Genomic DNA, 230,686 nt, shown 5'->3' on the forward strand with positions numbered 1-230,686 from the left:
AAGTATAATCGTCTGCATTTTCGGCTTTATCATAAATGGCAATCGCTTCATTCAACTGATTATCCGCATAATAAGTATCTGCCAACCGAAGTTCCGCATCATTTTTAAACTCCGGTTTTGGGTTTTTCAGGTATTCCGTGAAATATTGCTTGGCTTTATCGAAGTTTTTCGCTTTAAAATAAGCATACCCCAAATCGTAAGGAAGTTGCTGCTTTTCAGCAAAATCTTCATTCAATAATCTCTCATAGCGCACAATTGCGGAAGGGTAATTGGCCTTCTGGTAATAGGTTTGAGCCAACCAATATGTTGCGCGAGTGTTGTATTCTTTATTGATATTGAACTCCAAACTTCTCAGGAAATAATGTTCCGCTTCGTCGAAATTTCCTTTGTTAAATTCTTCAGTTCCTAAAAGAAAAGAAACTTCCTGATCGATTTTATTGAGTTCCGGTGTGGAATTCGGCATTTTATCGATGGCGCTCAATGTTCCTTTAAAATCCCCTGAATACAAATAAGATTTCACCAAAAGTGATTTCAATTCTTGGGTATCTGCACTTTTCGGGTATTTATTGATAAAATTCTGAATGACAATTGGTGCCGATTCAAAAGGGTTTCCGATATCATAGCTGAGTTTTGCATATTGCAAATGCGCCAGTTGCTGAACTTTAGCATCATAATTCATCTGATAAGCCGACCGGAATGCTGAAAGCGCTTCTTGCTTTTTGCCCACAGAAAGATAAGCGTTCCCCAACTGATAATACGCATTCTGCGAAGTGGCCGAATTGCTGTTGATGAGCTGATTGTAATAAGAAACCGCCTCGTCATATTGCTTCAATTGTGCGGCTACAAATCCCATTTCGTATAAATCGTTTTCAGATGGCGCCGATTTACTCTCCAAATAGTTTTTCAAATGCGGATAAGCCGAAGAATAATCGCCTTTCATGAAATAACTTTCCCCGATAATCTTGTGAACTTCCGCTTTATATCCCTCAGAAATCGACTCGCCAAAAAGAGAATTTCCTTCATTGATGGCTCTGTCGTAATCTTTATCATTAAAATACATCTGCACATAGTAAGGTTTTACCAAATGTGCGTATTTTTCGTTGTCTTTTATTTGATCAAAAAAAGTAAACGCCTTATCGTTTTGCTTATCTGCGTAATACAAATGACCCAACATGTAGGCGATGTCATTTTTATCACTTTCTTCGGCATTTTTATACGCTTCTTCCAACGCTTCAATCGCACCAGCGGAATCACCGGTCATGAATTTCGCATAACCCAATTTCATGATATATTGGGTGTTTTCTTCCCTTGAAAGCTGGTATTGATTGACTTTTTGAAGCGTTTCTAATGCTTTGTCAAAATCTTTTTGAGCTAAATAATAATCCGCCAACGGAAGATTGGCCTGCGCAAAAAAGGCAGAGTTCGGATATTCTTTAATGAAGGCATCCAAACCTTGTTCAGCATGGTTTTTTCTCAGAATCACTCCGATTACGTTATCGAAAAACTGCGATGCCTCTTTTCGGGAATTAGAAAGCGCTCCGTTGTAGAAATACTGTCGTGCGTATTCGAACTGAGCGGCGTTGTAGATTTTATTTTGGTAAAGATTTTCAGCAAGACCATAACGGTAGTTTTCGCGGTCACTGAAATATTGAGATTGCTGAGCATCGGAAAATCCATAATAGAAAATCGCGGTGGCAATGATGATGTTTTTTGACTTCATTTATTCCTTATTTTCAGAAAGGTTTTTATGGAGGTCTATTCTATTTAAGAAAAAAACTCTCCACATTAAGTCAACGAAAATAAAGAAAACTTATTGCCTACACAAGAAAAATCACTTATTGTGGATATGTGGATAAGTGTTGTTTCTGATGTAGGAAGTATGATGTATGATGTAAAAAGTACATTGTACTAAGTATTCAAATCCGCAAAATCCGCGAGAGTAATAAAAACCTCTCGCAGATTTTACGAATTTAGCAGATTCTCTTGGTGTCTTTGTTTTAAAAAATCTTTTTTCTTTCCTCTTTCTTCTTACCTCTAAAAAAATCAATTCCTGTTCTTCAACAATACCCAGCCTTGTCTTTGTTCCGATTTTTGAGTGAGGGTATCAAACCATACCACGTTGTACCAATAAGTTCCGGTTGGTAAGGCGCGACCGTTGGATTTGCCATCCCAAACAAACTTCTTATTATTTTGAGATTCGAATACTTTGTTGCCATAGCGATCGACAATTTGGATGGTGAAACTTTCCATTTTATCGAGGTTTTCGATGGTCCAAGTATCGTTGATTCCGTCTCCGTTCGGGGTGAAAGCATTGTGAATTTTAATGAAATAAATGGTTTTTGGTTCACCCAAACATCCCGTTGCCGATTCCACTTGCACCGTATAGGAACTGGCGGTTGGATTCATCAGTGTTGCAGTAGGTTGACCTACCCCATTGAAATAATATCGATAAGGTGCTGCGCCTCCAGAAGCAATCACTTCAATGGAATTGTTAGTTTGGTTGATAAGGTCTATTTTTGGTTGATTTTCATCTGAAACCGTAAAATTATGAGTGTAAGTACAGCCAAGAGAATTGGTTAACTCCACTGAATAATTTCCAACTTTTGTAATTGATACTGTTTGAGAAGTCTCACCAGTACTCCAAGTTCTAAAGGGATTTTCTGTTCCTGCATCAATCGTTAAAGTTTCTCCATAGCAAATGTAATATTTACTTTGTAAAGTGGAAGATAGTGTAGGAGTATTTACTTTGAGATTAATTTTCCCCGTTGAGAGACAAAAACCAGGAATACTGATTCGTGCATAAACGGTTTGTGAAAAAGCAATTTCGTTGGTATAATTTACAGCAATTGGCTGGGTGAAATTCTCGTCTTTAAAATATTCAAAAATGGCGTTGGAATTTGTATTGAAATCAGCTTTTTTTGAATTCAAATCGAAGGAAATTTTCCCATCAAAGTCGGTATCGCAAACTAAAAAATCAGTTTCAAATTTTAATAAAGGAGTATTTGAGCCTTTAACAAATGTAACCGTTTGAAGATCAGAAACGCAACCAGTAGTTTTATCTTTTATGAAAAACTTCACTGTTTTTGGTAGTATTGAAACATCAAAAGTAATAGATAGAGGATTACCAAATTCATCAGTAAATGTATATTGGTTTGAATTATTGATTACCGCATTCTGAAAATCAGCTAATGAATAATTCAATTCTTCACAAATCACCAACTGAGATAAAATAGAAGTAGGTTTTGGGTAATAACTTAAATTAAAAATAACCGTACCAGAGCAAGTGGAATTATATTTTAACGTGATTTTAGGTTTAAAACCAAAAACAGTAGGGTCATAATTTTCATACTGATCTTTGGTCAGTAAAGTGCCGTTTTCAGCTAAATATTCGAAGACATAATTTATTTTGGAATCTACGGACTCCAACAGATCTGTTATATTTTGAGATAAATTAAATTTCTCTCCTGCACATTTTTTTAAATTAATACCTAAAGGATTTTTGAATTTTGGTGTATTATAAACATATAATGTAATGATAGGGAAAGCATCCGCAACACAATTTGTACTATTATCTACCACTCTTATGTAGAGAGTCGTTTCTCCCATTCCGCTCCGATAAGCTGATGCATTTAGAATAGGATTGTCTCCTTTTTTTGCATCCTCTAAGTTGAAATGATAGCTTATGGTAACATCTCCATTATTTACTAGATTATCAAATAAAGCATGCAAGTTGTAAGTTTGGGAACTCGCACATTGTTGTAAATTAGGATCGTTGGGGCTGGGTTGGTTAGCTATTACAGAGGGAAAGAAATCAAAATTAAGTTTTACTCTACTTTCACAATTAAAATTGGCAGCTGATAATTTAACAAAAATAGAATTATTAGTTTTTGGATTTACAGGATTGGTATTAAATGTTGTTCCATCTGTAGAAAAAGTCACATCATACACACTTCCTGGATAAAAGGTGTTTTTAAAATCAGTGGTTGTATAACTGGTGATATTATCACATAATTTATTAGAAGTTAAAACTTTACCATTTTCCGGGAAAGAGAGGTAAGAAATACTAAAAATGGATGTAAGGTTACAAGATGGGGTGATACCTGAATTTGTAGTAGCGTGTAGGGTTAGATTTTTGGTCTGTCCAGAATTTAAATTAATTGTAGTAATCGGAGTTGTAGAACCAGATTCAGTAAAATAATAGGTATAATCTGGACCAGTCGGATAGTCAGTTTCGGAAGCTAAATTAAATGTTTTCGATGGTAAATTCAGTTGATCACACCTGTAAATAGTCTTATTGGCACTAAGAAATGGTGGTAAAACCGAGCTAATACTCACTGATTTCATATCAGAATCCTCGGTGCAGTTGGTCGTACTATTTTTCACCCGAACAAAGTAACTGCCGTTTCCAACTGTAATGCTAGTTCCCGTTTGCAGAAAAGTAGGATCCGTGGTAGAATGCCATTCATAAGTGAGATTCGGATCGGGATTAATCACGCTTATTTTCGCGGGATTTCCACATCCGGAAGAATAATCTGGATCTGTGATCTGTGCTTTTTTAAGCTGATTAAAAGTGACCGTTTTCGTTTCCGGGTCACCGACTTGATGTTGGAATTCATCAAAATAAGTGACTTCCACTTTTAGGATATCGCCATCATTTGGAACAAAATTGGAAAGTGTGGAACTCGTTTCAGACAGCGGTGTAGCGTTTTTGTACCATTTGAATTGTGGTGTGAGGTTTTGATTTGGTTTAAAAACCCATACCACACCTTCGCTGTTCCAAGATCCATTGTTATAATTAAAGGCATTATTGCTATGTTGTGGAACTTTAAATTTTGTAGCATTCTCATTCTGAATTCCAAGAATCGCGTTATATGAATATTCTGTTTTATTATTCACATAAATTACAATTCTGCCGTCCGCAAAAAGAATAATATTGCTGTAATAAGAGGTGCTTGAATTTAAACCAGTTCCATTGGTGCGGATCTGATTCTGAAAAGAAACCATTAATGCCTGTACCCCTCCTATGCTGAGGTTTTTATAGGAATGATTAACACTTGAATTCTGTGATTTAGGTACCAAATCGGTATAACCAAAAAAAATCTGTGCGAGATTCAGTTCTTGCTTAGAAGGAGATTTATAAACTTTGTTGTAATCCGTAGAAGGCAAAACGGAATAACCATTATATCCCGATATTCCACTAAAAGTTCGGTCGGTGTAAATGTTGGGATCTTTTAAGAAATCAAGTGTAGGATCGTTCGTAAAAACCAATCTTCCGTTGCTTCCCATTACTACTTTAGTGTATGTTTTACCATAAAAGCTAAAGAAAAATCCAATAGGAAACGCTTCGCTGAATTTATTGCTTCCTGCTGCATCAAAATTGATGGGCGTGCTTCCTGCCGAAAAGGGATAATTGGACGGAAGGTCTTTGGTTATGGCATAATCCCCAGTCGAAGTCGCCACCGCGTCTACTTTCAGCTTAAATTTTTCATCTGTACAGAAATACTGCTTATCGGGATAGTTTACATTCGTATAAGGATTATAAAGATTAACCGACTGCGCAAATCCATTGATCAATAAAAGAACAAATAATATCATGTATATTCTTCTCATTCCGAAAGTGTTTGCCCAAAAATACAATTTTTATTAGAAAGAGAGGGCGACAAATTACTTTCAGGCGAGTGATCTGGCTTCAACTTACAAACCTAAAACAAACACCACTTAAGGGTTAGATTCGAATCAAACAGCATTTTCCTTCGAATCAGCTTCGGAAAAGGTACCTTTTTTCCGAAGCCAACTGCTATCTGATTCGAACGTGATTCGAACACAAGCCTAATTTCCCCTTCTATTTTGTCAATAAAAATCAAAAATATATAATGTATAGCAGAAGTATTGTGATCTGCTTAATATGCAAAATCTACAAGAAATATCATCGCTATATTCTTCAAGTACTCCTGCTAATTTTTCAAAAAAACGCCATGCGAAAAGAGAGAAGCATTATTCAAAGGGGCAAAAATACCGCTGTTTACTAGTACAGAAAACAGGAGATTAGCTCAATATTTTCGATGCCGAAAAAGACCGTTTTTGCCGTTTTTGCCGAAAAAGACTGTTTTTGCCGAAAAGGGAGGTTTTTGCCGTTAGGAGGTTAGTGCCTTTATGGTGGGCTAGGACTGGGCTTTGCCTAGGCTTTAACAAGGGGGAAATTAGGCTTTGGAAAAAAGAAAGATTTTCGACTAGAGATAAAACATCAGACAATGATTTGTCTTAAAATAACTATACACATTAATAACATACATTCAATCCGTCAAATCAATTTTTTAGGCATGTATTTTCAATAAACATCAGTTAATAATGAAGTGTCTATTTAAACGCATTTGCTATAAAAATTATGTTATTGCGTGAATAATTCTTAAATTTACAAAAAATTACATTTGCAAGTGATTCATCAGAAATTAACACCCAAGCAGAAAGCTTTAGCCATTAATTTAGACGCCAACATTTATGGAACTTTTGCCGAAATCGGTGCAGGTCAGGAGACGGTGCGTCATTTTTTCAGAGCTGGAGGTGCATCGCAAACTATTGCGAAAGCCATGTCGGCTTATGACAAAGATTTCAGTGATGCAATTTACGGAAAAGAGCCCAAAAATAGATACGTTACACAGAACAGACTCCGTAAAATGCTTCGCTACGAAGTTGCATTAATCGAAGAACGTTTAACAAGAGAAAACTGTCCCGGCAGAAAATTTTTTTCCTATGCCAATACCGTAACCACCATCAATTTCAATAAAACGATGCAAGGTCACGGCTGGGTTGGGTTGCGATTTCAATTGGATGAAACAGAAGATTATAATGAAATTGTTTTTCATGTAAAATTCAAAGAAAATGATGCTACTTTACAACAAGAAACTCTTGGAAGTCTTGGAGTAAATTTAATTTATGGCGCATACAACTTGTCCGACAATCCGCGAAAACTCATCGAGTCGCTTTATGATGATATTTCAACCGATAATGTAGAAATTGACATGATCGATTTCAGCGGACCGGCTTTCACCTATGTTGACAACCGCTTAATGAGTCTTCAATTGGTGAAAAACGGAATGACCGATGCGGTAATTTTCAACTCCGAAGGAAATAACATGCTTCCAGCCGATATTCTTTACAAAAAGAATATTTTTGCTGTACGCGGAAGTTTCCGTCCTGTAACATTGGTCAACATCGATATGTTCGAAAAAGGACTCGAGATGTTTATGAAAGATTCCCATTGTGGTCACGAGCAAACGGTAGTTCTTTTCGAAATTACCATTTCCAATTTAAGAGCTGCTGGAGACATTGATGAACGCGATTTCCTTGACAGAGTGGATGTATTAGCTAAACTTGGCTACACCGTCATCATTTCAAATTTCTCAGAATATTATCGTCTTATCGACTATTTCGCCAATTATACCAACGGTAAAATCGGAGTAGCAATGGGCGTTAACAATCTTTTGGATGTATTCGACGAAAACTATTACAAAAATCTTTCTGGGGGAATTCTAGAAGCATTCGGTAAATTCTTTAAACAAGATATGACGGTTTATCTTTATCCTTATAAAGATCCTGAAACCCACGAATCTCTTACTTCAAACAACTTGAAAGTTCATGATAATTTGAAAGAATTATACAAGTATTTCAAACTCAATCAGCGGATTGTTGATATTAAAAATTACAACCCCGATTACTCTGAGATCTACTCCCGAGAAATACTCAACAAAATTGCCAATCATGAAACCGGCTGGGAAAAGCAAGTACCAGATGGCGTTTCCGATATGATCAAAGAACGCGGAATGTTTGGCTACAAGGAAGAATTAAAACTCAAAGAATTTTCATAAATAAAAATAAAATGTCAGAAATAAAAAAAAGACTTTCCTCCATCTTGGAAAGCCCAACTCACAATACTGAAGCTAAATTGCAGAAAATCTGCCAACTCTTGGATCAGGAAATTTCGTATTTCAACTGGACCGGATTTTACTTTAAAAACGGTGATAAAGAGGAACTCATTCTAGGACCTTATGTAGGTGCAGAAACCGACCACACCATCATTCCTTTCGGGAAAGGAATTTGCGGGCAAGTTGCAGTTTCTAACGAAACCTTTGTGGTTCCGGATGTTCACGATCAGGACAATTATTTAAGTTGTTCCATCGATACCAAGGCTGAAATCGTGGTGCCCATCATCAAAAATGGCGAAAATATTGGTCAGATTGATATTGATTCTCATTCTTTAGATCCTTTCACCGCCGAAGACCGCGAAATGCTAGAATGGCTTTGCGACGAGATTGCGAAAATTATCTAATCAGAATTATTCTAAAATAAAAAAAAGTGTGGATCTATTAAAATCCACACTTTTTGCTTTTATTGAAAATCTCTTATTTTCCAGCCAAATCAGAAATTCCTTTTTTATCTAAACGGAAAACCGTCCATTCCTCCATCGGTTTGGCTCCCAAAGCTTTGTAAAATTCAATGGAAGGCGTATTCCAATCGAGGACCGACCATTCAAAACGTCCGCAATTTTTGGCTGCTGCAATTTTTGCCAATTCGATAAGCAGCGATTTTCCGTATCCTTTTCCGCGGTGTTCCGGCTCTACAAACAGATCTTCAAGATAAATCCCCGGCTTGCCTACAAAGGTTGAAAAATTATAAAAATAAAGCGCAAATCCAACAGGATTCTCATCTTCTTCCGCAATTAATACTTTCGCAAAATTATTGCTGAATATATTTTCTTTGAGCTCTTCCACAGAAGTGATCACATCATTCTCGAGTTTTTCGTAAACCGCTAATTTTTTAATCAAATCAAAAATAATGGGAGTATCGTTTTCTGTGGCTTTCCGGATTTTAAACATTGTTTTTTTTTATCCATCAAAAATAATCAATTTTAATGGAATTTTCGAGAGAATACCTACTTCATAGCCCCGATTGAACGGCATGTTTGAGCTCTTTTTTCTTTTTGAAGGGATTTTGCGTTGGCAAAAGAAAAAAAGCGAGTAGTGAAAGCAGGAAATAGCTCCTAAAAAAAACCTCCGGAAAAAATCTCTCCGAAGGTTTCTATGATTATTGATTTGATGTCTTAAATTTCAGTATTCAAATCCCAGTTCTGTAAATAATCGTGGACATGTTTCAGGAACATTCCGCCCAGTGAACCGTCTACTACACGGTGATCGTAAGAATGCGACATGAACATCAAATTACGAATCGCAATCACATCGCCGTCTTTTGTTTCCAAAACTGCAGGCTTTTTCACAATCGCTCCAACTGCCAAAATTGCCACTTGAGGTTGTGGAATAATTGGTGTTCCCATCAAATTTCCGAATCCTCCGACATTAGAAATCGTATAAGTAGCACCTTGTGTATCTTCTGGCTTTAATTTTTTATTTCTTGCTCGGTAAGCCAAATCATTGATCGCTTTCGCAAGGCCGGAAAGTGAGAGTTGATCAGCATTTTTAATCACAGGAACAATTAAATTTCCGTCCGGAAGTGCAGTCGCCATTCCGATATTGATGTTTTTCTTTTTAATGATTTTATCGCCGTCCACGGAAACATTGATCAATGGGAAGTCTTGGATAGCCTTCACGATTGCTTTCACGAAAATAGGCATGTAAGTCAGTTTTTCGCCTTCTCTTTTTTCGAAAATATCTTTATGTTTCGTTCTCCATTTCACCACGTTCGTCACATCTGTTTCGATGAAAGAAGTGACATGCGGAGAAATTCTTTTGGAATTTACCATTGCATCGGCGATAATCTTGCGGACTCTGTCCATTTGTATGATTTCATCACCTTCTGAAACTTGAACAGGCACTGCAACCGGTGCGGCAACTTGTACCGGAGCAGCTACAGGAGCCGAAGCTTGAGGAGTTTCCACGGGTTTACTATTACCGCGATTGGCAACATAAGACAAGATATCTTCTTTTGTAATTCTGCCTTCCAAACCGCTTCCTTTGATGGATTGCAATTCAGTTTCGGAAATATTTTCTTGATGTGCAATATTTTTAACTAAAGGTGAAAGATAAATATCACCGGAAAATTCCTGTGGAGCAGAATTTTGCAAAGGTTTCTCCAGTTCTTTTACTTCTTCGTTGGTAAGCTGAGGAATTTCTGTCTGTACTTCGGCATGAAATTTTGTTTCTTGCGGCTGTTCTGCAACTGCTTCACCAGCACCGGCAACTTCCAGAATTGCGATTGCTTCGCCAATTTTAGCAACTTCGTCTTTCTGCTTAAGGATTTTAATAATTTTCCCAGAAACAGGCGTCGGAACATCAGAATCCACTTTATCGGTCGCAATTTCTACGACAGAATCGTCTTCTTTTACGGTATCGCCTTCATTAAACAACCAGCTGATTACTGTAGCTTCCATCACGCCTTCTCCCATTGAAGGAAGTAATAATTTATATTCTGCCATTTTTTTATTTTGGATTTTCACAAAGATAAAAATTTTTGCGGATTAAAGAAATCTTAATTTTTGTACCTGTTTTTTGCTTTTATGGCAAATGATTTTTTCATATTGGAATCTTCAGATTTGTGGAAAAGTTTTCAGTAAATTTCACTAGGCTTTGATTAAATTTGCATTTATATTTAAATCAAAAAATGAAAAATTTATATATCGTAGCCTTATTCCACATTAAAGAAAATTACTTGATGGATGCTATAGAACTCCTGAAGAAACTGGTATTCGAAACCCGTAAAGAAGAAGGCTGCCTGCAATATGATTTAATTGAAGACATCGAAAATAAAGGTGTTTTTTTCTTGGTAGAACTTTGGGAAACCGAGGAACATCACCATCAACACAACGGTTCGGAACATCTTTTTGAATTCCGAAAAAATGCCGCTCCTCTTTTTGAAAGTTCAACGGAAGTTTACCGCGGATCGAAACTTTTCTAGAAAAACACAATTTGAACTCGCTTTCAAATACAAGAAAATATCCCATAACAAAGCAATATTTTATTTGTTTTGCTTCTATTGCAGTACTTTCTGGGCTTTGCTATTTATTTAAAAATGACTTGAGCTACAAAGTTACGGCCTTGCTTCTCTTGCTATTGGTCACTATTTTGGCAATGCTTTTTGATATTTTACCCATTCTTTTTTCAGCGGTTTTCAGTGCATTGATTCAGAATTTCTTTTTTATTGCTCCTTATTTTACATTTCATATCAGTAATCCGGAAGATATTTTGCTCTTTTTCATTTATCTTTCAGTGGCTTTGGTAAACGTTGTTTTGAGTTTTAAAATACGGGAAAAAGAAAAAAAGTCGCGGAACAAAGAAGAAAAGGTAAACACGATAAAATTGTATAATACTTTGCTGAATTCTCTTTCTCACGAATTAGAACACCGATTGCAACAATCATCGGAGCAGTGGATACTTTAAAAGAAAAAAAACATTGAAATTCCTGAAAATCTGCAAACCGAATTGCTCAACGAAATTGATATTGCGAGTTTAATACTTAATCGACAGGTTGAAAATTTACTGAATATGAGCAGGCTAGAATCAGGGATATTTGGACTAAAACCCGAATGGACGGATGTAAATGAATTGATTTTTTCTGTCATTCATCAATTTACTGCAGCAAAAAATCATCAAATTATTTTTGATGCCGATGAAAAGCTTCCTTTAATGAGGTTTGATGGGGTTTTGATGGGACAGATTTTATATAATTTGGTTCATAATGCCGTTATTTATACCCCTGATTTTTCAACAATAAAACTTGGTTGTTCCTTAGAAAATGATTTTTCCATCATCCAAGTTATCGATGATGGAAACGGGTTTCCTGAAAACGAAATCCCTTTTGTTTTTGATAAATTTTACAGACTACCAAATTCCAAAACCGGCGGAAGCGGACTCGGACTTTCCATCTCAAAAGGATATGTAGAAGCCCATAACGGAACCATCGAACTTAGAAATAATGAAGATCGTGGCGCTGTTTTTACCTTGAAAATTCCTGTAGAAAGTTCTTATATTAATAATTTAAAGAATGAATAAAGCTCAAATTTTAATTATTGATGATGAACCTCAAATTCAAAAACTCCTTCAAATAACTTTGGAAAGTAACGATTATGAAGTTATTCAAGCAGAAACGGGGAAACAAGGAATTTTGATGGCCGCTAATTATTCTCCCTATTTAATTTTGTTGGATTTGGGTTTACCCGACAAAAACGGCCACGAAGTTCTAAAAGAATTAAGAACTTGGTTCAGTAAAGCAATCATCATTCTTTCGGTGATTAATCATGAAAACGACATTGTTTCCGCTTTGGATTCCGGAGCGACAGATTATTTGACAAAACCCTTCAGAAATGCCGAATTATTAGCAAGAACAAGAGCTGCGATTAGAAACAATCAACCCAAAAATGATTTACCAACAGAAACTTTCGATGATTTAGAAATCGATTTCATGGCAGGAACGGTAAAGAAAAATTCAGAAATTCTGAAATTTACCAGCACCGAATTTAAAATTCTTTCGCTATTCGCAAAAAATGAAGGCAGAGTGCTCACTCATCAATTTATTTTGAAAGAAGTTTGGGGAGTTGGTCATCAAACAGAAATTCAGTATTTGCGGGTTTTTGTAGGGAATTTGAGAAAAAAATAGAGAAAAACCCCAACCAGCCGGAACACATCATCACCGAAAGCGGTGTAGGTTACCGGTTTCATTAAAAATAGTCACTACTATTGATTTTTTTTAAATCTTTATAAAATCTTTATACTTTCCTACAACTGTTTTATATTTCCTTTATGGCATAGTCGTCACCTTTGTGCAGTAATAAAAACTGTATTTAAGACGACAAATTCTGCCCATTCATCGGCATTTAACAAAGTTACCTTCGCATCTGTACTCGTTGCTTTGGGAATAATTTATGGAGACATCGGAACCAGTCCACTCTATGTGATGAAAGCTATTGTAAGCTCCCGAAAAATTGATGGATTATTAATTTACTGAGGTGTTTCTTGCGTCTTTTGGACATTGGTTTTCCAAACCTCTGTTAAATATATTTGGCTCACTTTAAAAGCCTGATAACCAAGGCGAAGGTGGTGTTTTTTCGCTCTATGCATTGGTCAGAAGATACGGCAAAAAATTAGTGATACCCGCAATTTTAGGAGCCACTATTCTGCTTGCGGATGGAATTATCACGCCGCCAATTTCCGTAGCTTCTGCTGTGGAAGGCTTAGGAATGATTAAAGGACTTGAAAATACCATTGTTGCGGAAAATTCTGTTACCATTGGAATTGTGGTGGTGATTTTATCGCTTTTATTTTTCTTTCAAAGGTTCGGAACAAATGCTGTCGGGAAATTTTTCGGACCAATTTACCTCCGATAATACCCCCTGGTTTTTTAATGGAATTCGTCTACAAATTTATCCTACAAAACATTTAAAAATAGAATCTTGGTTGATCAACGGATGGCAAAGTTACGGGAGATTCAATGCAATGCCCGGATTTGGCGGAAATATTACCTGGACTCCAAACAGTAATTTGAAATTAATTACCAATAATTATTACGGCTCAGATGCAGCTGGAATCCCTGATAGAAAACGTTTTCACAGTGACAACAGCCTTCTTTACCGATATTATAACCAACCCAAATCCACAAAGATTTCAAGAATGGCATTTTCTTTCACAGGTGATTTTGGTTTTGAAAAAGGTGGTGGTGTAAACGGTTTGAAAAATGGCGGCGCAGAAAACGGACCTGCTCAATATTTTTTGAGTGCAATGTTTTATAACCGAATTTGGTTTGCAAAAAATAAATTCGCTTGGACCTTCGGTGGTGGCGTCATGACCAATCCAGGAAGATATTTGGTACTTTATCCTACCGGTCAAGCCAGCCCGTTGCCTAATCCGGATAATCCGACACAAACTGAAGGAGCATTTCCTTTCAGCGCAAATCCGGGCGATAAATTCACCGCTTGGGATTGCTCTACGAATTTAGATTTTATGCCCAATCAAAGCATTACTTTTCGGTTGGAATATGTTCATCGCCAAGCGAATGTCCCCTACTTTGCAGGATCGGGAGGCGTGACTTCGCAAACAGGTTATTCCACTTCCGCTCTTGATCCCAATTGGAAACCCGATTTAGTAAAAACCGAAAATCGGATTATTTTAGCTTTATTATTTAGACTATAAATTAATTCAATTCAGCATCAAACACTTCCATGAAGTATTTTTTTATTTTGTTTTTTAATTCAATAATTTCTTCTGAAGAAAATTCTCTTTCGAGTTCCCGCTTCAAAGAAGTTACCGTTTTATCCTTGATTCCGCATGGAATGATGTATTCAAAATATCTTAAATCCGTATTTACATTTAATCCAAAACCGTGCATAGTAACCCATTTCGAAGTTTTCACGCCCATCGCACAGATCTTCCGTTGATAAGGTTTTCCCACATCCAGCCAAACTCCAGTTTCGCCTTCACTTCTTTCACCTATTAAGCCGTATTCTGCAATAGTTCTGATGATTACTTCCTCCAGATTTCGCATGTAAAGGAAAATATCAGATTTAAAATTATCCAGATCCAAAACCGGATATCCCACCAACTGTCCGAAACCGTGATAAGTAATGTCTCCGCCACGATTCGTTTTCACAAAGGTGGCATTTATTTCTTTCAGCTTTTCGGAATTAGCGAGCATATTATGTTCATCGCCGGATTTTCCTAAAGTATAAACGTGGGGATGCTCCACAAAAAGCAGATAATTAGGGGTTTCTTCATATTCTCCATCGGTTCTTTCGCGGTTTTTCAGTTTCAGTTCAATGATTTCTTTCATTAATTTTTCCTGATAGCTGAATGCCGGTTCATAATCCATCAAACCCAATTCCTCAAATTTTAAGGTTCTGTTTTGTGTCTTTGTCATTATTTATTTTTTATTTGAAAGCCAACTTTATCACAGTTGATTTTTTGGAAACATCCTCAATTTAGAAAATGTTTTTTTTAATTTTCCTGAATATTTTAACGTTCAAAAATACAAAATTAATTTATTATGCTTTGAATAAAATTTCTGGAATCTTCTTTCCAATTGTTATTATCCATAAGAATTTTCACAAAAGCAGTTCCGATAATTCCTCCTGCAGATTTTTGAGTAATAGTTTCAAAAACGGATTTATTTTTAATTCCAAAACCAATCATCACTGGATTTTTCAATTTTAAATTTGAAATTCGGCTCAAATACGCTTCATTATTAACTACTTTTTGAGAATTTCCTGTTGTTGAAGAACTAGAAACCGCATACAAAAACCCCGAACTCAGTGAATCGAGGTAGAGAATTCGCTCATCTGAAATTTCTGGTGTGATCAAAAAGGTGAAATTCAAGTGATACTTTTCTAGAATCTGTCTGTAATTTTTTTCAAATTCAATCGGTGGCAAATCCGGAATAATTAATCCGGAAACTCCTGATTCTGCACATTCTTCACAAAATTTCTCGAAACCAAAACTTAAAACCGGATTGATATAACCCATCAAAATTACCGGAATATTAATTTCTGATTTCACCGACTTTAGCTGCTCGAAAAGTTTGGCAATCGTCATTCCGTTTGACAAAGCCAGTTCGTGCGCTTTCTGAATCACTTCACCATCAGCAACAGGATCGGAATAAGGCATGCCGATTTCCACAAAATCAGCACCTGAACTTTGAATAATTCTCAGAATTTCCGGAGTGTCTTCTAACTTTGGAATTCCCGCTGTGAAATAAATATTGAGTTTTTTATTGATCATTTTTGCTAATTTTTAATCCAAATTTTAAAGATAGGTTTCCATGTCTTTATCACCGCGTCCGCTGAGACAAATCACTACTACATCGTCTTTTCCAAAAGCTTTCTTTTCCAAAATCGCCAATGCATGCGCGCTTTCCAAAGCTGGAATAATGCCTTCTAGCCGAGTAAGTTCCAAAGCAGATTTCAGGGCTTCATCATCATTAATGCTAAAAAATTTCGCCCGTTTTTCTTTAAATAAATTCGCATGAAAAGGCCCAATTCCAGGATAATCCAACCCTGCAGAAATTGAATGTGGCTCGATAACTTGTCCGTCTTCCGTTTGCATCACCAAACTTTTACTTCCGTGCAAAACGCCCAAAGTTCCCAAAAAAGTAGTCGCTGCCGATTTGCCTGAATCCACGCCAAAACCACCCGCTTCAGCGGCAATTAGTTTTACATTTTCTTCGTTCACGAAATGGTAGAAAGTCCCTGCAGCATTACTTCCACCTCCAACGCATGCGATTAAGTAATCGGGATTTTCTCGACCAATTTTTTCTTTTAATTGCGCTTTTATTTCTTCAGAAATTACACTTTGAAATCTTGCTACCAAATCGGGAAACGGATGCGGACCTACCACACTTCCGATAATGTAATGTGTCGTTGTTGAGTTATTTATCCAGTCGCGTAACGCCTCATTTACCGCGTCTTTCAAAGTTTTCGAACCAGAAGTTGCAGGGATTACCGTTGCTCCGAGCATTTTCATTCTCGCAACATTTGGAGCTTGTCTTGCGATATCGATTTCGCCCATGTAAACGATACATTCCAAACCGAGCAATGCGCATGCAGTAGCCGTTGCAACGCCATGTTGACCAGCTCCGGTTTCTGCAATGATGCGTTTTTTACCTAATTTTTTAGCGAGTAAAGCCTGACCGAGTGCATTATTAATTTTATGTGCGCCGGTATGATTCAAATCTTCTCTTTTCAGGTAGATTTGCGTCTCGTATTTTTCGCTTAAATTTTTCGCAAAATATAGCGGCGTCGCTCTTCCTACATAGTTTTTCAGCAAATCCTGAAATTCTTCTTGGAATTCCGAAGACTCAATAATGTTAAGATAATTATTCTGTAATTCTTCGACATTCGGAAAAAGCATTTCGGGGACAAAAGCGCCACCAAATTCTCCGTAATATCCATTTTCGTCGGGATTTTTATAATTTTTCATAGAGTTGTTTTATTTTTTTTAAATCCTTTATTCCTGGCTCGGTTTCAAATTTTGAATTGATGTCGAGGGAAATCGGTTGAGTGTTGAGCGTTGAAAGTTGCTGGACGTTTTCCAAAGAAATTCCACCACTTAAAAAATATGGAATTGGGATTTCTAATTCGTTCAAAATTTCCCAGTCAAATGTTTCTCCGGTTCCGCCAAAAGCTTTGGAATCGGTATCAAAAAGAAGATAGTTGATCGTTGACAGTTGATGGTTGATGGTTTTTTGCAGTTCACCTGCAGTTTGATTTCCAATTCTTATGACCTTGATAATATCCATATTAAAAGGCAATTGAGTTTTCAAATTCGCAATATAATTTTCGTTTTCATCGCCGTGTAATTGAATGATATCAAGTTGAGCTTCCGAAGCGATTTCAACAATTCCTTTAATGCTTTCATTCACAAAAACGCCAACTTTTCCGGTATGTGATATTTCAGCAATTTCCTTTAAAGTCAAATGATTCAGAACATATCTCGGTGATTTTTCATAAAAAATAAAGCCCAAAAAATCTACTTTCAAAGAAATTAATTCCTGAATTTGATCGATTTTTGTTAATCCACAAACTTTTAGTTTCATCATTTAAATATATTCTAAAGCTATTTTCAATTGGTAAATTGTTAAATTTCTACATTATTAAATTTGAAACAAATGTTTCAAACGCTTCTCCCGGATTTTCATTTTTCATAAAATATTCGCCCATCAAAAAGCCATCAAAGCCTTTATTTTTTAAGAATTTAAAATCCTCAAAACTGTAAATTCCACTTTCTGCGACAGATAAAGTTCCGGCCGGAAGAAGATTTTTCAAATCCACAGAATGTTGTAAGTCTACTTTAAAATCTTTCAAATTTCGGTTGTTAATTCCCACCAAATCGATGTTTTTATTAAAATGGTTCAACTCTTCTTCGGTATGAATCTCCAATAAAACTTCCAATCCTAAATCATGAGAAAGTTCCGTGAATTCCTTAACCTGCATCGGCGAAAGACAAGCCGCGATCAACAAAACCACATCAGCGCCGATTGATTTTGCTTCATAAAACTGAAATTCATCAATCATAAAATCTTTCCGTAAAATCGGAATTTGAATTTCATTTTTAATTTTTAAAATATCTTCAAAATTTCCACCAAAAAAATCAGAATCTGTTAAAACTGAAATTCCACTTGCCCCAAATTTTTCATAACTTTTCGCAACTTCCAAAACGTCTGATTGATCATTAATGATTCCTTTGCTAGGAGATTTCCGTTTGAATTCAGCAATAATTCCGGATTTTTGGATTAATGTTTCCTTCAAAGAAAAAGTTCTTCTATCAAAAAAAACCGAATTTTTAAGGCTTTCCAAAGATTTCTGAGATTTTGAAACAGAAATTTCTTCTTTTTTTCTAGCTACAATTTGGTCTAAAATATTCATCTTATTTCAATAGATTTTTTAAACATTGCAATGCTTTTCCACATTCCAAACTGTCTTTCGCCAATGTCAAGCATTCTTCATAATTGCCAAATTTTTCAGTGTTTTTCAAAGCCATTGCTGCATTGGCAACCACCACCGAATTTTGCTCATAAGTTCCGTTTCCTTCTAAAATATTTTTAAAAATTTGTGCAGCATCTTTCTTGGAATTTCCACCGAAAATGCTTTCCTGATCAATGTTTTTAAAACCTAATTCTTCTGCTGAAAAAATATATTCGCCCGTTTTATCAAAAATTTTGGTATCTGAAGTCAACGAAATTTCATCATAGCCATCGAGCGCATGAACGAGCAGAAAATTCTCCTTATTTTTTTGAAGCAAATACTGATAAATCCTCGCAATTTCTAAACTGTATACGCCGATCATCGAAAATTTCGGTTTTGTAGGATTGACAATCGGACCTAAAATATTGAAAAAAGTTCTCAAACCTAAACCTTTTCTCAAAGGCGCAACCGAACGTAAAGCAGGATGAAAAAAAGGCGCATGAAGAAAACAAATGTTGCTTTTGTCCAAATCCTGGCGTAAATCTTCGGAATTTGTTTTGAATTGATAACCCAATTCTTCCAACACATTTGATGATCCCGAAATTGTTGAAACTCCATAATTGCCATGCTTTGCCACTTTCTGTCCGGCTCCCGCAACCACAAAACTCGCGAGTGTGGAGATATTGAAAGTATTTTTCCCGTCGCCTCCTGTTCCCACAATATCAACCAAATCGTGGGTTCCCAAATCTACAGGAACGGAAAGTCGGAGCAAAGCATCGCGAAAACCCTCCATTTCTTCGAGCGTAATGCTGCGCATTAAAAAAACGGTAACGAAAGCCGTGACTTCATTCTCGTTGAATTTATTTTGGGCAATTTCGGTGAGAATAGCTTTTGCTTCGGCTTTTGAAAGCGTATTGTGATTGAATAAATATTGTAATATCTCTTTCATTTTTATTTTTTTTCTGTTCCCAATTTAAGCTAGAAAATTTTCTAAAATCTGCTTTCCATTTGGTGTTAAAATACTTTCCGGATGATACTGAACGGCGTGAACATCGTAGGTTTTGTGTTTCAAACTCATGATCATTCCCTTTTTATCAACACTTGTAATTTCAAGTTCTTCGGGGAAATTTTCGGTATTTACCGCCCAAGAATGATATCTTCCGACTTCTAAAGTTTCAGGCAAATCTTTAAAAAGCTTGTGCTCTTTAATTTGGGTAGATTCCGTGGCGACGCCATGATAAATCTCCGAAAGGTTGATCAAAGTACCGCCAAAAGCCTCCGCAATCGCTTGTTGACCAAGGCAAACTCCGAAAATGGATTTTGTAGGTGCATATTTTTTAATCAAATCCAAAAGAATTCCCGCCTCTTTCGGAATTCCCGGCCCTGGAGAAAGGATGATTTTGTCGTATTTTTCAATCTCTTCCAAAGAAATTTTATCGTTTCGGAAAACGTCAATTTTTTCCTTTACAATTTGTTCAATCATCTGAACCAAATTATAAGTAAAACTGTCGTAATTATCGAGGACTAATATTTTCATATTATTATTTTCAATTTATTAAACTAATTTTTCTGCTTTCAAAATTGCTTTTTTCAACGCGCCAAGTTTGTTATTTACTTCTTGAAGCTCGTTTTCAGGAGTGGATTTTGCCACAATTCCGGCTCCGGCTTGGTAAAAAAGAGTGTTATTTTTACTTAAAAAAGTACGAATCATAATCGCTTGATTGCAACTTCCATCAAAACCGACAAAGCCGATAGATCCACCATAATAGCTTCTGGAAGTCTTTTCGTACTCATCAATCAGCTGCATTGCGCGGTATTTTGGTGCTCCGCTCAAAGTCCCTTGTGGAAAGGTTGTGGCGATCATTTCATAAGGATTTTGATTGTCGGAAACTTCGGTCGTTACTTCCGAAACCATGTGAATCACGTGTGAAAAAAACTGAATTTCTTTCAATTTAGAAACCTTGGTATTTTTTCCCAAAATGCTCAAATCATTTCTCGCCAAATCAACAAGCATCGTGTGCTCCGCGTTTTCTTTGGCATCATTTCGAAGTTCTTCTGCGGCTTTCAAATCATCTTCCACATTTCCGGTTCGTTTGAAAGTTCCGGCAATCGGGTGAATAATTGCATTTCCATTTCTTATAATCAATTGACTTTCAGGACTTGAACCCATAAGTTTATAATCGCCATAATCGAAGAAAAATAAATAAGGAGACGGATTGATATTTCGCAAAGCCCGGTAAACATTGAACTCATCGCCCACAAACTTCTGCTGAAATCTGCGGCTTAAAACCAATTGAAAAACATCACCTCGGAAACAGTGTTTTTTTGCGGTTTCTACTGAATTTTTGTATTCCTCATCGGTTAAATTGGAAGCTTCCTCTCCTATTTTTTGAAATGGAAAAATCGGTGCATTTTTTTGTTGGATTAAATTTTCAATGACGGAAATTTCAGATTTTAGACCTGCGATTTTATTTTCAATCAGGAACATTTCATCATTGTGATGATTGATTGCAATAACATACTGATAAAGACGGTAGCGCAAAAGTGGAATTTTATTTTCCTCAGAAATATCTTTGAATTTTATGTTTTCAAAAAACGGAATCGCATCGTAAGACGTATAGCCAAAAAATCCTTGCGCAGATTTTCCAATCGGTAAATTTGGTGTTTCGCAATGAAAAGATTGAGAAAAATCTTGCAGTAAATCGGTCAGTTTTTCCTTTTCGATATTGATTTTTCTTGCACTTTCCAAAGGAAATTTAATGTGGGCTTCGCTGTAATTTCTGATTTCAATTCCTGCGATGGCATTTACCGCAATAAACGAAAAATTATTATCAGTATTCTGGTTTCCGGCACTTTCCAGAAGTACTGTATCGCGAAATTGGTCACGAAGACGAAGGTAAATTCCAATCGGAGTAAAAAGATCGCTCAACGTCGATTTCACGGTAGTTTTCAGTTGGATATGCTGATTGAATTTCATGTTTTTGTTTGGATTTTTAAATAAAAAAAAAGACTTTAACGCAATGTCAAAGTCTTTTCAGTTTTTTGATAAAAAAAATTTTTACACAAAAGAGCAATGCTCAAGACTTTGAAAGTTTTGAGGCCACCACCAGTTTGTATTGTTGATCGTTTTCATTGGTACAAATGTATAAATGTTTTTCAAAAAAACTACATTTTTTCAAAAATTTTTAAATTATCCCATCACAGAAACGCCAATCAGCCTTCCAATACCGAAAGTTATTGCCGCCGCCAAAAGTCCGAAAATCACTTGTCTCATTCCGGAAAACCAAATGCTTTTTCCTGTAAAAAGTGTGATTGCAGAACCAATTAAAAATAGTCCAATCGCACTGAAACCTGCGCTTAAAAGAACAGCTTTCGTTCCGCCCCAAAAGAAAAACGGAAGAACAGGAATTACGGCACCCACTGCAAAAAGAAAGAATGATGCTAAAGCAGCTTCCATTGCGGAGCCTTTTAGTTCCTGAACATTAATTCCCAATTCTTCCTGAACTAAAAACTTATGGGCCGAAGATTTATCGCTTATCATCTCTTCTGCCATTTTTTCTGCCTGCTGTTGCGGGATTCCTTTTGCACGGTAGATAAGGGCGATTTCTTTCTTTTCTCCTTCGGGATTTACTTCCAATTCATCCATTTCCAGCGACATTTGATTTTCGTACACTTCTTTAGAACTTTGGACTGAAATCCACTCGCCAAGTGCCATGGAAAGCGCTCCGGCTAATAATCCGGCTAAACCGGTGAGCAAAACTTCACTTTGCCCCGAAGTTGCCCCCGCAATTCCCATCACAAGAGAGAAATTAGAAACCAAGCCGTCATTTCCGCCCAAAACAGCTGCTCGCAACGCATTTCCACCTACAGAACGGTGTCTTTTTTCAAATCTTGAAAGGGCATTTCCCGCAATTTTCGGATTGTTTTCTAAAATAGTTTCCAGAATTTTCACATGTGCGGTATCTGAAATTGAGGACGGTGTTCCGGTATTTTTCCTTGCTTTTCCAATAGAAGTTGCCAGACTTTTTTCGGTATCCATTAATACTCCCAAAACATAGTCATAGCCAATGATGGAACCGATAAATTTCAAAGTTTTTGCCCTTCCCGAAGGTTTTGGTAATTGATTTTCATTGAGTCCTGACTTTTTTAGAAAAGCAACAGCGTGAGATTTCTCGATTTCGCTCATCTGCTGAAAGACGTCTTTCACATTCTGATCTTCTTCTTTTTCCGCTAAAAGTTCGTAGAGAAAAGAAGCATCTACCTCGGTTTGTATATTTTTTAAATTCATTTTTTTATGTTTTTAGTATTTAATAAAAATCATTTGCATTTAAACAAATTTACTGATTTTCAACCTCATCGAATCTTATTCTTCTACATTTTTGATGGCCATCAGCAAAGGGTATGCACCTTTAATCACAAATTTTCTTCTAGCATTTTTGGAATCGAAATTCAGAAGTTCGGTAAAACCATTTTCAGAATTGCCGATATTTACAGCAAACATTTTGTAAGTTCTTGGTTTTACTTCTTCGAAAATATACTGTTTGTTCTCCCAAGTTACGATGGCATCATCGGGAATGACAAAACCTTCTTCCGCATTCACTTCGACTTCCGCATTCATGAAAGTTCCGGGAATTAATAATTCATTTTTATCATTGAGGTCACAATGTACAGTCACACTCCGGTCTGCAGCGAAATCTTTTCCGATAACTTTTACGGTAGCAGCATATTTTTTCTCCGGATTTTGGTTCGTATAGGCATATACCTGTTGTCCCATAGAAATTTTACCGAGGTCTTTTTCGAAAACTTTCAGTTCAAGATGCATCACATTATTGTTGATAATGGTGTAAAGTACTTCCGCTGGGGAAACATACTGACCCACTGAAACATTCACTGTAGAAATATATCCGGAAATAGGTGCGGTAACTGAAATACTCTTCTGAATATTTCCTGCATTGACACGTTCTGCATTAATCCCATAAGAACGCAGCTGTGAAGCAATACCGTGAACTGCAGCATTCTGATTTTGCGTCTCATTCAATGCTCGCTGCGTTACTTTGCTGGAACTTGCTTGGTACTGATTGAGGTATTTTTGTCTTTCATAATCTTTCTGCGCATAGCTAAGTCCGGATTTCGCCTGAAGGTAATCCTGTTGAAGCTTTGCCAATTCCGGATTTTCGACAACGGCCAACGTTTGACCTTTTGCGACATAATTTCCCGGCATAAATCTGGTCAACTTCACAATACCGCCGGACGGAGACGAGACACCTGACATCGATTGCGGTGGCACACCGATCTGACCAGAAAGCATGATTTTGTTGGCAATATTCAGGTTTCCGAGCGTTTTGGTTTCTATGCCTGCATTTTTCTGTTGCAAATCAGTAAGCGCAATCTGATCACCGGAAACAGCAAAAGTTTGTTTAGCTTCTGTCTCTTCCTTCTTTGAACAAGAGAAGATGAGCGCAGCAGTCACTATTATTGTTATGTATTTTTTCATTGATGATGATTTTTATTATTCACCTTTTAAGGCTTTCAGTTCTATGATTTTTTCGTTAAAAAGTTTTTGAGCATCAATGTAGCGGCTCTGGATTTCAAGGCTCTGATTGACGAGCATGGTGTATTCCAAGTAGTCGATTTCGCCTTCCTTTAAAAGCAAATTTGCGGTAAACAGAATCGTTTCTGCATTTTTCAGACCTTTACTTTTGTAATATTCCAATTCGGATTTCAGTTTCTGGTATTCAGCGAAAGTCTTGGCGTATTGATTTTTAAAATTCTTCACAGCTAATTGATAATTATTTTCTGCGATCTGCTGATTCACTTTCTGACCTTCGATTACCGATTTCTGAGCAGAATTAAATACCGGCAAACCAACACCAATCATACCGCTCTGGAAGCGTTTTCCGCGGTCGTAGAATCGCTCATCCGCCCCAAAACCGTATTGAGTAGCAGAGGTTACTCCCACATTAAAACTAGGTAAAAGCTTTGTTTTTTCAGCGTTTAGTTTAGCATTTTCAATGTTTTTCTGCTGTTCAAGCTGTTTCAGAACAATAGGATTTCCTTCATAATCGTCATCATCGGTCAATTGCATGTCATAAAAACCACCTTTGCTGTTGGTATAAGTCTCCGCATCATTAATTAAATAATTAAATTGATATAGTGATACTTCCCTATCTTTTCTTAAATTTTGTAACTGAATTTCCGCCTGACTTCTGTAGTTTTCTGCTGTGGTTTTTTCAAGAATGTTTGTTTCTCCGGCGCGTAATCGCTGTTCCGCTCTCCGGTAATATCCAGAATAAATACTGTCGGCTTTTTCAAGAAGTTTCTGCTTTTCGTCCAGATAACCAAGACTGTTGTAAACCAATGCAAGATCCCGTTTCAAATACGATTTCTGAACATCCAAACTCAACATTGCATTTTTCCATTCTTCCATCAAAACCTGATTTTGGCTTTTGTAGAATTTCGGCAACCGTAGTGTTTGGTGCACTGAAACAGCGTTGTCGACATAAGCAGAATTCATCTGACCGATTTCCGCGGTGATACTCAAAGGATCAATTACCGAAGCAGATTTTTTAATCCTATCCTGATATTCTATTCTAAGTTGACCGGATGTGATACTGAGATTATTCTCAATGGCTTTCTCATGAGCAGTTTCCAGAGAAACTGGTGTCTGCGAAAAGACCCTGAAAATAAACAATATGGGTATGATGATTAGATATTTTGTTTTCATAATTTTAAATTTGTTCATCCAGATTAAGTTTTTTTGTCTTTTGTGGAAAATGTTTTTCAAACCATATATAAACAGTAGGCAAAATGAAGAGCGTAAGGAAAGTTGCGAGCAACAAACCTCCAATAACTACTGTAGCAAGTGGCCTTTGCACTTCCGCGCCTTCGCCCTGACTTAAAGCCATCGGTAAAAATCCAAGAGAAGCTACCAAAGCCGTCATTAAAACCGGACGCAGTCTCATTTTTCCGCCTATGCGCACTACTTCGTTCAAATCTGAATAAACCTGTTTCTGTCGGTTGAATTCTGCAATCAGTACAATTCCGTTAAGCACCGCAACACCAAATAGCGCGATAAAACCTACTCCCGCAGAAATACTGAAATTCATTCCGCGCAACCAAAGAGAAAGAATTCCACCAATAGCGGACAACGGAATTGTTGTGAAAATAATCAGTCCATATTTCACTGAGCTGAATGCGAAATAAAGCATCAAAATAATTAATATCAAACTTGCCGGAACTGCGATTCCCAAACGTTTCTGCGCCTGTTGAAGATTCTCAAAGGTTCCTCCATATTTGACGGTGTAGCCGACAGGAAGTTTCAGATCTTTATCGACTGTCTTTTGAAGATCCGTCACCGTCGACTGGATGTCGCGACCTTTTACATTGAAACCGACAATGATTCTCCGGTGCGCTTCCTCACGCTGAATTTGGTTTACACTTTCCTTTATTTCCACTTGAGCTACAGCACTCAAAGGAATTTCACCTCCGGTAGGCGACGGAATCAGCAGATTTTTCACATCTTCTATATTTTTTCGCAAATTACCATCAAGCCGAACCACCAAATCGAATTTTTTCTCTTCTTCGAAAACAGAGCCTGCGCTTTGACCTGCAAAAGCTGTATTTACCAATCTGTTGACGTCACCGATATTCAGTCCATACTGAGAAAGTGCGGCTCGGTTGTATTCAATTACAATTTGTGGCATTCCCGAAACTGGTTCTACATAAATGTTTTCGGCTCCTTTAATTTTCTTTGAAATTTCGCCAAGTTTATTTGCGTAAATCTTCAGTGAATCGAGATTTTCGCCGAAGATTTTACACACGACATCTTGTCTGGCGCCTGTCATCAATTCATTAAATCTCATGTTCACCGGATATTGGAAAGAATAGGTAACGCCAATAAGGTTTTTCTTGAGTTCTGTAGACATTTTTTCGGCAAGTTCATCATAAGATTTTGCTGAAGTCCATTCTTTGCGTGGCTTCAGGATAATCATCATATCACTTGCATCGATAGGCATAGGATCTGTTGGGATCTCGCTACTTCCGGTTTTTCCTACAATTTTTTCGATTTCTGGGAATTTTTTTAGGAGAATCTGCTGGCTTTTCAAAACTGCTTCAGTTGAAGTTTTAAGATTACTTCCCGGCAAAACCCGTGTATCCACTGCGAAATCTCCTTCAGGAAGTGTGGGAATAAATTCGCCTCCTAATTTGGTCATGATGAAAGCCGAAATAAAAAAAAGAGTAATCACACCGAAAAACAAAGGATTCTGATATTTTAAAACTTTTTTTAGAATTTTATCATAACCAACTTCTAGTTTTTCCATCATCCGGTCTGCATAATTCTTTTTGTGGGATATTTTCTTTGAAAGAAATAGGGCACTCATCATTGGAACATAGGTTAATGAGAGAATAAAGGCCCCTAAAAGTGCAAAAATAACCGTCTGTGCCATCGGTTTAAACATTTTACCTTCTACTCCTTCCAACGTCAGAATCGGCAGATAAACCATAAGAATAATAATCTGACCGAATACTGCGGAATTCATCATTTTTCCTGCCGAAGCCTGTACGGTTTCATCCATTTCTTTTGAACTGAGCATATTTTTGGTCACCAAAGTTGGTCCGTGAAGACGATGAAGGATTGCTTCAACAATAATAACAGCTCCATCTACGATTAATCCGAAATCTAAAGCACCCAAACTCATCAGGTTTCCGCTGACGTTGAAAATATTCATCATGATAAATGCAAACAACATGGAAAGCGGGATGACGGAGGAAACGATAAAGCCAGCTCGCAGGTTCCCGAGAAAAAGTACTAGAACAAAAATAACGATCAGCGCCCCTTCAATAAGGTTTTTCGAAACGGTTGAAATGGCGTTGTTGACCATTTTAGTTCGGTCTAGGAAAGGTTCGATCATTACTCCTTCAGGAAGTGTTTTCTTTATTTCTTCGATCCTTGTTTTCACTTTGCCGATAACTTCATTGGAATTGGCGCCTTTCATCATCATCACTACAGCGCCGGCTACCTCTCCTTTTCCGTTATACGTCATCGCACCGTACCGTATCGCATTTCCGTACTGTACTTTTCCTATGTTTTCAATCAGGATAGGAGTTCCATCGGGAAGGTTTTTGACAACAGTTTTTTCAATGTCTTTAATTTTCCCCATCAATCCTTCCGTCCGGATGTAGAGAATCGTAGGTCCTTTTTCAATATAAGCACCACCGGTATTCTGGTTATTGTTTTCCAGTGCAGTGAAAACTTCCTGCATTGTAACGCCCATTGATTTAAGTTGTGCCGGATTCACCGCAACTTCATACTGTTTCAGATTTCCTCCAAAACTGGCAACATCTGCCACTCCATCGGTGCCGAGAAGCTGTCTTCTCACAATCCAATCCTGAATCGTACGGAGTTCCATAGCATTGTAACGGTGTTCGTAGCCTGTTTTTGGGCGGACGATGTACTGATAAATTTCGCCCAGACCTGTGGAAATAGGTGCCATTTCAGGAACGCCGAGTGTTTTAGGAATGTCTTTTGAAACATTCTGTAACCTTTCTGAAACCTGTTGTCTTGCAAGATACAGATCTACCCCTTCCTCGAAGACAATCGTAACCACTGAAAGTCCGAATCGGGAAAAACTCCGCATTTGTTTAATGCCCTGAATATTGTTCATCGACTGTTCCAAAGGGAAAGTGATGAAGCGTTCTATATCGGGCGCTCCCAAACTTGGGGAGGTGGTGATGAGCTGTACCTGATTGTCAGTAATATCAGGCACTGCATCAATGGGCAATTTCCTGAGTTCTATTATTCCATAAATTATCCAGCCGAATGTCATCAGTATGATGATCAGCTTATTTTTTATAGAAAAACTGATGATTTTGTCTAACATTATTTCACATTAAAAATTAATAAATCACTAAGTAAAGTTACAAACTAATAGGCTCATTTTAAACATCTTATGATATTCAAAAGCCTTAAATGACATTAATTATTATCATGATCGCCTCCAAGTTCAGAAGTTTTTCCATCAAGATTTTGAACCGAAGCGTCGCTACGGATTTCCGTATGCCGGATTTCGCCTCCTGTTGTACCCGCTTTCTGGGCAAAAAACAAGGCAATCAATCCCAATACGCCTATGATAAAAGGCATGATTTTAGAAAAAGTATAATTTTTGAAACTCATAAAAAGTGCTGCGATGCTGATTCCGCCTAAAACATAAGACAGACCGGCAAAAAATTCGGCGGCTTCCTCATGGGTTTTAATTAGACGCTCCGCAACACCGGGAAGATTTTCAACGCCTTCTTCGGCACCTTCTCCGGTTGCCATTGCTGCAACTGATGCAAGTGCACCTAAAATAAATATGAAATAAGCATTTCGTTTGGAAACTTCGGTTTTAGTAAAAATACCGATGATAAGAAGAACTAATCCTGCTACAGGAAATATGATGGGCAAATGGTTAACCACCAAATGCAAATGTGTATTGTTCATTTTGTATGATTTTGAAATTTAAATAATAATGAATTGCGAAATCCTTTCAGTAAATGGTTTTACTGAAAAATATTTCTTAGGCTGTAATTATTACTTAAGCTAAAATCGGAGGACGGAAAATAGATGCTAACGGATTGGAAGCATAATTGGGACTGTAAGAAAAAATAGATGTTTTCTCAATAAAAATTTCTGGAATCTCCAAAGTAAAACCAATATGTTCGGGAAGCGTAAGATGAGTAATGGAAAAACAATTGGCTTCGTGAGTTTTGAACGGCAGTTTCATATCCTGCTTGTAATCCGCATCTTTTGTTTGTTTTTTCAGATAATGCAGATTAACGAAGGAAAAAAAAGTGGTGTTTTTATTGGTGATAGTATGCGAAATATAATGTTCTACCAGATTAGGCAACTTCAGCAATTCCTTTACTTCTGTAAAAGAAAAAAGGTAAACACAAAGTAGAAAATAAATAACCGACCGCTTCACATTACAAATGTACACATTTCACCAAATTAATATTCAAACAGTTACCAATTTGTAATTACTTTAAATAAAAATTAACCGAGCCAATTTCTTAAAAGTAAAGTGGAAAATTAATTGGAAATTTCTATTTTTGCTCAAATTAAATTTATTATGAAAAAATTATTTGCAATCGCATTCATCGGAAGTTTGGTATTGGCAAGCTGCGCTAAAAAAGAAACATCAACAGAAAGCAACGTGATGTTGGAAGAACCTGAAGTAACAGTAACTGATACTGCAAAAGCCGCTCCTGCTCCTGTTGCAGCGACTCCAGTAGCGACAGATTCTGCAACCGCAAAATAAATGCTATGAAAAAAGCTTTGATTTTAGGTTTAGCTATTTCGCTGGCCATTTCCTGTTCGAAATCTGAATCATCATCCATTCCGGATCACAACGATATAACGGTAACTTCAACTCCAGAACCAGTTGTGAAGAAAGATTCCATCGGAGATTTAACCAAAAATATCGACGAAGGAAAAGCTTTAATTGAAGGTGCAGATTGTTTGACCTGTCACAAAAGTGAGGAAAAACTTATCGGCCCATCTTATCTGGATATCGCAGGAAAATATGAAAATAATCCTGCAAATGTAGATTTGCTTGCAGAGAAAATTATTGCTGGCGGAAGTGGCGTTTGGGGAAGTATTCCCATGTCGGCGCATCCAGGCATGAGCAAGGAGAATGCAAAGAAAATGGTAACCTATATTTTAAGCTTAAAAAATTAAAATCAAAAAAAAGAGAGAAAGCAGTCAATTATTGGCTGCTTTTTTTGTTTAAAAACCAATCAAAAATTCAGAGAAAATCACTAAATTTGCAGACTTAAAAAGCAAGAAAACATGCAGTTATCAGAACAGGAAATCATTAGACGAGAAAAGTTAGCAACCCTTGAGAAAATGGGAATTGATGCTTTTCCGGCGGAAGAATATAAAATCACCGAAACTACTAAATCCATTAAAGAAAACTTTGGCGAAGGCAAAAAAGTGCAAATCGCAGGACGTTTAATGAGCCGTAGAATTCAAGGTAAAGCTAGTTTTGCTGAACTGCAGGATTCCGAAGGTAGAATTCAGGTATATTTCAACCGCGATGAGATTTGTCCGGGTGATGATAAAACGCTTTATAATGAGGTTTACAAGCATCTTTTAGACATCGGGGACATCATCGGAATTGAAGGGGAACTCTTCAAAACCCAAGTTGGAGAAATGACCGTGAAAGTTGAAAATTTCAAATTGCTTACGAAATCTTTAAGACCACTACCCCAACCTAGAACCGATGAAAACGGCGTGGTACACGATGCTTTCAACGATCCTGAATTAAGATACAGACAGCGTTATGTAGATTTAACGGTGAATCCTCATGTAAAGGAAACTTTCGTGAAAAGAACAAAAATGTATAACGCAATGCGTCAGTTTTTCAATGATGCAGGTTATATCGAAGTGGAAACTCCGGTGCTACAAGCTATTCCCGGTGGTGCTGCGGCAAGACCGTTCATTACCCACCACAACGCTTTAGACATTCCTTTATACATGAGAATTGCCAATGAATTATATTTGAAAAGATTGATCGTTGGTGGTTTTGACGGTGTTTATGAATTCTCAAAAAACTTCAGAAATGAAGGGATGGACAGAACGCACAACCCGGAATTTACCGTAATGGAAATTTATGTGGCGTACAAAGATTACTATTGGATGATGGATTTCACGGAAAGGATGATCGAACATTGCGCAATCGCGGTGAATGGAACCACTAAAGCAAAATTCGGCGATCAGGAAATAGATTTCAAAGCACCATTTGCTCGAATTTCAATGACCGATGCGATTTTGAAATTCACCGGTTTTGATATCACAGAAAAAACAGAACAAGAACTTTACGATTTTGCAAAATCCATTGGGATTGAAGTGAACGAAACGATGGGTAAAGGAAAACTGATCGATGAAATTTTCGGTGAAAAATGCGAAGGAAACTTCATTCAGCCGACTTTCATTACTGATTATCCGATTGAAATGTCGCCATTAACCAAAAAACACAGAAGCAAAGAAGGTTTAACGGAAAGATTTGAATTAATGGTTTGTGGTAAAGAAATCGCAAACGCTTATTCAGAATTAAATGATCCGATTGACCAAAGAGAACGTTTCGAAGAGCAGCTAAAACTTTCCGAAAAAGGTGACGACGAAGCGATGTTTATCGACAACGATTTCTTAAGAGCTTTGGAATACGGAATGCCGCCAACTTCAGGACTTGGAATCGGAATGGATCGTTTGATTATGTTCCTTACCAACAACGCATCCATCCAGGAAGTGTTGCTTTTCCCACAAATGAAACCTGAAAAAGCTGCTCCACAATTCGAATTGGATGAAGATGAAAAATTGGTTTTGGAAATCCTTAATTCCCAAGAAGAACCGATGAATTTGGCCGATGTAAAAACAAAAAGCCAACTTTCCGGTAAAAAATGGGATAAAGCGACGAAAAATTTAACCAAAAACAATTTGATTAAAGTTGAAAAAACTGATGATCAAGTTTTGATGAGATTAGCTTAATTCAATTCAGAAATATTGATATAAAAAACGGACTTCGGTTCGTTTTTTTTTGTTAAATCACTTTCGTTGTCTGCTAAATGAGAACATTAAATAAAATAAAAACGGCAAAATAAACATTGAACCCAAAACCAAAGCCCAACCCAAAGCAGAAATCGTTTTCGGTGAAGCCGCGTTTTCCAACAAAGAAAGATGTTGCCCATTTCCTAGAAGAATAATATCCGGATTATGCTGATAAGTTGCAGCAACCAAAATCATCACCACTTGGAAACCTGCTAAAACCCTTACTGGAAGTAATTTTTCACGCTTCATTGCTCTTAAAATTAAACCTAAACAAATCGTTGCAAAAACCGAAGCGATAATTCCAATTGGTTTAGAGAAAACCCAGGTCAACAAAGGAATATCTGACAAATACGCGGTTAGAAAAACCAAAATTCCTGTAATCACCACAAAAACCATCGTTTGTTTGGATTTTTTTATCATTAAATTCAATTCAAGCCGATCGCTGGTTTCTCTTAAAGCAAAAACTGAAGCCAGATAAGCGCAAATAGAAACCGTAAAACAACCTACCGCAACTCCGAACCAATTCAACCAACTGAAGACATATAAATCGAGAAAATGTGTCGCTTCCGGATGAATAGAATGCGAAATGGTAGCCGCTGCTATCAACCCTAAAAAAAATGGAGTCAGCAAACTGGAATAATAAAATATTTGAGTATAAACTGCTTGCCAATCATCTTTCACAGCGTCATAATGCCTAAAAGTAAATGCTGTTCCGCGCGCAATAATTCCCAGAAGCATCAAAACCAACGGAATATGTAAATAAATAGAAAGCGTAGTGTAAATTTCGGGAAAACCTACAAACAGAATAACAATCGCGATAATCAGCCACATGTGATTGGCCTCCCAAACGGGCGCAATGGATTCGTACATGAGATTTTTGGTTTTAGCACGATTGCTTTTTCGGGTAAAAAATTCCACAATTCCTGCCCCGAAATCCGCTCCACCGAAAATAATATACAAACAGATCGAAAGCCAAAGAAAACCGATTACAACGTAGATCATGATGGTTTGTTTTTAGAATTAAACTGTGGGTCTGTAGGATCATAAAGTTTCGGAACCATTTGAATTTGTCGCTTCAAAAGGAAAACAATAATGCACGACAAGGAAACAAAAATCGCTGTGAAAAAATAAAAAGAATACTGAATTCCCGGCATTGGAGTTACCGCGTCGGCAGTTCGCATGATTCCGTAAATAATCCAAGGTTGTCGCCCAACTTCAGTGACCGTCCAACCCGCTTCCAATGCGATATATCCGAAAGGCGTCGCAAACAAAAACATCTTTAAAAGCCAATTTTTAGTGAGCCAATTTTTCTTAAAAAATACTGCGTACAAATAAATTCCACCGATGATAATCATCACCACACCAAAGAAAATCATGATTTGAAAAGCATAATGAACCACGGCAACCGGCGGCCATTCGTTCCGCGGGAAATCTTTCAATCCTTTTACTTCTGCATTAAAATCGTTGCTTACCAAAAAACTCAATACTTTCGGGATTTTCAGAGCATATTTTATTTTAGCTTTTTCCTCATCGGGAATTCCGCCAATCACGAAAGCGGCACCTTTTTCTGTATCGAAATGTGCTTCCATCGCGGCCAATTTTATCGGTTGTCTTTCTGCTACCGATTTCGCAGCCACATCACCACTTATCGGCGCTCCGAAAGCACCAATCAAGGCAAAACCCGCTGCAATTTTGAAAGCTTTGGTATGAAATTCTACATTTTTTTTCTTTAAGATTAAATAAGCATGAACTCCAGCAACAGCAAATCCGGTCGCACAAAAAGCAGCTACCGTCATGTGAAAAGCCTGCGGAAACCACGCTTCATTGAACATCGCTTTAATCGGATCGATATTTTGATATTTCCCGTCGATATAATCAAAACCCGCTGGAGAATTCATCCAAGCATTTGCCGCCACAACCAAAATTCCGGAAGCTAAACCACTGATACCAACTAAAAACCCACAAAACCAATGAAACCATTTGTTGAATTTTTCCCATCCGTAAAGGAAAAATCCCAGCGCGATGGCTTCAATAAAAAAAGCGGTTCCTTCTAATGAAAAAGGCATCCCGAAAATAGGACCTGCATGTTTCATAAATCCCGGCCAAAGCAATCCCAATTCAAAAGAAAGCATCGTTCCGGAAACAGCTCCTGTTGCAAACAAAATCGCCACACCTTTACTCCAGGCTTTGGTAAGTCCTTTGTAGATAAGGTTTCCGGTTTTTAAATATTTCCAATGTGCAAAAGCCATCAAAAAAGGCATCACCATACCAACACAGGAAAAAATAATATGAAAACCAAGCGACATGGCCATCTGAGAGCGTGCTGCGATGAAATCATCCATGATTTTAAAATTTTGGGTTAATAAAAGTAAACATAAACAATCAATAATGAGCATGATTTATGACAGTTTATTTTCCAATTAAATTCTTATTTTTTAATGATTATTTAAATAAAATCAGTTTAAAATCCACATTCAAATCAGCTTCGGAAAAGGAAGGTTTTTTTGTGGAAAACTTCTTGTGTTTTTTAGGAAGAATTAACTTTTTTACCTCGAAAAAAATCACGATATTTGTAAGCATTTTAAAAAAAATTAACAATAAAAAAGAGGAATAAAAATGTCCGGAATTTCGGTTTCGGAATCTTTAAGAATCTATAAAAAAATATGAGCAACAAACAATATACAGCAAGCAGCATTCAGGCATTGGAAGGAATGGAGCACGTGAGAATGCGTCCGTCCATGTACATTGGTGATGTAGGCCTTAGAGGGCTTCACCATTTGGTTTATGAAGTAGTAGATAACTCTATTGATGAGGCTTTAGCAGGTCATTGCGATACCATTACCGTTACCATTAAAGAAGGAAATGCGATAGAAGTAACCGATAACGGACGAGGAATCCCAGTAGATTTGCACGAAAAAGAACAAAAATCGGCTTTGGAAGTGGTAATGACCAAGATTGGAGCCGGAGGAAAATTCGACAAAGATTCTTATAAAGTTTCCGGAGGTCTTCACGGAGTTGGTGTATCGTGTGTGAATGCACTTTCTAACGAAATGATCACTACCGTTTACCGTGACGGAAACATCTACCAACAAACCTACGCAAAAGGAAAAGCACAAACCGAAGTAACCGAAATTGGAAAAAGCGATAAACGAGGAACCAAACAATTCTTCCAACCCGATGACACCATTTTCACTGAATTGGTTTACAATTATGATACTTTAGCAAGCAGATTAAGAGAACTTTCTTATCTTAACAAAGGAATCACGATCACTTTAACTGACGAAAGAGAACAATCTGAAGATGGAACTTTCAAATCTGAAATTTTCCACTCTGAAGGTGGATTGAAAGAATTCGTAGAATATATCGATGGAAACCGCGAATCGATCATGAGCAACGTGATCTTCATGGAAGGCGAAAAAGACGATATTCCGGTAGAAGTTGCGATGCGATACAACACTTCTTACAACGAAAATCTCCACTCATACGTCAACAACATCAACACGCATGAAGGTGGAACTCACTTGGCCGGTTTTAGAAGAGCTTTAACAAGAACTTTGAAAAAATTTGCTGATGAATTAGGAATTCCTGCTAAAGAAAAAGTGGAAGTTACCGGTGATGACTTTAGAGAAGGTTTAACCGCCGTAATTTCTGTAAAAGTGATGGAACCTCAATTCGAGGGACAAACCAAAACAAAACTAGGTAACTCCGAAGTATCGGGAGCTGTAGATAAAATTGTGGGTGAAATGCTCACCAACTTCTTGGAAGAAAACCCGAACGAAGCAAAAATCATCGTTCAGAAAGTTGTTTTGGCAGCAAAAGCAAGACAAGCAGCGAAAAAGGCAAGAGAACTTGTTCAAAGAAAATCTCCGATGGGCGGAAGCGGACTTCCGGGAAAACTTTCCGATTGTTCATCTAAAGATCCGGAAATTTCCGAATTATTCCTCGTGGAGGGAGATTCCGCAGGTGGAACAGCAAAACAAGGTCGTGACCGTCATTTCCAAGCAATTCTTCCGTTAAGAGGTAAGATTTTGAACGTAGAAAAATCAATGCTTCACAAAGTTTATGACAACGAAGAAATCAAAAATATCTACACCGCTCTTGGAGTTTCTGTAGGTACCGAAGAAGATTCTAAAGCACTCAACATTTCCAAACTTCGTTATCACAAAGTAGTAATCATGACCGATGCGGATATTGATGGATCGCACATTTCTACTTTGATTTTAACTTTCTTCTTCCGTTACATGAAAGAACTCATCGAAAACGGATACATTTATATCGCACAACCACCACTCTATTTGTTGAAAAAAGGAAACAAAAAAGTGTATGCGTACAATGAAAAAGAACGTGAAGATCTTACATTAGAAATGGCTCCGGACGGAAAAGGCGTGGAAGTTCAACGTTACAAAGGTCTTGGGGAAATGAACCCTGAACAGCTTTGGGAAACTACCCTCAACCCTGAAAACAGAATCCTAAAACAAGTTACCATCGAAAGTTTAGCCGATGCTGACAACGTTTTCTCAATGTTAATGGGCGACGAAGTTCCTCCAAGAAGAGAATTTATCGAGAAAAATGCGATTTATGCAAAAATCGATGTTTAAATTCAAAATTTAACATATTATCTCCTCAAAACCGTCTTTTTTGGACGGTTTTTTGCTTTAAAATTAAATCATCAATACAATCAAAATGAAAAAAGTCTCAGCAATCTTTTCCGTAATACTTCTAACTTTTTTTAGTTGCACCAAAACAGAAAAACAGGTTTCTGAATCCTCGACAAAATCCGATTCTACCAAAATCGTAACAAATATTTTCACAATCGATTCGGTAAAAGTTGATGATTCTTTGAAAATCGATAAAAACCTCACCACAGCATTCAAATCGAAAATATTGGTTTTTCCTAATATTTCAAACAAAACACTGCTTGACAGCGTATATTCAGCAACCAATATCAAGCTCGACACTTATACTAAGGATCACCTTTTGCAAGAGCTCCAAAAAAAACAAAACGATTTTTACGAAAATACCAAGGAGTCGCTAAATGATTGGAAACCTGATTTTAAACAAACTTGGGACGAAACTTCGAGTATGAAACTATTTTCCACACAAGGTAATTACATGACGATACAATATACTGGAAGTGGCTATACCGGCGGTGCCCACGGATATTATAATGAAATTTATAAAGTATTTGATGTAAGTAACCATAAAACCATTCAGATTTCAGATCTCATCATCAATCAAGATCCGAAAATATGGAATCGAATTTTGATGACTAATTTCCTTGAAAACGACCTTGAGAAAAAACAAGCAGAAATGCTTTTGGTAAAAGAAATTCCCCTCAATAGAAATTTTTATTTCGACAAAGACAATTTGTACTTTCTATACAACCAATACGAAATTGCAGCTTATGCAGCCGGTCCGGTGCTCATCAAAATTCCGTACACAGAAATAAAACCGTTCTTAAATCCTGATTTTAAAGCAAAAATGAATCTTTAATAAATATTTAATCCGCCGGAAAATAATCCGGCTTTTTGTTATTTTTGTCCCATGGAAAAAGTCGCCTTCATCATCAACCCATTTTCAGCGAAAAAAAATTATCAACCTTTTCTGGATGCGCTCCAAAAAAAAGTTGAAAATCCGCTTTATTATATTTCTGAATCCATTGAAGGAACATTTGATTTTATTCATCAAAACTTTGATCAAGTCGATATTTTCGTGGCAGTTGGTGGCGACGGAACGATTTCTACCGTTGCACAAAAATTAATTAATACTGAAAAAATTCTGGCAATTTTTCCGGCTGGTTCAGGCAATGGGTTTTCAAATGAAACCAATTTTCACAAAAATCTTGATGAACTTTTAGATAAAATTAAAGCCAAAAAATCCCGAAATATTGATACTTTTTTAGTGAATGAAAAACTTTCGATTAATGTTTCAGGAACGGGATTCGACGGAAAAGTGGTCAAGGAATTTGAAAAAACGGAGCGCGGTTTCAAAAATTACATCAAAGTTTCTATCCAAACTTTTTTTAATTACAAACCCATCAAAGTAAAATTCATCACTGAAAATTTCAAGCAATACAACGGAAAATATTTAATGTTGAATATCGCAAACACCCGCCAATTCGGGAATAATGCGTACATCGCACCGAAAGCTAGCAAAAGCGATGGTTTGGTTGACTTGGTTTTGGTGAAAAAATTTCCACTTACTTATTCGCCATTTTTCGCTTTCCGAATGTTCACAAAACGACTAAAAGACGACGATTACGTCACTTACCTACCCGTTTCGGAAATCGAATTTAAAGTTTCCACCAAAAACTGGCATCTCGATGGGGAATTCAACAAGATAAAATCTCCAATTCACATCAAAGTTTTGCCAAAAAGTTTGAGAATTTTGATTTAACTATTTAAAAAATCACTTACTCAGCAGCTACCGAATCGTCGCCACGTCCGTCTGCTACTGCAGTTGCATTTCCGTTTTCGTTGATTACAATCATTTCGGTTTTCCCGATTTGGGTAATTCTGTCGAATTTATAATTTTTACTTTCTAAATCCTTAATAGTAGTTTCAGGAAAGCCTTTTTCCACAGCAATCGTTTCTGGAAGCCATTGATGGTGAAATTTCGGAGCATTTACTGATAAATTTGGGCTCAGTTTAAAATCAAGAACATTCACGATCGATTGATAAACCGAAGTCGGAATTGTAGTTCCACCTGGTGTTCCCACCACGATGTAAGGTTTTCCGTTTTTCAAAACAATCGTTGGTGTCATCGAGGAAAGCATTCTTTTTCCAGGTTCAATTTTATTGGCTTCACCACCAACTGCTCCGAACATATTTGGAACGCCTGGTTTTATGGAGAAATCGTCCATTTCATTATTTAAGAAAAATCCGGCTCCTGCAACAACCACTTTGCTTCCGTAATATCCGTTTAATGTAGTAGTAATCGCTACTGCATTGCCCTCTTTGTCAATAATAGAAATATGAGTAGTTTCTGTAGATTCTTTCGGTTGAGGAATAATTTTGCCAACTTCCGAACTTGGTGTTGCCAGATTTTTGTTGAAAGATTTCCAACGGTTTTTCAAATAAGAATCGGAAATCAGCATTTGAGTTTTATCATCAATAAAGTTCGGATCTCCCATGAATTCGGCTCTATCAGCATAAGCTCTTCTCTCAGCTTCCACCATAATCTGAACAGCTTCCGCAGAATTTTGCTGATATTTTTCGAGGTTTTCATAGCTCGCCATTTTCAGCATTTGCGCCAATAAAATTCCGCCACTTGAAGGCAAAGGCATCGAAACGATTTCATTTCCTTTATAATCAAAAACGATAGGTTTTCTTTCGGCAACTTTATAATTTTTTAAATCATTTAAAGTAATGATTCCGTTTCCGCGTTTCATTTCGGCAACGATTAGCTCAGCGGTTTTACCTTCGTAGAATCCTTTTTCACCGTATTTTTGAATTCTTTTTAGGGTTTCTGCCAAATCTTTTTGAACCAAAATATCGCCTTGTTTCCAAGGTTCAGTTTTTTGGAAAACCGATTTTATTTTATTGTGCTCATTAAAATGTTTCATTTGATCATTCAACAAACTGGCTTCTTTTTCGGTAATGGCAAAACCTTGCTCAGCCAAGTCTATCGCAGGTTGAATCAACTTTTCCATCGGAAGTTTTGCATGTTTCAATGTCGCGTAAAATCCAGCGATCGAACCCGGAACACCGGCGGCTAATCGTCCGTATTGCGAAAGCGTGGTATTTGCTTTTCCGTTTTTGTCGAGATACATATCTCTAGAAGTCTTTGCAGGAGCCGTTTCTCTAAAATCGATTGTAAATTGTTCGCCGTTATTTTTTACACCCACCAAAAAACCACCGCCACCGATGTTTCCGGCTTGCGGATAAACAACCGCCAACGCGTATTGTGTTGCAATGGCAGCATCAAAAGCATTACCTCCCATTTTCATCATTTTTGCGCCGGCTTCACTTGCGAGTGGATGTGCGGAAACTACCAATCCTTTATTTTGAGTATGGATTTCTTTAATAATATTAAAATCGGTAAACTGTGCAAAAACAGCATTCGCAGAAAATACAAGTAGGAAAAGTGATTTTTTCATAATGGAAATTTCAACAAAAATACGGAAAAAAGGACTTTACGATCAAATATTGCAGTAGAATAAAGGTTAAATATTGATAATTATTTACAAGTTTCATCATGGGAAATTGCTTAAAATTTTTAAATTTGCTTAACTATAAATCTAAATTCAAAAAATGGAATCCTACACGGAAAAAATTCTTATCACTGGCGCTCTTGGACAAATTGGTACAGAACTCACCAATCGCTTGGTTAAAATTCATGGTGCTGAAAACGTAGTTGCTTCCGGCCTTGATCGCTGGGACAAAAATCTTACTTCAGCCGGATTTTATGAAAGAATGGACGTAAGCAACACCCAACTGGTTCGCCAAATTGTGAAAGATTATGAAATCACCACAGTTTATCATTTGGCTTCTTTACTTTCCGGAACTTCCGAAAAACAGCCACTTTTCGCCTGGAAATTGAATGTAGAACCTTTGCTGAATTTCTGCGAAATGGCAAGAGAAGGAATGTTGAAGAAAGTTTTCTGGCCAAGTTCTATCGCCGTGTTCGGAAAAGGAATTCCTAAAGAAAATGTAGGTCAGGATGTGGTTTTGAACCCAACAACCGTTTATGGAATTTCGAAAATGGCCGGTGAAAAATGGTGCGAATATTATCACGATAAATTTGGAGTGGATGTGAGAAGCATCCGATATCCCGGTTTGATTTCCTGGAAAACCCCTGCAGGTGGCGGGACAACCGATTATGCAGTAGAAATTTTTTACGAAGCAGTTGAACAAGGAAAATACACCAGTTTTATTTCCGAAAACACGGCAATGCCGATGCTTTACATGGATGACGCCATCAATGCAACTTTGAAATTAATGGAAGCTCCGAAAGAAAATTTAACCGTTCACAGCTCATATAATTTGGGTGGTTTATCTTTTACACCGAAAGAATTAGCTGAAGAAATCAAAAAAGAAATGCCAGATTTTGAAATTGATTATCAACCGGATTTCAGACAGGCAATTGCTGATTCTTGGCCGGCTTCAATCGATGATTCTATCGCGAAAAAAGATTGGGGATTATCTTACGATTTCGACATCACTGCGATGACCAAAGACATGCTGAAAAATCTGAAAGTAAAACTTGTTAAATAATTTTTAATGATTTTATTAACTTTCAACATCATTAATCATCATCGGAAATTCAGAAAAAACGAGCAGATTAGTGATGACGAAATTTTAAAAATCACTGAAAACAACGTCTCTTCAATTCTCCGGATTTTAGAAAACCATCATATATTGGCTTCATTTTTCATTGAGATTTCCATCGTTGAGAAACTGAAACCTTTGATTAAGAAAATCGTAAGCAAAGGTCATGAAATTGCTTTATATAACGACAATTCGGAGATTTCAGAAATTGAAACAGCCAAAAGAAATACAGAAGATTTTATTGAAAAAATCATCCGAGGCATTCGGCAAAAAGAAGTTAGCATTTCCGTAAATGACCTCAAAAATCTGGAATTCAGTTATATTTCGAATATCGAAAATGCCAATATCCTTTTTCCCTTCAAAAGATTAAAAAGAAGTACTGAAATTTTCGAAGAAAATGGTGTAAACATAATTCCTGAAAGCATTTCTCCTTATTCCCAAATTCCTTATAATGATTTTGTTTTCCAGGTTGTTCCGCTAAAATATTACCAAAATATGGTCGTGGAAACACTCAAAAATGAAGATTTTGTTCTTATTTATTTGAATTCATGGCAGTTTACCGATTTAGAAAAATACCAATTTCAAATTCCTTTTTACAGAAAATACAATTCCGGTCGCAAAATGGAAAACAAGTTGGAAAATTTCCTTCAATGGATGAATGAAAATGAATCTGCCTTTTCGAGAATGAAGGATTTTGTGTTTTAATTACTCTACATCTATTATAAATTGTAATATATTTTTTCTAATTGAAGTTTATTGTATTGAAATATTGTGACTTTGAGAAAAATATATTACTTTTGCACCTCGAAATAATTAACAAATTTATTTAACATTATGAACAATTACGAAACTGTTTTCATTTTAACTCCCGTTCTATCTGACGCACAGGTGGAGGAAGCAGTAAAAAAATTCGAAGATCTTTTGACTTCAAACAATTGCGAAATCGTTGCCAAAGAAAATTGGGGACTTAAGAAATTGGCTTATCCAATCCAATTGAAAAAGAATGGTTTTTACACTTTAATCGAATTTAAAGGCGAAGGAGCTGTAGTAGCAGATTTAGAACTTGCTTTCAAACGTGACGAGCGAGTAATCCGTTTCTTGACTACTAAGTTAGACAAACACGCTGTAGAATATGCGGTGACAAGAAGAAACAAAGTAAAAACTGCGAAAGCTTAATTTAACCCTCTAAAAATTTACAACAATGGCAATAGACGATATGGCTAAACAAGCCTCTGCTGGAGGTGAATCTGAAGTAAAATTCCTTACTCCACTAGACATCAACACCAAAACTGATAAAAAATACTGTAGATTCAAAAAATACGGAATCAAGCATGTTGATTATAAAGACGAAAAATTCCTTCTTCAGTTCGTAAACGAGCAAGGTAAAATTTTACCAAGAAGATATACAGGAACTTCTTTGAAATACCAAAGAAAAGTTTCTGCTGCAATCAAAAGAGCAAGACACCTTGCTTTGATGCCTTACGTAGCAGATTTATTAAAATAATTATTTAAACAAAATAGTTGTTGGTTGTTTTACAAAAACGCCTAACTTCTAAATAAAAAAGGACAACAACAATGGAAATTATTCTAAAAAAAGACGTAGAAAACTTAGGATTAGAGTTTGATACAGTAAACGTAAAACCTGGGTATGCAAGAAACTACTTGTTGCCACAAGGTTTAGCGCTTTTGGCTACTCCAAAAAACAAAGCAAATCTAGAGGCTACTTTAGAAGCTAGAAAAGAAGAAGAAGCTAAATTGATCGCAAACGCAAACGCTATCGTTGAACAATTGAAGAAAACGAACATCACAATCGCTACTAAAGTTGGTTCTGGTGATAAACTTTTCGGATCTATCAACAATGCTAACCTTTCTGAAGAATTGGCTAAAGCAGGTGTTGCAGTTGACAAAAAATACATCAAAATCCCTGGAAACACTATCAAGAGAACAGGTAAAGTAACAGCAATCATCAGACTTCACAGAAATGTAGAACATAACTATGAGTTTGAAATCGTTTCTGATGCTCCACCAGCTCCTGTGGCTCCAAAAGCTGCTCCAGCTAAAAAAGTTGAAGAAACTCCTGCTGAAGAAGCATAAGAATTTTCTTTATCATATAGAATCCGGTAATTTTTTTACCGGATTTTTTTTTGCAGTAGATTCTCCTTTCTTAATTTTAAAAATGATAATTTTGTGATATGCTACAAATCATTGTTTACGTAAGACAAAGTTTAAAAAAATCATTTGACAATCTCCACAACGAAAAACTGAAAAACAATCTGTTGCAGGCGATTCCGTTTTGGATTGCTTCCTTGATTACCGGAGTTTTTGCAGTGTTGTATGCCAAAATATTCACTTGGGGCGAAGAACTTATGAACTTTATTTTCAATTGGAATCCGTTGATGATTTTCATCATCGCACCTGTAGGTTTTATCGTTTCGTGGTGGCTCATCAAAGAATTTGCACCCTATGCGAAAGGCAGCGGAATTCCTCAAGTAATGGCAGCTGTAGAACTGGCAAACCCAAAAGAAAATAGAAAAATCCGTCAATTATTAAGCTTAAAAATCATTGTTTTTAAAGTTTTATCCAGTGTCGCCCTCGTCATTGGTGGCGGCGCAGTTGGTCGAGAAGGCCCGACGATTCAAATTGCCGGTTCCGTTTTCAGAAAAGTCAACGAATATCTTCCCGATTGGTGGCCAAAAATTTCAAAGAAAAACATGATTATGACAGGTGCTGCAGCCGGTCTTTCCGCAGCTTTCAATACCCCTTTGGGAGGAATTGTATTCGCTGTGGAAGAACTTGCGAAAACACACATCAACTATTTTAAAACGGCACTTTTCACAGCGGTAATTATTGCAGGTTTAATGGCTCAAACTTTAGCTGGTTCTTATCTTTATCTGGGTTATCCTAAAACTTCTGATGTTGGATTATCAATCATGTTTCCCGTCATTTTAGTAGCCGGAGTTTCAGGGATTTTTGCTAGTCAACTTTCTGTTTTGATGTTGAGCATCAACAAATGGAAAAAGAGACTTAAAACCGATACAGCAAACATCATTTTTCTTATCATTTCAGCATTAATAATCGCCTCACTCGCCTATTTTGTGAACCGTGAAATATTAGGTTCCGGAAAAGCAATTATGGAGCGAACCCTCTTTACCCAAGACAAGCACGAAGATTGGTACATTCCTATTTTCCGAATGATTGGCCCAGCTTTATCTTTTACATCAGGAGGTGCAGGTGGAATTTTTGCTCCTGCTCTTTCAGCCGGAGCCAGTATCGGATCGGTAATTTCAGGATGGATTCATCTTTCTCCGAATGAAACCAACGTGGTCATTCTTGCCGGAATGGTCGCCTTTCTTACAGGAATTACCCGCGCTCCTTTTACCTCAGCAATCATCGTTCTCGAAATGACCGATCGACATTCTTTAATTTTTCATTTAATGCTTGCAGGAATGGTTTCTTCATTGATTTCATTAATGGTAAGCAGAAAATCACTTTACGATTCTTTGAAAATTTCTTATCTGGAAGAAATTCGCAGCAATGAAGAACTCAATAAAAAATCCGATAAATAATTTTATCGGATTTTTTATTCGTTTTAATTAATAAGTTGTTGATTTTTGTTTTACATTCCCTAAAATATCCGGGAAATAAACATCCGAAAGGTGCTCAAACTCATCTCCCCGCATAAACATTGAGGCATCAACTTGATCATAAGAATCTTTTCCTGCGGCAGCAATCAATTCATTGCAAGTGTGCAAAGTATTCTTATGGAAATGATAAACTCTTTCGCTTTTATCGGTTACATCAAGCCCTTTGATGAGCATTTTATCTTGGGTAGCAACTCCGGTCGGGCAATTATTGGTATTACATCTTAACGCCTGGATACAGCCCAAAGCAAACATAAATCCTCTTGCATTATTACACATATCCGCTCCCATCGCAACGGCACGGAGAATATCTAAACTCGTCAACACTTTTCCACTTGCTATCACTCGAAGTTTGTTTCGAAGATTAAAGTTGTTCAAAGTTCTATTCACAAAAATCAAAGCAGGTTCCAAAGGCATTCCCACTCCATCCGAAAATTCTGGTGGAGCAGCTCCAGTTCCTCCTTCCGCACCATCGATGGTAATGAAATCTGGATAAATTTTCAGCACATTCATCTGAACGCAAATATCTTCAAATTCTTTAGTATCACCGATACAAAGTTTGAATCCTACAGGTTTTCCACCTGATAATTCTCTCAATTCCTGAACGAATTTCAGCAATCCAGCCGCATCTGAAAATGCAGAATGCGACGGTGGAGAAATAATCGTAAGTCCGGGTTGTACGTGGCGAATTGCAGCGATTTCCGGAGTGTTTTTAGATCCTGGTAAAACTCCACCATGACCAGGTTTTGCACCTTGAGAAAGTTTAATTTCAATCATTTTCACATTCGGAATGGTGGCATTTTTCTTGAAAATTTCTGGTGAAAATCTTCCTTGTTCGTCTCTACAACCGAAATATCCGGTTCCGATTTGCCAGCAAAGATCGCCTCCTTCTAAGTGATATGGGGAAATTCCTCCTTCACCAGTGTTGTGATAAAATCTTCCTTTTTTTGCGCCTCTATTTAATGAAATTTGCGCCCGATCACTTAATGATCCGAAACTCATCGCAGAAATATTGAATAAAGAAGCGTGGTATTTTTGGGTACATTGCTCACCTCCAACCCAAACTCTTGGCAATTCTTCATTGGGAGATTTGGCGTAAATAGAATGTTTAATTCCCTCATATTTACGTTGATTCACTTCTAACTGAGTTCCAAAAGGAACGGTATCACTGATATTTTTTGCGCGTCGGTACACTGCGGAACGCTGATTTCTTGGGAAAGGTTTTCCATCGGTTTCTCTTTCGATGAAATACTGTTGCATCTCTGGTGAAATTCCTTCAAAAAAATACCGAAAATACCCAATTACAGGGAAGTTTCTAAGAATGGCATGTTTGGTTTGAAAACAATTGTAAATTCCCAATGCATAAATGCAGGTTAATAAAATCGGAATCCAATAATGCGCTTTGATCAACAATGAAGTCGCCCACACCAAAATAAGTATCACGATTCCCCAGTTAATGAATTTGTCTCTCATTATATAAAAAAATTTAAGATTGACCTCCAAATTTAGGAATAATAACCCAACAAAAAAAGCCGTTTCCAATAATTTGAAAACGGCCTATTTTAAAGGATTTTCTTACTTCGTCCAGTTGATTTTGGTGAGTTGCACCTCATCAGAATTGGTCCCGATCATCACATCAAATTCGCCGGCTTCCCAGTCATATTTCAATGCGTTGTTATAGAATTTCAAATCTTCAGGGGAAATATTGAAGGTCACTTTCTTACTTTCTCCTTTTTTCAAATACACTTTCTGGAAACCTTTCAATTCTTTCACAGGTCGCGTGATGCTTCCAACCTTATCGCGGATATATAGTTGAACCACTTCTGCTCCGTCATAATTCCCAGAATTGGTCACTGTAACAGAAGCCTGAATAGTTTGATTTCCTTTTGGATTAACATCGGAAACCGACATCGCAGAATAGTCAAATTTAGAATAGCTTAAACCAAATCCGAACGGATAAAGCGGTGTGTTACATTCATCCATATAATTGGAACGGAATCTTTCGTAGACACATTTTTCGGTTTGATCAGCGCCTAAAGGACGACCGGTATTTTTATGATTGTAGTAAATTGGAACCTGACCCAAACTTCTCGGGAAAGTTACCGGAAGTTTTCCCGAAGGATTTACTTTACCAAAAAGCACATCTGAAATGGCATTTCCAGCTTCGGAACCTGCAAACCAAACATTCAAAATGGCATCAGGAAGATCTTTCATATTGGTTAAAGCCAAAGGTCGACCTGTGAAAAGTACCACCACGATTGGTTTTCCTGTCTTTTTAAGTTCTTTTAAAAGATCAATTTGAGATTGCGGAATATCAATTTCTGTTCTTGATGAAGATTCGCCACTCATTTCAGCAGATTCGCCGATCGCAAGAACCACTACATCGGATTTGTTAGCTACATCTACAGCTTCTTTCAGTAAAACTTCTTTCGGACGATTATCTCTATCGGTTAATTTTCCGTGCGCTGCGTAAACATTTTCCAATTTTTCGCTGTAATCGATATTTGCACCTTTCGCAGAAACAAATTTTACATCTTTCCCGAAATTATCCTGCAAACCTTTCACTAGAGAAACTGCTTCACCATGTTTTGCGGCGACACTCCATGTCCCGGTCATGTTGAGGGAATTATTCACCAAAGGTCCGATTACTGCAACTGTTCCGGAGTTTTTCAATGGAAGAATGTTGTTTTCATTTTTCATTAAAACCATCGATTGAGCAGCAACATTTCGAGCAACATTTCTGTTTTCTTTGCTGAAAACTTCTTTTGAAGCCAATTTTGCATCGCCGTATCTATAAGGATCTTCAAAAAGTCCTAAATCATATTTTGCTTCCAGAATTCTTTTCGCAGCCAAATCAATCTCCGCTTGGGTAACTTTTCCTTCTTCCAAAGATTGTTTCAAGGTTTTCAAGAAACCTTCTCCCACCATATCCATATCGACACCGGCTTTCAAGGCAAGTGCAGAAACCTGTTGCAAATCGCCCATTCCGTGTTCGATCATTTCGTTGATTCCTGTGTAATCGGTAACGACAAAGCCATCAAAGCCCCACATTTTTCTTAGAACCTCGGTTTGAAGCCATTTATTTCCGGTAGCAGGAATTCCGTCAACTTCATTAAAAGATGCCATCACAGAACCAACTCCTGCATCTACAGCCGCTTTGTAAGGTGGAAAATATTCATTAAACATTCTCACGTGGCTCATATCAACCGTATTGTAATCGCGGCCGGCTTCACCAGCTCCGTATAAAGCGAAATGCTTTACACAAGCCATGATGGTATTTTTCAGTGACAGATCTTTCCCTTGATAACCATAAACCATATTTTTGGCTACTTCGCTTCCCAAATACGGATCTTCACCGGAACCTTCGGAAATTCTTCCCCAACGTGGCTCTCGAGAAATATCAGTCATCGGCGAAAATGTCCAAGAAATTCCGTCTGCAGCAGCTTCTTTTGCCGCTACAGCAGCAGATTGCTGAACAAGATTCATGTCCCAAGAAGCAGCTAAACCTAAAGGAATTGGGAACGTGGTTTCGTACCCATGAATGACATCCATTCCGAAAATTAATGGAATTTTAAGTCGGCTTTTTTCTAATGCTACTTTTTGTACCGCTTTGATTTTCTCAGCACCTTTAATGTTGAATAATCCACCGACCAAACCTTGTTCGATTTTCTTTCCGATGTCGGAATTGGTCGCTTGTCCGGTTGTGAAATCACCTGATGAAGGCAAATTCAGCTGCCCGATTTTTTCATCTAAAGTCATTTTGGCGAGAAGATTCTCTACAAATGCTTTTTTCTTGACTTTATAAGCTTCGGTTTGGTAAGATTGGTAAGGTTTGGTTACCATTTCCTGAGCCGAAAAACAAGGTGCAAGCGCGATGGTTGCAATTAAAATTAGTTTCTTCATATTGATTATTTTTTGTCAGATTTTTTCTGGGAAAGCATCCATTCGTAAAGTTTTGGATTGGAATAGGTTGAATCCCATGAGTTATGATTATCATCGGAGAACAAAGTAAGTTCCACGTTTTTATTATATTTTTTAATTTCCTGATAAATTTCAATCGAATTCATCGGGGAAACGATATCGTCATTTCCGCCATGAAAGATTTTCATGGGAAGATCTTTGTAATTTTCTGCTCTCACTTTCATCAATCTATCGACAGGCGGACAAACCGGAACCACCGCAGAAAACATTTCAGGATGCTCCATCGCGAGTTTCAAAGTTCCCCAACCACCCATGGATAAACCGGTGAGGATAATTCGCGACTCATCAATTTTATATTTTTGTTGAATATCTTTGATTAAATGATAAATTGTTTCGGTATCCCACCAAACATTTTCCGGACATTGAGGAGCCAGAATTGCAATAGGTTCTTTGATGAGATTTTTGTAAGTAAACGGACTGTGTGCTTTTACCATTTCCAAATTCGTTCCTCTTTCGCCGGAGCCGTGAAGGAAAACAATCAACGGAACTTTTCCTTTAGAATCCTGAGGATAATCTAGAACATAAGAAATTTTGTAGCTGTTTTTAATTTCTTTGTTGAATTCTGTTTTGATTTCCTGAGCTTTCAGCAAACAACCGAAACTTAGAAAAAAGAGAGTAAAACGAGATATTGATTTCATATTTATTTAAAATTTATTGGTCTTGATTTTATTTAACAACCGATCTCCTAGCCCCGATTGCAGCGGCATCCTTTTGTGGAGTGCAGCGGAACAAAAGATATAGCGGAAAGCGGGAAATAGCTCCAAAAAAAAATCATTTAATATTATACTTTTCAGATTTAAAACTCAATTTTTTCAAGCCTTGTTGGATATCTGGTGCGTTCATGAATAATTTCCAAAGCAGGCCGGATCGGTAATTTTCAATCATGGGCGAAATGGTTCCCTGATCGATCGCCAAATATCTTGGAGTAAACCAATTGTCGTAATGCACCGATGTTGCATCATAAGGACCCGCAACGCCGATGAAGTCCGGCTTTTCGGTATAAACATATCTTAAAAAATCCATGGATTCTTTCGGAGTATAAGGAAAACTGCTCAACGCCGCGGTTGGGGAAATAATTCCCGTGTCATTGGTGGGCGAATGGGCGGTGTATCCCGTAGAACCATCTGAATTTCGGGTATAACTTGCTGTGAGTCCCCAATAATTTTTGTTATAACCTTTCCAGTTTTTAGGATTTTTGAGGATGTAATTGTAATCAATTAAAACATGATTTCGATTGAGATCGAAGTAATTTTTCACTATTTTATCGGATAGATTTGTTGGATCCAATCCGAGATAAGAATATTGTGCCCAAAAAAGTGGTCCACCAAATTCTTCTGCACCATTGTGTTTCACGATCAGCGGAAAGCCGTACTTGGATTGATCTGAGGTGTATTTACCGTTTCTTGTCCAGCCTTTATAATAGGTTTCGGCATCGATGGTATGCGTTGGAGAAGCTGCGGCGAGAATGTAAGTGATGAGGCACTCGTTGTAACCCTCCAAAGGAAAATTCATTTCCCAGCCGTAATTGGGCGACCAATGCCAATAAAGCACTTTTTCGCCACCTTTGGTATACCAATTCCATTCAACTCCTTTCCAAAGGTCATCCATTTTTTGGGCGAGAAGTTTTTCTTCTTGATTTCCATTTTTGAAATATTCGCGAATGGTGATGATTCCTTGAACCAAAAAAGCAGTTTCTACAAGATCGCCGCCGTTATCTTTTTGTCCGAAAGGAACGGTTTTTCCGGTTTCGCCATTCATCCAATGCGACCAAGCTCCGTGATATCGATCCGCGGAAGCGAGAAAATCGGCCATTACATTTAAACGTTTTACAGCTTCATTTCTTGGAATAAAACCGCGCTCGACTCCTACTAAAATGGTCATTAATCCAAATCCTGAACCGCCAGTTGTAATTACATTTTTGTCATTATCGGGGTAAATATCATCAACATGATAGCGTTCCCGCGCCAACAATGAATTAGGTTCAGCGAAATCCCAGAAATATTTCAAGGCATCTTGCTGAACTCTGTTCATCAATTGTTCGTTGGTGAAGCCATTAGTTGAAGCTTCATTATTTGAAGCCCCATTTTGTGCATTTTTGCATGAAAACAAAAAAGTACAAGCAACTAAACCTACCGCAAAAACTCCTTTCATTATTTAAATTTTTAAGAATCAAGCATTAAAAAAATAAAAAGCCACCACAAAAAATGTGGCAGCTTTTTGTATAAAATCCATTAATATCCAGGGTTTTGTGTCAAGACATTATTACTGTCATTAATTGCGTTCAAAGGAATTGGGAACAATTCGTTTTTCCCGGTTTTAAATCCTAATGGTCCTAAAAATGTAGCAGCTTGGCCTGTTCTAACAAGATCTAAGAAACGATCCATCTCCATCGCTAATTCTACCCTTCTTTCCTGCCAAATTGCAGTTCGAAGAGCGCCTTGTGTGGTTGCGGTAGTGTTTGCAAGTTGTGCACGGTTTCTCACTCGATTGATGTTGGTAATTGCTACAGCGGTATTTCCTAATTCGTTGGCAGCTTCTGCATTAATCAAAAGAATGTCTGCAAATCTTAGAATTCTTAAGTTCTGAATAGAGCCATAACCACAAGCATTATTATTTAAAGAAGACGGAACATAAACTTTTTGGTTATAAGTATCAACCGATTGTGGATCTCCTTTTTTGATCAAATCTCCTTCAATGGTGGTTTCTCCTTCTCTTAAAATCGTCAATTCTTTTCGGATATCACCTGGTTCAAAAGCGTTTTCCAAAGCCGGAGAAGGCGTGAAGAATCCCCATCCGAATTGGTTTCTTACCCCTTGAACTTCAGCATACTGACTTCCTCCGAATTCCGCAGAACAACCGCAGTTGACTTCGAAAACAGATTCAGGACCAAATTCGCCTGCAGGACGGAATAAATGATTGAAATCAGGATCTAAATCGTATCCCATTCCCATCACCAAATTGGAAGTATCATACGCTTTTTGATAATCTTTCATATACAAATACACTTTTGAAAGTAAACCTAGCGCTGCTCCTTTCGTTACTCTACCCAAATCTGCTGCTCCATAACTTGGTGGAAGCACTCCTGAAGCTTCCGTTAAATCTTTTACAATAAAATCATAAACTTCTGCCGCGGTATTTCTCGGAAGGTTATAATTGGTTTGAATGCCATCAAAAATCGGCACACCACCATAAACTCTTACCAAATTAAAATAAAAATAAGCTCTCAACATTTTGGCTTCAGCAACCAATCTGTTTTTTAAGGCAGCATCCATTTCAATTGCAGGAACTTTGGTGATTACTTGGTTGGCTCTGTTTACAGCTTGCCATTGACCAATCCAATATCCGTTTACCGCATCGGTACTTACGTTGTATTTGAACTGATCCATATCGTTGATGAAAGCGGCGTCACCAGGATTAGAACCTTTCACTACATCGTCACCGGTAACTCCTAAAATATTCTGCGCAGGGAAACCGGTATTTTCCCAGCTTCTGAGGAAACTATAAATCGCGTTGGTTGCCTTCATGGCATCTTCTTGCGTTTGGAAGAAATCGGTACCAACAGTGACACCTTCTTGTTTGATGTCGACAAAATCATCTTTACAACTTGTAATGAGCGAAAGTATGGTGAGTGTTAAAAATATTTTTTTCATGATTTTTTAATTAAAATGTTAAATTCATCCCCATAGTATAGATGGCAGAAATTGGGTAAATATTGTTATCAATACCCATTTGTACTCTGTCAGTATTTAAAATTTCAGGTGAGAATCCGTTGTATTTAAAACTGGTCCAAGGATTTTGTGCACTTAAATAAAGTCTCAATTTTTTCACAGATAATGCTTCGGCGACATTTTTCGGAAGGTTGTATCCAATTTGAATATTTCTGATTCTGAAATAGCTACCATCTTCTACATAGAAACTGCTTGGAAGAATCACCGATTGATTGGAGGTAATCATTGCATTGGTATTGGAAGTTCCTTCACCGTGCCATCTGTTGTTGTACATATCCAAATCCCAACTTTCGTTTCCGTAGCGTTGTTCGCGGTTGTAATTGTAGATTTCATTTCCGAAAACTCCTTGAAAATCAATAGCAAAATCAATGGAATGAACATTTAAAGTAAATCCGAATCCGTAAGTTCCATCAGGAATTGGGCTTCCTAAGAAAGTTTTATCTCGAACATCAATAATTCCGTTTCCATCCAAGTCAGCAAATTTGAACCAACCTGCTTTTGCATCAGTTTGCCCTGAAGCAGCTGCTTCGGCATCGGTTTGGAAAACGCCTGCAACCTGATAACCATAATAAGATCCCACCGCTTCACCGGCTTGTAATCTCACGATTGAGTTATTGAAAAGAGAAGCTCCTGTTTCTAAGAAAGATCCGCCGTAAACATCAGTGATTTTGTTTTTAAGCGTGGTGAAGTTTCCATAAAAACCTAATTTCACATTCTCGCTAAGGTTTTTGTTATAATTGGCTGAGATTTCCAAACCTTTATTATTAAAGGAATAAGCATTGGTTACAAAATTTCTCCAGTTGCTCGCTCCGGATAGTGTTCCTTGGAAAATTCCGTACACAACATCTTTGGAATCTTTGTTATAATAGGTTGCTTCAAGTTTTAAATTATTATTTAGCATCGCCATTTCAATCCCGAAATCGGTACCAGTTGTAGTTTCCCAGCCGATGGTTGGGTCAATCACAGTATCAATTGTTGCTGCAGGATAACCATTATTTCCATAATAAGCTCCACCACCGATGATGGTTACGTTTTGGGTGAAATTTCTGCTCACATTTGGATTTCCTAGTTCACCGTAACTTGCTCTAAGTTTTAATAAATTAAAGAAATTTTGCTCACTCATGAAATCTTCTTTTGAGATCACCCAACCTACACTTACCGCAGGGAAAGTTCTGTAGCGATCTGTCGAAATTTGCGAAGTTGCATCTCTACGAATCGATGCATTTAAAAGGTATTTTCCGGCGTAATCATAATTAATTCTACCAAAGATAGATTCAATTCTACGCTGATCTTGGGTTACACTCGGATCGCTTCTGGTATCATTATAATAGAGAATATCGGTTCCGTTATCAATGTTCAAAGATTCATTCGTTCCGTCATAATAGACTTTATTAGCTGATCGATATTCTTCAGATCTGGAATCTCTAACTCTGGTAAAACCTCCTAATAAATCCAAATTGTGGTTACCAAAGCTTTTTTTCCAGTTCAGGGTATTATCCCAAACATAATTTCGGTAACGATTGTTTCTGGTAATGAGCACAGGATCTTTTTGGTTAGAAACCGGTGCATACGTTAAAGTTGGGGTGTATTCGTATTGTTGAGGAGAATAATTATCGTTGGTATAGCTCGCTTTAAAAGTAAAATCTTTCAAAAATTTCACTTCGGCCCAAACATTATTGAGTAATCTCTCTTGTCTAACTTGGGAACGATAAAGATCTAATTGTGCTCTTGGATTGGCAACATTTACTAAAGTAATATTTTGGTAATCTCCTGTTGTAGGGTTCATTACATCATAAACCGGCGGTGCGTTTCGGGCATCTAATAGAGGGTTTTTCGAAACATCGGTACGGGTTTTTGAGAATGAAAAATTATCTCCGATGGTAATATTATCTGTAATTTTATAGCTTAGGTTTAATTTGGTATTCATTCGGTTAAACCCGCTTCCGGAATTAATTCCTCTACCTGCAGCCAAGTTTCCTTCATCTTGCAAATAACCTACACTTCCGTAATAATTCAATTTTCCTAAACTTCCAGAAGCCGAAAAATCATTAGAATTAATAGTGCTCGGACGCAATATTTCGCTGAACCAATCGGTACTTCCCGGATATTGTGCCTTGGTGATGAATTGCGTTGGATCCGTTACCCGGTCATTCCTCAATTTTTCATTATATAATTCGATGTACTGATCAGCATTCACCATTTCCGGAACATTAGTAACCGTTTTGATTCCCAAATAAGAATTCACATTGAAAATCGGTTTGCCTCTTCCTGTTTTGGTTTTAATGATCACCGCTCCATTCGCAGCTTTCGCACCATAAATCGCCAAACTCGATGGATCTTTCAGAACACTCATCGATTCAATATCTTGCGGATTTAGGAAAGAAATATCTTCTGTCAACATTCCATCCACGATGAAAACAGTATTTCCTGATAATGATCCGATTCCTCTGATATCTACTCTCGGCGAACCTCCTGGAGTTCCCGTCGTGACTACATTCACACCGGCAAGCCGACCTTGAACAGAATTAAGAGCATTTGCATTCGGTTTATCTGCTAAATCTTTAGCGCTGATTAAACCGATACTTCCGGTAACGTTTTCTTTCTTTTGGCTGCCATAGCCAATCATTACCACTTCTTCGATTTTTTGTTCTTTCAAAGAGTCTTGTTTACCGGTTTGTGCATTCACATTCATTCCGAAATAGAATGCGGCTACCAAACAAGAAACTTTCAAATTAATTTGTTTCATATCGTAGTATTATTATTAAAAAATAAGTAAGAAATCCAACTATCATTATTATCTCAAAGTTAGAAAATATACTAATATGATGTTAATTTTTAATCATTTTTTTATAATTATTTGTTAAATAGATGATTTCAGAGCCAAAAAACTTTGGCTTAATATTTGACAAACATTGAGTTACAAATTATAAATTTGCATCATGAAAAGAAATACAATTTTAGTAGCTACGATGGCTGTAGTTACCTTAGGAACCACCACACAATCTTGTGTAGCATTGGCTACATCTAGTGTTGGACTTGCAGTTTTAAAACAAATTCTTCTTGGAGGAATTACCAAAGGTCTTAATATTTTTAGCGATAAAAACAGCTTCCTTGCCAATCAACTTATTGAAGCTGCGTTACCACAACAACTTAAGGATGTGAACAATACGTTGCAAAAATTAGGTTTAAACAGCTTGGTGCAAAAAGAAAAAGAATATATCGCGCAAGCCGCAACTTTCACAGTAGATGTTTCTCGCCCGATCCTTACCAATGCAGTAAATAGCCTCACTGCAGAAGATGCCGCACGAATCGTTCAAGGGGGTAGCGGAACCGCAACTCAAATCTTGAGAGAAAAAACTTCTGAGCAATTAATGGCTGCAATTGCCCCAAAAGTTGATGCTAAGCTGAATGAATTCGGATTAGTGAGCACATTAAACCAAGCTTTGGCCGGATCCAATCTCTTAGGAACACTTCTTGGCGGACAAAGTTCTAACGCTTTAACTGGTGGAATCAGTAAATTTGCATCTCAGCAAATGGTAAATGGACTTTTCAATATTATTCAAAATCATGAGCAACAAAACTCTGCTACGATATTGAATTCTTTGAATAGCATTAAATAACAAAAAAATATCTTTACATTTGAGTTTCCGAATTTTTTCGGAAACTTTTTTGAACCTTTAATATAAAGAAAATGGTTAACATTATTGATAATCAAGAAAATACGAATCCGGATGATTTTTATGCATCTTTGAAAGAAAAACTAGAAGCTACCCACGATTTTCCGGAAGATTATCTTTTTAAATTCATCATCACAAACGATGAATCCAAACATACCGAAATCTACAGAGTTTTCGATGAAGTAAAATTCACCCTCAATACCAAAGAAAGCAAGAACGGAAAATATAGTTCGATCAGCATCAATGCTTTTGTTATGGATGCCGATCAGGTCATCAAAATCTACAAAGAAGTAGGTAAAATTTCTGGAGTGATGATGCTTTAGTAAGATTAAAGCTAAAAAAATGAATGTCTTAATCACTGGTGCAAGTGGATTTATAGGACAATCTTTAGTAGAAAAACTTAGAGAAAGAGATCACCATGTTCGGTTTTTGACGAGAGGCAACCCCACTCAGGAAAACCAGTTTCATTGGAACCCAAAGGAAGAATATATTGATGATAAAGCATTCGAAAACCTCGATGCAATCATACATCTTGCCGGTGCGAACATCAGCAAAAGATGGACGAAAAAGCACAAAAAGGAACTTTTCGAAAGCCGCATCAACACCGCAAATCTCCTGAAAAAGTATTGCCAAAAAAATAACATTCATTTAAAAGCATTTATTTCAGCATCCGGCGTCAATTGCTACGGAACTTTCACTTCTGATCAAATTTTACACGAAGATTCAGGAGTTCTTAAAAATGATTATTTGGCAAAATTATGCACCGAATGGGAGCAAGCAGCCGATCAATTTGCAGATCTCTCCGACCGAGTTGTTTGCCTACGAACCGCTTTGGTATTGGGAAAAGACGGCGGTGCTTTTCCATTATTAAAAAACATTACCGATATCAATTTGGCTGCCGCAATCGGTTCCGGAAAACAATGGATGAATTGGATTCACCTTGAAGATTTGATCGATTTGTACGTTTTTGCGCTTGAAAAACCTACTATTAACGGCAAATATAATGCGGTTGCAGATGATATTCCTACGAATAAAATATTCATGAAAACATTGGCGCGAACTTTATGCAAGTTTTTCATTTCCGTACATGTCCCTGCCTTTTTAGTGAAATTGATGATGGGCGAAATGAGCACGATTATTCTCCGCGGAAGCCGTGTTTCCAATAAAAAAATCAAATCCGCGGGATTTGATTTTCAATATTCTATGCTTCAAAAAGCGTTGAAGACATTAATTTAAGTCGACTTAATTTTCAATAAAAAATTTCACATTTTCAATAGGTCTTGCGATCATCGCGACATTTCCTTTGATTAAAATAGGTCTTTGAATTAATGAAGGATTTTCTGCTAAAACTTTAATCCATTCATCATCCGTAAATTCTTTGTCTGCAAATTTCTCTTTAAATAAAACTTCATTCTTGCGGATAAGTCCCTGTACATCGGTGTTTAACTTTTTCAGAACTGTTTTCAATTCAATTTCCGACAACGGATTTTCTATGAAATCGATGATTTCAAAAGGAACATTATTTTCATCTAAATGCTCTAAGATTGCTCTCGATTTGGAACAAGTATTATTATGAAGAACTTTAATCATGATTTTATAGTTTTATAAGGTTAAATTTATTCAGGAAAAACTGCCGTCATCAAAAGTTAACCTTCAATTTTCAACTAAAACAAACCATGGAGTTCTGTTTCAATTCTTTCGAGAATGTAACCGAAATCTTCCGGTCTTTCTACGAAATCCAAATCGTCAACTTCGATGATCAATAGCTTTCCTTCTTTGTAGCCTGAGATCCATTTCTCATATTTTTGGTTGAGTTTGGAGAGGTATTCTATGGAAATGGTAGCTTCGTAATCGCGGCCACGTTTATAGATTTTCTTCACCAAATTGGGAACATCAGACTTCAAGTAAATGAGCAAATCTGGTGCCGAAACAAAACTTTTCATCAATTCAAAAACCGCAGAGTAATTATTGAAATCACGTGCCGTCAAAAGATTCATATCGTTCAGGTTTTCCGCAAAAATGTGGGCATCTTCGTAGATTGTACGGTCTTGGATGATGTTTTTTCCACTTTCGCGAATTTCTTTCACCTGTCTGAAACGGCTTCCAAGAAAATAAATCTGCAACGCAAAACTCCATTTGCTCATGTCCGAATAGAAATCTTCCAAATAAGGGTTATGATCTACATCTTCAAACTGGGCATCCCAACCGTAATGTTTTGACAACATGGTCGTTAAAGTAGTTTTTCCCGCGCCAATATTTCCTGTAACCGCAATATGCATGCTAAAAATTTGTTTTAAAAGTTGTGTGAATTTGCCTTTCTAAAAATGAAAAGTCCAACTATCATTCGGTGGAATTTGCGTTTTTTCGAGGCGTTTTTTGGATGGGGTAAAGATAAAGTTTGTTCTGTTTGATAACAAAATAAGAAGCCGTATTTTTATCCACAATTTGTGCATTTTCGTCCTTGAAAATCGGATTCAATTGTGCATTTTCTAACACGGAAACTTCTTTTTGCCCAATAATCAAGATATTCTGGTTCTCGCGAACGATTCTTCTTCCGAAATTGATAGGAATTTCCGTGAGTTTTTTTGCATTAAAATCGTAAATGGTAAAGTTTTTTGAAGTGAGAAAATACACTTTTTGCTGATCCACCTGAAAGTCGATGATGGTTTCGAAATCAATATCAAACGGATAGGCGTTGATGGTTTTTTCTTCTCGAAAATTATATTGGATCAGACGTTTTGTGCTTTCATCGAGGAGCCAAATTTGTTGTAAATCTTCGGCAAAAACCCTTTTTATTTGTCCGAATTTCTCCCGGAAATTCACCTTTTGAATTTCATTTAAATTTTGATCAAAAAGCTTCAATTCCTGAGCGTTTTCGGAGAAAGTCGGAATACTCAACGGGTTTTGGACTGATTGAATTCTGAAAGGCAAAGCGAAAAGCAGTTTTCCCTTTTGTTTTCCGAGCGAATCGTATTTGGTAAAGCTAAAATCTTTGTTTCGATAAAGATAAATATTCCCGTAATCATCGGCGAAAAGCTCTTTTGCATCTTTTAATTTCAAGGAATCAAAAGGCAGTTTTTGCTGCGCAGAAACCACGAAGAATGAAAACAGAAAAAAGATGGATAAGATTTTCAAAACAATGATTTCATCAAATATAAAAAAAATGACGTCGAAAAACGTCATTTCATTAAGAATATTTTAAAGCAATTATTGAATGCTTACTTCGTAGATTTTGTCCCAGTTTTTACCGGTTACCAACATATTTTCCCCTTTGAAAGCGATTCCGTTTAAAACATCATCTTCATTGGTGGTATGTTTCTGTGCAATTTCGGTGAAGTCGAATTTACCGACTACTTCCCCATTTGCAGGATTAATTTTCAGAATAATCGGCTTTTGCCAAACATTCGCATAGATAAATCCGTTGTGGTATTCCAGCTCGTTGAGTTTCTCATAAGCTTCGGTATTTCCGGCTACGGCAATATATCTCACGATTTTGGAAGGGTCATTTGGTTCAAGGAAGTAAATATTTTTAGTTCCATCGGAAAGAATCAGGTTTTTCCCATCAAAAGTTAATCCCCAACCTTCGCCAATCAAGTTCGGGTAAGCAAATTCGCTGATTAAACTCAAATCACTTTTGTTGTAGATAAACCCTTTTTTGTTTTGCCAAGTAAGTTGATACACTTTGTCGCCAACGATGGTTGATCCTTCAGAAAAAACATCGGCAGCTTGAGGCGTAGAAACAATCGGTGTGGTGCCGCCCAAGTTATATTTTAAGATTCTCGATTGTCCGTTTTGTCCGTCAGATTCGTAAATGGTGTTGCCATCTAACTGAAAACCTTGAACGAAATTCTTCGGATCGTGAGGATATTCTTTTACAACAGTATAGCTCAATTTCGCTTCAGGATTTTTCGCAAAAACATTGATGGTAGCGTCTTGACTAAGGATTTCACCGTTTTTCTTTTTAATATTAAAAGTCACCGCGTTATCGCCTAAAGTGAAAAAATTTGGATCAACAACCAGCTTGGAAGTCTCTTTATCACCAAAACTGATGGAAATGCTTTCCGCACCTTCGGTTACTTCTTTCGGAAGCGCTAAAGCATCGCCAAAATGGTATCCTTTGGTTTCCATCGAGAGGTTATAGTCATTTAAAGTATTGAGAATCTCCTTGTCTTTGTTGCAGGAAACCAACGCAGTAAAGGCCAAAACAGCAATAAAATTTCTGATTTTCATTAATAATATTTTTTTCAAAAGTACTCAATTTTTTGAACACAAACTGCGCCAAACGCGAAAAGGCGGTTCGCTAGCAAATAATATTTATCTTTGTTTTCGTATTACTTACCATTTCTATGAGAAAAATTACCCTCGTTGCTTCCCTTTTGTTCTTCGGGATTGCAGCATCACAAAACCTTTTCCCTAAAGGTGAAACCATTAAAAATGAAGATACTTTAAAAGGTTCAAACACCAAATACCGCGATTTCTGGGATGTGAAAAAGTATGAACTTTCTGTGGAACCCAATTTCGAAAAGAAGACGGTTTCTGGAAGCAATCTGATTCATTTCGAAATCACGAAAGATATTAAGAATCCTGTTTTCCAAATCGATTTGCAACAACCGATGGAATATCAGTTCATTGGACTGAAGAAATGCTTTACCCCGATCAGAAAAGGCGATTTCATCTTTATTGAAACCAAAAAAACCTTTAAGAAAGGTGAGAAATTGAGTTTCACCATACAATTTTCCGGGAACCCGAAAGTTGCCAAGAAAGCACCTTGGGACGGTGGTTGGGTGTTCAGAAAAGACCAAAACGGAAATCCCTTCATGAGTGTTGCGCAAGAGGGCGCTGGAGTTTCGCTGTGGTTGCCTACGAAAGACATCTGGAGCGACGAACCCGATCAAGGAATGGTGATGAAAATCATTACCCCAAAAGATTTAGTGGGCGTCGGGAACGGAAGATTGATCAAACAAACCCAAGAAAAGGGCAAAAATACCTATACCTGGGAAGTTAAAAATGCGATTAACCCCTATTCTATTGTTCCGAACGTTGGAAAATATGTGAATTTCAAAGACCAATTGGATGGCGAAAAAGGAAAATTGGATTTAGATTATTGGGTTTTGGATTATAATTTAGAAAAAGCGAAAAAGCAATTTCACCAGGTAAAACCAATGATTCAGGCTTTTGAATACTGGTTTGGCGCCTATCCTTTCTATGAAGATTCGTATAAATTGGTGGAAAGTCCGTATTTGGGAATGGAGCATCAAAGCAATGTTGCGTACGGAAACCGCTATGAAAACGGCTATTTGGGAAGAGATTTATCGGGAACTGGGGTTGGTTTGAATTGGGATTTCATCATCATCCACGAAAGCGGGCACGAATGGTTTGCGAATAATATTACGGCAAAAGATCAGGCAGATATGTGGATTCATGAGAGTTTCACAGCGTATTCTGAGACTTTATTTACAGAAAAATACATGGATAAAAAATCCGCAGAAACCTATGTAAAAGGGACAAGAAAAGCGGTAGAAAACGATATTCCAATCATCGGGAAATATGGCATCCGAAACGAAGGCAGTGGCGATATGTACTACAAAGGCGCGAATATGCTCCACACCATCCGCCAAGTAATTAATGATGATGAAAAGTTCCGGCAAATTCTTCGGGGTTTAAATAAGGATTTCTATCACCAAACGGTTACGACCCAACAGATTGAAGATTATATTTCTACAAAATCGGGGATTGATTTTTCGTCGGTTTTCGATCAGTATTTAAGAACTACGAAAATCCCTACTCTTGAGTATTCCCAAACCGGAAATGTATTGAAATTCCGTTACCAAAATGCAGTGGAACAACTGAAACTCCCTATCCGCATCAACGGAAACCAGGTGATTTCGCCCACGAAAGAATGGCAGACAATTACGCTGAAGACTGATGCTCCGGCGGTGTTTGATGATAATTATTATGTTAATTATTCTTCTTTGTAGGGGTGGGGAGTGTTGGAAGGTTGGAAGGTTTAAGCAAAGGGTATGAAATTATTCCTTTTATAAACCTAGTCTATAAGCATCGTATTTTCATATTTTGAAAAACACGATGCTTTTATTTTTAATTGAATAATGAGAGTAGCAATAAGGTTTGTATAAGGTAGCTATAAGGTAGGTATAAGGTCGCTATAGAAAAATTGTATTGCGAATAATCCAAAATATTAGCAAATAATTAAGAATAATTCAAATGAATCTACAAGTTAGGGAAATATACTGTATGATTTTATAGATTGCTTAAAAGAGGTTTTGGAATTTTTGGGTGGAGTGAAGGTTTGAATAGCTGTAGTTTAAAGTTGGACAAAATTGGCTGTGCTTAAAACTTAACCACAAAGTTTTTTCTTTTTCAGTTATTCAAAAGAGAGAGATTTTGATTGTTGTTCTTGATTCTTGGCTCTTTTTTTTAACACAAGGTGCTTCGTTTTTTATATATGTTAAAATATCTTAAAAACAGCAACATAGAAGTGAATTTATAGAAAAACAATCTATAATACGCAATATAAAATAATGCACAATACTATATATAAAGACGGTTTGCCTACAATTTCATAATAATTTTAAAGATTATTTGGGGATTTGGAAAAGATGCGTATATTTGAGTGTTATCCCAATTATAAAATCTTATCACCCATTTTGCTCTCAAATGCTTATTAAATAAGGATTTATGTTTTTTAACTATGCAATAAAAAGTAAAAAAAAGCATAGAAAAATCGTATTTGTTGAACCAAATGTTGTACCTTTGTTTTACTTTGCACCCGTTTGAATATCTTATATATCAGTCGTTTGCATTGCATTGCACAAATATACTTTTTTAGTTTCACAACTTTAATCTTTTTTTATCATGGCATCAGTTAAATTTGTTTTTAGAACACAGCAGAAAGATAAAGACGGCCTTTGCCCTCTTTATATCCGATTGATTCAAAATCGTCAGTCAAAATTTATTTCAACAGGTGTAAAAGCATTGCCTAGTCAGTGGGATGAAAAGAATCACAAACTAAAAAAGAACTTCAAAAACAGCACTCGTATTAATGCGATGCTTGCAAAGAAAATTGCTGATGCAGCTGGTACAATTGCAGATACCGAAAGAAAGCATAAAACAGTAAGTGCAAGGAGACTAAAAGAAGCAGTAAAAGGAAAAGATTGTCTTCCCTTCTTTAAATATTCAGAAGAAAAACTAGAAAAACTTAAATCCAATTATTCTATTAACACCTATGATGTCTACCGCAGTCAGCTTAAGAAGTTTAAAGAATATGTAAATGATGATAATCTTATGTTTGACGATATCACCGTCGTTTTACTACAAGATTATATGCTTTATCGTAATCAAAAATTCGGCAATAATAAAACCACCCAAAAACTAAGCATGATCGTTCTTTCGATGATGTTTAAGAATGCCCAGAAAGAAGGACTTATTGAAGAAACCTTATACCCCTTCAAAAATTTAGAACTTCAGGTAGAACCTAGCAAAAGACAATTTCTAACAGAGGCACAATTTAACCAGCTTCGAGAAGCGAAATTTACAACGAAATCAAAAGCTGAATTATACCGCGATCTTTTTATGTTTTCGGTTTCAGCTGGTGGGCTTCGTTTTTCTGATGTAGTAACCCTAACTTGGGATAATTTCAATGAGCAAGAGCAAATCATTAGAAAAGAAATTGAAAAAACAGGTAGAATTCATGCTTTTAAAATTGGAAAGACAGCACTAGAAATAATTGAAAAATACAGAACTCTAGGAAAATCAAAAGGAAACTTCATCTTCCCGGCTATTAAAAATGCAGATTTTCATTTATTTTCGGAAGAGAAAAGAAACTCACTCGTTGGCAGCTGCAATACAATTTGTGGAAAGCACCTAAGAGAATTAGGAAAAAAACTAAAATTCCCTTTCTCCCTTACCTTTCACTTAAGCCGTCATACTTTTGCTACAATGGCTTTGAATAAAGGGATGAGAATTGAATATGTAAGCAAATTACTTGACCACAGAAGTATTTCAACCACTCAGATTTATGCTAAAATTGTAAACGATGAACTGAACAAAGCAGTCGATGCTTATGTAATCTAAATATCATTTTTTTATCCTCAATCACTTCAGATTTTTTCTGAAGTGATTTTTCTTTCCAGTACTATATTTACTCAAATTAATAATTTTGCATTAAAATCTGACCTTTGTTAATAACTTCCTATTGACTTTTGCTTTATAATTCATTATTTTCGTCAAATGATGAAATAGCAATGAAAATGCATTAATTTTGAAATGAAAATGATTCATTCTTGCTTATCATCAGAAATACCAGTTAAACTGATGCATTATTGATAATTACCATTTAAAATCAAATCTTTTCTCGTTATGGAACGCTATCTCATGAAGGAATCTGCACCTTTCGTGCAATTTTCGTCCGTAAAATCTTCGGACGATTTCGACCACCTTTTCGATATTGAAAAAACACCAAAGCAGTCCAATGACGAATACTGCCAACTATTGCTTTATCGTTCCTTCACGATAACACACTCCCAAATTCCCGGTTTTATATCTCATCATTGCAATTTGGTCAATGATCCTAACAAATGGCTCAACAAATTTGAAAAGCTTTTAACCCTCAATGAAGAATTGTTTTCTGGTACGAGAAATCAAAGTCGGCTTGTTAAATTTTATACCTGTATTGAAACCAAAAGAAATAAACTTTCTGATGAAGCTGCAAAAACAGATAAAGTAAAACCTGCAAAAAAATACATCAATGCAGAAAGTGAAGAAAGATATTTTTCATTTAAAGAAACACGTTTAGAGATAGATAATTTGCCGGATCATAAAGAAAAGATATATTTTCTCACTTCCGAAATTTACGAGTACAGAACAGCAGATATAGTCATGAAAAGCCAAAAACTTCCTGACTTTGATGTTGAATGTGAAAAGCTCATCGGTAAAATTCAAACATTAGCAATACTCCGGGCAGAAATCGAAGAATCAAAACAAACTCCAAATAATACAAATTCACAGAATGAAAAAATTGTTTTGAATGGTCCAATTAATATTTTGACCAATGCATTCAAGCAAATGATGACTTCCGTAAAGCCTACTGGTAAACCATACATCCAAGGCAAAATCAAAGATATGGTTGCATTTATTGCGGATAATTTTGTGGACGAAAACGGAAATGCTTTATCTAAAGACACTTTGCAAACATACCTTTCCCCAGGAAGAAATGATAAAGATCCAAATGCTGATATGCAAGTAAACTTCTAGTCCATTTTTTAAACATTTGTTTAATATTTCAAAATACTAAATTTCAGTGAGTTAAAAATAATTTAGTCCAATCGGACTAAATTGGACTCATCGGACTTTTTTCTTTCTTTCAATTTTGCTTCATAATCTTAAACCCAATATTATTATGGAAGCAATTATCTTATCCAAAGAACAGTTCAATCAACTAATCGCTAAAATCGACGATATCCAAGATCGTCTTATTAACTCCAACCCACGAAGAACAGAAACCTATTTAAACAATAAACAGTTTCTGGAAATGTTGGATGTTTCTTTGCGTACCGCACAAACCTGGCGCGATGAAGGGAAAATTTCTTTTTCCCAAGTTGGAAACAAAATCTACTACAAACTATCTGATGTAGAAAAATTCATTCAGGATTACCGAAACGCAGCTTTCGCAAAGAAATGATAATCCTTGAACAGGTTGCTGAAGAACAAAAGCCCTCAAATCCTGTGAGGGCTTTTTACTAACCTCTGACCTCTAACTTCTAAAATCTCAAAAAATGAAATCCACCATATTCAAAAACTTCAACGAAGTCGTTGAACAAAAAGACATATTAAAAATTTTTGATGATATCAAAAATGGAACTTATCGAAATGCTATAACTTATTTACGAAAATCCCTTGCTGAAGAAAAAAAAGAAGCAGCTGAAAAAGTAAAAAAAGCCCTTCCGGCTTTTACTCCTTCTGCCACCTTTAAAGGCGGCAGAAAAATGGAATTCCTTACAAACTACAATGCTTTAGTCGTACTGGATATAGATAAAATTTCTAAGGAAAAACTTGTTGATGCCAAAGAGGCTATAAAACAAAACCCTTTTGTTTTTGCGGCATTTACAAGCCCTTCGGGCAATGGCCTAAAAATCTTTGTTAAAGTTGATGCGGATAAAACTCAACACAAAGAATCATTTCTAAAACTTCAAGAATATTTCGAAGAGCTTTTAAAACTTGAAATTGATAAATCAGGCAAAGACATTACCCGGCTTTGTTTCTTTTCCTTCGATCCTGAAATTTTCGTGAATGAAGCCAGCACCGTCTTTAGCTTACAATCAGATGAAGCTGAAGAAGAACCGGAAGAACCAGAACAAAATTTTGAGAAAATGCTTGCTGCAGAAAGCAAAACTACTTTCTCATCGCTTCCTCAAACTACAAACTATGACGCGATCTATGCTCATGCTATTTCTTTTACTGAAAAAAAGGAATCATTCGTGGAAGGCAATCGGAATAACTTCGTTTTCCAATTGGCCAACAATCTCAACCGAATCGGCATCCCTGAAACCCTTGCATTAGGGTACATTTTAGCAGATTATGACTACAATAGTCAAGAAATAATGACAGCAGTAAAAAGCGCATATAATAATACAAACGAACATGGCACAGATCAAATTAAATTCCAAAATAAACCAGCAAATTCTCCAAAAACTTCAATTAAAAAAAGAGTTTCTAGTGATCAATCAGCTGGTAATAATCAGTCGTCTAGCACCACAATTGATGAAGAAGAAGAACCCGCACAAATCGACAAACTCGAAAACTTCCTCAACAACAGATACAAATTCCGATACAACGAAGTCCTTGGAAAATTAGAATATCGCAGAGTGAATGGTAAAGTTTGGAAGTATATCACCGACTTTAAAGAAAACTCAATTCTTCGGGAAATTCAAAAAGCAAAAGTAAGATGCAGCATAAATTCCCTCCGGAATTTGCTTCACTCAGATTTCTGCGAAACCTACGATCCTTTCAAAGATTATTTCGAAAATTTGGTGGAATATACAGGCGAAAGAGATTATATAGAAGAATTGGCAATGACGATAACTACCACAAAACCGGACCTTTGGAAAGAATGTTTCAAAAAATGGTTTGTTGCGATGGTGGCTTGTGTACTCAACGAAAAGCAAATCAATCAGACTGTAATTGTATTTTCCGGAAAACAAGGTTTAGGAAAAACCACTTGGATTGAAAAGCTAATGCCTACTGAACTAAAACAATACATATTTTCCGGAACCGTAAATCCTAATAACAAAGACACTCTTATTCACTTAGCAGAATGTATGCTAATTAACTTAGATGAATTGGAAAACCTTAACAGAACTGAAATTGGTTCCCTAAAAGAACTCATTACAAAAACCCATATCAGAATGAGAAAAGCTTATGGTCACAACAACGAAAATATGCCCCGACGCGCCAGCTTTGCCGGATCAGTTAACACTGCTCAATTTTTGAATGATACAACAGGCTCACGCCGTTTTCTTTGCTTCGAATTGGAACACATCGAATACCAACATGAAATTGATATAAACTTGTGCTACGCCCAAGCTTTCAAACTCTACCAATCCGGCTTCCGCCATTGGTTCAACCAGGAAGAAATCAAACAAATCAATGAGAACAACGAACAGTATCAGTTAAAAAGTCCCGAGGAAGAATTATTGCTTACTTGGTTTGAACCAGCAACAAAGGAAACCGCAAATAAATTTTACAACACTTCTCAAATTGCGGTCCGTTTAGCTGAACTCGGAAACCTTCATGTAACAGATGGGACAGTCAATAAAATTGGTAAAGCATTAAAGAAACACGGCTTTCAGAGATATTCAAAAAACCACGCCTATGTATATCCAGTAAAGGAATTTGATTTTGACGAAGTGGATAAAAGAAATCGCTCTATGGAAACAAAAGCAACCGAAGAAGAATCAATGCCTAAAATCCCATATCGATTTGAAAATTAAACGATTAAAATATTGTTTTCAACTGATAAACATTCTAAAACTCAAAACAGTGCATTTTGCACTGTTTTTCATTTAAAGTGGTGAGTAAGATAAGTAAGCATTTTTTTGAAGAAAACTTTTTTTATTTTTCTTATTAAAAAAAATACATGAATTCAGTGAAATCTTATGCATCCTATTCAGAAGACTTCTTTACATTGCATCAATCATTATTATTTTAATAGGAAAAATAATTCCTAAAAAAATAAAATTTTTCTTTTGTCGAAATTTGGTTACTTACTTACTCAAATTTTAATTTCTCTTTTGTACTTTCAATTGCACTTTGTATATTTAACAATTAAACTATTTATATGGGAGTTAGCTTTAAAACTGTTTTAGAAAAATATCGTAAAATTTCATTTTCACAAAGAGATAAAGGAGAACGATTCGAAAGATTAATAAAGGCATATTTATTAACGGATCCGAAATATTCAAATTTATTCAAGAAAGTTTGGATGTGGAATGAATTTCCTTCTAAAGCAGATTTAGGCAGTACAGATACTGGGATTGACTTAGTAGCATTGACAAATGATGGCGATTATTGGGCAATTCAATGTAAGTGTTTTGCAGAAAGCACAGTTATTGATAAAAAATCTGTTGATACATTTTTATCTACTTCAAGTAGAACATTTAAAGATGTCGAAACTTTAAAAACTATGCATTTTGCTCAAAGACTGTGGGTTTCTACTTCTAGTAAATGGTCTACAAATGCGGAAGAATCTTTAAAGAATCAACATCCTCCGGTTTCAAGAATTAATATTTTCGATTTAAATAATGCTCCTGTTGAATGGGACAAACTTGAAAACAATATAACTGGAGAACTAGCAAGACCTAAAAAATATCCTTTAAAAGAGCATCAAAAAAATGCACTTGAAAACACCCATAAATATTTTCAAGAAAATGATAGGGGAAAATTAATTATGGCATGTGGTACGGGTAAAACTTTCACTTCCCTTCGTATCGCAGAAAATGAAACAAATGGTAAGGGGCTTATTCTATTCTTAGTACCTTCAATCGCTTTACTTGGACAGACTCTAAATGAATGGAGTGCTCAGGCTTTAGAAAAAATCAATCCTATTTGTATATGTTCTGATCCTGAAATTACTAAGAAAAAAAATAAAGCTGTAGATATTGATACAACTTCAGTTATTGATTTAGCTCTACCTGCTTCTACAAATGTTCCTAATATCATTCATCAGTTTTCACGTCTTAAGACACATTCTAATGATGGAATGACAGTTGTTTTTTCCACTTATCAATCAATTGATGTTATCTCAAAAGCTCAAAAAGAAATATCAGAAATATATCCGGAGTTTTCTGAATTTGACTTAATTATTTGTGATGAAGCACATAGAACTACTGGTGCAAAATTGGTTTCAGAAGACGAGTCTTCTTTCACTAAAGTTCACGATAACAATTTTATCAAAGCAAAGAAAAGATTATACATGACGGCTACTCCTCGCTTGTATGATCAAGAAACAAAAAGTAAAGCTGCACAGGCTGAGGCTTTGCTTTGGTCAATGGATGATGAGAGTATTTATGGTGATGAAATTTATAGAATAGGATTTGGCGAGGCTGTTGGAAAAAAATTACTTACTGATTATAAAGTTTTAATTCTCACGCTTAGTGAAAATGATGTACCTCCTGCAATTCAAGATATGATTTCTAATGGAGAAAGTGAAATTAAGATAGATGATATGCCAAAGCTTATTGGTTGTATAAATGCACTATCTAAACAAGTTTTAGGTGACGAGGGCATTATAAAATCTACAGACCCTAATCCTATGAAAAGAGCGGTGGCTTTCTGTTCTACTATTGCTAATTCACAAACTATTACATCAACATTAAATAATATTTCAGATACTTACATTGAAGCCCTACCTGAAGAAAATAGAAATTCTACTGTTTCTGTTGCATCAAAACATATTGATGGTAGTATGTCCGCCACTCAAAGGGAGGAATTATTATCCTGGTTAAAGGATGAACCAAATGAAGATGAATGTAGAGTTCTTACAAATGTAAGATGTTTGAGCGAGGGGGTTGATGTTCCTTCTCTAGATGCAGTTATGTTTCTATCTGCTAGAAATAGTCAGGTAGATGTGGTTCAATCAGTTGGACGTGTAATGCGATTATCAGAAGGCAAACAATACGGTTACATCATTATCCCTGTTGTAGTTCCATCAACTGTAAGTGCAGAAGAAGCTCTTAATGACAACGAACGTTTCAAAGTAGTTTGGACGGTTCTTAATGCACTTCGTGCCCATGATGATCGTTTTAATGCTACTGTAAATAAAATTGAACTCAATAAGAAAAAACCTAGCAATATTTTAGTTGGAGGCTCTACCGTATCTTTTGATGATGATGGCAATCCAGTCTCTAATGGAACTTATGAAGGTGGCTCATCTGAAACAATAGAAAAGCAATTACAAATTCAATTTGAGGAACTTCAAAATGCAGTTTTTGCTCGTATGGTACAAAAGGTTGGTGATAGGCGTTATTGGGAACAATGGGCAAAATCTGTTGGCGACATTGCAACGCGCCAAAAAGAAAGAATTATCCAGCTTATTGTAGATTCACCAAAACACGCCAAAGAGTTCGAAAACTTTTTAAAAGGTCTTCGTAAAAATATAAACCCTTCTATTGAGCAAGAACAGGCGGTGGATATGCTTTCCCAGCACATCATTACAAAACCAGTTTTTGAAGCTTTGTTTGAAGGTTTCTCTTTTGTTAACAGTAACCCGATGAGTAAATCGATGCAGAAAATGCTCGATTTATTAGAAGAAGAAACCATTGAAGAAGATGTTAAAACCTTAGAATCATTCTATGAATCCGTTAAAATGCGTGCATCTGGAATTGATAATGCAGAGGGTAAACAGAAAATTATCATAGAATTGTACGACAAATTCTTTAAAACGGCTTTCCCTAAAATGGTAGAACAGCTAGGGATTGTTTATACCCCTGTAGAGGTGGTAGATTTTATCATTCATTCGGTTGCAGATGTTCTTAAAAAAGAATTCAATCGTAATATTTCAGATGAAAATGTTCACATATTAGACCCATTTACAGGAACAGGAACTTTCATTACTAGATTATTACAAAGTGGCGTTATAAAGCCCGAAGATTTAGAAAGGAAGTACAAAAAAGAAATTCACGCAAACGAAATTGTCTTATTGGCATATTACATTGCTTCAGTTAATATTGAAAGTGTTTATCACGATTTAACGCCTGATCCTGATGATGGCATTGGCAAAGAAGTGTATCATCCTTTTGATGGCATTTGTTTAACAGATACTTTCCAATTGGGTGAAACTAAAACAGGGGAACAATTATTCGATGAAATGTTCCCTCAAAATAGTAAGCGCGTGGAAGACCAACAAAAAACACCTGTACGGATTATCATTGGTAATCCTCCTTATTCTATTGGTCAAAAATCCGCTAATGATAATGCACAAAATCAGTCTTATCCTAAATTGGATAAGCGTATTGCCGATACATATGCGCAACGTTCTCAGGCTGGTTTAAATAAATCTTTGTATGATGCTTATATAAAAGCATTCCGTTGGAGTACAGACCGTTTAGATCCTGAAAATGGAGGGATCATTGCTTTTGTTTCTAATGGCGCTTGGTTAGACGGTAACTCCACAGATGGTTTTCGTAAGTCTTTAGAAAATGAATTTGATTCTATTTATGTTTTTAATTTAAGAGGAAACCAGAGAACTAGTGGCGAATTAAGTAGAAAAGAAGGTGGTAAAATTTTCGGTAGTGGTAGTAGAACTCCTATTTCCATTACTCTTTTGGTGAAGAACCCTGAATCAAAAAATGAAAAGGCTGAAATTTTCTATAAAGATATTGGCGATTATTTATCGAGAGAGGAAAAACTAAAAATAATAGAAGAAAACAAAACTTTCTTAAATGAAAGTTTAAAACTTTCAACTTTACAACCAAACGAGCATGGCGATTGGATTAATCATAGAAATTCTGTTTTTGATGATTTTATTCCTTTGGCTCCTGAAAAGAAATATGATATTAAAGCACAATCATTTTTTATCATTCAAGGTCCTGGCATTTTATCAAGTCGAGATGCTTGGGTTATTAATTTTAATAAAGGGACTGTGCTTGATAAACTAACTTCCATGACTACCTTTTATAATTCTGAGGTTAAAAAATTTGAAAATATTCAGCCAATTGACAAAAATTTTGATATTGATAAATTCATTGATAAAAATCCGTCAATGATCAGTTGGACTCGCTCGCTTAAGAATGATTTATCACGCTTTAAATATCATAGTATATCTACAAAAAGTATAAGAATTGAAAATTATCGGCCGTTTACAAAATCTTTTATCTATTATAGTAAAGAATTTGTAGAATCACCTGGCTTAAATCAAATTTTCTTCCCTTCGAATTTACAAAAGAATAGTATTATTTCAATTCCAGGAGTTGGAAATTCAAAATTATTTTCAACTTTGTTATCGCAAAATCTGACTGATTATCAAGTTCAGTTCAACAATCAATGTTTCCCATTGTATTTTTATGAAGAACCTAAAACCACACAAAAAAGTTTGTTTGATGACCCTAATGAAACAGATTATGTAAGAAGAGATGCGGTTTCAGATTATATATTAGAAAGAGCTAAAAAACAATATGGCAAAAATGTTACTAAAGAAGATATTTTCTACTATGTTTATGGTTTCTTGCATTCGCAAGAATACCGAGAAACTTTTGCCAGCGACCTAAAAAAAATGCTTCCTAAACTACCTTTGGTAGAAGATGTTAAAAATTTTTGGGCATTCTCTAAAGCAGGACGCAAATTAGCAGATTTACACCTCAATTATGAGACGGTTCCTGCATACCCAGAGGTAAATGTCGTAGGTGCAAATACTAATAATTTCCTTGTAGATAAAATGCGTTTTCCTAAAAAAGGACAGAAAGACACTATTATTTATAACAGCCACATAGTCATTTCAAACATTCCGGAAAAAGCATACGAATACATTGTAAACGGTAAATCTGCAATAGAATGGATTATGGAACGCTACCAGATAACAACCCATAAAGACAGTAAAATTACCAATAATCCAAACGATTGGGCAAACGAAGTTGGAAACCCCCGCTACATTTTAGATTTGCTCCTCAGCATCATCAATGTTTCCGTCCAAACCGTGGAAATCGTTAACAGCCTTCCAAAACTAAATTTTGAGTAATGGAGTTAAAAGAGTTACGCAAAAAAATAAAGGATTCATCCTATACTGAAATCCTTAATACTTTTGAGATTACTGTTAAATTACCGCATATTGATGAGTCTTATCATTTGGTTGGTCTTTACAATATTTATGAGTTTTTTATAAAACAGCAAAAAGATTGGAAAGCAGAAGAATTATTAATATATGAAAATCTATTTCGTGATTCTATAAATTATTTTGATACTGGGGTCCGTGAATTAGATTCATTCATAAACCAATATATTGGAAATTCAACTTATGGTAGTGATAGTGTAAAATATCAATTAAATAGTAATGTACAAAGATATTTAAATCCTTCTACAAATGTATTTACTGCTAAGGCAGCAGCTGTTGAATTTTTAATTGATTTATATAAAAGGAATGCGGATTATTTCTCACCAGCATTTAATTATATGGTAGGCAATTCTGTTAACTTCAGTTCCAAAAATACAATAACTCCAATCATATTGGCTTATGAGTTTGAGAATAGGAATAATTCACAAATTTTTAACAGAAGGGAAAGCGAGAAAAGAGCCTTTGGTGCTTTAAAATCAGAAATATCAACTCTTGCTAATACATACCAAAATGAAGTAATCGAATTTCAAAAAAAAACAGAATTAGATTATGAGAGATATCGTACTAATGAAGAGAACAGAATTGCAAATTCACGAAATATATTAGCAAATTGGTTGATTTTTCAAAAGAATAATTATGTAGAGTTCACAAAAAATACTAATGAAAATTTTCAAAATCTGTTCTCATCAACAAATGAAGAATTTAATAACCTTCAAAATCAATATAGTGAACTACTAAAACTGAAGGAACCAGTTCAGTATTGGCGAGATAAAGCAACGGATCTAAAAAAAAATGCTAATACATTAATGATTATTCTGGGAGTAACATCATTAATTTTTGCTGTATTCGTATATTTTCTTCTTTGGTTTACTCCAGAAGGTTTGTTAGAATCATTATTTGGTGGCGATAAATCAAAAGCCCTACGCTGGTCTTTTGTTTTTTTGATATTTGTTTCAATTTTTTTTGTGGTGATAAGAGCATTACTAAAATATATATTCAGTAATCTCCATTTGGCACGTGATGCTGAAGAAAGAGAAAAACTTACTTATTTATACATTTCACTGCTAAGTAAAGGTAATATTACAGAAGAAGAGCGAACCATCGTTTTTCAATCCTTATTTAGCAGATCCGAAACCGGTTTATTAAAAGACGATTCTTCTCCCACAATGCCTGGTATATCTTCAATAATAGAAAAAATAAAGTAAATACAAATTAATATTAATATAACTATGGAAGCAGGAAAACGCACAATTAGAGAAATATTCAACAGAGGGCGTAATTTAGAAATTCCCTTTTTCCAACGGTCTTACGTTTGGGATGAACCACAATGGAAAAGGTTTTTGGAGGATATGGTAATGGTTTCCGAGAATCGCAGTCCGTATTTTTTAGGTTCTGTCATTCTTAAGCAACAAGAAACTTCATCTGATAGAGATGCGGTCCTTACTGTTATTGATGGTCAGCAACGCCTTACTACTCTCAATATTTTTTTGAAAGTACTTTGTTTGATGAATGGTGATGATTCAGATTTTACGGAAACATTCAAAAAGCAACGCGATAAGAAAATCATCTTATTACATAATCATAATGATATTGAATCATTTAATAAAGTAGTTTATCTAACTGAATTGTCCAATTTTACAAATATTTCCGAGAATGACCATATTCTGCAGGCTTATCAGTATTTCAAAAAAAGTATTGAGGAAGAAGAGTTGCTTGAAAAATTAGAATTCTATGATATCTTAGATAATATTCTTTTTGTTGGTATTGATCTTAATTTAGGCGAAGATGAGCAACAAATTTTTGATACTATTAATTCTCTCGGTGTTCGTCTTACTACTGCTGAATTACTTAAAAACTATTTCTTTAAACGAGACGAAATTACCAAGTATAATGAATACTGGAAAGATATTTTTGAAAAGGATGATGATACTTATTTATATTGGGATCGCGAAGTCGTTACTGGTAGAATTCGTAGAACCGTTATTGATCTTTTCTTTTATTCGTATCTTCAAATTAAAATTCAGGAAGATGGCTTAAACGTTAAAACCCAGGACAAAATTGATTTCTCTCGCGTTGAAAATTTATTTGAATCCTATAAAAGATTTATCAAGGATTATGGTTTAAATAAAGATGCAATTCTTAAGGAAATTCGTGAATATGCCTTATTGTTTATTAATAATTTTGATTCAGAAATTGTCAAAGAAGAACTTCCTTCTACTGATGGTATAGAGCGGATAAATGCAATTATTTTCGGCTTGGATAACTCAACCTTATTACCATATGTTTTATACGTCCTCAAAAATGTTGCAAATGAAAACCAAAGAAATGAGCTTTTTGGTTTCTTGGAAAGTTATTTACTTCGAAGACTTGTTGTAAAAGCTACCCCTAAAAATTATAACCAACTCTTTTCAGATCGTTTGATTAATAACCAGATACTTTCAAAAGAGGAGTTTATGGAAATCATTGCACAAAGCGATAATAAAATTAATTTCTTCCCTAATAATGAGCAGCTAAAAGTAGGGTTTGATAATTCTATTATTGTAAATAGTCAAGCAGCTGGTGTTTTATATATGATTGAATCTAAAATTCGCGACAATACAAGACATTCCACTGGCTTACGAGGAATGAAAATGTACTCTCTTGAACATTTAATGCCTAAAAAGTGGATTAATAAATGGAGTCCTGTAGAAACTAAAGAAGAAAAAGATTTCAGAAACTTCAAATTACTTACTTTAGGAAATCTAGCTATTATTACACAATCACTAAACGCATCGATTAGAGATTCAAATTGGGCAACAAAAAAGGACGGTCAAGGAACAAAAGAAGGATTACGACATTTCTCCGGTGGAATTGAAACTCTATCACCATTCCTCGCTATTGAAGAATGGAATGAACTAGAAATTCAAAAAAGAGCTAATTATCTCTATGAAAAAGCAGTTAAGATTTGGCAGGAAGCATAAAAAGTTACTGTATTTATGATAATTGCACAATGCTTATATTTATTCAATTATAAATATTCTACTTCTAACTTTGATATTGGGAAACAATCCTTTATGCAAAGTTTAATGAATTCAAATTATGAATATCGTTTAGAGGTGCAAAAGAATTTTAAAAAGTGTATTTCAAAAGAAAGTGTTGATTGGTAGGAGCCTAAACTAAAATATCCAGGTCGTCATTTCTCAACCCTGCACGTAGCTTCTCTACGCTTGGGATTGCTCATTCCTTGGCTGTATATTTCTCCAACGCTTTTTCTTTTGAGGATAAGTTTTTTATATCTGAAAATGAATAAATTACATTCATAGCTAAGTTTATTTTCCGCATTACTTTGCTTTATTTTCTAACTTTACAAAATGAATCCGAGTAACCCTATAAAACTTTACCGTATTGATAATGAATCAAATATGGCAATTCCTTTGCTTCCAGCAAAGGTCAAAGCAGGTGGTTATGGTAGTTTTGAAAGTCCGGCATTAGATTTTCCGGAGGATTCAATTGACTTACTTAAACTTCTAATTAAGGACAAGGAAACAACCTTTTTTGCCACTGTTACAGGTGATTCTTTAAATGGTATAGGGATTTATGATGGAGATACACTAATCGTCCAAAAAGGACTTTTCCCAAGGGAAAATGATATTGTTGTAGTGTTTTACAATGGCGAATTCTATGTAAAAAGATTTAAGCCAAAATATCATGACAATTCTTTGAAAATAAAGACCATTAAATTAAAGTCCGAGAACCCGGCTTATGATGACATCGATATTACTGAAGATACCGATTTCGAATTATGGGGAGTATCTACTTGGAACCTACATAAACTAAGAAAATAATGTTTGGCTTAATCGACGGAAATAATTTCTACGCTTCATGCGAACGGATATTTCGGCCAGAACTTCGTTCTAGGCCTGTTGTGGTATTAAGCAATAATGATGGCTGCGCCATTGCCCGGAGCAATGAAGCTAAAGCTTTAGGTATCAAAATGGGCGAACCTTATTTTCAATTTAAGGATATTGCAGACAAACACGGCGTTGCCGTATTCTCTGCTAATTTTGTGCTGTATGGTGATATTTCCAACAGAGTTGTAAATATCTGTCGTCGCTATTGCAAGGACATTGAAGTTTATAGTGTTGACGAATCATTTTTAGACTTCCACGGTTACCCTTATATTGACTTGCAGAAACATTGCGAAGAACTACGCGAATTTGTTTTTAAAGGTCTTGATTTGCCTACAAGCATTGGACTGGCTCCAACCAAAACCCTTGCTAAAGTTGCCAATAAAATTGCAAAAAAGTTTCCCGAAAGAACCAATTGTGTCTACATGATAGATACACCGGAGAAAATTGAAAAAGCTTTGAAATGGTTTCCGCTTGAAGATGTTTGGGGTATTGGAAGAAGATATTACGAAAGATTCTCTGCAAGAGGAATAAAAACAGCTTGGGATTTCACCCAACTTCCCGAAGCATTTGTGCAGAAAGAAATGGGTATTTACGGCCTTAGAATGCACAAAGAATTAAGAGGTATTCCTCAGTATGATTTATCAATAAGAAAGCCTAAAAAAGGCATTGCTACTACTAGAACTTTTGACAAAAGAACTTCCGAACTTTCTGAACTAGAGGAAAGAGTATCAACTTTTGCCTTTAAATGTTCCGAAAAATTAAGAAGTCAAAATTCTTGTTGCCGTTATGTTACAGTTTGGATTACTACAGACAGGTTTAAAAAGGATTTAAAGCAGTATAGTAACTCCGTTACTATTACTTTACCCAATCCCTCAAATTCTGCAATTGAGCTGGCTAAAGCCGCTAAAAAAGCACTAAATCAGATTTATTTACCATACTTTCAGTACAAAAAAGCTGGCGTAATGGTAACTGAGTTTGTGCCGGACACTGAAAGAATGACAAGTCTTTTTGATACAGATAATTTTGAAAAGCATCAACCTTTACTGAAAGTAATGGATCGTATGAATTGCCGATTAGGAGCTGATAAAATAAAATTAGCATCTATGGATATCCAAAGGACTTGGAAGATGAACCAAAAGAACCTCTCACCGAGATATTCCACAGAATTAAACCAAATTATCAAAGTAAAAGCAAAATAAAATTATTGTTTATCTTTACTTTAACGTAAAAGATAATAATTGAATGCAAAAAAGAAAAGCTTCGCTTTTTATTTCTACTCATATAATCCGTTCAGAATATGAAAAAAAATTACCCTTTACTTTTGATATTTTTTTTATTCCTTTCCAATTTATTCTGGTCCCAGGTTTCGGGTAAAGTAGTAGGTATTAAAGATGGTGATACCGTTGTTGTTTTGCTTGATGGTAATATTCAAAAAACTTTACGACTTGCAGAAGTTGATTGTCCCGAAAGCAGTCAAGCTTTTGGTAAAAACGCGAAACAATTTACCTCCGGTCAGATTTTTGGGAAAACAATTAGTTTCATAGAAACTGATACTGATCGTTATGGTAGAACCATTGCTAAAATTTATTACGATAATAAATATCTTTCTGCTGAAATCATTAAAGCAGGTTATGGTTGGTGGTTTTACCAGTACTCTAATGACAAAAGTTTAGGTGAGTTACAAAATCTTGCTATGAATGCTAAATTAGGTTTATGGCAAGATCCTAATGCTATTTCTCCTTGGGAATTTCGTAAACAAAAAAGAGAAGCTAATTTTACTAATTGATAAAATCCTATTACTATGTGTTACTTCATTAATACAAGTCTTTCCGAAGAAGAAATAGAAAATTCATACAATGTTCGGTTTGATGGTGAACATTATCAACCAACAGAGTTTCTAAATGGTTTTTCACACTCCCTTGTTCCTGTAATATTAGATGAAGATATAAATATTGCTACTACTGCTTATTGGGGGTTAATACCTTTTTGGGCTAAAAATAAGGATATTAGAAAGCAAACTTTAAATGCAAAGATTGAAACCATTAAAGAAAAACCTTCTTATAGAAATAATTATAACAAAAGGTGTTTAGTTCTTGTTAAGGGCTTTTATGAATGGAAATGGTTAGATGATAAAGGGAAAGAAAAAAACAAGCATTTCCTTACAGTAAAGGATCAGGAAATATTTTCTCTTGGTGGAATTTATAGCCATTGGACGGACACTGAATCAGGAAAAGACATTACAACTTTTTCAATTGTTACTACAGAAGCCAATGAACTTATGGCAGAAATCCATAATACAAAACACAGAATGCCAATAGTTTTGAATAAATCGATTGAAATGGAATGGTTAAAGGATAGAGCTATTGAAGATTTTGCTTTTCCTAACCATGAATCCGAGCTTTTAGCGATAAATTTAGATGCTTCGTCCGACCCTAAAACGCTTTTCTAATGAAATCACAGAAAGAATTAATGGTTATTGCTGTACAAGATTTAATTTTTTGTAGGCAGAATATATTTGATAACATCGTTAATCTTGCTCTAGCTGGTGAACTAAGTCATTTGGCAGATGCTGTTGATATTGGTGAAAAATATGAATTTACATTAAATCATTTTCGAGGATTAAAGGATAATAATGTTAACGCTCTAATTCAAATGTGTGAATTAATTGAAGGGCAAATCCCTGTTCTTATGGACGAAAATGATATAGATATAACCGAATTAAATTTTAACATATGATAGATATTCCTGATTGCGACATAAAATTTCTATTACAATTAAATGAAGAGTATGGTCTTACTAATGTAAATGTTTCCAAAAATTCTAAAATTTTTTCTGATGAATTAATACAAAAAGTGTGTACTGATGGCGAAGAAATGGAAGCGTATTATAACCATATTTATATTATGGAACTTTATGCTGAATTAAAAGAAGCCGCAGAAATTCATGGAGATTTTCGGATATTTATTTCCGAAGGCAAAATTACTGTTGAAATGGTATAGCATTTAACGACAATTACTTTATTCTTTTACATAACTTAAATAAGCCTTCTAATGAATCAAAAATCTACTTTTTTCTTTTTCATATTAAGTCTGTTTTCTTCCTTGGTTTATTCCCAAACAACCATAAAAGAAAAGGATTATTCAATTACTTACAATCCAAATAATATTGAAATTTCATTTGATAAAAGTGTTACTTTCACTGCCTATAATTCAAAATCGCTTACTGAAAAGCAATTCATTGCTGATAGCAATAAAGCTAATTCTTACATTATTACTGATTTTAGTCCTTCTGAATTTATTACTTTCCAATATGTTTTAAATGATGATCTAAATAAAGAATACAATTCCAGTATCATTGCGACGCCTTCGGCATCTTCTGGGGTAATGAATGTTTATTTCAATCATACGGTTAATACTGCTGCAGCTCAATATCAAACTGCTCAAAATCTAGGAAATACTTTGGATGAAATGCTGATCAGTTATATTAATTCTTGTCAAAGTACTTTGGATATTGCAATTTACAATAGTTATTCACCAAGCACTACCTCCGGTATTGCTGGTGCTATTAACAACGCATACAATCGTGGTGTAGTTGTTAGGGTAATTTATGACGGCAGTACTGGTAGCCAAATGATCCCACTCTTAAATCCTTCAATTCCTATTTTGGCTAGCCCTAATAATTCCGATTACGGAATTATGCATAATAAATTCGTAGTGTTTGATGCAAATAGTTCTGATCCGAATAAACCTTGGGTATGGACTGGTTCTACAAACTGGACGGTTGCTCAAATTGATGGTCCCGATAAGAACAATGCAATCGCTATTCAAGATCAAGCTCTTGCTTTAGCATATAAAACTGAATTTGATGAAATGTGGGGAACATCGGATTTACTTCCTGATTATGTAAATTCTAAATTTGGTCCTTTAAAAACCAATAACACACCTCATTCTTTTATCATCGGTGGTAAAGTTGTTAATAGCTATTTTAGCCCTACGGATGGAGTGACTTCACAAATTATTAATGTCATTAATTCGGCAAATACAGACCTCGAAATAGCCACAATGCTTATTACAAACAATGATATTAGGGATGCTTTATTAGACAAATACAATGCTGGTTCTCTTGCTGTTGAAGGTGTTTTTGATACTCAAAACCCTTCAGGTAACGATTTTCTTACCTTACAAAGTGTAATTGGTTCCAATAAAATTGTTCAATATGGGGGTTCTGGTGTAATGCATCACAAATTTTTATTAGTAGATAATTTCAATGCTTCTTCAGATCCAATTATTCTTACTGGTTCGCACAATTGGAGTGCTTCTGCAGAAAACAGGAATGATGAAAATACCATAATCGTTCACGATAAAACAATTGCTGACCAATATTATCAAGCATTCCAATACCTTTATCTTGAAGCCGGTGGCGTACTTGCAGTACCTGAAACAGCTTCAAACAAAAAAAATGTTATTCTTTATCCTAACCCAACAGATGGTTTAGTTTCTTTAAAAGCAGATGGCAGTTTAATGAATTCTAAAGGTAAAATATCCGTGTACAGTGTAGCCGGAACCTTAATAACCGAACGAGATTTTGCAAACGCACATAACGCATCCATTGATTTAAGCAATTATCCTAAAGGACTTTACTTTGTTAATATCACCATCGGAGATCTTAAATACCAATCCAAAATCATCAAAAAATAATCAAAAGAAAGTCTATCTCACCGAGGTAGATTTTTTTATTTTTTGTCAATCTGGTTTTGCTTTTATATTCATTTAATTGCTTTTTTTCATATATTTAAAAAATAAAAATTCACATTCGTTTAAATCAAAAAGCTTTGATATCGTTACTATGGTTTATATTAATACCTTAGAAATTCTTGAATTATTACAAAAACGGAATGAGCCAACAGCAAAAAATTATTAATTATGGAAGAATTAAGAAATACCCTGTGTAAAGTTCCTCAAGAATATATAGATTTAATTAATCAGCTTTTTGAAATCGAAAAGAAAGTATTAAATCTTAATGCGGATAGTTCTATTTTACGAAATGTCAACAAGTTAAAAGGCATAATTGAAGAAGACCTATTCAAAAATTCGGCAAACATTACGGGTTTATCATTTCATAATCCAATAGATGAGCCATACAATGAAACTCGTACAGACTGTGAGGCTACTATTATTGGAGATAGCGTAGAAAATCTATTTATAATTGAAGTTATTAAACCTATAATATATTGTGATTATATTGACAATGATAGACCTGTAAAATCAATAGTACAAAAAGCAATTGTAATTGCAGAATCAAGTAAATAACTAACACCATTTCAAAATATAGAAAACATTATAAACTTTGGTATCAATGTGTTACTACTTATTTCAATTCATTTGATTCTTTTTTTATAAAGTTAAAATTACACCGCTCTGCCACAGCAAATAACATAATTGCAATTATAGTCAATTTGCCAACGCGAACCTTTGCCCTCCACTCCGCACTCCGGAGCTGAAAGCCTGCAGTCTAGAAGTTGGCGAGCACTATTAATCACTTATAATTGTTGTTGCTCATTGTTATTATTCTAAAATCTCCGTTATTTCGTTTTCAGTAAAAGGTACCTTTAAATTCATTAGATTTTTTTTAGAAATCTTCTTTTCACTTATTGTTTTGTTATGATATTTATCGGTAATCTGAGTTGTGAATGTCAAATAATCAAAGTCACATTCTAGTAAAATGTACTTAATGTCATCTGATATAATTAAGTCTCGTAAATAATTAAATGCAATCATTTTATTTGCTTTGTCGACTTCCTTTTTTGAGCCTTCATATGCTATTTTAATTTCAGAATGAAATTCAAAATTGTTGTTAGATATCCGAGCAAATTTTCTAATATATTGTGAAGATTGATCGTTCAGAGTTTTATTTACAGCTTTTTCAATATTTAGTCTTAAATCTTTTATTTTTTTACTATCCGACTTATCTAAACTTTTTAATTTATTATTACCCGTAGTAGTTAGATCAGAACTAAGATTTTTAAAAATCTTAGGTACGTATATCAAGTTTATAGAATTCTCATTATCAATGCTAACTAGCAATTCCAGATCTTTAGACTCCCAAGTTGCATTTCTTTTTTTTTTGGTCTGTGTTATCCAGTAATTTTCCTCTATTTTTTTTACAAGCGATTTATAAATCTCATTTGATTTGACTTCCTTTTCGTAGCCATTACCAGCAGTAAGTTTTTGCAAAACAATCATTGCGATATTGCCTTTATTGTCAAAAAGGACTTTTTGTTTGTCAAATTGAATATCTTTTAAAAAATGATTATTGCTTATCTTTAAGTATTCGAAATCAATTGGCAGAAAGGGATCTTCAGTATTTAAGTTTACTTTACTTAACCCAAAATCTTCGATATCCATAGTTAAATCAATCCCCAAGAATTCTAATTTATTGTAATTATTTGATTGAATAGTTAGTTTTCCTCCATCTATTTCGAAAGTGCCTAACTTTGAAATTGCACTTTGACCTAAAAGTAATGGCGCATTTAATTGATGAACTATACTAGCTTCTACATTGTGTAATATATAACCATCAATATTAATTTCTTTTAGAATAATTTTAGTTCCTTCTTCTACCTCTCCGTTTGCAATTTTATATTGTACACTTCCTATTATGTCCTCATCATTAAGAAGCCCTTGTTTGATTAGAAATTTTGCTTCAGTAATAGAAATTGAAACGTTGGAGGCACCTGTATCAAAAACGAATTTCATAGGTATTCCATTTACTTTGCATGGGATCGTATAAATTCCATTTTCAAAAGTCATTTCAATCACTTTTTGTGAAAAAATGTAATTTGAGGATAAAAAAATAAATGTGAATAGTAGGATAGTTTTCTTTATCATTATTTTAAATTTTCGTTAAAAATAGTCATGATTTCGGTTTCGAATACTTACGTGCAATTCTTTTGAGATAATTAAATTATTAATTTTTCCTCCCATTGAGTCAATTGCTAAATGATATTTAATTATGATGTTGCGACTATTTTTTAAGTAAATTTTATTGACATTTATGCTTTTTAAAAGTATCACTTGCTTCGACGACAAATCTATAATCACTAATGGTAATTATATATCGAGTCTTACCTCCAAATTTTCCTTGCAAGAAATCAAATTCTCTATCATTTTTGCAGTAAACATTACTAATTGCACTACCATTTGAAGCATTAGTCCGCGTATAATGAATTAACTTTAGTTTTGATATTCCATCTTTTAATTCGAGGTATTTATCAACATCCGTAGTGTTAAAAGTCACATAATTAAAATAATTATTATCACCATTATAAATAATAAGTGAAGTATCAGGCTTCGTTGGGTATTCATAAGTATACTTTTCGCCCCCTTCCTCTTGGTAATTCGAAAAAATGAAACCTTTACTTAGCAACATTGTTTCTGCATTTTCAGATTTTGCCTCAAATATTTGTATTAGGTAATTTAAATCTATTTGTTGTGCTTTACTTGTAATCGATAAAAGCATAAATAAAAGTGAATAATAAAATTTGTTCATAATATGATTAGTTTGATACGTTATGAAACCTACTTAAATGATAGTGTAAAAACTTCTACTGTGTATTTGAAATTATTATTAATGACTTTATTGAGTTTGATTTAAAATTAAGTCTATAAATTTTTGGGCATTAGGATTGCCATGTTCTTTAGCTAATCCTAATATCGATAAGGCGCTTTCAAGGTTTTCAGTATTACCATTATTTCTATAAATCATTATATAAGAAATCCCAGCAAGCATTTCAAAATCAGATAAATAAACACCTAATTGCTTGGCAGCATCATAGTAAATTATGGTAGAATCATAGTTTTTATTGTTAAACTCCTCATTTGCTAATTTAAAATAATTGATATATTTATTTTCAATAACCTCTCTCTCTCTCTTTTCCTGTCTCTGCTTTCTTGTTAGTTCTCGCTCATTATTATTCCGGTATTGTTTTCCTATATTACTCATTTGATTGCCCCAATACTGAAGAGAATTACTTATTTCGCTATTAGTCTGCGGAACATTTAATTGATTGTACTGAGCAGTGACACTTATGTTAATAATTAACAGTACAAATAAAATTATTTTTTTCATAGTTAAAGTGTTTTTTGATCTCAATGACTCAGGAAATGATAATTATGAAATTAAAATTCTTGTGTATTGAAAATCATTTTAGAACAATTAGTGAATTAGATTTTTTAACATTATTTTTAAATCAAATCAAATTTACGATTTGATAATTGTTTTGCAATGAACCTTACAAATTTAGTACATATTACTATTAATCAATCTATTTTCACATAACAAATCGGAATTTAAATTATTTTAATTATTCAATAAAATATAATTGTCTTAATGAATAACTCGTTTTCTCTTTTTTTCAATTGTTAATTTCATATTTCTGATACTAGTTTACAGCTCTGCCACAGCAAGTAACATAATGGAAATTATACGCACCTGCCATCTGCAAATCCGTTGCCCTCCTCTCCACTTCGTTGCGTTACTGGCAAACCAGCACCATAGTGCCTATAATTTGAAATTATGTTAAATGCTTTCCTGTGGTAGCGGCAAACCCGCTACCAGCCACCGCTTTCCAGCCGCTCGGATATTGCTAATTGAAAAGTTCTGCACCTAATGGAAAAACCCAAGTTGAAATATTCGTCACAAAACGCCCATGTGCCTGCAGTCCATATACTACTTTTTTTCAGCGGAAAGTTCAGTGGTAGTATATGCACTTCGGCACAGCGCACAGCAGTATTCCGGGCGGCGAAAAAAATGCTTATGCCATCACTTTCCCTTTGCCCGCTTTCCCCCACCATCAAGCACCTTTTTCGCCACCCTCCTTACCGCTATTTTTCCAGCACCATAGGGTAGGGATAGTTGAAAGGGATTTGCCTTCGCTTTCCCATGTAACTCCAGCCCATAAACGGCATTCCCTTCTCGGATGCTATGCACCGTTTCATTCCTGCCGTTTATGCGCTTCCGTCACCGCGCACAGCAGTATTCCGGTATTCCAGGTTCTGATTGTGGATTGTTTGTTCTGGATTACCTCCATACAGCTGTCTTTTCCATTTCTTGCCATCGCTTTGAGTGTCGTATTTCTTAGTCATTTACGATGATTATCAAGCATTGAATTTCCTCTTTCGAAGATTTCTTTTCCAACCACTTCCCATGTGCCGATAGCCGATAAACTACTTGTTTTTGGCAAGAAATTTCAGTGGTAGTTTATCCGCTTCCGTCACCGCGCACAGTAGTATTCCGGTATTCCAGGTTCTGATTCTGGATTGTTTGTCCTGGATTACCTCCATACAGCTGTCTTTTCCATTTCTTGCCATCCTTTTGAGGGTAGGCATTCTTAGTCTTTTATGGTTGATTATAAGCAATATTTTCACCTTTTTGACCATTCCATTTTCTGACTTTCCATTTCCGAAATACTCGTTTCCGAAGTGAGATTGATGCATATTCCGAAAGGATTTGTTTCCTCAATCGAAAGGTAGATCACAGAAAAAATAAAAAAAAAAGATAGCAAAATTATGAACAAAGAAAAATGCGCTGACAATATCAAGCCCTACGGGTTTTTTTAAAAAAAGATAGCCGTGAAAAATGAATACGTCTATCTTTTTTTAAAAAAAATATTGCATCCCATTTTTCTTTTTCGTGGATTGAGGGCTTTCTTTTTTTCTTTTTTTTCTTTTAAATAATTTTTGGCGAAGCATAAATTTTTAAACCCAAATTATGCTTAAACACAAAGTACGCACCTACTCAGTGCACGGATCAGCTCCAGAAATGGCACTTTTTATCCTTTCTAGAGGAAGAAATGCAGGTAAACCAATGTTGGAACCTTGCCCGAATTGTCACATCATCTATGTTAATAGTGATGAAGAACGTGAAGTCTATTATTGGACCTTCTACGCATTTTGGAAACATGGATTTTTTCACCCGCATTTGTGTGGTTCTGTTATCGATATGCTCCGCATTTGCGACCTAAAAACCTTGATGCGCCATTTCATTCAACCAGCTTTCGAAAAGGCTTGCACCATGCCGGAAATGACCAAAAAAATCAAAGAAACCTGGCAATTGGAACAGAATCTTTTAGCGCAATCGATGAAAGTTTCCGAGCTCCGTGAAGCTCTTGTTCGAAAATACTATTTGACAATCTGAAAACAAAAATTTCCCTTCGGGGAATTTTTTGTTTTTCCAATCCTCAAAAAAAAATCCTCAAAAAAAAATCTCCCCTGAAAGCTCAACCTCCAGGAATCCCTCACCAAATTCACGACTATTCCAAACCTCACTTTTCCACTTTTTCGAGTGCCACTTATTTCACCCATATCAGCAAGATAAAGCATACATATTTCACCCCTTTTAACAAAACTGTGCAATTGGGTGCAACTAAAAAAATAGGCAAAATAAAGGCCTATCTTATTGACAGGCCAGTGAAATAAAATGTTGTGAAAGTTACTTTTTGCGTACAGATTATCCGACTATTGAACAGTTTCTTCTGATGATGCTTCCGAATTTTTTTCGGATTTTTCGCCATATTCTTCCGAGCTGATAGCGGTCTGACTTACCGCGCCAATGATGGTTCCTCCAAGAAGCAAATATCCACCAAGGGTAACCAATGTTGCTGGCAATGCGACCGGAGCTGCTACCAAGGCACCGCCTATAGCGGATAAACTTAGCCCGATATTTCTAACGATCCTAAACCATTTCGGTGTTGGTGATGCGATTCTGCTTGCTAAATTCATGTTTCTATTTTTCATGATCGTATTTTTTTAATTGGTTAATTTCTAATGTATTGACTCTTTGTTCCAAGTGGTCCACCTTTTTGGTAAGAATGTCATAAGAAGTCTTGAATTCTGTTTTGATGATCAATGCCATCGTTTTCACTTCCGAAATATCCTTTTCCATACTTTTGAAATCGGTGTGCAGCTGCTTGATAAAATAGGCAACAATCCCCAAAAGAACACTACTAATGAATCCAAACAATACGCTTAAGGTTAATTCATTTCCCATGATTTTGAATTTTTAAAATTGAAAATTGTTCTGGATTTCAATCTGATTATCTTTTCCTTTTGCCTTAGACAAAAGTCTTGGATAAACTTGCGTGTATGCATCTCGGCTTTGCAGAACTTGGTAATCACCATCTTTTTTGATATAGGAAAGTCCGACCAATGGACAACCTGCGGTTTCATTGATGGTGTTTCCGATATGAAGATACACGGAATCAAAAGTTGGTAAATCGTCAATCTCAATCATTCCCTGGTGAATGGAGGGTAATTTCTGAGAATACGTCTTATTCATTCCGCCCCAGGTGTTAAGCCTAAGCTGGAATTTCCCTTCCGGAATCGCGGTTTTACTTTTGATCTTTACTTGGCGAATCTTGTCTTCTAAAAGAAAACACTGAAAAATACCGTCAATATATAAGTGGGAAAGTGTGCTTTCTTTTCCCTGTGCTACGCGAACTATTTTTGTGCTCATTGTGACTTTATTTTAAATGTTTAAAATTTTGGATAAAAAAAAGCCTTCCCGGATTGGGAAGGCATTTGAAGATTTTATCCTAAAATACTTCCTCGATTTTGAGACAGTTACCAGTTGCAAAAGGATAATACTGTCCGTTTACTTCCTGGAAGAATTCAATCCCGATACACTGAAGAACCGAAACATCATTTCCTAAAACTGGAGCTCCCGGAAGCTCTGCAGGAATTGTCGATCCGGCATAAACCGCGTTCAACGGAAGATAAGGAGAATAAGTCACCACGCTCAACTCGTTGTTTACATTGTCATCCGGCTCATAAGTTCCGGTGATTGGGTTATAGGAAAAGTCAGCAATGACCGCCAATGCATGAAGTAATCGGAAATGTGTAGCTCCTGCAGGGGAAGAAATTAAATCTGTCGGGTTAAATTCATCAACGATGAAATCTGCTGTATTTCTTTCTACTGCGTGATTGACGTCATATGGAGCGTTGAAGATACCGTTGATGGATTGATTCTTATTGAATTCAAAACCGATCAGGTAATTTCTTTGCGTTGATATTTCTACTTTACGATAACCTCTGGCTTCCGTTCCGTCTTCTAAATTGATACGCTTCATGATGGAAGTTAATCTTCCCGTTACTTGTGTATCAGTGAATTTGCCCATCAACGAAGATAAGGCGGTGCGTACTGCCTTTCCGGCAACTGCGCAACCTCCAAATTCGTTCATGTTTTCGCGAGTTCGCTCAAACTCCGGTGCTGATTTTACTTGTTGAGCGGTAGGACCTCCTACCATTCCGGCAAAAAATCCTTTTTGCCCTTTAATTTTGAAATGTCTTACATCGCCGATTGTTCCGACGTACTTCATAAGACCTTTTTGTCGTGCCATGATTTAAAATTTTGTAATTGATAATTTGAAGAAAAACACTGTTGTCTAGACAGTTATAAATTTCTTGAATTATATTTACAAAAACAATATATAAAATACTGTAAAACAATGCATTACAAAGAATTGACCACGGAAAACCTTCTAAATGAAACATCTCAAACTGAATTATCATCTGCAAAATATTTCAGAATTTCTGGAATCCAAACAGAAACTTTTTGGATTATCGAAAAAGTATTGGACGGTGATACAATTATTGTAAAAGAAGAATTTGGTTCAGAAAGCAAAGAAATCCGCCTGTATGGTTTGGATGCACCCGAAGTACACTTTAGTCGTAAAATGAGAGAGGATGAAGCGAAAAGCCATATCCCGGCTTCGTTATTAAAAGAAATGGGATTGCTTAGTTTAGAATATGTTTTACAAATCGCTCATCCTGGAACTAGGGTAACACTTTTGACTGAGTGTAAGAATCAATTAGACTTCTGGCTGCGCCAATTGGCCTATGTAATTCTGCCTTCCGGCGAATGCCTTAACGAATTATTAATTCAAAATGGATGGGCTAAAGCAAGTAATTCATATTATTGCAGTCTATTGCCTAATTACCAAAATATTAATACATTAGCTAGAACGCAAAAGAAAGGAATTTACAGTTTTATAGATCAGTTTTAAAATGTTGTACTTATGTTGTACTATCTTATAATAAAAAGTAACGAAGTACCCTATTTTAGGACATCCCCAAACGAAGTTCTTATATTTGAGTGATGTGGCGAAATCCGCTTCGCTCCTTTCGCCACATCGGCCCGGCGGCTCACACCGCCTGATGTGGTCGCCGCTGCGCGGACTTCGCACATCATGCGGTTTTGCAAAATTCCCCTTCACGAGCAAGCTCGCGCGGAGAACTTCGCAAAGCCGCCGGGCCGTTAGCAGAAATTTTATGAAAAACTCTTATAGCATATTTTACATTTTCATTTTTGGTCTTTTTTTATTAGGATGTTCTCGTGATACTATTGAATCAGAATCTCAATCAACATTAAATAGTGCTCCACAGAAAGTCACTGTAATTATTGATAATATTCAATCTAATAGTGCAAATATTTCGTGGAGCAAAGCACAAGATGCTGATAATGACTCTATTTTATATGATATAGTTCTAAATAATGTAATTGTTCTAAAAGATTCTAAAAAGTTATTATTTAAACTTGATAATTTACTTGAACTGACTGAATATAATGGAAAAATTATAGCAAAAGACACCCATAATAATTATTCCGAAACATCATTCAACTTTAAAACTTTAAAATACTATCTTAAATATGAAAAACATATTTATTTTTCATTGGATCCAAACTATTTTTCGGGACTAGTACCTAAAGAAATCATTAAACTATCTGATGGCTATTTAATAGGCGGTTACACAGGAAAGACAAATGGTGCTATTTTTTTTGCTTTAAAAATAGATTTTAATGGAAATGTTATTTGGAAAAAAATATATGAAAATCAATGTTTTAAAATTGAGGAATTTAAAATGAAAAAGACAAATAATGAAGAAGTATTGATTTTGGGTGATAATTTTCTGTTTAAGATTGACCGGAATGGAAACCAAATATGGAATAAGAAATTTCAAGAATATCAAAATCTAATTGGGCAAATAACTTCATTTGACATAGATTCAGATAACAGTATATATCTTGTTGGTTATAGAAAAAATACACAAAACAATGACCAAATAGGATATCTTAGTAAATTAAATTCTGAAGGCAACTTAATCTGGGAAAAGAATTATTATGATTCATTGCATTATGACTATTTTAATGATATTATCATTGACAATAATAAAATCTTAATTTTCGGTAAAATCGAAACTGATAAGAATGGGTTTGAAAATTTTTATTTTATTAAATCTAATAAAAATGGAGATAAAGAAACAACTAAAACATTTGATAATAATTGTGGCGGTGCTTATTCAAAAGGAATATTTAAAAGAAATAATGGAAATTATATTTTATATGGATTTAATCAATGTGCATCTTATAAGACGATTCTTCGTGAGATCAATTCAAATGGAGATTTAATAATACAAAAAGAATATGAAATTGGTGGTATTAACACTTTAAAAGAGTCTTCAGATAATAAATTAGTAATGCTCGGCTATGCGAACTCTTCAAGTTCTTATAATTCGAGAATGTTTTTTCTCGCTACACAGCCAAATGGCGAAACAATTTGGTATAAAGACATATATGAAATGGGGAATTACTATTATGGTGAAGATGTAATTCCTACAGAAGATGGTGGTTTTTTATTTCTTACAAGACATAGCAAAAATTATGTTACAAATCCAGAAGATAATGGAGAAATAATTATTTACAAAACAGATCCAGAAGGTAACTATAAATAAAAAAACTTCTGCTAACATATTCTATGACAAAAAGCAAACAAAAAGTGATAAAATTATGCTGCAAATTTATGCAGGTTCACAAAGCTTGTTTCTCGCGCAATAACGGCAAAAATTCTGTACACCATTTTGCATTTAATATTGTTTAGAACCAGCATGGTGTGTTTTCCCTCTTCTTTTTTCCGGCGGTAATATGCCTTGAGTTCAGGATCATATTTTATTGCAGTGAGTGCGGCCATATGCAGTAGCGATTTCATCTTTTTATCCGCCAGATGGCTGACCCTGGTTTTCCCCTTGACGCTCGTTCCGGAGGTGTGTTCGAAGGGTGCCACTCCCGAATAACAGGCAAATTTCCGTCCGTTTGTAAATGCTGTAAATCCTTTCGTGACCATCAAAAGATAGACTGAAGTGATCTCACCAATTCCCGGAATGCTTTTTAAAAGTTGCTGTTGTTTGTAAAGAATTTCATCTTCGCGGATCAGGGTTTTAATTCTGTCATCAAGCGCTGCAAGCTGCTTTTTGAGCTGTTTCACCGTTTGTCGGTTGATGGCTTTGACGCTGGTGAAAACTTTTTTGTTCAGGTACATTTCGTTTTCCATGGTTCTTTCGAACGACTTAATGGCGGCAATGGTTTTTTCGCGTTCGGCAAACACGATTTTGAGTTGCTGCAGGCTCAGTTCCGGAAGCGCAGAAAGTGCAATTTTATCAGTGTTTCGCCTGGCGTAATTTGCAATCTCTTTGGCGTCTACTTTGTCGCTTTTGCCGCGTGTAATTCCGAGAGAGCGTTTGATTTCCAGCGCAGGAACCTGAGCGTAATCAAGTTTGTTTTCGCTTAAAACCAAGGCGAGCAACGAGGAATAGATGCCGGTATTCTCGAAAACGAAAAGGGTCTCATTCATCTGGCAGCCGGCTTTTTTCAATGTTTTTAAAAACTTATCCACCGATTTTTGCGTATTCAGTATCTGGCCCTGTTCGGGATGTGGGTTCGGGGTAATCATGCAGTAATCCAGCGTTAATTTTGCTACATCGATACCGATGAAATTTGTGTAATTTTTCATAATTTAGTGGTGTTAAATTAATGTTGAATTGCTTTAAAATCTTTATTAGATCTGGGTAATCTGGTATTCTATCTAAAGCTTTTTCAACCTTTTAAAACAAGGCAGAGGACTGATATGTTAGATGAGGCTTTTACTCTCTAAGGGTATTGTTAGTTCACCTCTGTCTTGTTTATTTTAAAGGTATTAATTTTATGGATGTAAAGTAAAGAAGGGTTTTATGCAAGTGGGGCTAAAGTGCAAATTTCAACATTTGTACTTCTATTGAAATTTTGTACATTAGCCGAACGGAAGTGCTTCGATTGCCCCACCTGCATAAAGCCCCGAAACGATGTGCAAAAGTTTCCGCTCCGCTACAACTTTTGCACATCGGAGTGCGGATTACATCCGCAGATATGTTAAAGCGTTTTCGCTCTCGCAAAAACCTTCAACACATCTGCGGATTGGCAAAATTTCCTCACGAAAGCAAGCTTTCTGAGGAAACTTTGCCAATCCGCGCTCCGTTAGCTGTGATTTTACCGAAACACTGTTCCAAACCTCACAGAAAAACAACTTGAACTTCACGGAAAAACAATATCATTACAGCTGTTTTAATTTTGTCAAATAATTTTAAAACATAATAAAAATGGCAAAGACAGTAATTATCACAGGTGGAACAACAGGTATTGGCAAAGCAACAGCTTTACATTTTGCAAAAAATGGATACAATGTTGTTATTACAAGTAGAAATGCGAACAAAGAAACAGATGTTTTAGAGGAGTTTAAAAAAGAAGATGCAGAGGTAACTTTCTTTCCTTTAGATGTAACGCAGGAAGAACAAGTTAAAAATGTAATCGACAAAACGGTAGAAAAATTTGGAAAATTAGATTCTATCGTGAATAATTCAGGAGTTTCTTTAGGAAATGCTTTATTGGCTGATACAGAATCGGACGAACTGAAACAAATGCTGGAAACTAATGTAATGGGTGTTTATTACGGAATGAAACACGCCATTAATGCAATGTTGAAAACAGGTGGCGGAACTATCGTAAACCTTGCTTCCATAGCAGGTTTGAATGGATTAGTAAGCACGGCTCAATACAACGCTTCTAAACACGCCGTTGTTGGTTTAACCAAAGGTGGTGCATTGGATTACGCTACCAAAAATATTCGTATAAATGCAGTTGCACCAGGAGCAATTAAAACCGATATTTTGAAAAATGCAATTGCTTCGGGAACTTATGATGTTTCGGGAATTGAAGCATTGCACCCAATGAAACGCTTAGGTGAACCGGAAGATATTGCAAAAGGAATTTTCTTTTTGGCTTCAGACGAAAATCCTTTTATGACCGGAACTGTATTGAGTATTGACGGTGGCTATAATGCAAAATAAACAAAATAAATAAATCCCTAAATTGGCTGTCTAAAAAGAGACAGCCTTTTCGATTTAAAAAAATTAATAAAAATGGATATAATGCAAAACACTATAAATTGGTATAACGGAGAAATATTTGAGGGAAAAGTTATCCTCGGATTTGGATTTTTCTTAATCTTAACGGCTTTACTATTTTACTTTTTAGGGAATACTCCAAGCGCAAAAGCATTGCTGATTCCATTGTTGGTTATAGGTACATTTTTTTCTATAACAGGTGCAAATATGATTCGTTCCAACGGAAAACAAAAGCAAGAAATTGCGAAAAAATATGAGCAAAACCCAAAAGAATTTATAAATGCCGAAATTAAACGTGTAGATGATTTTCAATATTTATACCCAATGTCTATCGCTATTAGCTTGGCTTGTTTTCTAATAGCCATTGCCTTACTTTACTTTACTCAAAATGTCCATTTAAAAGCAGTCGCCATTTCATTAATCTTGTTTGGGATGGCTTTTGCCGTAATCGATTATTTTTCAAAAGAAAGAGCGACAATATATTATGAACAATTAAAATCATAATTCTGAAATAATGATTGAAGATAGAACCCGAATTAATATTTTGTTTTCCTGCACATCGCAAGAGAGAAAAAATTTTGAACCTTTTGTTCAAGACCACGCTTTGGTATTTATTTTAAACGGAAAAATGATAATTAACGACGGCATAGAAACCTTTCAATTTAACAAAGGCGATATTGGTTTTATATCAAAAAATCAATTAGTAAAAACCCAAAAAATTCCTCAAGATAATAAACCTTATATGAGTATCAGCATTTTTTTACCCAAAGAAACGCTGTATAATTATTCAAAAGAACACCATATTTTACCAAAAGGAAGTTATTTAGGAAAACCTAATTTTATATTTCAACCAGACCCGTTTTTAAAAGGCTTTTTCGATTCTATGCTTCCTTATTTTGAAAATCAAGAGGCACTCACCAATAACTTAGCGACTATAAAAACTTTTGAGATTATTGAACTCTTGCTTCGGTATACCACCATTCAAAATTTACTTTTCAATTTTGAAGACGATTTTAAAATTGACTTGGAAGCGTATATGAACAAAAATTATATGCATAATATTCCTTTGGCACAATTTGCAAAACTCACAGGTAGGAGTATTTCAACATTTAAAAGAGATTTCCAAGAAATTTTCAACCAAACCCCTAACAAATGGCTTATAAAAAAGCGATTAGATTTAGCCCACTTTTTAATATCAAAACAAGGCAAAAAGCCCAATGAAATTTATGACGATGTAGGTTTTATAAATTTCTCGCATTTTTCAAGAAGTTTCAAAGCAGAATTTGGAATAAACCCTTCAGAAATAGAAAAAAACCACAGCTAACAGTATATTAGCAAAAGACGGGGTTGAATTCTAAATTGGAAGTTCAGTTATATTTTGTCGCAATTGCTTTTTCGTTTCACATTTTTTTGTAATATAGTTTCACGAAAAAAGCAAATTGCTTAGTTTGGTTTTTAGTTGAAATTTCAGTTGTAAAAGCCCGTCCTTCGCTAATACTTTCCCGTTATGTGGCAACCGTAACGAAACAGCAGAACAACAATGACAGAAGACAACGAACATAATTGTAGAAATGACGAACAGATCCAATCTGACATTGAAAAATTCGGACTGTCTGTAATTATAATCGAAGCGACCGACTATTTACCATCATTTGCATACAGTATAGGACTTTGGCAGAAATTCAACCATCCCGAAATAATTTGCTTTGGACTTAGAACTCAAACTTTGCATACAATCATAAATGATGTAGCAGACTTAATTAAAAATGGACAAGTTATTCAGGCGGGAAAAACCTATGACAACATATTTGAAAATAGTAAGTCAGAATTTTTGAATGTTGATAAAAGAAATTTGGGCGACTATTTTGGGACTGCAATTGACTTTTACAATTCAAAAAATTTTCAAGCGCTACAGTTAGTATGGACAGACCGAAACGACAAATTTCCTTGGGAAACAGACTTTGAAGAAGATTTTATTTACAAGCAACCATTGCTTGACAGAAATGCTGACTTCAAATCTCGAGAAGCAAAAAATTTGGGAATATTTACAACAAGGCAATGGTTGGAACTTGACAAACCTATTTTAAGAGTTGTTCACGATACAGACGGTGATTGGCAATTTTTGACAGGCGACCAAATGCCAGAAGATGTAAAACTTGTTGCATTAGAACAGATGGTTATTAAAGACAGAACCTTAAATGAAGTATTTGACCTTGACTATGGAGAAGAAGCCGAAAGAGAATTTGTAGGTGGAGAATGGACAAGAAATATTGTTGACTATGAAGACGAAGAATAAAACGGCAGTCACTAACAAGGGTAACCCTTGCACAACCCTAATTTTCCAATAATAGTTTTCAAAACTCAACAAAAACAACCTCTTTTAAAGCAATTTAAAGGAGGTTTATATTTTTAACAGTAAGTTAGCGTGAGCAGATTTTAGATATTAATAAAAGAAAGGCAAAGCAATGTCAAAGGAATGTCAAAGGAAAGTCAAAGTAAAGTATAAGTAATGTCCGGTGATATGATGATTATTCCACACCTACTGCACTCGCGAAATCTCAATCTTGAAAGTTCTATGAAGATTTTGCTCCTGCGGGGCATAAATTTATACTCAACACCCAATCCCCTGAAATCTTAAGAATTCTTCATCATGATTCGGAAAGTAGTTCCCTTCCCTACTTCGGTTTGCGCTATTTTGATGTCGCCGTTGTGGTATTCTTTGATCACTCTTTTTGCCAGAGACAACCCTAATCCCCACCCTCGACTTTTGGTAGAATAGCCTGCTTTGAAAGCATTTCGCACCTGAAAAGTTGTCATCCCCGAACCTGAATCTTTGAAATCGATGAGGATATATTTATTCTTTTCATAGAGTTCTATTTCCATTCTTCCTTCCCCTTTCATCGCATCTACTGCGTTTTTTACGATATTTTCAATCACCCAACTCAGCAAAATTCGGTTGTGGGGAATGAGGATATTTTGTTTTGGAAGTATGAGCATAAACCGAACTTTGGTAGAAATTCTCGATTTCAAATAGTCGAAATTCTGTTGCAAGGTTTCATTAATATTCAAATCATTCAACTCCGGAACCGAGCCTATTTTAGAGAATCTTTCGGAAATGGTTTTCAGTCGGTTGATGTCGTTTTCAATTTCTTTTACGCCTTCGCTGTTTCCATTTTCCATGCGGAGAATCTCGATCCAGCCGATCATCGAAGAAAGTGGCGTCCCGATTTGGTGCGCGGTTTCTTTGGCCAAACCAGCCCAAACATAACCTTCATCGGTTTTTTTAATGGTTCGTAGAAACCAGAAAGAGAAGAAAATATAAGCCAAAATCAATAGTCCCAAGATATAAGGCGAATAGCGAAGATTATTGAGCAAATCTGAATTGGTATAAAAAACATACTGATTATTTCCATTAGGCATTTGCAACTCGATAGGTCGATAAGAGTTTTCCATTTTCTGCAACAGTCCTAAGAGTTTTGCTGGGTCTTTCTGTATATTTTCAGGGATATTAATTTGGAAATCGGGACCAATAGGTTTTTTATTTTTGTCGGTAACAATCACTGGCATGGTATTATTGGTCTTGCTGATTTGTAATAGCAAATCCAACGTCATAGGATCCTGAATGATACTTTCTTCCTGCTGGTATTTAATGGCCGTTGCGAAAAGCTCAATCCTCTTAATCTCTTCTTTCCTTAAGTAATCGATTAGAGCAACCGACGCTATCACAATACCTGCAATAGCGGAAGTCAGCAAAATATAAATTACCCAATTATTGATTTTAGAAAAAAAACTTCTTCGTTTCATTGAAAGATTTCAGATTATTTCAGAACGTTTAGAACTTTATACAAAGCATCGCTGATGTTGGAAGCCTGATAATTGTTGATAATCACCGCGAATACATACTTTTTCCCGTCTTTGGATGTGTGATAGCCCGCAAAAGATTTCGTGTCTTTCATGGTTCCGCTTTTCATTTTCATGCCGTTGCCTTGGGGGGGGAAACCCTCAAAAAATTCATTAAACCAAGGTTGTTTCCTACTCCAAAGCAAAGATTGCACTTCAGCTCTTGCGGAAACATAATTTTGAGGTGAAAGTCCGCTTCCATCAGCGAAATTGATCATCGCAGAATTGATTCCTTTCCCCTTCCAGAATTCTTTCAGATAAGAAACTCCCGCATCGAAACTCCCTTCGTTTTTCTTTACTTTTCCTAAAGTTTTAATAAAAGTTTCGCCATAAAAGTTCACGCTTTTTCTTAAAAACCAGTAAACAATCTTGTCTAAAGTCGGCGATTTATATTCTAATATTACCTTATTTGAAGCAGTATTCGGAAGGTTTTTCCCTTTAATTTTTTCAACAGAAACTGAAGTAATATTTCCATTCAGCTCAATTCCCGATTCCTTGAACCATTTTTGGATCTCGCTACCCAAGGAAAGTGGTGGATTGGGATTCGCTCCGGAAACTGTAATCCCTTTTGCAGGAAGCGTTCCGCTGATTTGTGCCACTTCCGAATACGGCGCGGTGTACACCAAACTTTGATCCGAAGTCCCTCCGGTTTTTACATCATTAATCCATTTTACATTAGGCAAATCGATGTTCAAATCTTTCATTTCTTTGCCATTCATGCTGATATCGAACTGGTTTTCTCGCCAGTTAACTCCCCAAACTCCGGCACCGTAATAATTTCCCATATCGTTCCAAGGCCATCCACCAGGAACTTTCTGGAAATCAAAATAAGTATCATCAATGATTAAATCACCTGAAATTTTGGTAATTCCTTTGGCTTTTATCGCTTCAATTAATTTTGCTTTGAAATTTTCGGGACGATAATTTTCATAACGCCAACTTCCTAAAGTGGGATCACCATTGGAATTAATATAAAGATTTCCGGCGAGATTTCCGGACGATAAATTCCCAGAGTAGGAAGCGGTTGTCGTATATTGATAATCCTTTCCTAAAGTCTCCAAAACTGCTGCTGCAGTGAAAATCTTCTGCGTAGAAGCTGTAGAAAGTCCTTGATTTCCGTTGTATTCATAAATAAAATTTCCAGCTTCGTCAGCGACATAAACCGACAAATTCGCCGAATATGCAGGAGCCGAACTGAGCAATGATTTGGTAGCAGCATCCAATTTCTGAGCGATATTCTGAGCAAGAAAAAATGGTGAACTCAAAAGAATGAAAGGAAGAAGCTTGTTCATTTTTGTTTTTTTATTTTCAAATATAACGAATAATCTTTTGACGAAGCGCTTTCAAACAGAAAGCGCTCCTTTATAAAAAAAAACGATATATCAAGATAAAATAGTATTTCCTTGCATAATTCGTATTTTTTTTGTAAAATTTGTAAATAAAACAGATGAAATTATGGCCTCAATTATCACAGGCTTATTCGAAAGCCAAAGCCAGTCGAAGAAAATTTCTGAAGACTTAGTTCGTGAAGGTTTCTCTGATTCCGATTTTATTATCTATTTGCATCAGGAACCGATTTCGAAAGAAATAAAAACATCAATTTGGCAGTCTTTTTTCAAAGACGACACCCGACTTGAAGATGAAAGTTTAGCCGTAAGCGTAAAAGCAAATACACCAGAATCTAAAGAAAAAATCCTTCAAATATTCCAAGATAATAACTCGATTCACACCAATTATTTTGAAAATATAAAATTTAGTGATGCTCAATCTTTGCAATATTTAAAGAGAATTGTTGCACTGAGAGCAAAATCCGAAATCTACTCTTCACCCCTCCTGAAGCATCATATCCAACACGAAGGAATGAATACAGAAGTGCTTTTTGGTAAAAGTTAATACTCAACAAATCACCTACAGATTGAATTATTTTTATGTTTAATGAAAATAAAACTCAATTTTCAAAAAAAAACAATCTGATTAGGATTATCATCTCTTTAGGTTCATTATTTATACAATAATGTAGAATATTCAGGCATTTTTCCGTATTTTCGTGTAATAAATAGTTTTCTTAATGGTTTACGATTTAGAACAGGAAAATAAGGAAATTCTCGCTCGATACCGGGATTTGATCTCCAACACCTATCGCACTTTGGATGAGGAACAAAACAAACTGATCCGAAAAGCGTTCGATATTGCTTTGGATGCTCACAAAGACCAACGTAGAAAAACCGGCGAACCGTACATTTATCACCCAATTGAAGTGGCAAATATTGTGGCCAACGAAATCGGTTTGGGTGCAACTTCTATTGCTTGTGCATTGCTTCACGACGTTATCGAAGATTCGGAATATACGTATGATGATCTGAAAAAAATATTCGGTAAAAAGATTGCGGACATCGTGAATGGGCTCACCAAAATAGCGGTGATGAACCACCAGAATATCTCCATTCAATCGGAAAATTACCGTAAACTTTTGCTTACGCTTTCCGAAGATTTTCGAGTGATTTTAATTAAAATTGCTGACCGGCTTCACAATATGCGAACTTTGGAAAGCATGACGCCCGAAAAACAGAAAAAAATCGCTTCGGAAACCGTCTACATTTACGCTCCACTCGCCCATCGTCTCGGACTTTACAATATCAAATCCGAATTGGAGGATTTGTCTTTAAAATTCAATAATCCGGATGTATATTTTGATATCTCCAAAAGGTTAGAACTCGCCAAAGAAAGCAGAGAAAGATATATCGATGAATTTAAAAAAGAAGTTTCCGAGCAATTGGTAGACGAAGGATTGAATTTCTCGATCAAAGGCCGTGCAAAAGCCATTTCTTCCATCTACCGAAAAATGATAAAGCAAGGGGTGAGTTTCGATGAAGTGTATGATAATTACGCCATCAGAATCATCTACAAATCGGATGCTAAGAACGAGAAATTCCTTGCATGGAAAATTTATTCCATCGTTACCGACCTTTATCACAGCAATCCTCAGCGAATGCGAGATTGGATCACCCAACCACGATCTACAGGATACGAAAGTTTACACCTCACCGTTTTGGGTCCCGATAAAAAATGGATTGAAGTACAAATTCGATCCGAAAGAATGGACGATATCGCCGAAAAAGGCGTTGCTGCTCACTATAAATACAAAGAAGGATTCCGACAAAACAGCGACGAGAAAAACTTCGAAACCTGGGTAACCGAAATCCGCGAAGTTCTAGAAAACCAGCAATCGCTGAGTACTACAGAGCTTTTAGACAATATTAAACTTAATCTTTATTCCAAAGAAGTTTTTGTTTTCACTCCAAAAGGAGAAATAAAAATTCTTCCAACGGGCTCTACTGCTTTAGATTTTGCCTTTTCGGTGCATTCCGATTTGGGAACCAAATGTCTTGGTGCGAAGGTGAACGGAAAGTTAGTCCCTATTTCCTACGTTTTACAAAATGGTGATCAGGTTGATATCCTTTCATCACAAAACCAAAAACCGAAACCAGATTGGCTCGATTTCGTCGTTACTTCAAAGGCAAAATCGAAAATTAAAGCAATTTTAAATTTTGAAAAAAACCATTTGGTTGAGGAAGGAAAAGAAATTCTGCAAAGAAAAATGCGCCACGCAAAACTGAATTTCAATGATGAGGAAATCAACAAGATGCAGAAATTCTTTAACTTAAAAACTTCTCAGGAATTGTTTTTAAGTTTCCAAAACGGAAATCTGGATATCGGCGACATTAAAAAATATACCGAAGGCAAAAGCCTTTTCAGCAATATTTTGCAGCGTTTCCGAAAATCTCCTAACAAAAACGAAATCTTCGAAGAAACTCCGGAAACGAATTTGGATTTGATTGTTTTTGGGAAAGATGAAGAAAAAATGAATTATAGTTTCGCGAAATGTTGTACGGTAATTCCGGGGGATAAAATTTTCGGATTCATTACCATTTCTGATGGAATAAAAGTTCACAACGACAATTGCCCGAATGCGATCAACCTCCGTGCACAATACGATTACCGTGTTCTTCCAGCAAAATGGGTGAACGAAGAAAGCTTCAAAAACAGAATCAAAATTGAAATCGAAGGACTCGACAGAATGGGAATGATCAACGACATCACCGCTGTAATCAGTAATTCGATGAACATGGATATGAAAAGTATGTCGATTGAATCCAACAACGGTATTTTCTTAGGAAACATCAATCTAGAAGTGAAAAACCGAAGCCAACTGGAGGAAACCTTCAAACAATTGAAAAACATCAACGGGGTTTCGCGGGTAAAACGACTTTAATCAAAAAATTAATTAATGCTTATTACTCAATATTTCAGAAAATTTTTACACAACTCACAATCCTCCGGGATTTTACTCATTTTTTGCGTTGCCGTTTCTTTAATGATTGCCAATTCATCATTTGGTAGTGCCTTTCAAAACTTACTCGACACGAAAATTGGCACCGAAATCTTTCACCTCAATTATCCGATAAGCATTTGGATAAATGACGGTTTGATGGCCATTTTCTTTTTACTCGTTGGTTTAGAAATCAAACGCGAAATCGTGGAAGGCGAACTTTCGAACTTTTCGAATGCGTCGTTACCTATTGTTGCAGCAATTGGCGGAATGGTGGTTCCTGCTTTGATATTTTTCTTTTTCAATCAAGGAACCGATTTTGCGAAAGGTTGGGCAATTCCGATGGCTACAGATATTGCTTTTTCGCTGGCAATTATTTCGATGTTGGGAAAAAGAGTTCCGATTTCTCTGAAAATATTTCTTGCGGCGCTTGCAATTGTGGACGATTTAGGCGCCATTGTGGTGATTGCAATTTTCTACACAGATCAAATTCATTGGGATTATCTGGGCTTGAGCGCTTTGATGGTGGCGATTTTGGTTATTCTGAACCGATTGAATTTTACAAAGCATATTTTCTATCTCATTCCGGGGATTTTTCTTTGGTATTTTATGCATCATTCCGGGATTCATGCTACAATTGCAGGAGTTTTACTGGCTTTTGCGATTCCGACGAATGTTTCCGATGTAGAAATTTCACCGCTCGAAAAGCTGGAACAGAAACTTCATTTACCGGTAAACTTTATCATCATGCCGATTTTTGCACTTGCAAATACCAATATTACCTTCAAAAATGGAATGGTCGACGGGCTTTTCAGCAATTTCGGTTACGGAATTATTTTGGGATTATTTTTAGGTAAAGTAATCGGGATTAATTTGTTTTCATACATTTCCATTAAACTAAAAATCAGTTCATTGCCGGATCAAAGTTCATGGTCGCAAATGATCGGTGTCGGACTTTTGGCTGGGATTGGTTTCACCATGTCGATTTTCATCGCATTGCTTTCTTTCAAAGGGTTTCCGGAAATTCAGGATGAAGCTAAATTTGCCGTTCTGATCGCTTCTTTGCTTTCAGGTCTTGTTGGATACACCATGCTTAATCTTTCGTTTAAAAGTCGAAAAAGATCGGCATAAACCTATTATTCTTCTACACTAATTGTGTGCGTTTCGTCGGCTTCTTCCATGTCCGGCAAAATATTCGCATCGAATTGTTGTGCATTCAATTTCACTTCATCAGCAATCATTTTTTCTACCCGAACTTTCTTGATAGCGATATTTAATTCATTCCCCAAAAGAATCAGAATGATATTGATATTCACCCAAACCATCACCAAAATAATAGATCCTATGGATCCGTAAAGAACATTGTATCGGGCAAAATCTTTCACATAAATTGCGAAAATATAGGTGAGAATCACAAATAAAACGGTGGTAAAAATGGCTCCGGGCATCGCCTGTTTAAAGGTCGTAATCTTAAGACAGCCTACCCAATAAAAAAGCGCCAACAAAATAAAATAGAAAATAGGAAACGAGAAAAATCCAATGATTTTCGACATATTATCAACCAGCCATGAAATATTAATTTCCGGGGTGAACAATTTCAGCACGACTTCACTGTAATAAATTCCCAATAACGAAGCGATAATAAGGAAAATAAAGGCAATGGTAATCCCAAACGCGACCAAATATTCCTTCACCACGCCTCTTCTCAAATTGGTATTAAGATTAAAACCATTAATCAAAGAATGCGTTCCGTTCACCGCAAAAATCATTGCAAAAATAATCGTTAAATTACTGATATTCTTCATATTGGGAAGAATATAAGTTTGGATATAACCGGAAACATCTTTCTGAATATGAGCCGGAAAAACATTATGCATCAAAACCTCAAAAATATAGAACTGAAGCTTGTCGTAATGCGGAAGATAAGGCAACAATGAAAGCAAAAAGAGAATAAACGGAAACAAACTCAAGAAAAAACTCCACGAAATGCTCGCAGCGCTTCTTCCGATCTGCATTTTGAAGACACCTTGTCCATAAATCTCAAACATTTTCCACAGAGAAATGCCTAAAAAAGGAATATGAATACTATCAAGAAATTCATGAATTTTGAGAATGAATTGAGGAGTTTTAATGCCCATTAATCTATATTTGCAGAACAAAGATAAGAAATGAGAATTAATTTGGTCTGTATCGGAAAAACCGATGATAAAGAAATAAGCGAGCTTATAAAATATTATCAAAACCGGCTCCCAAAACACTGGAATTTCGAAATCACGGAAATACCGGATGTGAAAAATGCGAAAAATCTTTCCCCAGATCTTCTTAAAAAAGAAGAAGCAAAACTATTTCTCAACCAAACCGAAAATTCCGATTATGTAATTCTGCTCGACGAGAAAGGAAAACAGTTTACCAGCCGCGAATTTGCCTCAAAAATCGACAACTGGATGAATGCTTCCATAAAGAAAATTTCGTTTTTTATCGGTGGTGCTTATGGGTTTTCGGAGGAAATTTATCAACGGGCAAATGAGAAAATGTCTTTATCAAAAATGACTTTCACGCATCAAATGATCCGTCTTTTTTTTGTAGAACAAATCTATCGTGCCGATCAAATTCTTCAAGGAAAACCTTATCACAACGACTAATTTATACAACAACCAACCTTCACTTCCGGTTTTTTCCGTAATTTTGGACTTATGGATTTATCTCTTAGAACAGTTACGGTTATGCGCTACATTCTTCCTCTTCGCGAAGGTGGTTCGTTGCCAGCTTTGGCAGAAGCCGATGACGATTTTAAATATGTTTTAAAATTTCGAGGCGCAGGACACGGCGTGAAAATGCTGATTTCTGAACTTTTAGGAGGCAAAATCGCCGAGATTCTCGGATTGAAAATTCCCGAATTGGTTTTTGCCAACCTCGATGTAGATTTCGGAAGAACCGAAGGCGACGAAGAAATCCAGGATTTGCTGAAGTTTTCCGAAGGTTTAAATTTCGGTTTGCATTTTCTCTCCGGAGCAATAGCATATGATGCTTCGGTGAAAATAGATCCGTTGTTGGCATCCAAAATTGTTTGGCTGGATGCTTTTATCACCAATATTGACCGCACTTTCAAGAATACCAATCTTTTGCTTTGGCATAAAGAACTTTGGGTAATTGACAACGGCGCATCGTTTTATTTCCACCATTCTTGGCAAAATTTTGATGCAGCTGCGAAAACACCTTTCAAATATGTGAAAGACCATGTTTTGCTACCTCAAGCAAGTAGATTAGACGATGCAGATGCTTTTGCAAAATCCGTTTTAAATGAAGAAATTTTCAGAGAAATAGTGAATTTAATTCCTCAAGATTGGTTGCAATGGAACGACGCCGATGAATCGCCAGAAGAAATACGAGAAATTTATTTTAATTTCCTGAAAACAAGATTAGAAAATTCTGAAATCTTTTTAAACGAAGCCAAAAATGCAAGAGGATAAAATTTACGAATACGCGGTGATCAGACTCGTTCCGAAGGTTGAAAGAGAAGAATTTTTCAATATCGGTCTTGTATTGTTTTCGAAAAAAGAAAAATACATCCGCATGGAATTTCATTTATGCCCGAAAAAATTCGAGTTGATGCATTCCAAACTCGATTATGAAGATGTTCAGAAAAATCTGGAAAACTTCAAGCACGTCGCAAAAGGCGAAAAAGCAGGCGGCGAAATCGGAACTTTGGATATTCCCGAAAGATTCCGTTGGTTGACGGCGGTGAGAAGTTCTGTCATTCAAACTTCGCGTCCGCATCCTGGAAAAACAAAGGATTTAGATGCAACTTTCGACCGATTATTTGAAGAATTAGTAAAATAAAAATTCTCCTCAAATTCATTTTAAAATATAAAAAAACGGACTCAAAAAAATTGAATCCGTTTTTTTTAATCAAGAAATTCATTTAAAAACTAAAATTTAACCTTGAAAATATATACCTTCCATTTTGTCCAAATTGTGAGGTTGATCTGGAATAAATGAATTGATCATTATTGGTGGAAGCAGTAAGGTTTTTCGTAGGATAAATATCAAATAAATTGTTCGCACCTAATGTGATACTTAGATTTTCGGTAAGTTTATAAGCCACAGAAACATCGGTGATGATTTTATCAGTAATCGATTGGTGTTCGTTTAAAGAAACTACTCCATCGCCGTTTGCATCAATTGTATCCGGACTTGTCACCTTTCCGAAATAGGTATTTCTCAGGTAAAAAGTAGCGTCTTTCCAAGTAATATTGTGGGATAAACTCGCCTTAACTTTTGGCACTGCTTCTTCAAGATAAACTCTGGATGATTCTGAAAAATATACATTTTCCAAGTTTGCAGCTTGTAAAGCTCCTGAAGAATGAATGCTCCCTACTTTCTTGGTTTCATTAAGGTTCAGCGCGAAATTATTATCAAGTTTTACCTCAGAAAATCTTGCTTGATGAGAAATTACCACATCCAAACCTTTGGTTTCAGTATCGATGCCATTGGTGAAGAACTGAGCCGCATTTACACCAGCTGCATCAAAAAAATCCGGGGCAACCGATCTTGGGAACTGGCCTGTAAGAATAATTCGATCGTCGATTCTTGTGAAAAATCCATCCGCAGTGAATGTTAAATTTGCAGAAGGAATTTTATAGGTAAATCCAACACTTGCAGATTTAGAAGTTTCCTGTTTCAATTTCGGAATTCCTAATAAGCTTGCAATTTCAGAATCGTTGCTGAAGGTTCCTACTTCTTTCAAAACTCCATCACTAAAAAATGTTGAAGTTACATTATAATAAATTTGGTGAATTGATGGCGCTCTAAATCCTGTGGAACCAGCAAATCTAAAGTTGAAATTATCTGCCAACTTCAATCGGGAAGCCAATTTATAATTAAAAGTAGAACCAAAATCTGAATAATTTTCATATCTCGCTGCAGCATCTACCAAAAACCAATTGGTGAAATTCAACTCAAAGTCCACATAACCAGCAACGGATTGACGGTTTTTATCCACTGCATTTTCCGGACGGAAACCTCCGAAAACCTGTGAACTTCCCGGCAACAGATTACCAAAAAAATCGGTGGGTTTGATGTTGTTTGGTGTCGATGCGGTTTGAGGATTTCCATAAATATCGTATGCGGTGTAGGAAGCTTCTTCTCCAGCGTTAATCTGGAAATTCTCAAAACGATGTTCCGCACCGAATGCAGCATTGAAACCTTCCAGAATGTCGTAATTTTTAGAAAAATCTAAATTAATTGTGTTCTGTGAAAACTTCAATCCTCCGGCATCAAATTCATTAGGAGAAGCAAATCTTAATGAAGAATTTCCTGTATTTTTAATCATATAATCAAATGAATTTTGGCCGAAAGTATTGCTTAAATCGACATTCCAACCATTCCATTTTCCTTTAATTCCTGCTGCAAGCGAAAGGTCCAAAATATTGGTTCCAATTTGCGGAAGATAACCGTTGGCATAAATTCCTGTAAAGGTTCTACTTTGGTTTGGTCTTCTGAAGAATCCACCGGAAGTCCCGTTTCTCAAGCTAAAACCTCCGAAAGAGTACACTTTCCAAGTATCGCTAATTGGTATTTCGATATTAGCAAAAAGCTGATGGTTATTGAGTTTGGATTGCCCAACTTGCATGTTAAAATCTTTTCGATCCAAACCTCGGTAAGCCAATTCCTGATCAGTAACATTCGCACCTAAAAGCCCTTGCAAAGCACTAATCGTATTGGCATTTTGAATTTGATTTTGAAAATCTGCAGAAAAATAGCTTACTTCTTGTGCGTATTGATGAATGTTGTTGATGATTTGCTGCGAATTTGCAGTATTATTAATGTTGCTAAATAGCGATGAAAGATTGACACCGTTATTCAAAGCTCGCTGTTCGATTGCGTTGTAAGCATTGAAAATCGCGCCACTTTCTGTACCCGCTCTCGACGTTGGATTTCTGAACTGAGACGCCCAAGTAAGATTATAAAAGCCTCCTCTTTTTCCAATTTTATTTCCATAATTGAGATCAACTTGAATGGTTTGTCCATCAAAATCTCCGGTGTGATCATTCGCTGTTGGAGTTAAATTTCCACCGTAAGAAAATTGGCCATCTAATTTTCCGGTATCTTTTTTCAAGCCTAAATTGATAACTCCCGCAATGGCATCAGAACCATATTGTGCTGAAGCTCCGTCTCTTAAAACCTCAATTTTTTGAATTGCAAAAGATGGAATGGCATTTAAGTCAGTACCAATAGTACCTCTACCAGGACTTCCATTTACATTAACCAAAGCAGAAGTATGTCTTCTTTTTCCATTTACTAAAACCAAAACCTGGTCTGGTCCCAAACCACGCAGCTGAGCGGGATCCAAATGATCTGTTCCATCTGCATTAGTTTGAATAGTCGAGGTAAACGAAGGAGCAACTGCATTTAAAATTGCAGAAATATTGGTTTGCGGTAAAACCAACGATTCTTGTTTTAAATTGAAAACATCGACGGGAACCGGACTGTCGATTTTGGATCTTGCTCCATTTCTAGATCCCAAAATAACCACTTCCTCGACATTGGTTGTTTTAGTGCTATCGGTTTGTGCATAGGCATTGGTTGCTAGAAAAAACAATACCGAAGCCGATAAAATAGTTTTTCTTTTATTCATATTTCGCTTTTTTTTAATTAATGTCCTTAATTTTTTCGAAGGGCAAAAGTAAATGATTATATTAAGTCTACAAAATTAGTGGACTAATAAAATCAAAAAAAATATTGAGTATACTTCAATATTTTTCTTAAAAATTATATAATAATTTGATTTACAGGAGCAAAAAAAAAAAAAAAAAAAAAAATATCACTAGATTTCGAAAAATTAAATCTTCGTTAGCTTCGCAAACTTCAGAATCAGGTTTTTCTCGCCTTCATGCTGGAATTTTACTTTTGCTTTGATATTTTGAGGATCTGTTCCGTCGAGGAAAAGCACTTCTCCCACTCCAAAACGATCGTGGCGAACCTTGTCTCCTACTTCAATATTTTCCGAAGAAACTCCGCTTGGGTTGGTAATCTTTGCAGTTGCAACCGGCTTCAATTTTTGAGAAATTGGCAACGGCTCACTTCTCTGAATACTTTTCTTTTCTTCTTTCTTTTTGAAAAATCTTGGTTCAGCGGGTTCATCATCAAAAATACTTGATTTCAAGCCGGAACGATTGATGAAACGGCTTTCTGTAACAGGATTGATGAATTCCAAATGTTGCGCATCCATCTCACTTAAAAACCGCGATGGTTCCGCATCGGTAATTTTCCCCCATTGGAATCTTGAAACCGCATAACTGAAATACGCTTGTTTTTCGGCTCTGGTTAATGCCACATAAAACAATCTGCGCTCTTCTTCCAATTCTTCTCGGGTTGAAGAACTCATGAAACTTGGGAAAAGGTTTTCTTCCAAACCAACGAGATGCACCACCGGAAATTCCAAACCTTTGGAAAGGTGAATCGTCATCAGCGAAACTTGGTCGCCTTCTTCGTTTTTATCGGTTTGTGTATCAGCGGAAAGCGCAATGTTTTCTAGAAAATTGGATAGCGATGGATCACCATCTTCGACTTGTTGTTGTTCTTCGATGAAACCTTGCATCGAGTTCATCAATTCCTGAATATTTTCAACTCTCGAAATGCCTTCCGGTGTTTGATCGTCTTTCAAAAATTTAATTAAACCACTTCTTTTAGCCACTTCCATCGCAACATTGTAAGCATTTTCAGTTTTCAGCATTACTTGAAAAGCTTTAATCATCGACCAAAAATCGGAAAGTTTGGTTAAAATCCCATTATTTAAAGCTAATTGAGGAGCATAAATCGCTAAATTATCCAAAACGGAAGACACCGAAACATTCTGCGAATCTGCAAAAACTACAAGCTTATTTTGGGTAGTTTCACCGATTCCACGAGCCGGATAATTGATGATTCTAGACAACGCTTCATTATCATTTTCATTGATTAAAATTCGCAAATAAGCAATCAAATCTTTCACTTCTTTTCTTTGGTAAAAAGAAAGTCCGCCAAATACTTTATAAGGAATATTTTTTCTTCTCAGTGCATCTTCGAACGCTCTGGTTTGGGAATTGGTACGATACAAAATCGCAAAATCGGTAAATTTTCTTTGCTCGGAATTATGTTTTTCCCAAATATTCGAAGCCACAAAACTTGCTTCATCCGCATCAGAAAGCGAGCGATAAACCTTAATTTTGTCGCCTTCTTCGTTTTCACTGAAAACATTTTTCTTAAACTGCTGAACGTTTTTAGAAATCACCACGTTTGCAGCATTCACGATATTTTGCGTTGAACGATAATTCTGTTCTAGCGAAACCGTAACCGCGTCTGGATAATCTTTTTTAAAGTTTAAAATATTATAAATATTCGCGCCACGGAAAGAGTAAATCGATTGTGCATCATCGCCTACCACACAAATATTTTCAAATTTAGAAGCTAATGCTTTCACAATTAAATACTGCGAATGGTTGGTATCTTGGTACTCATCGACCAAAATATACCGAAATCGATCCTGATATTTTGCCAAAACTTCGGGAAATCTCGTGAGCAATTCGTTAGTTCTTAAAAGCAAATCATCAAAATCCATCGCTCCGTTTTTGAAACAAGCTTCCACGTATTTTTGGTAAATCAATCCCATATGCTTCATGTTGGCGCGTTCATCATTTTCGATGAGTTCGGGATTTCCAAAATAGGCTTTTACGGTAATTAGATTATTTTTATAATTGGAAATTCTCGCCTGAACTTTTTTCGGTTTATATAAATCCGCATCGATATTGAGATCTTTCAATACTTTTCTGATGACGTTCAAGGAATCTTGAGAATCGTAAATCGTGAAATTCGAAGGAAAACCTAATAAATGAGCTTCGCTTCTTAAAATTCGGGCAAAAACCGAGTGAAAAGTTCCCATCCAAAGCGATTTTGCTTCACTTTGTCCGACTACTTTTGCAATACGTTCCTTCATTTCTTTTGCCGCTTTATTGGTAAAAGTAAGCGCGAGAATATTGAATGGATCCACGAGATTGGTGATTAAATGGGCAATTCGCATGGTGAGAACACGGGTTTTTCCGGAACCTGCACCTGCGAGTACCATCAGCGGGCCTTCCAAGGTGGTTACTGCTTGATATTGCGCTTCATTTAATCCTTTCAAATAATCCATTAGAACAAAGTTTTTGGGGTCACAAATTTAGTGAAATATATACGGAAGTCAAAGTGAAGATCTGCTTCCGAACTGTTAAAATATTTTTAAGCAAAATCAAAAAAAAGCCCCAAAAATGGAGCTTTCTATGAGAATTAATTTATTCTTGTTTTCGCAATAATTATTTGATGAGTTGAATATTCACTGCGGAAAAACCTTTCGGAGAACGTTCTTTATCAAAAGAAACTTTGTTTCCTTTTTTCACAGGATGAGCGCAGTTGTTTTCATGAAAGAAAATATTGTCTTTGGAACTGTCTTCGGTGATAAAACCATATCCTTTATCACTTAAGAAAGTAACGATTCCTGATTGAATTTTTTCTTCTACAGGAATTGGAGCTGCACCGAGCTGAATGTCGTTGAGATCAATTCCTTCGCGGTTTTGATCATCGGGACGGGTTTCTGTAAGTTGCCCGTTTTCATCCACATAAAGTAACATTTCCTCTAAACCTTTTCCTTTGTTGTTGTTGGTTTTGCGTTCTTCACGTTTGAGGTTTTTCTCTTTTTGTTTCTGAAGTTTTTTCTTGAAATTTTCTTTTTTTGAGAAAGAATCTGCCATATATTATTATCGTATTTAAGTTTGTCTTAGTTGCTATTCGGTTTAATCATTGGCACCTGCTTACCGAAAAATCTGCGGGTGATAATGTATAAAAGCAACTGCGAAAAAACGATAACTGAGTAAGAAAAATGTAGAATTCTAAACGGTAATAGAGTAAGCAAAGGCAGCAGCCTTTTATAAATTATAATGCAAAGATACAATAATTATTTGACATTCTGATTATTAATCAAACTTGGTTTTGAGATTTGAAATGGACTGCTTTTTATTAAAATTAATTGGTGAGTTGGTTCAATTTATCTACCACTTCATCAATTTCAAAAGGTTTTGCAATGAAAGCGTTTGCGCCCGACTGTATCGCTGTTTGCTCTAAACCTCTGCTTGCCGACATAATGACCACGGGAATATTCTTCGTGATTTCATTTTCTTTTAATCTTTTACAAATTTCTCTGCCGTCTTCTCCTGAGAGCCACATATCAAGAAGGATGATATCAGGTTTGGAAACAGATTCTACATAGGTGAAAATCTCTGATCCTCGTTCAAAGGCATTTACTTCAAACCCTTCAAAATCGAGCATTAATCCCAGAGAATCCAGAATCGCTACATCATCATCTACAATTACAACCTTTTTTGAATTCATTTTTTCTAATTTTAACAATCTGATAATGGAAGCGAAAAGGAAAACGTAGAGCCTTTTCCTAAAATACTGTGGACCCAAATTTTTCCGCCGGAACGTTCTACGATTTGCGCTGCAATGTAAAGTCCCAATCCTAATCCCGGAAATGTACTTTGCTCATCACCACTTACTCGGTAATACTGCTCGAAAGCAAGGTGTTTTTTATCTTCAGGCATACCAATTCCGAAATCTTTCACGGTGTAAATAATATTGTTGTCTTTTTGTTCAGTTTCAATGATAATCCGATCCGCATCGGGTGAATATTTGATCGCATTTGAAATTAAATTAATCATTACCTGCCCTATTCGTTCTTTATCAGCAAAAACCATACCTCCATTTTTTGCGTAGATTTCTATTTTATGTGATGTGGACATCTGCATTTCTTCCGCAGTTTCGAGTACTAATTTTGCAAAATCGAAACAGCTTTGGTTAAGGTGAATTTTCCCGGAATTAATCTTCGTTACATCCAATAAATCGCCAATCAGTGAAGTAAGTTTCACAACTTGGAGATCCATCTTTTTAGCAAATTCTGCACTTTTTTCATCGCCGGATTTTCTCAGCATCTTTTCCAGAACTTGTGCATATAATTTCAGTGAGGTTAGAGGCGTTTTCAGTTCATGGCTTGCAATTCCAAGAAAAGTATCTTTCTGTTTTACAAGATTTTTGAATTCATTAATGTCGGTATTGGTTCCGATCCATTTATAAAATTCCCCATCTTTGAAAAATGGAGTTCCGGTGGTGAGATACCAAATATATTCATTTTTTTTGCGGTCGAACATTCGATATTCAACCTCAAACTGTTGTGGATTCTTAGCTGCTTCTTCCCAAACTTTCTGAACATTCGGTAAATCATCCGGATGAATTATTTTAGTAAAATCAAATTGGTCGATTTCATCAATCGTTAAATTCAGCAAATTCAACAAATTGGAATTTCCATAATCCAATATTCCGGTAAGACCTGCACTCCACACCATTTGTGGCATTGCGTTCGAAAGATTTCGGTAATCATATTCGTTGGTTTCTGCTTTTTTACGGGCATTCACCAATTCGGTTACATTCAGTGCGACATTCATAATAGCATAAATTTCGCCTTTGGAATCCCGCAACGGTTTATATGAAAAATTGTAATAAAAAGTCTGCAAAACTCCACCTACTACCAAATCAACCTTATCCTCCTGCGTTATATATGGAATACCCGTTTTGAAAACATTTTTTAGAACTTCAATAAACGGCTGGTTTTGAAGTTCAGGAATAGCATCTTCTAATTTTGTGCCGATTACCGATTTGTCTTTTCCCCAGGTTTTTATCATTTGGTCATTCGCAAACTCTATAATTAAATCTTCACCTTTATAAATGGCAGTAGAATAATCTGCAGTTTCCACGAGTTCTTTAAAACGAAGTTCACTTTCCCATAGTTTTTTTTCAGAAAGTACTTTGTCTGTAACCTCTGTAGCAACTACACTGACCCCCGTAATTTCCTGATCCTTAAGAATTGGTGAATAGATAAAATCGAAATAACAATCGCTCAACACACCGTTTTTCTCAATTTTTGCAAGTACATTGTTCCCATTATAGGGTTTCCCGGAACGATAAACTTCACGCAAAAGCTTAGAAAATTCTTGATCTTTGATTTCCGGAAGAGCTTCTAGTAGAGGCTTACCGATGATGGAATCGCTTTTCCCCCATAAATCCAAAATATGCTGATTGGCAATTTCTACTACCTGATTCTCTCCCATCAACATGGCTAATGCGACTGGTGCTTGGCTGAACAGTGTGGCTAAAGAATCAAAACTCACGTGATGCTGAAGAAAATTTTTCATAAAGGCTAAATTAAAAAAAAATATTTCAAAAAAAGTATAAAACTCACTATCCTATTGATGTAAGCAATTTTTATGTTTAATATTTGAAAATATTAATTATATTTGCACTTCTTAAACTTCGAACAAAAAATGAGCACAATATTTACATTATTCATGATTCTAATCATGATTGCGAGTATCTTACTAATCATCATCATCATGGCACAAAACCCAAAAGGTGGAGGCTTATCCGGAACTTTCGGTGGAACTTCATCAGCTCAATTTGGGGTACAGCGTACCAATGATTTTATGGAAAAAGCAACTTGGACTTTGGGTACAGCAATTGTCATTCTTATTTTATTAAGCGTGATTCTTACTGGAAAACCAAGCACATCCATTCCTACTACTCCAATAAAAACAGAAGCTCCGGCTCCACAAACCGCACCAGCAACAAACAGTCCTGCTACTGCTCCGGTAAAAACTCCGGCTCCTGCAGGAAACTAAGAAAATATTCACAAAACATAAAAACGGTTTAGAAATTCTAAACCGTTTTTTTTATTAGTTAAAATCTCTTTTGTTTATTCACCAATATTCATCTTGATGATGGAAGAAAAGACAATCAATCCAACTATCCAAAGACATTTTGGATAATATTTCATCATCGATTTTAGAAAAATCGGTTTTGAAAAAATCTTCACTTATTTTCAAATTTTTCCGGTCCAAAATCATCACATTTTCGACAGAAAAGAATGGGTAATTCTTGATATCTGAATTTGTAGTGAGAATTTTTTTTCCTGATGCCAATGCTTCAAATGTTCGCATTGTTAAACCATTTTGAAAAGGTTTATTCACATCCAAAACTGCAAAAGACTGGCTATAAATTTCAGCAATTTCGTTGTGTTGAAGTTTCGTAAAACTAAGTTTATTAACATCAAAATATTTCAAATTTCGATCAAAAAAACGTTTCAACAGAAATGCAGTTTTCCCGGGAGCATAGTAAAAAAAGAATGTTTTTAAATGAAGCTGAGACGCTATTTTCTGAACTTTTTCACCAATGAGATAACGATCGCTATGCGCAGATCCGATGAAGGTAATGTCATACTTTCTTTCCTGTTTTTTTACAGTGCTTTTATATTCTTCTAAAAAAAACAATGGCCTGAAATGCAACTGATATTTCTTCGCATCTGCAGGTTCGAAAGTGAAATTTTTATCAAAAAAAGGATAAAGTTTTTTGAACTTCGGATACTCTTCGGCTGCATCGTAAGAATAGAAAATTTTCTCTGCCAAAGTATTGTTTTTCTGAAATCCTTCAAGAAAGAAAAACGGGATGCTTTCGCCTTTGATTAATAGAAAAAAATCATATTTTTCTGCTGAAATTTCCAATAAAATCTTCCGATAATAGCGATTTATTTTTTTTTGATACCAATTACTTTTCACTCGAATAATCCCTTTTGACAAAAGAGAATCCGATGGTCTTTCATTATAAAAATCCACTTCAGCTCCCCTACTTTTCAATCGTTCGGCAATTGCTTTTTCATAACCGAAAAAATGGGCAGAAATAAATAATATTTTTTTTCCTTTCAGACTCATGTTTTCAGGAAACCTTTTTGTTTCATTTCTTCTATTGAAGCCTCAAAATTATTTCCCAGAAGCGGTTGATTCAAAACCCATTCGGTAAAACTCTGGATTCCTTGCTGAAAACTCACTTTAGGTTCAAAATTTAAGAATTTTTTCATTAAAGAAATATCCGCAAAATTATGTCGAATATCGCCGATTCTGAAATTTCCTGAAACCGAAACATCTACATTTTTCTGATATTTTTCCACCAGATTTTCTGCCACCGATTGAACAGTCGTTGCTATTCCGGTCCCTACATTGATCGTTTGATTATTCGCAGCATCCATTTCTAAACTTCTTATCGTTGCTTCCACCGTGTCTTCAATATTGATAAAATCTCTGGTTGGTAAACCATCTTCAAAAACATTGATGTTTTTTCCATTTAAAATTTGTGTAGAAAAAATCGATAAAATTCCGGTGTACGGATTCACGAGTGATTGTTCCGCTCCGTAAACATTTTGATAACGCAGAATCACAAAATCTACTGCTATTGTTGGGCAAACGAGTTTTACCATTTGCTCTTGCTGTAATTTTGTAAGTCCATAAAATGAGGTTGGATGAAGTTTAAAATCCTCTGAAGTTGGGAGTGGATGTAGAATTTCACCATTTTGATCGGTCATTTCGAAGATTCCTTTTTGCATCAAATCTAAGTTTCGATGAGCTGGAAATACGATCTCTGCATTTGAATTTTGATATTTTCCTTCGCCATAAACTGCTCTGGAAGAAGCCAAAACAAACTTTTTTACTCTGTTTTTCTGGTTTACTAAAACATCGAGCAAAAGCGCGGTTCCTGCAACATTCACCTTATTGTATCTTTCGATTTCGTACATCGACTGTCCGGTCCCGGTTTCTGCAGCTAAATGAACTATTGCATCTTGATTTTCAATTGCTTTTTCAATGTCAAATCTGTTCGTGATATCACCTTTAATGAAAGTCACTACACCCAAAATCCGTCGATAAAGTGGAGAATTAAATTCAGGATTTTTGGTATGAATTTGCTCCGAAAGACAGTCTAAAACCGTCACCGAATAGCCACGATCAATTAATTTCAACGCGAGTGAACTCCCTATAAATCCTGCACCGCCGGTGATTAATATATTTTTCAATTTACCCACTTATTTTTTCCCAAGTTTGGGTTTGTTGATTATACTTTTTTACAATTTTTGCAGGCGAACCTACAATGACACAATAATCCGGAAAAGTGCCTCTCACAACCGAATTAGCGCCTACAATACATTGTTTCCCCAACACAGTTCCAGCCATAATTGCAGCGCCCATTCCGATAAAACAATTCTCACCAATTGTTGTTTCTTTAACGATAATTTTTTGTTTTACGACATGTTTTCCGATTTCGGTGTAATCATGATCGATATTGGTGATGAAAACATTGGCTAAAATTAGCGAGCTTTTTCCTATTTTCAGTTGACCGGCCGAAGTGATATGAACGTTTTGCGAAATCACCACATCATCTTCGATTTCAATAGTTCCGTCATCTTGAGTTTCCATTCGTAAATGAGGTAAAATTCTCACTTTTTTACCGATAAAAACATTGCGAATTCCTTTCAGAAAAATAGGTTTCCCAAGATATGAAGGCATCCCGAATTTGCCAAAAAAGGGCGCATAACACAACGCTCTAATTCCCCAAAATAATTTATCCATCATAGTTTTGCTCTTATTGGCCTTACGAAATATTTGAATTTGGAAATTACAAAATAAAACAGATATTCCAACAAATTGATCCTCTTGTCTCTATACATTTCTAGAATATTTTTCTGAATTCCCTTTTCCATTTCTTTTAAATTCGCAGAAAGTCCTGAAAATCCGAAGGATTTTTTTCCGTTTCCTGCTATTACAAGCTTTTCAGGAAGCAGAAACATCGAATTGTTTTCACTAATTCGCATCCAGAAATTAGCATCTTCAGAGTACTTTTGTTGCTCATCAAAATAGCCGGTATTTTCAAGAATTTTCCTTTTAAAAATCGCAGTGGAAGTTTGTCCCGTTATTTTAAGTAATAATTTCTTTAAAATAATGGTAACTAATCCATTATCAACATCAATCTTGTAAGGAAAACTTACTTTTTCATCATTCCACAAAGAGGTAATAAAATCCACCCCAAAATCCGGATTTTCCAGATATTTCAGCTGTCTTTCGGTTTTTTCGGGAAGCCATTCGTCGTCGGAATCGAGCAAAGCGATGTAATCTCCTTTTGCGATTTTCAATCCTGCGTTTCGGGCTTTGGAAACTCCACCGTTCTCTTGATGAACCAACTGAATCGGCATTTCTGGGTTATTTCTTTGGTAATTTTCAAGAATTTCCCGGCTTCGATCGGTGGAACCATCATTAATGACAATGATTTCAAACTCGCGTTTCCAAGTTTGGTTTTTAATGGAATCAAGACATTTTTCGATGCTTTCTTCGGCATTATAAACAGGAATAATTACAGAAATCGCCATTAAAATTTGTTTAAATTCTCAATTACAAAAAAGCTAAAATAGGAATTTTGAACGAGAAATTAATCTTTTTCGTTGTAAGGCAAACGGTTTTGGATGGATCTTCCCAATGAAATTTCATCGGCATATTCCAACTCATCTCCCACCGAAATTCCGCGCGCGATAGTGGAAAAATTCACTTGAAAATTTTTGAATTTTTTATAAATGTAATAAGCCGTCGTATCGCCTTCCATCGTTGCACTCAGCGCGAAAATCAGCTCTTTTACTTCGCCACTTTCCAGTTTTTTCTCGATGGAGGAAATATGAAGTTGATTTGGACCGATGCCTTCCATTGGCGAAATTTTGCCACCCAAGACCAAATATTTTCCTCTGTATTTTCCGGTATTTTCAATCGCCATAACATCTCGAACATCTTCCACGATGCACAAAATTTCTTCATTTCTCTTCGGATTGGCGCAGATTTCACAAATTTTCATGTCGGAGAAATTATGACAATCTTTGCAATAATGAATTTCGGTAACGAGTTTTTTCAGCGAATCTCCCAAGGCGATGGCTTGACTTTCAGGTTGTTTTAACAAATGCAACGCCAATCTCAACGCCGATTTTTTCCCGATTCCGGGCAATCCTGAAATCTCTTCAACTGCTTTCGCTAAAACTTTACTCGGATAATCCATTCCACAAAAATAAAATTTAAAACCTCAAACTGCAAGTTTCATCCCTTTTATTATCTTTGGTGAAAATACCTTTATGATTCTTCAAAACTTAAACTATCCTCTCGATTTTAAATTTAAAATTACTACGCTTTCCAGCGATTTCAATATCACCGACAGAAATGGAAATTACGTTGCATACGTTCGTCAGAAAATGTTCAAACTCAAGGAAGACGTTATTATTTTCAGCAATGAAAGCCGTTCTCAGGAACTTTTCAGAATTCAAGCTAATCAATGGATTGATTTTAATGCTTCCTACTCCATGACCGATTTGGAAAACGGAAAAAATTTCGGAAGATTGGCCAGAAAAGGAATGCGCTCGCTTTGGAAATCGCATTACGATGTTTTAGACGAAAATAATGCCTTGAAATATCACATCAGCGAAGACAACGCTTGGGTGAAAGTTTTGGATGGTTTTATTGGCGAAATTCCAATCGTAGGAATGTTTACCGGATATTTCCTGAATCCATCGTACACCGTAAAAGATTCCGCAGGAAAAGAATATTTCCGCCTCAAGAAAATGCCGTCGCTAATTGGTCGAAGATTTCAACTCGATCGCTTAATCGACATCGATGATGAAGACGAATCTCTCGTGATTTTATCTTTATTAATGATGGTTCTTTTGGAAAGAGAGCGAGGATAAATTGCAAAATTCTCTTTGAATTGGATTTTACAGAACTACTTTTCTTAAAATCGATACAAATAATTGCCTGACTTTTTTTCAGGCATTTTTTTATTCTTAAATTTGAGGAAAATATTATTTATAATGGAAATTACACAGATAGAACCTCAAATAGTCTGGAAAAATTTCGCAGCATTAAATGCGATACCAAGACCTTCCAAAAAAGAAGAAAAAGTCATTGAATTCATCAAAAACTTTGGTGAAAATCTTGGTTTGGAAACGACCGTTGACGAAGTTGGAAATGTGATCATCAAAAAACCTGCAACCGCGGGAATGGAAGACCGAAAACCAATTGTGATGCAATCTCACCTCGATATGGTTTGCCAAAAAAACAATGATGTTCAGTTCGATTTCGAAACCCAAGGAATCCAAATGGAAGTTGATGGCGATTGGGTAAAAGCAAAAGGAACCACTTTGGGCGCAGATAACGGTTTGGGCGTTGCGTCAATTATGTCGGTTTTAGAAAGTTCAGATATTCCACATCCCGCTTTGGAAGCGCTTTTCACTATTGATGAAGAAACCGGAATGACCGGCGCAATTGGTCTGAAACCAGGGCAATTACATGGTGAAATTCTCCTAAATTTAGACACTGAAGAAGATGACGAAATCGATATCGGTTGCGCAGGCGGAATCGATGTGACGGCTTCTCAGAACTACAATTTGGAAGCTTCAAAAGGACAAATCGTTAAAATTGAAATCAAAGGTTTGCAAGGTGGACATTCCGGAATGGACATTCATAAAGGTTTCGGAAATGCGAATGTAATCCTCGGAAGACTTTTGTACACCGGAGTTTACAATCAAAACATTCAATTGATTACCATCGATGGTGGCGGATTGCGAAATGCGATTCCGCGCGAAGCAAATGCGATATTATCAGTAAGAAATGTGGTTGAATTTATCGAAGATGCGAATGTTTTGAAAGCTTCAATCCTCGAAGAATTTGCAAATGTTGAAAAAGATCTTCAAATCAATATTGAAAACTTCAGCACCGAGGAAAAAGCGATTTCTGAAGAAGATTCCAAGAAAATTATTTTAGCTTTAAAATCCGCACACAACGGCGTTTACAGAATGTCTCCTGATGTTGCCGATTTGGTAGAAACTTCCAACAATATCGCTCGTGTGGAATTGAAAAACGGAGCATTAAGAATTTTAAATCTTTCAAGATCATCTGTAGATTCTACAAAATTCGCCGTTGCTGAACAATTGAAATCGGTTTTCGAATTGGCTGGTTTAGAAGTAGAATTCAGCGGTTCGTACCCTGGTTGGAAACCAAAACCAGGTTCGGAAATCGTGAAAATTATGGAAAAAATCTACGAAAGAGATTTCGGATCAAAACCTCACGTAGTTGCTTGTCACGCAGGTTTAGAATGCGGAATTATCGGTGCCAATTATCCTGAAATGGAAATGGTAAGTTTCGGACCGACAATTCGTGGAGCGCATTCGCCTGAAGAAAAAGCGAATATCCCTTCCGCACAAAAATTCTGGGGATTTTTGAAAGAAATTTTAAAAGAAATTCCTAAAAAATAAGTGGTTAAAAATGGACAAAAATCTGCTTTTAAAAACCCTTGAAACCCGTTTTAAAGCGAACATGCATCGCCATGAAAACTTGAAATGGGAAAACGTTTTTCAAAAACTAGAAGAACAACCCAAAAAGTTGGAAACGCTTGGAAAAATGGAAACTTCCGGTGGCGAACCAGACGTTGTAGATTTTGATGAAAAATCCGGTGAATATTTATTCTTCGATTGTTCTGCAGAAAGCCCGAAAGAAAGACGCAGCTATTGCTACGACAAAGAAGCTTTAGACAAAAGGAAAGAAAACAAACCCAAAAATAACGCTTTGGATGTTGCCAAAGAATTGGGAATTGAGCTTTTGTCAGAAGAAGAATATCGTTTTCTGCAAACTTTAGGAAATTACGATTTGAAAACTTCAAGTTGGCTGAAAACACCAGAAAATATTCGCAAACTTGGTGGCGCAATTTTCGGTGATTTTCGTTATGCGACAGTGTTTATTTATCACAACGGCGCTGAATCTTACTATGCTGCACGAGGTTTTCGAGGGAAACTGAAAGTATAAAAATCCATCATTAAAAATAAAAATCCCGCAACAAGAAGTTGCGGGATTTTGTTATCTAAAAAGTGATTATTTTCTACGGATAAGGCGCGATTTGCACTTCCAATCCGTCGATTTCTTCGGTAATGTGAATTTGGCAACCCAATCTGGAATTGTCTTGAACATGAAACGCTTCGGCAAGCATCGCATCTTCTTCATCACCCATTTCTACCAACTTTTCAGCGCCATCCATTACATAAACTTGGCAAGATGCACACATTGCCATTCCACCACAAACACCGATGGTTCCTTCTTCTGCAAGTTCATAAGAACGGATCACTTCCATTAAATTCATCGACATATCGGTAGGCGCAACGACTTCGTGAGTTTGTCCGTTTCGGTCGGTAATTTTCAAATTAATATCCTGCATTTTTTGGATTTTGTTTATTAATCAATCTTTTTTACGACCGCTTTTTCAGCTTCTTTTCGGCTTCCGTCGAAACCATCAACACCACTTACGGTTGTATATTTTAAGACATATTTTTTACCTGGATTCAGCATGTTGTAAACACTTTGACACATTAAAGTCGCTTCGTGAAAACCACATAAAATAAGTTTCAATTTACCTGGATAAGTATTAATATCACCAATCGCATAAAGCCCTGGAATATTGGTTTGATAATCCAACGCATTGTTCACCACGATGGCATTTTTCTCAATTTCTAATCCCCAGTTTGCAATATCTCCCAATTTTGGGGTTAATCCGAATAGCGGAATGAAATAATCGGTTTCCAGATCGAATGTTTCACCTTCTTTTTCGATGGTGATCGATGCTACTTTATCTTCTCCTTTAATCCCTGTAACTTCCGCGGGGGTCATCATTCGTATTTTTCCTTGGTCTTTTAGAGCCTGAACTTTTTCCACAGAATCTAAAGCGCCACGGAATTCATTTCTTCGGTGAACTAAAGTTACTTCACTGGCAATATCAGCCAAGAAAATACTCCAATCCAATGCAGAATCGCCTCCACCTGCGATGACTACTTTTTTGTTTCGGAAATGTTCGGGTTCTTTGATGAAATATTCAACACCCTTTTCTTCGTAATCGGCAATATTCTCGATGGTTGGTTTTCTTGGTTCAAAAGTTCCCAATCCGCCTGCAATTGCTACAGCTTTTGCACGGTGAACAGTACCTTTGTTCGTTACTACTTCAAAAGTGCCATCTTCGAGTTTATTTAAAGTTTGAGCTGTTTCCCCTAAAGTAAATCCTGGTTGAAATTGCTTAATTTGTTCCATTAAATTATTTACCAATTCGCCTGCATTCACTGAAGGAAATCCCGGAATATCAAAAATAGGTTTTTTCGGATACAACTCTGTTAGTTGTCCACCAGGCTGCGGTAAAGCATCAATCAAGTGGCATTTCATCTTTAGCAAACCTGCTTCAAAAACTGCGAAAAGCCCGGTAGGTCCGGCTCCTATGATCAATATATCGGTTGTAATCATTGATAATTTTTTTTAAAAATAGTTGCACAAATTTAAGAAAAATAAAAGAACAGCGACTTGCATACTAGTGACAAATATCATTTTAAATACCTATCAAATCAATGTTTTATATTTGTGGCAAATTTTTTGCAAAACAGATGACTATGAAAAATTTTTTAATTGCATTGGCTATTATGTTTTTTAGTTTGGGGTACGCTCAAAAGCTAGATAATATTCAATCTGGTGAAGTTTTAAATTACAGAATCCATTACGGGCTTTTAAATGCAGGTACCGCTACTCTTACTACCTTAAAAACCACTTACAAAGGGCAACCGCACTTTTATGTAAAAGGTTATGGAAAAACCACAGGAGCAGTTCGGGCTTTCTTCAAATTGGAAGATCACTACGAAAGCTTCATCAATTACAACACGGGATTGCCAAGTTTTTATGTAAGAAATGTACAGGAAGGCGGTTATACGCAACATTTCGAGACGGTTTTCAATCACAGCAACCAAACATTAATTTTAACTGATAAAGAAAAAAATAATTCCCGCGTGGAAAAATCGGTTAAAGGCGTGCAGGATATGCTTTCTGCATTCTATTACCTTAGAAGTATGGAGCCAGGTGAACTGAAAATTGGAAGTGTAAAAAAACTGAACGTATGGATTGATGACGAAATGTTTCCCTTCCAAATCAAAGTGGTAGGATCTGAAAACATTAGAACAAAATTCGGAACTATTAACGCTTTGAAAATTGTACCACAAGTAATGAGCGGGCGAGTTTTCAAGGATAAAGAAGGCGTAACTTTGTGGGTGAGCAACGACAAAAACTACATTCCTTTGGCTATAAAAGCTGAACTCGCAGTCGGTTCTTTGAAAGCCAGCATCGATTCTTTAAAAAATGTAAAATATCCGCTGAGTTTTAAAAAATAATTAAATTTTAAAAAATCTTTATACAGAAACGGCCAATGGTCGTTTTTTTTATGCCTTTAAAAAAATAATTAAACACGATGTAACAAAACACTAACAATACTTGTCTTATCCATAAAACAACCTATGAACTCAAAAACTGCTATAGCTATTCTATTGCTCTGTTCCATCACGCTCTTTTCGCAGAAATTAGAAAGTGATAGCATTTCTAGAAAAAAAATCACGGCTTTAAAGATTGATAAATCTCCGAAAATCGATGGAATTTTGGATGAAGAAGTCTGGCAAAATGCTCAAATTGCTAAAAACTTTATTGAACGCCGTCCCAATAACGGAAAACCTGTTCCTGAGGAATTTCAAACCGAAGTAAAAGTTTTATATGATGATACCGGAATTTATTTCGGGGCAACTATGCACGAATCCGAACCTGGAAAAATTGCACGCGAACTTACCGAAAGAGACAATATTGAAAACGACGATATTTTCGGCGTTGTTCTGAACGGATACAATGACCATCAGCAAAGTCTTGAATTTCTGGTTTTGCCAACCGGCGTTCAATACGATGCAAAAATCACCAATGATATGGGCGAAGATAGCAGCTGGAGTGCTATTTGGTTTTCGGCAGTAAAAATTAATGAGAAAAATTGGGTAGTAGAAATGAAGATTCCCTATTCTGAGTTGCGTTTTCCGAAGAAAGAAGTGCAGGAATGGGGAATCAATCTTTTAAGACTCGTGAACAGAACCAGCACAATGTACGATTGGAATTTCGTAGACAATAAAAAAGGCTCTTACATGCTCTACGACGGTATTCTGAAAAGCATTGAAAATATTAATCCGCCTACTCGGCTTTCTTTTTTACCCTATTTTTCAACGTATTTGAATCATTATAACGGGGAAACAACTACCAATTTCAATGGAGGTATGGATGTGAAATATGGAATTAATGATGCTTTCACATTAGATCTTACGCTGATTCCAGATTTCGGGCAAGCATCTTTCGACAAATCCGTATTGAATTTATCTCCTTTCGAAGTACAGTTCCAAGAACAACGCTCATTTTTCACCGAAGGCACCGAACTTTTCAGCAAAGGCGATTTGTTTTACTCCAGAAGAGTTGGTGGAAATCCTTCGAGATTTCCCACAACAAGCAATGAGGAAGAAATCGTAGAAAACCCCGAAAAAGTAAAACTTTTTAATGCCGTAAAAATTTCCGGAAGAACCAACAAAGGTCTGGGAATAGGCTTTTTCAATGCGATCACGGAAAAGATGAACGCAGAAATCCGAAACATCAACACCGGAGAAATTCGACAGGAAGTTACCGAACCATGGGCGAATTATAATGTGATGGTTTTGGATCAAAGATTTAGAGGAAATTCTTCCGTTTCATTAGTTAATACCAATGTTACTAGAGACGGCGATTTCCGCGATGCGAATGTTACTGCGTTGCTTTTTGACATTAGAAACAAAAAAAATACTTACCAATATTTCGGAGGAACAAAAGGTAGTTTCGTGATGGAAAACGGCACTAAATTCGGGAATGAAACTTCGCTCGGTTTCGATAAAGTTTCCGGGGAAAACCGCTTTGGAGCCAACTATTTCATGAGAACCGATAAATATGACATTGGAGATTTGGGATATTACGACCGTACCAATTTCCAGTCTTTTCAGGCCAATTATTCTTACCGATATCTGCAGCCAAAAGGAAATTTGAACAATTTATTTTACAGTCTTCAAGTAACCCATCGACGACGATTGGATCAGGATCTTTTCAATCAGTTCATCATTCATAATAGTTTTGAAACCACCAATAAGAAATTTTTTGGCTTGGGCGGTGGCTTAATGATTTTACCCTTTGGCGAAAATGATATTTATGAACCTAGAACACAAGGAAAATATCTGAAAATTCCGGCGATGATTAATCCTTGGATTTACATCGATACCGACAGCAGAAAAAAACTGAGGCTGAATACCTATATCGATTATTATGCATATAACCAGAAAGGCCGCTACCAACTGAATTATCAAATCAGTCCGAGCTATAAACTCTCTGATAAAATGAGAATATATTACACCGCCAATATCAATTATATCAATAATGATGAGGGTTTTGTTGGCAAAAATGAAAACGATATTTTCATCGGAAGAAGAAACCGATTTACGCTGGAAAATTCATTAACTTCACAATATACTTTCAATAATACCATGGCAGTGAATCTCGCATTTAGACATTATTTATCGGAAGTTACTTATAAAAGTTTCCATACCCTAAATAATGACGGAACTACTATACAAACAAATCTCTTCACCGAAAACCCCGATGGAACCTTCAATTCATGGAATGTCGATTTGCGATTTTCGTGGTGGTTTGCTCCGGGTAGCCAACTTACTTTTCTTTACAGAAATGCCGTTGGAAACTACCTACAGGAATCAGGAATTGGAATTAAAGAAAATTTCAACCGATTATTCCGAGAACCAATCGCCAATAATATTTCGCTGAAACTCACCTATTACATCGATTATAACCAAGCGAAATATTGGTTTAAAAGAAAAAGCTAAAAAAAAGACCGTTTCAATCTTCCTGAAACGGTCTTTTTTTTATATTTAAAGAAAAATTAAAGCGATTTAAACTGCTCCAACATTCTCTTATCATTCTCGAAGAACATTCGGATGTCGCTCATTTGATAAAGCAACATTACGATTCGTTCAATTCCCATCCCGAAAGCATACCCGGAATATTTATCCGCATCGATGTTAACGTTTTTCAAAACCGCTGGATCTACCATTCCGCAACCCATAATTTCGAGCCAACCGGTTCCTTTGGTAATTCTATAATCGGTTTCCGAATTCAATCCCCAATACACATCCACTTCCGCACTTGGCTCTGTGAATGGGAAATAAGAAGGTCTCATACGAATTTTCGATTTCCCGAAAAGTTCAGTCGTGAAAAACTGAATGGTTTGTTTTAAATCAGCAAAGCTCACATTTTCATCGATGTACAAACCTTCAATTTGGTGGAAAATACAGTGCGAACGCGAAGAAATCGCTTCATTTCTGAACACTCTACCAGGCGAAAGAATTCGCATTGGTGGCTGGTTTTCTTCCATATATCGAATTTGCACCGAAGAAGTGTGGGTTCTTAGCAAAACATCAGGATTGGTTTCGATGAAGAAAGTATCCTGCATGTCTCTCGCCGGGTGATATTCCGGAAGGTTCAGCGCGGTGAAATTATGCCAATCATCTTCAATTTCCGGTCCGTCTGCAACGGCAAAACCGATGGATTTGAAGATTTCAATGATTTTATTTTTCACCAAATTAATCGGATGGCGTGTACCGAGATCAGCTGAATATCCAGGTCTCGTCAAATCTTCTTTTTCAAGAATCAGGTTAGATGAAGATGCATTTTTCAGGGAATCAAGCTTTGCCTCAACCGCTTGTTTCAGCGTATTGATTTTTTGCCCGAATTCCTTTTTCTGATCATTGGGAACATCCTTAAATTGGGCAAAAATATCATTTAAGATTCCTTTTTTGCCATTGTATTTAATTCGGAATTGCTCAATTTCATCTTTATTCGTCGTGTTGAAATTGCCAACCTCAACCAATAATTCATCAATCTTTTCTAACATCTTTAATATTTAGTAAGGTGCAAAAATACAATTTTTCAATGTAAATTTAAGGGTAAAATCACTGCTAAATTCTGCGAATGATATATTTTTATCAGAATAAAATCTTAATTCTTTAGAAAATCAAGAAACAATTCGATGGCTTTTTTTCTGTGGCTGATTGCATTTTTGTCTTCAGGTTTCATCTCTGCAAAGGTAATTTCATGATGATCAGGAATAAAAATCGGATCATAACCAAATCCTTTATCACCACGAATTTCTTGAGTTAAATTCCCATAAACTCTACCTTCAAAATAATGAGTTCCATCGCCATCGACAAGACACATTACTGTGACAAAATAAGCTTTTCTGTTGTTTTCGTCTTTCATTTCATCCAGAACTTTGGCCATGTTTTTTGCAAAATCATGATTTCCGGCATATCGCGCGGAGTAAATTCCTGGTCTTCCGTCCAAAGCTTCAACTACCAATCCGGAATCGTCTCCCAGACTTGGTTTTCCGGTTTTTTCGAAGCAATATTTGGCTTTAATTAAAGCATTTTCGTGAAAGGTATTTCCGTCTTCTATAATTTCGTCGTGCAAATCGTAATCTGCTAAAGAAGTTACATTGAAATCGTTTCCTAAAATCTGCTGAATTTCTTCTTTTTTGTGCTGATTATGCGTTGCAATAAGGATTTCCTGGCTCATAAATATCTTTTGGAATCAATAATTTTCAGAATAATGTACTCTGTATTTTCTGGTAAATAAATAATAAAAAACGGCAAATAAAACAATCCCGACGATTAAAATAATCCATTCGGAAACTTTAAAAGCCTCTGCAAAACTTTCTGTATTTCCATAAAAAATAAGAAACGAAGAACACAGATTATTGAAGGCGTGCAACAAAATCGGCAAAAGCAAAGACTTGGTTTTATAGTACACAAATCCCAAAATACACCCCAACAACACTGCGCCTACAAACTGCCACGGATTGCCGTGAACAAGCCCAAAAACCACTGCTGAAATCGCAATCGCTGTAATCGGTTTCGTACCTTTATTGATGAGTCCTTTCTGAATAATTCCACGAAAAACAATTTCCTCGAAAATGGGCGCCATAATCACGGCCATCACAATCAGGGTGGCTTTATCATTGGTCATTTGCTCCATCATTTTCGAAAAATAGGCGTAATATTCTCCGAAAAATGGTCCGCTAATCGGAATTTGTGCGGTGATGAATTCTGCGATCAACATCATTCCCAACATCATCGGAAAAATCAAAAGATAAGTCCCGAAATTGGTTGGCGAAAAATTGAAATTGAGTTTCCTACCGGTTTGCGGACGCGCCACGAAATAATCGAAAGCAAAAATAGCCCCCAAAAATCCTGCTGCATTAATGATCAATAAATAAAAATCCTGATATTGGAAATTATCTTTAAAAACCATCATCGAAAAAACGTTGAGAACCGCGATCACTGAAGTTCCGACAATCATTCCTGCGACCAATGCAAACGCGCCTTTCCAATTGAAAATGTATTTTTTTCGCAAGCTATCTTTTTCCATTGAAATTTAGTTTCAACAAATATAGGGCAAAAAGATAAAAACAAGAATCTGCACGCGGAAAAAACTTCGTTTTCATTTTCCATAAAAAAACACGATTTTTGCACATTCAAATACAATTATGTCAGAACTCATCAAAGAAATAGAAAGACGGAAAACCTTCGGGATCATCTCTCACCCGGATGCCGGTAAAACGACTTTAACGGAAAAACTCCTTCTTTTCGGAGGCGCGATTCAGGAAGCAGGTGCCGTAAAATCCAACAAAATTAAAAAAGGAGCCACTTCCGATTTTATGGAAATCGAAAGACAGAGAGGGATTTCTGTGGCGACTTCGGTTTTGGCTTTTGAATACCGAAATCATAAAATCAACATTCTCGATACACCTGGTCACAAAGATTTTGCAGAAGACACCTATCGAACTTTAACCGCGGTAGATTCAGTAATCGTGGTAATCGACGTTGCAAAAGGGGTCGAGGAACAAACTGAAAAACTTGTTCAGGTTTGTAGGATGCGAAACATTCCGATGCTCGTTTTCATCAATAAACTCGATCGTGAAGGAAAAGATGCGTTTGATCTTTTGGATGAAGTAGAACAAAAATTAGGGTTAACAGTTTGTCCGCTTTCGTTGCCAATTGGGATGGGAGGCGATTTTCAGGGAATTTATAATATCTGGGAAAATAACATTCAACTCTTTTTAGAAGAGAAAAAACAAAAAGTTGGTGAAGCGATTAAGTTTGATGACATTAATGACACCAAAATCGATGAAGTAATCGGTGCAAAAGCTGCTGCAACTTTGAGAGAAGAACTCGAATTGGTGCAATCGGTTTATCCGGAATTTAACCGTGAAGATTATATGAAAGGTGATTTGCAGCCAGTTTTCTTTGGTTCTGCTTTAAATAATTTCGGAGTTCGAGAATTATTGGATGCCTTCATCGACATCGCGCCAATGCCACAACCAAAAGAAAGCGAAACCCGTTTGGTAAAACCCGAAGAAAAGGATTTCACAGGATTTGTTTTCAAAATCCATGCGAATATGGATCCGAAACACCGCGACCGTTTGGCTTTCGTGAAAATCGTTTCCGGAACTTTTAAAAGAAATGAAAATTATTTATTAGTAAGAGACAATAAAAAAATGAAATTCTCTTCTCCAAACGCCTTTTTTGCGGATAAAAAAGAAGTTGTTGACGAAAGTTTCCCGGGAGATATTGTAGGACTTCACGATACCGGAAATTTCCGAATTGGCGATACTTTGACGGCCGGAGAAAAAATTAATTTCAAAGGAATTCCTAGTTTTTCACCGGAACATTTCCGATATATCAACAATGATGATCCGTTGAAAGCAAAACAACTTGCGAAAGGAATCGATCAGTTGATGGATGAAGGAGTGGCGCAGCTTTTCACGCTAGAAATGAACAACAGAAAAATCATCGGAACGGTAGGCGCGTTGCAATATGAAGTGATCCAGTACCGTTTGGAGCATGAATATGGTGCGAAATGTACCTACGAACCACTTTCCATTCACAAAGCGTGTTGGATTGAAGCGGACGAAAAATCCGAAGAATTCAAGGAATTTGCGAGGTTAAAACAGCGTTTTATGGCGAGAGACAAATACGGCCAACTGGTATTTTTGGCAGATTCTTCGTTTACCATTCACATGACTCAAGAAAAATTCCCGATCGTAAAACTGCATTTCATTAGTGAATTTAGAAACAAACAATAATCAAAACCTAAATCTTCAGTTCATCTGAAGATTTTTTTTGTAAATAACTTGTAAAATGATTTGCAAAACATTCATTTACAACAAATTAAAGAATTTCACTATTTTTAAGGAATACTATTTGATTCTACTCCACTGTTTTTAATTTAAAATCAACCATGAAGAAAATATTTCTTTCCGTTTTCGTTGCAGGCGCATTAATTTCTTGCGACAAAAACACGATTCAGCAAACCACCGACAGCATCAAACAAGCCGATAGTTTGTTGACCAAAGCCAACGATGGCATCAAAACTTTGGATTCGATTTCGAAAACCATCAACGATTCCAACGGAATTGCCAAAAAAGTCATCATTCCGGAAATTGAAAAGCAAAAGAAATCCATTGACAGCACGATAAAATCCGGAAGTTGGCAAATCGATTCCATTAATAAAGAAATCGAAAAAATCACCAAAAATGTGAAAGTAGGAACTGAAGTAGTAAAAACTTTAGATTCCGCAAATCGCTCTTTAGAAAAAGGAGAAAACGCCATTTCTGTTCTGACAAAAACCGCCGACAAAATCCTTCAACAAACGAAATCTCAACCGAAAACCACTGAAAATCCGGCTCCGAATTCATCTTCTCAAAACCAAAATAATTCGGTAACAACTTCTCCGGAAAAGGAAATTTCACCTTTGGTAAAAACTGCAAGACTGGAAATTCAGGTAGAAAATATTGAGGAAGCTAAAGCTTTATTAAAACAAAAAATCAGAGAAAACAATGCCGATTTGATCACAGAAAATTTCAGTCAAAATGAAGGAATTATGCGGGAATACATTACGACAAAAGTTCCACTTCAATATTTTGATGGTTTGGTTTCTGACATTTCCTCGCAAGTGGGCGATGTGAAATCAAAAAGTACCGAAACTGAAGGCAATGATAGGATCGCTTCGCAAATGTGTGACGTCGAAATCACTTTATTACAGAACGAAAATATTGCCGGAACAACCCTTCCCGACGAGAAAGTTGAGGAAGACCCGAACAGTTTCAGCGGAGCTTTTATGAAAGGTTTCAAAGTTTTGGGTGATGGTTTGCTTTTTCTACTTCCGTTTTGGCCAATTTTCTTAATTGCAGGAATTGTTTGGTATTTTGTAGCGAAAAGAAATAAGAAAAAACGCGAAGAAGAATTCCAAAGACAATTGGCTTTAGAAAAAGAGAAAATAAAAGCTGCGGAAGTTGCAAAATCGACGATACAAGAAACGCCTCAAAATGTTGGACAACCAACTACAGAAGGACCAAAAAACGACGACGATATTTCTAAATACATGCCGAAATAATAATTGAAATTTTAAAATTAAATAGTAAAATCCTTCAGAATTCTCTAGAGGATTTTTTATTTTTATTTGCTCAAAGCATACACCGCAAAACTCGCCAACCAATGATCGCCGCCATAATTTCCTTGAAAAACCAAAGGCAAAGCGTTGTGTAAAAATTTAACAGAAGTTTCCTCGAAATGTTTTTTGTATCGGTGATTTTTAGGTAAAACTTGAGCAATATTTTTCATGCACCAACTTCTGGTAAAACTTAAACCAACCAAGTGAACCGTTTGATAATCATTGACATCTGAAATAATCGGAAGTTGAGAAATATTTTCTATGCTTCTCTTTTCGTAGAATTTATTAAACCATTTTACATATTCTTTTTGAGGGAGAATTCTCGTCATTAAATCAGCAATTTCTAAACTTGGCGAGAAAAAATCACTTCCATCCGGTTCCAAATAAGCGGGTGCTTTTTCGTCTTTTAAGTAGAAATATTTTGCTTTTTCAATGAGTTGATTTTCAAATTCTTTTTCTCCAACCGTTCTTGCCCAATCAATTGCAAAACTCAATGCAAATGCGGTGTTGGGATGAACTCCGGTGCGGTTTGGATAGGTTTGTTTTGGTAAATATTCTTTCCACAATTTTACAATTTCGTTGGTTAATGGTTTTAAATTTTGATGCCAAATTTTCGCTTTCGAATGATCCCAACTTGCCAATTCCGCATCCAATTGAAGCAACCAAGCCCAACCATAAGTTCTCTCAAAACCTTTGGCCACTTGATATTTACTGAAATATTCAGCTTCGGTTTTTATTTTTTCAGATTGAAAAGAATTCTCTAAAATTTTATAAATTTCTTCTTTATTTGTGAGAAAAGGTTTGTCTTTAAGTAATTTAATGAGCATCCAATGTCCGTGAACCGAAGAATGCCAATCTAAACAGCCATAAAAACTCGGATGTAATTCTTTTGGAGTGAATTTTACATCAGTTTCGTTGTTGATGACGTGCGCTGTTTTATTGGGGTATTCTTGATTGATACAATGCACAGGTTTTTCAGCTAATTGAAAAGCGATTTCATCAGTAAGTGTAGGAACTTGCGCTGAAAGATTCAAGGAAAATAAAACGACTAAAAGACTGAATTTTTTCATTAAATAAATGTATAAAAAATTACTAAAAATTTAAACAAAAAAGCCCTCCACAATCGGAAGGCTTTTCGTTATTTCATATTCACTATTTTATCGACAACATACGTTGTATTTCCGCGCCACGGAAGCACTCCATGATATTCTTTGTAATGCAGATCGAAGGTTTTCCCATTGTTAATTTCGAGTTGTTTGAAAACAGCTTCATCATCAACAGAAAATTCGAATTCATAGCTGGTTAAGTTCCCGGTTCTCGGATTGGCTCCGAAACCTTGCTGAATGAGTTTTCCTTCATAGGTTTTGAAAATATTGCCTTTTTTCACAGCATAATTCAATACTCCCGATTTTACGCCTTCACCAAAAACGAAATAATAACGGTAATAAAAAACGCCTGCTAAAAGCAAAACTACAGCAACCAAAGTGATCCACAAATATTTCATAGGAAATTGTTTAGTGATTAAATATTATTTAGCAATACTTCTGGAAATTACGATTTTCTGAATTTCAGAAGTTCCTTCGTAAATCTGAGTGATTTTTGCATCACGCATCATTCTTTCCACATGATATTCTTTTACATAACCGTAACCACCGTGAATTTGTACCGCTTCAATGGTTGTATCCATCGCAACTTGTGAAGCATAAAGTTTTGCCATTGCACCGATTTCCGAGATGTCTTTTCCTTCATCTTTTTCAGTTGCAGCTTTGTAGCAAAGCATTCTCGCAGCGGTGATTTGAGTGGCCATATCTGCCAATTTAAAGGCAATCGCTTGGTGATTGATGATTTCTGTTTTGAAAGCTTTTCTGGTTTTGGCATATTTTAAAGCCAATTCGTACGCTCCGGAAGCAATTCCTAAAGCTTGAGAAGCGATTCCGATTCTACCGCCATTCAAAACTGCCATTGCGAAATTGAACCCGAATCCGTCCTCCCCGATTCTGTTTTCTTTAGGTACTTTCACATCGGTAAACAATAAAGAATGCGTATCACTTCCGCGGATTCCCAATTTATCTTCTTTAGGTCCGATTTCGAAACCTTCCCAACCTCTTTCGACGATGAAAGCGTTGATTCCTTTATGTTTTTTCTCAGGATCTGTTTGTGCGATTACGACATAGTAAGTTGCGTTTCCGCCGTTGGTAATCCAGTTTTTGGTACCGTTAAGGAGATAGTGGTCGCCCATATCTACGGCAGTTGTTTTTTGGGAAGTTGCATCCGAACCGGCTTCTGGCTCCGAAAGTGCAAAAGCACCTATCACTTCGCCACTTGCCAAAGGTTTCAGATATTTCATTTTCTGTTCTTCGTTACAGTATTTTTCAAGTCCGGCGCATACCAAAGAGTTGTTTACCGACATTACAACGGCAGCAGAAGCGTCAACTTTAGCAATTTCTTCCATTGCCAAAACATAAGAAACACTGTCCATTCCGGCACCTCCATATTGAGGATCTACCATCATTCCCAAAAACCCCAATTCTCCCATCTTCTTCACTTGTTCGTATGGAAACTTCTGTTCTTTGTCTCTTTCTATTACGCCGGGCAAAAGTTCGTTTTGTGCAAAATCTCTTGCAGCCTGCTGAATCATCAATTGTTCTTCAGATAAATTAAAGTCCATAAAATTTAATAATTGTTTGTCCGTAAATCTACAATTTTTCTAAAAATTTTGAAAATTAAAATGATCTAGATTTAAAATATTCATAAAAAACTAATTTCTAATGATTTTATGAATAGAATAACTAATTATTTCAACAAAATTGAGAAGAAAAAATTTGTTTTTGCTGTTTAAAATAAAAATTATATTTTTACAAAAACCCAATATTAAATTGTGTTTACATTAGAATACCTTTAATAAGAAATACTATGTCGATAAAACGAATTTTTGATTTTGCCCACCAAGCCTTGGAAAAATACCCGCAAGATGATATGTTCATCACTAAATATCACGGGGAATGGGAGAAAACCTCAACCAAAGAATTTAATAATCTTGGTGATAAAATATCCCGTGGATTATTGAAGTTGGGCATCAAACCGGGAGATAAAATAGCATTGATTACCACCGCAAGCCGTACTGAATGGGCAGTAATGGACTTGGGAATTGCTCAAATTGGCGCAGTTTCCGTACCGGTTTACCCTACTATTTCACCGGAAGATTATGATTTTATTTTCAATAATGCGGAAGTTCAATACTGTTTTGTTTCCGACCGTGAACTTCTTGAAAAAGTACAACAAATCAAGAGCAATGTACCAAGTTTGAAGGGAGTATTCACTTTTGATAAAGTGGAAGGAGCTGCCAATTGGAACGAAATTCTCGATCTTGGTAATGATGAAGCTACCCAAAATGAGGTGGACGATCTATCCAACAGTATCAATTCGGAGGATTTAGCGACTATTATTTATACCTCAGGAACCACGGGAAGACCAAAAGGAGTAATGCTTTCTCACCAAAATATCGTTTCGAATGTTTTGGCTTCTGATCCAAGAATTCCACGCATCAAAGGACTCGATTATAAAGACATTCGAATCTTGAGTTTCTTGCCGATTTGCCATATTTTCGAGAGAATGTTGTTTTATCTGTATCAAAACAATGGATATTCAGTTTATTTTGCAGAAAGTATCGATAAAATGGGCGACAACATCAAGGAAGTAAAACCTCATATTATGACGGTTGTACCTCGATTGATTGAAAAAGTTTACGATAAAATTTATGACAAAGGAACCAGCGCAGGCGGATTAAAAACTAAAATTTTCCTTTGGGCACTCGGCGTCAACAAAGCGAAAAAAGAGATCGGAAAACCTTCCGGTTTGAAAGAAATTATCGCCGACAAATTGGTATTTTCAAAATGGAGAGACGGTTTGGGTGGTAACATCATCACCTTGGTTTCTGGATCTGCGGCACTTCAACCTCGTTTGAATAAAATGTTCCAAAACGCAGGAATCCCAATTCTGGAAGGTTACGGATTAACGGAAACTTCGCCGGTAATTGCTGTGAATAGTTTCGGAAAAATCAAAGTAGGAACCGTTGGTCACATTTTAGAAAACCTTCAGGTAAAAATCCAAGAAGATGGTGAGATCACCGTGAAAGGACCTTCTGTTTTCAAAGGTTATTTTAAAAATGAAGAAATGACCAAAGAAGTTTTCACAGAAGATGGCTTCTTCAAAACCGGCGACATCGGTCACATCGACGAAGAAGGTTATCTGCACATCACCGACCGTAAGAAAGAAATGTTCAAAACTTCCGGCGGGAAATACATCGCTCCACAAGTTATTGAAAACCAAGCAAAAGCATCGAAATTCATCGAGCAAATCATGGTCGTTGGGGACGGTGAAAAAATGCCATGTGCATTGATACAGCCCGATTTCAACTTCGTGCAACATTGGGCAGAAAGAAAGCAAATCAAAATAGGAACAACTCCTGAAAAAATCGTGAAAAGCCCGGAACTGAAAGCCAGAATCGCCAAAGAAATCGATTATCTGAACACCAAGTTGGGCAATTGGGAGCGCATCAAACTTTTCGAACTCACACCGGAAGTTTGGTCGATTGAAACCGGAATCCTCACGCCAACGCTCAAATTAAAACGAAAAGCAGTGAAAGAAAGATTCATCAACCTCTACAACAAAATGTACGGCCACGAGGCTTAAACAACAACAATAAAAACACGGTTTCGGCCGTGTTTTTTTTATTTAAAATGCTGAGTTTTTAATGCATTAATATATGATTATTGGAGGTGAAAATTAGGAATAATAGTTCGTTGGTTTTTGATTTTTTTTGAAAATATTTGGGATATTTAAGGAAGATCTGTATATTTGAGTGTGACTGCCATTAAAAAAAAACACTCTCTAAAATGAAGAAAATTTTAGTTCTATTGACATTGTCGATTTTCACAATTAATTTTTCACAATTAATTGTGGGAAAAATTATAAATAAGGCTGAGAATCCAATACAAAGCGCGAGAGTTGGAATTGAAAATACTGAAATTGGTGATTTGACAGATGAGAATGGGAATTTCCAAATTGATTTTTCAAATATTGACAAAAACGCCAATTTAAAGGTTTATGTTAGCGAATTTATTCTGTATGAAATCAAAGTCAATGATTTTATTAAATCTAACAGAGAAATTATCTTGAGAGAAAGAGCAATAAACATTGAACCTGTAAGCATTAATCCAAAGAAATATAAATATAAAAACTTTGGAACTTCAAATGCAAAAACAAATTATTGCGGTTATGATTCCGAAAAAAAAGACCGATTGTTTAACGAATATGCAATAAAAGTGGAAAACAAAAAGCATTTAAAAGTAAAGACAATCAATGTAAATATAGTTAATTTTGAAGTTAATGGTTCTGCAACCTTAATCTTTGACATTCAAAATGCTTCAAATGGATTTCCTGATGACAAAAAGTCCTTAACGAATGAAACCTTAAAATTAACTATAAACAAGAACGATATTAAAAATAATAAAGTTTCACTTGATATAAGTGACAAAAATATTTGGACAAATGAAGATTTTTTTGTTCTTGTGCGAGTTGAAGAAAGTTTGAATGGGAAACTTTACTTTGGTGGAAATATATTTGCTTTTTCAAAAAACACATATTATCGTAATTACTTTGGAGAATGGAAGAAGTATTCAACAGGTGAACCTTCAATAAATGTGGATGTTCAAATTGAGAAATAAAAATCACCTATTTGAAGCAACCATCCCACAACCCTAATTTTCAAGCATTTGTTCTTAAAATTCCCTAAAACTCTATCTCTTTTAAATCGATTTAAAAGAGATTGTTGTTTCTATCAATGAAAATTATAAGAGCAGAAAACATAAACCATTAAGAAATTAAGAATACTTAGAAAAACTTCGTCAGCAGATTTTTATACCTTAATACAAGAAAGGCAAAGCAATGTCAAAGTAAAGTATAAGTAATGTCCGGCGGTAGATTTTCCTTTCCCCACTTCCCTATTGATTCGTTCGTGGAATTCTCCCTATTTTAGCAGTCTTAAAAATTATGTATGACGGCGACCGGTTTTATTCAAAAATCCCTTTCTATTTCCGATAAAAACATCAATGCAACCCTGAAACTTTTGGGTGAAGATTGCACCATTCCATTTATTTCACGCTACCGGAAAGATGCCACCGGAAACCTCGATGAAGTGCAAATCGAGCAAATCGCAAAACTCAATGCCCAGTTTGAAGAACTCATCAAAAGGAAAGAAAGCATCCTGAAATCCATTGAAGAACAAAACGCTCTTTCGCCTGAATTGAAAACGCGCATCGAGGAAAGTTTCGACCTTCAGGAGCTGGAAGATCTGTATTTGCCCTACAAAAAACGCAGAAAAACCAAAGCCGACGCCGCCAAAGAAAAAGGCCTGGAACCTTTGGCAAAAATGATCATGAGCCAGAAACCCAACGACCTGCATTCGTTGGCGTCGAAATACCTGAATCAGGAAATAACGTCCGTAGAAGAAGCGCTTCAGGGAGCCAGAGACATCATCGCAGAATGGATCAACGAAAACGGCTATGTCCGCAAAAACCTCCGCCGATTGTTCCAAAGAAAAGCCGTGATTTCCTCCAAAGTGGTAAAAACCAAGAAAGACGAAGAAGCCGCCCAGAAATTTACTCAATATTTCGATTGGGAAGAAAGCTTGAGCAGAATTCCTTCGCACCGGCTTTTGGCGATACTCCGCGCGGAAACAGAAGGTTTCGTGAAGACCAAAATAGAAATCGATAAAGACGAAGCCCTCGACCTCATCGAAAACGCCATCCTGAAATCCAATAACGAATGCACGGAGCAAATCATCAGCGCAATCAGCGACAGTTATAAACGTTTGCTGGAGCCCGCAATTTCAAATGAAACCCTGCAGGAAGCCAAACAAAAAGCCGACGAAAAAGCCATCACTATTTTCTCTGAAAACCTCAGACAGCTGCTTCTGGCGCCACCTTTGGGAGAAAAAAGGATTCTAGCGATCGATCCGGGTTACAGAAGCGGCTGCAAAGTCGTTTGCCTCGATGAGAAAGGCGATTTATTGCACAATGAAACCATTTTTCCACATGCTCCGCAAAACGAGACCGGAATGGCGATGAAGAAAATCAGATCGATGGTGAATGCGTATAATATTCAGGCCATCTCGATTGGAAACGGCACCGCAAGCCGCGAAACCGAATTCTTCATCAAGAAAATCGCTTTCGATACACCGCCACAGGTTTTCGTGGTTTCCGAAGCGGGCGCATCAGTCTATTCAGCGAGCAAAATCGCAAGAGATGAGTTTCCGAATTATGATGTAACCGTTCGTGGTGCGGTTTCCATCGGCAGAAGACTCTCCGATCCTCTGGCGGAACTCGTGAAAATTGATGCAAAATCTATCGGGGTTGGACAATACCAACATGATGTAGACCAAACCCAACTGAAAAACGAACTGGATTCCACCGTGATGAAATGTGTAAATTCCGTAGGCATCAACCTGAATACGGCGAGCAAATCACTTTTAAGCTACGTTTCCGGAATCGGTGAAAAAATGGCGGAAAACATCGTGAATTACCGTGCAGAAAACAGCGCTTATGAAGACCGAAAACAACTGAAAAAAGTCCCGCGATTAGGAGAAAAAGCGTATCAACAAGCAGCTGCGTTCATAAGAATTGCCAATGGGAAAAATCCGCTCGACAATTCCGCGGTACATCCCGAAGCTTATCCCGTTGTAGAAAAAATGGCGAAAGATTTAGGCCTAAAAACCATCGACCTCATCGCCAATAAAGAAAAAATCGCACTCATCAACCCTGAAAAATACACCACCGAAACCATCGGAATTTTAGGCATCAAAGACCTTCTGAAAGAACTCGAAAAGCCAGGTTTGGATCCAAGAAAAAGCGCTAAGGTGTTTGAATTTGATCCCACTGTAAAAAGCATTAAAGATTTAAAAATCGGAATGATACTCCCAGGAATCGTGAACAACATTACAGCATTCGGTTGCTTTGTGGATCTTGGCATCAAAGAAAGCGGTTTGGTTCACATTTCGCAACTTAAGGAAGGTTTCGTATCGGATGTCAACGAAGTGGTAAAACTCCACCAACACGTACAAGTTCGCGTAACCGAAGTAGACGAAGCAAGAAAAAGAGTGCAACTGAGTATGATTTTGTAGGAATTATTTAAAAAAATCTACAAAAATTAAACTGAAAATATCCCTATAAAAAAAGTTCCGGAATGAAAACCACCCGGAACTTTTTTAGTTCTATATCCTAACAGAAAATCTTATTTATTAAGTCTGTTCAGTAAGATTTCTGCCACCTTTTCAGATGAGGCAGGGTTTTGTCCGGTAATCAGCAAACCATCTTCCAACGCATAAGGTTGGAAATCATCAGCTTTAGAATAAATTCCACCGTTTTCTTTCAGCATATCTTCTACCAAAAACGGCACTACATCAGTAAGTTGCACCAATGCTTCTTCCGAATTGGTAAATCCGGTTACTTTTTTACCTTTCACTAGAGGTTCTCCGTCTGTATTCTTCACATTTTTCAAAACTCCTGGAGCGTGGCATACAAAAGCTACAGGTTTTTCCAGACCATAAAAACTTTCAATCAGTGCCGCTGAGTCCTTACTTTCCGCTAAATCCCACAATGGTCCGTGACCTCCTGGATAGAAAACAGCGTCATAATTTTCTGCTTTTACCTCTGCCAATTTGTGGGTTTTGCTCAATTTATCCTGCAACGCTTGGTCGCCTTTGAAACGGATGGTTGCTTCTGTTTGATTTTCGGGTTTATCACTGCTTGGATCAATTGGTGGCTGTCCTCCTGCGGGTGAGGCAAGGGTGACTTCCACTCCTTTATCAGCGAGATAGTAATATGGGCTTGCAAATTCTTCAATCCAGAAACCAGTTTTTTCACCGGTATTTCCCAATTTATCGTGGGATGTTAATACAAAAAGTACGTTCATTGCTTTTGTTTTTAAGTTGATAGTTTCAATAAAAAATGTGTGGTATTTCCATACGTATTGACGATGAAACCTAACATTTTCATAGCTATGTCCCGTCAATATCTATTCCAATCCGCCCGCTACATTATTGAAGGTACAAATTGGCATAATAGCCACTATTCATTTATAAATCTTAAATAGAATTGGTTTTTTAGTTTTAAAGATATCACTATGTAAGAAGTATTTTTAAAGGAGACTAAGGTATTACATGAAGGAGACTATAGTCTTACATGAAGTATACCTTAAGTTGATACGGCTTTGGTACGGCTCAAGTACGGCAGAAGTACGGCTCAACCTCTGGGATTGGCTTTCTGTAAGTGGATTTGGAGAATTTAATAGGAAGAAAATATGCTTTTTCTACTTTGAGTTAATACCTTTATGGATAGGTATATGGAATGGTTGTAAATTTACAAAAAAATAAAAATAAAGGCTCAGATGAAGTATCCGAGCCTTTATTTTAGATTTTTTCAGTTTGTAAAGAGGTTATGGTTACTCGACTAGATTAAATTCAGTTGACAGTAGATCTACAGAATTTCCTCCGACCATTATTTTAAATTTCCCTGGTTCTACGATGAAATCTCCATTGTTATTGTAAAAACCAAGTTCTTTGTCGGTTAAAGTAAATTGAACAACTTTGGTTTCTACTGGTTTTAAATTCACCAATTCGAAGGCTTTCAATTCTTTGACAGGTCTCGCTACAGAGGCAAAAGCGTCATGAATATAGCATTGTACCACTTCTTTTCCTTCATATTTTCCCGTATTTTTTAACGTAATTGAAACCTCAACTTTTTCTCCTTTTTTGAAAGAATTCTTATTGATTTTCAAATCTGAATACTGGAAAGTGGTATAACTCAAACCATATCCGAATGGGTAAAGCGGTGTTTTTTCTGAATCAGAATAATGAGACCAAAAAACGTTATTGTCTTTATCTACAGGTCTTCCGGTACTGTAATGATTGTAATAAATCGGTATTTGCCCCACATTTCTTGGGAAAGTCATTGGTAATTTTCCGCTGGGATTGTAATCTCCATAAAGCACTTGTGCAATTGCATTTCCAGACTGCGTACCGAGATGCCATGCTTCCACAATAGCCGGAATATTTTTACTTGCCCAATTGATGGTGAGCGGTCGACCATTGTTCAATACTAAAACAATATTTGGGTTGATTTTGTAGATTTCTTCTAAAAACTCTTGCTGAAGTCCCGGCAAATCCAAATCGGTACGGCTTCTGGCCTCGCCTGAACTGAAAGCATGTTCCCCCAAAACCATCACCACAACATCGGCATCTTTCGCTGCTTTTTTCGCCTCCTCAAAACCCGATTTATCATTAAGATTGTAATCAACTTCTGTAAGGAAACTGGGCTCTTTCGTAGTAAGATCAAGTCCTTTTACATATTGTAAATTATTGCCTTTATAAGCTCTCATTCCTTCTAAAACAGAGACCGCGGAATTGTTTTCTGCGGCAATTCTCCAGCTACCTAGTGGAGAATTCTTACTTTCAGCAAGGGATCCCAATAAGAGAATTTTCTGTCCGGATTTTTTTAAAGGTAAAAGACTTTTCTCATTCTTCAAAAGAACAATTGATTTCTTCGCCATATCCAAAACTGCATCGTGATTAGCTTTACTACCAATCTGCTCTAATTCCCGTTTTTCGTTAAGGAATTTATAGGGATTATCAAAAAGACCGAGTTCGTATTTCACACGCAAAATTCGTCTGCAAGCATCATCAATGAATGATTCTTTTACTTTTCCATCTTTAACAAGATTAATAAGTTGAGGCAAATAAATGCCACCCTCCATATCCATATCAGTTCCCGCTTCCACTGCCGATTTCGCTGCCGCCGCATCGTTTTCGGAATATCCCCACGGAATCATTTCGCGAATTGAAGCCCAATCCGAAACTACAAAACCAGAAAAACTCCATTTATCCTTTAAAATCCCTCTTAATAGTTCGGCATCTCCACTTGCCGGAATTCCGTTCACCGTATTGAAAGAAGTCATCACACTTCTCAAGCCAGCTCCAACAGCAGCTTCAAAAGGAGGTAGAACTTGGTTATAAAGTGTGTTTTTACCAATTTCGGAGGAATGATATTCAAGACCAGCTTCCACAAATCCGTACGCTGCAAAATGCTTGGCTGTGGCAGCGATCCTCAGCGGAGAAGAAAAGGTATTATCTCCTTGAAAGCCTTTAACCCGAGCAACAGCAACTTTTGAACCTAAAAAAGGATCTTCACCCGAACCTTCCATTACCCTGCCCCATCTTGCATCTCGGGAAATATCCATCATCGGTCCGAAAGTCCAGTTAATTCCCGAAGCTGCAGCTTCGGAAGCAGCAACTTGAGCCGATTTTTCAATGGCATCCAAATCCCAACTTGCTGCTTCAGCCATTGGAATGGGACTAAGAGTTTTGTAGCCGTGAATGACATCAAATCCGATGATTAAAGGAATGCCTAATCGAGTCTGTTCTACCGCAATTTTCTGTACCGCAAGAACTTCCTTCACTCCGCGAACTGTAAGCATAGAACCTACCAAACCTTTTTTAATATTTTCATATTTTTGTTCGGCACTTCCACCTACAGGAGCGGGACCAGTAACATCCCAAAAACCGTTGTATTGATTCATTTGCCCAACTTTTTCTTCCAAAGTCATTTTGGACATCAAATCATCAATTTTTTTCTCGATTAATGGATTAAGTTTTTGCTGTGCATCGAGGTTTGAAAAGGAAAGCATACTCATTATTGCGATGGTAATTTTATGTTTAAAATTCATTTTTTTAAATTTTTATTTTAGATTTTCGGTTGTAAAGCTAGAAAGCGGAAGTTCCGCTTTATTGTAAACATCAGGAATTGCCACATTGCTCCATGCGTAGCGCACCTCCACAGGTTTTGCAACAGCATCGGTATGAAGTATGATTTGGTTTCCTTTTAAAACAGCTTTTGCTTTGTGAAATATTCCATCATTACCTGCAACTTCAAAGAGTTCTGATGATTTGTTTTTGAAATGAAGTCCCTCTGCAAAATCGAATTGAAGAATCGTTTTATTCTCTTTAAAATCTACATTTTTATGCGCCGGACTTTCCACAAGGCCATTTACAAAACCATAGTTATTTTTTAACACCAAATTTGCCATTCGAATACCCACCGGTTTTTTATTTTTCGGATGAATATCATCAGTTTTATCGAGATCGCTGGTCACCACAAGCCCTGAATTTTCCGTGCTTTGTGCTACTATTCTTTGTGCATTTTTAATTCTCACGGTGGTGTCGCTCCATCCAGTATATCCCGCAATTTGAATGATATAGAATGGAAGATTATCGGCTTTTGCTTTTCTCCACGAAGCAATCATTGATGCCAATAAATCTTTATAGCCATCAGGATTTCCGGTATTGGTTTCCCCTTGATACCACAATATGCCTTTCATTTTAAAATCATTTAAAGGATAAATCATTGCATTATAGGCACCTGCAATTTGAGAAGGATAATATTCAGAGGGTTTAATCTTTTTATAATTATCCAAGATGAGAGGATTGGCTTCGAACACTTCTTTAGGAGTCCATAATTCAGCTGCCGAACCACCCCATGCCGAAGCGATTAAACCAATGGGAACATTTTTTAAATTCTCCTGAAGTTTTTGGGCAAAAAAGTACCCTATAGCACTGAAGTTTTTCATGGTTTCTGGCGTACAAATTTGCCAGTTTCCATAAAGATTATTTTGAGGAAATTCCGATGATAATTTCGGTACAGAGAAAAATCGAATATTCGGATGATTGGCTTTTGAAACCTCCATATCACCATCTTTAATTCCCCACGAAGCGCTCATTTCCATATTGCTTTGCCCAGAAAGTAGCCAAACTTCGCCCAGCATCACATTGTTTAGAACAACTTCATTGTACCCTTTAAGGGAAATTTTATAAGGTCCGCCTTCTTTTCCTGTAGGAATGATGAATTTGAAAGTGGCATCATTACCTGCTACAGTTTTGTATTCTTTGTCAAGAAAATCTGCTTTAAGAGTAATTTCTTCTTTCGGCGAAGCACTCCCCCAAATTACCACCTCGGCATTACGCTGAAGTACCATATTATCTGTAAAAATTGCAGGTAAGTTAATATTAGCCATCATAAAAACAGAAACAAAAAGCGAGAAAAGAATTAGGTAATTTTTCATAATCAATTCAGTAATTTACTAAAAAACGGGAAAAGCTCATCTGCCATTTTTTGATCATCTTTTGAACTTGGGTGATAACCGCAACCTTCTGGTTTCATTTCCTGAAACTCAAAAATTTCAATAGGACTATGTTTGGTATTATTGCTAAAGAATTTTTTCACTTCTAGCAAACATTCGATGAGTAATTTGTTCTGCTCCCCTGCAACCATCGGACTATTAAGTAAAACAATTTTGGTATTGGGATATTTCCGGTAAATATTCTGAACAAATTCAATATAGTTCCCAATGAATTTATGTTTATTGAATGGCAGACGCTCTTTTTTGCCATCTCCACTCGACAAATCGTTTGTTCCAAGGCAAATACTCACAAGATCTGGTTGGAAAATATTTTCGAATTTCGCAGTTCCAGAAGGTCTTAAATAAAGATTATTATAAACATCCGGAAGTATATTTTCTTCCCATTTTTCGGTATTCCAATTGCGATACATCCCAAAACCAGAAACTGAACTTAAAAGAAACTCCGAGTCCAACTTCCTAGAAAGAACCGGCCCATACGCTAAATAGGCATTATGCTGATCAAACCACTGTCCTTCGCCACATTTTTTGTCGGTTTCGTCATTTCCGAAACCGCAAGTGATGGAATCGCCGATAAATTCTATTTTTTTCTTGGGTTCATTTTGAAAGGCAATTGTTGACACCCCTTTTCCATCAAAGAAAACCTCTCCCATTGCCGCTTCTGTTGCTTTATAAATTCGGATTGAATGAACTTTTCTGGAAAGATCGGATGCATCGAACGTAAACTTTTTAAAATCGTTGTTATCTACTTTAAATCTTCCAACATATTTCCCATCAATTTCCACTGAAATATAATTGTAGTATCCCTGATACGGCACATTCTTTACATTGAACTCCACAGAATTTCCCTGAAACTGAAATTCCACAGAAGAAGCGGGACCGATTAATTTTCCAGAATTTTCAGACGATTTTTCAAAACGCCCTTTCCAAATGAAATTTTGATCAAAATGACCTCGATAATCATACTTTCGCAAATAATCGCGGGTTTTTATTCCAGATTCATTCAAATCAGAAATTTTCCAATTTCCAGTGGATTCAGCGGATGGCAAAAGCATTGAGCAACTTTCTTTTTTATCAGAAATCGACCAAGTAATCCACGATAATTTTTTCTCATTCATCCAATCGATGTAGCGTTGCCATTCCGCATCATCAATTTTCCCATCGCCAGAAGCTTCCATTCCGGCAGATTCAGAAATAAAAACTGGAATTCCGGCTTTCAGGGCGGCGTCGGTTCTGTCTCTCAACCATTGCCCGTGCGTTCCTGCATAAAAATGCACCGTGTACATTATATTTTTAGCATTTTTTATAGGATTTTGCTGCACCCAATCGATTCGTTGATCCCATTCCGGGCAACCCACTAAGATTAAATTATCATCATCATTTTTACGAATTTCAGCAATAATTTCTTCCGAATAAGATTTTACTTGTTCCCAACTATCTTTTACCGGTTCATTGTAAATTTCATAAATGATATTGGGATGTTTGCCGTATTTTATAGCCATTTCTGCAAAAAAATCTTTAGCTTCTTTGGTATGAATTACATGCGCATGCCAATCAATAATTACATAAATACCTTCCTTGATGGCGCCATCAATCACCTTTTCGATGAGTTTTTTATTGGTATTCGGGTTCTGAAGATAAGCATTCTCTGGCTCAATTCCCATTGAAGCACGAACCACATTAACATTCCAATCTTTTTTAAGCCATTTTACCGCTTTAGCATTATAAAATCTCGGATGAAAATTAGACCAACCGAAACTGGTACCAATTAGGCGAACTGCTTTCCCGTGTTGATCTGAAAGTTGGGTACCAATCACCTGCAAATTTCCGATTTCCTGAACCGGATTTTTTGCTATTCCTAATGTAAAAATAGTGATGAATAAAAGTGATACTACTTTTGAAAGATTTCTCATTACTTATTAATTTTTAATTTTCTGGCGTCCCTTTCAAACCAAGTTTTTTTATCTTTTTTGAATTTTTTAAAATCCTTTTCAGCAGGATGACCTTTGAAAGGAAGATAATATTCTACCTCGTTATTCGACGGTTTGAAGCCTGCATTTCTCCAAAATAAAACGTAAGAAAACTCATGTTTATCGAAGACCGGTTTCAAAATTTTTGTGAACCATTGATCATCAGGAATTTGGTTATACCCAATTTCTCCAATCGCAGAAAATTTATGGTGCTGTTTTGCTGCTACATTCATATTTTCCAGAAGAGCATCCAACTGTTTTGCGAACTTCGGACCTTCCTCAACCGAGCCACGCTGATAAGCATCAAATGAAAACATATCCACATAATCGTCACCTGGATATCTTTTCAAGTACTCTTCAGGAGAATTAAATTCCGTACCGGTGTTATATACCGAGATCAGGTTATGGAGATTTTTTGTTTTCCGAAAGTAATCCAAAGTGTATCGGAATAATTCCTTATATTCTTCATCAGAAGCTGAGTTTACGCCCCACCAAAACCATGTTCCCGTATGCTCGTGCCAAGGTCTCCATAAAATCGGAATTGGCTTTCCGTTTGCATCTTTTAAATCATCCAAAAAATCGGTAACTTGGTCAAGATAGGTTTTAAAAACCTCATTTTTTGAGCCGCCTGGTAAAATCTCTGCAATTGATTTATTGGAAACATCCCATGCATTTTTACCAGTCATCGGGTTATTGGTGTGCCAACTGATGGTAATGATTCCGCCTCTTTGATGAGCTTCTTTGATATATTTCTTCATTTTATCGAAAGGAACCTCATCCAAATTCTTCTGATGACCGAGTTCCAAATCGCCAATTTCCCAGCCATAAACCGCCGGAAAATCGTTCACCGATTCTTTCACATCGCTTCTTCCTTCTTGGTATTTCCAATACACCCCATACGCCAAATCATCCTGATGCCCCACGAAATAGCCTTTTTTGTGGAATGTTGCTAAATTTTGGTAGAGCTTAACGGTTTCCGGGGTAGCTTCAGGATCAGAAAGTTGGTATTGAGCATTAGAAAAGCCCATTACCAATGAAAAAATGATGATTGAAAGATTTTTGAAAAGCGATTTCATTCCTTAGTTAATTTTAGGCTCTATTATAATCATCCTCAATTCTTACAATATCATCTTCACCAAAATAAGTTCCGTATTGAACCTCCACGAAAACAACAGGTTCAGTATTTTTGTTTTCAATTCTATGATGTGCTCCTTGTGGAATTTCAGCGACATCACCTGGTTTGTAATCTTTGATAGAATCATTAATTGTGATGGTCCCCACGCCGGAAACGATGGTCCAAACCTCCCCTCTTTTGTGATGATATTGTAATGATAATCTGCCACCAGGATTAACCTGTATTCTCTTCACTTTATGAGTATCGGCATCTTCTAATACCCAATATTCCCCCCAAGGTCTTACATCATGTTCCATATTTTAAGTTTTAATTATTAATGATAATGAATAATAATGAATTGTAAATATTAATTATTGAATTTTACTTGGATGTCATCCACATACATCGTTCCGATAGCTTCGGAAAGTGCCAACATCACTCTATATTTCTCAGCCCCCTCGGGAATAGACAGTGTTTTCGAAAATTTCTGCCAATCTTTAACATCGGAAATAAAAAATACGGGCTGGTCTTCTCCTGTTTTCGAGCTTGTATTCTTAGTGAATTCTACAATCATCACCCCTTTATTCCATTCGTTTTTCCCAGGTTTCAGGTTATTGGTTTTTGCAAACGCAGAAACATCCATTGTCTTAGCATCAGCGGGAATATCAGCAATTTGATCAACACCATACCACACCGGCTGATTGGAATTAAGCTTTAAACTAAAAGTCCCGGAATTTTTCTCTTCTGAGGATACTTCTGCAATTCCACGCCATCCTTGCAATCCAGTCTCAAATCCTGAATTGGTAAGCTTCAAAATTTCCAAAGGTGTAGCATCTGTAATGACTTTAACTTCATATTTTTTGTTTTCTTCTTCTATCAGTTTATTATAATCATTCTGCGAAAGGGCATTTACTTTAACATCATCAAAATAAAAAATTCCCGTACACTCCGACAAAGCAAACATAAGTCGTGCTGACCGATCTTTATTTATTGGAATAATTTTTTTGTACTCAGACCAAGACGTTGTACCATCAAGCGATACAATACTTTCGCCTTTACCATTAATTTCCAAAATCATAACTGCTTTATTCCATTCGCTTTTCCCTTTTTCAACGCCATCAACTTTCAGCCACGCTGAAACTTGTAAAGCGGCCGTGTTTTTAGGGATACTAAATGTTTGGTCGATTCCCTTCCATGATGGCGAGGTATATTCAATAATGTTTCCGCTTTTTTCACCTGAATGTTTATCATACGGATTTATAATAAGTATATTCTCGCTCGTCCAATCAGATCCATCGAATTCAAACCCTCCATTTCTGATAAGATTATTTTGAGCAAAACTTTCAAAACTAGTAAGAGCTAAAATTGTCAAAAATACTTTATATATCATATTATTTTAATCTTTTTATAACTTCCAAACAAGCTCTGCTGTTATGATATGGACATTTCCAGAAGCCAGCTTTGTCTTTTTTAATTTTAGAATAATCTGCATTTACTCCCCAAAACCATTCACCATTCTCTTCATCGATGAGGTATTTTTTTGTGAATCTCAAATTCTTCTCAAAAATATCAAGGTATTTTTCATCATCTGTAATTTGGAAGGCATTTATGAAACCAATCCACAATTCTGCTTGTGGCCACCAATGTTTTTCGGCAATGAGACGTTTTTCTTGCGGATCATATTCGTACCAAAGTCCGCCATCATCGTCCAAACCTTCTAGAGTAGAATCTGCCATTTTCACTGCATAATTTCGGTATTTTTGGATTAACTCTTCATCATTTGAAATTTCTGCGCACCAAAGCAGCAACCAAGCCGCTTCGATGTCGTGACCATAAGAAATTACATCTTTTCTTTCGTTCCAATTTTCATCGAAAAACAGCTTCAAATGCCAAGATTCTTTATCAATAAAATGTTGGTCAATCGTCCTAAGAATATCGATGATGGATTCGCGTAAATCCTTATCTTCCCAAACCAGATAAAGATTTGCAAAAGCCTCTGCAATGTGAAGATGGGTGTTCATCGTTTTCTTTTCATTGGCGTCTTTTTCACTTAACCGCATATCCTCAATTGGCTTCCAATCGGAAGTGAGGGCTTCAAAATATCCTTTATTCACTTTATCATAAGCATAATGCTGAATGCTTTTAAATAAAATAATTGCCAAATCCAGAGCTTCCTTATTTTTTGAAATTTTATAGAATTCACTTAAGCCATATATCACAAAAGCTAATGCATAAATCTGATTTTTAGGATCTTTTGGGGTTCCATCTGCGTGAATACTCCAAAAAATTCCTTTTGTTTCAGAATTATAGAATTTTGTTTTTATTTCTTCAAATGCAAGTTGTGCCAATTGGAAATGTTCAGGATTTTTGGTAACTGGAAATGCGGCTGCGAAAGTCCATAAGATTCTTCCATACAAAACGGAACCTTTTTCAGCATCGTAATTTTTGTTCTCGTTGAAATCTATTTCGCCAAGGAAACCTCCATTTTTTTCATCTATGGCATTATTGCTCCAATACTTTAAAATATTGTGGAGTTCTAATTTTATTTCCGACGAAAGATATTGGTATGACATTTTTAATTCTTTTGAAATAAAGGCGAAGCCCGAAGAAAACTTCGGACAACGCCGTGAGAAACTACTACAGTTATTTTTTAGCTTCGGAATTTTTATCAACTAAACTTATAATCGTTTGTACCGATTCATAAGAGGTAAATTGATCTTCCGGAGTATTAATGCAATAATCTAAAAGCTGATCGATAGAAGACACCGCAACGTGCATTCTGGTATCCGATGAAGCGTAATAAATAAACACTTTTCCATCATCATCAGCGATCCATCCATTTGAAAAAAGAACGTTGGACACATCTCCAATTCTTTCAATACCTTCCGGTGCCATAAAATATCCGGCAGGTTTGTGAATTACTTTTCCTAAATCACTCAAATCTGTCATAAACATATACAAAATGTAACGCAAACCAGCAGCTGTATTTCGAACTCCATGCGCGAGATGCAACCATCCTTTTTCGGTTTTAATTGGAGCCGGCCCAAGTCCATTTTTCAGTTCATAAACCGTATGATAGGTTTTACCATAAATAATGTGTTCGTTTTCTACCACAGGGTTATTCATATCGGTTACATAACCTAAACCAATTCCGCCGCCACTTCCAACATCAATGAAGCCGTCTTGTGGGCGCGTATACAAAGCATATTTACCATCAACAAATTCCGGATGAAGCACCACATTTCGCTGTTGTCCTGTATTTGAAATTAGATCCGGAAGTCTTTCCCAATTGATTAAATCTTTCGTTCTCACGATTCCTGCGTTGGCAATTGCCATTGAGGTATCTCCTTTTGGAGCTTTGGGATCTTTTCTTTCGGTACAAAAAATACCATAAATAAAACCATCTTCATGGTGAATCAAACGCATATCGTAAACGTTGGTATCAGGATTTCCATCAATTTGTGGAATTACGATTGGTTTTTCCCAGAATCTAAAATGGTCTACTCCATTTGGTGATTCGGCGATGGCAAAAAAAGATTTTCTGTCGTATCCTTCAACACGAACTGAAAGCAGATATTTTCCGTTCCATTTCATTGCACCGGCATTGAAAGCCGCATTAATTCCGAAGCGTTCCATCAAAAACGGGTTATTTTCTGCGTTGAAATCATAACGCCATTCCAAAGGCGCATGAGCCGCAGTAATTACAGGATTCTGATATCGGCTAACAAAACCGTTTCCCGCTTCCTCCACTAGTTGATTAGGTCTTGATATTAAACTCTCAAATTCAGTTTTAATTTGTTTTAACCTTTGTTCGTAACTATTCATATTCATTTCAGTTTTAGTTTTATTGTGGATTATTTGCTCTTCGTGCGTTAAGTTCTGCTTCCATTTCAGTTATTTTTTTGTCATTTAAAGGATAAAAGAAAATAAAGACCACCGAAATAATTGCTGCAATTCCGGGGAAAATGCTCAACATCAGCTTAATTCCATTTAAAGTTCCATGTTCTTGAACCATATTTGCTTGAAAGCCATAATAGGCGAGAAGCCAACCTGTAAGTGAACCACCAATTGTCCAACCTAATTTTTGTGACATTGATGATGCGGAAAACACCAATCCGGTTGCTCTTCTTCCTTGGGTATATTCAGAATAATCAGCACTATCGGCATACATCGACCAAATTAATGGGAAGATGCAACCCGCACACATGCTGATCAAAGCCTGTAAAACCATCGTGAGCAAAACATCATCTTTACCCAAATAAAAGAAGGAAACGCTTAAAACAGCCGCTGTGAACATCGCAAGAAGAAAAGTGTTTTTCTTACCTATCTTGTTCGCAATTGGTGTTGCTAGAATTACTCCGACAATGTTTGCAGCTTGCCCTAAAACAAGATAAAGAGAAGTTGGTGTATTTTCGATTCCAAAAAGTTTAAAAGTATTCTGATTTTCAAAATAATATTTAAAATAATAAACCGCGGCGCCATCTCTAATTGAATTGAAAACCAGAGCTCCTACCCCAGCTCCGAGCAAAATCCACCAAGGTTTATTTTTCCATAAATCTTTTAAATCTTCTTTCAAATTACTCTGTTCATTGACCGGTTGAATTCTTTCTTTGGTTAAAAAGAAACAACCCCAGAAAAACAAAGTTGTTAGAACTCCGAAAATCGTAATTGCCCAAAACCAACCTTCTGGGGAATTCATATTGCCCCCAAAATATTTAATTAATGGTTCCAAAAGCCAAAGAGCGAGCAAACTTCCACCAAATGCGAAAACCATTCGATAGGATGACAAACTATTCCTGTCTTTTCGATCGGAAGACATCACCCCCAAAAGCGATGCATACGGAACATTAATCAGCGAATACACCATCATCATTAAGGAATACGTGATGTAGGCATAAATAATTTTCCCTTTTTGGTCGAAATCGGGAACATAGAAGGTTAACACTCCGATTATTGCGAAAGGAATGGCTACCCAAAATAAGTACGGTCTAAATTTTCCCCATTTGGTTTTGGTGCGATCTGCCAAAATTCCTACGATTGGATCAAAAAAAGAATCCCAGATCCGGGTAATCAAGAACATAGTACCTACCACAGCAGGAGCGAGTCCAAAAACGTCAGTATAGAAAAGCATTAGATACATGCTGAAAATTTTCCAAAACATCGACGATGCAAAATCGCCCAAACCGTAGCCTATTTTTTCACTTATGCCAACTTTAGAATTGCTCATTTTTATATTATTATTTATAAATATTTAGTGTTTGAATATCTTTTAGAAAAAGAGTGTTCTTTAGATTAAAAAAATCAATAAAATCTTGCTCATTCGGATGCCCTTTGAAAGGAGTATAGTAATGCATTTTATTTTCCTGTGTCAGTCCATGATTTCTCCAAGCCAAAACGTATGAAATCTTATAGTCCCCAATTGCCTCGATCAGCGTTTTTGTCCAAAACTTGTTGTAAGGAATTTCTTCGTAACCAGTTTCTGCCAACGCTGGAATTTTGTGGTGTTCTTTTGCAATTTCATCCATTATTTTAAACTGTTTTTTAGAATTTTCCACAAAAGAAGTATTCTTAACCGGATTTTCCATTGCGTAAATATCGAAACTCACCATATCCACAAACTCATCACCTGGATACGCTTCCAGAAACTCTTCTTTGGTAGAAAAGTCTGAGGTATTATACACCCAAATTAAATTGTGAACATTCTTTTCGTGGGTTAAATACTTAAAAGTGAATTTCCATAATTCTTGAAACTCTTTTGGAGTGACATTACCTTTTCCCCACCAAAACCAACTTCCAGTCAATTCATGATAAGGCCTGAATAAAATCGGTACATTTTTCCCATCTTTACCCTTTGGTGAAAGTAAATTTTTAGCAACTTTATCCAGCCAAGTTTTAAATTTTTCGTGATTTACATTCCCCGGAAGGATAGAAGCTACCGTTCCTACTACTTGATCTTTATTCCATCCATCTTTTCCTGTTTTAGGATTATTTGCATGCCAAGAAATTGTATTAATTCCCCCACTATTATAAACCTCTTCTATCAATTTCTTTTGCTCTTTAAAGGTGAAAATATCAATACTTCCAAGTGCATCTTTTTCTATTCCACCGATGTCCCAACCGAAAACTGCGGGATAATCGCCCACAACTTCCTTCACATCACTTCTTCCTTTTTGCATTCTCCAGTTCACACCATACGCCAGATCATCCTGATGTCCGAACATAAACCCTTTATCCAAAAGCTTCCAAAGATTTTTGTAAAGATTCTGGGTTTCTGGAGTTGCATTTCTATCCGCCAAAGTAGATTGTGCGAAAGCAAAACCTCCCATCATTAAAAGAAAAATTACAGAAAACTTCATCAAATAGCCCATTTTTTATTCTGATTTTGAATATTTTTCGATGATTTTCCAAGTCGATTGATCGGAAATAAAAACCGAATTTAAACCTTGCTCTTCCATTGGTGGATCTCCCATAAAATCGTCGCCTTTTTTCCAGAAAACCTGCCCCGGAATTGGCTTTGCTTCACCTCCAAAAGACCAAAAAGCAACACCTGCAAATCTCCCATTCTTGTTTTTGGAAGATTGCCATAATTTCAAAGTAGTTTCAAAATACTGATCTCTCAAATTAGTCGAAGAATTGATGTCAAAAGAATGATGATCACGCGGGAAACCGAATTCTTCCAAAACCATTGGTTTGTTTATTTCATCAGCAATTTCGAGATGTTTTTGGATATAATCTACACTTTTTTTTCTCGCATTTTCAAAACTTTCCTCCATCTTATTTTTGTCAAGCCAACCCCAATTTTTTGGCCAAATATGGATGGTTAAATAGTCTATATTTTCATCCTGATGTGTTTGCTTAAACAAATCCCTATTTTCAGTTCCCATTTCGCCCTCACTTCCGGTGGTTACCAAGTGATTTTTATCTAAAGATTTAATTAAAGCCGAACTTTTCGCAAGAAATTTTTTATAATCTTCGTTTGCTATGGGTCTCATGGGACGAGGTTCATTCGCTATTTCCCAAGCCATCAAGGTTTTATCTTCCGTGTATTTTATACCATTTACGGTATTTTTTCTTTTAATAATTCTTTTAACTTGTTTAAAATATTGTTTCTGACAAGCATCACAGCTATAAAATTTAGAGGTATAATCTCTCCAATCATCCCAATTAAAAGGATTCCGAAGGGTTTCATCATCTATTTTTTTATTCCAGTTCAAGTATTGAAGCCAGCCGCCACTCCATTCCCAATTATTTGAAAGGAAAAGAACAACCTTTATATCTAGTTTAGCGGCTTCATCCATCAAAATATCGAGGCCTTTAAGATTTTCATCATTGAATTTCCCAGCTTCGTATTGATAGGCGGGTTCTACTCGGTTGTTTCCATTTATTTTTCCGGTGCCTTCTGTCGCAACCAATACTCTGATATTGGTAACATTTTGCGATTTCAAGAACGCTAATTCACTTTTCAAACGATTGATTCCTCGCTTTTCATCACTTTGAAGCCCCAAATACGATGCATACCAAAAATTGGTTCCTACAAAATAATAAGGCTTATTGTTCAATATAAACTGCCCATTTTCCACGGAAACAAATTTCTGAGCTGAAATTCCTGATGAGATCAACACCAGCAATGCAAACATTAATTTGGAAAACATTCGAGCCATTCTTAAATTTTATAGTTATTAACAATATATTAATGTCAAATATAATCCGTTAAATTTGCAACTGACTAATATTATTTTGTCATTTTTACAAAAAATAAATACATAAAATAGACAACCATCTGTTTTTCAATCAAATAAAATTAATACAATATGAGCAAAACCATTGAAGTAATGAGAGAGATAACACCACTTTCTCCCGAAGAAAGCTTTCTGGTGTTTGACCGAGTAAAGAAAAATTTTGATTTTCCACTTCACTACCACCCGGAAGTTGAACTTAATTTCATTTCGAAAGGAAAAGGAATCAAACGTGTTATAGGAGATCACGTGGGAGAAATCGGCCATCTTGAATTAGTATTAATAGGTCCAAACCTGCCTCATTACTGGAGTGATTACAAATGCAAATCAAAAAAAATCCATGAAATCACTGTACAATTCAGTCTTGATTTTTTCGATCAATCCTTCCTTAAAAAACGTCTATTAAAGCCTATTAACGATATGATGAAAGAATCTATTCGTGGGATTATGTTTTCAGAAGCCACTATTGAAAAAGTAAAAGATAAATTATTAAGCCTATCCACAACAACCGGTTTCGAGTCTTTCGTTACAATGATGGAAATCCTAAACGAACTGGCTATCGCAGAGAACAAAACCCACCTCTCTTCTTATAGTATCGAAAACGAAACCTTTGTTGACAATGACCATATGAAGCTCGTTTACGACTATATTCACAAAAATTTTGACAAGAAAATCACTTTAGAAGAAATTGCACAACACGTCAATATGAGCATCGTGACTTTCAACAGATTTATCAAGAAACGCTCTGGAAAAACCTTTATTAATTACCTCAACGAAATACGCGTAAGCTATGCATCAAGATGGCTTATAGAAAAAGACATGAGTATTTCGGAGATCGCTTACCTATGCGGATTCAACAATATCGCCAACTTCAATAAAATTTTCAAATCCTTGAAAGGATCAACACCCACCGAGTTTCGAAATCGTTTCACTGGAATTAAAAAAATAGAATGACAATTGTCATTTTAACACATAAAAAAAAAACTATTAAATAACATTATCAAATACCTAACAATCAAATAATTAAATAAAAATATATTTTATTTTTCACCACCATTTGCTAAAAATAATATGTATAATTGACAAAATAATATTAACATTGAAACTTAAATGAGTATAGATTTGCTAAAATAGCAAACCAAATATTAACTCAATGTTAATCTATTAAAAAAAAATGGTTATGAAAAAAACAACAACCAATGTACTCAATCCCTTTTTCAGCAATAGAGCTGCCTTATTTTTTGCGCTCACTGTATTGCCAGCAGGGTTATTAAGTGCTCAATCCATTTCTGATAGTATCAAGGAAAAAAAAATTGAAGAAGTGGTGGTAATCGGGTACGGAACGCAAAAGAAAACAGACGTAAATTCTGCAGTATCATCGATCAAAGCAAAAGACATCGAGAACGTCAAGCAAGTTTCGGTAGATCAAATGATTCAAGGAAAACTTTCTGGGGTAACCGTAACAACCTCAAGCGGACAGCCCGGCTCGGCTGTTTCTATTAAAGTAAGAGGGGCAACTTCTATTAACGGAACTAACGAACCACTCTATATCATAGATGGGGTACCGATGTCTGGAGACGCCACTGGAAGATCTACAACGGGACGACCAATTGCTGGAAATGACTTTTCTTCAACTGGCGGATCAGGAAGCGTAGCTGTTTCTCCAATCTCATTTTTAAACCCAAACGACATAGAATCGATTGATGTACTGAAAGATGCTTCTGCAACCGCTATTTATGGTTCAAGAGGAGCAAATGGCGTAATTCTTATTACCACCAAATCTGGAAAAAAAGGCTTAGGTAAAATAAGTTATGAAGGCTACACCTCTGCTTCGCAAGTATCCAATTTTCTTGAAGTACTTAACCTTAGAGAATATGCTGAACTTCAAAATGCTATGGCTCCAGTTTTCGGAACTCAAATTCGTCCGGAGTTCGCACATCCTGAACTTTTAGGAGAAGGAACCAATTGGCAAGAAGAAATTTACAGATCAGCTTTTTCACAAAACCATCAGCTTGCTTTTTCAGGAGGAAGCGACAACTTGAATTATTATACTTCTTTAGGTTATTTAGATCAGGAAGGTATAATTATCAACACCGGAATGAAAAGATACACCCTTCGAGCTAATGTAAATGCTAAGATTAAACCTTGGTTGAAGGTTGGAACCAATCTTTCTGGAGGTTTTTCTAATGAGCGATTTACGGTAAACCAAAGTTATGTAGGATTGATTTCGAATACGCTGCTACAAGCTCCCGATCTTGCGGTATATAATAGCGACGGTACTTTCTCCTTACCACCTGCCAATCAACTTGTAAGTTATTTTAACCCGATTGAAGAAGCTACCACGAAAGTAAATAAGCTTATCCGTAAAAATTTCCTTGGAAACATTTATGCAGAAGTAGATCTTTTAAAAGGTTTAAAATACCGAATTGAGTTATCTGCCAATACTGAATTTTCAGAAAACACCGAGTTTGCCCCGAAAAACAGGCTCAATGACGATGCTGATTTATGGTTAAGAAATGGCGATTGGTACAGTACGAACATCAAAAATTTATTAACCTATGATTTTTCATTTGGTCAACATAAATTTACCGCATTGGTTGGTCAAGAAGCTTTGGACAGCCACTGGAAATCGACCAATACAGACGGACACGGGTTCCCTTCCAACGATGTTTACACCATGACAATGGCCGAAACAACTAACTCCCAAAGCTACATCGGAAGCCAATCATTAAGTTCTTATTTTGCCCGCTTGCTCTATGATTTCGGAGGAAGATATGGCTTAACAGCATCGATAAGAAGAGACCAATCTTCAAAATTCGACCCTGTTTATGAGGACGGAAAAAACCAAATCGGCTATTTCCCTGCTGTTTCAGTATCATGGAAAGTTACTAAGGAAAAATTCATGCAATGGATCCCGGAAAATTATTTTAGCAACCTAAAATTCCGTGTAGGCTATGGTGAAACAGGAAACCAACAGATTCCTAATAACCTCTACTCTTCTTTACTTTCAACTTATAACATCCCTCTCAACCTCAACAATCCCAACCTAACTTGGGAAACCATGAAGCAAACCAATATTGGAGTGGATCTAACCTTGCTCAAAAAACTCAATATTTCCGCAGACTGGTATAATAAAGAATCCGCAAACTTTCTTTTCCAACTTCCTTTGCCAGATTACTTAACAGGAGGATTGGGACAATATGGTGGTATCAATGCGCCTTATTCTAATATTGGAAGTATGCAAAACCGAGGTATTGATATTTCAGCAAATTATGTATTGAGAAATGATAATTTTGAGTGGAGCAGCAATTTCGTATTTTCAAAATACACCAATAAATTGATGGGGTTGATCAATGGAATGTCTGATATCACAAGAGACGTTAACTTAAACGGATATCAACCCATGACCGCTACAAACACCATTATTGGGCAACCGATAGGAATGTTTTATGGTTTAAAAGCCAATGGTTTGTACCGAAATGAAGCCGATCTTGCAAATGCGCTGGAAACATTTGGTGCAACCCCAGAATTAGGAGATGTAAGATATGTGGACGTCAACGGAGATGGGGTGATTGATCTAAAAGACAGAACCACGATCGGAAATCCACACCCAGATTTCACTTTCGGATTTACCAATAGTTTTAGATATAAAGCTTTCGACCTTTCTGTTTTCGTACAAGGATCTGTGGGTAATGAAATTCTTAATTTAACCAGAAGAAACGGAACCCAAACTGCAATGATGTACCAAAACCAACTTGTGGAAGCTATGGATTACTGGAGCCCAACCAATGTAGATGCAGCCAATCCTAGATTGATCAATAGTACTTCGCATGCCAACATTATGATTTCCGATCGGTATATAGAAAAAGGAGACTATTTACGCTTGCAAAATGTAACTTTAGGTTACAATATGCCTTCAGAATTTGCATCAAAACTGAGTTTATCTAAACTTCGAATTTATGTAACCGGACAAAACCTCTATACCTTAACCGATTATACTGGTTATGATCCTGAAATCGGGGCATTCAATCAGGATGTTTTGCTCACAGGGATTGACAATGGTCGTTATCCATCCCCTCGTACTTATATTTTAGGTTTTAATATCGAATTTTAAAAAAAAGACTGTCATGTCAAAAAAAACATACTTATCAAAGCTTATCGCTGCAGCACTCCTTACCGGTGTTATCACCTCTTGCAGCAGGGATTTTACCGATAGACCTTCCGAGGAATCTATCACTGTTGACAATTATTATAAAACTGATGAACAGGTAAGAACAGCTACAGACGCACTGTACTATAAAACATGGTTTCAGTTTAATAACAAATTTTTCTGGGCAATTTCAGAAGTTGGTTCGGGAAATATGTACACCAATTCTTCTGATGTAAATGCGATGCGAAATTTCTCGATCACCGCAGCAGATCCCGAATTGCATAATGGATGGCAATCGCTTTGGGCGAATGTTGCACAAGCCAACTTTCTGATCAATAACCTTCAGCAAAGAGTGGATCCATCCGTAAGTGCAGCCGTAGTAAACAATGCATTAGGAGAAGCCTATTTTATGAGAGCTACTGCGTACTTCTATTTGGTAAGGCTTTGGGGAAATGTTCCAATTATTACGAATAACTTAGACCATGTCACCAATCCACAGATCAACACTAATCCTGTCGCTGATGTTTACACCCTTATCAACATGGATTACGAAAAAGCCATCTCTCTTTTAGACAACAAAGTAAGAGGAGCCGCATACTCTTCCAATGCTAAAGTTTCCAAAGGATCTGCAAAAGCAATGTTGGCCAAAGTTTCTCTTTATTTGAAGAATTATTCCAAAGCAAAACAACTTGCGGAAGAAGTAATCAACAGTGGAGAATTTAAACTTTATGGTGGTACTTCGATGTATTCGCTCTCTGGGAAAACTTATGATGATTTATTTAAATATCCCAACAACAACAACGAGGAATCTATTTTCGCATTACAATGGAAGAGCGATGCTAATTATGGATCAGCCAACAATTGCAACACCCAATTTGGCATCCATACTGCCAACATTTCTACTTCTAATGCCTCTTACGGTGGTGTATTTGCGCCTTCCCAAGACATTCTTGACCTGTATAGCACCACAGATTTGAGAAGAAATGCAACCATTATGTTCCCAGGAAATGTTTACAATGATATTAAAATAAAAAATGGATCTGTAGGATTTACCGTACCTGCTGCGGAAGAAATCGGAGGACAAGGAGCTGGTGCAGCAATTAAAAAATACTGTATCGGAGTGGTCAATGGAAACCAAACTGGACCTGTAGACTCTTGGGCGATGATGAATAACAACACTTATATCATGCGATATGCAGAACTTCTTTTGATTCATGCTGAAGCAGTGATGAACGGAGCTTCTTCAACAAGCGATCCAGCCGCATTACAATCATACAATGCAGTAAGAAATAGAGCCGGACTTTCCGCAGTAACTTCATTTACATTTGAACAATTATTTACCGAAAGAAGAAAAGAACTCGCTTTCGAAGGAGATTTCTGGTTCGATTTAGGAAGAATACCTAGATCACAAGCTACTGCCATCATGTCTGCACAAAACCGCGGAAATATGTGGACTGCTGAGCATTACACGCCAAGTGAAAATGATTTCACCCTTCCATATCCAGCGAATGATGTCGCAAAAAATCCAAAATTGCTGGAGGCTCCCGTACCTTATGTATTTTAATTAATTAAAAAGAATTCTAATGAAAAATATTTTTAAATTTTCCCAAGTATTCATTATCGCATTACTTCTAGGAATTTTAGTCGCTTGTAGAGACGATTCCGGTGGAGCAAGTGATTTAACCCCTGTCATAGAACTCGTTTCTGCATCAGTAAACGCTGATGGACAGCCGGTAAACCCTTTAGAAGCAACCCACGTAGGTTATGCAAACAATACTTACATCATTAAAGGCAAAAACCTTCAATCGGTGAAGCATGTATACTTCAATAGTTACGAATCTACTTTCAACTCTAATTTCGTAACCGATGGAACAATTATTATCACGATCGACCAAAATACACCTTACACCAGCAATACCAACAAATTAGAAGTTGTAACCACTTATGGTACTGCAGAATATGATTTTGTGATTGCACCACCCGCGCCAGTTTTTAATGGATTCCAACCCATTAACGCTCCAGACGGAAGCACTATTACGATCAAAGGGAATTATTTTGTAAATCCGACTGTTACTGTTGGCGATCAACAAGCAACCATCGTTTCTTATACCTTAACAGAAATTATTGCCACTTTACCAGCAGGTTCGCAAGGAAAAAAAGTGAGTGTATCCACCCTTTCCGGATCCCTCACCTATCCTTCACAGATTGGAACCTCCATTTATGATGATGCTTTCTATGGTGCAGTTACCAACTCTACTTGGTCAGGCGATGTGTATGATATTGCCTATGCTGAAGATCCTGCCAACATTTGGCAAGGTACAAAAGCAATAAAATGGTCCACAAAAGCATGGTCAGCTTTCCAAATCGACAATAGCCCTTCAATTCCTTCAAATGCAAAAGGAATTCGATTTCACATTAAATCCAATGCAACAATCAACCAAGGCATCAAAATAATTTTAAATTACAGTTGGGCAGCAACACCCACCATTAGTGCAGGAACCTCCTACGAATATGTAGAAATTCCTTTTTCTCAATTTGGTTTAAGCGCTGCACCAGATACTATGAATCTTACTTTTAATAATGCAAATGGAGATAGCAATGATGTCTATCTTGATGATATTGGTTACTATTACTAAATTCATTCATATCACTTCAATTTTTACAAGGCATCGGATTTCGATGCCTTTTTTATGAATAATCTTTATTAAAAATCATCCTCGAAATCCTTTCACAAAATCCGCTATTACCGGATCGCTTTTCCCGTAACTTACAATTCGGACATCCAATGGAACATTCCTGAATTTTTCTAAAGATGATTTTATAGCGCTTGAAATCCAAGATAAGTCATTTTGAAAAACACCGCCTCCCACCAAAGTGAGATAAAGGATTGGACATCCTGTTTTTTGGTAATTTTCGGTTGCAGCGTAAAAGGCAGATTCGTAAGTTGCATCCAAAACCAATGAAGCAAATTCCTTCCAATCGCCGGAATAAATACTTGAATACCCAATCGGTAACGCCGAACAATATATTTGAGAAACGATGTGTCTTTGCGCGCAATTGGTCACTTCAGTATTCCACTGAATTCCGGTTTTCAGGAGACTTTTTAGAGATTCATAATCTTCGGATTTCATTTTTCTAATGGATTCAGAAATCGTTTTCAAACCCTTTTCCGTGGGAAAACAATAGCCGTTCTGCATCTTCCACAATACTGATTTTGTATTGCCAAAAAACTTTCCAATTTCTTCCAAACCATCTATTTGGTTCCCTGAAGTTTGTCCTTTTTTCCCATTGATTGGCGCAAAATAATTTCGATAAATTGTTCCCGCACCACATGCGATAGCACAAGCCGGGCCTTGAGTATGGTCGTTTTCATAGCGGCCAACCCCCATTTCCGGAGTTACAGACGGACTGATCATTTCTAACATATTGAATTGAGAAGCCGCTTGAAACATTGCATTTTCGTTCTCTTTCAAACAATGAAGTGCGCGAACATTTTCTACGATTTCTGTGATTTTAATGCTTCCATCAAACACAGATAAATCGATTCTTTTTTTTAATTCTTTGAGAGTCGGAACTTCTAAAACTCCGTGTTGGTAAGACTTTCCATTAACCAGCGAAGTCATTACCTCGCCATCAATTGCAATATTTTCTTGTACTTGTGAAGGATTAATTTCCTCGAAACCCATCAAATTTCTGAACCACATTATTCTTAAAAATTTTTCTCTAAAATAAGAAATCTTCAATTCATCTGAAAATCTCATTAAAAGAAAAGATAAAGTTCAAATTTTTTGTTGAGTTCAATACATTTGTTGTAACAGACAAAAAAAGCACCTACAAATTTGTAAGTGCTTCATTTTAAAGTGGCCCAGCTTGGGCTCGAACCAAGGACTTGCTGATTATGAGTCAGCTACTCTAACCAACTGAGTTACAAGGCCAAAAACTTCGGAAACGAATTTCCTGCGTTTTTACGAGGTGCAAAAATAAACTTTTTTCTATACAATCAAAAATTTTCAGGGTTTTTCTTGACATAATTCGACCAAAACCCCGTTGGTGGACTTGGGATGTAGGAAAACTACCAGCTTATTGTCGGCGCCTTCTTTCGGTTCTTCGGAAATGAAAACGAAGCCTTCTTTCTTTAATCTTTCGATTTCATCAAAGATATTTTCCACCCCGAACGCTATGTGATGAATGCCTTCGCCTTTTTTATCAATGAATTTCGCAATAGGACTTTCGGGATTGGTGGCTTCTAGAAGTTCTATTTTGCTATCGCCCAATTCATAGAAAGAAGTAGTAACGCCCTCTCTTTCTACCGATTCTTTTTTGTAATTTTCTTTACCTAAAAGCCGAGCAAAGAGATCATCGGAGGTTTGGAGTGATTTTACAGCGATACCGAGGTGTTCTATTTTCATATTAAGGATTAATGAATATTATTTACTGAATTTAAATAAAAACCTTTCAAATATTCCAGATAAGGTCTTCATACTTGGGTTTTTAATTCAAACAAAAATAGTAAATTTGCGCCATGAACGAAAGCAACAGACAAAGAAAAGTAGCACAGATTATACAGGAAGATTTCGCAGAATTTTTCCGCAAGCAAGCATCAGAAAGCAAACAAACGTTTCTGGTAACCGTATCGGATGTAAAAATCACCCCTGATTTGAGTATTGCGAAAATTTATTTAAGCATTTTCCCTCAGGAATTCCGTACGCAGATTATGAAGGAAATCAATGAAAACAAGGCGCAATACCGCAACTTCATGGGTCAGAAAATGGGAAAACAGGTGAGAATCATCCCTGAAATCAATTTCTATCTGGATACCACGCTGGATGATGTAGAAAAAATAGAAAAAGAATTGCGTGGCGAAGGCGACAATCCTATACTTTAAAATAAATTTTCTGCTAAACTTCAGTTCTTGAAAAACACGGCCCTCTTCATTGCTACACGATACCTTCTTGCTAAAAAAGGAAGCACAGCGGTAACCTTTATCACTTGGCTTGCTGCGCTGGCAATGATGGTTGCGGTGACGGCGATGTTTATCATTATTTCGGTTTTTTCGGGGTTAGAAGATCTTAATCAGGATCTTATTGCCAACCTTCATGCAGACCTTACGCTGACAAGCAAACAAGGCAAAACATTACCTGAGATAGATAAGGCTACCAAAATACTGAAATCTGAGAAAGAGATCGCCCATTTTTCGAAGGTAATTGAAGAAAAGGTATACATCAATTTCCGTGAAAACGGTGATATTGCTAATTTAAGAGGAGTAGATTCGGCATATATTTTTGTGAATCCCATTCATAAAAATATTTTTTATGGTTCCTATCCGAGCTTTAAATATTCTAATGAAGTTTTATTGGAAAACAAACTCGATAATCGCCTTGCCATTCCTATAGGCGAAGGTTCGGAATCTGCAAACCTCATGATGCCCAAACCTGGAACCGGAATGATCAGTAAAGAGACTGACATTTTCAATAAAAGAGACATCTTTGTTTCCGGTGTTTTTCCAGGAAATGACCAGCTTGATAATACTTTGATTTCGCCGATAGAACTTGCCCAGGAATTGCTTGATTTACCTAAAAAATCCGCTTACCAGATCGTTATTAAGCTTAAAAACCCTGAAAATACAGATTTGGTCAAACAAAATCTTCAAAAACTATTGGGAAGCCGCTACGAACTGAAAACGAAAGCTGAAGAAAATGCCGCTTTCTGGAAAATGATCAACACCGAAAAAATGTTTATTTACCTGATTTTTGGGCTGGTTATTTTCATTACGACATTCAATTTAGCGGGTGCAATTATCATTCTTCAACTTGATAAAAAAGAACAGGCAAAATCGCTGATTTCTTTGGGTATGAATTTGAACTCATTAAGAAACATCTACTTTTATACCGGGATTTTAATTGTGTTTTTCGGAATCCTGAGTGGACTTATTTTAGGAACTATAATCAGCTATTTCCAAATCAACACCGGTTTCTTTAAAGCCGGTGCCAATACCGATTTGGCTTTTCCGGTTCGGATTAAATTCATCAATTATCTGATTGTAAGCGGAACTGCTGCACTGTTCGGATTTGGAGTTTCTTGGTTTTTCTCTAAAATCAATCGCTCTTATTTTTCCGATAATTAAATTCTAAAAGCAGGTTTTTATCTCATCTTGTTTTCATTTATTTTAATTCAAACTAAAGATAAATTACAGACATTTTTTTGTTGACTTCCCCTCCAACAAAAGCTTTTGCATAAGACAAGATTAAATAATTATGAAATCCTCAAAAATAAAATATTCAGTTTCGTTTTATTATTAACTTTGCCCTCCAATTTTATTTATCATTTAATGAAAAAATTCACTACTCTTTTGCTTGGCTTTATGTTTTCGATTGTATTAGCACAGGCTCCTGCCACTTATTATAATGGCACCGAAGGATTAACCGGAGCAACATTGAAGACCAAACTCAGCGCTATCATCACTGCAGGTCATCAAGATAACGGTTATGGTGGTCTTTATACAGGTTATATGACCACAGATTCTGATCAATATTATGAAAATGATGGTTCAGTATTAGATATTTACTCAGAAAATCCGACAGGAACCGATCCTTATACTTACAAACACGGCATAAAACAATGTGGAAATTACAGTTCTGAAGGCGATTGCTACAATAGAGAACACGTAGTTCCACAAAGTCTATTCAATTCAAAAGCTCCGATGGTCTCTGACATCAACTTTATCCGCCCAACTGACGGAAAAGTGAATGGGATGAGAAGCAATTATCCTTTTGGAACGGTTTCAAGCCCTTCATTCACCTCAAAAAACGGAACTAAAGTTGGTCCAAGTTCAGCAACAGGTTACACAGGAACCGTTTGCGAACCAATCGATGAATTTAAAGGAGATATCGCAAGAATGATTTTCTATTTTGTAACAAGATACGAAAGCCAACTTTCTGGATTTTCTTCTGGAGGGATGTTAGGAGGTTCTCCTTATCCAGGACTTCAAACTTGGGAAAGAGATATTTTGATGACTTGGTCTGCGCAAGATCCTGTTTCTCCCTCAGAAATTGAAAGAAATAACGCATCTTTCGAATTCCAGAAAAACAGAAACCCTTTCATCGACCACCCAGAATGGGTTCAGCAAGTTTGGGGAACTCAGGTTGTGGATAACCAAGCTCCAACTGCACCAACTGATTTAGCTGTAGTATCTACTTCCACCAATTACGCTAACTTAACTTGGACCGCTTCTACCGATAATATCGCCGTAGCATATTACAAAATTTATGTGAACGGAAATTTCCAAAGCAATGCAAATACCAATTCAGCAAATGTATCTGGACTTAGTCAAGGTACTATTTACAATTTCAATGTAATTGCAGTCGATGCAGCAGGTAATTTATCTACACAAAGCAACACCGCTTCAGGAACAACTTTAATTGATACCGAAGCTCCTACAGCTCCAACGAATTTAGCGATCACTTCTGTAGGAACTAACAATATCGCTGTACAATGGACCGCTTCAACTGATAATATCGACATTACTGCTTATGATATTTATGTCAATGGTGAATTGATGGGTTCTACTTCAGCTACGTCCACGAATATTGCGAACTTAAATCCTTTAACAACTTATACGATTTATGTAGTTGCAAAAGATGGAGGAAACAATGTATCGCCACAAAGTAATTCCGTAACTGCTACAACTGTTGCAGTTGGCGTAAATTGTGGTAACGAAAACTTCGAAAGCATTCCAACGAGTGCCTCTAACTACTCTACTTATAACTGGACCAGCGACGGAGTTTCTTGGACATCAGAAGATTCCAGAACCGATTTAACCATTAACGGAAGAGCAATTACTATCCGAAATGGTTTCCTTACTGCATTATCTGTACCTAACGGAATTGGTGATTTAACAGTGACTACCCAATTGAAATTCAATGGAAGTGCAGGTACTTTTAAAGTATTGGTAAACGGCACTGATACTGGAAAAACTATTCCTTACAGCGCAACTACAACTACGACTACGGTTTCAGGAATCAACGTAGCGGGAACGGTTGAAATTACCCTTCAAAACGCCAATACATCCAACAGAGTTGCCATTGATGATATGAAATGGACTTGCTACACTTTGGCTGCAGTAAACGAAAACGGAATCAACAAAAACGCGATTTCCATCTACCCAAATCCGGTAAAAAATGGTGAATTAAATGTTTCTGGTAAAAATTTAAATACCATAGAAACTGCACAAATCTTTGATTTCACAGGAAGAATGGTTCAGAGCATTGCTCAACCTTTCAAAAATTCATCTAAAATCACTTTGAAAAACATACCGAAAGGAGTTTACATTTTAAAAGCAGGAAACAACACCGCGAAATTTATTGTGGAATAATCTTTAATTCCTATTATAATTCATACAAAGACTGGTTTTTTTACCAGTCTTTTTTTTAATTTTGAAGAATGGAATCAATAAAATTAGGAATCATCGGGAAAAATATTTCGTACTCCTTTTCTAAAAAATATTTTGAAGACAAATTTCAGCGGTTGATGCTGAAAAATTACGCCTACGACGTATACGATTTACAAGACCTTTCCGGAATTGAAAACATCCTCAAAACACCAGATTTATTGGGGCTAAACGTGACGATTCCTTACAAAGAGAAAATCATCCCTTATCTCGATGAACTTAGCGATGAAGCACAAAAAACCGGAGCCGTCAATTGTATTTTAATAAAAAACGGCATCAAAAAAGGTTTTAATACCGATGTTTACGGTTTTGAAAAAACGTTGTTGCTTCACCGAAAAAACATCCATCATTCCGCGATTGTTTTAGGAAATGGCGGCGCTGCAAAAGCTGTACAATATGTTTTGGAAAAACATCAGATTCCTTACCAAACCGTTTCCAGGAACACGGATCTTAACTATGAAAATCTCAATTCCGAAATAGTTGCACAGCATCCGTTAATTATCCAATGTACGCCCGTCGGAACTTTCCCGAATGTGGATGATTGTTTGAAATTTCCGTTTGAAGGAATTACCGAAAATCATTTAATTATCGACCTGATTTATAATCCCAATTACACCAGTTTCATCAAAAAGGCAGCTGAAAAAGGCGCAAAAACAGTGAATGGATTCTATATGCTTGAGCAACAAGCAGAAAAAAACTGGGAAATTTGGAAGTTTTAATAAAAATAAGTTAATTTAGTGCTTTAGTTACCCATACTATTGATGATAAAGAAATTTTGCCCTTTTTAATATTAATAAAACGTTTGCTATGATTACAGAAGATTCAATCTCTGACCACAATGAGAAAAAACCTATCACCGAAGAGGTTTCCGCAGAAAAAAGCACAGAAGCACAAGCTGAAAATCCGGTAGAAACTACTGAAGAAAATCCGGAAAATTCGGCAGAAGTCTTACAGAAAGCTCCTGAACATCAAGCAGATGTGGACACTCAAAAATCGGTAGAAATTCCTCAGGGAAAAGTACTTTCTGAAATCGATCCTGAAAAAGCAGACGACGGAGAACCTCACGACTTGCACCAAGATGATGAGTTGGAAAATGTAGCTCATTTGACATTACCGGAAGTTTTACAAGAAATGGAAACCCTTATCAATAAAGAAAATGCGGGTTCTTATTTCAGAAGATTCAATCAGTTAAAAGAGCAAGCTAACCATTTCATCCATGATGAAACCGAGAATCAGAAAAGCGAATTTGTTTCAGCAGGAAATCCGGAAGAAAATTTCACTTTTCATCATCCGATGCAGGCAAAACTTTCAAGCTTTATTCATATTTTCCGTGAAAAGAATGAAAAATACGCTAAACAGCAGGAAGAAAATCATTCTAAAAACCTGGAAGAAAGGCAAAATATCATCGAACAACTCAAGCATCTTTATACCAATACTGAAGCTGGAACCAATCTTTTTAAAGCCATCCGCGAAATTAAAGAAGCTTGGAAAAATGCCGGACAAGTAGCAAAATCCGAATTCAAACTGCTCAACAATAATTATTTCCATCATTTGAATCAATTTTATCAAATGTTGGACATGAACAAAGAATATATGGAGCAGGAATATGCGCATAATTTGGAGAAAAGGTTGCACATTATCGAAAGAGCAAAAGAACTTGAAAAAGAACCTACTGTGCAAAAAGCACTGAACGAACTTCAATATCTGCACAAACTTTGGAAAGAAGAAGCAGAGCCAGTTGCCGAGGAATTCAGAGAGAAAACTTGGGAAGAATTCAAAGAATTATCCAATAAAATTCATGAACGAAAATCTGAGCTTTCTGCACACATCGAGCAAGAACAGCAAGCCAACCTCGAGAAGAAAAATAAAATCATCGAGGAAATTATAAAAATCAGTAATCCTGAAAAAGAACCCAACCACAATTACTGGCAAAATTCCATCAAAAAAATTGAGGATTTAAGAACAGAATTTTTGAAATTGGGAAGTGTTCCGAGAAAAGAATCCAACCAAAACTGGAATGATTTCAAAGTAAATCTTAGAAATTTCAACACCAAGAAAAACGAATTTTATAAAGGTTTAAAAAACAACCAGCAAACCAACTTAGAAGAAAAGCTAAAACTCATCCAAACTGCGAAAGACAACAGTCTTTCCGAAGATTGGGAAATTACTGTTCCGCTTTTCAAAAAGCTTCAAGAAGACTGGAAAAAAATCGGTCACGTTCCAAGAAGTATGACCAACAAAGTTTGGGACGAATTCCGCGAAGCTTGCAATACATTTTTCAATAATTATCGTGAGAAAAACAATGCTGTAAGCGACAATTGGAAAGAAAATTTCAAAAATAAAAAACAACTTCTCGATCAGTTGAAAGAAATCACGAACGAGGACGGAAGTATTGAAAAAATCGAAGCCATCAAAACCAATTGGAACAATATCGGAAAGGTTCCTCGCGAAAAAATCGGCATCAATACAGAATTCAACAAAACGCTGAGAGAAAAGCTGAAACTCAACAAAATCTTCGAATTTGATTTGAAAGAAGAAGGACTTTCTGAAAATCAATTGACCGATAAAGCAAGAAAAATCAAAAATCAAATTGCTGATTTGGAAGCTGAAATCGTAAAAATGGAAAACAACCTAAGTTTCTTCAGCAATTCGACTCGCGAAAATCCTTTATTGAAAGACACTTTCGAGAAAATCGACGAGAAAAAATCTCAATTGGAAGCGATGAAACAGAGTTTGCACAAAATTTTATCCGGAGAAAATCAATAAGGAAAATCATGATTAAAAAGCTTTTTTTGTTGATGCTAATTGGCACTTTATCTTTTGCAAAAGCTCAAGAAGTGGCTGCAAGTATTTTGTCGATTGCTAATCCGGTGGAAGTTGACGGAACCGAATTTTTTCTGAATCAATCGAAGCAACGTTCGAAAACGCTTTTTCAGGAACAATATATTCCTAGAGATGAAAGCATTGAGAATTTCGATCAATTAAAAGTTATAGAAGCTTCATCCGGAAAATAATTTTAATAGAAAATCACATCAAACACCCGGCAAAAGTTGGGTGTTTTTCATTAAAAAAATAGTATCTAAACCAAAATGACCGACGAAATCTACATCAAACGCTGCATCGAGCTTGCCCAAAAAGCAACCGGAAAAACTTATCCAAATCCTTTGGTAGGAAGCGTGATTGTGCATAACGGAAAAATAATAGGTGAAGGATTTCATGAAAAAGCCGGTCAAAATCATGCAGAAATCAACGCCATCAATTCGGTTGAGAATCCGGAGTTGTTGAAAGATTCTACAATTTATGTTTCCTTGGAGCCTTGTTCCCATTTCGGGAAAACTCCGCCATGTGCCAATAAAATTATTGAAATTGGATTTAAAAAAGTGGTCATCGGAACATTAGATTCTCACGAAAAAGTGAATGGAAAAGGAAAAAATTTAATCGAAAATGCGGGAATTGAAGTCGTTTCAGGAATTCTAGAGCAGGAATGCAGAGAACTTAACAAACGATTTTTCACTTTTCATCAGAAAAAAAGACCTTTTATCCTTTTAAAATGGGCCGAATCAGGAGACAAATTTTTAGATCAAAACTTTCAACCTACGCAAATCGGAAATCCATTGACCAAGCAATTTGTGCATCATTTAAGAAGTGAAGAACACGCAATTTTGGTCGGAACCAACACCGCTTTGAATGATAATCCTTCGCTGACAACTCGCGAATTATCCGGAAGAAATCCGGTAAGAATTCTGATTGATTTCGAATTAAAAGTTCCTGAAAATTTCAGTATTTATAATGAAGAAGCGCCAACTTTGGTTTTAAATACCGTGAAAAATTCGGTGGAAGGAAACATACAATTCATTAAAACAGAAAAAGATAATTTTATAGAAAGTCTGATGAAAATTCTTTACGAACAACAAATTCAATCTGTGCTCGTGGAAGGTGGAAGTTATACTTTGCAACAATTTATCGACGCCGGAATTTGGGATGAAGCCATTGTCATTAAAAATGAAAATCTGATTTTAGGAAACGGAACAAAAGCTCCGGATTTCCATGCTGAAAATTATAAAACTGAAAATTTCAGAGACAATAAAGTGAAATTTTACAAAAATTATTAATCCTTGGAATTCTCTTTTAACACAATAAAATCTGGAATAGAAAACGTCCTTTCAAAAGAGAAAGGAAGTAAATTTCTGGGGTTTGCATTTCCATTAAATGATGAAAATGACATTAAAAAATTCTTAGACAAAATCCGAGAAGAACATCCGAAAGCAACCCACCACTGCTACGCTTTTCGCTATGGAATGAAAGGTGAAAATTACCGCGCCAATGATGACGGCGAACCATCTGGAAGTGCAGGATTGCCGATTTACAATCAATTGTTAGCGCACGACATTACCAATGTTTTGGTGATCGTGGTTCGATATTACGGCGGAACCAAATTGGGTGTTTCGGGATTGGTGAAAGCATACAAAGAATCCGCAAAACTGGCTCTGGAAGAAGCGGAAATCATCACCAAAGAATTGGAATCTGATATTGAAATCAATTTTGAATTTCATCAACAAAACCAGATATTCACTTTGCTGAATAAATTCGATGGCAAAATAACGGACTTTTTGACCAATGAAAAATGTACCATTAAAGCCAAAATTAAAACTTCTTTAAAAGAAAACATCTCGGAACAATTGTCCGAGATGCAACATATTTCTTTCGAATTTCTATAAATTTAGTCTCTTCTTCCCATCAGCATTGAAGCCCAATAAAGCAATTGTGCCAATGATCCCAAAGCTGCTACCAAATACGTTCTGGCAGCCCATTTCAATGAATCTTGAACGCCAAAATATTCTTCTGCAGTTACGGTTCCAGTGTCTTTCAACCATTTCATTGCTCTGTTGCTCGCGTCGTATTCAACCGGCAAAGTAACGAATGCAAATAAAGTAGTTACGGCAAACATCAATACGCCAATTGTTAAAACGGTTGTGTTCCCATTCGGATTTTCGATGGATCTTGTTGCGGCCATCAAACCGATACCGGCAATGAGTACAAACTGCATTAAATTGGAGCTGATATTCACAATCGGAACCAATTTGGATCTGAGTTGCAACATCGAATATCCGACCGCATGCTGAACTGCGTGACCACATTCGTGAGCCGCAACCGCTGCTGCAGCTGCATTTCTTTGCATATAAACCGCTTCAGATAAGTTTACCGTTTTATTCGCTGGATTATAATGATCGGTCAACTGACCAGGAACAGAAATCACCTGAACATCATTAATGCCATTATCTCTCAACATTTTTTCAGCCACTTCTTTCCCGGACATCCCGTTTCGTAGGTGCACTTGTGAGTAATGTTCAAATTTAGATTTTAGTCTGGAAGAAACCAACCAACTTACGAGCATTGAAAGCCCAATAATTAAATAATATCCTGTCATTTTATCTTATTTTAATAGATTTTGAAGTCGCTTTATTGATGTAAAAAATGTGCCAAAGTTTTGATATTTGTTTTAAACAATTATATTTGTTTCTTCAAATAAAAAACAATGTCCAAAATCTCTATAATTGAAGTAAAAACTCAAAATGATCTAAAAAATTTCATCAAATTTCCAATGGAACTTTACAAAAATAATGAAAATTATGTTCCTTCCTTAATAAATGATGAGAAAAATATTTGGAATCCAGCTGAAAATCCGGCCTTAAGCTATTCGGAGGCTAAGCAATTTCTCGCCTTAAAAAATGAGAAAATTGTTGGACGAATTGCGGTAATGATCAACCACAAGGAAGAAAAAGAACTAGGAATAAAGAAAGTACGATTTGGTTGGTTTGATTTCATTGATGATTTCGAAGTTTCTAAAGCTTTGATAAATAAAGCAATAGAATTTGCTCAAGAAAAAAATATTGGAAAAATTGAAGGTCCGATGGGTTTTACCAACCTCGATAAAGCAGGAATGTTGACGATGGGGTTTGATAAATTAGCAACCATGATTGGGCTTTACAACTACGATTATTACCCGAAACATATCGAAAAATTAGGTTTCGTAAAGGAAAAAGAATGGGTAGAATTTGAGATGAATTTCCCTACCATTTTACCCGAAAAAGTAGAAAAATTCAGTAATCTCATTGCACAAAAATACAAACTGAGAGTAATTGACTTCAAGAATAAAAAAGAAATTCTGCCTTTGGTAGAACCTATGTTCAAATTGCTCGATCAAACCTATAACACGCTCTCTACCTACACTCCTATTTCTGATGAACAGATAAAAACCTATCGCGAAAAATATTTCCCTTTCATCGATAAAAATTATGTGATTTGTGTAGAAGATGAAAACCACGAGTTGGTTGCATTTGCTATTACGATGCCTTCCTACTCTAGAGCTTTGCAGAAATCCAAAGGGAAACTTTGGCCATTTGGATGGTGGCATTTTTTGCAAGCAGGAAAGAAAAACGATCGTGCCAATTTCTATCTGATTGGCATTCATCCGGAATATCAACGACGTGGTGTTACAGCGATTATCTTCAAGGAAATTTTTGTAAGATTCAATAAAATGGGGATTAAATTTGCTGAAACCAACCCGGAACTTGAGGAAAATAAAAGTGTACAAGTTTTATGGCAAGATTACAATCCGGTGAATCATAAAAGAAGAAGAACCTACTCCAAAGAAATTTAAAAATGAAGAAGCAGCTGTACTTTTATTTATTGATGATTGTTGCCTTCATCGTCTACAATCAGTTTTTTCAAGTTGCAGATGAGCGATTGAATACGTTGATCAATATTTTGTTCGCTAGTTTCTTGTTTTTGTATATTGGTTATGTTGCTTATTTGGTTTTGAAGAGACTAAAAAATTCGGGAAAGAAATAGTTATTTTTATTGATTCTAAATTATACTAAATCACCTATTGGCAGATAAATTTCGGGCTTAAATTTCCTCTTTCTCACATTATTCATTAAATTTGCATATTGAGAAAATAATGTAGACATGAATATCCCAGAAAACTATCTTCCAATTCTTATACAGATCGCTGTAGGCTTTGGATTCGTTGTACTTTGTATTTTAGGAACACACTTTTTAGGACCAAGGCAAAAGGCTTCAACTATAAAGAAAAACGAAAGTTTTGAGTGTGGTGTAGAAGTAGAGGGAAATGCAAGAAACCCTTTTTCTGTAAAATATTTTCTTACTGCAATTCTATTTGTACTTTTCGATATCGAAATCGTGTTCTTCTATCCTTATGCGGTGAACATCCGTGAATTTGGGGTTGAAGGATTTCTTGCTGTACTTACTTTCATTGCAGTATTCTTCATCGCTTTCACTTATGTTTGGAAACGCGGTGCCTTAGACTGGGACAGGTAATCTTGTTTCATTTACTTTAATTAATCTAAAGAAAACAAAAAAAATGTCAGATACTAAACCAATCATTAGAATGGATGCTGAACCGCCTGAAGGTTTTGAGGGTGAAGGTTTCTTTGCCACCAAACTCAGCAGCGTCATCGGTATGGCCAGAAAATATTCTCTTTGGCCGTTGCCATTTGCTACTTCTTGTTGCGGTATTGAATTCATGGCCGTACTGAACCCTACTTACGATGCTTCCCGATTCGGGATGGAGAGAAACTCATTCTCACCTAGACAAGCAGATATGTTGATGGTTTGTGGCACCATTTCGAAAAAATTAGGTCCTGTATTGAAGCAGGTTTACACCCAAATGGCAGAACCTAAATGGGTAATTGCCGTTGGTGCATGTGCCTCCAGTGGTGGTATTTTCGATACCTATTCTGTTTTGCAGGGAATTGATAAAATTATTCCGGTAGACGTATACGTTCCCGGTTGCCCACCAAGACCTGAGCAAATCATCGAAGGTGTAATGCAGGTACAAGCACTTTGCGAAAGCGAAAGCATCCGCAGAAGAGACATGCCAGAATACAAAGACTTACTCGAATCCTACGACATAAATTAATTGAAATGACAAACGAATTCGTTTTAGAAGCAATTACAAGAGAATTTCCGGAATCGGTGATTACCCATTCGGAACCTTATGGTCTTCTCACGATAGAAATAAAGAAAGAGGATATCAAAAAAGTAATCCATTACCTTAAAGATTCTTCTTTAGAAATTAATTTTCTTACAGATATTTGTGGTATTCACTACCCTGAGAATCCGGCGAAAGAAATCGGAGTCGTGTATCATCTCCACAATATGATGACCAACTTTAGGATTCGTCTCAAAACATTTATGCCGAAAGAAAATGCTGAAGTAGATTCAATGACCGATCTTTATGCTGGTGCAAACTGGATGGAGAGAGAAACTTTTGAATTCTACGGAGTTAAATTTAAAGGTCATCCGGATCTTCGGGTTATCCTCAATATGGAAGATATTGACTACCATCCACTATTAAAGGAATATCGCCTAGAAGATGGTACCAGAACCGATAAAGATGACAAAATGTTCGGAAGATAAAAATGTACACCGCTTTTAGCAGATTACATTCCACATTCCGCCAAAAGCCAAAAGCCACCAGCAATTATGAAAGACAACGCGCTATCCAATATACTCAGCCAGCAAGAATCAAAAGAACATATTGATGGGCAACTTTATACCCTGAATTTGGGTCCTACACACCCGGCTACCCACGGTATTTTCCAAAACGTTCTTACGATGGACGGGGAAAGAATTCTCCACTCCGAGCAAACCATCGGTTATATTCACCGTGCTTTTGAAAAGATTTCTGAAAGAAGAAATTTCGCCCAAATCACTACTCTTACCGACAGGATGAATTATTGTTCTGCCCCAATTAATAACATCGGATGGCATCTTACCGTTGAAAAACTCATCGGTTGTGAAGTTCCTAAAAGAGTTGATTACATGAGGGTAATTATGATGGAATTGGCGAGAATTGCCGACCACATGATTTGCAACGGAGTAATCGCAATGGATGCTGGTGCTATCACAGGACTTACTTATCTTTTCCAAGAAAGAGAAAAAATATATGAAATGTATGAGCAAATTTGTGGAGCTAGAATGACCACAAACATGGGAAGAATTGGTGGTTTTGAAAGAGATTTCAATCCGAAATTCCATGAGCTTCTACAAAACTGGTTAAAGAAATTCCCGAAAATCTGGGGAGAATTCTGTGCATTGAATGAAAGAAACCGAATCTTCATGGACAGAACCATCAAAGCCGGACCTATCTCCGCAGAAAGAGCATTGAGCTATGGTTTCACGGGACCTAACCTTCGCGCAACTGGTGTAGATTATGATGTTCGCGTAGCAAGCCCTTACTCCTCTTACAACGATTTCGATTTCATTATTCCAGTAGGAACTTCTGGTGATACTTATGACCGATTTATGGTAAGACAACAAGAAGTTTGGGAAAGTTTGAAAATCATCGAACAAGCTTACAAAAATTTACCAGATGGACCTTTCCATGCGGATGTTCCTGAATTTTATCTTCCAGAAAAAGCGGATGTTTATAACAAAATGGAAGCTTTAATCTATCACTTTAAAATCGTGATGGGGGAAACTGAAGTTCCAGTTGGTGAAGTATACAACGCTGTTGAAGGCGGAAACGGAGAATTAGGTTTCTATCTTGTGAGCGACGGTGGTAGAACGCCTTACCGATTACATTTCCGCAGACCTTGTTTCATCTACTATCAAGCATATCCGGAGATGATCAAAGGCGGAATGATTTCCGATGCCATCGTAACGATGTGTAGTATGAACGTAATCGCAGGAGAACTCGATGCGTAAAAGAAATTGTTGATTTTAGATTATAAATTTTAAATTAATCTAAACTCTTTAAATATAAATTAATATCAAAAATGATAGGATTTTTAGAACTACGATTTTCATCTAAAATCTAAAATCTAAAATCTAAAATCTTTAAATATGAGCGAAACTATTGCTTTTAAACCTGAAACCCTAGAACAGGTAAATAAAATTATCGCAAGATATCCGGAAGGAAAGCAAAAATCTGCCCTAATTCCGATCCTGCATGTTGCACAAAAAGAATTTGGCGGCTGGCTAGATGTTCCTGTGATGGATTATGTAGCTTCATTGCTAAGCATTAAACCTATTGAAGTGTACGAAGTAGCAACTTTCTACACCATGTTCAATATGAAACCGGTAGGAAAATATGTATTGGAAATTTGCCAAACCGGACCATGTATGTTGAAAGGAAGCGACGATATCTTAAACCATATTCGCCAAACCCTAAACATTAAAAACGGAGAAACTACTGCCGACGGACTTTTCACCCTGAAACCGGCAGAATGCCTCGGAGCTTGCGGCTATGCACCTATGATGCAATTGGGCAAGTTTTATCACGAAAATTTAACAAAAGAAAAAGTAGATGAAATCCTGGAACTTTGCAGACAGGGAGCCATCGCTTTAGACTAATATCGATTAAAAAATGAGTAAAAAACTTTTACTTAAAGACGCCCATGTAGAAGGAATCCGCTACTTCGATGTTTACCGCAAACAAGGCGGTTATGAAGCTGTGGAAAAGGCCCTGAAAATGACTCCAGATGAAATCACCGAAGAAGTAAAAACTTCCGGATTGAGAGGTCGTGGAGGAGCAGGTTTCCCAACCGGAATGAAGTGGAGTTTCCTCGCAAAACCAGAAGGCGTAGCAAGATATTTGGTAGTAAATGCCGACGAATCTGAACCGGGAACTTTCAAAGACCGATACTTAATGGAATACATTCCGCATCTTTTGATCGAAGGAATGATTATTTCATCTTTCGCATTAGGTGCCAATACTTCGTATATCTATATCCGTGGTGAATATTCATGGATTCCCGATATCTTGGAAGAGGCTATTGAAGAAGCCAAAAAAGCAGGATTTTTAGGAAAAAATATTTTAGGAACCGGCTACGATTTAGAAATTTATGTTCATCGTGGTGCTGGAGCTTATATTTGTGGTGAAGAAACTGCACTTTTGGAATCTTTGGAAGGAAAAAGAGGAAATCCTCGTTTGAAACCACCTTTCCCTGCAGTAAAAGGACTTTGGGAATCTCCAACCGTTGTGAACAATGTTGAAACCATCGCAGCTGTTGTACCGATCATCAATATTACCGGTGCCGAATATGCAAAAATCGGTGTTGGACGTTCTACCGGAACAAAACTGATCTCCGCTTGTGGAAATATCAACAAACCGGGAGTTTATGAAATCGATATGACGATTACCGTTGAAGAATTCATTTATTCTGATGAATATTGTGGTGGAATTCCAAACGGTAAAAAATTGAAAGCATGTATTCCTGGAGGAAGTTCTGTGCCGATTGTTCCAGCCAATTTATTATTGAAAACCATCAACGGTGAACCGAGATATATGAATTACGAATCATTATCTGATGGTGGATTTGCTACCGGAACGATGATGGGTTCAGGCGGATTTATCGTTTTAGATGAAGACCAGTGTGTGGTAAAACATACCTTAACTCTTGCGCATTTCTACATGCACGAAAGTTGTGGACAATGTACGCCTTGCCGAGAAGGAACCGGTTGGATGTACAGAATATTGAAAAAAATTGAAAATGGACAAGGAACCATGGCAGATATCGATTTGCTTTGGGATATTCAGAGAAAAATAGAAGGAAATACCATTTGTCCACTCGGTGATGCCGCAGCGTGGCCGGTTGCAGCAGCAATCCGTCATTTCCGCGACGAATTCGAATGGCACATTGATAATCCTGAAGCTTTAACAAGAAATTATGGACTGGCAAATTATGCCGATCCAATCCCTGTAGCTGCGAAAGCAGAATAAGATGAAGAAGTTCTTTAAAATAATTGTACTTGTTTTTTTGGGAAGCAATTTGGGATTTGCCCAAGAAACCCATTCAACCCAGGAAATATCTGATAACTTTGATTTGGAGGTAAAACCTCTTTCAAAAAAAGGACAGATGTTCGTTTTTTGGGGATGGAACAGAGCTGGATTTACCAATTCTGATATCCGATTCAAAGGGGCTGACTACGATTTCACTTTAGAAAATGTAGTGGCTCACGACCGACCATCGCCTTTGAGTTTAGATTATGTGAATCCGGGGAGTTTATCCATTCCGCAATTTAATTTTAGGTTAGGATATTTTATTAAAGATCATTTAGCTTTAGTTATTGCGCAAGATCACATGAAATATGTGATGGATCAGGATCAAGTGGCTGATTTTAAAGGTCATATTTCCGATCCGGTTTATGCAGGAATGGTACAAAACGGGCAAGTTGATTTAACCGATGAGCAGTTTCTCACTTTTGAGCATACTGATGGGTTGAATTACATCAATATCGGTTTAGAAAAATATAAATCGCTATCGAGCAAGAAAAATGTTGATATCGTATGGAGTTACGGTGGCGGAGTTGGAATGATGATGCCAAAAAGTAATGTGAAACTATTCGGAAACGAAAGAAGCGACCGTTTTCACGTTGCAGGTTTCGGAGCTGATGCGAGAACCAACATCAATGTTATCTTTTGGAAACATTGGATGGCAAGAGTAGAAGGAAAAGTGGGCTACATCAATATGCCCGATATAAAAACGACACTGAATAACAAACCAGATAAAGCGATGCAAGATTTTGCATTTGCACAAGTGAATTTCGGTATTGGATATACCTTTAACACGAAAAAATAATTAATTCATTTTTGAATTCATCTATAATGAGCGAAGAAATTAAAAAATTTAAGATCACTATTGACGGACAGACTACAGAAGTTTTGCCCGGAACTTCGATTCTGGAAGCAGCCCGACAAATCGGCGGAAAATCTGTACCTCCTGCAATGTGCTATTACAAACCGTTGGAATCCAGCGGTGGTAGATGCAGAACTTGCCTCGTAGAAGTTTCTAAAGGTTCAGATGCTGATTCGCGACCGATGCCGAAACTCGTTGCAAGTTGCCGAACCAGTGTGATGGACGGAATGGAAGTGAAAAACCTGACCTCGGAAAAAACTCAGGAAGCCAGAAAAGCGGTAACCGAATTTTTGCTGATCAATCACCCACTTGATTGCCCTGTTTGCGACCAAGCCGGTGAATGTCATTTGCAAGATTTAGGTTACGAACATGGTGTTGAAGGAACCAGAACCGAATTTGAAAGAAGAACTTTCGAACCTGAAGATATCGGTCCGAACATCAAATTACACATGAACCGTTGTATTTTATGTGCAAGATGTGTGTTAACCGCAAATCAATTAACCGAAAAACGCGAACACGGAATCCTTTTCAGAGGGGAACATGCAGAAATTTCTACTTATTTGAATAAGGCATTGGATAATGATTTCATCGGAAACGTGATTGATGTTTGTCCAGTAGGAGCATTAACCGACAAAACCGCGAGATTTGCGAGCAGAGTTTGGTTTACAAAACCGATGAATGCTACTTGCAAATGTGAAAAATGTTCTGGTAAAGCCGTTCTTTGGATGAAAGGTGAAGAGATCATCAGAGTAACTGCCAGAAAAGACCAATATGATGAAGTCGAAGAATGGATCTGTAACGAGTGCCGTTTTGAGAAAAAAGACCTTAAATACTGGAACATCGAAGGACCAAGACATATCGACAGACATTCGGTAATTTCTCTTAACCATTATGAAAAGCCGAAAAATATGATCAGTCTTTTGAACAATCCTGATGCTAAAGAAATCGGCGAAAAAGACGAAATAATTTAATTTGAAAACGATTTAATTTGAATATGTTTTTGTCATATTTAAATTTCAAATGATATTACCTATGGAATTAATTACCTTTAAAATCATTCTAGTTCTTGCCCTTTTCGCTCTATCGATGGGGGTTGCAGCCTACTCTACTTGGGGCGAACGAAAATTGGCTGCGGTATTGCAGGATAGAATTGGTCCTAACAGAGCCGGACCTTTCGGGCTTTTTCAGCCATTAGCAGATGGTGGAAAACTCTTCTTCAAAGAAGGATTTGTTCCCCAAAATGCCGATAAATTCCTTTTCTATCTCGGACCAGGAATCACCATGTTTGTTTCATTGATTACCGGAGCGGTTATTCCGTGGGGAAAAACTTTGAACATCGGTGGAACTTCATTTGATATTCAAGTTGCCAACATCGATATCGGCGTACTTTACCTGATCGGAATGGTTTCAATCGGAGTTTACGGAATGATGATCGGTGGTTGGGCTTCAAACAACAAATATTCCTTAATTGGAGCGATCCGTGCATCTTCACAGATGATTTCTTATGAATTGGCGATGGGACTTTCTTTGCTTTCAATCATTTTGATGTCAGGAAGTTTAGATTTACATTTCATTACTTCATCACAAGGAACAGGAAAAATTTGGGGCTTTATTCCTGCGGACGGAATGAACTGGAACATTTTCTATCAACCATTGGCGTTTATTATTTTCTTCGTTGCTGCTTTAGCAGAAACCAATCGTCACCCTTTCGATTTACCGGAATGTGAATCTGAATTGGTGAACGGATATATGACCGAATATTCATCGATGAACTTCGGGCAATATATGTTTGGGGAATATGTAAATATGTTTATTTCGAATGCATTGATTGCTACTTTATTCTTTGGAGGTTTCAATTATCCAGGAATCAATTGGGTCTCTGAAAACTGGGGAGAAAACGTAGCAGGAATTTTAAGTATCGTTGCGATGCTTTCAAAAGTAATCTTAGGAATCATCATTTTCATGTGGATTCGTTGGACGATCCCAAGATTTCGATACGATCAACTGATGCATCTCGGTTGGAAAACCCTTATACCGCTTGCGTTGGTGAACTTACTGATCACAGCAGCTGTAATTGTGTTTTTTGCCCAATAATTAAAATTAGATAAAGTTTTCATGCTAAAAAGCTTAAGCCAATAGCTAAAACAAAAACAATATGAAACTGACCAACAGATCTAAAGTAGTCTCGAACAAAGAGATGACTTTTATGGAAAAAATATACCTCCCGGAAATCTTCAAGGGAATGGCGATTACCATGAAACACGCGCTTGCCGGTAGCAAAGGCAAAGTATATTCTTACCCAGAAGTACAAAAACCAAGGGCAAAAGTATGGCGCGGACAACACGTTTTGAAACGTGATGAAGAAGGTAGAGAACGCTGTACAGCTTGTGGGCTTTGCGCCGTTGCGTGCCCTGCAGAAGCCATCACCATGACTGCTGCCGAAAGAACCAAGGAGGAAAAAGATCTTTACAGAGAAGAAAAATATGCATCAGTTTATGAAATCAATATGCTGAGATGTATTTTCTGCGGAATGTGCGAAGAAGCCTGCCCGAAATCAGCGATTTACCTTACCGATAGATTGGTTGATGTAGAAACCAACCGCGGAAGTTTCGTGTATGGAAAAGATAAATTGGTAGAAAAAATCAATGCGAGAATTGACATTTCTGAAAGACAGAGTGAGTTACAAAAAAAATCAGTAAAATAAATGGAACAGATTATATTTTTCATTGTAGCATTGATGGCTGTAGCAAGTGCAGTGTATTTTGTATTTGCTAGAAATCCACTTTACGCTATTCTTTCCTTGATCATCACTTTCTTTTCTATCGCCGCATTGTATATCTTGCTTAATGCACAGTTTTTAGGAATTGTTCAAGTGATTGTTTATGCAGGAGCCATCATGGTTTTATTCCTTTATGTACTGATGATGTTGAATTTAAATAAAGGTAACGAAAGCAAAAAGCAGAACCTCACAAAATTCATCGGAGTTTTCACCGCAGGGATTCTTTTAATTGGAGTTTTAGGTGCTTTCAAAGGACTTAAAGGAAACAGTTTTGCAGGAAATGTAGATTCATCAATTGGATTAACCAAAAACCTTGGTCGATTATTGTTTAACGAATATGTTTTGCCTTTTGAACTGGCATCAGTTCTCATTCTTGCAGGGATTGTAGGGGCAGTATTAATAGGTAAAAAAGATTTATAGTATTATGGGAGAAGTAAATTCAATAATACAGGCAGTACCGCAGGAATATTTTATAATCCTGAGCTCTGTATTGTTCTGTCTGGGAGTTTTGGGAGTTTTAATCCGAAAAAATGCCATCATTATTTTAGGGTGTGTAGAGCTTATGCTCAACTCTGTAAATCTATTGTTGGCCACCTTTTCAAGCTACAAAGGCGACGGAAACGGGCAAATCTTGGTATTCTTCATCATGGTGGTTGCCGCAGCCGAAGTAGCAGTAGGATTAGCAATTATCGCAATGATGTACAGAAATACCAAATCGGTTGACATCAGTATTTTTAATAAATTAAGAGGATAAATAAAGGATGGAAAATTTAGTTTACGCAATTATACTTTTACCCTTATTCGGTTTTTTGGTCAATGGGCTTTTCGGGAAAAGTCTTCCAAAAATCGTTGTGGGAAGTATCGCAACACTGGTAGTTTTTGCATCTTTTTGTATTGCTGTCAGTTTATTTTTAAATTTCAATGCAGATTCGCAACCGGTTATAGTAAGAGCTTTTGAATGGTTTCGAGTGAATGGCATTCAGGTGAATTTCGGTTTCCAAATCGATCAATTATCATTGATGATGATTATGATCATCACCGGAATCGGATCATTGATTCACCTCTACTCTATCGGCTACATGAGCCACGACAAAGGTTTCTATAAATTCTTCACTTATTTGAATTTGTTTATTTTCTCCATGCTTTTGTTGGTAATGGGAAGTAATTATTTAATTCTTTTCATCGGTTGGGAAGGAGTAGGATTATGTTCTTATTTGTTGATCGGTTTCTGGTACACCAACAAAGAATATGGTGCAGCTGCAAGAAAAGCATTCATCATGAACAGAATTGGAGACCTTGGAATGATAATCGGGATTTTCATGATCGCTTATCAGACCAACGCGGTAGATTTCCTTTCTGTAGCTCAGAATTCTTCTAAATTCCAACTTGATTCACCAGTGATTATTTTCATCACAGCGAGTCTTTTCATCGGTGCAATGGGAAAATCAGCGCAGGTTCCTTTATTTACTTGGTTACCTGATGCGATGGCGGGTCCAACCCCTGTTTCAGCATTGATCCACGCCGCAACGATGGTTACTGCAGGGATTTATTTGGTAGTTAGATCTAATTTCCTTTATTCATTAGCACCTACAACGATGGACGGAATCCTCTTCATCGGGTTATTAACCGCTTTGGTGGCTGCGTTTATCGGCTTAAGACAAAATGATATTAAAAAAGTTCTCGCTTACTCTACTGTTTCGCAATTAGGATTTATGTTCGTTGCACTTGGAGTTGGCGCTTATACCACTGCAATGTTCCACTTGATGACGCATGCATTCTTCAAAGCATTGCTATTCTTAGGTTCAGGTTCGGTAATTCACGCAATGAGTGGCGAACAAGACATGAGATTAATGGGTGGTTTAAAAAAGAAAATTCCTGTTACCCATATTACCTTCCTTATCGGAACTTTGGCTATTTCAGGTTTCCCATTCCTTTCTGGGATGATTTCTAAAGATGAAATTTTAACCAATGTTTATGTGAAAAACCCACTACTTTGGGTCGTATTATTCATTGTAGCAGCGATGACGGCGATTTATATGTTCAGAGCGTATTACTTGACTTTCCACGGAGAATTCAGAGGAACAGAAGAACAAAAACATCACCTTCACGAAAGTCCTTCAAATATGACTATTCCGTTGATTATTCTTGCAGTATTATCAGTTCTTGGTGGATTTATTAATCTTCCGCATTTCATTGGACATGGCAATTATGCAAAACTTGATCATTGGTTGAATTCTATCTATGTATATGATATAGAATTGCCTGAAGTGAAATTCGGAACCGAAATGATTCTTTTGGGGTTAACGGTTGTCATGTTTTTCGCAGTATGGTTTATTGTTAAAAACATCTACGTCAACAAGAAAAAAATGGCTTTACCAGAAGAGAAATATACTGGCTGGGAAAGACTTTCGAACAAGAAATTGTTTTTGGACGAAATTTATAACGCAACCTTCGTGAAAATGACGGAAGGTTTAGGAATTGGAGGAAATATGTTCGATAAAGGCATTCTGAATAGATTCGTAGAATTCATCGGAACTGGCGCTGAAGATTCTGGTAGAGCAGCAAAAAGACTTCAAAACGGAAACGTGGAGAATTATGTGCTCGTCATGTCTTTGGCAATCGGAATTATTTTAATTGTTAACTTTTTATTACAATAGTAAATGTCGTATCTATTATTAACATTATTACTATTACCTCTCGTAGGTTCTGCATTGGTGTTCGCGTGGAAAAACCCCGCAAGTAAGTATTTAGCATTGGGAATTGCATTCGTGCAAATGTTTCTAAGCTTCTATATGCTATCAAATTTCGATTTCAAACCAACTGTTGATGGAGTTCTTCAGTATGAAATCAATTATCCTTGGTCGCAGTTTATCAAGAGTAATCTGCATTTCGGAGTTGATGGAATGAGCATGCTGCTGTTATTATTAACCAATATTTTAACACCGCTGATTATTCTGTCTTCATTTAACGAAAAACCAGGATACAGAAATACTTTCTACGGATTAATTCTTTTGATGCAATTCGGTTTAATAGGAGTTTTCACTTCTTTAGATGGTTTGTTATTTTACATTTTCTGGGAAGTTACCCTTATTCCTATCTGGTTAATCGCCGGAATCTGGGGGCAGGAAAACAAGAAACTCGCATTCACCACCAAATTCTTCGTTTATACTTTCGTAGGATCGTTGTTTATGTTGATCGGATTGATCTACGTTTATACCCATTCCGCATCATTTGCATTGACAGATTTGTATAACGCCAATCTGAATTCATCAGAACAAACTGTGGTTTTCTGGTTCATTTTCTTTGCGTTTGCAGTGAAATTACCGGTTTTCCCTTTCCATTCTTGGCAACCAGATACTTATACTTATTCACCAACCCAAGGCTCCATGCTTCTATCGGGAATTATGTTGAAAATGGCAGTTTATGGTCTTTTAAGATATTTATTACCGATCACTCCAGAACCAATTCTTGGGATTTCCGGACAAATTGTGATGGTACTTGCTATCATCGGAATTGTACACGGAGCTTTGATTGCGATTATCCAAAACGATTCTAAAAGAATTATCGCTTACTCTTCCCTTTCTCACGTTGGATTGATGGTTGCCGGAATTATGGCATCTGCGATTTTAACAGTAAAAGGAAGTTTGATGATCGAAGGAGCTGAAGGCGCTATGGTACAAACTTTTGCTCACGGGATCAACGTAGTAGGTTTGTTTTATTGTGCTGATATTCTTTATAAAAGATTTAAAACAAGAGATATTCGCCAAATGGGTGGCTTAGCAAAAGTAGCTCCGAAATTTGCCATATTGTTTATGCTTATTTTGTTGGGTTCAGTAGGTTTACCTTTAACGAATGGTTTCATTGGTGAATTTATTTTGCTTAAATCTGTATTCGATTATAGCGTACTCGCTGCCATATTTGCTGGTCTTACCCTAATTTTCTCTGCAGTTTATCTTCTTAGATTTTACGGAAAAGCGATGTTTGGCGAAGGTGATGAAGCTGTTTTAGCTTCAGCTAAAGATCTTTCGGGAGTAGAATTTTCAGTATTGGCGAGTTTAGCAGTTTTTGTAATCCTGCTGGGAGTTTTCCCACAACCGTTAATTGAAATGGTAAACAGTTCGTTGAAGTTTATTTTTACTTCAATGATGAATTAAGAAATTAATAAATAAAGAAATTAAAAGAAAAAGGCCAGAGCGATTACGCTTGAATCCGGATTCTACAATCTCAAATCTAAATTAAATGAGCGTTTTTATAATTATATTCCTTACCGCTGTAGCCGCACTGTTTGCAGGAGTTTTCGAAAAGGGGAAATTTTCAAGATATCTCAGTATTTTGGGGCTTCTTGTCGCACTTTATGTGAGTTTTCTCCCGGAATGTTCTTTTTTCAACCAATACAAAACCATGTTTAAATTTGGTCCGAATGCGGCATTGTTTACCAAAATCTCTATTGTCATCACGCTGTTGCTTTTCTTTTTAGGAGGTTTTTCTTTCAGCAATCACCGTAGCCATCAGTCGGAGTTGTATGCGCTTCTTTTGTTTGCGCTATCGGGTGGTATTATTCTTTTTGGCTTCCAAAACTTGGTTACCTTATTCCTTGGTGTTGAAATTCTTTCGATTCCGTTATATGTTTTGGCTGGAAGCAACAAGACCGATTTGCGATCTAACGAAGCTTCGATCAAATATTTTCTGATGGGAGCATTTGCTACCGGTTTCCTATTATTTGGAATCGCCTTAATTTATGGCAGCTCCGGAAGTTTTGATCTTTACCAAATTCATCAGTTTTCTATAGAAAATCCAAAGGATACCCTATTCATAATGGGGGCAGTACTGATGTTGGTAGCATTGGCATTTAAGGTTTCTTTAGCGCCTTTCCACATGTGGAGCCCCGATGTTTATCAAGGATCGCCATCACTTATCACTGCATTTATGATGTCGATAGTGAAAATTTCAGCATTCTTTGCATTCTTTAGAGTTATGACCATTGCGTTTGCAGGCATTACCGGAGAATGGATCAATATTATGGGTGTTCTCATCATCATCACTTTATTTCTTGCGAATGCGATGGGACTTGCCCAAAGTAACGCTAAAAGAATGTTGGCCTACTCCTCTGTTTCGCATGCAGGATATTTGGGATTGATCTTTTTTGGTTTAAATAATTTATCCGCTTACAACTTAGCTTTTTATCTATTTGCTTATTCATTGGCAACTGTAGGCGTTATGATGTGTTTGATTTGGGTAGAAAAACTCAAGCGCGAAACTTCTTACAATGCATTCCGTGGATTGTCACATTCCGAGCCGATTATGGCGGTAGCAGCGGCGGTTTCAATGCTTTCTATGGCTGGGATTCCACTTACTGCAGGATTTATGGGGAAATTCTCCATCTTTGCACAAGCCATTCAATATCCGAAAATGGGTTCATTTATGGTTCTGATCGCAGTTTTAGGTTCAGCAATATCCATTGCTTATTATTTAAGATTGATTATGGTGATGTTCTTCCCGAAAGAAAGCAGTTTCAAAACTTCAGAAAAAGTACCTTTAACCTACAATATCGTTGCTGTATTCATCATTATTGCACTTTTAGCAATGGGTATTTTCCCAGACTTATTTGCTAAACAATTTGGTTTGTAAACATTAATCATAAAAATATTAAAACGCAATTCTTCGGAGTTGCGTTTTTTTTAAAATATGAATTTAATCATTTGATTAAATCAAAATATTAATCTTAACTTTGTCTTATAATTTTTCATATGAATCAGGAAAGTGATATTACCACGGAAGAGAAAATTCTTATTTCCGCATCGAAAGTTTTTACTGAAAAAGGGTTTTCAGGAACTCGGACACGCGATATTGCAGAAGAAGCAGGAATCAATCTGGCGCTGCTGAATTACTATTTCCGAAGCAAGGAAAAACTTTTTGAACAGGTGATGAAAGTAAAAATTATACTGCTATTCGGCAAGATTATTCCCATTGTCATCAATGAAAAAACTACGCTCGAAGAAAAGATAGATCTTGTAAGTGAACGGTATTTCGAAATCTTATCTAAAAATCCTAATCTTCCACTATTTATCCTGAGCGAAATCCAGAAAAAACCTTCGAATATCACCTCGCTGATTGCTGTCGATAAGCTGATGAAAACCTCTGTACTGGTAAAGCAGATCCAGGAGAAAAAACCTGCGCTCCACCCTTTTCATTTTATTATTAATTTTCTGAGTATGACAGCGTTTCCATTTATTGGGAAACCGGTTCTGAAGCATTTCAACATTTTGAACGATGAGGAATTTCAAAAGTTTGTGGAAGAACGCAAGACATTAGTTCCGGTATGGATCAAAATGATTCTTAACAGTTAACATCACTTTCATTTCATTTAAAACTAAAAGAATGAAAATTTTAAAATACTTTGTAAGCCTTACCCTGCTTCTGAATATTTCTCTGAATGCACAAGAAATATTGACTTTACAGGAGTGCCAACAACTCGCCAAATCGCACTATCCACTCACCAAAAGAAATGGTCTTATTGAAAAAACCAAATCTTATACTTTGGAAAATACTTCAAAGGCATGGCTTCCTCAAATAAGCGTTATTGGTCAAGCAACTTACCAAAATGAGGTTACACAACTGCCTTTCAACCTTCCCAATATGTCGGTGGAACCGCTAAGCAAAGATCAATACAAAATATACGCAGATATTCAGCAAACAGTTTATGATGGCGGGCTGATTGCGCACCAAAAAAAACTTGCGAACATCCAGTCAGAAACCGAAACACAGAAAAATGAAGTTGAACTTCACCAATTGGAAGAAAGAATCAACCAGATTTATTTCGGAATTCTCCAGTGTCAGGAACAGCTTGAACAGACCGTGATCACCAAAAAAGATCTGGAAAACGGTTTGCTGAAAGCAGAAGCTCAGTTTCAATTTGGTACTATTCTGAGGAGCCAAGTGGATGTATTGAAAGCACAGCTCGTCACTCTGGATCAGCGGCAGATTGAACTGCAGTCGGTTCGTGCCAGTTTTATTCAAATGTTATCGCTGTTCATTCAAAAAAATATCGATGAACATTCAGAGTTTCAAAGACCTGAAAAATTACTGCTCACCTTCGAAAACAAGCGTCCCGAACTGAAAGTATTTGATTTGCAGCAACAGAGTTTAGAAACTCAAAAATCAATCATTCAGTCCAGAAATCTACCGAAATTGGGAGCATTTTTCCAAGGCGGTTATGGTAAACCTGGCTTTAATATGCTGAAAAACGAATTCGACATTTTCTATATTGGCGGTATCAAGTTACAAATTCCGATTAGCGGATTTTACACGAAAAAAAACGACCTTGCTTTGCTCGATAGCCAGCAACAAGATCTTGAAATCCGAAAAGAAAACTTCCTATTTAACCAAAATTTCTCCACCATCCAAACCAACAGTGATTTGGAAAAACTGAAGAAACTGATTGATAAAGACCTTGAGCTCATCACGTTGCGCCAAAGCATTAAAAAAGCCAGTCTTGCCCAGCTCGAAAACGGCGTCATCACCACCAGCGATTATCTTCGCGAAGTGAATGCTGAAGAACAGGTAAGAATTCAAAAAATCCTTCATGAAACTCAGTATCTGTTGACCCAATATAACCTGAAAGCACAGCTGAATCAGTAAAAAATCATTTAATAAGAAATCCTGTCCGATGAAAAAATACATTTTATTTGCAGTCGTTCTTGCCTTTAATTCGTGCAAAAACTCAGAACAGAACTATGATGCTTCCGGAACGTTTGAGGCCGATGAAATCATGGTTATCGCTCAAGCTACCGGAACACTACTCCAGCTCAATCTGGAAGAAGGTCAACAACTTAAAACAGGCCAAAAAGTGGGAGAAATAGATGCTAAAAATGTAGAACTTCAAAAAGAACAAGTTGTTGCCAGCATTGAAGCATTGGGACAGAAAACCAATTCCCCACTTCCGCAGATTCAGGTTCTTCAGACTCAGATTTCTGCACAATCAGCCAATATTTCGGTATTGCAGGAACAACTTGATAATGCGGTGAGGGAACGCAACAGAACTTCGAATTTGGTTGCCAGAGATGCAGCGACCAGAAAACAGCTCGATGACGCCAACGGACAAGTTCTGGTTCTTCAGAAACAAATTAACGCTGCACAACGCCAACTAACAATCCTACAGCAACAGATTTCCACAGCGAAAGAAAATGTTTCGATACAGAATAAGGCTATTTTAAGTGAAAGAAAACCTACCCAGAAAAAAGTAGAACAAATCGATGAACAACTGAAAAACAACACCATCGAAAGTCCGATTTCCGGGATGGTTCTTACCAAATACATGAATCAAGGTGAGTTTGCCATGATCGGAAAACCTGTATTTAAGATGGCGAATTTAGACCTAATGACTTTGAAAACCTTTATCACCGGAGATCAGTTAGCGCAGGTAAAAACCGGTCAACAAGTAAAAGTGTTCATCGATTTGGGAGACGGAAAAACAAAGGAAATTCCCGGAACCCTTTATTGGATCAGTTCAAAAGCTGAATTCACGCCCAAAACCATTCAGACCAAAAATGAAAGAGCAAACCTTGTTTATGCGACAAAAATTCATGTAAAAAATGATGGTTTCCTAAAAATAGGCATGTATGGCGATGTGAAATTTTAAAACATGAACCATAGATTCTGAATTAACCACAAAAACTATACGTCAAAATTAATATCAAAAAAGTCTGTAAAAGAAAAAATAATCATTCATCTAAGCCATAAAAAATCTTAAATCAAAATAATCTACTCGAAATGAAATCAATCATCGCCAACAGTCTCACCAAAACCTACGGCAAGGGAAAAGAAAAAATCCTAGCGGTTGATGATGTAAGTTTTGATGTAAATAATGGCGAGATTTTCGGGCTGATTGGTCCTGACGGAGCCGGAAAAACTTCCATTTTCAGGATGTTGACCACGGTACTGCTGCCCGATTCTGGTTCAGCTTCGGTTGAAAACTTTGACATGGTAAATGATTATAAAAAAATCAGGCAAATCGTTGGTTATATGCCCGGAAAATTCTCCCTTTATCAGGATTTGACGGTCGAAGAAAATTTAAGTTTTTTTGCCAGTGTTTTCAATACGAGTATTCAAGAAAATTATGATTTAATCAAGGATATTTATATTCAGATTGAACCCTTCAAAGACCGAAAAGCAGGCGCTTTATCGGGCGGAATGAAGCAGAAACTTGCTCTTTGTTGTGCCCTGATTCACCGACCAAACATTCTGTTTCTGGACGAACCCACCACCGGAGTAGATCCAGTTTCGCGAAAGGAATTCTGGGAAATGCTGCAACGTCTAAAAAAACAGGGAATCACCATCGTTGTTGCAACCCCTTATATGGATGAAGCCACACTTTGCGATCGCATCGCCTTGATGCAGCACGGAAAAATTCTTTCCGTCGATACTCCAGATCGAATGAGTGATGCTTATCCTGACCTGATTTTCGAAGTGAAAGCCGGAAGAACTTCCAGCGTTTTGCGTGCTCTGGAAAATTTTGAACCTAAGAAAAATGTGTATGCTTATGGCGAATTTGTGCATCTGATCGCTGAGAGCAATGCAAATTTCAGCACCTCATCAGTTCAGGAATATTTGAAAAAATCAGGTTTCACCAATATCGAAATTAATCCTGTAAAAGCCAGCATTGAAGATTGTTTCATCCGCTTATTGTCCCATAAAAATGAATACTAAAAATCCAAATATCGCCATCAAAGCAGAGAATATTACCAAGGTTTTCGGGGACTTTACTGCGGTGAATCAAATAAGTTTTGAGGTAAAAAAAGGTGAAATATTTGGCTTTCTGGGAGCAAATGGTGCCGGAAAAACTACGACGATGCGCATGTTCTGCGGACTTTCGGTGCCGAGTTCAGGAACAGCAACTGTAGCCGGATTCGATGTGTATAAGGAAACCGAAAAAATTAAGAAAAGCATTGGTTATATGAGCCAGAAATTTTCTCTGTATGGTAATTTAACGGTAAAAGAAAACTTGGATTTCTTCGGTGGAATTTATGGAATTTCCCGACGAGAACTTAAAACGAAAAGTGTAGAACTGCTGCAAAAACTCAATCTGGAAGAAGAAAAAAACAAGCTGGTTTCGGAACTGCCATTGGGTTGGAAACAGAAACTCGCTTTCTCGGTCGCGATTTTTCATCAACCACAAATTGTATTTTTAGATGAGCCCACCGGCGGCGTGGATCCGGTAACACGGCGGCAATTCTGGAATATGATTTACGATGCTTCAGATCAAGGAATTACGGTTTTCGTGACGACGCATTATATGGATGAAGCAGAATACTGCGATCGTGTTTCCATAATGGTTGACGGTAAAATTGCGGCTTTGGACACCCCAGCAAATCTGAAAAAACAGTTCAGTTCAAAAAATATGGATGATGTCTTTTATGAACTGGCAAGAGGCGCAAAACGCAGTGCAGATTAGCCCACAACCCAACAAGATTTTTTCCTTTTTTAGTTATCAATAATAAAATGAAACAGTTATTCACTTTTGTCCGGAAAGAATTTTTACACGTTCTGCGTGATAAAAGGACTTTGCTCGTTCTATTCGGAATGCCTGTGGTTCAAATTCTGCTGTTTGGTTTTGCTTTAAGCACCGAAGTGAAGAACACGAAAATCGGGATTCTGGACCAAGACGGATCGCAACGCTCTGTTGAATTGGTTGCAAAAATCAATGCGAATCAATATTTCGACCTTGATGAGAATTTAAAATCAATTCAAGAGGCAGAAAATACGTTCAAAAGCGGCAGAATCAAAATGATTGTGGTAATTCCTTCCGGATTTTCTGAAAATCTTATCAACGGAAAAAAAACACAGATTCAGCTCATTTCAGATGCCACCGATCTCAATCTTGCGAACCAGATTTATAGCTTCATGTCCAATATCACTATGGATTTTTACAATCAACAAACCCTGCAGCCGCACGTCGGGATTCAGCCGGAAATTCGTATGCTTTACAATCCACAGCTGAAAGGTGCTCCCAATTTTGTTCCGGGAGTTATGGCATTGGTTCTTCTCATCATTTGTGTTTTGATGACGGCCATTGCCATTGTAAGAGAAAAAGAAACCGGAACGATGGAAGTGTTGCTTGTATCTCCGATGAAACCCTATGTCATCATTCTTGCCAAAGCCATTCCGTACTTTATACTGTCCGTTATTATCCTGATTTCTATTCTTGTATTAAGTGTTTCCGTGCTCGATTTACCGATTAAAGGCAATGTTTTTTTACTATTTGGTATCAGTATTATTTTTATCATCACCAACCTTTTGATAGGAATTGTGATTTCCATTCTGACCGATACCCAGCAAACGGCTATGCTCATCTCGCTGATCGGTACCATGCTCCCGACTCTGATGCTGAGCGGATTTATGTTTCCTGTCGAGAATATGCCAGTTCCACTGCAGATTGCAGGCAACATTATTCCAGCCAAATGGTATTATGAAATCGTAAAAAATATCATGATCAAGGGAACCGGACTAGAAGTAATTTGGAAACAAGTAGCAGTTCTTCTGGGAATGATGGCAGTTCTTTTTGTGATTGCTGTAAAAAAATTCAGGATTCGGCTGGAATGATTCAGCAATGGATATTAACTTATGAATTAGACGATGTTTAGAACGCTCCGTATATTAATCAAGAAAGAATTCCTGCAGATTTTCAGGAACAAATCCATTCTGGCCATTATTTTCGTGATGCCCGTGGTGCAGTTGGTCGTACTGCCACTCGCAGCGAATTACGAGATTAAAGACATTAAAATAGCGGTAGTTGACCATGATAAATCCGGTTTATCACGGGAGCTTATTCGGAAAATTACGGCATCAGGATATTTTATCATCACTTCCTATGACGAAAGTTACCGCAGCGCCTATCAGGAAGTTGAAAAAGACAAGAGCGATTTAATCCTCGAAATTCCCAATCATTTCGAAAGAGATCTGATTAGGGAAAACAGCCAGAAAATTCTGCTGTCCATCAATGCCATAAATGGAACCAAAGCGGGGCTTTCCGCCAGTTATCTTGCTCAGATTCTACAAGATTATAATGAACAGGTTCAGATCAAAATGAATCCCGAACTGGAAAACATAAAGAATACCTCAGGTATTGAAGCTATACCGAAATTCTGGTTTAATGAAGCCTACAATTACCGACTTTCTCTTGTTCCGGGTATTTTGGTATTTCTGGTAACTTTGATTGGAGGCTATTTAACTGCTTTGAACATCGTTTCCGAAAAAGAAACCGGCACCATCGAACAGCTCAACGTATCACCTATCCGGAAAACCGACTTTATTCTCGGCAAACTCATTCCCTTCTGGATTCTGGGGATGATCGCCTTCAGTATTGGTCTTTTGGTTACTATTTTTGTCTACGGCATTCAGATGCAGGGAAGTTTGCTCCTTCTTTACGCTTTCATTTCGGTATATCTCATCACCATTTTAGGAATGGGTCTTTTGGTTTCTGTTTATAGTGAAACCCAGCAACAAGCTATGTTTGTGGTATTCTTCTTCATGATGATTTTCGTATTGATGAGCGGCCTTTTCACTCCGACAGACAGCATGGCCGACTGGGCAAAATATATCGCCTATCTGAATCCTGTGACTTATGGTGTTGACGGCATGCGTTTAATTATCCTCAAGAACAGCAGTTTCAATGATCTACTGTCCCATTTTCGTTTTATTATCCTGTTGGGCATTGTGGTCATCACTTGGGCTATTTTGAAGTACCGAAAAACGAACTAAAACCAATACTTCTTTTCGTTGTTTAAAAATTTGTCTTTCCAAAAAAATTACGATTGGGGCTTCAATAGTAGGAAATTTAAAAATTTAACAAATTTTAGTTTTTATGTTTAAGTAACAATTGTTAACTTTAATAAAAATTTTAAAACAATTCTAAAATAAAAACAATTCTATAATGAGCTCAAAAGTTTACGACAGAGTACAACTGAAAGAAAAGTACGACAATTACATTAACGGACAATGGACTCCACCTGCAAGTGGAAAATATTTCGACGTCATCACTCCATTAGATGGAACCGTGATGAGCCAAGCCGCACATTCCAACGAAAAAGATCTGGAACTGGCCGTGAATGCAGCAGAAGCCGCTTTCGTAACTTGGGGAAAAACTTCCGTTACCGAAAGAAGCATTATCCTCAATAAGATTGCGGACCGCATGGAAGCCAATCTGGAAAAAATTGCTGTGGTAGAAACCATGGACAACGGAAAACCGGTACGCGAAACTCTGAATGCCGATATTCCATTGGCAATCGACCATTTCAGATATTTTGCAGGCGTGATTCGTGCGGAAGAAGGTTCTTTAATGGAATTGGACAACAATACTGTTTCCCTTATTGTGAATGAACCTTTGGGAGTGATTGCTCAAATTATTCCATGGAACTTCCCTATTCTGATGGCCGTTTGGAAACTTGCACCGGCTTTGGCAGCAGGAAACTGTGTTGTGCTGAAACCAGCTGAAAACACGCCAATTTCTATTCTTGTTTTGATGGAAATCATCGGTGATTTGCTACCTCCAGGAGTAGTGAATATCGTAAATGGTTTCGGTGGCGAATTAGGTCATGCATTGGTGACCAACAAAAAAGTGGCAAAAGCAGCATTCACCGGATCTACCGCAACAGGAAGACTTGTAATGCAATACGCTACTGAAAACATCATTCCGGTTACTTTAGAGTTGGGAGGTAAATCTCCAAATATTTTCTTCGAATCCGTGATGGATGAAGATGATGCTTTCTTCGATAAAGCTTTAGAAGGAGCAGTTTTATTTGCCTTAAACCAAGGTGAAATCTGTACTTGTCCATCGAGATTATTGGTACAAGAAAGTATCTATGATAAATTTATCGAAAGAGTTTTGGAACGTGTAAAAGCCATTAAAGCAGGAAATCCATTGGATACTTCTACCATGATTGGTGCACAAGCTTCTAAAATTCAGTATGATAAAATCCTTAGCTACATCAATCTTGGTAAAGAAGAAGGTTGCGAAGTTCTATCAGGAGGTGACGCCAATTCTTTGGAAGGCGATTTGAAAAACGGTTACTACATTCAGCCAACCTTGCTTAAAGGACACAACAAAATGAGAGTTTTCCAAGAAGAAATCTTCGGACCTGTACTTGCTGTAACTACTTTCAAAGATGAAGCAGACGCTATCGCCATTGGAAACGACACCATGTATGGTCTCGGTGCAGGAGTTTGGACCAGAGATGCTCACCAATTGTACCAAGTACCAAGAGCGATTCAGGCAGGAAGAGTTTGGGTAAACCAATATCATGCTTATCCTGCGGGAGCGCCATTTGGAGGTTACAAACAGTCGGGAATCGGTAGAGAAAATCATAAAATGATGCTCGATCATTACCGTCAAACCAAGAATATGCTTATTTCTTACAGCAAAGACAAATTAGGATTCTTCTAATTATTAAAGGGCGGATTTGTTAAGAAATCCGCCTTTTTTTATTTTTTAATGAAAGAATCTTTTATCCCAAAAACCTCAATAAAAAAATGGAAAAAGCACAACGACTTTCCGCAACTCCAAAAGCGCTGGAACTGATCAAGGAACTCTCCGAAGAATATGGCGATCTGATGTTTTATCAAGCAGGTGGCTGTTGCGAGGGAACCCAACCCCAGTGTTTCCGCAAAGGTCACTTTTATCCGCGAACAAAGGATTTGTGCATCGGTACTGTTCTTGGTTTTTATTTTTGGGTAGATCATGATTTGTTTGAATACTGGAAATACAACCATTTTGAACTCGATGTCACCGATGGATTTGGAGCCGGCGGTTTTTCCTTGGAAACGTCTAAGAAAAAGACATTTAAAATCAATTACCGAGTTTTTTCCAAACAAGAACTCGAATCACTCGATGAGCCGTTGGTTTATCATCAATACATGATTCAGGAGAAGGAAAAGCAGGAAAGTATTTAAAAAATAAAAACTTCTCGATGTGAGAAGTTTTTATTATTTTCTGTGTAAAAGAATTTCGACGCTGCGAAGTTGTTTTTCGAGTTTTGCAATTAAGAATTCATGATGCAGAAACCAACCTGTTAATACACCAATTAAACTTCCGATCACGGTATCGAGAATGCGGGCTTCCATCAGTTCATTTACATTGGTGTGTAATCCTGATGCGTTTTCTGCTAAAAAAATGGTTAAAGGAGTAATGAAAATCACGGCCAAACCATAATTGCGCACAACCAGCATTTCCACAATGAATTGCAATCCTGCGATGAGAAACACCAATTCTAATCCGGAAGGAGCCGTAGAGAGCATCATCACCCAAGTAATTCCGATTCCAATGAAAGTTCCTATAATTCGGTGCAAATTTCTTTGCCAAGCATGGAAAAGATCTTTACCCTGAAGAATGGCCAATGCAGAAAGAGGAATCCAATATGCGCTTTTCAATTCCAACCAATGACCAATCATCAATCCCAAAAACATGGCAAATCCAATGATGAAACTTGCGACCAATTCGGTATATCTTTTCTTCTTGATTCTGCTTTTTATTTTAGGTTCCACTACCCTTTTAGCTACAAAAACCGAATAAAAAAGTGCCAGTAAAACCGACAGCATCGCGCCCATAGAAACCAATCCTACATTCAATGGAATGGCTTCTGGATGAAAAGGAATTGACGTAGCTACCGCTCCGATCATGATAAAAAAGAAGTTTCGAGGTGGAGGAACATCAAACCAAGAAGTAATCAAATGCGACAAAAATGCGATCAATCCTAATGCTATTGCGCTGAGTATGTGACTGAAACTAAACGCATATCCCAACGCAAACGAAATGCTGAAACCAAATGCACATACACAAAGGTGAACCATTCTTTTAGAAAGCGTTGCCTGCGTAAAATAAAGAATTACCAAAGCACCAATGCTCGACAAATTGCCATAAGCCGGCCGATCAAAAAGCCAACCCACCCAAAGACACAACCCCACGCAAAGTCCCGCCAAAAGAGGAAAATGCCAAAGTCTTTCGGTTTTTTTTAGTTCTACAAATGCTTGAACATGCGTGTTGAGCCGGTGTTTGAATTTCATGAATCTTACTTATTTCAATCGTTTTGCTTCTTCCCAAAGCAGATCCATTTCTTCCAAAGACAAATCTTCTAATTTTTGATTTTTGTTGAAAGCCAAATCTTCCATTTTCTGAAACCTTGAAATGAACTTGATATTGGTTCTTTCCAACGCAGAATCCGGGTTGATTCCCGATATTCTTGCATAATTAATCAGCGAGAAGAAAACATCGCCCAATTCCTCTTCTTTCTTCATTAAATCGGTTTCCGCATGGAATTCTGCCAGTTCTTCATCCACTTTTTTCCAAGCATCTTCGGCATTGGCAAATTCAAAACCTATTCCTTTTACTTTTTCCTGAATTCTATAAGCTTTCACAATACTCGGAGTTCCTTTAGAAACACCGGAAAGCACCGATTTGTTGCCTTCTTTCAGTTTCAGTTTTTCCCAGTTTTGTTTTACTTCTTCTTCATCTTTCACCTCCACATCGCCGTAAATATGCGGATGACGGAAAATGAGTTTTTCATTGAGGGAATTGATGACATCTGCAATATCGAAACTGCCTTTTTCTGAACCTATTTTGGCATAAAAAACCAAATGCAGCAACACATCGCCGAGTTCTTTTTTTATTTCCGTTAAATCCTCTTGCAATAATGCGTCCGAAAGCTCATACACTTCCTCCAAAGTGAGGTGTCTCAGAGATTGCAAATCCTGTTTTCTGTCCCATGGGCATTTTTCTCGGAGATCGTCCATGATGTCTAACAATCGGGAAAAAGCTTCGAGTTTCTGTTCTTTGGTATTCATTGGAAAAAGTTTTTATTTATAAGATTTTCAGGATGATGAAGATCTCAGTTTGAAATACAAATTTACATCGTTAAAACTAAAAAACCTTGCCTAAAAGACAAGGTTAATATAAAAGAAAACAGGAATTATCCCATTTTTCTGTGAGTACTTTTTGGAGCTGCTTTTGCGGTTGAAGTCGCTGCTTTTGCTTTTGGAGCTGCAGGTTTATCAGCTTTTGGAGCCGCTTTTTTAGTTTCTTTCTTTTCAGTTTTAGCTGGTTTTTCTTCAGCAACTTCTGCAGTTGTTTCTTCAGCTTTCACAAAACTTTCAGGAGTGATGTAACCTGCTTTGCTCAAGATGTTGTACCATTGAGCCAATTTCTTAATATCAGAAACGTAAACTCTTTCAGTATCATAATCAGGTAGAGATTTCAACATGAATTCTCTAAGTTCAGCATCTGAAGATTTATGAGAGATGGTTTCTTTATAGTCGTAATTTTTTGCTACATTTTCAAATACTTCAAACAAAGGAACTTCTTTATCGAAGGTGAACATCGCGATATTATCGAGCAAACTTACCTGAGAAGTATTACCAATGCTCACTTTTTTCTTAGTTACTACATCTTCAATGATAAAACCGCTTTTCAACTGTGAAATTAATTTGTAAAGTCCCGGTTTTCCGGAGATTGAAATTATTTTTTCTAACTGCATTTTCTTATTTTTTTGTTTGAATTGATTAATTATTGTTTTTTCTTCTGAAAAAAGCTCATTCCCAAGGTTTAATTATTTTGGGAATCTCATTTTATAATTTACGGCTACATCGCCTTGAGAGATTTTTACCAATTTGCCTTTTACCAGCTTTTTCTTCAAAGAGCTCAGGTGATCGGTGAAAAGTACCCCTTCGATGTGATCGTATTCATGTTGGATAACTCTTGCGCGGATGTCTGAAAAAGTTTCGGTATGTTTAACGAAATTTTCATCATAATATTCGATCAGGATGGTTTCTTTACGTTTCACATCTTCCCGAATATCGGGTATGGAGAGGCATCCTTCGTTGAATTTCCATTCTTCCCCGGATTCTTCTAAGATTTTCGCATTGATGAATACTTTTCTAAAATCTTTCAGTTCATCGGCGATATCTTCGTAATCTTCATCTTCAGCCAATGGAGAAACATCTACAACAAAAAGCCTGATATCAAGACCTATTTGTGGCGCAGCCAATCCTATGCCATGTGCCGATTCCATTGTTTCAAACATATTCTGCACCAGTTCTTTCAGTTCCGGATAGTTCTGATCAATCTCATGACAGTGTTTTCTTAAAACTGCATCTCCGAATGCACGTATTGGTAATATCATCTTTGTTTCTGTTCTAAAAAATTCTGCAATATCAATGTTGCACTTATTTTATCAATTAACCCTTTTTCTTCCCGTTTTTTCTTGCTTTTACCACTTTGGGAGATATAGAAAGAAGCCATTTTCGAGGTATATCTTTCATCCATACGATGAATTTCTATTGTAGGAAACTGGGATTTCAGTTCTTCAATAGTCTTTAAAATATCCTCTTCAATGGCGGAAAGATTTCCTTTTAAATCGGTGGGAAGCCCTATGACGATGCCTTCAACGTTATTTTCCTTCAAATATTGCTGCAAGAATACAAAAATATTTTTGGTTTCCACGGTATCCAATGCTGAAGCGATTATTTGAAAATCGTCTGTAGCTGCAATTCCGCAACGTGCTTTTCCGTAATCTATCGCAAGGATTTGTCCCATCGTGTGCAAATTTAAGAAAATTTACTTAACCTTTTTTTATCCCTTATTCTATTTTTTTTTATAAAAATGAGAAAAAAATGTATAATTTTAATTTCCCAAAAATTAGACTTCAGATGAAAACCTTAATTCTCGTTCGGCATGCTAAAAGTGATTGGCCGGAAAACACAGAAGACTTCGACCGGCCACTTGCGGAACAAGGCCTCCACGACGCTACAAAAATGGCCCAATTTCTTAAAGAAAATAATATCGTCATTGATAAATTTGTTTCCAGTCCTGCCCTGCGAGCGCTGAGTACCTGCAATATTTTCAACGAGACCTATCAACTTGAGGTAGAAACCAATAAGAAACTGTACAATGCCAACGAAAGCAGCTTTGAATCGGTCATTTATGACCTGAGTGATGATGTGAATTCTGTGGCGATGTTTTCGCATAACAATGGGATTTCTAATTTTGCCAATATGATTGGTGATCAGATTTTTTCGTTTCCAACCTGTGGAGTTGTAGGTTTTTCGTTAGATTGCGACTCGTGGTCGGAGTTTGAAAGTACCGATAAGAAGGTGCTGTTCTCCTACGAACCTAAAAAACTGAAGTAAGAATAGCTCAATTCCGATAAAATCCTTTATCGTATTCTATAGAAAACCCCGAAAATCATGATTTATTCTGATTTTCGGGGTTCTTTAATTTTAATTGAAAGGAGAAATTAATCTTTCCTTTGCAGATCCAAATCGTCAAAGTCGAAACTGAAATCGGTGATATCGGAAATCGGTTTCATTTTAGCCGATTGGGCTTTGCCGTTTTCATCATAATTAAAGATGACGAAAGTATCCGCATCATAACTTCTGTCGTCCCATTTGGCAATAAAAGTATTGTTGTTATAAGGCAAGAGTTGACCTTTTAGACGAGGAGAATTTTTACAGAAGATTCTGTAATTTTTTCCTTCTTGCGCTACGATTACCTCTCCAAACCATACGTCGCGGTAGGTACCGACTACTTGTTCAGGCTTTGGTTGTAAATTTTTCTCTTTTTGGAAAGCGGTTGCTTTTGCAAAAATCTCTTTTTTTCCTTTGGTAAAATCAGCATCTACTTTTGCCATTCTGTCTCCGTAGGTTTTCAGCCAATTGCGGTCTTGCACTCCGAGGTAAGCATCTTTCACGGTATTGGTGATGGTATTGAAAGCCGCCCCACTCTGCTGATTGGTGAGAACTATAATCCCTAATTTCATGTCAGGGATCAAGGTAAATTGGGTCACTGTACCGATTAATCCACCGGTGTGGTATACCTGTTTATGTCCTTTCACGTCTGTAAGAAACCAACCTAAACCATAACCTCCGAAATTGGAATCATAAGCATTTCTGAGTGCTACCGGAGTCGATATTTGAAGATTCCAGAGTTGTTGAATTTGTTTATCTGAAACGAGTTTTTTGCCATCTTTAGTGGTGAAACCATTCATCAGAAAATTAGCCCAAGTCGTCATATCGGTAATGTTGCTGATAATTCCACCGGCTGCGTTGGCGGTTTCGTTCCAATCGTGAGGTACTGCTACGGCTTTTCCGTCAACTGGAGCGTGTGCATCGATGATGTTGGATACATTCGCTGCTTTCGCGCGGTTATAACTTCCGAAGCTGGAATTCATCCCGACTGGTTTCATGATTCTCTGTTCAATAAATTCTGCCCAAGATAGGCCGGAAACGCGGTGGATAATTTCGCCTGCCACGATGAACATGATGTTGTTGTAATCCAAAGTTGTGCGGAAATCATTTTCAGGTTTTAGGTACCGAACATTGTGGATGATGTCATTCACGGTAAGACTGCCCCCTTCCGGGAAGAACATTAAGTCTCCCTGTCCTAAACCGAGACCGGCACGGTGGGTAATTAAATCCTTGATGGTGACATTTCGGGTTACATAAGGATCGTACATCTGAAACTCCGGGAGGTACTGGGTGACTTTGTCGTCAAAATTCAGTTTGCCTTCATCAGCCAGGATTGCTAATGCAGTTGCGGTAAATCCTTTAGAATTGGAAGCGATTCCAACGAGGGTATTTTGATCCATTTTCTTTTGAGTGGTCAATGAGCTTACGCCAAAACCCTTTGCATAGACCAAATTTCCATCTTTGATGATGCCGACCGACATTCCGGGTACGTCAAAAGTTTTTAGGGTATTCTGTATCAATTCATCTAATTTTTTCTCTTCAACTTGTGAGAAAGCCCATAGAGAAATCAGGATGAACAGGAAGGAAAAATTGCGTTTCATGAAGTTTATATTTAATGACCACGAAGATATAAATTTTTTCAGTGCATTTGCGCATTGGGAACGCCCAGTTGGGAAATGGTGGTTGAACCCCCTCTTTAATCAATGGAGCGGGAATGTTGGGAAGCAGTTAGATAGCAGATTAGTTCGGGTCACCTTCGGAAAAGATACCCTTTTACCGAAGTTGATATGGCTTTGACATGAAGAAGACATTAAGTATCCCTTAAGTATACTGCGCTTTGGTACGGCTCAACTACGGCTCAAGTACGGCTCAGCCTCTGTGAAACATCTACCATAAAGGGTTTGGAAAAATTTAATAAGAAATAAAAAGGTGTTTTTACCTTTAAAGAAGAAATACAATGAAATGCTTCATCCTGTTTTGTAAAATTACGAAAAAGATTATTGAACAGGAAAATTTTAATGAATTTTTATTAATTTTGATATAGATCTAAAATACTGAAAAACTGATGGGTAAGGTAACTTCTATTAAAAAATTCAAAGGCAAAGTAGGCAACGAAGTCTATTATCTACTGAATGGGCAAAAAATAGTACGCCAAGTTGCCTCGAAAAGAAAAGGGCCGAAAACACAAGCTCAAAAAAATAATGAACTTAATAATACTGAATTTGCAAAGGCAGCTTCGGCAGGGAAAAATCTTCGGAATGCACTGGCCGAAGAGTGCGAAAGGATGAATGACCGCTACCTCTACCAAAGGGTGAATAAGTTGATGCTGGACTTGAAAGCGTGCGATGTTGCCGAAAAGGGATTGAAGACGCCCATCGGTGGTTTGGAAACCCCACAAGGACAGGCAATCCTAAGAGATTTCACATTTCACAAAAAATATGGGAGCTTCCCAAAGTTGAATAGCGCGATACGGCAAGAGGGCAATGCTGCATTGCACCTTTCCCCTGGTCGCAGTAAGATTTTGGGAATTACGGAATTGCAAGTGAATCTTGAGAATGGAGACTCGCGTAAACATTTGCATCCTGCTCCAATTGAAAGCCCCAAAAATATAGTGGAATTGAAGTTGAACTTCAGGCGCAAGAAAGGATACACGGAGTTGCTTTTTATTTGGGGCGAGAAGTTTTTGCAAGGAGTGGTCGTGGCAGATGTTAGATGTTAGATTTCAGATTTTTACAGGATAAAAGGCAAAAGTTTTTTTTGGAGTATGGAGGATGATGTATGGAGGATGTTTTTTTGGGAGTATGGATTATGAAGTTTGGAGTATGTTTTTGGAAATATAGAAGGTTGCTCCGTTTTTCTTTGTTTTATGGCAGTAAGGAACGTAACCACTTTTTGGCAAAAAACTTTTTTTATTTTTTTTCACAAAAAAAATGTATTAATTAAGTAAATCTTAAAGCAAACAAAAACACACACTTCCCACAACTACCTTAATTTACATCTACTTAATAGGAACATTTAATTTAGAAAGTCATGGCTGTGTTATATCGAATGAAATAATTAATCAAATTGCAAGAAGCAACACAGAAGCGGAAAATAATTTAACATTGAAATACGGAAGTGATTGGAAGGAAAAATTTCTGAAAGAAGTCGATTACGCTTACAATATTGAAAAGAAATCACAAAAGTAATATCTTGGGTAGTAAAGCCATTCAATTAACTAAGGTTTTTAAGAAATTAAAAGTTATAGTCTATACTTAAAAACCCCCGCCATAACATAATGGAAATTATACGCACCTGCCATCCGCAGAAACGTTGCATTCCGTACCGCTTCGCGCAACTCTTATTGGCAAAATTTCCTTGGTGTTATCAATACAACGATTTGGTTAACTCATTCTCATTGAGGCAAAATAATCGCAGAAAGGGAACAGCAAGCCAAGATGACTTATTTAATGATCTTGAGCCGATTAGCAAAAATAATCTGCTCATTTTTTTATTATATTTGAGCCAAATAAAAACCGGTGCCGGCAGATCTGTATCTTATCACTTGAATTTAATGTAATCTCCACACGGCCACAGCAAATTTAGGTTATTTATTGACGTTTTTATGATCGAATATACAGAAGATAATGAAAACAAATTAAAAATATGAAAAATCAAGAAACCACTATACAAATGAATAAAGTTGCGAAAATCACGTTGATTTTTTGGCTCATGAAAATTGTCGCCACTACCCTCGGAGAAACCCTTGGCGATTTTATTTCTATGACATTAAATTTGGGATACACCGTTGGGATTATCATTACTCTTGCGTTTTTCCTTGTTGTATTATTTACCCAACTTTCAGTTAAGAAATACATTCCAGTTATTTATTGGCTCGTCATTATCGGAACCACAACTTTAGGAACAGAAATCTCGGATTATATCGACAGAAGTTTACATTTGGGGTATCCTTTAGGAAGTTTTTTACTCGTTTGCTGTTTGCTTCTAACCTTGTTTCTTTGGTTCAATAAATTTAAAAACCTTGAAGTATATCCCATTATCAACCGCCAGAAAGAGTTGTATTACTGGACCGCTATTCTTTTTTCAAATAGTTTAGGGACGGCATTCGGAGATTTTCTTGGTGATTATTTTGGACTGAGTTATCTGCAAGGAGCTTTCGTGACGGGAGGGGTAATACTTATCGTGGTTCTGCTTCACTACTTCAGTAAAATCAATCATATTATTTTATTTTGGGTAGCCTTCATTTTTACCCGTCCTTTCGGTGCCACTTTTGGTGATTTCTTAACCAAACCCATTGAAAAAGGTGGTTTAAATCTCGGCACACTAAATTCCTCGCTTGTCTCCATGGGTATCATGATTGTTTTGCTTTTGATTGCCCATCGACAACATCGCTTGAGCTTCAATGATTAGCATGAAAAAAAAGTTGATCCAATTTAAAGAACAGGTAAAAAAATTAAAACAAGAAACCGTTCCTATTTACTATGCACTATTCGACCATCATACACCTTGGTCAGCCAAGATATTAGCAGCACTTAAGGTTGTTTACTTATTGAGTCCCATTGATTTAATCCCAGATTTCATTCCGATTTTAGGTTTGCTGGATGATTTGATAATTGTTGCGTTGCTCATTAAAGCAACCTTACAGCTGATCCCAAACGACGTACTTGACGATATCAAGAGTAAAATTAACCGTGAAGAAAAACTGTCTACAAAATGGTATTATGCTTTGCCAATCATTCTGTTTTATGTCTATCTGTTGTTTTTACTTTTCAGTTATGCACGGCAGTGGTGGGATTTCGGATGACTTTCCTTAGTATAAAGATTTTAAGAGTCAATGATATTTTGCTAAACTATTCTGTGATAAGAAAAAAAAACTCATTTCATCCACCAACCTTAAGAAATTGGAGCGATTTTTGAAGATTAACAACGACTGAAAATTTCGCAGTAATGACTAAAAATCCATCCAACCAAACTTTCTGGAGTACTGGAAATGGCAAAGATTTTCGAGAATGGGCAGCAATTTCCGAAAGCAAAATTCCCCAAAACTTCGACACCCAACTGTTTTACCACTACGATTCAGAAGTCGATGAGTTGGCAAAAAAATGGCTCCAAAACGGCGACTTCAAAAAAATAATGCAATCCTTACACGGAAGTTCTGCGAGTATTGAACTTCCGGAAGATTATCTTTCACTGAAAAACAAAATGGCGACCGTTCCTGATTGGGTGAATTTCGACCTCATCCGAGAAGCAAGTGAACTTTCTCAGCGCAGCGGGCTCAACGGATTGCTGGTTCTCCGAAATTTTGCGCTTTTGGGTGGTTATTATTTTGCCAATCTTACCAAACCTTTGGTGGCGACCGGATCTTTGGAAAAAGGCGCTGTCCATCGGCTTTACAACACCCTTAGTTTTTGGGTTAACGTTTCCCGCACCTCAGCAAATGCTCAGGAATTGAGGCTTAATGCCTGTTTGAGAACCCGACTTGTTCATTCTGTTTCCCGATTGATGATTGAGCAAAAACAACCTGATTGGAATCAGGAGCAATATGGTGTTCCGATCAATCATGCCGATATGATCGCCACCAACATCGCTTTTACGGTGTATTATCTTTACGGTTTGCAAAAACTGAATTTTGATTTCACCGAAAAAGAGGAAGAAGGTATTTTTCATTTATGGAAATATGTGACCTGGATGTTGGGCGTGCCGGAAGAGGTCATTCCCAAAACAAAACCGAGGCGTTGCATTTCTTCTATTTCTGGACTCAATACCAATCTGCTCCAGACAAGGATTCGCTAATACTTACCGATTCGCTTCTTCATGAAAACACGGCGATCAACCTTTTGAAACTTGAGGTCGTAAAAAATAACATGGGCTACATTCATAAAAGTATTGCCAATTATCTTTTGGATGACCACATCAAAAAAAGCTTGGAAATTCCTACAGTTCCGTTGAAAAAAGTTGTACCGAATGCATTGAGGTTGAAGAATGAAATCACCCTTAACCGAGAAAAACAAATCGAAACCGGAAACCAGGAACAACAAAGCGTTCTTCAAGATTATAAAAACAATATTTCAGGGCATTAATTTTTCCGTAAAAACTATTTTTCGACTTTAATTAGTGGTATTTTTGTAAAGGAGTACGAATCTCATTTTGCTGGTGATTTTTGTTTAATTTTAATTAAATGCCATGCCTTACAACATTCCCAACCACCTGAAAGGACTTACTGAAGCTCAATTAAAAGCCTCTCGAAATCAATTTGGGTATAATGAAGTCGATCACCAGAAAAAAGATCAATGGTATTATTTGCTCCTCGACATCCTGAAAGAACCGATGTTACTACTGCTGATCGCGGTTGCCATCATTTATATCATTGTGGGCAATACTGCGGAAGCCATTTTTATGATCGCCGCTATTGTTGCAGTTACTGCCATCTCGTTCTATCAGGACAATCGCAGCAAAAAAGCGTTACAGGAATTAGAAAAACTCAATGAACCGCTAAGTGCTGTGATTCGGGATGGGAAAGTAGTTCAAATTCCCACCCATGAATTGGCTGTTGGGGATTTATGCATCATTGAAGAAGGAAAAATGATCAATGCCGACGGTAAAATCGTTCACAGCAATGATTTTTCTGTAAATGAATCTTCGCTTACCGGAGAAAGTTTTTCGGTATTTAAAAGCTCAACTACTGAAGATCCAAAGGTGTATAGTGGGACTCTTGCTGTTTCAGGTTTAGCTGTTTTCGAAGTAGAAAAAATCGGGCAAGAAACCCAATTAGGCCAAATCGGGCAATCCATCCATTCCATCGATGAAGAACGTTCCCCACTCTATCTTCAAATCAACCAATTTGTGCGGAATATGGCGATTTTCGGTTTATTGATTTTCTTAATGGTTTGCGTATATAGCTATATAAAAACCCCAAATATTCTCGACAGTCTTTTAGCCGGACTTACTTTGGCGATGTCGGTTTTGCCGGAGGAAATTCCGGTGGCGTTTACCACTTTTATGGCATTGGGAGCCTGGAAACTGATGCGAGAAGGCATCATCATCAAACGTAGCAGTGTAGTAGAAACTTTAGGAAGCACTTCGGTTATCTGTACCGATAAAACAGGTACCATTACTGAAAACTCCATGCAGTTGCAAGCTTTGTATGATTTTAAAACCAATCGGGTTTACAATGAAACAGATTTTAAACTCCCTGAAGTTTCGTCGCTGATTGCTTATGCGATGTGGAGCAGCGAGCCGGTTCCTTTCGATCCTATGGAAAAGACCCTTCATCGAATTTATCAGGAAAACCATGCGAATGACGAAAGGACGAATTTCCAAATGATTCATGAATATCCACTCGACGGAAAACCGCCGATGATGACCCATCTTTTTGAAAATTCTTCAGGAGAAAGAATCATTGCCGCAAAAGGTGCTCCCGAAGTTATTTTGGAAGTTTCTCATCTTCCGGAAGCGCAAAAAACCTTATTGAGAGCGCAAATTCTGGAATTCGGGAAAAATGGTTGGCGTGTATTGGGTGTTGCAAAAGGCCATTTTGAAGGCCATGAATTTCCCGAAAAACAACAGGATTTTAATTTTGAATTTCTAGGATTTACGGTATTTTATGATCCACCTAAAAAAGACATTAAAGAAGTTTTCCAGAAGATTGATGACGCCGGAATCAAAGTAAAAATCATCACCGGAGATCATGCAGATACCACCCAAGCTATCGCACAACAGGCTGGAATTGCCCATTCCGGACATGCCGTAAACGGAAGCGAAATTGTAGAATGCTCTGAAAGTGAATTGCAAGAATTATCTGCGAAAACCATTCTGTTTACCCGCATGTTTCCGGAAGCTAAATTAGCCATGATTAATGCCTTAAAAAGAAACGGCGAAGTGGTTGCCATGCTCGGAGATGGGGTGAATGATGCTCCCGCACTGAAAGCCGCCCACATCGGCGTTGCAATGGGAAACAAAGGCACCGAAATCGCCAAAGCTGCCGCTTCGCTGGTGATTACGAATGATGATTTGGGCAAACTGATTACCGGAATTGCAGCAGGTCGAAGAATTTATGCGAACATCAAAAAAGCCATTCAGTATATTATTTCCATTCATATTCCGATTATTCTTACGGTTTCTTTGCCTCTATTTTTAGGTTGGATTTATCCGCAGATTTTCACGCCGGTTCATGTGATTTTTCTAGAACTGATTATGGGTCCCACCTGCTCTATTGTGTACGAAAATGAGCCTTTAGAGAAAAACGCGATGCAACAAAAACCAAGGAAAATGACCGATACCTTCCTCAATGGAAAAGAACTTTCCATCAGTATTGTTCAAGGTTTAATCATTACTTTAGGCGTTTTGGGTGCGTATCAGTACACGGTACAAATGGGAGGTTCCGAGGAAAAAACCCGTGCAGTGGTTTTCACTACATTAATTTTCTCAAACATCCTCCTCAGTTATGTGAACCGTTCTTTCTACTACAGCGTTTTGGAAACTTTCAAAAACCGAAATCTACTTTTGTTTGGGGTAACCACCATTACACTTTTGGTTTTAGCAGCGATCCTTTTCATTGAACCGGTGACTCGTTTTTTCAAGGTGACTTCGCTTTCCGCATCGGAAATTGGGTTTGCTGCGTTGGTGGCGTTTGCTTCTGTGATTTGGTTTGAAGGATTTAAATTGTGGAAAAGGATTGGGAAACCGAGAGATTAGTTTTTTAGAGGAAAGAAAAAAGAAGAAAGAGAAAAGATTTTTTTTAGTTATATAATAATCATTTAATGTTTTAATCTTTTATTCATCCGTGATATTTAATACTTTTTAACCTTTTAAGTTTCTGTAAAATTTCTCTGAAAACCCTAACTTTGTGCTAAAGTAAAAAGTAAATGGAAAATAAAAAGGATTTCTTTCTCGAATGCTACCAACTCGGCATTATCAAATTCGGACGTTTCACCCTAAAAAGCGGTATTGAAAGTCCGTTCTATGTAGATCTTCGGCCATTGGCTTCTGATCCGAAAATTTTAAAACGACTCGCTAATTACCTGCTCGATATGCTTCCGCTGGATAATTTCGACCTCATTTGTGGTGTTCCATACGCTGCGCTTCCAATGGCAACGGCGATGTCGCTGGAAAGTTTTCTTCCATTAATTATCAAAAGAAAAGAAGCTAAAGAATACGGCACGAAGAAAATGCTTGAAGGCATCTTCCAAAAAGGGCAAAACTGTCTATTGGTAGAAGATGTCATCACGAGTGGAAAATCACTTTTGGAAACCATTCCGGAAATTGAGAATGAAGGAATTTCGGTTTCCGATATTGTGGTGGTTTTGGACCGTCAACAAGGAGGCAAAGAAATGCTCGAAAGCAAAGGTTACCGAGTTCATACCTTGTTTACGATTTCAGAAGTTTGTACAATTTTGAAGGAAGAAGGTCATTTATCAGATGATGAAGTGGCGAGAATTCATGACTTTCTTGAAGGAAATGAAGTGAAATTCGAAGAGAAAAAACGCCCAACTTATGAACAGAAACTCGAAAGTGCAGAACATTCTGTCGCCAAAAAACTTTTGGAAATTTCTATTGAAAAAAAATCAAACCTTATTGCTTCTGCCGATGTAATCACGACCCAAGAACTTTTAGATTTTGCCGAAAAAGTTGGTCCACACATCGTTGCACTCAAAACTCATATTGATATTATCACCGATTTCGATCCGGACAAAACCATTCTTCCGCTGAAAGATTTGGCAACGAAATACAATTTCCTTTTGATGGAAGACCGCAAATTTGCCGACATCGGGAACACTCAGGAATTGCAGTTTTCTTACGGAATTTATAAAATTTCAAATTGGGCAGATTTTGTCACTTCCCATGTTATTGGCGGTTACGATTCATTGGATTGCTTCCTGAATGTAGGCGTTGTAGCGATTTTAGGAATGTCATCCAAAGGAACTTTGACCGATAAAAATTACCAAGAAGAAGCGCTGAAAGTAGCCCAATCTCACCCGAATGTAATTGGTGGAGTTTCCCAAAAACAATTGCCGGAAGAGCTTTTACTCTTCACTCCCGGTGTGAATCTATCGGATTCTGGTGATGGAAAAGGACAGCAATACAACACTCCAGAACATGTTTTCAGGAATTTACAAACCGATTTCATGATTGTAGGTCGTGGAATTTACAGAGCTGATGATGTCGAAAAAGCAGCACTTCGATACAAAATTGCAGGCTGGAACGCCTATTTGGAGAGTTTGTAAACCTAAAAGATTCATTCTTGTCAAATTTAATTCTCCTCTTTCTCTGTTTGTTTCTGGGATTTTTTCTCAGAAAGGCCAAACTTTTCCCTGAAAATGGTCATTTAGCGCTGAATTCCTTTGTCATTAATATATCGCTTGCTGCGCTTTCGCTGTATTATATCCCGAAAATCATCATCAGTTACGAAGTGATTTTTCCGGTGGCTATTGCGTGGTTGAATATCTTTCTGGCTATGGTATTTTTCAGTATTCTTGGAAAAAAAATGGGCTGGTCGAAAGCGGTAATCGGCGCATTGATTATGTGTGCCGGTTTCGGAAATACTTCCTTTGTTGGCATTCCAGTTATCCAATCTATATTCGGAGAAAGCGGGCTGAAAACCGTGATGCTTGCGGATCAACCCGGCTCTTTTGTAGCATTGTCCACCGTTGGAATTGCTGTGGCCAACTTCTATTCTGGAGGCAAAAGTTCGGTAGTGGAAATCTTAGGAAAAATCATTCGTTTTCCTCCTTTCTTGGCATTTTCGGTAGCGGTAATTCTGAATATTTTACAAATTGAGATCCCACACGATCTCGATGAAGTTTTCAGAAAGCTGGGTGATACAACGGTTCCGTTGGCATTGGTTTCTGTGGGAAGTCAGCTTCAATGGCAGAAATTGGATTCCGACACCAAACCACTATTTTGGGGACTTTTATTTAAGTTAATGCTTTTTCCGGCGTTTATTTTTGTTTTCTATTTTATCCTTTTAAAACAACGAGGAGAAATAATTGAAATCTCATTTCTGGAATCTGCGATGGCTCCGATGATTACTGCGGGAATTATCGCTGCTTCGCACAAATTAGAGCCCAAACTCTGCAATTTGATGATCGGTGTAGGAATTCCGTTGTCGTTTATTACGTTGGCTTTCTGGTATTTGGTTCTTCATTTTTGTATTTAAGTAGGAATTGTTTCTTACCTTACATCAACGATAATTGGGAAGAAGGTTTGTAACTTTGATTTATTAAATTTAACAACATGAAAGTAGATATTTGGAGCGATATTCGCTGTCCGTTTTGCTATGTCGGGAAGAAAAAGTTTGAAAAAGCACTCGAACAATTTCCCAATTCAGACCAAATAGAAGTTCAGTGGCATAGTTTTCAGCTGGATCCTAATTTGGTTTCGCAGCCTGATAAAAATCCTTATGAATATTTCACCGAAATGAAAGGAATTTCGATGGAACAAGCCAAAGCGATGCACGAACATGTGAAAAATGCAGGCAAAGAAGCGGGAATTGATTTTAATTTTGATGATTCTAAAGTAGCCAATTCGCATCGAGGACATCTGCTCATCCAACTTGCCAATAAGAAAAACATTGGAAATGAGATGGAAGAAGCGATGTTTAAAGCCCAATTTATCGATGGAAAAAACATTGATGATGAAGCTGCCCTTTTGGAAATTGGACAATCGGTAGGTCTTACAAAAGATGAAATTCAGGACGCTTTACATTCTGATAATACCGCACACGCCGTTTCACAAGACGGATTATTGGCTCGACAATTAGGCATTAATGCGGTTCCTTTTTTCGTATTTAATGACAAATATGGAGTTTCCGGTGCGCAACAACCCGAACTTTTTCTAGAAATTTTGGAAAAATCTTTTTCCGAATATTCCGCAGGAGACCAAGGTTTGAAAATCATCAACAGTGGCGACCAATGCGACATCAACGGAAATTGTGATTGATTTCTTATCTTACATCAATGCTCCACAGAATTCAACGAACTACCTTTGCACTATTAATTTTAACAATAAAAAAAGTATCATGAAAAAAATCTTATCCATCCTTACCGTTTTATTATTTTCGGTTTCCACCTTTGCACAATTGGTTTTAAAAAGCGATCCGGCACACTCTAGAATTCAATTTGCAGTAATGCACCTTGGAATCAACGATATCACAGGAAACTTTGACAAAGCAGCATTAACCATTAATGCCGATGAAAAAAACTTTGTGAACTCTACCCTATCTTTTTCTGCGGACACCAACTCTATCAACACTCATGTTGAAGCCAGAGACAACCACTTGAAAAGTGCAGATTTTTTTGAGGCAGAAAAATTCCCAACATTAGATTTCACCAGCACTTCTTTGACCAAAACTAAAAAGAATTACTACACTTTGAAAGGTAATCTTACAATGCATGGCGTTACAAAACCAGTTACTTTGACCTTGGTTTACAGAGGTTCTACCGTCAACGCAATGAACAAAAAAACCACTTATGGTTACCAAGTTTTGGGAACTTTGAAAAGATCAGATTTCAACATCGGAGCTAAATTTCCAGCAACAATGATTAATGATTTGGTAAGAATCAAAGGAGATTTTGAATTAACAGCAGAATAATAGTTAATAGTTTTTATAGTGGAAACGGAAATTCGGGAAACTGAGTTCCCGTTTTTTTATGGTAAACTTATAAATCTTTTAATAGAAGTCGGCTTAAAAATATATTTTACAAGCATGAAGCTTTTCTCCAAAAGATAAAGTCTTTTTTCAGTGCAATTTTGCGCTATTCCTACGATGATTACAGAGCACGGTATTTTGTGAAATACCGTGTTACACAAAATATCAAAAAAAATCGTTATCAAAGTCAAAAACCAACAAAAAACAGATAAACAATAGCATTTCATTTAAAAAAACATCATTATATTTGATCGAATTTAAACGATGAAAATATTTTTTTGCGGTTTTATGCTGATTACGAATATTGTTGCGATTTCTGCGCAACAAGACAGCATCTACATTGAAGCCAAAATCCCTGAAAACAAAAAGCAAATTACTGTACATCAGAAGATTACTTACTATAACAATACTGAAAATGATTTAGAGCAAATTAAACTTCTAAACTGGATTTCTGCCTACAAAACCCGAAACACATCGCTAGTTTACCGCAAATTGGAAGATCGAAAAAGCGATTTGCACTTTGCAAAACCCGAAGAATTAGGCAGTGTAGAAAACCTTAACATCGAGATTGAAGGGAAACCTGTTGCGGGAATTGACGCTTCATTGGAAAATATTTTCGTTCCGCTTTCTACTAAACTAGCGCCCGGAAAAAAAGTAAAAATCACCTTAAATTATCAGCTGAACTTGCCTTCGCAGAAATTTACCGGATACGGAAGCGACGGAAAAAAAGTGGCTTTGAAATATTTTTTTCTGGTTCCCGATGGCTTCGACCAAGAAAACCAAAATCAGAAAAACTTCATTGATATTGAAGAAAATCAAAACCCTGGAAATCACTGGAAAGTAAACTTCGACATTCCCGTAAACCATTATTCACAAAGCAATCTTCAGGAAATTCAGCCCAATTATTTCGAAGGTAATTTGGTGAATGATCCCGAATTTTTGATTTCAGAAAACAACTTTCCGACGATTACTACTTTAATTAATGGACAAAAAATATTGGTTCAATTCGGATATCATTTGACGGAAACCGAAAAGCAAAATCTGGAATTTTATCTTCCGCTACAGCTTAATTTCATCAAAGTAAAAACCGGTTTTCTGCCCTCGAAAGTCTTTATCAGTGAGAAATTCCGCGAATCGGAAAACTTCACAGGTTTGGATGACATCAAATTCTGGAAATTCCGTTATCCACTCTTTACCGAAGCTGAAAAAATCGATCTTAATTACTTCAGTATTTTGTCGAAAAAAGTGGTCGAACAATCTGCCATTTTCGAAAAAAATTCCGATCACTGGTTGATGAATGGCTTGAAAACCTATCTCGAAATACAGTACATCGAAAGGTATTACAAAGACCGAAAATTATTGGGTGATTTACCGGAAAACATGTCGGTTTTCGGACTTAAACCTTTAAAAATATTTCATGCCTCAAAATTGAAGCTTTCTGAAAGATACGGACTTGCGTACCAATACATTATGACGCAAAACCTGGATCAACGCATTGGCGAAAACTATGAATCACTAAGTAATTTCAATGCTACAGCGATCAGCCATTTCGAAACCGGAAGTCTGTTTTCTTTTATTGCGGAAAAAATGGGAAAAGAGAAATTTGATGATTTTGTGATTTCTTTTTTACACAAAAATGCAGGAAAGCCAATCGATAAAAAAGTTTTTTTGGATGAATTGACGCTCGCTTCCGGATATTCTTCAGATTTTTTAGAGGAATTTATACAACATAAAAACCGGGTGAATTTCCAATTAAAGCGTTTCAAAAGAATCGACAATGATTTCCAAGTAAAAGTGGCCAAAAATACCGAACACACCATTCCTTTCAAAATAGAAACTGAGAAAAAAGAAGGTGAAAAATCCGAATTTTGGTTTGATACTGATGATTCCAAAGCATCGAAGGTTTATAATATTCCTCAAGCTGATGCCGAAAAAATTGTGATTAACAGCGGCTATATTTTCCCTGAGAAAAACTTCCGCGACAATTATCTTTATACAAAAGGTGTATTTGCAAATACCAAAAAAATACGGCTTAAAGTTTTTAAAGACATTCCGAATCCTGAGTTTAATGAAGTTTATCTGAATCCGAGAGTTAATTTCAATGTTTACGACAGGGTTTTGGTAGGATTAAATTTTAAGAACACCTCTCTTTTCGAGCGTAAATTTAATTATTCATTCACCCCTTATTTCAGTTCAGGAACGGGGAAACTTACCGGTTCCGGCGGAGTTTCATATTCTTTTCAGCCTGCTGAGAGTTTCTACAGAAGTTTGGATGTGGGCGTTTCGGGTTCTTATTTTCATTATGATTATGATTTGACTTATCGAAAATTTTCAGCTTTCGCCAATTTTAATTTCAGCAAAAACCCTCGAAGCGACATCGGCAGAAGTTTAGGGCTTTCCTATAATTTTTTCGAAAAAGAACTCACTCCTGCGATGGTTGCAGCTAATGAATACGGCAAATACAACCTTTGGAATCTGGGTTACGGATATTCGGACAGAAGACTCATTCATGAAAAATACCTGAGCGGAAACCTTCAATGGATGGAAGATTTTCAGAAAATTTCGGGAGAAGCTTTCTACCGTTGGGAATTTGCCAAGGACAAAAAAGTGAGTTTCCGGTTTTTCGGAGGTTACTTTATCACCAATAAAACCAAGAACAATTTGTTTGATTACGGAATTTCGAAGGTTTCGAATTATGCGTTTTCTTACGGACTTTTGGGCCAAAGTGCAACGAGCGGATTGCTTTCACAGCAGTTGATTTTGGCAGAAGGCGGTTTCAAATCTTATCTCGGCAACACCGCCAATCAGTGGATTACTTCGGTGAATGTAGATTCTCACGTTTGGCGATGGTTTAATGTGTATGCGGATGCGGGAGTTTACAAAAACCGGTTGCAAGATCCGCAATTCATTTGGGATTCCGGGGTAAAGGTGAAGGTGATTCCGGATTTTCTGGAAGTTTATTTTCCGGTGCAGAGTTCGCTTGGTTTTGAGCCTTCGTTTAAAGATTATGGGAAGAGAATACGTTTTACTTTGGTACTGAATTTCTCTGCCGTAACCAATTATTTCAGGAGAGGATGGTTTTGAGAAGCTTGATGTTGGGTGATGCATGCAAATATCAACAAAAAAGCCGCTTTTTTCTAAAGCGGCTTTCAAAATATTTATAAAAAATATTAGTTTTTGATTACTTTTCTGCTCATTTTCGCAGAACCGTTATCTACAGTAACGATATAAGTTCCTTTCGCCATTGAAGAAGTGTTGATTGCTTCACCATTGCTCACTCTGTTTGAGCTTACCAATCTTCCTTCAGCTGAATAAATATTTACCGTAGCTCTTTCTGGAAGCATTACTCTCAACTCATTACCAACGATCGTGTTCATTTTTACGGCTTTGTCGAACGACTTTACATCAGTAACAGCCATAGTAGATTTGTCTGCAAAAAGTACATCATCAACATAAATCACTCCACCATTGTTAGTTGCGCTTTCACCATAAACTCTTAAACCTGGTCTTGCAACGGTTGCTCCTGCATTTGGCATAGCTTCCGCAGTGAAAAATTTCCACTCTGGAGAGTCTACAGAAAAATCTGCAGCCTGCATAGCGTTTGCACCTGTATCTGCTGTATTTCTAAATTGATTCCAGTACTTAAATTTCGCATTTGGAGTATTGTCTAAATACCATCCTGAAAACACGTAAGTTTTAGTAAGATCTACCGGAATATCGGTAGTTGGACTGATTGTTCTGTTACCTGATGCAGAAGCTGGAGCAGTAATTCCAACTGCAAAAGTTCCACTATGTGCATTTGCACCAGTACCCTGAACAATTGTAGTACCTGTAACGAACCAACCATCTGGAGCCGTACCAGTCCAAGCCTCAAATCCTGGATTTGGCATTAAATTTTGTGCAGATACCGCTGCAACGGCTGTAATTCCTAAAATTGTAAAGATTTTTTTCATAATAAAAATTTAAAAGTTAATTTAGTCAAATTTACAAAAAAAATGATATCAGCAATGAATACTTGCATAAATTAACAGAAAGTTAATTATCATTATGCTTGAGAAATAATTCGTTTAAATAACATCCTAATTTATTCCTTTTATTTCAAATTTCTCAACCCAAAAACAAAAACAATTTTAAAGGCAGTTTTTCGTTACTTTTACACACCTTATTTTTAAGAAATTTTGGCGAGAAAATTACTTTTATTTATTTTCATGGTTGCTGCATTTTGTCTTACAAATGCTCAGATTTTCACATGGAAAAATCCCAATTTTCCGAAAGATTCCACCAAAAAAGATTCCGTAATAGCTGCAAAAATCGACCTGGATTTCTTCACCAAAGACACGCTCGATTTCATTCGAACGCCTGATAAATTCATTCTTGACGAAGGAATTTTGGTTAAAAATACGCGTTCTCAAATCTTGGAAGATCTCAATTCCAAAGGTTCTATCATCCGTGGAATTACGTTTGGCAACAACCAAGGACAAAGCGTTCAAAGTTCGATGGATTTGCAGATTTCAGGGAAATTATCCAAAGACGTTTCGGTTTTGGCGTCGATTTCCGATCACAATTTGCCCATTCAAGCCGATGGATACACGCAAACTTTAGAAGAATTCGACAAAATCTACATGCAACTCAACATCAAAGATCGCTCAATTTTGCGTGCCGGACATTTAGATTTGCTCGATGAAAACACCTATTTCGGACGTTATCAAAGGCGAAGTATGGGAATGCAGTTTCAGACTAATTTCGGGAAAGAAAACAAAACTTTTGTAGATGTTTCAGCGGGATTTGCCCGAAGCGAATTTCACCGAATTCGTTTTCAAGGCGTTGAAGGAAATCAAGGTCCATACCGATTGAATGGGAAAAATGGCGAGCAATTCATTACCATCATTTCCGGATCGGAGCAGGTTTTCATCGACGGAATTTTGATGAAACGTGGTGAAAATCAGGATTATGTGATCAATTACAACACCGGAGAAATCACATTTACCAGTTTCCGGCCGATTTTTAAGCAGAATTTTATTACGATTTCATACAATTACGCCAACCGAAATTACATCCGATTTTTGGTTACGGGAAGCATTCAACATCAACGGGAAAAAGCGAAATATGGTTTCAATTGGTTCGTGGAAAACGACAATAAAAACGCACCACTTTCATTAAATTTAAGCAAAGAAGACGAGCTAATTCTCGCCAATGCGGGTAACGATTCCAACCAAATGTATGCGCCTTCCGGAACGGTTTCGGAATATGATGTGAACAAAGTTCTTTACCAAATCATCGAAAATCCGAACGGAAATTATTATGAATTTTCGACCGATCAAACGCAGACTTTGTATCAAGTTTCTTTCACTTATTTTGGTGCAAATTCCGGCGATTATCGCATCAAACAAACCACCAACAATGGGCGAGTTTTCGAATATGTGGGCAATAATTTGGGCGATTACAAAGCCGTTCGAAAATTACCGGCTCCACAAAAAACTCAGGTTTTCTCAGGAAATACCGAATTTTTATTAAAAGATGGAAAAGTGGGCGCCGATTTCTCGCTCAGTAATTACGATGTGAACCTTTTTTCGTCGAAAGATGCACATCAAAACGTCGGTTATGCCGGAAGAGTTTTCGGTTTTAAAACTTTCACTAAAAACAACTGGAAAGGAACGCCAAGTTTTGAATTTCAGCACATTAATTCGCAATTTCATATTTTAGATAGAATTAATGATGTTGAATTTTCGCGGGATTTCAATTTGAATCAAGAATTTAATCAAATCACACAGAATCGATTGATTTTCAGTTTTTTAAACCAATGGAAAAACCAATCCTATTTAAATTATAAAATCAACTACCTCGATGAAAAGGAAAATTATCGCGGGATAAAAAACGATCTTGATTTTGGCTTTAAAAAAGGAAAAACAAGCATGAAAGGAAACTTTTCTTACCTCGATACGAAAGCGACTTTTCAGAATACACAATATTTGCGAAGTGGCATTATTACTGAGTATTCCACCGAAAAAGGAAGTTGGGGAATCGGTGCGAATATGGAAAACAATGTGAAAAAGTTCAACGAAACTCAGCTTTTGGATGTGAGCAGTTTCCGGTGGAAAGAAGCATTTATTCAGAAAAAAATCGGTGATTCGACACGTACGAAATTGCTCGCGAAAGCTTATTTTCGAGACAATGATTCGGTACGGAAAAATTCATTAGAAAACATGAATCACATTTTGGGAATTGTAGCGGAAAGTCAAATCATTAAAACCGAAAAAACTACGCTCAACGCTTTAATTCATTACCGAAAATTCTATTATCAGAACGAGGAAGTCGCCGAAAATTTCAACCAAGATTTTGTGGTCGGAAACTTGATGTACAACCAACAATTGTTTCGAAATGGGATGCGTTTGCAGGCTTTTTATGAATTAGGAAATGGACAGGAAGCTCAGCGCGAGTTTCAGTATATCAAAGTAACCGACGGACAAGGCGTGTACAAATGGACCGATTATAACGGCGACGGGATACAACAACTGGACGAATTTGAAACCGCTGAATATGCTGATTTGGCACAGTACATAAGGGTTTACACCAATACGGTGAATTATTTACCTTCTAATAAAAATAAATTGCAACTGGCTTTATTTGTGAATCCGTCGGTGGTTTTCAACTCGGAAAACCGGTTTTTGAAACGGTGGAATTTTAATATTTCCCTCAATTCTCAAAATTCATTTTATAAAAGAGATCGGGTTTTTGTGCTCAATCCTTTTGAAAAAAATGAAGATCAGATTCTTAAAAATCAAAATCTACTCGCTTCTGTACAATTCAATCCTACGGAAAAGTCCGGCTGGAATGGGAATTACCGTTTTATTGCCAACGATAATCTGATCAATGCGAATTTCAGTAATGAGGAAAGGTCACAGACTTCACATTTCCTGAATTTGGGTTATTGGTTCAATAAAAATTTCCGTATAGATTGGGAAAACTCGGCGCATCAAATAGGAAATGTGTCGCAGCTTTTCAATTCGAGAGATTATCTTTTGAATAATTTCGAAACAAAACCGAAAGCAACTTATAAATTCACCGAAAAACTGCAAGCTGAAATTTCCTCCGCATGGCGACAAAAAACCCGAAAAGACGGTGAAGAGCTCCTAAAAACCCTTGATTTAACCGGAAGTTTGCAGTGGGATTGGAGAAAAACATCGGTTCGGGGGAATTTTTCTTTTATTAATAATGATTTCACGGGGAATAATTTCACGATCGTCGGAAACCAAATGCTTGATGGCTTAAAACCAGGAAAAAACCAGGTTTGGTCGGTATTTTTGCAACAAGCGGTGAATTCATTGATTCAACTCAACGTCAACTACGAAGGTAGAAATTCTGGGGAACGAACCATTCATATTGGATCTGTTCAGGTGAAGGCGAGTTTTTAAGAGGAAACGAAAATTAGTCCTCATAAATCACATATTTGCTTCTGATTTTCTGAAAGTTGGCAAGATCGTTTTTCCAAGAATCCTTGATTTCTTCGGCAGTTTTTCCTGCTATGATCTGCTTTCTCAATTCATCCGAACCTGCTAATTTATCAAAGAACAGATTCTTTAAAAAGAAATTTTGATCTTTGTTTTTATAATTTTTGTAGGCAGATAACAACCAATCTATATTCAATTCTCGCCAATCGGGATTTGTTGTTGAAAGATTTTCTCCGTAACATAATTTTCCGTTTAAGAAAGGATCTTTCGCACCAAAATTAGGTCTTGGAGTAAACTGATAAGGCATATTTTTCGTCCATGGACTTCCGTAAATCTGGAAAGGCAAATCGGTACCGCGACCAACGGAAACTTGCGTACCTTCGAAGAAGCAAAGACTTGGATATAAGTTAATGGCAGTATCATTTGGCAAGTTTGGTGATGGTTTGTCTGAAACCCCATAACGCTGCTTTTTGTGGTAATTCAACATCGGAATTAACGTGTATTTCGCCTGAACTTTGTTATTCAGCCATTGTTCACCGTTTACCATTTTACCATATTCACCAATCGTTAAACCATACACCACGGGAATATTGTGCATTCCTATAAAACTTTTCCATTCGTTTTTCATCAGTGGACCATCGATGTAACCATCATGTGGATTCGGACGATCGAGAACGATTACTTCCACGTTATTTTCTGCCGCAGCTTCCATCACATAAGTTAAGGTAGAAATATAAGTGTAAAAACGAACTCCAACATCCTGAATATCAAATAAAACCACATCAATATCTTTCAATTGTTCCGGTTTCGGTTTTTTATTGCTACCGTAAAGTGACACAATTGGGATTCCGGTTTTGGTATCAACACCGTTTTTTACGTGTTCACCAGCATCAGCATCACCACGAAAGCCATGTTCCGGTGCGAAAATGGATTTTATTTTGACCTTATTTTTCACTAAAAAATCCACCAAAAAAGTTTTATCCTGCAACAATCCGGTTTGGTTGGTAACCACGGCAATCGTTTTATCTTTCAGTAACGGAAGGTAAAGTTCAGGTCGATCAGCACCGGTTTTGAAGCAATTATCTGCTGAATTTTGTGCAAAATTTAAAGGGCAAAACCCAAAATAAATTAGCACAAGTAGAAGTAAATCTTTAAATTTGAGTTTTAAATTCATCTGCTTGAAATTTCCATTATATTTTTCTAAAAAAATAGCTTTTTCCAAAGATAACAAAAATAATCTTTCACGGGTTATTGTCTTTATTGGTCGGCTTTCCGTTGCGTTAGGCGTTATTGTTTCCTTAATCACGGTTTCCACCGGTTTGGGTTCCAAAAAAGCAATTAAAGAAAGAATGGCCGATTTTTCCGGGCATATTTCCATCAAATCCGAACAATCCAACAATTCTTATAATTCTTCAATTCTGAATACGGAAGGGCTTCAGCTTAATAAAATAAAGGCTTTACCCGATGTAGCTTCTACCCAAAGTTATGTTTCAGTAAGTGGAATTTTAAGGAACGAACATAATTTTGCAGGAATTATTTTCAAAGGAATCGGAAAAGATTTTGATGCCGAAAGATTTCAAAAATTTTTGATCACCGGAACCACTCCGAAAGTCACCGAAAAAGGTTTTAACAACGGAATTTGCATCTCTCAAAAAATCGCCAATGATTTGCATCTGAACGTGAAAGACAGTATCGTAGCGATTTTTTCCAAAGAAAATCAAAGTCCGCTTTACCGAAAATTTGAAGTGGTAGGAATTTACAAAACCGATATTAAAATGATTGATGATTTATTCGTCATCGGTGGGATTAATCATGCTCGAAGAATTCAGGGGATGAAAAACAACGAAGTCGGCGGCGTAGACGTTTTCCTAAAAAACATTAACAATATTGATGATGATGCACCAAGAATCGACGAACTCGCAGGCTACAAAAATTACACGGTAAAAGCGACCGACGAGTATCCTCAAATTATGGATTTCATAGCGATTTTCGATACCAATATTGCTTTAATCATTATCATCATGCTCGTTGTAGTCATCATCAATATCGTGATGGTACTATTAATATTGATTATCGAACGCACCAATTCTATCGGAATGCTGAAAACTTTGGGAGCGAGCAATGGGCAGATTCGTACAATTTTTATTAATTATACTTTGTTGATCATGATTCCAGGATTGATTGTCGGGAATTTCATTGGATTAGGATTTTTGCTTTTACAAAAATATTTTGGCATTATTAAATTAAATCCCGAAAACTATTATTTAAGCGTAGTTCCGGTTGATCTCAATATTATTTACATCCTTTCCATTTCACTAGGAATGCTTATTGTGTCGGCTATTTCACTTATTTTACCAAGCTATTTAATCAGTAAAATTTCTCCGGTAAAAGCTATTAAATACAATTAATTTTTAAAATTATATCTTTGCAAATTCGTAATTAAATAAAATATTTTTACGAAAAATTCAATTTATAAAAGAAATTAAAATTTATATGAAATACGCACAAAATATCCTCGAAACCATCGGAAATACACCATTGGTAAAGCTCAACAAAGTTTTGGGTGACAATTTTCCGGCATTGGTTTTGGCGAAAGTAGAAACCTTCAACCCAGGAAATTCTGTGAAAGACAGAATGGCGCTGAAAATGATCGAAGACGCCGAAAAAGATGGCAGATTGAAACCCGGCGGAACCATTATTGAAGGGACTTCCGGCAACACCGGAATGGGTTTGGCTTTGGCGGCAATTATCAAAGGTTACAAATGTATTTTCGTAACCAATTCCAAACAATCGAAAGAAAAATGTGATATTTTACGTGCTGTTGGTGCAGAAGTAATCGTTTGTCCGACGGATGTGAAACCGACCGATCCACGTTCGTACTACTCCGTTTCTAAAAGATTAGCAAAGGAAACCGAAAACGGTTGGTACGTGAATCAATACGATAATTTGTCGAACAGAACCGCGCATTACGAACAAACCGCTCCTGAAATTTGGGAACAAACCGAAGGCAAATTGACCCATTTCGTGGCTGGAGCAGGAACGGGCGGAACCATTACAGGTTGTGGAAAGTTTTTCAAAGAGAAAAGTACCGACATTAAAGTGATCGCGGTGGATACTTACGGTTCGATTTTGAAAGAAATTCATGAAACCGGGGAAGTTCATTTAGAAAATGCTTACACCTATATCACAGAAGGTATTGGCGAAGATATTCTTCCAGAAAACTTCGACATGTCAGTGATCGATCACTTCGAAAAAGTAACCGATAAAGACGGCGCCATCTACGCCAGAAAACTCGCGAAAGAAGAAGGAATTTTCTGTGGATATTCTGCAGGAAGCGCAATTTCAGCGTTGGTTCAAATGAAAGATCAATTTACCAAAGATGATGTGATTGTGGTTTTGCTTCACGATCACGGCTCCAGATATGTTGGAAAAATCTACAATGACGATTGGATGAAAGAGCAAGGTTGGCTGTAGAATTACATTCAAGATAAAAAAAATAAATCGGGGAAATTTCTCCGATTTATTTTTTTTTAAACTTACATGAAAATCTATTGAAAACTAAAGAATTTCCGCCAACTTTTTCGTTAAATTCTTTCTCGAAAATTGATCGATATTTTGGGTTTTTGAAGAAAGATTTCCGGATTTCCACTCTTTAAATTTCTCCAAAATAAAAGATTTCACCAGTTCCGAATCATCGTAAGAGAAATGTTTTCCGGCGTTGGTTTCTTCTAAAATTTTCTTCACATCGCTGTCTTTTGGACCGAAGGAAATAATTTGTTTTTTCGTTGCCAAATACTCGAAAATTTTCCCGGGAATAATTCCTTTTGATTTATCTTCAGGGAAATTGGTAATCAATAGCAAGTCCGAATTTTGCATTTCCAAATTCGCTTCCGAATGAGAAAGATAACCGAGATTTCTAACTGAATTTTTCAGCTCCGAATTTTCTATTTTCTCTAAAATTTTATCGTCAGTTCTTCCAACAAATTTCAGTTCAAAATCTTTTCTAAAATCTTTGTTTTCTTTAATTAAATCATTCAAAACCATCCATAACACATCAGGATTTCTCAGTTGTTCTAAAACTCCGATATAACTTAAAGTAAATTTGATAGATGGTTCTAGATTCTCGGTTCTTGGTTCTTGGTTCTCGACATCAAAACCATTGGTAATACAAATCGCATTCGCTCCTTTTTTCTTGAAATTTTCAGCATCGGAATAGCTTGTTGCCAAAGTGACATCCGCATTTTCAAAGACTTCTTGTTCAAGATTTCGGTGCTTTTGATCTGCAGATTTTGTCAGTTTCAAATGTTGGTAATAGGAAATTTCCGTCCATGGATCGCGGAAATCAGCAATCCATTTCAGGTTAGGAAATTCTTTCTTTAAATTCAAACCAATTAAATGCATCGAATGTGGCGGACCCGTCGTAACCAACGCATCAAAATGATTTTCTTTTAAATATTTTCTAAGAAATTTTACCGAAGGATTGACCCAAAAAACCCGCGCATCGGGAATAAAAAAGTTCCCACGAACCCAAATTGAAAGCTTGGATTTCAAACTTTGATTTTCGCCAACATCAAACTGTCCGGCTTTGAATTTTTTGTTGTCTTTTCCGAAGAATTCTGCGATTTGATAAGGTTCCCAGATTTTGGTTTTAATGATTTTTAAATCTTTAGAAACCTCATTTTCCAGCGATTCATCAATAATTGGATAACTTGGATTTTCGGGAATAAAAACGGTAGGTTCCCAACCAAATTCGGGTAAATATTTCACAAATTTCAACCATCGCTGAACACCTGGTCCACCGGAAGGCGGCCAATAATACGAGATGATTAAGATTTTTTTGTTGTTCATTTTTTTTAACGCAAAAGACTGCAAAATTAATTTATGATAAATCACTTGATTTTTCTGTGGACTTACGGTAAAGAAAATAAATTCCTCCCAAACTCAGCAATAAAAACAATCCGAAGCAAATCATGGAAATTAATTTTCCTTTGGCGATAACATCTGGAGCGAAAACCATTTTCACCGTGTGATTTCCCGCAGGAACGTGAACTGCTCTCAACAAATAATCAGCTTTGATGTAAGGAACCTCTTTGTTATCAATCGAAATTTTCCAACCTTTTGGGTAATAAATTTCAGAGAAAACAGCCAGTTGTGGCGTTTTCGATTGGGTTTTAAATTCCAATTCGTTGGCTTGATATTTTGTTAAATTTAGGAAAGCTGTGGAATCGGCTTGCAAAGTTTTTCCTTCGAAATATTTTTTGTCGTTATTCGTAACAATCGCAATTTTCTTCGTATCCACCTCTCCTATTTGCTTGATTTCTTCGTTCGGAGAATCCACAAACTTAACTTCAGAAACAAACCATGCATTTCCGTTGGCATTTGGATTTACAACCGATTCCGGCTTTTCGGTGTCACCAAAAATCATGTATTTAGCGTTGAGCATATTCAGAATTCTCGGAACTTTTACGGTGTCCATTTTCCCGAAATATTCATTGATTAAATCATCATAACGACGCAATTTCACGGCATGATAACCTCCAATAGAAGATTTGAAATAGGAAGTATTCGTCTCGCCGAACGTCCCCAGAACTTGGTTGTAAATTCGATAATGGGTTTTGTCCTTTTCGGCAATGGTTTCTAAGGTTTTGTTCACATTTACATTGGCAAGCAAGGATTGCAGATTCGCATTATCCCCTACTTTCTGCATCAGCAATTCGGAATTTTCAGTTTGAAAAGGATTTTCAGTAAACGTTTTATCGATGAAATTATCGTTGTTTAAATAACGCTTGTTCACGCTCCACAAATCGAATAAACTTACCAAACCGATAACGATAATGGCTACATTCTGACTGATTTTCTGCTTTAAACTCA

The 230,686-nt window shown here is 36.6% G+C and carries 204 protein-coding genes and 1 tRNA gene (2 of these 205 running past the window's edge); 118 read left to right on the top strand and 87 right to left on the bottom strand.

Going from position 1 to position 230,686, the window contains the following annotated elements; translation table 11 throughout:
• Positions 1–1,720, bottom strand: partial view of a tetratricopeptide repeat protein gene (locus NOV28_RS04280; RefSeq protein ID WP_255927906.1) — the 5' portion only. Its footprint begins 1,241 nt before the window's first position; the window shows 1,720 of its 2,961 coding nt (coding positions 1–1,720); its start codon is at positions 1,718–1,720; its stop codon lies off the left edge, out of view.
• Between the two features lie 323 nt (positions 1,721–2,043).
• Positions 2,044–5,610 carry a T9SS type B sorting domain-containing protein gene (locus NOV28_RS04285; RefSeq protein WP_255927908.1) on the bottom strand — a complete coding sequence of 1,189 codons (3,567 nt, stop codon included), beginning with the start codon at positions 5,608–5,610 and terminating at the stop codon, positions 2,044–2,046.
• A gap of 827 nt (positions 5,611–6,437) precedes the next feature.
• Between NOV28_RS04285 and NOV28_RS04290 the strand changes: the two genes are divergently transcribed.
• Positions 6,438–7,865 (top strand): TonB-dependent receptor, encoded by a 1,428-nt coding sequence (locus tag NOV28_RS04290; RefSeq protein ID WP_380265237.1) that lies wholly within the window; start codon positions 6,438–6,440, stop codon positions 7,863–7,865.
• Between the two features lie 11 nt (positions 7,866–7,876).
• A complete protein-coding gene (locus tag NOV28_RS04295) occupies positions 7,877–8,326 on the top strand; it encodes an XrtF-associated fRMsr-like GAF protein (protein WP_255927912.1) in 450 nt (149 codons plus the stop codon).
• 73 nt (positions 8,327–8,399) lie between these two features.
• On the opposite strand, the gene NOV28_RS04300 is transcribed toward NOV28_RS04295, so the two are convergent.
• Together NOV28_RS04300 and NOV28_RS04305 are read right to left on the bottom strand one after the other, a co-directional pair.
• Positions 8,400–8,873 carry a GNAT family N-acetyltransferase gene (locus NOV28_RS04300; RefSeq protein ID WP_255927914.1) on the bottom strand — a complete coding sequence of 158 codons (474 nt, stop codon included), beginning with the start codon at positions 8,871–8,873 and terminating at the stop codon, positions 8,400–8,402.
• Between the two features lie 224 nt (positions 8,874–9,097).
• On the bottom strand, positions 9,098–10,426 hold the full coding sequence (locus tag NOV28_RS04305) for a dihydrolipoamide acetyltransferase family protein (RefSeq protein ID WP_255927916.1): 1,329 nt from the start codon (positions 10,424–10,426) through the stop codon (positions 9,098–9,100).
• A 185-nt stretch (positions 10,427–10,611) separates the two neighbouring features.
• Between NOV28_RS04305 and NOV28_RS04310 the strand changes: the two genes are divergently transcribed.
• The 7 genes from NOV28_RS04310 (at position 10,612) to NOV28_RS04340 (ending at position 14,132) form a co-directional block, all read left to right on the top strand.
• Positions 10,612–10,905 (top strand): putative quinol monooxygenase, encoded by a 294-nt coding sequence (locus tag NOV28_RS04310; protein ID WP_255927918.1) that lies wholly within the window; start codon positions 10,612–10,614, stop codon positions 10,903–10,905.
• A gap of 11 nt (positions 10,906–10,916) precedes the next feature.
• Positions 10,917–11,387: a DUF4118 domain-containing protein gene (locus tag NOV28_RS04315; RefSeq protein ID WP_255927920.1), complete on the top strand. Its 471-nt coding sequence runs from the start codon at positions 10,917–10,919 to the stop codon at positions 11,385–11,387.
• Positions 11,388–11,492: 105 nt separating this feature from the next.
• Positions 11,493–11,999, top strand: a complete 507-nt coding sequence (locus NOV28_RS04320) for a sensor histidine kinase (protein ID WP_255927922.1) — start codon at positions 11,493–11,495, stop codon at positions 11,997–11,999.
• Positions 11,992–12,603 carry a response regulator transcription factor gene (locus NOV28_RS04325; RefSeq protein WP_255927924.1) on the top strand — a complete coding sequence of 204 codons (612 nt, stop codon included), beginning with the start codon at positions 11,992–11,994 and terminating at the stop codon, positions 12,601–12,603. Before NOV28_RS04320 ends, NOV28_RS04325 begins: the two co-directional genes overlap by 8 nt.
• Before the next feature lie 252 nt (positions 12,604–12,855).
• Positions 12,856–12,951, top strand: coding sequence for a KUP/HAK/KT family potassium transporter (locus NOV28_RS04330; RefSeq protein WP_255927926.1), 96 nt, complete (start codon positions 12,856–12,858; stop codon positions 12,949–12,951).
• Positions 12,952–13,063: 112 nt separating this feature from the next.
• A complete protein-coding gene (locus NOV28_RS04335) occupies positions 13,064–13,330 on the top strand; it encodes a KUP/HAK/KT family potassium transporter (RefSeq protein ID WP_255927928.1) in 267 nt (88 codons plus the stop codon).
• Positions 13,290–14,132 (top strand): outer membrane beta-barrel protein, encoded by an 843-nt coding sequence (locus tag NOV28_RS04340; RefSeq protein WP_255927930.1) that lies wholly within the window; start codon positions 13,290–13,292, stop codon positions 14,130–14,132. Before NOV28_RS04335 ends, NOV28_RS04340 begins: the two co-directional genes overlap by 41 nt.
• Position 14,133: 1 nt before the next feature.
• Here the strand turns inward: NOV28_RS04340 and lipB are convergent, their stop codons facing one another.
• The 14 genes from lipB to NOV28_RS04405 form a co-directional block, all read right to left on the bottom strand.
• Positions 14,134–14,856, bottom strand: a complete 723-nt coding sequence (gene lipB / locus NOV28_RS04345; protein ID WP_255927932.1) for a lipoyl(octanoyl) transferase LipB — start codon at positions 14,854–14,856, stop codon at positions 14,134–14,136.
• Between the two features lie 116 nt (positions 14,857–14,972).
• A complete protein-coding gene (trpA, locus tag NOV28_RS04350) occupies positions 14,973–15,713 on the bottom strand; it encodes a tryptophan synthase subunit alpha (protein WP_255927934.1) in 741 nt (246 codons plus the stop codon).
• A 24-nt stretch (positions 15,714–15,737) separates the two neighbouring features.
• Positions 15,738–16,910 (bottom strand): tryptophan synthase subunit beta, encoded by a 1,173-nt coding sequence (gene trpB, locus NOV28_RS04355; RefSeq protein ID WP_255927936.1) that lies wholly within the window; start codon positions 16,908–16,910, stop codon positions 15,738–15,740.
• Entirely contained in the window at positions 16,897–17,526 is a 630-nt protein-coding gene (locus NOV28_RS04360; RefSeq protein WP_255928703.1) for a phosphoribosylanthranilate isomerase, read from the bottom strand. Before NOV28_RS04360 ends, trpB begins: the two co-directional genes overlap by 14 nt.
• Positions 17,527–17,575: 49 nt before the next feature.
• The gene (gene trpC / locus NOV28_RS04365; RefSeq protein ID WP_255927938.1) at positions 17,576–18,355 is read right to left on the bottom strand and encodes an indole-3-glycerol phosphate synthase TrpC; all 780 of its coding nucleotides are present in this window, start codon (positions 18,353–18,355) and stop codon (positions 17,576–17,578) included.
• 1 nt (position 18,356) lies between these two features.
• Positions 18,357–19,343 carry an anthranilate phosphoribosyltransferase gene (trpD, locus tag NOV28_RS04370; protein WP_255927940.1) on the bottom strand — a complete coding sequence of 329 codons (987 nt, stop codon included), beginning with the start codon at positions 19,341–19,343 and terminating at the stop codon, positions 18,357–18,359.
• 24 nt (positions 19,344–19,367) lie between these two features.
• Complete coding sequence (locus NOV28_RS04375) at positions 19,368–19,931, bottom strand: anthranilate synthase component II (protein WP_255927942.1); 564 nt, start codon at positions 19,929–19,931, stop codon at positions 19,368–19,370.
• Between the two features lie 18 nt (positions 19,932–19,949).
• A complete protein-coding gene (locus NOV28_RS04380; protein ID WP_255927944.1) occupies positions 19,950–21,371 on the bottom strand; it encodes an anthranilate synthase component I family protein in 1,422 nt (473 codons plus the stop codon).
• Positions 21,372–21,584: 213 nt separating this feature from the next.
• On the bottom strand, positions 21,585–22,682 hold the full coding sequence (locus tag NOV28_RS04385; RefSeq protein WP_255927967.1) for a VIT1/CCC1 transporter family protein: 1,098 nt from the start codon (positions 22,680–22,682) through the stop codon (positions 21,585–21,587).
• A gap of 75 nt (positions 22,683–22,757) precedes the next feature.
• Positions 22,758–23,888 carry an efflux RND transporter periplasmic adaptor subunit gene (locus tag NOV28_RS04390; protein WP_255927969.1) on the bottom strand — a complete coding sequence of 377 codons (1,131 nt, stop codon included), beginning with the start codon at positions 23,886–23,888 and terminating at the stop codon, positions 22,758–22,760.
• Between the two features lie 15 nt (positions 23,889–23,903).
• Positions 23,904–25,118: a TolC family protein gene (locus NOV28_RS11240; RefSeq protein ID WP_380265096.1), complete on the bottom strand. Its 1,215-nt coding sequence runs from the start codon at positions 25,116–25,118 to the stop codon at positions 23,904–23,906.
• Positions 25,119–25,122: 4 nt separating this feature from the next.
• Entirely contained in the window at positions 25,123–28,275 is a 3,153-nt protein-coding gene (locus NOV28_RS04395; protein WP_380265098.1) for an efflux RND transporter permease subunit, read from the bottom strand.
• A gap of 95 nt (positions 28,276–28,370) precedes the next feature.
• Positions 28,371–28,874 (bottom strand): DUF2231 domain-containing protein, encoded by a 504-nt coding sequence (locus NOV28_RS04400; RefSeq protein WP_255927971.1) that lies wholly within the window; start codon positions 28,872–28,874, stop codon positions 28,371–28,373.
• A 94-nt stretch (positions 28,875–28,968) separates the two neighbouring features.
• On the bottom strand, positions 28,969–29,370 hold the full coding sequence (locus NOV28_RS04405) for a hypothetical protein (RefSeq protein ID WP_255927973.1): 402 nt from the start codon (positions 29,368–29,370) through the stop codon (positions 28,969–28,971).
• A 132-nt stretch (positions 29,371–29,502) separates the two neighbouring features.
• Between NOV28_RS04405 and NOV28_RS04410 the strand changes: the two genes are divergently transcribed.
• The 3 genes from NOV28_RS04410 to lysS all read left to right on the top strand — a co-directional run bounded on the left by NOV28_RS04410 (position 29,503) and on the right by lysS (position 31,919).
• On the top strand, positions 29,503–29,691 hold the full coding sequence (locus NOV28_RS04410) for a hypothetical protein (protein ID WP_255927975.1): 189 nt from the start codon (positions 29,503–29,505) through the stop codon (positions 29,689–29,691).
• Between the two features lie 5 nt (positions 29,692–29,696).
• A complete protein-coding gene (locus tag NOV28_RS04415) occupies positions 29,697–30,110 on the top strand; it encodes a c-type cytochrome (RefSeq protein ID WP_255927977.1) in 414 nt (137 codons plus the stop codon).
• A gap of 111 nt (positions 30,111–30,221) precedes the next feature.
• Positions 30,222–31,919 carry a lysine--tRNA ligase gene (gene lysS, locus NOV28_RS04420; protein ID WP_255927979.1) on the top strand — a complete coding sequence of 566 codons (1,698 nt, stop codon included), beginning with the start codon at positions 30,222–30,224 and terminating at the stop codon, positions 31,917–31,919.
• Between the two features lie 57 nt (positions 31,920–31,976).
• Here lysS and NOV28_RS04425 read toward each other — a convergent pair whose 3' ends face one another.
• Positions 31,977–32,981, bottom strand: coding sequence for a cytochrome d ubiquinol oxidase subunit II (locus NOV28_RS04425; protein WP_255927981.1), 1,005 nt, complete (start codon positions 32,979–32,981; stop codon positions 31,977–31,979).
• The gene (locus NOV28_RS04430; RefSeq protein WP_255927983.1) at positions 32,978–34,321 is read right to left on the bottom strand and encodes a cytochrome ubiquinol oxidase subunit I; all 1,344 of its coding nucleotides are present in this window, start codon (positions 34,319–34,321) and stop codon (positions 32,978–32,980) included. Before NOV28_RS04430 ends, NOV28_RS04425 begins: the two co-directional genes overlap by 4 nt.
• A 321-nt stretch (positions 34,322–34,642) precedes the next feature.
• Here NOV28_RS04430 and gyrB point away from each other — a divergent pair, with 321 nt between their 5' ends.
• The 3 genes from gyrB (at position 34,643) to NOV28_RS04445 (ending at position 38,375) form a co-directional block, all read left to right on the top strand.
• Complete coding sequence (gene gyrB / locus NOV28_RS04435; RefSeq protein ID WP_255927985.1) at positions 34,643–36,577, top strand: DNA topoisomerase (ATP-hydrolyzing) subunit B; 1,935 nt, start codon at positions 34,643–34,645, stop codon at positions 36,575–36,577.
• 85 nt (positions 36,578–36,662) lie between these two features.
• Positions 36,663–37,472 (top strand): RsiV family protein, encoded by an 810-nt coding sequence (locus NOV28_RS04440; RefSeq protein ID WP_255927987.1) that lies wholly within the window; start codon positions 36,663–36,665, stop codon positions 37,470–37,472.
• Between the two features lie 51 nt (positions 37,473–37,523).
• Positions 37,524–38,375: a diacylglycerol/lipid kinase family protein gene (locus NOV28_RS04445; protein ID WP_255927989.1), complete on the top strand. Its 852-nt coding sequence runs from the start codon at positions 37,524–37,526 to the stop codon at positions 38,373–38,375.
• A 16-nt stretch (positions 38,376–38,391) separates the two neighbouring features.
• On the opposite strand, the gene ggt is transcribed toward NOV28_RS04445, so the two are convergent.
• Positions 38,392–40,077 (bottom strand): gamma-glutamyltransferase, encoded by a 1,686-nt coding sequence (gene ggt / locus NOV28_RS04450; RefSeq protein WP_255927991.1) that lies wholly within the window; start codon positions 40,075–40,077, stop codon positions 38,392–38,394.
• 154 nt (positions 40,078–40,231) lie between these two features.
• Here ggt and NOV28_RS04455 point away from each other — a divergent pair, with 154 nt between their 5' ends.
• From NOV28_RS04455 to NOV28_RS04480, 6 genes are all read left to right on the top strand, one after another.
• Positions 40,232–41,194, top strand: a complete 963-nt coding sequence (locus NOV28_RS04455; RefSeq protein ID WP_255927993.1) for an NAD-dependent epimerase/dehydratase family protein — start codon at positions 40,232–40,234, stop codon at positions 41,192–41,194.
• A 6-nt stretch (positions 41,195–41,200) separates the two neighbouring features.
• Positions 41,201–41,953 (top strand): polysaccharide deacetylase family protein, encoded by a 753-nt coding sequence (locus tag NOV28_RS04460; RefSeq protein ID WP_255927995.1) that lies wholly within the window; start codon positions 41,201–41,203, stop codon positions 41,951–41,953.
• Between the two features lie 129 nt (positions 41,954–42,082).
• Positions 42,083–42,424, top strand: coding sequence for a 30S ribosomal protein S6 (rpsF, locus tag NOV28_RS04465; RefSeq protein WP_255927997.1), 342 nt, complete (start codon positions 42,083–42,085; stop codon positions 42,422–42,424).
• 25 nt (positions 42,425–42,449) lie between these two features.
• Positions 42,450–42,752 carry a 30S ribosomal protein S18 gene (rpsR, locus tag NOV28_RS04470; protein WP_218249632.1) on the top strand — a complete coding sequence of 101 codons (303 nt, stop codon included), beginning with the start codon at positions 42,450–42,452 and terminating at the stop codon, positions 42,750–42,752.
• A gap of 71 nt (positions 42,753–42,823) precedes the next feature.
• Positions 42,824–43,342: a 50S ribosomal protein L9 gene (rplI, locus tag NOV28_RS04475; protein WP_255928005.1), complete on the top strand. Its 519-nt coding sequence runs from the start codon at positions 42,824–42,826 to the stop codon at positions 43,340–43,342.
• Positions 43,343–43,440: 98 nt separating this feature from the next.
• Positions 43,441–44,814, top strand: coding sequence for a chloride channel protein (locus NOV28_RS04480; RefSeq protein ID WP_255928007.1), 1,374 nt, complete (start codon positions 43,441–43,443; stop codon positions 44,812–44,814).
• 27 nt (positions 44,815–44,841) lie between these two features.
• On the opposite strand, the gene NOV28_RS04485 is transcribed toward NOV28_RS04480, so the two are convergent.
• The 6 genes from NOV28_RS04485 to NOV28_RS04510 all read right to left on the bottom strand — a co-directional run bounded on the left by NOV28_RS04485 (position 44,842) and on the right by NOV28_RS04510 (position 55,344).
• Complete coding sequence (locus NOV28_RS04485) at positions 44,842–46,362, bottom strand: FMN-binding glutamate synthase family protein (RefSeq protein ID WP_255928009.1); 1,521 nt, start codon at positions 46,360–46,362, stop codon at positions 44,842–44,844.
• Positions 46,363–46,464: 102 nt separating this feature from the next.
• Positions 46,465–48,792, bottom strand: coding sequence for a beta-glucosidase BglX (gene bglX / locus NOV28_RS04490; RefSeq protein ID WP_255928011.1), 2,328 nt, complete (start codon positions 48,790–48,792; stop codon positions 46,465–46,467).
• 5 nt (positions 48,793–48,797) lie between these two features.
• Entirely contained in the window at positions 48,798–49,508 is a 711-nt protein-coding gene (locus tag NOV28_RS04495; protein ID WP_255928013.1) for a carboxylesterase family protein, read from the bottom strand.
• Positions 49,509–49,641: 133 nt separating this feature from the next.
• Complete coding sequence (locus NOV28_RS04500) at positions 49,642–51,021, bottom strand: glucoamylase family protein (RefSeq protein WP_255928015.1); 1,380 nt, start codon at positions 51,019–51,021, stop codon at positions 49,642–49,644.
• Positions 51,022–51,101: 80 nt separating this feature from the next.
• Positions 51,102–52,520 carry a RagB/SusD family nutrient uptake outer membrane protein gene (locus NOV28_RS04505; protein ID WP_255928017.1) on the bottom strand — a complete coding sequence of 473 codons (1,419 nt, stop codon included), beginning with the start codon at positions 52,518–52,520 and terminating at the stop codon, positions 51,102–51,104.
• 10 nt (positions 52,521–52,530) lie between these two features.
• Positions 52,531–55,344, bottom strand: a complete 2,814-nt coding sequence (locus NOV28_RS04510) for a SusC/RagA family TonB-linked outer membrane protein (RefSeq protein WP_255928019.1) — start codon at positions 55,342–55,344, stop codon at positions 52,531–52,533.
• Between the two features lie 193 nt (positions 55,345–55,537).
• Here NOV28_RS04510 and NOV28_RS04515 point away from each other — a divergent pair, with 193 nt between their 5' ends.
• The 3 genes from NOV28_RS04515 (at position 55,538) to NOV28_RS04525 (ending at position 57,511) form a co-directional block, all read left to right on the top strand.
• Positions 55,538–56,218, top strand: a complete 681-nt coding sequence (locus NOV28_RS04515) for a DUF4197 family protein (RefSeq protein WP_255928022.1) — start codon at positions 55,538–55,540, stop codon at positions 56,216–56,218.
• Positions 56,219–56,289: 71 nt separating this feature from the next.
• Entirely contained in the window at positions 56,290–56,598 is a 309-nt protein-coding gene (locus tag NOV28_RS04520; RefSeq protein WP_255928024.1) for a DUF493 domain-containing protein, read from the top strand.
• A gap of 19 nt (positions 56,599–56,617) precedes the next feature.
• Entirely contained in the window at positions 56,618–57,511 is an 894-nt protein-coding gene (locus NOV28_RS04525) for a TIGR01777 family oxidoreductase (protein WP_255928026.1), read from the top strand.
• A 6-nt stretch (positions 57,512–57,517) separates the two neighbouring features.
• Here NOV28_RS04525 and NOV28_RS04530 read toward each other — a convergent pair whose 3' ends face one another.
• The 4 genes from NOV28_RS04530 to NOV28_RS04545 all read right to left on the bottom strand — a co-directional run bounded on the left by NOV28_RS04530 (position 57,518) and on the right by NOV28_RS04545 (position 60,505).
• Positions 57,518–57,865, bottom strand: coding sequence for an ArsC/Spx/MgsR family protein (locus NOV28_RS04530; protein ID WP_255928028.1), 348 nt, complete (start codon positions 57,863–57,865; stop codon positions 57,518–57,520).
• 74 nt (positions 57,866–57,939) lie between these two features.
• Positions 57,940–58,554, bottom strand: a complete 615-nt coding sequence (locus NOV28_RS04535; protein ID WP_255928030.1) for a deoxynucleoside kinase — start codon at positions 58,552–58,554, stop codon at positions 57,940–57,942.
• Between the two features lie 61 nt (positions 58,555–58,615).
• The gene (locus NOV28_RS04540; RefSeq protein ID WP_255928032.1) at positions 58,616–59,458 is read right to left on the bottom strand and encodes a hypothetical protein; all 843 of its coding nucleotides are present in this window, start codon (positions 59,456–59,458) and stop codon (positions 58,616–58,618) included.
• Positions 59,459–59,482: 24 nt separating this feature from the next.
• Positions 59,483–60,505 (bottom strand): glutaminyl-peptide cyclotransferase, encoded by a 1,023-nt coding sequence (locus tag NOV28_RS04545; protein WP_255928034.1) that lies wholly within the window; start codon positions 60,503–60,505, stop codon positions 59,483–59,485.
• A gap of 116 nt (positions 60,506–60,621) precedes the next feature.
• Here NOV28_RS04545 and NOV28_RS04550 point away from each other — a divergent pair, with 116 nt between their 5' ends.
• From NOV28_RS04550 to NOV28_RS04625, 16 genes are all read left to right on the top strand, one after another.
• Positions 60,622–62,253 carry a M1 family metallopeptidase gene (locus NOV28_RS04550; protein WP_255928036.1) on the top strand — a complete coding sequence of 544 codons (1,632 nt, stop codon included), beginning with the start codon at positions 60,622–60,624 and terminating at the stop codon, positions 62,251–62,253.
• A gap of 895 nt (positions 62,254–63,148) precedes the next feature.
• Positions 63,149–64,366 carry a site-specific integrase gene (locus NOV28_RS04555; protein WP_255928038.1) on the top strand — a complete coding sequence of 406 codons (1,218 nt, stop codon included), beginning with the start codon at positions 63,149–63,151 and terminating at the stop codon, positions 64,364–64,366.
• A gap of 285 nt (positions 64,367–64,651) precedes the next feature.
• The gene (locus NOV28_RS04560) at positions 64,652–65,545 is read left to right on the top strand and encodes a hypothetical protein (protein ID WP_255928040.1); all 894 of its coding nucleotides are present in this window, start codon (positions 64,652–64,654) and stop codon (positions 65,543–65,545) included.
• 145 nt (positions 65,546–65,690) lie between these two features.
• On the top strand, positions 65,691–65,972 hold the full coding sequence (locus NOV28_RS04565) for a helix-turn-helix domain-containing protein (RefSeq protein WP_255928042.1): 282 nt from the start codon (positions 65,691–65,693) through the stop codon (positions 65,970–65,972).
• 94 nt (positions 65,973–66,066) lie between these two features.
• On the top strand, positions 66,067–68,280 hold the full coding sequence (locus NOV28_RS04570) for a VapE domain-containing protein (RefSeq protein ID WP_255928044.1): 2,214 nt from the start codon (positions 66,067–66,069) through the stop codon (positions 68,278–68,280).
• A gap of 347 nt (positions 68,281–68,627) precedes the next feature.
• The gene (locus NOV28_RS04575) at positions 68,628–73,520 is read left to right on the top strand and encodes a DEAD/DEAH box helicase (protein WP_255928046.1); all 4,893 of its coding nucleotides are present in this window, start codon (positions 68,628–68,630) and stop codon (positions 73,518–73,520) included.
• Complete coding sequence (locus tag NOV28_RS04580; protein ID WP_255928048.1) at positions 73,520–74,818, top strand: DUF6161 domain-containing protein; 1,299 nt, start codon at positions 73,520–73,522, stop codon at positions 74,816–74,818. Before NOV28_RS04575 ends, NOV28_RS04580 begins: the two co-directional genes overlap by 1 nt.
• 24 nt (positions 74,819–74,842) lie before the next feature.
• The gene (locus NOV28_RS04585; RefSeq protein ID WP_255928050.1) at positions 74,843–76,573 is read left to right on the top strand and encodes a DUF262 domain-containing protein; all 1,731 of its coding nucleotides are present in this window, start codon (positions 74,843–74,845) and stop codon (positions 76,571–76,573) included.
• A 390-nt stretch (positions 76,574–76,963) separates the two neighbouring features.
• Complete coding sequence (locus NOV28_RS04590) at positions 76,964–77,437, top strand: LexA family protein (RefSeq protein ID WP_123904270.1); 474 nt, start codon at positions 76,964–76,966, stop codon at positions 77,435–77,437.
• On the top strand, positions 77,437–78,702 hold the full coding sequence (locus NOV28_RS04595; RefSeq protein ID WP_255928055.1) for a Y-family DNA polymerase: 1,266 nt from the start codon (positions 77,437–77,439) through the stop codon (positions 78,700–78,702). The genes NOV28_RS04590 and NOV28_RS04595 overlap by 1 nt, the downstream gene beginning before the upstream one ends.
• A 98-nt stretch (positions 78,703–78,800) precedes the next feature.
• Positions 78,801–79,289, top strand: coding sequence for a thermonuclease family protein (locus tag NOV28_RS04600; protein ID WP_255928057.1), 489 nt, complete (start codon positions 78,801–78,803; stop codon positions 79,287–79,289).
• Between the two features lie 15 nt (positions 79,290–79,304).
• Entirely contained in the window at positions 79,305–79,952 is a 648-nt protein-coding gene (locus NOV28_RS04605) for an SOS response-associated peptidase (RefSeq protein WP_255928059.1), read from the top strand.
• Positions 79,952–80,239 (top strand): hypothetical protein, encoded by a 288-nt coding sequence (locus NOV28_RS04610; protein WP_255928061.1) that lies wholly within the window; start codon positions 79,952–79,954, stop codon positions 80,237–80,239. Before NOV28_RS04605 ends, NOV28_RS04610 begins: the two co-directional genes overlap by 1 nt.
• A complete protein-coding gene (locus NOV28_RS04615; protein ID WP_255928063.1) occupies positions 80,236–80,502 on the top strand; it encodes a hypothetical protein in 267 nt (88 codons plus the stop codon). Before NOV28_RS04610 ends, NOV28_RS04615 begins: the two co-directional genes overlap by 4 nt.
• Positions 80,503–80,553: 51 nt before the next feature.
• The gene (locus tag NOV28_RS04620) at positions 80,554–82,200 is read left to right on the top strand and encodes a phospholipase D-like domain-containing protein (protein ID WP_255928065.1); all 1,647 of its coding nucleotides are present in this window, start codon (positions 80,554–80,556) and stop codon (positions 82,198–82,200) included.
• Between the two features lie 225 nt (positions 82,201–82,425).
• A complete protein-coding gene (locus tag NOV28_RS04625) occupies positions 82,426–82,812 on the top strand; it encodes a hypothetical protein (protein WP_255928067.1) in 387 nt (128 codons plus the stop codon).
• Positions 82,813–83,067: 255 nt separating this feature from the next.
• On the opposite strand, the gene NOV28_RS04630 is transcribed toward NOV28_RS04625, so the two are convergent.
• The 4 genes from NOV28_RS04630 to NOV28_RS04645 form a co-directional block, all read right to left on the bottom strand.
• Positions 83,068–84,390, bottom strand: a complete 1,323-nt coding sequence (locus tag NOV28_RS04630; protein WP_255928069.1) for a retropepsin-like aspartic protease family protein — start codon at positions 84,388–84,390, stop codon at positions 83,068–83,070.
• A gap of 154 nt (positions 84,391–84,544) precedes the next feature.
• A complete protein-coding gene (locus tag NOV28_RS04635) occupies positions 84,545–85,051 on the bottom strand; it encodes a hypothetical protein (protein WP_255928071.1) in 507 nt (168 codons plus the stop codon).
• 87 nt (positions 85,052–85,138) lie between these two features.
• The gene (locus NOV28_RS04640) at positions 85,139–85,630 is read right to left on the bottom strand and encodes an acetate and sugar kinases/Hsc70/actin family protein (protein WP_255928073.1); all 492 of its coding nucleotides are present in this window, start codon (positions 85,628–85,630) and stop codon (positions 85,139–85,141) included.
• Positions 85,631–86,727: 1,097 nt separating this feature from the next.
• Positions 86,728–86,997, bottom strand: a complete 270-nt coding sequence (locus NOV28_RS04645) for a hypothetical protein (protein ID WP_255928075.1) — start codon at positions 86,995–86,997, stop codon at positions 86,728–86,730.
• A 274-nt stretch (positions 86,998–87,271) separates the two neighbouring features.
• Here NOV28_RS04645 and NOV28_RS04650 point away from each other — a divergent pair, with 274 nt between their 5' ends.
• A complete protein-coding gene (locus NOV28_RS04650; protein WP_255928077.1) occupies positions 87,272–87,697 on the top strand; it encodes a DUF6943 family protein in 426 nt (141 codons plus the stop codon).
• A gap of 320 nt (positions 87,698–88,017) precedes the next feature.
• Here NOV28_RS04650 and NOV28_RS04655 read toward each other — a convergent pair whose 3' ends face one another.
• The 4 genes from NOV28_RS04655 to NOV28_RS04670 form a co-directional block, all read right to left on the bottom strand.
• Positions 88,018–88,296, bottom strand: a complete 279-nt coding sequence (locus NOV28_RS04655; protein ID WP_255928079.1) for a hypothetical protein — start codon at positions 88,294–88,296, stop codon at positions 88,018–88,020.
• Positions 88,286–88,549 carry a hypothetical protein gene (locus NOV28_RS04660; protein ID WP_255928080.1) on the bottom strand — a complete coding sequence of 88 codons (264 nt, stop codon included), beginning with the start codon at positions 88,547–88,549 and terminating at the stop codon, positions 88,286–88,288. Before NOV28_RS04660 ends, NOV28_RS04655 begins: the two co-directional genes overlap by 11 nt.
• Before the next feature lie 12 nt (positions 88,550–88,561).
• Complete coding sequence (locus NOV28_RS04665; protein ID WP_255928082.1) at positions 88,562–89,014, bottom strand: DUF5675 family protein; 453 nt, start codon at positions 89,012–89,014, stop codon at positions 88,562–88,564.
• Positions 89,015–89,093: 79 nt separating this feature from the next.
• The gene (locus NOV28_RS04670; protein ID WP_116095180.1) at positions 89,094–89,897 is read right to left on the bottom strand and encodes a hypothetical protein; all 804 of its coding nucleotides are present in this window, start codon (positions 89,895–89,897) and stop codon (positions 89,094–89,096) included.
• A gap of 108 nt (positions 89,898–90,005) precedes the next feature.
• Here NOV28_RS04670 and NOV28_RS04675 point away from each other — a divergent pair, with 108 nt between their 5' ends.
• On the top strand, positions 90,006–90,563 hold the full coding sequence (locus NOV28_RS04675; RefSeq protein WP_255928088.1) for a thermonuclease family protein: 558 nt from the start codon (positions 90,006–90,008) through the stop codon (positions 90,561–90,563).
• 265 nt (positions 90,564–90,828) lie between these two features.
• Positions 90,829–92,289, top strand: a complete 1,461-nt coding sequence (locus tag NOV28_RS04680; RefSeq protein ID WP_255928089.1) for a fibronectin type III domain-containing protein — start codon at positions 90,829–90,831, stop codon at positions 92,287–92,289.
• A 53-nt stretch (positions 92,290–92,342) separates the two neighbouring features.
• On the opposite strand, the gene NOV28_RS04685 is transcribed toward NOV28_RS04680, so the two are convergent.
• The gene (locus tag NOV28_RS04685; RefSeq protein ID WP_255928091.1) at positions 92,343–93,344 is read right to left on the bottom strand and encodes an IS110 family RNA-guided transposase; all 1,002 of its coding nucleotides are present in this window, start codon (positions 93,342–93,344) and stop codon (positions 92,343–92,345) included.
• Between the two features lie 622 nt (positions 93,345–93,966).
• On the opposite strand from NOV28_RS04685, the gene NOV28_RS04690 reads away from it, so the two are divergent.
• From NOV28_RS04690 to NOV28_RS04705, 4 genes are all read left to right on the top strand, one after another.
• On the top strand, positions 93,967–94,713 hold the full coding sequence (locus NOV28_RS04690; protein WP_255928093.1) for an SDR family NAD(P)-dependent oxidoreductase: 747 nt from the start codon (positions 93,967–93,969) through the stop codon (positions 94,711–94,713).
• A gap of 81 nt (positions 94,714–94,794) precedes the next feature.
• Positions 94,795–95,274, top strand: coding sequence for a manganese efflux pump (locus NOV28_RS04695; RefSeq protein WP_255928095.1), 480 nt, complete (start codon positions 94,795–94,797; stop codon positions 95,272–95,274).
• Between the two features lie 10 nt (positions 95,275–95,284).
• Positions 95,285–96,094 (top strand): helix-turn-helix domain-containing protein, encoded by an 810-nt coding sequence (locus NOV28_RS04700; RefSeq protein ID WP_255928097.1) that lies wholly within the window; start codon positions 95,285–95,287, stop codon positions 96,092–96,094.
• Positions 96,095–96,310: 216 nt separating this feature from the next.
• Positions 96,311–97,066, top strand: coding sequence for a DUF4262 domain-containing protein (locus tag NOV28_RS04705; protein WP_255928099.1), 756 nt, complete (start codon positions 96,311–96,313; stop codon positions 97,064–97,066).
• A 338-nt stretch (positions 97,067–97,404) separates the two neighbouring features.
• On the opposite strand, the gene NOV28_RS04710 is transcribed toward NOV28_RS04705, so the two are convergent.
• Together NOV28_RS04710 and dacB are read right to left on the bottom strand one after the other, a co-directional pair.
• Positions 97,405–98,574 carry a sensor histidine kinase gene (locus NOV28_RS04710; protein WP_255928101.1) on the bottom strand — a complete coding sequence of 390 codons (1,170 nt, stop codon included), beginning with the start codon at positions 98,572–98,574 and terminating at the stop codon, positions 97,405–97,407.
• Positions 98,575–98,588: 14 nt separating this feature from the next.
• The gene (gene dacB / locus NOV28_RS04715; RefSeq protein WP_255928103.1) at positions 98,589–99,962 is read right to left on the bottom strand and encodes a D-alanyl-D-alanine carboxypeptidase/D-alanyl-D-alanine endopeptidase; all 1,374 of its coding nucleotides are present in this window, start codon (positions 99,960–99,962) and stop codon (positions 98,589–98,591) included.
• Between the two features lie 163 nt (positions 99,963–100,125).
• Here dacB and NOV28_RS04720 point away from each other — a divergent pair, with 163 nt between their 5' ends.
• From NOV28_RS04720 to nhaA, 3 genes are all read left to right on the top strand, one after another.
• Positions 100,126–100,563 (top strand): hypothetical protein, encoded by a 438-nt coding sequence (locus NOV28_RS04720; protein WP_255928105.1) that lies wholly within the window; start codon positions 100,126–100,128, stop codon positions 100,561–100,563.
• Between the two features lie 175 nt (positions 100,564–100,738).
• Positions 100,739–102,943 carry a RelA/SpoT family protein gene (locus tag NOV28_RS04725; RefSeq protein WP_255928107.1) on the top strand — a complete coding sequence of 735 codons (2,205 nt, stop codon included), beginning with the start codon at positions 100,739–100,741 and terminating at the stop codon, positions 102,941–102,943.
• Positions 102,944–102,958: 15 nt separating this feature from the next.
• Positions 102,959–104,131, top strand: coding sequence for a Na+/H+ antiporter NhaA (gene nhaA / locus NOV28_RS04730; protein WP_255928109.1), 1,173 nt, complete (start codon positions 102,959–102,961; stop codon positions 104,129–104,131).
• 5 nt (positions 104,132–104,136) lie between these two features.
• Here the strand turns inward: nhaA and NOV28_RS04735 are convergent, their stop codons facing one another.
• Positions 104,137–105,138: a YihY/virulence factor BrkB family protein gene (locus tag NOV28_RS04735; RefSeq protein ID WP_255928111.1), complete on the bottom strand. Its 1,002-nt coding sequence runs from the start codon at positions 105,136–105,138 to the stop codon at positions 104,137–104,139.
• A 30-nt stretch (positions 105,139–105,168) separates the two neighbouring features.
• Here NOV28_RS04735 and rlmH point away from each other — a divergent pair, with 30 nt between their 5' ends.
• From rlmH to NOV28_RS04750, 3 genes are read left to right on the top strand one after another with little or no spacing between them, the layout of a single operon-like run.
• A complete protein-coding gene (gene rlmH / locus NOV28_RS04740) occupies positions 105,169–105,642 on the top strand; it encodes a 23S rRNA (pseudouridine(1915)-N(3))-methyltransferase RlmH (RefSeq protein ID WP_255928113.1) in 474 nt (157 codons plus the stop codon).
• A 51-nt stretch (positions 105,643–105,693) separates the two neighbouring features.
• Positions 105,694–106,470, top strand: a complete 777-nt coding sequence (locus NOV28_RS04745) for a HipA family kinase (protein ID WP_255928115.1) — start codon at positions 105,694–105,696, stop codon at positions 106,468–106,470.
• Positions 106,457–106,840 carry a DUF3037 domain-containing protein gene (locus NOV28_RS04750; RefSeq protein WP_255928117.1) on the top strand — a complete coding sequence of 128 codons (384 nt, stop codon included), beginning with the start codon at positions 106,457–106,459 and terminating at the stop codon, positions 106,838–106,840. Before NOV28_RS04745 ends, NOV28_RS04750 begins: the two co-directional genes overlap by 14 nt.
• A gap of 82 nt (positions 106,841–106,922) precedes the next feature.
• Here NOV28_RS04750 and NOV28_RS04755 read toward each other — a convergent pair whose 3' ends face one another.
• From NOV28_RS04755 to NOV28_RS04775, 5 genes are all read right to left on the bottom strand, one after another.
• Positions 106,923–109,637 (bottom strand): TonB-dependent receptor plug domain-containing protein, encoded by a 2,715-nt coding sequence (locus NOV28_RS04755; RefSeq protein ID WP_255928119.1) that lies wholly within the window; start codon positions 109,635–109,637, stop codon positions 106,923–106,925.
• 204 nt (positions 109,638–109,841) lie between these two features.
• Positions 109,842–112,169 (bottom strand): ATP-dependent helicase, encoded by a 2,328-nt coding sequence (locus NOV28_RS04760; RefSeq protein WP_255928121.1) that lies wholly within the window; start codon positions 112,167–112,169, stop codon positions 109,842–109,844.
• 160 nt (positions 112,170–112,329) lie between these two features.
• On the bottom strand, positions 112,330–112,764 hold the full coding sequence (locus NOV28_RS04765) for a cold-shock protein (RefSeq protein WP_255928123.1): 435 nt from the start codon (positions 112,762–112,764) through the stop codon (positions 112,330–112,332).
• Between the two features lie 271 nt (positions 112,765–113,035).
• Positions 113,036–113,401: a response regulator gene (locus NOV28_RS04770; protein ID WP_255928125.1), complete on the bottom strand. Its 366-nt coding sequence runs from the start codon at positions 113,399–113,401 to the stop codon at positions 113,036–113,038.
• 11 nt (positions 113,402–113,412) lie between these two features.
• Positions 113,413–115,257 (bottom strand): PAS domain-containing sensor histidine kinase, encoded by a 1,845-nt coding sequence (locus NOV28_RS04775; protein WP_255928127.1) that lies wholly within the window; start codon positions 115,255–115,257, stop codon positions 113,413–113,415.
• Positions 115,258–115,386: 129 nt separating this feature from the next.
• Here NOV28_RS04775 and secG point away from each other — a divergent pair, with 129 nt between their 5' ends.
• Positions 115,387–115,740, top strand: a complete 354-nt coding sequence (gene secG / locus NOV28_RS04780) for a preprotein translocase subunit SecG (protein ID WP_255928129.1) — start codon at positions 115,387–115,389, stop codon at positions 115,738–115,740.
• A 78-nt stretch (positions 115,741–115,818) separates the two neighbouring features.
• Here secG and NOV28_RS04785 read toward each other — a convergent pair whose 3' ends face one another.
• Genes NOV28_RS04785 through recR form a run of 5 tightly spaced genes read right to left on the bottom strand, consistent with a single transcriptional unit; the run spans position 115,819 to position 119,977 of the window.
• Entirely contained in the window at positions 115,819–116,826 is a 1,008-nt protein-coding gene (locus tag NOV28_RS04785; protein ID WP_255928131.1) for a WaaS/CpsH family glycosyltransferase, read from the bottom strand.
• Positions 116,823–117,959 carry an NAD-dependent epimerase/dehydratase family protein gene (locus NOV28_RS04790; RefSeq protein WP_255928133.1) on the bottom strand — a complete coding sequence of 379 codons (1,137 nt, stop codon included), beginning with the start codon at positions 117,957–117,959 and terminating at the stop codon, positions 116,823–116,825. Before NOV28_RS04790 ends, NOV28_RS04785 begins: the two co-directional genes overlap by 4 nt.
• A 1-nt stretch (position 117,960) precedes the next feature.
• Positions 117,961–118,515 carry an acyltransferase gene (locus NOV28_RS04795; RefSeq protein WP_255928135.1) on the bottom strand — a complete coding sequence of 185 codons (555 nt, stop codon included), beginning with the start codon at positions 118,513–118,515 and terminating at the stop codon, positions 117,961–117,963.
• Positions 118,512–119,306 (bottom strand): glycosyltransferase family 2 protein, encoded by a 795-nt coding sequence (locus tag NOV28_RS04800; RefSeq protein WP_255928137.1) that lies wholly within the window; start codon positions 119,304–119,306, stop codon positions 118,512–118,514. Before NOV28_RS04800 ends, NOV28_RS04795 begins: the two co-directional genes overlap by 4 nt.
• Positions 119,307–119,365: 59 nt before the next feature.
• Complete coding sequence (gene recR, locus NOV28_RS04805; protein WP_255928139.1) at positions 119,366–119,977, bottom strand: recombination mediator RecR; 612 nt, start codon at positions 119,975–119,977, stop codon at positions 119,366–119,368.
• A gap of 73 nt (positions 119,978–120,050) precedes the next feature.
• On the opposite strand from recR, the gene NOV28_RS04810 reads away from it, so the two are divergent.
• From NOV28_RS04810 to NOV28_RS04820, 3 genes are all read left to right on the top strand, one after another.
• Positions 120,051–120,656: an LURP-one-related/scramblase family protein gene (locus tag NOV28_RS04810; protein WP_255928141.1), complete on the top strand. Its 606-nt coding sequence runs from the start codon at positions 120,051–120,053 to the stop codon at positions 120,654–120,656.
• 123 nt (positions 120,657–120,779) lie between these two features.
• Positions 120,780–122,222, top strand: a complete 1,443-nt coding sequence (locus NOV28_RS04815; RefSeq protein ID WP_255928143.1) for an aminoacyl-histidine dipeptidase — start codon at positions 120,780–120,782, stop codon at positions 122,220–122,222.
• A gap of 10 nt (positions 122,223–122,232) precedes the next feature.
• Positions 122,233–122,769 (top strand): DUF4256 domain-containing protein, encoded by a 537-nt coding sequence (locus NOV28_RS04820; protein WP_255928145.1) that lies wholly within the window; start codon positions 122,233–122,235, stop codon positions 122,767–122,769.
• A 73-nt stretch (positions 122,770–122,842) separates the two neighbouring features.
• On the opposite strand, the gene NOV28_RS04825 is transcribed toward NOV28_RS04820, so the two are convergent.
• Complete coding sequence (locus NOV28_RS04825; protein WP_255928147.1) at positions 122,843–123,175, bottom strand: 2Fe-2S iron-sulfur cluster-binding protein; 333 nt, start codon at positions 123,173–123,175, stop codon at positions 122,843–122,845.
• A gap of 17 nt (positions 123,176–123,192) precedes the next feature.
• Positions 123,193–124,245 carry an NAD(P)/FAD-dependent oxidoreductase gene (locus NOV28_RS04830; RefSeq protein ID WP_255928149.1) on the bottom strand — a complete coding sequence of 351 codons (1,053 nt, stop codon included), beginning with the start codon at positions 124,243–124,245 and terminating at the stop codon, positions 123,193–123,195.
• Positions 124,246–124,388: 143 nt separating this feature from the next.
• On the opposite strand from NOV28_RS04830, the gene NOV28_RS04835 reads away from it, so the two are divergent.
• Both NOV28_RS04835 and NOV28_RS04840 read left to right on the top strand, forming a co-directional pair.
• The gene (locus NOV28_RS04835) at positions 124,389–125,156 is read left to right on the top strand and encodes a DUF3108 domain-containing protein (RefSeq protein WP_255928151.1); all 768 of its coding nucleotides are present in this window, start codon (positions 124,389–124,391) and stop codon (positions 125,154–125,156) included.
• 123 nt (positions 125,157–125,279) lie between these two features.
• Positions 125,280–127,706, top strand: coding sequence for a DUF5916 domain-containing protein (locus NOV28_RS04840; RefSeq protein ID WP_255928153.1), 2,427 nt, complete (start codon positions 125,280–125,282; stop codon positions 127,704–127,706).
• Between the two features lie 56 nt (positions 127,707–127,762).
• Here NOV28_RS04840 and pheS read toward each other — a convergent pair whose 3' ends face one another.
• From pheS to NOV28_RS04855, 3 genes are all read right to left on the bottom strand, one after another.
• Positions 127,763–128,773, bottom strand: coding sequence for a phenylalanine--tRNA ligase subunit alpha (pheS, locus tag NOV28_RS04845; protein ID WP_255928155.1), 1,011 nt, complete (start codon positions 128,771–128,773; stop codon positions 127,763–127,765).
• Between the two features lie 104 nt (positions 128,774–128,877).
• Positions 128,878–129,453: an RdgB/HAM1 family non-canonical purine NTP pyrophosphatase gene (rdgB, locus tag NOV28_RS04850; RefSeq protein ID WP_255928157.1), complete on the bottom strand. Its 576-nt coding sequence runs from the start codon at positions 129,451–129,453 to the stop codon at positions 128,878–128,880.
• A 15-nt stretch (positions 129,454–129,468) separates the two neighbouring features.
• Positions 129,469–130,305 (bottom strand): CPBP family intramembrane glutamic endopeptidase, encoded by an 837-nt coding sequence (locus tag NOV28_RS04855; RefSeq protein WP_255928159.1) that lies wholly within the window; start codon positions 130,303–130,305, stop codon positions 129,469–129,471.
• A 118-nt stretch (positions 130,306–130,423) separates the two neighbouring features.
• Between NOV28_RS04855 and NOV28_RS04860 the strand changes: the two genes are divergently transcribed.
• On the top strand, positions 130,424–132,022 hold the full coding sequence (locus tag NOV28_RS04860) for a peptide chain release factor 3 (protein WP_255928161.1): 1,599 nt from the start codon (positions 130,424–130,426) through the stop codon (positions 132,020–132,022).
• Positions 132,023–132,177: 155 nt separating this feature from the next.
• Positions 132,178–133,332: a DUF4349 domain-containing protein gene (locus tag NOV28_RS04865; protein WP_255928163.1), complete on the top strand. Its 1,155-nt coding sequence runs from the start codon at positions 132,178–132,180 to the stop codon at positions 133,330–133,332.
• Positions 133,333–133,394: 62 nt separating this feature from the next.
• On the opposite strand, the gene NOV28_RS04870 is transcribed toward NOV28_RS04865, so the two are convergent.
• The 3 genes from NOV28_RS04870 to NOV28_RS04880 all read right to left on the bottom strand — a co-directional run bounded on the left by NOV28_RS04870 (position 133,395) and on the right by NOV28_RS04880 (position 136,057).
• Positions 133,395–134,459: a DUF2891 domain-containing protein gene (locus NOV28_RS04870; RefSeq protein ID WP_255928165.1), complete on the bottom strand. Its 1,065-nt coding sequence runs from the start codon at positions 134,457–134,459 to the stop codon at positions 133,395–133,397.
• 68 nt (positions 134,460–134,527) lie between these two features.
• On the bottom strand, positions 134,528–134,893 hold the full coding sequence (locus NOV28_RS04875) for a hypothetical protein (protein ID WP_255928167.1): 366 nt from the start codon (positions 134,891–134,893) through the stop codon (positions 134,528–134,530).
• A gap of 24 nt (positions 134,894–134,917) precedes the next feature.
• Entirely contained in the window at positions 134,918–136,057 is a 1,140-nt protein-coding gene (locus tag NOV28_RS04880; protein ID WP_255928169.1) for an acyl-CoA dehydrogenase, read from the bottom strand.
• Positions 136,058–136,302: 245 nt separating this feature from the next.
• Between NOV28_RS04880 and NOV28_RS04885 the strand changes: the two genes are divergently transcribed.
• The 3 genes from NOV28_RS04885 (at position 136,303) to NOV28_RS04895 (ending at position 141,568) form a co-directional block, all read left to right on the top strand.
• Positions 136,303–138,081 carry an AMP-dependent synthetase/ligase gene (locus tag NOV28_RS04885; RefSeq protein WP_255928171.1) on the top strand — a complete coding sequence of 593 codons (1,779 nt, stop codon included), beginning with the start codon at positions 136,303–136,305 and terminating at the stop codon, positions 138,079–138,081.
• A 203-nt stretch (positions 138,082–138,284) separates the two neighbouring features.
• The gene (locus NOV28_RS04890; RefSeq protein WP_255928173.1) at positions 138,285–139,115 is read left to right on the top strand and encodes a carboxypeptidase-like regulatory domain-containing protein; all 831 of its coding nucleotides are present in this window, start codon (positions 138,285–138,287) and stop codon (positions 139,113–139,115) included.
• Positions 139,116–139,444: 329 nt separating this feature from the next.
• Positions 139,445–141,568: a Tex family protein gene (locus tag NOV28_RS04895; protein ID WP_255928175.1), complete on the top strand. Its 2,124-nt coding sequence runs from the start codon at positions 139,445–139,447 to the stop codon at positions 141,566–141,568.
• 110 nt (positions 141,569–141,678) lie between these two features.
• Here the strand turns inward: NOV28_RS04895 and NOV28_RS04900 are convergent, their stop codons facing one another.
• From NOV28_RS04900 to NOV28_RS04955, 12 genes are all read right to left on the bottom strand, one after another.
• Complete coding sequence (locus tag NOV28_RS04900; RefSeq protein ID WP_255928177.1) at positions 141,679–142,359, bottom strand: type 1 glutamine amidotransferase domain-containing protein; 681 nt, start codon at positions 142,357–142,359, stop codon at positions 141,679–141,681.
• Between the two features lie 528 nt (positions 142,360–142,887).
• Positions 142,888–145,167, bottom strand: coding sequence for a beta-glucosidase BglX (gene bglX / locus NOV28_RS04905; protein ID WP_255928179.1), 2,280 nt, complete (start codon positions 145,165–145,167; stop codon positions 142,888–142,890).
• Between the two features lie 12 nt (positions 145,168–145,179).
• The gene (locus NOV28_RS04910) at positions 145,180–146,559 is read right to left on the bottom strand and encodes a sialate O-acetylesterase (protein ID WP_255928181.1); all 1,380 of its coding nucleotides are present in this window, start codon (positions 146,557–146,559) and stop codon (positions 145,180–145,182) included.
• Between the two features lie 2 nt (positions 146,560–146,561).
• A complete protein-coding gene (locus NOV28_RS04915; RefSeq protein ID WP_255928183.1) occupies positions 146,562–148,547 on the bottom strand; it encodes a cellulase family glycosylhydrolase in 1,986 nt (661 codons plus the stop codon).
• Positions 148,547–149,680, bottom strand: a complete 1,134-nt coding sequence (locus tag NOV28_RS04920; RefSeq protein WP_255928185.1) for a glycoside hydrolase family 26 protein — start codon at positions 149,678–149,680, stop codon at positions 148,547–148,549. Before NOV28_RS04920 ends, NOV28_RS04915 begins: the two co-directional genes overlap by 1 nt.
• Positions 149,681–149,693: 13 nt before the next feature.
• Positions 149,694–150,035 carry a phosphomannose isomerase type II C-terminal cupin domain gene (locus NOV28_RS04925; RefSeq protein WP_255928187.1) on the bottom strand — a complete coding sequence of 114 codons (342 nt, stop codon included), beginning with the start codon at positions 150,033–150,035 and terminating at the stop codon, positions 149,694–149,696.
• A 50-nt stretch (positions 150,036–150,085) separates the two neighbouring features.
• The gene (locus NOV28_RS04930; RefSeq protein WP_255928189.1) at positions 150,086–151,108 is read right to left on the bottom strand and encodes a hypothetical protein; all 1,023 of its coding nucleotides are present in this window, start codon (positions 151,106–151,108) and stop codon (positions 150,086–150,088) included.
• 1 nt (position 151,109) lies between these two features.
• Positions 151,110–152,291, bottom strand: a complete 1,182-nt coding sequence (locus NOV28_RS04935; RefSeq protein WP_255928191.1) for an AGE family epimerase/isomerase — start codon at positions 152,289–152,291, stop codon at positions 151,110–151,112.
• A gap of 70 nt (positions 152,292–152,361) precedes the next feature.
• Positions 152,362–153,543 carry a glycoside hydrolase family 130 protein gene (locus tag NOV28_RS04940; protein ID WP_255928193.1) on the bottom strand — a complete coding sequence of 394 codons (1,182 nt, stop codon included), beginning with the start codon at positions 153,541–153,543 and terminating at the stop codon, positions 152,362–152,364.
• Positions 153,544–153,562: 19 nt separating this feature from the next.
• Positions 153,563–154,945, bottom strand: coding sequence for an MFS transporter (locus tag NOV28_RS04945; RefSeq protein ID WP_255928195.1), 1,383 nt, complete (start codon positions 154,943–154,945; stop codon positions 153,563–153,565).
• Between the two features lie 10 nt (positions 154,946–154,955).
• Positions 154,956–156,074, bottom strand: a complete 1,119-nt coding sequence (locus tag NOV28_RS04950) for a glycoside hydrolase family 26 protein (RefSeq protein ID WP_255928197.1) — start codon at positions 156,072–156,074, stop codon at positions 154,956–154,958.
• Between the two features lie 15 nt (positions 156,075–156,089).
• A complete protein-coding gene (locus NOV28_RS04955) occupies positions 156,090–157,370 on the bottom strand; it encodes a glycoside hydrolase 5 family protein (protein WP_255928199.1) in 1,281 nt (426 codons plus the stop codon).
• Between the two features lie 159 nt (positions 157,371–157,529).
• Between NOV28_RS04955 and NOV28_RS04960 the strand changes: the two genes are divergently transcribed.
• From NOV28_RS04960 to NOV28_RS04975, 4 genes are all read left to right on the top strand, one after another.
• On the top strand, positions 157,530–158,408 hold the full coding sequence (locus NOV28_RS04960) for an AraC family transcriptional regulator (RefSeq protein WP_255928201.1): 879 nt from the start codon (positions 157,530–157,532) through the stop codon (positions 158,406–158,408).
• Positions 158,409–158,634: 226 nt separating this feature from the next.
• Positions 158,635–161,568, top strand: a complete 2,934-nt coding sequence (locus NOV28_RS04965) for a SusC/RagA family TonB-linked outer membrane protein (RefSeq protein ID WP_255928203.1) — start codon at positions 158,635–158,637, stop codon at positions 161,566–161,568.
• Positions 161,569–161,581: 13 nt separating this feature from the next.
• Positions 161,582–163,168 carry a RagB/SusD family nutrient uptake outer membrane protein gene (locus tag NOV28_RS04970; protein ID WP_255928205.1) on the top strand — a complete coding sequence of 529 codons (1,587 nt, stop codon included), beginning with the start codon at positions 161,582–161,584 and terminating at the stop codon, positions 163,166–163,168.
• A gap of 19 nt (positions 163,169–163,187) precedes the next feature.
• Positions 163,188–164,240, top strand: a complete 1,053-nt coding sequence (locus NOV28_RS04975) for an IPT/TIG domain-containing protein (protein WP_255928207.1) — start codon at positions 163,188–163,190, stop codon at positions 164,238–164,240.
• 75 nt (positions 164,241–164,315) lie between these two features.
• On the opposite strand, the gene NOV28_RS04980 is transcribed toward NOV28_RS04975, so the two are convergent.
• From NOV28_RS04980 to mce, 3 genes are all read right to left on the bottom strand, one after another.
• The gene (locus tag NOV28_RS04980) at positions 164,316–165,308 is read right to left on the bottom strand and encodes a hypothetical protein (protein ID WP_255928209.1); all 993 of its coding nucleotides are present in this window, start codon (positions 165,306–165,308) and stop codon (positions 164,316–164,318) included.
• 157 nt (positions 165,309–165,465) lie between these two features.
• A tRNA-Ile gene (locus NOV28_RS04985) sits at positions 165,466–165,539 on the bottom strand.
• Between the two features lie 75 nt (positions 165,540–165,614).
• Positions 165,615–166,013 (bottom strand): methylmalonyl-CoA epimerase, encoded by a 399-nt coding sequence (gene mce, locus NOV28_RS04990; RefSeq protein WP_255928211.1) that lies wholly within the window; start codon positions 166,011–166,013, stop codon positions 165,615–165,617.
• Between the two features lie 113 nt (positions 166,014–166,126).
• Here mce and rbfA point away from each other — a divergent pair, with 113 nt between their 5' ends.
• The 8 genes from rbfA (at position 166,127) to NOV28_RS05030 (ending at position 174,768) form a co-directional block, all read left to right on the top strand.
• Positions 166,127–166,489 (top strand): 30S ribosome-binding factor RbfA, encoded by a 363-nt coding sequence (gene rbfA / locus NOV28_RS04995; RefSeq protein WP_088264685.1) that lies wholly within the window; start codon positions 166,127–166,129, stop codon positions 166,487–166,489.
• A 27-nt stretch (positions 166,490–166,516) separates the two neighbouring features.
• Positions 166,517–167,728, top strand: a complete 1,212-nt coding sequence (locus NOV28_RS05000) for an ABC transporter permease (protein ID WP_255928216.1) — start codon at positions 166,517–166,519, stop codon at positions 167,726–167,728.
• A gap of 204 nt (positions 167,729–167,932) precedes the next feature.
• Complete coding sequence (locus NOV28_RS05005) at positions 167,933–169,975, top strand: endonuclease (RefSeq protein ID WP_255928218.1); 2,043 nt, start codon at positions 167,933–167,935, stop codon at positions 169,973–169,975.
• 68 nt (positions 169,976–170,043) lie between these two features.
• Complete coding sequence (locus tag NOV28_RS05010) at positions 170,044–170,769, top strand: shikimate dehydrogenase family protein (protein ID WP_255928220.1); 726 nt, start codon at positions 170,044–170,046, stop codon at positions 170,767–170,769.
• A gap of 88 nt (positions 170,770–170,857) precedes the next feature.
• Positions 170,858–172,816: a DUF349 domain-containing protein gene (locus NOV28_RS05015; protein WP_255928222.1), complete on the top strand. Its 1,959-nt coding sequence runs from the start codon at positions 170,858–170,860 to the stop codon at positions 172,814–172,816.
• 8 nt (positions 172,817–172,824) lie between these two features.
• Positions 172,825–173,064, top strand: coding sequence for an HI_0983 family protein (locus NOV28_RS05020; RefSeq protein WP_255928224.1), 240 nt, complete (start codon positions 172,825–172,827; stop codon positions 173,062–173,064).
• A 75-nt stretch (positions 173,065–173,139) separates the two neighbouring features.
• Positions 173,140–174,162 carry a bifunctional diaminohydroxyphosphoribosylaminopyrimidine deaminase/5-amino-6-(5-phosphoribosylamino)uracil reductase RibD gene (ribD, locus tag NOV28_RS05025; protein WP_255928226.1) on the top strand — a complete coding sequence of 341 codons (1,023 nt, stop codon included), beginning with the start codon at positions 173,140–173,142 and terminating at the stop codon, positions 174,160–174,162.
• Positions 174,163–174,165: 3 nt separating this feature from the next.
• Positions 174,166–174,768: a YigZ family protein gene (locus NOV28_RS05030; protein WP_255928228.1), complete on the top strand. Its 603-nt coding sequence runs from the start codon at positions 174,166–174,168 to the stop codon at positions 174,766–174,768.
• Positions 174,769–174,770: 2 nt separating this feature from the next.
• Here the strand turns inward: NOV28_RS05030 and NOV28_RS05035 are convergent, their stop codons facing one another.
• Positions 174,771–175,478 carry a zinc metallopeptidase gene (locus NOV28_RS05035; protein ID WP_255928230.1) on the bottom strand — a complete coding sequence of 236 codons (708 nt, stop codon included), beginning with the start codon at positions 175,476–175,478 and terminating at the stop codon, positions 174,771–174,773.
• A gap of 108 nt (positions 175,479–175,586) precedes the next feature.
• On the opposite strand from NOV28_RS05035, the gene NOV28_RS05040 reads away from it, so the two are divergent.
• The 26 genes from NOV28_RS05040 (at position 175,587) to NOV28_RS05165 (ending at position 200,437) form a co-directional block, all read left to right on the top strand.
• A complete protein-coding gene (locus NOV28_RS05040) occupies positions 175,587–176,711 on the top strand; it encodes a GNAT family N-acetyltransferase (protein WP_255928232.1) in 1,125 nt (374 codons plus the stop codon).
• A 2-nt stretch (positions 176,712–176,713) separates the two neighbouring features.
• On the top strand, positions 176,714–176,902 hold the full coding sequence (locus NOV28_RS05045) for a hypothetical protein (RefSeq protein ID WP_255928234.1): 189 nt from the start codon (positions 176,714–176,716) through the stop codon (positions 176,900–176,902).
• Between the two features lie 117 nt (positions 176,903–177,019).
• Entirely contained in the window at positions 177,020–177,391 is a 372-nt protein-coding gene (locus NOV28_RS05050) for an NADH-quinone oxidoreductase subunit A (RefSeq protein WP_255928236.1), read from the top strand.
• A gap of 43 nt (positions 177,392–177,434) precedes the next feature.
• A complete protein-coding gene (locus tag NOV28_RS05055) occupies positions 177,435–177,992 on the top strand; it encodes an NADH-quinone oxidoreductase subunit B (RefSeq protein WP_255928238.1) in 558 nt (185 codons plus the stop codon).
• 5 nt (positions 177,993–177,997) lie between these two features.
• Positions 177,998–178,492, top strand: coding sequence for an NADH-quinone oxidoreductase subunit C (locus NOV28_RS05060; protein ID WP_255928240.1), 495 nt, complete (start codon positions 177,998–178,000; stop codon positions 178,490–178,492).
• Between the two features lie 66 nt (positions 178,493–178,558).
• Positions 178,559–179,782, top strand: a complete 1,224-nt coding sequence (locus NOV28_RS05065) for an NADH-quinone oxidoreductase subunit D (RefSeq protein ID WP_255928242.1) — start codon at positions 178,559–178,561, stop codon at positions 179,780–179,782.
• Positions 179,783–179,920: 138 nt separating this feature from the next.
• A complete protein-coding gene (locus NOV28_RS05070; RefSeq protein ID WP_255928244.1) occupies positions 179,921–180,430 on the top strand; it encodes an NADH-quinone oxidoreductase subunit NuoE family protein in 510 nt (169 codons plus the stop codon).
• Between the two features lie 13 nt (positions 180,431–180,443).
• Positions 180,444–181,799 (top strand): NADH-quinone oxidoreductase subunit NuoF, encoded by a 1,356-nt coding sequence (gene nuoF / locus NOV28_RS05075; protein ID WP_255928246.1) that lies wholly within the window; start codon positions 180,444–180,446, stop codon positions 181,797–181,799.
• A gap of 1 nt (position 181,800) precedes the next feature.
• A complete protein-coding gene (locus NOV28_RS05080; RefSeq protein ID WP_255928248.1) occupies positions 181,801–182,658 on the top strand; it encodes a hypothetical protein in 858 nt (285 codons plus the stop codon).
• Between the two features lie 26 nt (positions 182,659–182,684).
• Positions 182,685–183,686, top strand: coding sequence for an NADH-quinone oxidoreductase subunit G (locus NOV28_RS05085; protein WP_255928250.1), 1,002 nt, complete (start codon positions 182,685–182,687; stop codon positions 183,684–183,686).
• Positions 183,687–183,747: 61 nt separating this feature from the next.
• On the top strand, positions 183,748–184,809 hold the full coding sequence (gene nuoH / locus NOV28_RS05090; protein WP_255928252.1) for an NADH-quinone oxidoreductase subunit NuoH: 1,062 nt from the start codon (positions 183,748–183,750) through the stop codon (positions 184,807–184,809).
• A 61-nt stretch (positions 184,810–184,870) separates the two neighbouring features.
• On the top strand, positions 184,871–185,419 hold the full coding sequence (locus tag NOV28_RS05095) for a NuoI/complex I 23 kDa subunit family protein (RefSeq protein ID WP_255928254.1): 549 nt from the start codon (positions 184,871–184,873) through the stop codon (positions 185,417–185,419).
• Entirely contained in the window at positions 185,420–185,914 is a 495-nt protein-coding gene (locus NOV28_RS05100; RefSeq protein WP_255928256.1) for an NADH-quinone oxidoreductase subunit J family protein, read from the top strand.
• Between the two features lie 4 nt (positions 185,915–185,918).
• A complete protein-coding gene (nuoK, locus tag NOV28_RS05105) occupies positions 185,919–186,248 on the top strand; it encodes an NADH-quinone oxidoreductase subunit NuoK (RefSeq protein WP_255928258.1) in 330 nt (109 codons plus the stop codon).
• Positions 186,249–186,255: 7 nt separating this feature from the next.
• Complete coding sequence (gene nuoL / locus NOV28_RS05110) at positions 186,256–188,151, top strand: NADH-quinone oxidoreductase subunit L (protein WP_255928260.1); 1,896 nt, start codon at positions 186,256–186,258, stop codon at positions 188,149–188,151.
• A gap of 3 nt (positions 188,152–188,154) precedes the next feature.
• Positions 188,155–189,648, top strand: a complete 1,494-nt coding sequence (locus NOV28_RS05115) for a complex I subunit 4 family protein (RefSeq protein ID WP_255928262.1) — start codon at positions 188,155–188,157, stop codon at positions 189,646–189,648.
• Between the two features lie 85 nt (positions 189,649–189,733).
• Positions 189,734–191,122: an NADH-quinone oxidoreductase subunit N gene (locus NOV28_RS05120; protein ID WP_255928264.1), complete on the top strand. Its 1,389-nt coding sequence runs from the start codon at positions 189,734–189,736 to the stop codon at positions 191,120–191,122.
• A gap of 119 nt (positions 191,123–191,241) precedes the next feature.
• Positions 191,242–191,841: a TetR/AcrR family transcriptional regulator gene (locus NOV28_RS05125; RefSeq protein ID WP_255928267.1), complete on the top strand. Its 600-nt coding sequence runs from the start codon at positions 191,242–191,244 to the stop codon at positions 191,839–191,841.
• A gap of 31 nt (positions 191,842–191,872) precedes the next feature.
• Complete coding sequence (locus NOV28_RS05130) at positions 191,873–193,132, top strand: TolC family protein (RefSeq protein WP_255928269.1); 1,260 nt, start codon at positions 191,873–191,875, stop codon at positions 193,130–193,132.
• 28 nt (positions 193,133–193,160) lie between these two features.
• Entirely contained in the window at positions 193,161–194,132 is a 972-nt protein-coding gene (locus tag NOV28_RS05135) for an HlyD family secretion protein (RefSeq protein ID WP_255928271.1), read from the top strand.
• A 131-nt stretch (positions 194,133–194,263) separates the two neighbouring features.
• The gene (locus NOV28_RS05140) at positions 194,264–195,199 is read left to right on the top strand and encodes an ABC transporter ATP-binding protein (protein ID WP_255928273.1); all 936 of its coding nucleotides are present in this window, start codon (positions 194,264–194,266) and stop codon (positions 195,197–195,199) included.
• Positions 195,189–195,944: an ABC transporter ATP-binding protein gene (locus NOV28_RS05145; protein ID WP_255928275.1), complete on the top strand. Its 756-nt coding sequence runs from the start codon at positions 195,189–195,191 to the stop codon at positions 195,942–195,944. The genes NOV28_RS05140 and NOV28_RS05145 overlap by 11 nt, the downstream gene beginning before the upstream one ends.
• A gap of 47 nt (positions 195,945–195,991) precedes the next feature.
• Positions 195,992–197,092, top strand: a complete 1,101-nt coding sequence (locus tag NOV28_RS05150) for an ABC transporter permease (RefSeq protein WP_255928277.1) — start codon at positions 195,992–195,994, stop codon at positions 197,090–197,092.
• Positions 197,093–197,125: 33 nt separating this feature from the next.
• On the top strand, positions 197,126–198,250 hold the full coding sequence (locus NOV28_RS05155) for an ABC transporter permease (protein WP_255928279.1): 1,125 nt from the start codon (positions 197,126–197,128) through the stop codon (positions 198,248–198,250).
• A 172-nt stretch (positions 198,251–198,422) separates the two neighbouring features.
• The gene (locus NOV28_RS05160; protein WP_255928281.1) at positions 198,423–199,931 is read left to right on the top strand and encodes an aldehyde dehydrogenase family protein; all 1,509 of its coding nucleotides are present in this window, start codon (positions 198,423–198,425) and stop codon (positions 199,929–199,931) included.
• A gap of 86 nt (positions 199,932–200,017) precedes the next feature.
• Positions 200,018–200,437: a DUF779 domain-containing protein gene (locus NOV28_RS05165; RefSeq protein ID WP_255928283.1), complete on the top strand. Its 420-nt coding sequence runs from the start codon at positions 200,018–200,020 to the stop codon at positions 200,435–200,437.
• 33 nt (positions 200,438–200,470) lie between these two features.
• Here the strand turns inward: NOV28_RS05165 and NOV28_RS05170 are convergent, their stop codons facing one another.
• The 5 genes from NOV28_RS05170 to ruvX form a co-directional block, all read right to left on the bottom strand.
• Positions 200,471–201,547, bottom strand: a complete 1,077-nt coding sequence (locus NOV28_RS05170; protein WP_255928285.1) for an FUSC family protein — start codon at positions 201,545–201,547, stop codon at positions 200,471–200,473.
• Between the two features lie 9 nt (positions 201,548–201,556).
• The gene (gene mazG, locus NOV28_RS05175) at positions 201,557–202,324 is read right to left on the bottom strand and encodes a nucleoside triphosphate pyrophosphohydrolase (protein WP_255928287.1); all 768 of its coding nucleotides are present in this window, start codon (positions 202,322–202,324) and stop codon (positions 201,557–201,559) included.
• A 125-nt stretch (positions 202,325–202,449) separates the two neighbouring features.
• Positions 202,450–203,013, bottom strand: coding sequence for a DUF5606 family protein (locus NOV28_RS05180; protein ID WP_255928289.1), 564 nt, complete (start codon positions 203,011–203,013; stop codon positions 202,450–202,452).
• Between the two features lie 72 nt (positions 203,014–203,085).
• Positions 203,086–203,658: a peptide deformylase gene (gene def / locus NOV28_RS05185; protein WP_255928291.1), complete on the bottom strand. Its 573-nt coding sequence runs from the start codon at positions 203,656–203,658 to the stop codon at positions 203,086–203,088.
• Positions 203,655–204,071, bottom strand: a complete 417-nt coding sequence (gene ruvX, locus NOV28_RS05190; RefSeq protein ID WP_255928293.1) for a Holliday junction resolvase RuvX — start codon at positions 204,069–204,071, stop codon at positions 203,655–203,657. Before ruvX ends, def begins: the two co-directional genes overlap by 4 nt.
• Before the next feature lie 113 nt (positions 204,072–204,184).
• Here ruvX and NOV28_RS05195 point away from each other — a divergent pair, with 113 nt between their 5' ends.
• A complete protein-coding gene (locus tag NOV28_RS05195) occupies positions 204,185–204,664 on the top strand; it encodes a SixA phosphatase family protein (protein ID WP_255928295.1) in 480 nt (159 codons plus the stop codon).
• A gap of 107 nt (positions 204,665–204,771) precedes the next feature.
• Here NOV28_RS05195 and NOV28_RS05200 read toward each other — a convergent pair whose 3' ends face one another.
• A complete protein-coding gene (locus tag NOV28_RS05200; protein WP_255928297.1) occupies positions 204,772–206,322 on the bottom strand; it encodes a serine hydrolase in 1,551 nt (516 codons plus the stop codon).
• Positions 206,323–206,786: 464 nt separating this feature from the next.
• Here NOV28_RS05200 and NOV28_RS05205 point away from each other — a divergent pair, with 464 nt between their 5' ends.
• The 12 genes from NOV28_RS05205 (at position 206,787) to NOV28_RS05255 (ending at position 220,451) form a co-directional block, all read left to right on the top strand.
• Entirely contained in the window at positions 206,787–207,440 is a 654-nt protein-coding gene (locus NOV28_RS05205; RefSeq protein WP_255928299.1) for a hypothetical protein, read from the top strand.
• A gap of 286 nt (positions 207,441–207,726) precedes the next feature.
• A complete protein-coding gene (locus tag NOV28_RS11260; protein ID WP_449273541.1) occupies positions 207,727–207,909 on the top strand; it encodes an FEKKY domain-containing protein in 183 nt (60 codons plus the stop codon).
• Between the two features lie 457 nt (positions 207,910–208,366).
• Positions 208,367–209,131 carry a COG4705 family protein gene (locus NOV28_RS05210; RefSeq protein WP_255928301.1) on the top strand — a complete coding sequence of 255 codons (765 nt, stop codon included), beginning with the start codon at positions 208,367–208,369 and terminating at the stop codon, positions 209,129–209,131.
• 1 nt (position 209,132) lies between these two features.
• The gene (locus NOV28_RS05215; RefSeq protein ID WP_255928303.1) at positions 209,133–209,525 is read left to right on the top strand and encodes a YkvA family protein; all 393 of its coding nucleotides are present in this window, start codon (positions 209,133–209,135) and stop codon (positions 209,523–209,525) included.
• A gap of 143 nt (positions 209,526–209,668) precedes the next feature.
• Positions 209,669–210,514, top strand: a complete 846-nt coding sequence (locus NOV28_RS05220; RefSeq protein ID WP_255928305.1) for an oxygenase MpaB family protein — start codon at positions 209,669–209,671, stop codon at positions 210,512–210,514.
• Complete coding sequence (locus tag NOV28_RS05225; protein WP_255928307.1) at positions 210,457–210,801, top strand: hypothetical protein; 345 nt, start codon at positions 210,457–210,459, stop codon at positions 210,799–210,801. The genes NOV28_RS05220 and NOV28_RS05225 overlap by 58 nt, the downstream gene beginning before the upstream one ends.
• 103 nt (positions 210,802–210,904) lie before the next feature.
• Positions 210,905–213,415, top strand: coding sequence for a cation-translocating P-type ATPase (locus NOV28_RS05230; RefSeq protein WP_255928308.1), 2,511 nt, complete (start codon positions 210,905–210,907; stop codon positions 213,413–213,415).
• Between the two features lie 170 nt (positions 213,416–213,585).
• A complete protein-coding gene (gene pyrF / locus NOV28_RS05235) occupies positions 213,586–214,944 on the top strand; it encodes an orotidine-5'-phosphate decarboxylase (protein WP_255928309.1) in 1,359 nt (452 codons plus the stop codon).
• Positions 214,945–214,961: 17 nt separating this feature from the next.
• Positions 214,962–215,876, top strand: a complete 915-nt coding sequence (locus NOV28_RS05240) for an AEC family transporter (protein ID WP_255928310.1) — start codon at positions 214,962–214,964, stop codon at positions 215,874–215,876.
• A gap of 77 nt (positions 215,877–215,953) precedes the next feature.
• A complete protein-coding gene (locus tag NOV28_RS05245) occupies positions 215,954–216,658 on the top strand; it encodes a DsbA family oxidoreductase (protein WP_255928311.1) in 705 nt (234 codons plus the stop codon).
• Positions 216,659–216,737: 79 nt separating this feature from the next.
• A complete protein-coding gene (locus NOV28_RS05250) occupies positions 216,738–217,310 on the top strand; it encodes a YceI family protein (protein WP_255928312.1) in 573 nt (190 codons plus the stop codon).
• Between the two features lie 321 nt (positions 217,311–217,631).
• Positions 217,632–220,451, top strand: a complete 2,820-nt coding sequence (locus NOV28_RS05255; RefSeq protein WP_255928313.1) for a gluzincin family metallopeptidase — start codon at positions 217,632–217,634, stop codon at positions 220,449–220,451.
• Between the two features lie 86 nt (positions 220,452–220,537).
• Here the strand turns inward: NOV28_RS05255 and NOV28_RS05260 are convergent, their stop codons facing one another.
• Positions 220,538–221,320 (bottom strand): T9SS type A sorting domain-containing protein, encoded by a 783-nt coding sequence (locus tag NOV28_RS05260; protein ID WP_255928314.1) that lies wholly within the window; start codon positions 221,318–221,320, stop codon positions 220,538–220,540.
• 255 nt (positions 221,321–221,575) lie between these two features.
• On the opposite strand from NOV28_RS05260, the gene NOV28_RS05265 reads away from it, so the two are divergent.
• Entirely contained in the window at positions 221,576–224,779 is a 3,204-nt protein-coding gene (locus NOV28_RS05265) for a DUF8818 domain-containing protein (protein ID WP_255928705.1), read from the top strand.
• Between the two features lie 13 nt (positions 224,780–224,792).
• Here NOV28_RS05265 and NOV28_RS05270 read toward each other — a convergent pair whose 3' ends face one another.
• Complete coding sequence (locus NOV28_RS05270) at positions 224,793–225,989, bottom strand: exo-beta-N-acetylmuramidase NamZ family protein (RefSeq protein WP_255928315.1); 1,197 nt, start codon at positions 225,987–225,989, stop codon at positions 224,793–224,795.
• Positions 225,990–225,993: 4 nt separating this feature from the next.
• On the opposite strand from NOV28_RS05270, the gene NOV28_RS05275 reads away from it, so the two are divergent.
• Both NOV28_RS05275 and NOV28_RS05280 read left to right on the top strand, forming a co-directional pair.
• A complete protein-coding gene (locus NOV28_RS05275) occupies positions 225,994–227,223 on the top strand; it encodes an ABC transporter permease (RefSeq protein WP_255928316.1) in 1,230 nt (409 codons plus the stop codon).
• A gap of 85 nt (positions 227,224–227,308) precedes the next feature.
• Positions 227,309–228,289 carry a PLP-dependent cysteine synthase family protein gene (locus tag NOV28_RS05280; RefSeq protein WP_255928317.1) on the top strand — a complete coding sequence of 327 codons (981 nt, stop codon included), beginning with the start codon at positions 227,309–227,311 and terminating at the stop codon, positions 228,287–228,289.
• An 84-nt stretch (positions 228,290–228,373) separates the two neighbouring features.
• Here NOV28_RS05280 and NOV28_RS05285 read toward each other — a convergent pair whose 3' ends face one another.
• Both NOV28_RS05285 and NOV28_RS05290 read right to left on the bottom strand, forming a co-directional pair.
• Complete coding sequence (locus tag NOV28_RS05285; RefSeq protein WP_255928318.1) at positions 228,374–229,663, bottom strand: glycosyltransferase family protein; 1,290 nt, start codon at positions 229,661–229,663, stop codon at positions 228,374–228,376.
• Positions 229,664–229,694: 31 nt separating this feature from the next.
• A protein-coding gene (locus NOV28_RS05290; protein ID WP_255928319.1) for a YfhO family protein crosses the window boundary here: on the bottom strand, positions 229,695–230,686 show its 3' portion. It continues 1,570 nt past the right edge of the window; only the last 992 of its 2,562 coding nucleotides appear in the window; its start codon lies beyond the right edge, outside the window — the gene reads right to left on this strand; its stop codon occupies positions 229,695–229,697.

The sequence above is a fragment of the Kaistella montana genome (genome assembly GCF_024436175.1).
Taxonomy (GTDB): Bacteria; Bacteroidota; Bacteroidia; order Flavobacteriales; family Weeksellaceae; genus Kaistella; species Kaistella montana.

Bases quoted from the DNA above. Each gene is read 5' to 3' on its own strand.
- NOV28_RS04285 (WP_255927908.1), bottom strand. From the start codon at position 5,610: ATGAGAAGAATATACATGATATTATTTGTTCTTTTATTGATCAATGGA.
- NOV28_RS04295 (WP_255927912.1), top strand. From the start codon at position 7,877: ATGTCAGAAATAAAAAAAAGACTTTCCTCCATCTTGGAAAGCCCAACT.
- NOV28_RS04300 (WP_255927914.1), bottom strand. From the start codon at position 8,873: ATGTTTAAAATCCGGAAAGCCACAGAAAACGATACTCCCATTATTTTT.
- NOV28_RS04305 (WP_255927916.1), bottom strand. From the start codon at position 10,426: ATGGCAGAATATAAATTATTACTTCCTTCAATGGGAGAAGGCGTGATG.
- NOV28_RS04310 (WP_255927918.1), top strand. From the start codon at position 10,612: ATGAAAAATTTATATATCGTAGCCTTATTCCACATTAAAGAAAATTAC.
- NOV28_RS04320 (WP_255927922.1), top strand. From the start codon at position 11,493: ATGAGCAGGCTAGAATCAGGGATATTTGGACTAAAACCCGAATGGACG.
- NOV28_RS04325 (WP_255927924.1), top strand. From the start codon at position 11,992: ATGAATAAAGCTCAAATTTTAATTATTGATGATGAACCTCAAATTCAA.
- NOV28_RS04340 (WP_255927930.1), top strand. From the start codon at position 13,290: ATGCTGTCGGGAAATTTTTCGGACCAATTTACCTCCGATAATACCCCC.
- lipB (WP_255927932.1), bottom strand. From the start codon at position 14,856: ATGACAAAGACACAAAACAGAACCTTAAAATTTGAGGAATTGGGTTTG.
- trpA (WP_255927934.1), bottom strand. From the start codon at position 15,713: ATGATCAATAAAAAACTCAATATTTATTTCACAGCGGGAATTCCAAAG.
- trpB (WP_255927936.1), bottom strand. From the start codon at position 16,910: ATGAAAAATTATAAAAATCCCGACGAAAATGGATATTACGGAGAATTT.
- NOV28_RS04360 (WP_255928703.1), bottom strand. From the start codon at position 17,526: ATGAAACTAAAAGTTTGTGGATTAACAAAAATCGATCAAATTCAGGAA.
- trpC (WP_255927938.1), bottom strand. From the start codon at position 18,355: ATGAATATTTTAGACCAAATTGTAGCTAGAAAAAAAGAAGAAATTTCT.
- trpD (WP_255927940.1), bottom strand. From the start codon at position 19,343: ATGAAAGAGATATTACAATATTTATTCAATCACAATACGCTTTCAAAA.
- NOV28_RS04375 (WP_255927942.1), bottom strand. From the start codon at position 19,931: ATGAAAATATTAGTCCTCGATAATTACGACAGTTTTACTTATAATTTG.
- NOV28_RS04380 (WP_255927944.1), bottom strand. From the start codon at position 21,371: ATGAAATTCAATCAGCATATCCAACTGAAAACTACCGTGAAATCGACG.
- NOV28_RS04385 (WP_255927967.1), bottom strand. From the start codon at position 22,682: ATGAATTTAAAAAATATACAAACCGAGGTAGATGCTTCTTTTCTCTAC.
- NOV28_RS04390 (WP_255927969.1), bottom strand. From the start codon at position 23,888: ATGAAAAAATACATAACAATAATAGTGACTGCTGCGCTCATCTTCTCT.
- NOV28_RS11240 (WP_380265096.1), bottom strand. From the start codon at position 25,118: ATGAAAACAAAATATCTAATCATCATACCCATATTGTTTATTTTCAGG.
- NOV28_RS04395 (WP_380265098.1), bottom strand. From the start codon at position 28,275: ATGTTAGACAAAATCATCAGTTTTTCTATAAAAAATAAGCTGATCATC.
- NOV28_RS04400 (WP_255927971.1), bottom strand. From the start codon at position 28,874: ATGAACAATACACATTTGCATTTGGTGGTTAACCATTTGCCCATCATA.
- NOV28_RS04410 (WP_255927975.1), top strand. From the start codon at position 29,503: ATGAAAAAATTATTTGCAATCGCATTCATCGGAAGTTTGGTATTGGCA.
- NOV28_RS04415 (WP_255927977.1), top strand. From the start codon at position 29,697: ATGAAAAAAGCTTTGATTTTAGGTTTAGCTATTTCGCTGGCCATTTCC.
- lysS (WP_255927979.1), top strand. From the start codon at position 30,222: ATGCAGTTATCAGAACAGGAAATCATTAGACGAGAAAAGTTAGCAACC.
- NOV28_RS04425 (WP_255927981.1), bottom strand. From the start codon at position 32,981: ATGATCTACGTTGTAATCGGTTTTCTTTGGCTTTCGATCTGTTTGTAT.
- NOV28_RS04430 (WP_255927983.1), bottom strand. From the start codon at position 34,321: ATGGATGATTTCATCGCAGCACGCTCTCAGATGGCCATGTCGCTTGGT.
- gyrB (WP_255927985.1), top strand. From the start codon at position 34,643: ATGAGCAACAAACAATATACAGCAAGCAGCATTCAGGCATTGGAAGGA.
- NOV28_RS04440 (WP_255927987.1), top strand. From the start codon at position 36,663: ATGAAAAAAGTCTCAGCAATCTTTTCCGTAATACTTCTAACTTTTTTT.
- NOV28_RS04445 (WP_255927989.1), top strand. From the start codon at position 37,524: ATGGAAAAAGTCGCCTTCATCATCAACCCATTTTCAGCGAAAAAAAAT.
- ggt (WP_255927991.1), bottom strand. From the start codon at position 40,077: ATGAAAAAATCACTTTTCCTACTTGTATTTTCTGCGAATGCTGTTTTT.
- NOV28_RS04455 (WP_255927993.1), top strand. From the start codon at position 40,232: ATGGAATCCTACACGGAAAAAATTCTTATCACTGGCGCTCTTGGACAA.
- NOV28_RS04460 (WP_255927995.1), top strand. From the start codon at position 41,201: ATGATTTTATTAACTTTCAACATCATTAATCATCATCGGAAATTCAGA.
- rpsF (WP_255927997.1), top strand. From the start codon at position 42,083: ATGAACAATTACGAAACTGTTTTCATTTTAACTCCCGTTCTATCTGAC.
- rpsR (WP_218249632.1), top strand. From the start codon at position 42,450: ATGGCAATAGACGATATGGCTAAACAAGCCTCTGCTGGAGGTGAATCT.
- rplI (WP_255928005.1), top strand. From the start codon at position 42,824: ATGGAAATTATTCTAAAAAAAGACGTAGAAAACTTAGGATTAGAGTTT.
- NOV28_RS04480 (WP_255928007.1), top strand. From the start codon at position 43,441: ATGCTACAAATCATTGTTTACGTAAGACAAAGTTTAAAAAAATCATTT.
- NOV28_RS04485 (WP_255928009.1), bottom strand. From the start codon at position 46,362: ATGAGAGACAAATTCATTAACTGGGGAATCGTGATACTTATTTTGGTG.
- bglX (WP_255928011.1), bottom strand. From the start codon at position 48,792: ATGAAGAAACTAATTTTAATTGCAACCATCGCGCTTGCACCTTGTTTT.
- NOV28_RS04495 (WP_255928013.1), bottom strand. From the start codon at position 49,508: ATGAAATCAATATCTCGTTTTACTCTCTTTTTTCTAAGTTTCGGTTGT.
- NOV28_RS04500 (WP_255928015.1), bottom strand. From the start codon at position 51,021: ATGAAAGGAGTTTTTGCGGTAGGTTTAGTTGCTTGTACTTTTTTGTTT.
- NOV28_RS04505 (WP_255928017.1), bottom strand. From the start codon at position 52,520: ATGAAAAAAATATTTTTAACACTCACCATACTTTCGCTCATTACAAGT.
- NOV28_RS04510 (WP_255928019.1), bottom strand. From the start codon at position 55,344: ATGAAACAAATTAATTTGAAAGTTTCTTGTTTGGTAGCCGCATTCTAT.
- NOV28_RS04515 (WP_255928022.1), top strand. From the start codon at position 55,538: ATGAAAAGAAATACAATTTTAGTAGCTACGATGGCTGTAGTTACCTTA.
- NOV28_RS04520 (WP_255928024.1), top strand. From the start codon at position 56,290: ATGGTTAACATTATTGATAATCAAGAAAATACGAATCCGGATGATTTT.
- NOV28_RS04525 (WP_255928026.1), top strand. From the start codon at position 56,618: ATGAATGTCTTAATCACTGGTGCAAGTGGATTTATAGGACAATCTTTA.
- NOV28_RS04530 (WP_255928028.1), bottom strand. From the start codon at position 57,865: ATGATTAAAGTTCTTCATAATAATACTTGTTCCAAATCGAGAGCAATC.
- NOV28_RS04535 (WP_255928030.1), bottom strand. From the start codon at position 58,554: ATGCATATTGCGGTTACAGGAAATATTGGCGCGGGAAAAACTACTTTA.
- NOV28_RS04540 (WP_255928032.1), bottom strand. From the start codon at position 59,458: ATGACGTTTTTCGACGTCATTTTTTTTATATTTGATGAAATCATTGTT.
- NOV28_RS04545 (WP_255928034.1), bottom strand. From the start codon at position 60,505: ATGAAAATCAGAAATTTTATTGCTGTTTTGGCCTTTACTGCGTTGGTT.
- NOV28_RS04550 (WP_255928036.1), top strand. From the start codon at position 60,622: ATGAGAAAAATTACCCTCGTTGCTTCCCTTTTGTTCTTCGGGATTGCA.
- NOV28_RS04555 (WP_255928038.1), top strand. From the start codon at position 63,149: ATGGCATCAGTTAAATTTGTTTTTAGAACACAGCAGAAAGATAAAGAC.
- NOV28_RS04560 (WP_255928040.1), top strand. From the start codon at position 64,652: ATGGAACGCTATCTCATGAAGGAATCTGCACCTTTCGTGCAATTTTCG.
- NOV28_RS04565 (WP_255928042.1), top strand. From the start codon at position 65,691: ATGGAAGCAATTATCTTATCCAAAGAACAGTTCAATCAACTAATCGCT.
- NOV28_RS04570 (WP_255928044.1), top strand. From the start codon at position 66,067: ATGAAATCCACCATATTCAAAAACTTCAACGAAGTCGTTGAACAAAAA.
- NOV28_RS04575 (WP_255928046.1), top strand. From the start codon at position 68,628: ATGGGAGTTAGCTTTAAAACTGTTTTAGAAAAATATCGTAAAATTTCA.
- NOV28_RS04580 (WP_255928048.1), top strand. From the start codon at position 73,520: ATGGAGTTAAAAGAGTTACGCAAAAAAATAAAGGATTCATCCTATACT.
- NOV28_RS04585 (WP_255928050.1), top strand. From the start codon at position 74,843: ATGGAAGCAGGAAAACGCACAATTAGAGAAATATTCAACAGAGGGCGT.
- NOV28_RS04590 (WP_123904270.1), top strand. From the start codon at position 76,964: ATGAATCCGAGTAACCCTATAAAACTTTACCGTATTGATAATGAATCA.
- NOV28_RS04595 (WP_255928055.1), top strand. From the start codon at position 77,437: ATGTTTGGCTTAATCGACGGAAATAATTTCTACGCTTCATGCGAACGG.
- NOV28_RS04600 (WP_255928057.1), top strand. From the start codon at position 78,801: ATGAAAAAAAATTACCCTTTACTTTTGATATTTTTTTTATTCCTTTCC.
- NOV28_RS04605 (WP_255928059.1), top strand. From the start codon at position 79,305: ATGTGTTACTTCATTAATACAAGTCTTTCCGAAGAAGAAATAGAAAAT.
- NOV28_RS04610 (WP_255928061.1), top strand. From the start codon at position 79,952: ATGAAATCACAGAAAGAATTAATGGTTATTGCTGTACAAGATTTAATT.
- NOV28_RS04615 (WP_255928063.1), top strand. From the start codon at position 80,236: ATGATAGATATTCCTGATTGCGACATAAAATTTCTATTACAATTAAAT.
- NOV28_RS04620 (WP_255928065.1), top strand. From the start codon at position 80,554: ATGAATCAAAAATCTACTTTTTTCTTTTTCATATTAAGTCTGTTTTCT.
- NOV28_RS04625 (WP_255928067.1), top strand. From the start codon at position 82,426: ATGGAAGAATTAAGAAATACCCTGTGTAAAGTTCCTCAAGAATATATA.
- NOV28_RS04630 (WP_255928069.1), bottom strand. From the start codon at position 84,390: ATGATAAAGAAAACTATCCTACTATTCACATTTATTTTTTTATCCTCA.
- NOV28_RS04635 (WP_255928071.1), bottom strand. From the start codon at position 85,051: ATGAACAAATTTTATTATTCACTTTTATTTATGCTTTTATCGATTACA.
- NOV28_RS04640 (WP_255928073.1), bottom strand. From the start codon at position 85,630: ATGAAAAAAATAATTTTATTTGTACTGTTAATTATTAACATAAGTGTC.
- NOV28_RS04645 (WP_255928075.1), bottom strand. From the start codon at position 86,997: ATGCATCAATCTCACTTCGGAAACGAGTATTTCGGAAATGGAAAGTCA.
- NOV28_RS04650 (WP_255928077.1), top strand. From the start codon at position 87,272: ATGCTTAAACACAAAGTACGCACCTACTCAGTGCACGGATCAGCTCCA.
- NOV28_RS04655 (WP_255928079.1), bottom strand. From the start codon at position 88,296: ATGAAAAATAGAAACATGAATTTAGCAAGCAGAATCGCATCACCAACA.
- NOV28_RS04660 (WP_255928080.1), bottom strand. From the start codon at position 88,549: ATGGGAAATGAATTAACCTTAAGCGTATTGTTTGGATTCATTAGTAGT.
- NOV28_RS04665 (WP_255928082.1), bottom strand. From the start codon at position 89,014: ATGAGCACAAAAATAGTTCGCGTAGCACAGGGAAAAGAAAGCACACTT.
- NOV28_RS04670 (WP_116095180.1), bottom strand. From the start codon at position 89,897: ATGGCACGACAAAAAGGTCTTATGAAGTACGTCGGAACAATCGGCGAT.
- NOV28_RS04675 (WP_255928088.1), top strand. From the start codon at position 90,006: ATGCATTACAAAGAATTGACCACGGAAAACCTTCTAAATGAAACATCT.
- NOV28_RS04680 (WP_255928089.1), top strand. From the start codon at position 90,829: ATGAAAAACTCTTATAGCATATTTTACATTTTCATTTTTGGTCTTTTT.
- NOV28_RS04685 (WP_255928091.1), bottom strand. From the start codon at position 93,344: ATGAAAAATTACACAAATTTCATCGGTATCGATGTAGCAAAATTAACG.
- NOV28_RS04690 (WP_255928093.1), top strand. From the start codon at position 93,967: ATGGCAAAGACAGTAATTATCACAGGTGGAACAACAGGTATTGGCAAA.
- NOV28_RS04695 (WP_255928095.1), top strand. From the start codon at position 94,795: ATGCAAAACACTATAAATTGGTATAACGGAGAAATATTTGAGGGAAAA.
- NOV28_RS04700 (WP_255928097.1), top strand. From the start codon at position 95,285: ATGATTGAAGATAGAACCCGAATTAATATTTTGTTTTCCTGCACATCG.
- NOV28_RS04705 (WP_255928099.1), top strand. From the start codon at position 96,311: ATGACAGAAGACAACGAACATAATTGTAGAAATGACGAACAGATCCAA.
- NOV28_RS04710 (WP_255928101.1), bottom strand. From the start codon at position 98,574: ATGAAACGAAGAAGTTTTTTTTCTAAAATCAATAATTGGGTAATTTAT.
- dacB (WP_255928103.1), bottom strand. From the start codon at position 99,962: ATGAACAAGCTTCTTCCTTTCATTCTTTTGAGTTCACCATTTTTTCTT.
- NOV28_RS04720 (WP_255928105.1), top strand. From the start codon at position 100,126: ATGGCCTCAATTATCACAGGCTTATTCGAAAGCCAAAGCCAGTCGAAG.
- NOV28_RS04725 (WP_255928107.1), top strand. From the start codon at position 100,739: ATGGTTTACGATTTAGAACAGGAAAATAAGGAAATTCTCGCTCGATAC.
- nhaA (WP_255928109.1), top strand. From the start codon at position 102,959: ATGCTTATTACTCAATATTTCAGAAAATTTTTACACAACTCACAATCC.
- NOV28_RS04735 (WP_255928111.1), bottom strand. From the start codon at position 105,138: ATGGGCATTAAAACTCCTCAATTCATTCTCAAAATTCATGAATTTCTT.
- rlmH (WP_255928113.1), top strand. From the start codon at position 105,169: ATGAGAATTAATTTGGTCTGTATCGGAAAAACCGATGATAAAGAAATA.
- NOV28_RS04745 (WP_255928115.1), top strand. From the start codon at position 105,694: ATGGATTTATCTCTTAGAACAGTTACGGTTATGCGCTACATTCTTCCT.
- NOV28_RS04750 (WP_255928117.1), top strand. From the start codon at position 106,457: ATGCAAGAGGATAAAATTTACGAATACGCGGTGATCAGACTCGTTCCG.
- NOV28_RS04755 (WP_255928119.1), bottom strand. From the start codon at position 109,637: ATGAATAAAAGAAAAACTATTTTATCGGCTTCGGTATTGTTTTTTCTA.
- NOV28_RS04760 (WP_255928121.1), bottom strand. From the start codon at position 112,169: ATGGATTATTTGAAAGGATTAAATGAAGCGCAATATCAAGCAGTAACC.
- NOV28_RS04765 (WP_255928123.1), bottom strand. From the start codon at position 112,764: ATGGCAGATTCTTTCTCAAAAAAAGAAAATTTCAAGAAAAAACTTCAG.
- NOV28_RS04770 (WP_255928125.1), bottom strand. From the start codon at position 113,401: ATGAATTCAAAAAAGGTTGTAATTGTAGATGATGATGTAGCGATTCTG.
- NOV28_RS04775 (WP_255928127.1), bottom strand. From the start codon at position 115,257: ATGAAAAATTTTCTTCAGCATCACGTGAGTTTTGATTCTTTAGCCACA.
- secG (WP_255928129.1), top strand. From the start codon at position 115,387: ATGAGCACAATATTTACATTATTCATGATTCTAATCATGATTGCGAGT.
- NOV28_RS04785 (WP_255928131.1), bottom strand. From the start codon at position 116,826: ATGAGTCTGAAAGGAAAAAAAATATTATTTATTTCTGCCCATTTTTTC.
- NOV28_RS04795 (WP_255928135.1), bottom strand. From the start codon at position 118,515: ATGATGGATAAATTATTTTGGGGAATTAGAGCGTTGTGTTATGCGCCC.
- NOV28_RS04800 (WP_255928137.1), bottom strand. From the start codon at position 119,306: ATGGCGATTTCTGTAATTATTCCTGTTTATAATGCCGAAGAAAGCATC.
- recR (WP_255928139.1), bottom strand. From the start codon at position 119,977: ATGGATTATCCGAGTAAAGTTTTAGCGAAAGCAGTTGAAGAGATTTCA.
- NOV28_RS04810 (WP_255928141.1), top strand. From the start codon at position 120,051: ATGATTCTTCAAAACTTAAACTATCCTCTCGATTTTAAATTTAAAATT.
- NOV28_RS04815 (WP_255928143.1), top strand. From the start codon at position 120,780: ATGGAAATTACACAGATAGAACCTCAAATAGTCTGGAAAAATTTCGCA.
- NOV28_RS04820 (WP_255928145.1), top strand. From the start codon at position 122,233: ATGGACAAAAATCTGCTTTTAAAAACCCTTGAAACCCGTTTTAAAGCG.
- NOV28_RS04825 (WP_255928147.1), bottom strand. From the start codon at position 123,175: ATGCAGGATATTAATTTGAAAATTACCGACCGAAACGGACAAACTCAC.
- NOV28_RS04830 (WP_255928149.1), bottom strand. From the start codon at position 124,245: ATGATTACAACCGATATATTGATCATAGGAGCCGGACCTACCGGGCTT.
- NOV28_RS04835 (WP_255928151.1), top strand. From the start codon at position 124,389: ATGAAAAATTTTTTAATTGCATTGGCTATTATGTTTTTTAGTTTGGGG.
- NOV28_RS04840 (WP_255928153.1), top strand. From the start codon at position 125,280: ATGAACTCAAAAACTGCTATAGCTATTCTATTGCTCTGTTCCATCACG.
- pheS (WP_255928155.1), bottom strand. From the start codon at position 128,773: ATGTTAGAAAAGATTGATGAATTATTGGTTGAGGTTGGCAATTTCAAC.
- rdgB (WP_255928157.1), bottom strand. From the start codon at position 129,453: ATGAGCCAGGAAATCCTTATTGCAACGCATAATCAGCACAAAAAAGAA.
- NOV28_RS04855 (WP_255928159.1), bottom strand. From the start codon at position 130,305: ATGGAAAAAGATAGCTTGCGAAAAAAATACATTTTCAATTGGAAAGGC.
- NOV28_RS04860 (WP_255928161.1), top strand. From the start codon at position 130,424: ATGTCAGAACTCATCAAAGAAATAGAAAGACGGAAAACCTTCGGGATC.
- NOV28_RS04865 (WP_255928163.1), top strand. From the start codon at position 132,178: ATGAAGAAAATATTTCTTTCCGTTTTCGTTGCAGGCGCATTAATTTCT.
- NOV28_RS04870 (WP_255928165.1), bottom strand. From the start codon at position 134,459: ATGAAAAAATTCAGTCTTTTAGTCGTTTTATTTTCCTTGAATCTTTCA.
- NOV28_RS04875 (WP_255928167.1), bottom strand. From the start codon at position 134,893: ATGAAATATTTGTGGATCACTTTGGTTGCTGTAGTTTTGCTTTTAGCA.
- NOV28_RS04880 (WP_255928169.1), bottom strand. From the start codon at position 136,057: ATGGACTTTAATTTATCTGAAGAACAATTGATGATTCAGCAGGCTGCA.
- NOV28_RS04885 (WP_255928171.1), top strand. From the start codon at position 136,303: ATGTCGATAAAACGAATTTTTGATTTTGCCCACCAAGCCTTGGAAAAA.
- NOV28_RS04890 (WP_255928173.1), top strand. From the start codon at position 138,285: ATGAAGAAAATTTTAGTTCTATTGACATTGTCGATTTTCACAATTAAT.
- NOV28_RS04895 (WP_255928175.1), top strand. From the start codon at position 139,445: ATGACGGCGACCGGTTTTATTCAAAAATCCCTTTCTATTTCCGATAAA.
- NOV28_RS04900 (WP_255928177.1), bottom strand. From the start codon at position 142,359: ATGAACGTACTTTTTGTATTAACATCCCACGATAAATTGGGAAATACC.
- bglX (WP_255928179.1), bottom strand. From the start codon at position 145,167: ATGAATTTTAAACATAAAATTACCATCGCAATAATGAGTATGCTTTCC.
- NOV28_RS04910 (WP_255928181.1), bottom strand. From the start codon at position 146,559: ATGAAAAATTACCTAATTCTTTTCTCGCTTTTTGTTTCTGTTTTTATG.
- NOV28_RS04915 (WP_255928183.1), bottom strand. From the start codon at position 148,547: ATGAGAAATCTTTCAAAAGTAGTATCACTTTTATTCATCACTATTTTT.
- NOV28_RS04920 (WP_255928185.1), bottom strand. From the start codon at position 149,680: ATGAAATCGCTTTTCAAAAATCTTTCAATCATCATTTTTTCATTGGTA.
- NOV28_RS04925 (WP_255928187.1), bottom strand. From the start codon at position 150,035: ATGGAACATGATGTAAGACCTTGGGGGGAATATTGGGTATTAGAAGAT.
- NOV28_RS04930 (WP_255928189.1), bottom strand. From the start codon at position 151,108: ATGATATATAAAGTATTTTTGACAATTTTAGCTCTTACTAGTTTTGAA.
- NOV28_RS04935 (WP_255928191.1), bottom strand. From the start codon at position 152,291: ATGTCATACCAATATCTTTCGTCGGAAATAAAATTAGAACTCCACAAT.
- NOV28_RS04940 (WP_255928193.1), bottom strand. From the start codon at position 153,543: ATGAATAGTTACGAACAAAGGTTAAAACAAATTAAAACTGAATTTGAG.
- NOV28_RS04945 (WP_255928195.1), bottom strand. From the start codon at position 154,945: ATGAGCAATTCTAAAGTTGGCATAAGTGAAAAAATAGGCTACGGTTTG.
- NOV28_RS04950 (WP_255928197.1), bottom strand. From the start codon at position 156,074: ATGAAGTTTTCTGTAATTTTTCTTTTAATGATGGGAGGTTTTGCTTTC.
- NOV28_RS04955 (WP_255928199.1), bottom strand. From the start codon at position 157,370: ATGTTTTCCAAATTAATGTTTGCATTGCTGGTGTTGATCTCATCAGGA.
- NOV28_RS04960 (WP_255928201.1), top strand. From the start codon at position 157,530: ATGAGCAAAACCATTGAAGTAATGAGAGAGATAACACCACTTTCTCCC.
- NOV28_RS04965 (WP_255928203.1), top strand. From the start codon at position 158,635: ATGAAAAAAACAACAACCAATGTACTCAATCCCTTTTTCAGCAATAGA.
- NOV28_RS04970 (WP_255928205.1), top strand. From the start codon at position 161,582: ATGTCAAAAAAAACATACTTATCAAAGCTTATCGCTGCAGCACTCCTT.
- NOV28_RS04975 (WP_255928207.1), top strand. From the start codon at position 163,188: ATGAAAAATATTTTTAAATTTTCCCAAGTATTCATTATCGCATTACTT.
- NOV28_RS04980 (WP_255928209.1), bottom strand. From the start codon at position 165,308: ATGTGGTTCAGAAATTTGATGGGTTTCGAGGAAATTAATCCTTCACAA.
- mce (WP_255928211.1), bottom strand. From the start codon at position 166,013: ATGAAAATAGAACACCTCGGTATCGCTGTAAAATCACTCCAAACCTCC.
- rbfA (WP_088264685.1), top strand. From the start codon at position 166,127: ATGAACGAAAGCAACAGACAAAGAAAAGTAGCACAGATTATACAGGAA.
- NOV28_RS05005 (WP_255928218.1), top strand. From the start codon at position 167,933: ATGAAAAAATTCACTACTCTTTTGCTTGGCTTTATGTTTTCGATTGTA.
- NOV28_RS05010 (WP_255928220.1), top strand. From the start codon at position 170,044: ATGGAATCAATAAAATTAGGAATCATCGGGAAAAATATTTCGTACTCC.
- NOV28_RS05015 (WP_255928222.1), top strand. From the start codon at position 170,858: ATGATTACAGAAGATTCAATCTCTGACCACAATGAGAAAAAACCTATC.
- NOV28_RS05020 (WP_255928224.1), top strand. From the start codon at position 172,825: ATGATTAAAAAGCTTTTTTTGTTGATGCTAATTGGCACTTTATCTTTT.
- ribD (WP_255928226.1), top strand. From the start codon at position 173,140: ATGACCGACGAAATCTACATCAAACGCTGCATCGAGCTTGCCCAAAAA.
- NOV28_RS05035 (WP_255928230.1), bottom strand. From the start codon at position 175,478: ATGACAGGATATTATTTAATTATTGGGCTTTCAATGCTCGTAAGTTGG.
- NOV28_RS05040 (WP_255928232.1), top strand. From the start codon at position 175,587: ATGTCCAAAATCTCTATAATTGAAGTAAAAACTCAAAATGATCTAAAA.
- NOV28_RS05045 (WP_255928234.1), top strand. From the start codon at position 176,714: ATGAAGAAGCAGCTGTACTTTTATTTATTGATGATTGTTGCCTTCATC.
- NOV28_RS05050 (WP_255928236.1), top strand. From the start codon at position 177,020: ATGAATATCCCAGAAAACTATCTTCCAATTCTTATACAGATCGCTGTA.
- NOV28_RS05055 (WP_255928238.1), top strand. From the start codon at position 177,435: ATGTCAGATACTAAACCAATCATTAGAATGGATGCTGAACCGCCTGAA.
- NOV28_RS05060 (WP_255928240.1), top strand. From the start codon at position 177,998: ATGACAAACGAATTCGTTTTAGAAGCAATTACAAGAGAATTTCCGGAA.
- NOV28_RS05065 (WP_255928242.1), top strand. From the start codon at position 178,559: ATGAAAGACAACGCGCTATCCAATATACTCAGCCAGCAAGAATCAAAA.
- NOV28_RS05070 (WP_255928244.1), top strand. From the start codon at position 179,921: ATGAGCGAAACTATTGCTTTTAAACCTGAAACCCTAGAACAGGTAAAT.
- nuoF (WP_255928246.1), top strand. From the start codon at position 180,444: ATGAGTAAAAAACTTTTACTTAAAGACGCCCATGTAGAAGGAATCCGC.
- NOV28_RS05080 (WP_255928248.1), top strand. From the start codon at position 181,801: ATGAAGAAGTTCTTTAAAATAATTGTACTTGTTTTTTTGGGAAGCAAT.
- NOV28_RS05085 (WP_255928250.1), top strand. From the start codon at position 182,685: ATGAGCGAAGAAATTAAAAAATTTAAGATCACTATTGACGGACAGACT.
- nuoH (WP_255928252.1), top strand. From the start codon at position 183,748: ATGGAATTAATTACCTTTAAAATCATTCTAGTTCTTGCCCTTTTCGCT.
- NOV28_RS05095 (WP_255928254.1), top strand. From the start codon at position 184,871: ATGAAACTGACCAACAGATCTAAAGTAGTCTCGAACAAAGAGATGACT.
- NOV28_RS05100 (WP_255928256.1), top strand. From the start codon at position 185,420: ATGGAACAGATTATATTTTTCATTGTAGCATTGATGGCTGTAGCAAGT.
- nuoK (WP_255928258.1), top strand. From the start codon at position 185,919: ATGGGAGAAGTAAATTCAATAATACAGGCAGTACCGCAGGAATATTTT.
- nuoL (WP_255928260.1), top strand. From the start codon at position 186,256: ATGGAAAATTTAGTTTACGCAATTATACTTTTACCCTTATTCGGTTTT.
- NOV28_RS05115 (WP_255928262.1), top strand. From the start codon at position 188,155: ATGTCGTATCTATTATTAACATTATTACTATTACCTCTCGTAGGTTCT.
- NOV28_RS05120 (WP_255928264.1), top strand. From the start codon at position 189,734: ATGAGCGTTTTTATAATTATATTCCTTACCGCTGTAGCCGCACTGTTT.
- NOV28_RS05125 (WP_255928267.1), top strand. From the start codon at position 191,242: ATGAATCAGGAAAGTGATATTACCACGGAAGAGAAAATTCTTATTTCC.
- NOV28_RS05130 (WP_255928269.1), top strand. From the start codon at position 191,873: ATGAAAATTTTAAAATACTTTGTAAGCCTTACCCTGCTTCTGAATATT.
- NOV28_RS05135 (WP_255928271.1), top strand. From the start codon at position 193,161: ATGAAAAAATACATTTTATTTGCAGTCGTTCTTGCCTTTAATTCGTGC.
- NOV28_RS05140 (WP_255928273.1), top strand. From the start codon at position 194,264: ATGAAATCAATCATCGCCAACAGTCTCACCAAAACCTACGGCAAGGGA.
- NOV28_RS05145 (WP_255928275.1), top strand. From the start codon at position 195,189: ATGAATACTAAAAATCCAAATATCGCCATCAAAGCAGAGAATATTACC.
- NOV28_RS05150 (WP_255928277.1), top strand. From the start codon at position 195,992: ATGAAACAGTTATTCACTTTTGTCCGGAAAGAATTTTTACACGTTCTG.
- NOV28_RS05155 (WP_255928279.1), top strand. From the start codon at position 197,126: ATGTTTAGAACGCTCCGTATATTAATCAAGAAAGAATTCCTGCAGATT.
- NOV28_RS05160 (WP_255928281.1), top strand. From the start codon at position 198,423: ATGAGCTCAAAAGTTTACGACAGAGTACAACTGAAAGAAAAGTACGAC.
- NOV28_RS05165 (WP_255928283.1), top strand. From the start codon at position 200,018: ATGGAAAAAGCACAACGACTTTCCGCAACTCCAAAAGCGCTGGAACTG.
- NOV28_RS05170 (WP_255928285.1), bottom strand. From the start codon at position 201,547: ATGAAATTCAAACACCGGCTCAACACGCATGTTCAAGCATTTGTAGAA.
- mazG (WP_255928287.1), bottom strand. From the start codon at position 202,324: ATGAATACCAAAGAACAGAAACTCGAAGCTTTTTCCCGATTGTTAGAC.
- NOV28_RS05180 (WP_255928289.1), bottom strand. From the start codon at position 203,013: ATGCAGTTAGAAAAAATAATTTCAATCTCCGGAAAACCGGGACTTTAC.
- def (WP_255928291.1), bottom strand. From the start codon at position 203,658: ATGATATTACCAATACGTGCATTCGGAGATGCAGTTTTAAGAAAACAC.
- ruvX (WP_255928293.1), bottom strand. From the start codon at position 204,071: ATGGGACAAATCCTTGCGATAGATTACGGAAAAGCACGTTGCGGAATT.
- NOV28_RS05195 (WP_255928295.1), top strand. From the start codon at position 204,185: ATGAAAACCTTAATTCTCGTTCGGCATGCTAAAAGTGATTGGCCGGAA.
- NOV28_RS05200 (WP_255928297.1), bottom strand. From the start codon at position 206,322: ATGAAACGCAATTTTTCCTTCCTGTTCATCCTGATTTCTCTATGGGCT.
- NOV28_RS05205 (WP_255928299.1), top strand. From the start codon at position 206,787: ATGGGTAAGGTAACTTCTATTAAAAAATTCAAAGGCAAAGTAGGCAAC.
- NOV28_RS05210 (WP_255928301.1), top strand. From the start codon at position 208,367: ATGAAAAATCAAGAAACCACTATACAAATGAATAAAGTTGCGAAAATC.
- NOV28_RS05215 (WP_255928303.1), top strand. From the start codon at position 209,133: ATGAAAAAAAAGTTGATCCAATTTAAAGAACAGGTAAAAAAATTAAAA.
- NOV28_RS05220 (WP_255928305.1), top strand. From the start codon at position 209,669: ATGACTAAAAATCCATCCAACCAAACTTTCTGGAGTACTGGAAATGGC.
- NOV28_RS05230 (WP_255928308.1), top strand. From the start codon at position 210,905: ATGCCTTACAACATTCCCAACCACCTGAAAGGACTTACTGAAGCTCAA.
- pyrF (WP_255928309.1), top strand. From the start codon at position 213,586: ATGGAAAATAAAAAGGATTTCTTTCTCGAATGCTACCAACTCGGCATT.
- NOV28_RS05245 (WP_255928311.1), top strand. From the start codon at position 215,954: ATGAAAGTAGATATTTGGAGCGATATTCGCTGTCCGTTTTGCTATGTC.
- NOV28_RS05250 (WP_255928312.1), top strand. From the start codon at position 216,738: ATGAAAAAAATCTTATCCATCCTTACCGTTTTATTATTTTCGGTTTCC.
- NOV28_RS05255 (WP_255928313.1), top strand. From the start codon at position 217,632: ATGAAAATATTTTTTTGCGGTTTTATGCTGATTACGAATATTGTTGCG.
- NOV28_RS05260 (WP_255928314.1), bottom strand. From the start codon at position 221,320: ATGAAAAAAATCTTTACAATTTTAGGAATTACAGCCGTTGCAGCGGTA.
- NOV28_RS05265 (WP_255928705.1), top strand. From the start codon at position 221,576: ATGGTTGCTGCATTTTGTCTTACAAATGCTCAGATTTTCACATGGAAA.
- NOV28_RS05270 (WP_255928315.1), bottom strand. From the start codon at position 225,989: ATGAATTTAAAACTCAAATTTAAAGATTTACTTCTACTTGTGCTAATT.
- NOV28_RS05280 (WP_255928317.1), top strand. From the start codon at position 227,309: ATGAAATACGCACAAAATATCCTCGAAACCATCGGAAATACACCATTG.
- NOV28_RS05285 (WP_255928318.1), bottom strand. From the start codon at position 229,663: ATGAACAACAAAAAAATCTTAATCATCTCGTATTATTGGCCGCCTTCC.